The 230,686-nt window shown below is 46.3% G+C and carries 181 protein-coding genes, 4 tRNA genes and 2 pseudogenes (2 of these 187 cut by a window edge); 157 read left to right on the top strand and 30 right to left on the bottom strand.

The window, feature by feature from the left end; genetic code table 11:
- Both ileS and PQG66_RS10510 read left to right on the top strand, forming a co-directional pair.
- Positions 1–1,927, top strand: the 3' portion of a protein-coding gene (gene ileS / locus PQG66_RS10515) for an isoleucine--tRNA ligase (protein ID WP_272037629.1). The gene continues 1,172 nt to the left of window position 1, outside the view; 1,927 of the gene's 3,099 nt are visible here — the last part of the coding sequence; its start codon lies beyond the left edge, outside the window; the stop codon is at positions 1,925–1,927.
- A 197-nt stretch (positions 1,928–2,124) separates the two neighbouring features.
- A complete protein-coding gene (locus PQG66_RS10510; protein ID WP_272037628.1) occupies positions 2,125–2,484 on the top strand; it encodes a DUF5665 domain-containing protein in 360 nt (119 codons plus the stop codon).
- 22 nt (positions 2,485–2,506) lie between these two features.
- Here PQG66_RS10510 and PQG66_RS10505 read toward each other — a convergent pair whose 3' ends face one another.
- A complete protein-coding gene (locus PQG66_RS10505) occupies positions 2,507–3,241 on the bottom strand; it encodes a TraR/DksA C4-type zinc finger protein (protein WP_272037627.1) in 735 nt (244 codons plus the stop codon).
- A 231-nt stretch (positions 3,242–3,472) separates the two neighbouring features.
- Between PQG66_RS10505 and lspA the strand changes: the two genes are divergently transcribed.
- From lspA to PQG66_RS10395, 22 genes are all read left to right on the top strand, one after another.
- Entirely contained in the window at positions 3,473–3,967 is a 495-nt protein-coding gene (gene lspA, locus PQG66_RS10500) for a signal peptidase II (protein WP_272037626.1), read from the top strand.
- Entirely contained in the window at positions 3,951–4,922 is a 972-nt protein-coding gene (locus tag PQG66_RS10495; RefSeq protein WP_442955074.1) for an RluA family pseudouridine synthase, read from the top strand. The genes lspA and PQG66_RS10495 overlap by 17 nt, the downstream gene beginning before the upstream one ends.
- Positions 4,923–5,032: 110 nt before the next feature.
- Positions 5,033–6,286 (top strand): LL-diaminopimelate aminotransferase, encoded by a 1,254-nt coding sequence (locus PQG66_RS10490; protein WP_272037625.1) that lies wholly within the window; start codon positions 5,033–5,035, stop codon positions 6,284–6,286.
- Between the two features lie 22 nt (positions 6,287–6,308).
- Entirely contained in the window at positions 6,309–6,482 is a 174-nt protein-coding gene (locus PQG66_RS10485; protein WP_272037624.1) for a hypothetical protein, read from the top strand.
- A gap of 649 nt (positions 6,483–7,131) precedes the next feature.
- The gene (gene pyrR / locus PQG66_RS10480) at positions 7,132–7,695 is read left to right on the top strand and encodes a bifunctional pyr operon transcriptional regulator/uracil phosphoribosyltransferase PyrR (protein ID WP_272037623.1); all 564 of its coding nucleotides are present in this window, start codon (positions 7,132–7,134) and stop codon (positions 7,693–7,695) included.
- The gene (locus tag PQG66_RS10475) at positions 7,695–8,606 is read left to right on the top strand and encodes an aspartate carbamoyltransferase catalytic subunit (protein WP_442955093.1); all 912 of its coding nucleotides are present in this window, start codon (positions 7,695–7,697) and stop codon (positions 8,604–8,606) included. Before pyrR ends, PQG66_RS10475 begins: the two co-directional genes overlap by 1 nt.
- Positions 8,607–8,729: 123 nt before the next feature.
- Positions 8,730–10,034, top strand: a complete 1,305-nt coding sequence (locus PQG66_RS10470) for a dihydroorotase (RefSeq protein ID WP_272037621.1) — start codon at positions 8,730–8,732, stop codon at positions 10,032–10,034.
- Between the two features lie 391 nt (positions 10,035–10,425).
- On the top strand, positions 10,426–11,568 hold the full coding sequence (gene carA / locus PQG66_RS10465) for a glutamine-hydrolyzing carbamoyl-phosphate synthase small subunit (RefSeq protein WP_272037620.1): 1,143 nt from the start codon (positions 10,426–10,428) through the stop codon (positions 11,566–11,568).
- 1 nt (position 11,569) lies between these two features.
- Positions 11,570–14,785 carry a carbamoyl-phosphate synthase large subunit gene (gene carB, locus PQG66_RS10460; RefSeq protein ID WP_272037619.1) on the top strand — a complete coding sequence of 1,072 codons (3,216 nt, stop codon included), beginning with the start codon at positions 11,570–11,572 and terminating at the stop codon, positions 14,783–14,785.
- Between the two features lie 106 nt (positions 14,786–14,891).
- Positions 14,892–15,632, top strand: coding sequence for an orotidine-5'-phosphate decarboxylase (gene pyrF, locus PQG66_RS10455; RefSeq protein ID WP_272037618.1), 741 nt, complete (start codon positions 14,892–14,894; stop codon positions 15,630–15,632).
- Positions 15,629–16,270 carry an orotate phosphoribosyltransferase gene (pyrE, locus tag PQG66_RS10450; RefSeq protein WP_272037617.1) on the top strand — a complete coding sequence of 214 codons (642 nt, stop codon included), beginning with the start codon at positions 15,629–15,631 and terminating at the stop codon, positions 16,268–16,270. Before pyrF ends, pyrE begins: the two co-directional genes overlap by 4 nt.
- Before the next feature lie 271 nt (positions 16,271–16,541).
- The gene (locus tag PQG66_RS10445; protein ID WP_272037616.1) at positions 16,542–17,489 is read left to right on the top strand and encodes an ABC transporter ATP-binding protein; all 948 of its coding nucleotides are present in this window, start codon (positions 16,542–16,544) and stop codon (positions 17,487–17,489) included.
- Positions 17,452–18,561, top strand: a complete 1,110-nt coding sequence (locus PQG66_RS10440; RefSeq protein ID WP_272037615.1) for an efflux RND transporter periplasmic adaptor subunit — start codon at positions 17,452–17,454, stop codon at positions 18,559–18,561. Before PQG66_RS10445 ends, PQG66_RS10440 begins: the two co-directional genes overlap by 38 nt.
- Entirely contained in the window at positions 18,561–21,467 is a 2,907-nt protein-coding gene (locus PQG66_RS10435) for an ABC transporter permease (protein WP_272037614.1), read from the top strand. Before PQG66_RS10440 ends, PQG66_RS10435 begins: the two co-directional genes overlap by 1 nt.
- Positions 21,468–21,469: 2 nt before the next feature.
- Positions 21,470–22,333 (top strand): ABC transporter ATP-binding protein, encoded by an 864-nt coding sequence (locus PQG66_RS10430; protein ID WP_272038133.1) that lies wholly within the window; start codon positions 21,470–21,472, stop codon positions 22,331–22,333.
- A gap of 21 nt (positions 22,334–22,354) precedes the next feature.
- Positions 22,355–23,803 (top strand): ABC transporter substrate-binding protein, encoded by a 1,449-nt coding sequence (locus PQG66_RS10425; protein ID WP_272037613.1) that lies wholly within the window; start codon positions 22,355–22,357, stop codon positions 23,801–23,803.
- A 172-nt stretch (positions 23,804–23,975) separates the two neighbouring features.
- Positions 23,976–24,140, top strand: a complete 165-nt coding sequence (locus PQG66_RS10420; RefSeq protein WP_186331731.1) for a hypothetical protein — start codon at positions 23,976–23,978, stop codon at positions 24,138–24,140.
- Between the two features lie 69 nt (positions 24,141–24,209).
- Positions 24,210–24,283, top strand: a tRNA-Met gene (locus PQG66_RS10415).
- 59 nt (positions 24,284–24,342) lie between these two features.
- Positions 24,343–24,416 (top strand) — tRNA-Ile (locus tag PQG66_RS10410).
- 199 nt (positions 24,417–24,615) lie between these two features.
- On the top strand, positions 24,616–25,041 hold the full coding sequence (locus PQG66_RS10405; RefSeq protein WP_272037612.1) for a hypothetical protein: 426 nt from the start codon (positions 24,616–24,618) through the stop codon (positions 25,039–25,041).
- A 405-nt stretch (positions 25,042–25,446) separates the two neighbouring features.
- On the top strand, positions 25,447–25,569 hold the full coding sequence (locus PQG66_RS10400; RefSeq protein ID WP_090923721.1) for a sporulation protein YjcZ: 123 nt from the start codon (positions 25,447–25,449) through the stop codon (positions 25,567–25,569).
- A gap of 159 nt (positions 25,570–25,728) precedes the next feature.
- The gene (locus tag PQG66_RS10395; protein ID WP_272037611.1) at positions 25,729–26,058 is read left to right on the top strand and encodes a DUF1904 family protein; all 330 of its coding nucleotides are present in this window, start codon (positions 25,729–25,731) and stop codon (positions 26,056–26,058) included.
- 123 nt (positions 26,059–26,181) lie between these two features.
- Here the strand turns inward: PQG66_RS10395 and PQG66_RS10390 are convergent, their stop codons facing one another.
- Positions 26,182–26,796 carry a hypothetical protein gene (locus tag PQG66_RS10390; RefSeq protein ID WP_272037610.1) on the bottom strand — a complete coding sequence of 205 codons (615 nt, stop codon included), beginning with the start codon at positions 26,794–26,796 and terminating at the stop codon, positions 26,182–26,184.
- A 547-nt stretch (positions 26,797–27,343) separates the two neighbouring features.
- Between PQG66_RS10390 and PQG66_RS10385 the strand changes: the two genes are divergently transcribed.
- Positions 27,344–28,492 carry a sensor histidine kinase gene (locus PQG66_RS10385; protein ID WP_272037609.1) on the top strand — a complete coding sequence of 383 codons (1,149 nt, stop codon included), beginning with the start codon at positions 27,344–27,346 and terminating at the stop codon, positions 28,490–28,492.
- Between the two features lie 127 nt (positions 28,493–28,619).
- Positions 28,620–29,105 carry a NucA/NucB deoxyribonuclease domain-containing protein gene (locus PQG66_RS10380; RefSeq protein ID WP_272037608.1) on the top strand — a complete coding sequence of 162 codons (486 nt, stop codon included), beginning with the start codon at positions 28,620–28,622 and terminating at the stop codon, positions 29,103–29,105.
- 167 nt (positions 29,106–29,272) lie between these two features.
- Here PQG66_RS10380 and PQG66_RS10375 read toward each other — a convergent pair whose 3' ends face one another.
- A complete protein-coding gene (locus PQG66_RS10375) occupies positions 29,273–29,497 on the bottom strand; it encodes a hypothetical protein (RefSeq protein WP_272037607.1) in 225 nt (74 codons plus the stop codon).
- A 213-nt stretch (positions 29,498–29,710) separates the two neighbouring features.
- Between PQG66_RS10375 and PQG66_RS10370 the strand changes: the two genes are divergently transcribed.
- From PQG66_RS10370 to PQG66_RS10285, 18 genes are all read left to right on the top strand, one after another.
- Positions 29,711–30,160: a general stress protein gene (locus tag PQG66_RS10370; protein WP_272037606.1), complete on the top strand. Its 450-nt coding sequence runs from the start codon at positions 29,711–29,713 to the stop codon at positions 30,158–30,160.
- A 225-nt stretch (positions 30,161–30,385) separates the two neighbouring features.
- Positions 30,386–30,471, top strand: a tRNA-Leu gene (locus tag PQG66_RS10365).
- 368 nt (positions 30,472–30,839) lie between these two features.
- The gene (locus tag PQG66_RS10360) at positions 30,840–31,157 is read left to right on the top strand and encodes a PadR family transcriptional regulator (RefSeq protein WP_272037605.1); all 318 of its coding nucleotides are present in this window, start codon (positions 30,840–30,842) and stop codon (positions 31,155–31,157) included.
- On the top strand, positions 31,154–31,714 hold the full coding sequence (locus PQG66_RS10355; RefSeq protein WP_272037604.1) for an HAAS signaling domain-containing protein: 561 nt from the start codon (positions 31,154–31,156) through the stop codon (positions 31,712–31,714). The genes PQG66_RS10360 and PQG66_RS10355 overlap by 4 nt, the downstream gene beginning before the upstream one ends.
- Entirely contained in the window at positions 31,701–32,042 is a 342-nt protein-coding gene (locus tag PQG66_RS10350; RefSeq protein ID WP_272037603.1) for a hypothetical protein, read from the top strand. Before PQG66_RS10355 ends, PQG66_RS10350 begins: the two co-directional genes overlap by 14 nt.
- Positions 32,005–32,475 carry a DUF4097 family beta strand repeat-containing protein gene (locus PQG66_RS10345; RefSeq protein WP_272037602.1) on the top strand — a complete coding sequence of 157 codons (471 nt, stop codon included), beginning with the start codon at positions 32,005–32,007 and terminating at the stop codon, positions 32,473–32,475. The genes PQG66_RS10350 and PQG66_RS10345 overlap by 38 nt, the downstream gene beginning before the upstream one ends.
- A gap of 39 nt (positions 32,476–32,514) precedes the next feature.
- Entirely contained in the window at positions 32,515–33,291 is a 777-nt protein-coding gene (locus PQG66_RS10340) for an ABC transporter ATP-binding protein (protein ID WP_272037601.1), read from the top strand.
- A 2-nt stretch (positions 33,292–33,293) separates the two neighbouring features.
- Entirely contained in the window at positions 33,294–35,702 is a 2,409-nt protein-coding gene (locus tag PQG66_RS10335) for an FtsX-like permease family protein (protein WP_272037600.1), read from the top strand.
- A 360-nt stretch (positions 35,703–36,062) separates the two neighbouring features.
- Positions 36,063–37,286, top strand: a complete 1,224-nt coding sequence (gene fabD, locus PQG66_RS10330; protein ID WP_272037599.1) for an ACP S-malonyltransferase — start codon at positions 36,063–36,065, stop codon at positions 37,284–37,286.
- Positions 37,287–37,328: 42 nt separating this feature from the next.
- Positions 37,329–53,189, top strand: a complete 15,861-nt coding sequence (locus PQG66_RS10325) for a non-ribosomal peptide synthetase (RefSeq protein ID WP_272037598.1) — start codon at positions 37,329–37,331, stop codon at positions 53,187–53,189.
- Positions 53,190–53,259: 70 nt separating this feature from the next.
- Positions 53,260–61,035, top strand: coding sequence for a non-ribosomal peptide synthetase (locus tag PQG66_RS10320; protein ID WP_272037597.1), 7,776 nt, complete (start codon positions 53,260–53,262; stop codon positions 61,033–61,035).
- A 24-nt stretch (positions 61,036–61,059) separates the two neighbouring features.
- Positions 61,060–72,117 (top strand): non-ribosomal peptide synthetase, encoded by an 11,058-nt coding sequence (locus PQG66_RS10315; protein WP_272037596.1) that lies wholly within the window; start codon positions 61,060–61,062, stop codon positions 72,115–72,117.
- Positions 72,114–73,400, top strand: coding sequence for an MFS transporter (locus tag PQG66_RS10310; protein WP_272037595.1), 1,287 nt, complete (start codon positions 72,114–72,116; stop codon positions 73,398–73,400). The genes PQG66_RS10315 and PQG66_RS10310 overlap by 4 nt, the downstream gene beginning before the upstream one ends.
- Positions 73,401–73,969: 569 nt before the next feature.
- A complete protein-coding gene (locus tag PQG66_RS10305) occupies positions 73,970–76,891 on the top strand; it encodes an insulinase family protein (RefSeq protein WP_272037594.1) in 2,922 nt (973 codons plus the stop codon).
- Positions 76,892–77,189: 298 nt separating this feature from the next.
- Entirely contained in the window at positions 77,190–77,861 is a 672-nt protein-coding gene (gene ung / locus PQG66_RS10300; RefSeq protein WP_272037593.1) for a uracil-DNA glycosylase, read from the top strand.
- A 20-nt stretch (positions 77,862–77,881) separates the two neighbouring features.
- Positions 77,882–78,301, top strand: coding sequence for a hypothetical protein (locus tag PQG66_RS10295; protein ID WP_272037592.1), 420 nt, complete (start codon positions 77,882–77,884; stop codon positions 78,299–78,301).
- A gap of 322 nt (positions 78,302–78,623) precedes the next feature.
- Positions 78,624–79,208: a TIGR00730 family Rossman fold protein gene (locus tag PQG66_RS10290; protein ID WP_272037591.1), complete on the top strand. Its 585-nt coding sequence runs from the start codon at positions 78,624–78,626 to the stop codon at positions 79,206–79,208.
- Between the two features lie 140 nt (positions 79,209–79,348).
- Positions 79,349–79,477: a hypothetical protein gene (locus tag PQG66_RS10285; protein ID WP_272037590.1), complete on the top strand. Its 129-nt coding sequence runs from the start codon at positions 79,349–79,351 to the stop codon at positions 79,475–79,477.
- Positions 79,478–79,642: 165 nt separating this feature from the next.
- Here PQG66_RS10285 and PQG66_RS10280 read toward each other — a convergent pair whose 3' ends face one another.
- A complete protein-coding gene (locus tag PQG66_RS10280) occupies positions 79,643–79,915 on the bottom strand; it encodes a hypothetical protein (protein WP_272037589.1) in 273 nt (90 codons plus the stop codon).
- A gap of 228 nt (positions 79,916–80,143) precedes the next feature.
- Here PQG66_RS10280 and PQG66_RS10275 point away from each other — a divergent pair, with 228 nt between their 5' ends.
- From PQG66_RS10275 to PQG66_RS10255, 5 genes are all read left to right on the top strand, one after another.
- The gene (locus PQG66_RS10275) at positions 80,144–80,881 is read left to right on the top strand and encodes a glycerophosphodiester phosphodiesterase (protein WP_272037588.1); all 738 of its coding nucleotides are present in this window, start codon (positions 80,144–80,146) and stop codon (positions 80,879–80,881) included.
- Positions 80,882–81,150: 269 nt separating this feature from the next.
- Positions 81,151–82,212 carry a FecCD family ABC transporter permease gene (locus tag PQG66_RS10270; protein WP_272037587.1) on the top strand — a complete coding sequence of 354 codons (1,062 nt, stop codon included), beginning with the start codon at positions 81,151–81,153 and terminating at the stop codon, positions 82,210–82,212.
- Between the two features lies 1 nt (position 82,213).
- On the top strand, positions 82,214–83,245 hold the full coding sequence (locus PQG66_RS10265; protein WP_272037586.1) for a FecCD family ABC transporter permease: 1,032 nt from the start codon (positions 82,214–82,216) through the stop codon (positions 83,243–83,245).
- A 48-nt stretch (positions 83,246–83,293) separates the two neighbouring features.
- Positions 83,294–85,009 (top strand): ABC transporter ATP-binding protein, encoded by a 1,716-nt coding sequence (locus tag PQG66_RS10260; RefSeq protein WP_272037585.1) that lies wholly within the window; start codon positions 83,294–83,296, stop codon positions 85,007–85,009.
- Between the two features lie 189 nt (positions 85,010–85,198).
- Positions 85,199–85,522, top strand: coding sequence for a hypothetical protein (locus tag PQG66_RS10255; RefSeq protein ID WP_272037584.1), 324 nt, complete (start codon positions 85,199–85,201; stop codon positions 85,520–85,522).
- A gap of 53 nt (positions 85,523–85,575) precedes the next feature.
- On the opposite strand, the gene PQG66_RS10250 is transcribed toward PQG66_RS10255, so the two are convergent.
- The 3 genes and pseudogenes from PQG66_RS10250 to PQG66_RS10235 form a co-directional block, all read right to left on the bottom strand.
- Complete coding sequence (locus PQG66_RS10250; RefSeq protein ID WP_272037583.1) at positions 85,576–86,931, bottom strand: alpha/beta hydrolase family protein; 1,356 nt, start codon at positions 86,929–86,931, stop codon at positions 85,576–85,578.
- 30 nt (positions 86,932–86,961) lie between these two features.
- Positions 86,962–87,731 (bottom strand): annotated as a pseudogene (locus tag PQG66_RS10245) (MerR family transcriptional regulator).
- A 174-nt stretch (positions 87,732–87,905) separates the two neighbouring features.
- Positions 87,906–88,808, bottom strand: coding sequence for a manganese catalase family protein (locus tag PQG66_RS10235; protein WP_272037580.1), 903 nt, complete (start codon positions 88,806–88,808; stop codon positions 87,906–87,908).
- A 298-nt stretch (positions 88,809–89,106) separates the two neighbouring features.
- Between PQG66_RS10235 and PQG66_RS10230 the strand changes: the two genes are divergently transcribed.
- The 4 genes from PQG66_RS10230 to PQG66_RS10215 all read left to right on the top strand — a co-directional run bounded on the left by PQG66_RS10230 (position 89,107) and on the right by PQG66_RS10215 (position 90,477).
- Positions 89,107–89,409, top strand: a complete 303-nt coding sequence (locus PQG66_RS10230) for a hypothetical protein (RefSeq protein WP_272037579.1) — start codon at positions 89,107–89,109, stop codon at positions 89,407–89,409.
- 58 nt (positions 89,410–89,467) lie between these two features.
- Positions 89,468–89,797, top strand: a complete 330-nt coding sequence (locus PQG66_RS10225; RefSeq protein ID WP_272037578.1) for a DUF3889 domain-containing protein — start codon at positions 89,468–89,470, stop codon at positions 89,795–89,797.
- A 187-nt stretch (positions 89,798–89,984) separates the two neighbouring features.
- Positions 89,985–90,212 (top strand): hypothetical protein, encoded by a 228-nt coding sequence (locus tag PQG66_RS10220; protein ID WP_272037577.1) that lies wholly within the window; start codon positions 89,985–89,987, stop codon positions 90,210–90,212.
- Positions 90,196–90,477, top strand: a complete 282-nt coding sequence (locus PQG66_RS10215; RefSeq protein WP_272037576.1) for a hypothetical protein — start codon at positions 90,196–90,198, stop codon at positions 90,475–90,477. Before PQG66_RS10220 ends, PQG66_RS10215 begins: the two co-directional genes overlap by 17 nt.
- A gap of 101 nt (positions 90,478–90,578) precedes the next feature.
- Here the strand turns inward: PQG66_RS10215 and PQG66_RS10210 are convergent, their stop codons facing one another.
- From PQG66_RS10210 to PQG66_RS10200, 3 genes are all read right to left on the bottom strand, one after another.
- Entirely contained in the window at positions 90,579–90,815 is a 237-nt protein-coding gene (locus PQG66_RS10210; protein ID WP_272037575.1) for a DUF3892 domain-containing protein, read from the bottom strand.
- Between the two features lie 150 nt (positions 90,816–90,965).
- Entirely contained in the window at positions 90,966–91,409 is a 444-nt protein-coding gene (locus tag PQG66_RS10205; RefSeq protein WP_272037574.1) for a GNAT family N-acetyltransferase, read from the bottom strand.
- Positions 91,410–91,687: 278 nt separating this feature from the next.
- Positions 91,688–91,963: a hypothetical protein gene (locus PQG66_RS10200; protein WP_272037573.1), complete on the bottom strand. Its 276-nt coding sequence runs from the start codon at positions 91,961–91,963 to the stop codon at positions 91,688–91,690.
- Positions 91,964–92,140: 177 nt separating this feature from the next.
- On the opposite strand from PQG66_RS10200, the gene PQG66_RS10195 reads away from it, so the two are divergent.
- The 6 genes from PQG66_RS10195 (at position 92,141) to PQG66_RS10165 (ending at position 96,756) form a co-directional block, all read left to right on the top strand.
- Positions 92,141–92,213: transfer RNA gene (locus PQG66_RS10195), tRNA-Val, on the top strand.
- Positions 92,214–93,043: 830 nt separating this feature from the next.
- Entirely contained in the window at positions 93,044–93,385 is a 342-nt protein-coding gene (locus PQG66_RS10190; RefSeq protein WP_272037572.1) for a DUF4064 domain-containing protein, read from the top strand.
- Positions 93,386–93,723: 338 nt separating this feature from the next.
- A complete protein-coding gene (locus tag PQG66_RS10185) occupies positions 93,724–94,293 on the top strand; it encodes a DUF6434 domain-containing protein (protein ID WP_272037571.1) in 570 nt (189 codons plus the stop codon).
- Positions 94,294–94,717: 424 nt separating this feature from the next.
- A complete protein-coding gene (locus tag PQG66_RS10180; RefSeq protein ID WP_272037570.1) occupies positions 94,718–95,137 on the top strand; it encodes an organic hydroperoxide resistance protein in 420 nt (139 codons plus the stop codon).
- A 647-nt stretch (positions 95,138–95,784) separates the two neighbouring features.
- Positions 95,785–96,339, top strand: a complete 555-nt coding sequence (locus PQG66_RS10170; RefSeq protein WP_272037568.1) for a copper amine oxidase — start codon at positions 95,785–95,787, stop codon at positions 96,337–96,339.
- 99 nt (positions 96,340–96,438) lie between these two features.
- The gene (locus tag PQG66_RS10165; protein ID WP_272037567.1) at positions 96,439–96,756 is read left to right on the top strand and encodes a DUF1292 domain-containing protein; all 318 of its coding nucleotides are present in this window, start codon (positions 96,439–96,441) and stop codon (positions 96,754–96,756) included.
- A 154-nt stretch (positions 96,757–96,910) separates the two neighbouring features.
- Here the strand turns inward: PQG66_RS10165 and PQG66_RS10160 are convergent, their stop codons facing one another.
- Positions 96,911–98,386, bottom strand: a complete 1,476-nt coding sequence (locus PQG66_RS10160) for an aminotransferase class I/II-fold pyridoxal phosphate-dependent enzyme (RefSeq protein ID WP_272037566.1) — start codon at positions 98,384–98,386, stop codon at positions 96,911–96,913.
- A 178-nt stretch (positions 98,387–98,564) separates the two neighbouring features.
- Here PQG66_RS10160 and PQG66_RS10155 point away from each other — a divergent pair, with 178 nt between their 5' ends.
- Complete coding sequence (locus tag PQG66_RS10155) at positions 98,565–99,866, top strand: MFS transporter (RefSeq protein WP_272037565.1); 1,302 nt, start codon at positions 98,565–98,567, stop codon at positions 99,864–99,866.
- Positions 99,867–100,219: 353 nt separating this feature from the next.
- Positions 100,220–100,819, top strand: coding sequence for a hypothetical protein (locus PQG66_RS10150; protein WP_272037564.1), 600 nt, complete (start codon positions 100,220–100,222; stop codon positions 100,817–100,819).
- Between the two features lie 138 nt (positions 100,820–100,957).
- On the opposite strand, the gene PQG66_RS10145 is transcribed toward PQG66_RS10150, so the two are convergent.
- Positions 100,958–101,563, bottom strand: coding sequence for a suppressor of fused domain protein (locus tag PQG66_RS10145; RefSeq protein ID WP_272037563.1), 606 nt, complete (start codon positions 101,561–101,563; stop codon positions 100,958–100,960).
- A 213-nt stretch (positions 101,564–101,776) separates the two neighbouring features.
- Here PQG66_RS10145 and gndA point away from each other — a divergent pair, with 213 nt between their 5' ends.
- Together gndA and PQG66_RS10135 are read left to right on the top strand one after the other, a co-directional pair.
- The gene (gndA, locus tag PQG66_RS10140) at positions 101,777–103,186 is read left to right on the top strand and encodes an NADP-dependent phosphogluconate dehydrogenase (RefSeq protein ID WP_272037562.1); all 1,410 of its coding nucleotides are present in this window, start codon (positions 101,777–101,779) and stop codon (positions 103,184–103,186) included.
- Between the two features lie 274 nt (positions 103,187–103,460).
- Positions 103,461–103,970 (top strand): shikimate kinase, encoded by a 510-nt coding sequence (locus PQG66_RS10135; RefSeq protein WP_272037561.1) that lies wholly within the window; start codon positions 103,461–103,463, stop codon positions 103,968–103,970.
- A 59-nt stretch (positions 103,971–104,029) separates the two neighbouring features.
- On the opposite strand, the gene PQG66_RS10130 is transcribed toward PQG66_RS10135, so the two are convergent.
- Positions 104,030–104,335: a rhodanese-like domain-containing protein gene (locus PQG66_RS10130; protein ID WP_272037560.1), complete on the bottom strand. Its 306-nt coding sequence runs from the start codon at positions 104,333–104,335 to the stop codon at positions 104,030–104,032.
- Positions 104,336–104,454: 119 nt separating this feature from the next.
- Between PQG66_RS10130 and aroA the strand changes: the two genes are divergently transcribed.
- The 4 genes from aroA to ptsP all read left to right on the top strand — a co-directional run bounded on the left by aroA (position 104,455) and on the right by ptsP (position 110,019).
- A complete protein-coding gene (gene aroA / locus PQG66_RS10125; protein ID WP_272037559.1) occupies positions 104,455–105,750 on the top strand; it encodes a 3-phosphoshikimate 1-carboxyvinyltransferase in 1,296 nt (431 codons plus the stop codon).
- 36 nt (positions 105,751–105,786) lie between these two features.
- Positions 105,787–106,221, top strand: a complete 435-nt coding sequence (locus tag PQG66_RS10120) for a CoA-binding protein (RefSeq protein ID WP_272037558.1) — start codon at positions 105,787–105,789, stop codon at positions 106,219–106,221.
- 160 nt (positions 106,222–106,381) lie between these two features.
- Positions 106,382–108,262, top strand: coding sequence for a glucose PTS transporter subunit IIA (locus tag PQG66_RS10115; RefSeq protein WP_272037557.1), 1,881 nt, complete (start codon positions 106,382–106,384; stop codon positions 108,260–108,262).
- Positions 108,259–110,019, top strand: coding sequence for a phosphoenolpyruvate--protein phosphotransferase (ptsP, locus tag PQG66_RS10110; RefSeq protein WP_272037556.1), 1,761 nt, complete (start codon positions 108,259–108,261; stop codon positions 110,017–110,019). The genes PQG66_RS10115 and ptsP overlap by 4 nt, the downstream gene beginning before the upstream one ends.
- 143 nt (positions 110,020–110,162) lie before the next feature.
- Here the strand turns inward: ptsP and PQG66_RS10105 are convergent, their stop codons facing one another.
- Entirely contained in the window at positions 110,163–110,696 is a 534-nt protein-coding gene (locus PQG66_RS10105; protein WP_272037555.1) for a type 1 glutamine amidotransferase domain-containing protein, read from the bottom strand.
- 279 nt (positions 110,697–110,975) lie between these two features.
- Here PQG66_RS10105 and PQG66_RS10100 point away from each other — a divergent pair, with 279 nt between their 5' ends.
- From PQG66_RS10100 to PQG66_RS10085, 4 genes are all read left to right on the top strand, one after another.
- Positions 110,976–111,389 carry a hypothetical protein gene (locus PQG66_RS10100; protein WP_272037554.1) on the top strand — a complete coding sequence of 138 codons (414 nt, stop codon included), beginning with the start codon at positions 110,976–110,978 and terminating at the stop codon, positions 111,387–111,389.
- Between the two features lie 123 nt (positions 111,390–111,512).
- Positions 111,513–111,860 carry a bacillithiol system redox-active protein YtxJ gene (gene ytxJ / locus PQG66_RS10095; protein ID WP_272037553.1) on the top strand — a complete coding sequence of 116 codons (348 nt, stop codon included), beginning with the start codon at positions 111,513–111,515 and terminating at the stop codon, positions 111,858–111,860.
- Between the two features lie 92 nt (positions 111,861–111,952).
- Positions 111,953–112,960, top strand: a complete 1,008-nt coding sequence (gene ccpA, locus PQG66_RS10090) for a catabolite control protein A (RefSeq protein WP_272037552.1) — start codon at positions 111,953–111,955, stop codon at positions 112,958–112,960.
- Positions 112,961–113,128: 168 nt separating this feature from the next.
- Positions 113,129–113,824, top strand: coding sequence for a 5'-methylthioadenosine/adenosylhomocysteine nucleosidase (locus PQG66_RS10085; RefSeq protein WP_272037551.1), 696 nt, complete (start codon positions 113,129–113,131; stop codon positions 113,822–113,824).
- A 121-nt stretch (positions 113,825–113,945) separates the two neighbouring features.
- Here PQG66_RS10085 and PQG66_RS10080 read toward each other — a convergent pair whose 3' ends face one another.
- On the bottom strand, positions 113,946–114,578 hold the full coding sequence (locus PQG66_RS10080; protein ID WP_272037550.1) for a GNAT family N-acetyltransferase: 633 nt from the start codon (positions 114,576–114,578) through the stop codon (positions 113,946–113,948).
- Between the two features lie 270 nt (positions 114,579–114,848).
- On the opposite strand from PQG66_RS10080, the gene acsA reads away from it, so the two are divergent.
- Positions 114,849–116,573, top strand: coding sequence for an acetate--CoA ligase (acsA, locus tag PQG66_RS10075; RefSeq protein ID WP_272037549.1), 1,725 nt, complete (start codon positions 114,849–114,851; stop codon positions 116,571–116,573).
- A gap of 151 nt (positions 116,574–116,724) precedes the next feature.
- Here the strand turns inward: acsA and PQG66_RS10070 are convergent, their stop codons facing one another.
- Positions 116,725–119,826 carry a transglycosylase domain-containing protein gene (locus PQG66_RS10070; RefSeq protein ID WP_272037548.1) on the bottom strand — a complete coding sequence of 1,034 codons (3,102 nt, stop codon included), beginning with the start codon at positions 119,824–119,826 and terminating at the stop codon, positions 116,725–116,727.
- 398 nt (positions 119,827–120,224) lie between these two features.
- Complete coding sequence (gene rpsD, locus PQG66_RS10065) at positions 120,225–120,824, bottom strand: 30S ribosomal protein S4 (RefSeq protein WP_272037547.1); 600 nt, start codon at positions 120,822–120,824, stop codon at positions 120,225–120,227.
- 463 nt (positions 120,825–121,287) lie between these two features.
- On the opposite strand from rpsD, the gene PQG66_RS10060 reads away from it, so the two are divergent.
- The 5 genes from PQG66_RS10060 to PQG66_RS10040 all read left to right on the top strand — a co-directional run bounded on the left by PQG66_RS10060 (position 121,288) and on the right by PQG66_RS10040 (position 126,368).
- A complete protein-coding gene (locus PQG66_RS10060; protein WP_272037546.1) occupies positions 121,288–123,264 on the top strand; it encodes a sensor domain-containing diguanylate cyclase in 1,977 nt (658 codons plus the stop codon).
- 168 nt (positions 123,265–123,432) lie between these two features.
- Positions 123,433–124,290, top strand: a complete 858-nt coding sequence (locus PQG66_RS10055; protein ID WP_272037545.1) for a hypothetical protein — start codon at positions 123,433–123,435, stop codon at positions 124,288–124,290.
- Positions 124,291–124,398: 108 nt separating this feature from the next.
- Entirely contained in the window at positions 124,399–125,514 is a 1,116-nt protein-coding gene (locus tag PQG66_RS10050; RefSeq protein WP_272037544.1) for an aminopeptidase, read from the top strand.
- 96 nt (positions 125,515–125,610) lie between these two features.
- On the top strand, positions 125,611–125,856 hold the full coding sequence (locus PQG66_RS10045) for an HPr family phosphocarrier protein (protein WP_095290222.1): 246 nt from the start codon (positions 125,611–125,613) through the stop codon (positions 125,854–125,856).
- A gap of 218 nt (positions 125,857–126,074) precedes the next feature.
- The gene (locus PQG66_RS10040) at positions 126,075–126,368 is read left to right on the top strand and encodes a YlaN family protein (RefSeq protein WP_272037543.1); all 294 of its coding nucleotides are present in this window, start codon (positions 126,075–126,077) and stop codon (positions 126,366–126,368) included.
- 245 nt (positions 126,369–126,613) lie between these two features.
- On the opposite strand, the gene cax is transcribed toward PQG66_RS10040, so the two are convergent.
- Positions 126,614–127,684 carry a calcium/proton exchanger gene (gene cax, locus PQG66_RS10035; RefSeq protein WP_272037542.1) on the bottom strand — a complete coding sequence of 357 codons (1,071 nt, stop codon included), beginning with the start codon at positions 127,682–127,684 and terminating at the stop codon, positions 126,614–126,616.
- A gap of 185 nt (positions 127,685–127,869) precedes the next feature.
- On the opposite strand from cax, the gene PQG66_RS10030 reads away from it, so the two are divergent.
- Entirely contained in the window at positions 127,870–128,232 is a 363-nt protein-coding gene (locus tag PQG66_RS10030) for an Asp23/Gls24 family envelope stress response protein (RefSeq protein ID WP_272037541.1), read from the top strand.
- 123 nt (positions 128,233–128,355) lie between these two features.
- On the opposite strand, the gene ftsW is transcribed toward PQG66_RS10030, so the two are convergent.
- Together ftsW and PQG66_RS10020 are read right to left on the bottom strand one after the other, a co-directional pair.
- Positions 128,356–129,642 (bottom strand): putative lipid II flippase FtsW, encoded by a 1,287-nt coding sequence (gene ftsW / locus PQG66_RS10025; protein WP_272037540.1) that lies wholly within the window; start codon positions 129,640–129,642, stop codon positions 128,356–128,358.
- A gap of 12 nt (positions 129,643–129,654) precedes the next feature.
- Positions 129,655–130,002, bottom strand: coding sequence for a YugN family protein (locus PQG66_RS10020; protein ID WP_272037539.1), 348 nt, complete (start codon positions 130,000–130,002; stop codon positions 129,655–129,657).
- Between the two features lie 210 nt (positions 130,003–130,212).
- Here PQG66_RS10020 and PQG66_RS10015 point away from each other — a divergent pair, with 210 nt between their 5' ends.
- The 8 genes from PQG66_RS10015 (at position 130,213) to PQG66_RS09980 (ending at position 138,596) form a co-directional block, all read left to right on the top strand.
- Positions 130,213–131,385: a M20 metallopeptidase family protein gene (locus tag PQG66_RS10015; RefSeq protein WP_272037538.1), complete on the top strand. Its 1,173-nt coding sequence runs from the start codon at positions 130,213–130,215 to the stop codon at positions 131,383–131,385.
- Positions 131,386–131,546: 161 nt separating this feature from the next.
- Entirely contained in the window at positions 131,547–133,256 is a 1,710-nt protein-coding gene (locus PQG66_RS10010; RefSeq protein ID WP_442955092.1) for a DNA repair helicase XPB, read from the top strand.
- 29 nt (positions 133,257–133,285) lie between these two features.
- The gene (locus tag PQG66_RS10005) at positions 133,286–135,040 is read left to right on the top strand and encodes a helicase-associated domain-containing protein (RefSeq protein WP_272037537.1); all 1,755 of its coding nucleotides are present in this window, start codon (positions 133,286–133,288) and stop codon (positions 135,038–135,040) included.
- Positions 135,041–135,198: 158 nt separating this feature from the next.
- A complete protein-coding gene (locus tag PQG66_RS10000; RefSeq protein ID WP_272037536.1) occupies positions 135,199–135,636 on the top strand; it encodes a YlbF family regulator in 438 nt (145 codons plus the stop codon).
- Between the two features lie 92 nt (positions 135,637–135,728).
- A complete protein-coding gene (locus PQG66_RS09995; RefSeq protein ID WP_026080981.1) occupies positions 135,729–135,992 on the top strand; it encodes a YlbG family protein in 264 nt (87 codons plus the stop codon).
- 166 nt (positions 135,993–136,158) lie between these two features.
- Positions 136,159–136,596, top strand: a complete 438-nt coding sequence (locus tag PQG66_RS09990) for a hypothetical protein (protein ID WP_272037535.1) — start codon at positions 136,159–136,161, stop codon at positions 136,594–136,596.
- A 152-nt stretch (positions 136,597–136,748) separates the two neighbouring features.
- The gene (locus tag PQG66_RS09985; protein ID WP_272037534.1) at positions 136,749–137,666 is read left to right on the top strand and encodes a selenium metabolism-associated LysR family transcriptional regulator; all 918 of its coding nucleotides are present in this window, start codon (positions 136,749–136,751) and stop codon (positions 137,664–137,666) included.
- A 66-nt stretch (positions 137,667–137,732) separates the two neighbouring features.
- Positions 137,733–138,596 carry a PHP domain-containing protein gene (locus tag PQG66_RS09980; protein WP_272037533.1) on the top strand — a complete coding sequence of 288 codons (864 nt, stop codon included), beginning with the start codon at positions 137,733–137,735 and terminating at the stop codon, positions 138,594–138,596.
- 141 nt (positions 138,597–138,737) lie between these two features.
- Here the strand turns inward: PQG66_RS09980 and PQG66_RS09975 are convergent, their stop codons facing one another.
- Positions 138,738–140,540 carry an Rqc2 family fibronectin-binding protein gene (locus PQG66_RS09975; protein ID WP_272038131.1) on the bottom strand — a complete coding sequence of 601 codons (1,803 nt, stop codon included), beginning with the start codon at positions 140,538–140,540 and terminating at the stop codon, positions 138,738–138,740.
- A 376-nt stretch (positions 140,541–140,916) separates the two neighbouring features.
- On the opposite strand from PQG66_RS09975, the gene PQG66_RS09970 reads away from it, so the two are divergent.
- From PQG66_RS09970 to PQG66_RS09875, 20 genes are all read left to right on the top strand, one after another.
- Complete coding sequence (locus PQG66_RS09970; RefSeq protein ID WP_272037532.1) at positions 140,917–143,772, top strand: calcium-translocating P-type ATPase, SERCA-type; 2,856 nt, start codon at positions 140,917–140,919, stop codon at positions 143,770–143,772.
- Positions 143,773–143,983: 211 nt separating this feature from the next.
- Positions 143,984–144,817 (top strand): diaminopimelate epimerase, encoded by an 834-nt coding sequence (dapF, locus tag PQG66_RS09965; RefSeq protein ID WP_272037531.1) that lies wholly within the window; start codon positions 143,984–143,986, stop codon positions 144,815–144,817.
- A gap of 242 nt (positions 144,818–145,059) precedes the next feature.
- Positions 145,060–146,949, top strand: a complete 1,890-nt coding sequence (locus PQG66_RS09960; RefSeq protein WP_272037530.1) for a bifunctional homocysteine S-methyltransferase/methylenetetrahydrofolate reductase — start codon at positions 145,060–145,062, stop codon at positions 146,947–146,949.
- A gap of 19 nt (positions 146,950–146,968) precedes the next feature.
- Complete coding sequence (locus PQG66_RS09955; RefSeq protein ID WP_272037529.1) at positions 146,969–147,868, top strand: YicC/YloC family endoribonuclease; 900 nt, start codon at positions 146,969–146,971, stop codon at positions 147,866–147,868.
- Positions 147,869–147,919: 51 nt separating this feature from the next.
- A complete protein-coding gene (gene remA / locus PQG66_RS09950; protein WP_006209218.1) occupies positions 147,920–148,180 on the top strand; it encodes an extracellular matrix/biofilm regulator RemA in 261 nt (86 codons plus the stop codon).
- A 13-nt stretch (positions 148,181–148,193) separates the two neighbouring features.
- Positions 148,194–148,766: a guanylate kinase gene (gmk, locus tag PQG66_RS09945; protein ID WP_272037528.1), complete on the top strand. Its 573-nt coding sequence runs from the start codon at positions 148,194–148,196 to the stop codon at positions 148,764–148,766.
- Between the two features lie 160 nt (positions 148,767–148,926).
- Positions 148,927–149,139 carry a DNA-directed RNA polymerase subunit omega gene (gene rpoZ, locus PQG66_RS09940; RefSeq protein ID WP_272037527.1) on the top strand — a complete coding sequence of 71 codons (213 nt, stop codon included), beginning with the start codon at positions 148,927–148,929 and terminating at the stop codon, positions 149,137–149,139.
- Positions 149,140–149,275: 136 nt separating this feature from the next.
- The gene (gene coaBC, locus PQG66_RS09935) at positions 149,276–150,559 is read left to right on the top strand and encodes a bifunctional phosphopantothenoylcysteine decarboxylase/phosphopantothenate--cysteine ligase CoaBC (RefSeq protein WP_272037526.1); all 1,284 of its coding nucleotides are present in this window, start codon (positions 149,276–149,278) and stop codon (positions 150,557–150,559) included.
- Positions 150,560–150,562: 3 nt separating this feature from the next.
- A complete protein-coding gene (gene priA / locus PQG66_RS09930) occupies positions 150,563–153,112 on the top strand; it encodes a primosomal protein N' (RefSeq protein ID WP_272037525.1) in 2,550 nt (849 codons plus the stop codon).
- Between the two features lie 127 nt (positions 153,113–153,239).
- The gene (def, locus tag PQG66_RS09925; protein WP_272037524.1) at positions 153,240–153,728 is read left to right on the top strand and encodes a peptide deformylase; all 489 of its coding nucleotides are present in this window, start codon (positions 153,240–153,242) and stop codon (positions 153,726–153,728) included.
- A gap of 12 nt (positions 153,729–153,740) precedes the next feature.
- Positions 153,741–154,700 (top strand): methionyl-tRNA formyltransferase, encoded by a 960-nt coding sequence (gene fmt / locus PQG66_RS09920; RefSeq protein WP_272037523.1) that lies wholly within the window; start codon positions 153,741–153,743, stop codon positions 154,698–154,700.
- Complete coding sequence (rsmB, locus tag PQG66_RS09915; RefSeq protein ID WP_272037522.1) at positions 154,697–156,250, top strand: 16S rRNA (cytosine(967)-C(5))-methyltransferase RsmB; 1,554 nt, start codon at positions 154,697–154,699, stop codon at positions 156,248–156,250. Before fmt ends, rsmB begins: the two co-directional genes overlap by 4 nt.
- A 254-nt stretch (positions 156,251–156,504) precedes the next feature.
- Positions 156,505–157,545, top strand: coding sequence for a 23S rRNA (adenine(2503)-C(2))-methyltransferase RlmN (gene rlmN, locus PQG66_RS09910; RefSeq protein WP_272037521.1), 1,041 nt, complete (start codon positions 156,505–156,507; stop codon positions 157,543–157,545).
- 7 nt (positions 157,546–157,552) lie between these two features.
- A complete protein-coding gene (locus PQG66_RS09905; RefSeq protein WP_272037520.1) occupies positions 157,553–158,329 on the top strand; it encodes a Stp1/IreP family PP2C-type Ser/Thr phosphatase in 777 nt (258 codons plus the stop codon).
- Positions 158,326–160,542, top strand: a complete 2,217-nt coding sequence (gene pknB / locus PQG66_RS09900; protein WP_272037519.1) for a Stk1 family PASTA domain-containing Ser/Thr kinase — start codon at positions 158,326–158,328, stop codon at positions 160,540–160,542. Before PQG66_RS09905 ends, pknB begins: the two co-directional genes overlap by 4 nt.
- A gap of 61 nt (positions 160,543–160,603) precedes the next feature.
- Positions 160,604–161,521: a ribosome small subunit-dependent GTPase A gene (rsgA, locus tag PQG66_RS09895; RefSeq protein WP_272038130.1), complete on the top strand. Its 918-nt coding sequence runs from the start codon at positions 160,604–160,606 to the stop codon at positions 161,519–161,521.
- Position 161,522: 1 nt separating this feature from the next.
- The gene (gene rpe / locus PQG66_RS09890; protein WP_272037518.1) at positions 161,523–162,182 is read left to right on the top strand and encodes a ribulose-phosphate 3-epimerase; all 660 of its coding nucleotides are present in this window, start codon (positions 161,523–161,525) and stop codon (positions 162,180–162,182) included.
- A gap of 4 nt (positions 162,183–162,186) precedes the next feature.
- A complete protein-coding gene (locus tag PQG66_RS09885) occupies positions 162,187–162,444 on the top strand; it encodes a hypothetical protein (RefSeq protein WP_272037517.1) in 258 nt (85 codons plus the stop codon).
- 156 nt (positions 162,445–162,600) lie between these two features.
- Positions 162,601–162,681 (top strand): stage V sporulation protein SpoVM, encoded by an 81-nt coding sequence (gene spoVM, locus PQG66_RS09880; protein WP_019424875.1) that lies wholly within the window; start codon positions 162,601–162,603, stop codon positions 162,679–162,681.
- Positions 162,682–162,832: 151 nt separating this feature from the next.
- The gene (locus tag PQG66_RS09875) at positions 162,833–162,991 is read left to right on the top strand and encodes a hypothetical protein (RefSeq protein ID WP_272037516.1); all 159 of its coding nucleotides are present in this window, start codon (positions 162,833–162,835) and stop codon (positions 162,989–162,991) included.
- A gap of 68 nt (positions 162,992–163,059) precedes the next feature.
- On the opposite strand, the gene rpmB is transcribed toward PQG66_RS09875, so the two are convergent.
- Complete coding sequence (gene rpmB / locus PQG66_RS09870) at positions 163,060–163,248, bottom strand: 50S ribosomal protein L28 (protein WP_024631107.1); 189 nt, start codon at positions 163,246–163,248, stop codon at positions 163,060–163,062.
- Positions 163,249–163,886: 638 nt separating this feature from the next.
- Here rpmB and PQG66_RS09865 point away from each other — a divergent pair.
- From PQG66_RS09865 to glsA, 8 genes are all read left to right on the top strand, one after another.
- A complete protein-coding gene (locus tag PQG66_RS09865; protein ID WP_272037515.1) occupies positions 163,887–165,689 on the top strand; it encodes a DAK2 domain-containing protein in 1,803 nt (600 codons plus the stop codon).
- 37 nt (positions 165,690–165,726) lie between these two features.
- A complete protein-coding gene (locus PQG66_RS09860) occupies positions 165,727–166,590 on the top strand; it encodes a DegV family protein (RefSeq protein ID WP_272037514.1) in 864 nt (287 codons plus the stop codon).
- A 10-nt stretch (positions 166,591–166,600) separates the two neighbouring features.
- Positions 166,601–168,646, top strand: a complete 2,046-nt coding sequence (gene recG / locus PQG66_RS09855) for an ATP-dependent DNA helicase RecG (RefSeq protein WP_272037513.1) — start codon at positions 166,601–166,603, stop codon at positions 168,644–168,646.
- A 178-nt stretch (positions 168,647–168,824) separates the two neighbouring features.
- Positions 168,825–169,112 (top strand): stage VI sporulation protein F, encoded by a 288-nt coding sequence (locus tag PQG66_RS09850; protein ID WP_272037512.1) that lies wholly within the window; start codon positions 168,825–168,827, stop codon positions 169,110–169,112.
- 509 nt (positions 169,113–169,621) lie between these two features.
- Positions 169,622–171,265, top strand: a complete 1,644-nt coding sequence (locus PQG66_RS09845) for a sensor histidine kinase (RefSeq protein WP_272038129.1) — start codon at positions 169,622–169,624, stop codon at positions 171,263–171,265.
- A gap of 18 nt (positions 171,266–171,283) precedes the next feature.
- Positions 171,284–172,192 carry a LytR/AlgR family response regulator transcription factor gene (locus tag PQG66_RS09840; protein WP_272037511.1) on the top strand — a complete coding sequence of 303 codons (909 nt, stop codon included), beginning with the start codon at positions 171,284–171,286 and terminating at the stop codon, positions 172,190–172,192.
- Positions 172,193–172,407: 215 nt separating this feature from the next.
- Positions 172,408–173,655 carry an L-lactate MFS transporter gene (locus PQG66_RS09835; RefSeq protein WP_272038128.1) on the top strand — a complete coding sequence of 416 codons (1,248 nt, stop codon included), beginning with the start codon at positions 172,408–172,410 and terminating at the stop codon, positions 173,653–173,655.
- Positions 173,656–174,030: 375 nt separating this feature from the next.
- Positions 174,031–174,972 (top strand): glutaminase A, encoded by a 942-nt coding sequence (glsA, locus tag PQG66_RS09830; RefSeq protein ID WP_272037510.1) that lies wholly within the window; start codon positions 174,031–174,033, stop codon positions 174,970–174,972.
- A gap of 328 nt (positions 174,973–175,300) precedes the next feature.
- On the opposite strand, the gene PQG66_RS09825 is transcribed toward glsA, so the two are convergent.
- Positions 175,301–175,654 (bottom strand): YolD-like family protein, encoded by a 354-nt coding sequence (locus PQG66_RS09825; protein WP_272037509.1) that lies wholly within the window; start codon positions 175,652–175,654, stop codon positions 175,301–175,303.
- Positions 175,651–176,895 carry a DNA polymerase IV gene (locus PQG66_RS09820; protein WP_272037508.1) on the bottom strand — a complete coding sequence of 415 codons (1,245 nt, stop codon included), beginning with the start codon at positions 176,893–176,895 and terminating at the stop codon, positions 175,651–175,653. The genes PQG66_RS09825 and PQG66_RS09820 overlap by 4 nt, the downstream gene beginning before the upstream one ends.
- Positions 176,896–177,768: 873 nt before the next feature.
- On the opposite strand from PQG66_RS09820, the gene PQG66_RS09815 reads away from it, so the two are divergent.
- The 7 genes from PQG66_RS09815 (at position 177,769) to PQG66_RS09785 (ending at position 186,529) form a co-directional block, all read left to right on the top strand.
- Positions 177,769–179,994, top strand: coding sequence for a hypothetical protein (locus tag PQG66_RS09815; protein WP_272037507.1), 2,226 nt, complete (start codon positions 177,769–177,771; stop codon positions 179,992–179,994).
- Between the two features lie 100 nt (positions 179,995–180,094).
- On the top strand, positions 180,095–181,306 hold the full coding sequence (locus tag PQG66_RS09810) for a HEAT repeat domain-containing protein (RefSeq protein WP_272037506.1): 1,212 nt from the start codon (positions 180,095–180,097) through the stop codon (positions 181,304–181,306).
- 22 nt (positions 181,307–181,328) lie between these two features.
- On the top strand, positions 181,329–182,729 hold the full coding sequence (locus tag PQG66_RS09805; RefSeq protein ID WP_272038127.1) for a glycosyltransferase family 2 protein: 1,401 nt from the start codon (positions 181,329–181,331) through the stop codon (positions 182,727–182,729).
- A 187-nt stretch (positions 182,730–182,916) separates the two neighbouring features.
- The gene (locus tag PQG66_RS09800; RefSeq protein WP_272037505.1) at positions 182,917–183,720 is read left to right on the top strand and encodes a response regulator transcription factor; all 804 of its coding nucleotides are present in this window, start codon (positions 182,917–182,919) and stop codon (positions 183,718–183,720) included.
- 85 nt (positions 183,721–183,805) lie between these two features.
- Entirely contained in the window at positions 183,806–185,173 is a 1,368-nt protein-coding gene (locus tag PQG66_RS09795) for a nucleotide sugar dehydrogenase (RefSeq protein ID WP_272037504.1), read from the top strand.
- Between the two features lie 35 nt (positions 185,174–185,208).
- Positions 185,209–186,150 carry a hypothetical protein gene (locus tag PQG66_RS09790; RefSeq protein WP_272037503.1) on the top strand — a complete coding sequence of 314 codons (942 nt, stop codon included), beginning with the start codon at positions 185,209–185,211 and terminating at the stop codon, positions 186,148–186,150.
- Between the two features lie 130 nt (positions 186,151–186,280).
- Positions 186,281–186,529, top strand: a complete 249-nt coding sequence (locus PQG66_RS09785) for a YfjL-like protein (protein WP_272037502.1) — start codon at positions 186,281–186,283, stop codon at positions 186,527–186,529.
- Between the two features lie 106 nt (positions 186,530–186,635).
- Here PQG66_RS09785 and PQG66_RS09780 read toward each other — a convergent pair whose 3' ends face one another.
- Positions 186,636–187,496, bottom strand: a complete 861-nt coding sequence (locus PQG66_RS09780) for a helix-turn-helix transcriptional regulator (protein ID WP_272037501.1) — start codon at positions 187,494–187,496, stop codon at positions 186,636–186,638.
- A gap of 465 nt (positions 187,497–187,961) precedes the next feature.
- Here PQG66_RS09780 and PQG66_RS09775 point away from each other — a divergent pair, with 465 nt between their 5' ends.
- The 7 genes from PQG66_RS09775 to PQG66_RS09745 all read left to right on the top strand — a co-directional run bounded on the left by PQG66_RS09775 (position 187,962) and on the right by PQG66_RS09745 (position 195,452).
- Positions 187,962–189,146, top strand: a complete 1,185-nt coding sequence (locus PQG66_RS09775) for an LLM class flavin-dependent oxidoreductase (RefSeq protein WP_272037500.1) — start codon at positions 187,962–187,964, stop codon at positions 189,144–189,146.
- A 14-nt stretch (positions 189,147–189,160) separates the two neighbouring features.
- Complete coding sequence (locus PQG66_RS09770) at positions 189,161–190,435, top strand: ABC transporter substrate-binding protein (RefSeq protein ID WP_272037499.1); 1,275 nt, start codon at positions 189,161–189,163, stop codon at positions 190,433–190,435.
- 3 nt (positions 190,436–190,438) lie between these two features.
- Positions 190,439–191,311, top strand: a complete 873-nt coding sequence (locus PQG66_RS09765) for a carbohydrate ABC transporter permease (protein ID WP_272037498.1) — start codon at positions 190,439–190,441, stop codon at positions 191,309–191,311.
- A gap of 54 nt (positions 191,312–191,365) precedes the next feature.
- Positions 191,366–192,181 (top strand): carbohydrate ABC transporter permease, encoded by an 816-nt coding sequence (locus PQG66_RS09760; protein ID WP_272037497.1) that lies wholly within the window; start codon positions 191,366–191,368, stop codon positions 192,179–192,181.
- A gap of 97 nt (positions 192,182–192,278) precedes the next feature.
- On the top strand, positions 192,279–193,496 hold the full coding sequence (locus PQG66_RS09755; RefSeq protein WP_272037496.1) for an MFS transporter: 1,218 nt from the start codon (positions 192,279–192,281) through the stop codon (positions 193,494–193,496).
- A 489-nt stretch (positions 193,497–193,985) separates the two neighbouring features.
- Positions 193,986–194,591, top strand: coding sequence for a cell wall hydrolase (locus PQG66_RS09750; RefSeq protein WP_442955091.1), 606 nt, complete (start codon positions 193,986–193,988; stop codon positions 194,589–194,591).
- Positions 194,592–194,813: 222 nt separating this feature from the next.
- Positions 194,814–195,452, top strand: a complete 639-nt coding sequence (locus PQG66_RS09745; RefSeq protein WP_272037494.1) for a hypothetical protein — start codon at positions 194,814–194,816, stop codon at positions 195,450–195,452.
- 121 nt (positions 195,453–195,573) lie between these two features.
- On the opposite strand, the gene PQG66_RS09740 is transcribed toward PQG66_RS09745, so the two are convergent.
- Positions 195,574–196,329: a hypothetical protein gene (locus PQG66_RS09740; protein ID WP_272037493.1), complete on the bottom strand. Its 756-nt coding sequence runs from the start codon at positions 196,327–196,329 to the stop codon at positions 195,574–195,576.
- Positions 196,330–196,541: 212 nt separating this feature from the next.
- Here PQG66_RS09740 and PQG66_RS09735 point away from each other — a divergent pair, with 212 nt between their 5' ends.
- The 3 genes from PQG66_RS09735 to PQG66_RS09725 all read left to right on the top strand — a co-directional run bounded on the left by PQG66_RS09735 (position 196,542) and on the right by PQG66_RS09725 (position 198,265).
- Positions 196,542–196,838 carry a DUF3139 domain-containing protein gene (locus tag PQG66_RS09735; RefSeq protein WP_272037492.1) on the top strand — a complete coding sequence of 99 codons (297 nt, stop codon included), beginning with the start codon at positions 196,542–196,544 and terminating at the stop codon, positions 196,836–196,838.
- A gap of 85 nt (positions 196,839–196,923) precedes the next feature.
- A complete protein-coding gene (yaaA, locus tag PQG66_RS09730) occupies positions 196,924–197,676 on the top strand; it encodes a peroxide stress protein YaaA (protein ID WP_272037491.1) in 753 nt (250 codons plus the stop codon).
- A 403-nt stretch (positions 197,677–198,079) separates the two neighbouring features.
- Positions 198,080–198,265, top strand: coding sequence for a hypothetical protein (locus PQG66_RS09725; RefSeq protein ID WP_272037490.1), 186 nt, complete (start codon positions 198,080–198,082; stop codon positions 198,263–198,265).
- A 92-nt stretch (positions 198,266–198,357) separates the two neighbouring features.
- On the opposite strand, the gene PQG66_RS09720 is transcribed toward PQG66_RS09725, so the two are convergent.
- Complete coding sequence (locus PQG66_RS09720; RefSeq protein WP_272037489.1) at positions 198,358–198,915, bottom strand: DUF4879 domain-containing protein; 558 nt, start codon at positions 198,913–198,915, stop codon at positions 198,358–198,360.
- A 596-nt stretch (positions 198,916–199,511) separates the two neighbouring features.
- Between PQG66_RS09720 and PQG66_RS09715 the strand changes: the two genes are divergently transcribed.
- On the top strand, positions 199,512–199,754 hold the full coding sequence (locus PQG66_RS09715; protein ID WP_272037488.1) for a hypothetical protein: 243 nt from the start codon (positions 199,512–199,514) through the stop codon (positions 199,752–199,754).
- 149 nt (positions 199,755–199,903) lie between these two features.
- Here PQG66_RS09715 and nfi read toward each other — a convergent pair whose 3' ends face one another.
- Together nfi and PQG66_RS09705 are read right to left on the bottom strand one after the other, a co-directional pair.
- Positions 199,904–200,593: a deoxyribonuclease V gene (gene nfi, locus PQG66_RS09710; RefSeq protein WP_272037487.1), complete on the bottom strand. Its 690-nt coding sequence runs from the start codon at positions 200,591–200,593 to the stop codon at positions 199,904–199,906.
- A 223-nt stretch (positions 200,594–200,816) separates the two neighbouring features.
- Positions 200,817–202,871, bottom strand: coding sequence for a VWA domain-containing protein (locus PQG66_RS09705; protein ID WP_272037486.1), 2,055 nt, complete (start codon positions 202,869–202,871; stop codon positions 200,817–200,819).
- Positions 202,872–203,438: 567 nt separating this feature from the next.
- Between PQG66_RS09705 and PQG66_RS09700 the strand changes: the two genes are divergently transcribed.
- The 18 genes from PQG66_RS09700 to PQG66_RS09615 all read left to right on the top strand — a co-directional run bounded on the left by PQG66_RS09700 (position 203,439) and on the right by PQG66_RS09615 (position 224,907).
- Positions 203,439–205,607: a transcriptional regulator gene (locus PQG66_RS09700; protein ID WP_272037485.1), complete on the top strand. Its 2,169-nt coding sequence runs from the start codon at positions 203,439–203,441 to the stop codon at positions 205,605–205,607.
- 185 nt (positions 205,608–205,792) lie between these two features.
- A complete protein-coding gene (locus PQG66_RS09695) occupies positions 205,793–206,218 on the top strand; it encodes a membrane-associated protease 1 (protein WP_272037484.1) in 426 nt (141 codons plus the stop codon).
- Between the two features lie 126 nt (positions 206,219–206,344).
- Positions 206,345–206,791 (top strand): J domain-containing protein, encoded by a 447-nt coding sequence (locus PQG66_RS09690; protein ID WP_272037483.1) that lies wholly within the window; start codon positions 206,345–206,347, stop codon positions 206,789–206,791.
- A gap of 42 nt (positions 206,792–206,833) precedes the next feature.
- The gene (locus PQG66_RS09685; RefSeq protein WP_442955073.1) at positions 206,834–207,385 is read left to right on the top strand and encodes an FHA domain-containing protein; all 552 of its coding nucleotides are present in this window, start codon (positions 206,834–206,836) and stop codon (positions 207,383–207,385) included.
- A 43-nt stretch (positions 207,386–207,428) separates the two neighbouring features.
- Positions 207,429–207,962, top strand: a complete 534-nt coding sequence (locus PQG66_RS09680) for an FHA domain-containing protein (protein ID WP_272037481.1) — start codon at positions 207,429–207,431, stop codon at positions 207,960–207,962.
- Positions 207,947–208,828, top strand: a complete 882-nt coding sequence (locus PQG66_RS09675; RefSeq protein ID WP_272037480.1) for a PP2C family protein-serine/threonine phosphatase — start codon at positions 207,947–207,949, stop codon at positions 208,826–208,828. Before PQG66_RS09680 ends, PQG66_RS09675 begins: the two co-directional genes overlap by 16 nt.
- Positions 208,794–210,713 (top strand): SpoIIE family protein phosphatase, encoded by a 1,920-nt coding sequence (locus PQG66_RS09670; protein ID WP_272037479.1) that lies wholly within the window; start codon positions 208,794–208,796, stop codon positions 210,711–210,713. Before PQG66_RS09675 ends, PQG66_RS09670 begins: the two co-directional genes overlap by 35 nt.
- Positions 210,713–212,005, top strand: a complete 1,293-nt coding sequence (locus tag PQG66_RS09665; RefSeq protein WP_272037478.1) for a normocyte-binding protein — start codon at positions 210,713–210,715, stop codon at positions 212,003–212,005. Before PQG66_RS09670 ends, PQG66_RS09665 begins: the two co-directional genes overlap by 1 nt.
- Positions 212,006–212,012: 7 nt before the next feature.
- Positions 212,013–212,702, top strand: a complete 690-nt coding sequence (locus PQG66_RS09660; protein WP_272037477.1) for an iron-dependent peroxidase — start codon at positions 212,013–212,015, stop codon at positions 212,700–212,702.
- Between the two features lie 31 nt (positions 212,703–212,733).
- The gene (locus PQG66_RS09655) at positions 212,734–215,385 is read left to right on the top strand and encodes a molecular chaperone (protein WP_272037476.1); all 2,652 of its coding nucleotides are present in this window, start codon (positions 212,734–212,736) and stop codon (positions 215,383–215,385) included.
- Between the two features lie 31 nt (positions 215,386–215,416).
- Positions 215,417–216,190, top strand: a complete 774-nt coding sequence (locus PQG66_RS09650; protein ID WP_272038126.1) for a DNA and RNA helicase — start codon at positions 215,417–215,419, stop codon at positions 216,188–216,190.
- 31 nt (positions 216,191–216,221) lie between these two features.
- A complete protein-coding gene (locus PQG66_RS09645) occupies positions 216,222–216,860 on the top strand; it encodes a hypothetical protein (RefSeq protein ID WP_272037475.1) in 639 nt (212 codons plus the stop codon).
- 15 nt (positions 216,861–216,875) lie between these two features.
- Positions 216,876–218,291 carry a phage baseplate assembly protein V gene (locus PQG66_RS09640; protein WP_272037474.1) on the top strand — a complete coding sequence of 472 codons (1,416 nt, stop codon included), beginning with the start codon at positions 216,876–216,878 and terminating at the stop codon, positions 218,289–218,291.
- Positions 218,292–218,328: 37 nt separating this feature from the next.
- Positions 218,329–219,435 (top strand): pentapeptide repeat-containing protein, encoded by a 1,107-nt coding sequence (locus PQG66_RS09635; RefSeq protein WP_272037473.1) that lies wholly within the window; start codon positions 218,329–218,331, stop codon positions 219,433–219,435.
- Positions 219,435–219,950, top strand: coding sequence for a hypothetical protein (locus PQG66_RS09630; protein ID WP_272037472.1), 516 nt, complete (start codon positions 219,435–219,437; stop codon positions 219,948–219,950). The genes PQG66_RS09635 and PQG66_RS09630 overlap by 1 nt, the downstream gene beginning before the upstream one ends.
- 15 nt (positions 219,951–219,965) lie before the next feature.
- Positions 219,966–220,400: a DUF4280 domain-containing protein gene (locus PQG66_RS09625; RefSeq protein ID WP_272037471.1), complete on the top strand. Its 435-nt coding sequence runs from the start codon at positions 219,966–219,968 to the stop codon at positions 220,398–220,400.
- 2 nt (positions 220,401–220,402) lie between these two features.
- Positions 220,403–223,885 carry a hypothetical protein gene (locus PQG66_RS09620; RefSeq protein ID WP_272037470.1) on the top strand — a complete coding sequence of 1,161 codons (3,483 nt, stop codon included), beginning with the start codon at positions 220,403–220,405 and terminating at the stop codon, positions 223,883–223,885.
- Positions 223,882–224,907, top strand: coding sequence for a hypothetical protein (locus PQG66_RS09615; protein ID WP_272037469.1), 1,026 nt, complete (start codon positions 223,882–223,884; stop codon positions 224,905–224,907). Before PQG66_RS09620 ends, PQG66_RS09615 begins: the two co-directional genes overlap by 4 nt.
- A 134-nt stretch (positions 224,908–225,041) precedes the next feature.
- Here PQG66_RS09615 and PQG66_RS09610 read toward each other — a convergent pair.
- Positions 225,042–225,429 (bottom strand): annotated as a pseudogene (locus tag PQG66_RS09610) (IS30 family transposase); the annotation flags it as partial.
- 23 nt (positions 225,430–225,452) lie between these two features.
- On the opposite strand from PQG66_RS09610, the gene PQG66_RS09605 reads away from it, so the two are divergent.
- From PQG66_RS09605 to PQG66_RS09575, 7 genes are all read left to right on the top strand, one after another.
- Positions 225,453–225,716, top strand: coding sequence for a hypothetical protein (locus PQG66_RS09605; protein WP_272037467.1), 264 nt, complete (start codon positions 225,453–225,455; stop codon positions 225,714–225,716).
- Positions 225,717–225,744: 28 nt separating this feature from the next.
- On the top strand, positions 225,745–226,377 hold the full coding sequence (locus tag PQG66_RS09600) for a hypothetical protein (protein WP_272037466.1): 633 nt from the start codon (positions 225,745–225,747) through the stop codon (positions 226,375–226,377).
- Positions 226,374–227,798 carry a contractile injection system protein, VgrG/Pvc8 family gene (locus PQG66_RS09595; RefSeq protein WP_272037465.1) on the top strand — a complete coding sequence of 475 codons (1,425 nt, stop codon included), beginning with the start codon at positions 226,374–226,376 and terminating at the stop codon, positions 227,796–227,798. Before PQG66_RS09600 ends, PQG66_RS09595 begins: the two co-directional genes overlap by 4 nt.
- Positions 227,799–227,890: 92 nt before the next feature.
- On the top strand, positions 227,891–229,162 hold the full coding sequence (locus PQG66_RS09590; RefSeq protein ID WP_272037464.1) for a pentapeptide repeat-containing protein: 1,272 nt from the start codon (positions 227,891–227,893) through the stop codon (positions 229,160–229,162).
- A 20-nt stretch (positions 229,163–229,182) separates the two neighbouring features.
- Positions 229,183–229,719 carry a hypothetical protein gene (locus PQG66_RS09585; RefSeq protein ID WP_272037463.1) on the top strand — a complete coding sequence of 179 codons (537 nt, stop codon included), beginning with the start codon at positions 229,183–229,185 and terminating at the stop codon, positions 229,717–229,719.
- Positions 229,720–229,765: 46 nt separating this feature from the next.
- Positions 229,766–230,242, top strand: coding sequence for a DUF4280 domain-containing protein (locus tag PQG66_RS09580; RefSeq protein WP_272037462.1), 477 nt, complete (start codon positions 229,766–229,768; stop codon positions 230,240–230,242).
- 66 nt (positions 230,243–230,308) lie between these two features.
- Positions 230,309–230,686, top strand: the 5' end (the start) of a protein-coding gene (locus tag PQG66_RS09575; protein ID WP_272037461.1) for a contractile injection system protein, VgrG/Pvc8 family. Its footprint extends 2,337 nt past the window's final position; only the first 378 of its 2,715 coding nucleotides appear in the window; the start codon lies at positions 230,309–230,311; the stop codon falls past the right edge of the window.

The following is a 230,686-nucleotide window of genomic DNA, read 5'->3' as shown; positions in this document are numbered from 1 at the left end:
CTGCGACACACCACTATTGTACTATGCGATGGATAGCTGGTTTATCCAGACAACCGCGATCAAGGATCAGTTGATTGCCAACAATAGTGAAGTAGAATGGTATCCGGGTCACGTGCGTGAAGGTCGCTTCGGAAAATTCCTGGAAGACCTCGTGGACTGGAATATTAGTCGTGACCGTTACTGGGGAACACCTCTGAACATCTGGGTATGTGAAGAGACTGGCGAACAGTTTGCTCCCCACAGCATCGCTGAACTACGTGCACGCGCTGTAGGCGATGTACCTGAAAATCTCGAATTGCATAAGCCATATGTAGATGAAGTGAAAGTGCTCAGTTCTTGTGGCAAATATGAAATGAAGCGCACGCCTGAAGTAATCGATGTGTGGTTCGATAGCGGCTCCATGCCGTTCGCACAGCAACATTATCCTTTTGAAAATAAAGAAGTATTTGAGCAGCAATATCCGGCAGATATGATCTGTGAAGGAATTGACCAGACGCGCGGCTGGTTCTACAGCCTGCTCGCCGTGTCTACCCTTTTGACAGGCAAAGCGCCTTACAAAGCGGTTATGGCAACTGGACACGTACTGGACGAAAACGGACAGAAGATGTCCAAATCCAAAGGCAATGTTATCGACCCTTGGGAAGTAATTGAGGAGTACGGTACGGATGCATTCCGCTGGGCGCTGTTGTCTGATAGTGCACCGTGGAACAGCAAACGTTTCTCCAAAGGTATCGTAGGTGAAGCGAAATCCAAAATGGTGGATACGTTGGTGAATACTCATGCATTCCTGACGCTGTATGCGACTATCGATGGATTCGATCCACAAGAGCATCCATTCCAAGTGTCTGCACACAAGCTGGATCGCTGGATTTTGTCCAGACTGAACAGCCTAATCCTTGTGGTAGAAAAAGCGTTGTCTGTGAACGACTACCTCAATTCCTCCAAAGCAATTGAAGCTTTTGTAGATGAGCTGAGTAACTGGTATATCCGCCGTTCCCGTGACCGTTTCTGGGGAAGTGGACTGACAGAGGATAAACTGGATGCGTATCGTACTCTTACAGAAGTGCTGGTGACTACAGCGAAGCTGGTTGCGCCGTTCACACCAATGCTGGCTGAAGATATCTATCTCAACCTGACTACTGGTGAGAGCGTGCATATGGATGACTATCCTGTAGCCAATGAAGCCTTGATTGATGCGGCTCTGGAGCAGGATATGGAAACCGCTCGTCGTGTCGTTGAGCTTGCCCGTAACGTTCGTAACGAGACCGGGATCAAAACACGCCAGCCGCTGTCCGAGTTGATTGTTTCTCTCGATAAAGGCTTTGATCTGGCAAGTTATGAAGAGATCATCAAGGAAGAGATCAACGTTAAAGGAATCCGTACAGAGCATAACGATGCGGAATTCGTTGATTTTACACTTAAGCTGAATCTCAAAGTTGCAGGTAAAAAATACGGTAAAAACGTAGGTTTCTTGCAAAACCTGTTTAAAGGCATGACGGCTGATGAAACACGTAAAGTGGTATCGGAAGGTGTATTCAACGTCGTTTCTCCGGAGGGTGAAGAGCTACAGGTAACTGAAGAGGAGTTGCTGGTTGAGAAACAAGCTAAATCCGGGTTTGCTTCAGCGTCCGGTTATGGACTGACCGTTGCACTGAATACAGAGATCACAACGGCACTGGAGCAGGAAGGCTGGGTACGTGAGGTTGTTCGAGCGGTTCAGGATACACGGAAACGTCTGGATCTGCCAATTGAAAAAAGAGTGCGTCTGATGCTGGATGTAGATGCAGAACTTCAAGAGGCGATACAAGCATTTGACGATGTGCTTCGTGAAAATGTACTGGTGACCGACGTCTCATTTGGTACAACCGATACAATGGAGCGCCTGGAAGCCGGGGGCAAAACAATCGGAATCCACATTGAAGCCTAGTATTTAGATCATTTCCTGAGATAGGTAACGTAAATCTATAAGAACCAACAATAAATGAGCTCAGCTAAGGAAGCAATTCCCGAAGCTGGGCTCGTTTGTTTTTTTGCAGAAAAGGCAATGCTTAAATTGTGCACTTCCTTTGGATTGGTTTTATTAAAATAGATTTATCTATACTCATGCAAGGAATGGAGCGAACCATGAGCAAACAAGAACAGTCAGCGGAATCCATTAAATCAGCATCACTGGAAACCGCAGACATATCGCATGATAAAATTGAAGAGTTACATACATTAACGAGCCGGATTGCTAATGAGCTGGAGCGTTCACGGATTGCACAATATACCGAACTGCTGCTTCGACCATGGAAGCTTATCGGGTTAAATCTGTTGTCCGGCGCAGCCAGAGGTGTAGGCATTGCGATTGGGTTTACTTTTTTCGCTGCAACCATTATCTATGTGTTACAACTTCTTGGCGCTCTAAATTTGCCGATCGTTGGAGATTATATTGCTGATATTGTACGAATCGTCCAGCGTCAGCTGGATATGACGACCTATTGATTCCATAAGATTGGAAGCAGAGTCACAGATCATCATCCAATGAGTCGGGTTCAAGTAGGCCGTCGCCTTCGCCATTGTCTAGATACTGCCGATACTGGCGATTACGGACAATGGATACATCATGACCATAAATATCCGTTGCGACAAAGCTTTCATAAGCTTCAACAAAGCCGTCCATCTCTTCGGTGGCCTCAATAGCCATTACATCGTAGCTATCAATATCGCCGTTTTCTGCCATTGCAGGGGAGTTGGAGTTGCCCCAGCTCTCTACGATCTGCCAGGCATCTTCGCCGTCAAAGCCATTCTGATCTTCCCGCTCATCCAGACTGGTACGTCCAAACGATGGAGCCAGGAATTCCTCTTCAACAGGCCGATTTTCCGAAACAACTGTCTCCGGTTGATGTTTTTTACAATATTTTGTGTAGGGGACGGCTTCCATTCGCTCATATGGGATAGGTTGTTGGCAGACTGCACATATACCGTAATGGCCTTCTTCCATCGCGTGCAGGGCTGAATCAATACGTTCGAGTTGGAATTCATCATGCTCTAGGAGCGAAATATCTTTTCCTCGTTCGTATACCTCTGTGGCAAGATCCCCGGGATGATTATCAATAGGTGACAGTTCACCGGTCTGGAGTTTTAAAGAATCTCCCAGCCCATAGTGTTCGTTGTCTGAAAGCCGATGTTCGATATCATGTTTGTTGGACATAAGCTGGGAACGCAGAGAACGCATTTGCTCAGATGTAAAATGTGACATGATTTTCCCCTTTCTGTTCCATCTGGAATCCGGTTGTAGTCTCCATTCTAGGATGTACCTTTTTGGGCAGGATTACATAAGGCAAATGTTAGTTATCGCTTTTTCCAAACTGTATATAACTCAGCTTATATTCCACGTCATGGACGTTCTTCGAATAGCTGTGCTACAATAAAATAAGTCTGGCGAAAGTTTGGTATCGCTGGAAAAGACAAGAACGGAGTGACAATAAACGTGGTGTATTATATCCTTGCTTTTATCGTGTTTTTAGTGGATCAGGGAACGAAGTACCTGATTGCTACCCGGATGGAACTTAGAGAAGAGATTCCGGTCATTGGCAATTTTTTTGTCATTACCTCCCATCGTAATTCAGGTGCTGCATTTGGAATATTACAGGACCAGCGTTGGTTCTTTATTGTGGTGACGATCATTGTAGTTGTTGCTTTGATTTGGTATTTGCAAAAGGTGAAAGACACTCCACATAAATTGCTTCCCGTCGCCCTTAGTTTGGTACTTGGGGGAGCGATCGGTAACTTTCTTGATCGTGCATTAACAGGGGAAGTTGTGGACTTTGTGCAGCTTAATTTTGGAAGCTATACGTTTCCAATCTTCAACATTGCCGATTCGGCTATATGCGTCGGTGTAGCACTAATCATTGTGGAAACATTGCTTGAAGGACGTCGTGAAAAAGCGGCTGCGAAGACTGAAGGGAATGAGCAAACTGAGTAATTTACACGAAGAAGAGTTGAACAACGAAGAACAACATAATGATGAACAACGTATGGAATGGATCGTTGCTGCTGAACATAAGAAAGAACGTCTAGATAAATACATTACTGAGGCTGTAGATAACGTATCTCGCTCTCAAGTCCAGCTATGGATAGCAGACGGAGCAGTCACGGTGAATGGAGCTGTAGCCAAGGCTAACACGAAGCTGTCCGAAGGGGACAAGATTGTATTACAAGTTCCTGAGCCGGAAGCGGTGGAGATTGTTGCAGAAGACATCCCGCTTGAAGTGGTTTACGAAGATAGTGATCTAATCGTCATCAATAAACAGCGCGGACTAGTCGTCCACCCGGCACCGGGACATACTTCTGGTACACTTGTGAATGCTTTGATGTATCATTGCAAGGATCTTTCCGGTATTAACGGAGAATTGCGTCCAGGGATCGTACATCGGATTGACAAGGATACGTCTGGATTGATCATGGCTGCCAAAAATGATCGTGCTCACGCTTCGCTTGCTGCTCAGTTGAAAGAACACAGTGTAAACAGACGTTATATTGCGCTGGTTCATGGTCATCTGAGCCACGATCAAGGCACCATTGATGCACCGATTGGACGGGATACGCACGACCGTAAAATGTATACCGTCACAGAGCGTAACAGCAAACATGCAGTGACGCATTTTACTGTGACTGAACGCATCAACGACTACACCTTACTTGAGTTAAAGTTAGAAACAGGACGTACTCACCAGATTCGCGTGCATATGAAATTTATAGGTCATCCACTTGTCGGTGATCCGACATACGGACGTAATAAAGGAATCAAAATGAATGGACAGGCTCTTCATGCCGCTACCCTTGGTTTTGTGCATCCGACAACAGGGGAGTACATGGAATTCACTGCGCCGATCCCGCAGGATATGGAAGATGTACTGGCTTCGTTGAGAAGCCGCTGATGGTTTAAAGAAAGTACAAATGTTCGGATATTTTGTCCATGGTGTTGAATGTTCATATGCTTCATATTAAACATGAGAAATTTGTGTCAAATGAGGAGATGAACAACATTATGAGCATTGATAAATATCAGGAAACATATATCCAAACTAATTTTGCCGACCGTATCGGCGGTTCCAACTATGGTAAGGACACTAACATCTATAAATTTGAGAAAATCAAACGTGCTAAAGCTTCAGCAAAGAAAGACTTTCCCGATGTCGAATTAATTGACCTTGGAGTAGGTGAACCGGATGAGATGGCAGACGCGGGGATCGTTGCTGCTCTTGCTGCAGAAGCAGCCAAACCGGAGAACCGTGGCTATGCCGATAACGGTATTCCAGAATTCAAAGTAGCGGCAGCAACATACCTGAGGGACGTATTTAACGTAGAAGGTATCGATGCTAACACAGAGATCGTACATTCTATCGGCTCCAAACCCGCTCTCGCGATGCTCCCCTCTTGCTTCATCAACCCGGGTGATGTCACAATTATGACCGTTCCTGGTTATCCAGTAATGGGTACACATACGAAATATCTGGGTGGAGAAGTATTCAATGTTCAATTAACGAAAGAGAATAACTTCTTGCCTGACCTGGGAGCAATCCCAGAAGATATTGCTAAACGTGCAAAATTGCTCTATTTGAACTATCCGAACAACCCGACTGGTGCAAGTGCAACAGTGGAGTTTTTCACTGAGGTCGTTGAATGGGCAAAAAAATACAATGTGGTTGTTGTGCATGATGCGCCATATGCGGCATTAACATATGATGGATCAAAACCATCCAGCTTCCTGTCGATACCAGGTGCCAAGGATGTAGGGGTAGAACTACACTCCCTATCCAAATCATACAACATGACTGGTTGGAGAATTGGCTTTGTTGCGGGTAATCCGCTCATTGTCAAAGCATTCAGTGATGTGAAAGACAACAATGATTCTGGTCAATTCATCGCGATCCAAAAAGCAGCGGCTTACGGGTTGAATCATCCTGAAATTACGGAAAAAATCGCAGAGAAGTATTCCCGCCGGCACGATATGCTGGTTACCGCACTGAATGAACTGGGCTTCCAGGCTGAGAAACCGAAAGGCTCTTTCTTCCTTTATGTTGAAGCTCCAAAAGGGATTGTTGGTGGACGTCGCTTCGAGTCAGGTGAAGATTTCTCGCAATTTCTGATTCGTGAGAAACTGATCTCATCCGTACCTTGGGACGATGCGGGGAACTTTGTACGATTCTCGGTTACGTTTATCGCAAATGGCGAAGAGGAAGAGAAACGTGTTATTACTGAAATCAAACGTCGTCTGAGTGATGTAACGTTTGAGTTTTAAAGTAAACATCGGTAAATAAACGATGAAATATGAACAGAGACCGGAAACGGTCTCTTTTTTTATGTCACTGACAGGACAGCTCGTAGCATCCCTGCTCGTTACAGTGGGGAACAGCATCGATCGGCATCTCGAAACGCTGTCAACGATTAAGCAATCATATCAACAACTGGAACAGCAGAGTTCTGTCCAACAATGAACAGGCAACATTACCATTATTTAAAACAAGGCTCCCTTGAACATCGAGTTCAAGGGGCTTTTTTGATTGGACTAAGATCAGATGCGATACATTCAAACCTGTGAATAAAGTACGACTTGTTTCGGAGAGCTGCAACGAATGGGGCAATGCCATCCACTTACGATATGGGAAATACATTTAGAAAGATACATTGCATTTGTCTATGGATAATTATACAGTAATGTTGTATAATTATTAATGACAAATGACATGTGATGTGACTTGGATGTTTTATCGCCTAATTGCTTATTTCATTCAATACGAAGCAGAGGATTTAAATCTGAGATGGACGGGTGTTGACAGAGGGAATGCTTTCTGTCATAATTCATGAAGACAAACGGGCATAACGAGAAAGAACCCTGTGAGGTTCCTCCTATGCACGACATGAATAGCACCTTTAAATCAGTCCCGTGAGACTGGCAAGGTAACGTGAACGATGCATCGTTTATTTGCTGCGGCATGATAATACGATGGATCACCGAGAGTAAACTTTCTTCAGCGACGTCTGAAGTTTGGAGACTCCTTGCCAATGAACACGGCAAGGAGTCTTTTTTGTTCTCCTCGTCACGGGGCCATGATTTCGAAGGGAAATCCTGAGGAGGCTGAGCGCATGAGCACAGAAACACATGTCATTATGGATGAAACGGCGATCCGCCGAGCTTTAACAAGGATTGCCCATGAAATATTGGAAAAGAACAAGGGGATTGATGATTGTGTACTGGTCGGAATTCGCACACGCGGTGTGTATCTTGCCGAACGAATCGCCGCCAAGATTGAAGAGATTGAAGGCGCCAAAGTTCCCTGGGGAGAACTTGATGTAACTCCTTATCGTGACGACCGACTGGATGATAACCAGATGAATCGCAAGGAACTGTTGATTATGACACCTGAATCCCTATCCATTCATAATAAAAAAGTGATTTTGTTCGATGATGTGCTATACACCGGACGCACGATACGGGCTGCGATGGATGCGCTGATGGACTGTGGAAGACCACAGAACATACAGCTCGCTGTACTTGCAGACCGTGGACATCGAGAACTTCCGATTAGACCTGATTTTATCGGTAAAAACGTGCCGACATCCAAATCAGAAGAGATCGAGGTTGCACTTATGGAAACGGATGGACAGGATGAGGTCAAAATCATACAGAACCGGGGGGAGCAGGCGTGATGATTACACAGACAGCATTGAAAGACCGCAGCTTGCTTGGATTGAAAGAGATTAGCCGTGATGAGATCGAATCTATCCTAAACCGCGCAGCCCACTGGGAAGCACAGAAGGAAAAGTTAGTGCCGGTCCTTGAGTCCCGCTTTGTAGCCAACATGTTCTTCGAGAACAGCACTCGCACTCGCTTTTCCTTCGAGATGGCAGAGAAACGACTGGGGGCTCAGGTACTGAACTTCACGGCAGCCGCATCCAGTGTCGAAAAGGGAGAGTCGATCTACGATACGGTAAGAACGCTCGAATCCATGGGCATTGATGCAGGGGTCATTCGCTTGAAACCGGCAGGTGTCTTGCAGCAGCTCGTACAGAAGGTTAGTGTGCCACTTGTTAACGCAGGAGATGGCAATAACGAGCACCCGACGCAAGCGCTCCTTGATCTCTACACAATGCGGAAGGCATTTGGTGAACTGAAAGGTTTGCGTGTCTCCATTATCGGAGATATCTTGCACAGCCGAGTAGCACGCTCCAACTTGTGGGCACTGCAAAAGTTTGGTGCAGATGTACGCTTCTGCTCACCGCCAACCATGCAGGCGCCAGAGCTTGCGCAGCACGCACCTTATGTAGGTCTTGAAGAAGCGTTGAATGCTGATGTAGTCATGATGCTAAGGGTTCAACTGGAACGTCATCAACATGGCCTGATCACTTCAGCTGAGGATTATCGCGAACACTACGGATTGACGGAAGAACGGGCGTCACGCCTTAAGCCGAGTACGATTATTATGCACCCTGCTCCAGTGAACCGTAACGTCGAGGTAGACGACGCGGTTGTCGAGAGTGAAGCTTCACGAATTTTCCCACAGATGGCAAATGGCGTTCCAATCCGCATGGCGGTTATGGAACGTGCGATGAAGCTGTAACAGGGCCTAGCATAGATTCATAGGCTGACGAGAACATGTTCTGCAGACCAATACAAATCGTGAACGATAAATTATTCATCTAGCGGATTCAACTGCTGGACAGAACCGAAGCGGAGGTCAATTATGGTACAGGTGATTAAAAACGCAAACATTTTGAATCAACAAGGGGAACTTGAACGGAAAACCATTCTTATAGAAGAAGGTAAAATTAAAACGATCGCTGACCCGGATAATGAAGTTGTACGGAATGCCGAGAAGTCAGCGCAAAACGTAACGGATGCTACAGGTAAGCTTGTCATACCAGGATTAATTGACATGCACGTACATCTGCGCGAACCTGGATTCGAACATAAAGAGACGATCGAAACGGGAGCAAAGTCCGCTGCACAAGGTGGTTTTACAACCATTGCCTGCATGCCAAATACAAGACCGGTAACGGATACACCTGAGGTTGTAGAGCTGGTACTGAACAAAGCGAAGGAAGCGGACCTGGTTAAAGTACTGCCCTATGCAGCGATTACCAAAAACGAACTAGGCCGCGAACTGACAGACTTTGCTGCATTAAAAGCAGCAGGCGCGATCGGCTTCACGGACGATGGGGTAGGTGTACAGAACGCACAGATGATGAAGGATGCCATGAGCCTTGCAGCCAGCATGGATATGCCTGTGATTGCCCACTGTGAAGATGATTCTCTGGTGGTTGGCGGATATGTCACCGAAGGTGAGTTCTCTAAACGTCATGGTATCAAAGGTATTCCGAATGAATCCGAAGCGATTCATGTAGGACGCGACATTCTTCTTGCAGAAGCAACAGGTGTACACTACCATGTGTGCCACGTTAGCACAGAACAATCCGTTCGTCTGATTCGTCTGGCAAAATCGATCGGTATCAAGGTCACCGCAGAGGTATGCCCGCACCACTTGGTGCTGTCCGATGAGGATATCCCGGGTATGGACGCGAACTGGAAAATGAATCCTCCACTGCGCTCACCACGGGATGTGCAGGCTTGTATTGAAGGATTGCTCGACGGGACACTCGACATGATCGTAACCGACCATGCACCGCATAGCGAAGAAGAGAAAGCAAAAGGCATGGAGCTTGCACCATTCGGTATCGTTGGATTCGAAACGGCCTTCCCACTACTGTATACGAAGTTTGTTGAAACGGGATTATGGACTCTGGATTTCCTAGTTAAACGTATGACAGCTGATCCAGCTCGCGTATTTAGACTAGATACCGGCAGACTGGAAGCAGGAGCACCTGCAGATCTGACCATGATTGATCTGGATCAAGAGAAGGCTGTGGACCCGGCAACATTTGCAACAAAGGGCAGAAACACACCATTCACAGGCTGGAAGCTGAAAGGCTGGCCCGTACAAACATGGGTGGATGGCAAAAGCGTGTGGGTTAACACGTTACAGCAATAAAACAGCACTATGCTGACGTAATACATCGCTAAATATATACATCAGTACTCATAACATATCATTTTTCCGAAATACCAGCTTTAATCAGTAACTTCTATCTATATACAAACTCAAGGCAAGACATGCTGAGAGCCCAACATACAAAACAAAAATAGTTAAATGTACTTTTTGAACTTTGAGCACCACATTAGCTGCGAAGTGGACAGAAAAGACCCGAAGAAGCGAAGCGCTCGCCTTTATCCCCGGATTACCCCATTTGAAAAATGGAAAAAAAGTAATCCGGGGATAACAGCGATCGAAGGGTTTTCTGTCCACGAAGTAACACGCTAAAGTAACTCAACGTTCAACCCAAGGCCATTTAACTTTGATAAACACAGAGGAGTGAGATGGGATGCAGGGACAGGCAAGATTATTGTTGGAAGACGGCACACTGTTCACCGGAAAAGCATTTGGTGCGGAAGGTGAAACCACAGGAGAGGTCGTTTTTAATACGGGAATTACAGGCTATCAAGAGGTGCTTTCAGACCCTTCATATTGCGGCCAGATCGTTACGATGACGTATCCATTGATCGGTAACTACGGGATCACGCGGGATGACTTCGAGTCAATTCGACCATACGTGCACGGTTTCGTGGTAAGACGCCATGAGCCAACGCCAAGCAACTGGCGTGCAGAATACAGTGTGGATAACCTGTTAAAGGAATACGGCATTGTAGGAATTAGCGAGATTGATACACGGATGTTGACTCGCCGGATTCGTCATCATGGCACAATGAAGGGGATTCTCACAACAGGATCTAAATCTGTCGAAGAACTGCTGGAGATGATGGGCGATACGACGATTGCCGAGCTCCGTAACCAAGTTCCACTGACGTCCACAGAGCATGTTTACAACAGTCCTGGGACAGCAGAACGTATTGTACTCGTAGACTACGGTGCAAAAACAGGGATTTTACGTGAACTCAGTAAACGGAACTGTGACGTTGTTGTTGTACCGCATAACGTAACGGCTGACGAGATTCGCCGCCTTAATCCAGATGGTATTCAGTTGTCCAACGGCCCTGGGGACCCGAAAGACGTTCCTCATGCCGTGAAAATGATTAGCGAGTTGCTGGGTGAATACCCAATCTTCGGCATCTGTCTCGGTCATCAGCTGTTTGCTCTGGCAGCAGGCGCAGACACGGAAAAACTCAAGTTCGGACACCGCGGAGGAAATCACCCGGTTAAAGAGCTCGAGAGTGGACGTTGCTTCATCACATCCCAGAATCACGGTTATACCGTAAACGAAGAGTCTGTGAAGAACACAGACCTGGAAGTTACACATATCAACAATAATGACAAGACCATTGAAGGTCTGAAACATAAAACATATCCTGCCTTCTCCGTACAATATCACCCGGAAGCAGCGCCAGGACCTTACGATAACAGCTATTTGTTTGATCGTTTCATTGAAATGATTCGCGAGCATAAGATCACTAACCCGCAAAAGCCGCGCCAAGCTGTACTGGCAGCCGCAGTGAAAGGAGCACAATAACATGCCGATTAACAAAGATCTCAAAAAAATCCTGGTGATTGGTTCTGGTCCAATCGTCATCGGTCAGGCGGCCGAGTTTGACTATGCAGGTACGCAAGCTTGCCAGGCTCTGAAAGAAGAAGGCGTGGAAGTTGTACTCATTAACAGTAACCCTGCGACCATCATGACGGATACAAATATGGCTGACAAAGTGTATATTGAGCCAATTACACTGGATTTTGTAACACAGATTATTCGTCAAGAACGTCCAGACGGCTTGCTGCCAACACTGGGTGGTCAAACAGGTCTGAACATGGCTGTAGAATTGGCACGTGCGGGCGTACTGGAACGAGAGAATGTAAAATTGCTCGGAACACAGCTGACTTCCATTGAGAAAGCAGAAGACCGTGATCTGTTCCGTGATCTGATGCGTGAACTGGAACAGCCAGTACCTGAGAGTGTCATCGTTACAACGCTGGAAGAATCACTTCAATTCGCTGGTGAGATTGGGTATCCAATCATCGTGCGTCCTGCCTACACGCTGGGCGGAACAGGCGGAGGGATCTGTGCGAACGAAGAGGAACTTCGTGAAACGGTTGCTGCTGGACTGCGTTACAGCCCGATCGGTCAATGTCTGGTAGAGAAAAGCATCGCAGGCATGAAAGAAGTAGAATACGAGGTTATGCGTGACAAGAACGATAACTGTATCGTTGTGTGCAACATGGAGAACTTCGATCCGGTAGGCGTTCATACAGGTGATAGTATCGTTGTGGCGCCAAGCCAGACGTTGTCTGACCGTGAGTACCAAATGCTGCGCTCGGCATCCTTGAAAATTATTCGTGCCCTAAACATTGAGGGAGGATGTAACGTACAGTTCGCGCTTGATCCGCACAGTTTCCAATACTATGTTATCGAGGTTAACCCTCGTGTAAGCCGTTCCTCTGCGCTGGCTTCCAAAGCAACAGGGTATCCGATTGCGAAGATGGCTGCTAAAATTGCGATGGGTTACACGCTAGATGAGATTGTTAACCCGGTTACAGGCCAAACGTATGCTTGCTTTGAGCCAACACTTGACTATATCGTAAGTAAAATTCCTCGCTGGCCGTTCGACAAATTCACGTCGGCGAACCGTAAGCTGGGAACACAGATGAAAGCAACGGGCGAAGTCATGGCGATCGGACGTACGTTCGAAGAGTCTATCCACAAAGCGGTTCGTTCTCTGGAAATCGGTGTGCATCGACTCTATCTGAAAGATGCAGAAACGCTGGATGAAGCTACGCTAAACGAACGTCTTGTAAAAGCGGACGATGAGCGGATGTTCCTGATTGCTGAAGCATTCCGTAGAGGGTATACTCTGCAGCAATTGCAGGATCTGACGAAGATCGACTGGTGGTTCCTGGATAAAATCGAGAGCATGATTCAATTCGAAGATCGCGTTCGTAAAGAATCCGAGTTGACTTCAGAGACGCTGTATCAGGCGAAACGTCTTGGTTTCACAGACCGTGCCATTGCTGAATTGCGTGCCGAAGGTCAGCCTGGCGGTACCCTGACTACTGAAGCCGAGATCAGAACACGCCGCCAAGAAGAGAACCTGCGTCCGGTATACAAAATGGTAGATACATGTGCGGCAGAGTTTGAAGCAACAACGCCTTACTACTACTCGACATATGAGACAGAGAATGAAGTCATCCCATCCGATAAGAAAAAAGTCGTGGTGCTGGGTTCTGGTCCGATTCGGATCGGGCAAGGTATTGAATTTGACTACTCCACTGTACACGCAGTATGGGCTCTGCAAAAAGCTGGTTACGAAGCGGTTATTATTAATAATAACCCTGAGACGGTATCTACTGACTTTAATACATCGGATCGCTTGTACTTTGAACCGCTGTTTTTCGAGGATGTCATGAACGTCATTGAACAAGAGCAACCGGTAGGAGTTATCGTTCAGTTCGGTGGCCAAACGGCTATCAATCTGGCAGCACCGCTGCGTAATGCAGGAGTAACGATTCTCGGGACTGACCTTGAAAGTATTGATGAAGCCGAGGATCGTAAGAAGTTCGAACGTCTGCTGTCTCGCCTAGAGATTGCACAGCCGAAGGGTAAAACGGTCACTTCGGTAGACGATGCTGTCGAAACCGCTCAATCCCTTGGATACCCGGTACTCGTGCGTCCATCATACGTGCTGGGTGGTCGTGCAATGGAGATCGTCTACTCTGATGCGGAATTGTTGACCTACATGGAACAAGCGGTGAAAATCAATCCGGAACATCCGGTTCTGATCGACCGTTACATGCTAGGTACAGAAGTTGAAGTGGATGCCATCTGTGACGGGGAGACAGTTCTTGTTCCGGGCATTATGGAGCATATCGAACGCGCAGGGGTACACTCCGGTGATTCGATCGCTGTATATCCGCCGCAGTATTTGTCCGCAGATTTGAAAGAGAAAATTGTAGACATTACGATCAAAATTGCCAAGGAATTGAAAACTATCGGACTGGTAAACATCCAGTTTGTTATTCATGAAGGTCAAGTGTACGTAATTGAGGTGAATCCGCGTTCATCTCGGACTGTGCCTTTCCTGAGCAAAGTAACGAACATTCCGATGGCGAATCTGGCAACACAAGCGATCTTGGGTGTAAAACTGAAAGACCTTGGGTATGTCGATGGTCTATGGCCTGAAACCGATCACGTATCGGTAAAAGTACCGGTGTTCTCCTTTGCCAAACTGCGCCGTGTTGAGCCAACTCTCGGACCTGAGATGAAATCCACAGGTGAGGTAATGGGACGTGACCCGAACTACGCAAAAGCGTTGTTCAAAGGTCTGATCGGAGCGGGGATGAAGATTCCTGCAACTGGAGCCATCGTGGTGACTGTGGCAGACAAAGACAAAGACGAAGCAGTACCTTTGCTCGAAGGATTCTACAAACTTGGCTACAAAATCATGGCAACCGGCGGAACAGCAGCTGCGCTTCAAGCGGCTAACATTCCGGTGACGGTAGTAAATAAATTGAGCGAAGGCTCACCTAACATTCTCGATATGATCCGCAGTGGTGAAGCGAACTTTGTGTTCAACACCCTGACTAAGGGTAAAACGCCACAGCGTGATGGATTCCGTATCCGTCGTGAAGCGGTAGAGAATGGTGTGGTATGTATGACTTCCCTGGATACGATTCGTGCGCTGCTGATTATGCTGCAAACGATCAACTTCTCTTCGGAGGCTATGCCAGCCTTTGTATAATGAATAGTCACATGATGAAGGACATCAGTCAGCCTACGGGCTGGCGAGATGTCCTTTATATCGGGCAAAAACGGAAAAAATGAGCACGCGGAAGGGGCGCTGGGTTATGAATCACCCGAATTTCAATGAGATGGCTGGACGTCTGATGGTTGCACTGGATTATCCGGGAGTGGAAGAAGCACATAAGCTGGTACAGGCCCTTGAGGGCATTCCTTGTTATATCAAGGTCGGTATGCAGCTCTTCTATGCGGCAGGGCCAGACTTTATTCGGGAGTTAAAAGCTAAAGGATACGCTGTGTTTCTTGATGTGAAAATGCATGATATTCCTAACACGGTGCGTGGCGGAGCTGAAAGCATTACACGCCTTGGAGTGGACATGTTTAATGTGCACGCGGCGGGCGGAGCCAGCATGATGCGTTCAGCACGAGAAGGCGCAGAAGCGGCGCTTGCTGCTGATCCTTCGCTGAAGAGACCTGAGATTATTGCCGTGACACAATTGACCAGCACCAGCGTAGAGACGATGAATAACGAGATTGGCATCCCCGGGAGTGTAGAGCAGACGGTCGTTCGTTATGCGCAACTTGCACAGACATCAGGGCTCGATGGTGTGGTAGCTTCCCCGCTGGAAGTACCAGCCATTCGGGAAGCGTGTGGCAGTGATTTTCACACAGTAACCCCGGGAATTCGTCCGGCAGGTAGTGGTCTTGGAGACCAGACACGTGTTTTAACACCCGGTGAAGCGATCAGCAGAGGGAGTCATTACATTGTTGTAGGTAGACCTATAACCGGCTCAACGAACCCGCGTGAAGCGACAGAAACCATTTTGAAGGAGATGTTGAACGCATGATCGAACTTAGCCAAATTCCTAACCATATTGCATCCCAGTTATTAAAAATCAAAGCGGTGGCGCTGCGTCCACAGCAGCCATTTACTTGGACATCCGGCATTAAATCACCGATCTATTGTGATAATCGTCTGACGATGTCGTATCCTGAGATTCGAGAGGACATTGCTGAAGCGTTTGCGGCCATAATTCGTGACCAGTATCCGGAAGCAGAGGTGATTGCAGGAACAGCTACAGCAGGCATCCCTCACGCAGCTTGGGTAGCGCAGAAGCTGAATCTGCCGATGGCCTATATCCGCGATAAAGCGAAGGGACATGGCAAGGAGAATCTGATTGAAGGTTTAATCCGTGAAGGTCAAAAAGTGGTCGTCATTGAGGATTTGATCTCAACAGGTGGAAGTTCAATTAAAGCAGCAGAAGCTGTACGTGCCGCGGGAGCAACGCCGCTCGCCGTTCTTGCCATCTTCAGTTATCAGCTGGATAAAGGGGGAAAAGCATTCGAGGAAGCTGGTATTCCACTGCAAACTTTGTCCAATTATACCGCATTGATGGATGTGGCTTTGGCTCAAGGTACGATTCAGGAGAGTGACTTCGCATTGCTTCAGTCATGGCGTGAAGATCCTTCTTCATTTGGTAAATAATATCATTCGACAATGATTGAACTGCTGTATAGCAAACGGTATCAAAATTGTAATGATCAATGCCACGATGGCAAACAATTAAGTTTTCAGGAGGCATCCCGTAAGTTGGGGTGCTTTTTTGTGATGTTCATCGAAATATTAACTTTTTTCTACTGACGTTGTAAAAAGCTTGTAACTTTTAGTGGAGAGCAGTCGTTTATAATTCAGTGTAGGATGGAACAGATTTCTAGTTTAGGGCGCATGAAGGAAATGCGTGGCATAACAAGAGAGGATGAGCGTGATTGCTGGCATGAAAAAGTTATTTTCAAAAATAAGACCTGCCAAGAGCCAATCGGGCGATGAGAACCCACAAGACCAACCTAGACCGGAGGAAAGGGCTGCATCAGAAGAACATTCATACATAACACTGCCCGAACATGTAGACACCGAAGCCTCTATGACGGATGAGTTATCTGCCTTGGAAGAGACTGCAGTTGCTGTAGCTTCAGAGGAAACACCTCAACAGACCAAAACGAAGCCGAAGAAAGAACTGTTACCTCCGTATGATGGACCTGTATTGGAAGTTCGTAATGTTCATCGCAGCTTTCAGACAGGCAGTCGCATCATTCATGTGCTCAAAGGCATTGATATGGAAGTGAAACCGCAGCAGCTAGTTATGCTCAAGGGAAGGTCAGGTTCGGGTAAAACGACACTGCTGAACATGCTTGGCGGACTAGATCAGCCTTCTAGCGGCGAGATTTTATTTTCTGGACAGCCTCTTCAGGATTGGGGAGATCAACGACGAACCGCTTTGCGGCGCAAGGAGATCGGGTTTATTTTTCAGGCGTATGCACTCATGCCCTTATTATCTGCTTGGGAAAATGTAGAGCTCTCGCTCCGTATGGCGGATGTACCGCGATCCGAATGGAAAGACAGAGTAGGTCATTGTCTTGATTTGGTTGGACTGACCAAACGCGTGAAGCACCGGCCTTTTGAAATGTCCGGGGGGGAGCAACAGCGGGTGGCTATCGCTAAAGCGATTGCACATAGACCCCGCTTGCTGCTTGCGGATGAGCCGACGGCTGAGCTAGATTCGAAGATGGGTGCACAGGTCATGGCTGTGTTCCGCAATATCATTGAAGTAGAACAAGTAACGATATGTATGACTACACACGATCCTACAATTTTGGAGGTTGCGGACCATGTTTATGAAATGGCGGACGGCAGATTTCTCAAGTAAAGGGGCCGTTCCGAAGAAGGGGAAACGCGCAGCTCTTATTGTACTCGGTGCAATATTAGCTGCAACGATGTCAGGCTGTTCATTGCTGCCATCGGAGTCGGAGGAAGAGGTTCTGCCACCAATCACACCTCCAACCATCTCCAAGAAACCGGAATATGAAGTCCGGACGGAGACTTTGGAAAAGAAGGTTAGTGGTAGTGGCAAGATGATGAGTCAGCGTGAAGAAAAGGTGTATTTTACGCTGGATGGCATGCACATTAAAGAGTTGAATGTAAAAACGGGGGACAAAGTGAAGAAAGGGCAGGTTCTGGCTGTCCTTGATGTTAAAGATGTAGAGAAGGAAATTCGCAGCAAGCGCCTCCAGATTCGCAAAGCGGAAGTTCAGATGAAGGAAACCCTGCGCAAGAAGGACGAGATGGACCCGGTGGAATTCGAAGAAGCGACGATTGCTTTTGAAGAATTACGTCAGGAGCTTGCGGACCTTGAGGAGAAGATCGGTCAATCTACGTTGACAGCGCCGTTTGGCGGGACCGTTATTGCGGTTCAAGTAGAAAAGGGAGCGTCCGTCAAGGCGTATGATCCGATCGCAACCATTGCGGATACGTCCAATTTGGTAGTAGCGGCTACATTTGCCAAGGAGGATTTGGACAAATTTACGGCTGGCATGAAGGCAGAAGTTGACATCAATGGTGCCGGTAAGGTGGCTGGCAAGATCAAAGCGATGCCTACCGCTGATGCCTCAAGTAACAATAATGGCAATGGATCGGGCCAAGGAGGGTCACCTCCGGCGAAAGAAACGCTTGATCAGTATGTTCTTGTTACCCTCGCCAAAATGCCCAAAAATGTAGAACGCGGCACGCCGTTAACGGTTGCTATCGTAACCCAGCGCACAGAGAACGCAATTGTCATACCTGTATCTGCTCTGCGCTCCATCGGTTCCAGAACCTATGTACAGGTCATTGAGAATGATGGTAGCAAGCGTGAAGTGGATGTTGAGGTTGGGCAGCAGACATCGACCGATGTTGAGATTCTTAAAGGTCTGACGGTTGGTCAGAAAGTTGTGGGCCGCTAATGGGGCTGCCATTGCTTCGGCTATTGTTCCGCAAAATGTGGAACACGCGCTGGATGACCTTCAGCACATTAATCGGCTTGATTGTGGCGGTAGCGTTCACCGTCAGTATTCCAATGTATGCCGATGGTGCACTGAAACGGGTTGTCGCTCAGACGCTCCAGGATAACAGTGAAGGTTTACCAGCGGGATCGCTGTTGATGAGTTATCAGGCACCCGGTGGTGCCAAGACAGATATAAGAGGACTTGACGAAGTGGACCGCTATATTCGTGAGGATGTTCCTCGCGACATAGGGTTTCCCTTCCAAACGTATGTGAATTCGAGATCCATTCGCAGTACAGAGGTCAGTCCTGAAGACCCTACCAAAGTGGATGCAAGCCGTGTGCGGAGCATGACATTGGGGACGATGAGCGGACTCGACGAACAGGTGAATTACTCAGCTGGCGTCAAACCTGGAAATCAGGTCAAGGACGACATCATTGAAGCCGTCATGCTGGAAGAAGGGATGTATCGTAATGATTTGCACGTAGGAGATATTCTCGAATATCCAATCTATAGCGGTTTGGATATCACCCTGCGCGTCAAAATTACAGGTTCTTTCAAGGTCGATGATCCGAATAGTCCTTATTGGGTTCAAGGCTTTGACAGCATGATGAACGGTCTGTATGTGAATGATTCCGTTTTTAATGACGTAATACTCAAAGAAAAGGGCATTCCGCTTCAGAATTCCCGTTGGTACTATGCCTTTGATCTGAAAGAGGTTCAAACCAGTCAGCTGTCTGGCCTTAGCTCTGTGCTGGAACGACTGGATATTGATCTGTATCAACGCCTCAAGGATACCAAAGTGGATATTACTTTCGGTGATCTGCTCAAGCAATTCCGTAGTCAGAGCCTGCAATTGCAGACCATGCTGTTCACGCTCGCTGCACCGATGATTGCTATGGTCTTCTATTTTATAGCCATGAATGCCAGACAATCACTGCAAAAACAGGAAAGTGACATTGCGGTGCTGCGCAGCCGCGGAGCCTCGGCTCGTCAAATTTTCTCGCTTTATCTGCTCGAAGGTATTTTCTTGGGCGCGGTTGCACTGGTTATGGGGCCCTTTCTTGGGTGGTTTATGGCCAAGAGTATCGGTTCAGCAAGTGGATTTCTATCCTTCGTAGATCGGAAGTCGATTCCGATTGGTGTATCCAAGGAAGCAATTCTGCTCGGGATAGCAGCTGTATTGGTAGCCATTATTGCATCACTGATTCCGGCGATTACTTATGCGCGTGCAACCATTGTATCTGCTAAACGGCGCCAAGCTCGTACCGATCGTGCGCCCCTGTGGCAACGCTGGTTCCTCGATGTGGGACTGCTAGGCCTGGCAGGTTATGGATACTATATGTTTTATGAACGCCAGATGCTGACATTTCAGACAGGAATGACAACGGATCAGCTACAAGTACAGCCATTTCTGTTCTTTGTACCTGCACTTGCGATCTTTGCGCTTGGACTGTTTTTCCTGCGGTTATTTCCGTGGATATTAAAACTGATTCAGCTCATTGGACGCAAGTTGCTGCCAGTACCGCTGTATCTGACATTGACGCAGTTATCACGTTCGTCTTCATCCTATTATCCGCTGATGATTCTGTTGGTGCTGACGCTCGGTCTAGGAGTGTATAACTCCGCTGCAGCGCGAACCATTGATTTGAATTCGACAGAACGCACCCTATACCGTTACGGCTCGGATGTTATTATGCAAACGGTTTGGGAAGGAACACCTGAGGTTAAACCCGGAGGTTCTGGACAGGGCGGCGGACAAGGCGGAGGCCAGCAAGGTGGAGGCGGCGGAGGTGCCGGTGGAGGAAATGGCGGAGGCGGAGCTCCTGGTGGTGGGGGTGGCGGCGGTTCATCACAGCCAACCAAAATGATTTACTCCGAGCCGCCATTTGAAGTGTTCCGCCAATTAAATGGTGTGGAGCATGCTGCACGGGTACTGCAAACGAAGGGCAACATTATTGTATCTGGTAAATCCGGTGGACAGGGGATGCTCGTCGGCATTGATAACGTGGACTTCGCCCAAGTGGCCTGGTTCCGAAACGACCTATTCCCTGCACATCCTTATAAGTATCTTGATTTGCTTGGTAAATATGAAGGAGCTGTTCTGATTTCCTCCAAATTTGCGGACAAATTCAAGCTCAAAACGGGGGACATGGTCTCCATCGGAATACAGGGTCAAGCCATAGAATTTGTTGTTTTTGGCATCATTCCATATTGGCCTTCACAATACCCGGATCAGATGCCATTCTTCGTGGCCAATCTAGATTATATCTACGATCAAGTGCCTTTAATACCCTACGAGGTATGGTTAAAAATGAAACCGGACGCCAAAGTGGCTCCATTAATGGAGAAACTTGCAGCAGAAGGCATTGAACTATCCTCTGTCCGTGATGTGCGGACCGAACTGGTTACGCAAGGGAAACATCCATCACGAGGCGGGGTGTTCGGGATTCTGAGTCTAGGTTTCCTAGTATCGGTAATTATCTCGTTAATCGGTTACGTGCTGTACTGGTTCTTTAACCTCTCGGGACGTGTAGTACAGTTTGGTGTCCTGCGGGCCATGGGGCTATCCAGAGCACAGCTCAGTGGTATGTTATTGCTGGAACAAGTGTTTACCGCTGGTCTATCGATTCTGCTGGGAATCGGTATTGGTCAGGTGTCCAGCAGGCTCTTCTTGCCATTCCTGCAAACGACAGACAACGTGTCTGCACAGGTTCCGCCATTCCGCATCGTCTTTGAAGAGCAAGATATGTTGCAGCTGTATGGCGTTACTGTAGTGATGCTGATTATCGGAGCATCAATGTTACTATGGCAGATTCGCAGGCTGCGGGTGCATCAAGCGGTCAAAATGGGAGAGGAGAGGTAGACTTGATCCAATGCGAAGGACTTGTCAAAATTTTTAAATCCAGCGATGTGGAAGTCGTAGCCCTTCAAGGTCTCAATCTGACTGTCAATCAAGGGGAAATGATGGCGATCATTGGTAACAGCGGTAGCGGCAAATCGACGTTGCTGAACATTCTAGGCGGTCTGGATCGTCCTACCGCAGGAACGGCAGTTGTTGGAGACTGGGATCTGCTCAAAATGACGGATGCTCAATTAGTCGAATACAAACGCCATACTGTCGGTTTCATCTGGCAAAATAACGGTCGCAATCTGCTGCCTTATCTGACCGCACTGGAGAATGTGGAGACACCGATGATCTTGGGAGGCAAGCGTGATCGTGCCTATGCCATGCAACTGCTCGAATGGGTCGGTCTAAAGGATCGCATGCATAATAAGCTGCATCAGCTGTCGGGAGGAGAGCAGCAGCGTGTAGCGATTGCGATCTCCTTGTCCAATCGACCTAAAATTCTGCTGGCTGACGAACCGACTGGTTCAGTCGATTCCGAGACTTGTGATACGATCATGAATATTTTTCGCAAAATGAATAAGGAACTCGGGGTAACGATTGTTATCGTTACCCACGACTTGACGCTTGCCGGAAAAGTCGATCGGATCGTAGCGATTCGAGATGGTTTGACGAGTACTGAGTTTGTGAAACGCAATCCAAATCTGGACGATGATCAGGGACTATCTGAAGCAGGTACTCCTGACATTCATGAAGCTTTTGTCATTATTGATCGCGCTGGAAGACTTCAGGTTCCTAAAGAATATCTGGAGGCTTTGTCTATTGATAGCCGAGCTACATTGGAATTTGACGGTGAACGTATTGTAATTACACCGCCAAGATAATTATTGAGGGGGAAATGGGAGATGAAGAACAGGTTGTGGGGAAAACGCGTGCTGGCCCTTATGGCAACAGCAACGCTGGCACTGCCACTTATTGCAGGATGTACAGCAAGTGAGAGTAATGAGAATGAACAGCGGGTGCTGCGTGTAGCTACTCTCTGGGGTGGGCAGGATGACAGCTACTTCCGTCAGCAGTTCACGGATGCTTTTGAGCTTACGCATAAAAATGTTACCATCGAAATTGTGCCTGCGATCGATCAGGGAAGTATGTATGGTTATGGATATGACGAGAATCAGGAAATACCGGATACGGTGGAGAGTTTGAAAAAAATTATGACGGGAGACAATCCAGTCGATGTCGTTGTTGCTGATTCTTCTACGCTAAAGTCGTTAATCCAGGAAAATATGGTTAAACAGCTCGATCCATTAATACAAGAAGATAAATTCGATACGAGTGATATCGTGCCAAGTGTAATTGAAGGAATTAAGGATCTGGGTGATCAAAATATCTATGCGCTAACGCCAACGTTTATATCATCTGCTTTATTTTATAATAAAGGAATGTTTGAAAAAGCAGGTGTTGAGCCTCCAACGGACAACATGACATGGGATGATGTCTTTAACCTGGCGACACGTCTTACCAAAGGGGAAGGTAAAGATCACGTCTTCGGCATGGCATTCACAACGTATCAAGGCGGATCCCCATATTACTCCATGCAGCAATATTATAACTCGCTGCAGTTGAAGGTGTTTGACGACAAGGCAGAAAAGATGACCGTTGACTCTCCGCAGTGGGAGAAAGTGTGGAGTACGGTTAGCAAGCTGGCGATTGACAAGGTCATCCCGAAAGGTGACGAACCGCAGGATCAGCAATCAGAGGGACGTTACAATCCGCTCCAAGGTGACTTGTTCCTGTCAGGTAAGACGGCTATGGCGATCGGAGATTACAATTACATCAATCAGCTAATTGATGCTAATAAAAATGCAGATAAAATGAAAGACTTTACAAAAGTAGAATGGGATGTTGTTACACCGCCAGTCCATCCAGAGGCTCCTGAGATTGGTGGAACCATCTATCTGAGTAGTTTGATGGCAATCAACAGCTCAGCTCAGAATCCTGAGGATGCTTGGGAATTAATCAAGTATATGAATAGCGAAGACTGGGCGAAGATTAAGGCACGCAGCAGCTATGAGATGGTATCTCGTAAAAGCTTCATCAAACCGAAAGAGGGTTTGGACTACAATATCGAGGCATTCTACAAATTGAAGCCTGTACCTCCAACCAGTACGAATCTGGATAAAATGTACCAGAAAAGTCCTGGCCTGTGGCAGATAAATGAAAAAGGTATGGAATACTTTAATCAGGTCATAGAGAACAAGAAGACACCAAAAGAAGCTCTGGCTGAATGGGCAGCTAAAGGGAATGAGATGCTTGCCAAAATTAAAAAAGACCCTAAAGCTACATTCCAATGAGTTATCGAATGGCGAAGTGGTAATATGCAACTTAGGATCTAATTTCACATCACTATGATTGCAACAGATTGGCCGCTGGAGATTTTATCATCTCTGGCGGCTATTTTTGACGAAAAGGGGGTATTCTACATTTAGCAGCAGGATGATGAAGCGATGAGAAAGGACGAGTAAGATGAAATGGGTGTATTTCAGCAAGCTGTACACAACGAAATTTCAGGCAGGGTGTTTGGCCAAGAGACTGGAACAGGATGGATGGATCTATGGACACAACGAGCCTGAAGAAGTAGAAGTTTATCGTTCGCGAAAAGGTCGGTATGGTGTGCGATTTATTCCCTGAGATTCCCCCTTGACTTATAATGGAGTAATAGTGTATATTAATTAAGTCGCTGTTTATTATATTTAACGACGCGGGGTGGAGCAGCCCGGTAGCTCGTCGGGCTCATAACCCGAAGGCCGCAGGTTCAAATCCTGCCCCCGCAATATAGCTTTATCGGATGATTTACAGCGGTCATCCTGCACTGTTATATATTATTTGTCTAGGGCCCTTAGCTCAGTTGGTTAGAGCGGTCGGCTCATAACCGATTGGTCACAGGTTCGAGTCCTGTAGGGCCCATATCTTAGAACTCTTGCGATGGCAAGAGTTTTTTTCTTTTTCATAGATAATAAATACATGGACTGTACTAGGAAGATAGAACATGAATAACCTGCTAGTTTGTGGATCTATGTATTTTTTCAATAAAGGTATGTATGTCCATGCCAGATGATGAGTCTCGCATATACTATCTCAATCCCATGTATAGGAGGTAGATTTCATGACTCAATTGATTGATGCAAGAACGTCGCAAAATGCGAGTTTGGCCAACTCCATCGCGATTCCGATTCTCGTCATTAATACACCCCAATTGTTTGGACAGATTGGTTTGGTGACAACAGCTGGCATTGGAGCGAACCCGCGTGTTCAATTCAAAGGAACAGTATCCGTTCAGCTTCCATTGGCGCTTGTTGGTGTAACCATTACGGTGGTCCGGGGAACGGTGGCGACGGACCCGGTTATATACTCCGCGACGTCCACATTTAGCTTGAGTGTCCTTGCACCACAAATCATTACATTCTCTGCTGACGATTACAACCCGCCGATTACACCTCAATTAACGTATACAGCGTTTATCAGTACGAACTTGCTGGGTACTATTCGTGTAGGTCCAGAGAACTTTGACGGTGTCTTGTACTCTGACTAATCTAGCTCTCTGCTTGAAATGAATAGAGATACCACTTGAATCTAAGCTTTTTGTTTATCTGGAATTGGATTATTGCTAAGCCTGCTACTCTGTTAAGCAGGCTTTTTTTGTAGAATCAGAAGTGAATCGATTTGAACGAGACTCTGGCTATGATGGTCTATGATCAGATTGAACGAATAAATAGTTGGTTACATAGGACGATGAGGACAATAAGTTGAGTCATACCTGAACTAAAGGGGAGTTCGGCTTTTGTTATAGAAGTGCACTAGTTTTGAATCAAAGCAAACATAGTTGACCATCAGACTTTTCGAGGATTGGGCTGTTCAACTTGGCAATTCGCCCGGTCACATCTTGAAAATAAGCATATGTTATGGCATACCTTGAAATTCAAAGGAGGCCAATCAAATGAGTCATGTCGGATACGGTTGTGGTAATGTTGGTGGATTTGGTGGAGCTTGGACTTCTACTAGCGCAATCCTGGTTCTCTTCATCCTGCTCGTGATCATCACAAAATCTTTCTGGCTGTAAGGTAACAGTCAGGCATGAAGTCGTTAGCCTCACCAAGTCATTGGTGGGGCTAACCCTTTGTTTTCTGATCGGAAGAGGACATATGTGACATTTGACAAGTGTTAACAATGTGCTTAAAATCACATATGGAGACTACTAACAGAGATTGAAGGGATCGCAATGCCGTTTATACGATTTAAAGGCTTCACGGGTTCTAAGCTAGAGGAAGTTGTACCTCAAATTACCGAGCAAATGGCTCTAATTACTCATATTCCGCAGGAACGAATGAAAGCAGAGCGTCATGATGTACAGGCTCTGACACCTTCTCCGGCATCCATAGAGATTTTAATGTTTCAGCGTGATCAGGAGATCCACGATCGAATAGCAGCGTCCATGCAGTCTATTCTGGAGAAGGCTGAGTTACCGGACGTGCACATTTTTTTTAATATATTATCACCGAGTTTGTACTATAAGAAAGGCAAGCCGCTAACCGATTACCGATTGGATTAGACAGGTTGATACGCTGAGAAGTACAGGGTGACCCTACCTCATGACGAATGAGCGAAAACACAAAAATACTGCTTCTGGGAGAAGCAGCATAGAGACGAGCAGAATTGGCCTGCGCGTCTTTTTTTATTTATGGACACGTGGTCTGACATATCGTTTATTCGAAGGGCTCTGAAGGCTGTTTATCAAGTGATTTACGTTCATAATCAGGACCAGTGCAACGAAAGACAGACATGAGGCTGCCCAAAGTGCTTGTGTGATGCCCAGATATACAATTGTGATTGCTGCCATAGCCAGTCCTGCACCTGTTATGGTGTACGTTGAAAAAGAGAGCAGCTTGTTGGCTTTAGAAAGGTCCTCCCCTTCTAACACTAAGGGCTGGATGGCCTCCAGTAATAGTGATTCCCAGCGAATCATGACAGAGAGGATCAGACCAGCTGTGAACAGAAGTATAGTCGGTAATACCAGGTGATGCAGGATGAAGGCCATCCCGATGAGCAATAATGTTCCGTTCATAGGAACTGTGATCATTAGTCTGGATAATGTACAGCGTTTGATCAGCGGTTGGAACATAACACTAGCGACTAGATAGGCCATGACATAAACGCATAGAAACAGTAGCGTATAACGAATCATTTCAGTTTGTTTGTATACAAGACAAGTCATTGTCGTCCCTGAAATAACCTGTACGAGCGAGTGGAGTGTTTTGGCACCCCAGAATGGATAAAATGCGATGTTCATACTCCATGTTGTCCTTTCTAACACGAGACATCTATATCCCTTATCTTACGGCGTATGTTGCAGCAACACCACAAACAAAGTTATCATATTCATGTCAGAGTATGTCAAAGACCATCTGGGTAAAGGCAGATGGTCTTTGGTTTTCTATTTTTAATATTCTTTTATCCCATGGCAAGAGTAAAAGCGATGAGAAGCATGAACAGGCTAGACATTCGTACCATAGTCATATACGATTTGCTTGGTTCCGATTCTCCTCTTGCGATCCAGCCATACCGAAGATACCAACCGAACTTTGGAAAACAGAGATTGATTATACATAAGACCATAAATAAAAAAAAGAGGGTTTTCATCATTGATCTTCCTTCCTCGTCAACCATTAATTGCTGATATGACAGGCAGGTTATTGTGAACGGATATGAATTCATATGTTTAAGAACTATTACCCAAGAACTACATTGTTTGAATAACTGTGGTACAATAAAAGAGATTGTTTTATATCAACACATACCATCTGGAGTCAAGGATGTGAGATGGAGGAGACAAAGGCATGAGTCTATTTAATCAACTCCCCATGCAATGGGAATTTATTATCTCGAAATTAAAATCCTCCGTTACGGTAGTGGACGCTACCTCGCCTGATCTTCCGCTCATGTATGTAAACGAACATTTTACCTGGCTGACCGGGTATACGTTTGAAGAGTCGATTGGACGGAATTGCCGATTTTTGCAAGGGACGGATACAGATCCTGAAACCGTTTTATATATTCGGGAAGCATTAAGTAAACAACAATCCATCAAGGTTGAGGTTTTAAATTATACCAAAAGTGGTCAGAAGTTCTGGAATGAACTGAATATCGATCCCATTTTTAATGAATCAGGTGAGTGTCTGTACTTTGTAGGTATACAATATGACATCTCTGAACGGAAATATGCTGAGCAACAGCTAAAGACTGCAGCAACCAGTGCTGAGAAAACGAGCAGAGGACAGCTGGAATTCATCGGCAAGTTGAACCATGAGCTTCGTACACCGCTGAACGGTATTATGGGTATGATCGAACTTGCGGGAATGGGCGATATGAACGAAGAGCAAAAAGAATATTTGGAGTTGGCGCGTCAATCGGGAGAGGCTCTGCTGAACATCGTAAACAACAGTCTGGATATAGCGAAGCTAGGCAGAGGTAAAATGGGAATCGAGCATATCGAATTTCAGCCACTTAAGCTGATACAGCAAATTATGAAAACGTATGAGCCCGCTGCGATGAATAAACAAATTCGTATACTCTGTCATGCAGATCTGAACGTTCCCGATGTTTTATGGGGAGATCCGCTAAGGCTAAGACAGGTGCTGGATAATTTGCTGAGTAATGCCATCAAGTTTACTGAGCGAGGAGAAGTGCAGCTTCAAGTCGATGTTACAGAGCATTCACATGATCAGACGATGCTGACGTTCTCGGTACGGGACACTGGCATTGGTATTCCTTCAGATCAGATAGGCCAGTTGTTTGAAGCCTTCACTCAGTCCGATATTTCACATGCGAGAAGGTTTGGTGGAAGTGGACTTGGATTGACGATATGTAAAGAACTACTGGGGTTGATGAACGGTAGTATTACGGTGGAGAGTGTTGAGGGAAGAGGGACCGAATTTCGTGTAACGATACCTTTCCTAAGTGGTCAGAGTATTCTTAATACAGGCTAGGATATTGCGAAGTGTAGGACAGCAGTCAGAGGAATCTGGCTGCTTTTTTTGATGGATTTATTGTTCTACGAACTGGCGTTCTGTTATAATGCTAGTTGATGCTAGTGTTACATGGGGGAGGAACATCATGAGTAAGAGACGCGGCAGAAGGGGTAAAAGAGGGAGACGGGGATTCAGAGGTAAAATACTGACGTTAGCGAGCATGGTATTGATTGCTCTCTATGCATGGGCAGGCGGAGAGTGGCCGCTGGATATACCTTCTCCATTCAAAGTAACCGATAAAAGTAGTATTGATCACACGATTACTTTTCCGGCAGATCGGTATCCTGAGACAGCAAGCCATATCCGAAGGGCAATCCAAGCGGGGCATTCAGATGTATGCACAATTGACCGGAAAGGCGCTGAAAGTAACAGGGAACAGTCATTGAGAGGTGTACCGGTCAAAAAGGGCAAGGATCGAGATGAATGGCCTATGGCGATGTGTGCAGAAGGCGGTGAAGGCGCGGATATCCAATACATTACGCCAAAGGACAATCGCGGTGCGGGCTCATGGGTGGGGAATCAATTAAGTACATATCCGGATGGCACACGTGTCAGGTTCGTGGTGAAGTAATGCTGGTGATGTAAATGCAATGTTAGGCATAGGAGAAGTTCTCCTCTAATTGAGAGGGGATGTACACAGAATTCCAAATTGTAAGAAAAACCAGACGCAGAAACGTCTGGTTTTTTTGAATATATGAATGCTGGAAAAGGATTCAAGCGTGTTCAATACAAGGATCTCTATACGAGCTGCATGATATCCATATGATGAGAGCGAATGGTTAACAGGCGAGTGACATGTTCGACTTCATCAAACGGAATCCACACGCTTCCTTGTACCGTACGTAAGGAGAGAATGGAACTGTCTGCTGAGCGCTCCGGGAAGCCGGTTACGGTCTGTCCGCTTGTATTACGAACCAGAATCTGCTGATTGCGCCGAATGGCAATTTCTACCTCTTTTTTCATAAGTCATTACTCCTGATTGTGAGATATTTATCAATGTGTCTGATTTTTCAATGGTTAATTTGTCTTCTTTATATAGTCTATCAGAACTAGGTATGGATTTCCAGTAGAGAATGAATGAAGTATCTCTAGGTTCATGGACTTAGAGATATATGATCGTTACTGAACATATAATCCGGGGTTATATTAGGGTATGAAGAAGAGGAGGGGACCCGAATGACGAAACTATTTGTTGGGCTTGCACGAACGGAGCACGAGGCGATTATTCTGATCAATAATTTGAAAAAGGAAGGGGTTAAAGATCAGTACATGGGTGCTGTAGCCAAGGAGCAGCTCGATCTAGAGTTGATTAGCGAGAAGACAGGACTGCCCAAACCGTTGAAAGATGCTGGCACAGATGGTGCATTCGGAGCGATGAAGGGAATCCTGGCAGGGCTAGGGAGACGAATGGATCAAACCGTATCCATTGGGAAGGCGGTTCGAAGGCTGGCCGGTAATGAGATTGGAAATGAGACAGATGATCTGGTTTTAACACTGACAGAAGCAGGGATTCCGGAGAAAGACGCACGTCATTACGAGGACTGGCTACTGCAAGGTCATATCCTGGTTTTCGTAGAGTGTAGCGACGAACAAGCAGAGCGTGTGAAGCACATTATGCATTTTTAGTTTAATTTAAGGCTGATTTTAGGTTTCTTTAATGTTGAGGAGGTATTCTTATATTACACCTCCCTTAATATAGATGGTTTACCGGAAGTCCGGGACCGCAACTCGGACTTCCTAGGCACTGCGAGCTGATGCTTGCAGTGCCTGTTTCAGTTTTTTATAAAAAGTGTTGCATTATTAATTTATTCATGGTAAGATATTTCTTGTCGCCAAGAAAGTTACACATACGCCGGGGTGGCGGAATTGGCAGACGCACAGGACTTAAAATCCTGCGGTAGGTGACTACCGTACCGGTTCGATCCCGGTCCTCGGCATATATTAAGAAAAAGGAAACTCCTTGTTACATAGAGGGGTTTCCTTTTTTTTATGTCTTAAATTGAAAAATTGATTTCACAGGAATTAAACATCTTTTTGGCTGTGGGGGCAAATTGGGGGCAAAAAGGGCGGACGTCTAATAGAGGCTCGAGTCGAACGTTATGGGTCCCCTCATTACGATAATCATCAATGGAATCGAGTATTCTGAATTGTAAAATGGTCTCGTATGTCAAGGCTGATATCTAAAAAATGGAGTTTTGAGGAAAAATATTGAAAGGTACCTTGCATTAAACAGTAGTAGGTGGTAATATTTGTATTAACAGCTACTGTATATTGCAAGGTACTAAATAAAGCGTGGTGAAAAATAATGAATGTTCAATTCAAGAAGGGTGTGTTGGAGCTTTGCGTTCTTGTTTTAACATCTAAAAAAGATCGTTATGGATATGAGTTAGTGGAACAGATATCCAAAAAATTTGAAATAGCTGAGGGAACCATATATCCGTTATTACGAAGGCTGGCATCGGAAGGATTATTTTCAACCTATTTATCCGAATCGGATGAGGGGCCTCCCCGGAAGTACTATAAGATTACCCATGAAGGAAGGGAAGTCATGGACAAAATGATTGAAGAATGGAATTCATTTGCCGTGGGCGTGCAGGAAATGATTGGGGGCGAATCGGATTGAATAAAGAAGCCTATCTAGATGAATTGGCACAGTATCTAAAGGCGCTTCCTCCTGAGGAATTGACTGATATTATGATTGAATTTAGGGAACATTTTGAGTTTGCTCAATTAAGCGGACGGTCTGAAGCAGAGGTGATTTCCAAGCTGGGAAACCCCCGTTTGGTCGCTCGTGAAGTACTTACCCAGTCTCACATTGAAAAGGCAGATAAATCCCCTACGCTCTTAAGCGTAACTAAAGCGGTTATGGCAACGGTGAGCTTAGGATTGTTCAACTTAATTATCGTGATGCTGCCATTTGTCGCCTCTTTAGTTCTCATTGCCGGGGTATTCGGTTTTGCTATTTTCTTAATCATTTCGCCGATTTGGTTAATGATACAGAATCCGTCACTCACGGCGTTCTTCAATGATATTTTTCTTATGCTTGCCTTGGTCGGTGGAGGACTTTTGATCGTCATTGGAACATTAAAGTTTACCCGGATTTATTACAATCTGGTGATCAGGTATCTCAAATCTAATTTGAAAGTCATAAAAAAGGATGTGACCTATGTTGAAAAATAGATTTCGGAACATCACTAGACTCGCTCTCCTACTGATTGTCATCGGAGCAATTGGAAATGTAGTGTTGTATATGTTGGGAAAGTCACCATTTAATTTAGGTGAGCTTTCTACTGAACAAAGTGTTCGGATGGACCAGACAACAAACCTGCTTATCCACACAGAAACGGGAACGGTAGATGTAGTACCGATTAAGGGACATGAAATCAAGGCAGTTTTGGAGGGGAAGACCACAAAGCAGTCGCTGAAGGATTACCGGCTGAACATCACTCAGGATCAGGGACAAACCAGAATTGAAGTTATTCAGGACAGCAAATTTCGTTTTTTTTGATATCTATACGAACCTTAAGCTCACGATAGGGATCCCTGAAACCCAATTAAACCAGCTACAGGTTGTGACTGACACTGGAGATATTTATGTAGGCCCCATTTTGGCGAGCGAATATCGGGTGATAAGCGACACGGGTTCTATAAAGATGGATATACAAGACGGGGTAATAAACGCAGAAACAAATACGGGAGAAATCACAGCTTCTCTTGTTCACATAAGTCAAAATATCCGTGCTATATCCGACACGGGAGATATTATCATCCAAACAGCTGAAGCTCCCCAAGCACTCCGCACCAAACTTTCTGCAGATTCTGGAACAATTAAGGTCACATTGCCGAATTATCAGGATGGTCATATCGGTGAGGGAGGACCGTTGGTAGAACTTATATCGGACACAGGTAATCTTGGGATTGAACAGTATTCAGGCAAATAACAGAAAGAAAAAATAAGGTTAATTTTGGGAGGCGCCCTTATGATAACAGAAAATCGTAGAAAAGAAACGTTAATCAAAACTGTTGATTTGTGCAAAACCTACTCCTCGGGAAATGAGCAGTTTCTCGCAGCAAAAAGTATTAATCTTGAAGTATACAAAGGTGACTTTACGGTTATTATGGGCAGTTCTGGTTCGGGCAAATCTACGTTATTGTACCTCCTGAGCGGTCTGGATGGAATCACTTCGGGAGAAGTGATTTTCAAGGGACAACGAATTGATGAATACTCGGAAAAGGAAATCACGGATTTCAGGTCCAACAAAATCGGCTATGTGTATCAATCGATCAATTTAATTCCTGATTTCTCATTGCTTGAGAATGTTGCTTTCCCTGGGTATGTGGCTGGCCGCAGCAAAAAGGATGTGAATAAACAAGCATTAGATCTGTTGAACAGGATAGGGATCGGGGCTCAAGCCGAACGTCTGCCATCCCAAGTATCTGGAGGCCAACAGCAGAGAGCAGCCATTGCCAGAGCTTTAATCAATTCCCCGGAAGTGATTTTTGCGGATGAGCCGACAGGGGCATTAAGTCAGGAGCAGGGTGCAGTAATTTTGGATCTCTTGACCGAGATGAACCAGAACAATCAATCGATCGTTATGGTGACGCATGATATAAAAGCTGCTTGCAGGGCAGACCGGTTAGTTTTGGTTAAAGACGGAACCATCGAAGGGATTTTGGAACTTGGCAAATATTCACCGGATAAATTGAAAGCAAGAGAAAACCAAATATTCATGTTTATGTCAGGGAAGGAGGGGTAGGTATGTATGCGGCATGGAAACTATGTTGGACGAACCTGAAGCATAAAAAAGTGCAAAACAGTTTCATTGCAATTATCATCATGCTGGCGGCCCTGCTCCTTTCAACGGCCGTGTCGGTTCTTAACAACACAAACCGTATGTATGAGAGTATGCATGATAAGTCCCATGGGGCCCACCAAATATTGCGGATGGAGAATGGCATCCATGATCCGAACCAGGTACACAATTGGTGGGAGAAGCAGAAAGGCGTAATGGTTTCGGATTTGATGCGGTACCGCTATCTGTCCAGTATGTCTCATGCTGGAGAAGAGATCCCTAATGTTGATTTATTCATGATGGATGCGCCAAGTGGACCATTTCCCGTCGACCGGCTACAGTTTGTGGAAGGGGAAGAAAAAGCCACACCAGAAGCAGGAACCGCCTGGATCCCAACCTCTCTGGCCTATCCCAATGATATTCATGTCGGAGATCCGATTGAATTCAAGACGGATGAGGGAGTCATTCGGTTAAACGTTGCGGCAGTCGTCGTTGATATTTCATATTGTTCGCCATTTGCGACGAGCGGGAGAATTTGGCTGAATCATCAGGATTACAATACAAATATGACCACATTGCCGGGGGACGACAAGTATATGACCGGATTGCGGTTTGATGATTACAGCCAGAACAGGGCCTACTGGGAAAGATTTGAACAGTTTCTCGGGACCCCTTATCTGGAATCGGTTAAAGACTTCGAGAGCTTGTCTTCGTATTATATGATTGCGAACCAGGTTATCAGTTTCGTTATGATATTTCTTGCTGTTGTCATGATCTGTGTCGCCCTCTACACCTTAGGATTCACGATTTCCGATGCTATTCTTTCCAGCTACAGAACGATCGGGATTATCAAATCTGTCGGATTATCTTCCAGCAAAGTAATTATGGCTTATGTAGGGCAGTACACGCTCTTGGCGCTTGTCTCGGTCATCCCCGGGATTCTGGTCAGCAATGTTCTCTCGGGTACAATTGTTGCCAAATCCATGGCTTATCTCAGTACAGGAGCATCAGCTATAGACGGGCTGTATTCAGTAACGGGCATTATGACTGGTGCGGCTGTCGTAGTGGTTATCTTCCTCTCTGCCCTGCTGTTTTCGAATAAGGCGCGCAGTGTCGAGCCGGCACAAGCCGTTCGTTATGGCATGTCGGAGAAGGAGTATTCCCAAAAATCAGGGGGGAAAGGAACGTGGAAACGAAAACTCCTGCAGATGCGCGCTCTTCCAACTTCTATGATTATCGGGCTAAGAAGCGTCACGAAGAATATTCGGGGTTCCCTGCTGATTATTCTGATGTCGGCTTTGTCCACCTCTGTACTCGTTTTTGGTTTCCTGTTTGTATACAGTATTTCATCCATACATGGAACCATTGCCAAATGGGGTTATGATTCGGCTGATCTGTCCGTAAGAATCGATAATCCCGCCCAAATGACCTTTGAACAGCTTCAAGAAGAAGTTCTTTCAGATCCGAGGATTAAGAATTACTCGCGTTACGGGGATGCAAATGCGGTATTGCCAATTCCTTCGAAGCCTGAGGCTAATGAACAAGATACGATGGGGATATTACTGACTGTGGCTGATGGAAACTATGATGAAATAGGCTATGAAAATGTGGAGGGTCATAATCCTGCTTCTGACAATGAAATCTCGGTCGGTGTGAATGTTGCGAGAACTTTGGGTATCAAGTCAGGCGATTCATTGGACATCTACATTGAAGGTGAAAAACACACGCTGACAGTAACTGGGATTTATCAGGCCATTGCCAACATGTCCAATACGGGGCGAATTACCGCTGACGTCATCAGAAAAAGTAATCCAGACTATGGAAATGCAATGAACACCACATTTGTTAATCTGAATGCAGGAACATCAGTCGATGAATTCGTGAAAGAATTGAACCAGCGATATGGAAGTGTAATCGGGATCGCAAGTCAGGCTTCGCTGGTTGATGAAGTATTCTCCCAGGCTGTGACGATCATCGTAATGCCAATGTCGGTCATGGCCCTGTTGTTTATCGTCATTACGTTTGTTATCATCTACAGTATTTGCCGGATTAACATGAAAAAAGAGAGCCGTACCTACGGGATTTACAAGTCAATCGGTATGACATCCCGTCAAATCCGTCTGTCGGAAACGACTGGTATTCTGGTTGTATCAGGAATCGGTGCGCTGGTCGGGATTCCGTTAGGTCTATTAGGACTTCCCCCTCTCCTTAACTATATTTTGGCCGATTACGGGATTGTTCAAGTTCCTCTGATTATGAACGGTGGGGGAATAGCCTTAATGATTCCTCTAAGCATTATCGCTGCTGGTCTAGGTTGTTGGGCAGCATCCAAATCTATTCAAACTACATCCCCTCGCCTTTTGACCATGGATTAATAGAAAAGGGTGTCACAAAAAGCCTTGAAATGGCTGCTTGTGGCACCTTTCGCTTTTAAGGTAAGAGATACATATAACTGAGATGAGATCGCTAGTCTTCCTCTATCGGCAGAATCTCTCCTTTATGGACAGCATCGTTTAAGCCAAATACTTACTTGACATGGAAATAATTTGTATTGTATTGTATTTTTGTGCTTAAATTACAACTGTACCCTAAATATTTTTAGTATTACCAAAAATCTACCTCTTCTTTTATCAACCACAAAACGACATCTTTCGTCAAAATCTCCCAACACAGAGCACTTTTCATACTAGTTTTAATCGTTTGTAAAACAAAATACTACGAATCGAGGTCTGCTTATGCCAACTACGGCATTTTTGTTTCCGGGTCAGGGATCACAATATGTCGGTATGGGAAGAAAGCTGTACGATGAATTTACTATAGCAAAGCGTTACTTTGAAGAAGCAAACGACACGCTGGGTTTCAATCTTACTGAATTATGTTTTGAAAGCAGTCATTCACAGCTGATGCAGACGATGAATACACAACCGGCCATATTAGCTGTAAGCGTTATTGCCTTCGAAATCGGTAGGATTGAACTGGGATGGGAACCTGATTATATGGCGGGACATAGTCTTGGCGAATATTCCGCACTTGTATGTAGCGGCGTTTTATCTTTTGGAGATGGGCTCAGGATTGTGAGGAAGCGGGGGATGTTAATGCAAGCTGCGCATTCTTCCGACACTGGAGCGATGGTCGCTGTGACGCATGCTGCTTCGGATCAGCTGGAGGAATTTTGTCGTCAAGCCAGTAACGATACCTCACAAGTTGTTATCGCTTGTTATAACTCTTTGAATCAACATGTGCTTGCTGGTCATCAAGCGGCTGTTCAATCGGTGGTCGAGCGGCTGCAGGCGCAATCCTCGGATGTAAGTGTTAAATATTTAAATGTTAGCGCCCCTTTCCATAGTCCATTGATGCAATCAGCGGCGGAGCAATTAGCTGTTGAATTGGAGAAGCTGGAGACCAAGGATCCAAGGTGGCCGGTCATATCGAACGTGGTGGCAAGACCGTATGGAAGGCAAGAACTGCTTCCGCTTCTTTACCGCCAAATGACTCAACCGGTTCGCTGGCTGGAAACGATGCAATATTTGAACAGTCAAGGAATCTGTCGAACGGTGGAGGTCGGACCGCGCCAAGTATTGACACGCCTAATGAAGGACACCTATCCCTCTGTTCAGACATGCCAATTCGATCATCCAGAGCAATTAGAGGAGCTGCGCGCATATTTTGACGAAGGCAAGAATGATCGCGAAGTCGTCATCGCCAGTATTCGAGAATCCTTGACAGCCGCCATCATTGCGCGAAATCGGAATCATGATGCCATAGCTTACAGTACCGGCGTAATCCAGCCCATCCAACAAATCAGGGATTTGATCGAAAAGTTAGCTGATAATGATTCTTCGGATATTATGCAAACGCTAATTCGGATTAAAAGTCTGCTCCAGTCAGTGATGTCCACCAAACAATTACCGCTGGAAGAACAGATGAAAATCACTGACAAGTTACCGGCAAATTTTTAGGAAGCCGCAAGAATGAATCTATCATTTTTTGGGGGGAATAACGTGTATACTAAGCAATTTACAAGTCTGGTTGATGTAATGAAAGAACGAGGGAATACAACGGATCGGGGAATCACGTTTATTGAAGGGGACGATCGGGAAAATCAGCTTACATATAAGGAGCTCTATGAAGAAGCCTGCGGATTTTTGGGTTACCTTCAAAAACAGGGAGTGGAGAAAGGGCAAGAGGTCGTGTTTCAAATAGACGACAATCGCCACTTTATTATCGCTTTTTGGGGCTGCATCCTTGGAGGAATCATTCCTGTACCTGTCAGCACCGGCAACAATGACGAACATAAGAGCAAGGTATTTCGGATTTGGAATATATTGAATCATCCTTACCTGCTTGCAAACTCAAAAATTTTGCGAGATTTGGAAAACTTTTCGGTGAAGAGCGAACAGCCGGAACTATTTGATAAGCTTCGTGGCAGGGTATCTGTTCTTGACGACGAAGCAGTATTCTCAAGGGAATTCTCTCCCCAGATCTATAGTCCACATCCTGAAGATATTGCCTTTATTCAATTTTCATCAGGTTCGACGGGGGATCCCAAAGGGGTTATACTGACTCATCGCAATCTGATCTATAACATTAACGGTATCATCAACAGCACTAAAACCACCTCTGAAGACTCCTATTTGCAGTGGATGCCTCTGACTCACGATATGGGAATGATATGCAACCACTTAACACCTCTGACAGCCAACTCGGATCAATACATTATTCCAACATCCTTATTTATAAGACAACCCGCAATTTGGCTCAAAAAAGCAAGCGAGCATCGAGCTACTATCATCTCTTCTCCCAATTTCGGCTATAAATACTTAATGCAGTTTTTTAAACCAGAAAAAGCTGAGCATTGGGATTTGTCGAGTATCCGCCTTATTTATAACGGAGCGGAGCCAATTTCAAACGAGCTTTGTTATGAATTCCTGGACACCTTCGCTCCTTACGGTCTAAAAAGGACTGCTATGTGTACTGTTTATGGACTTGCTGAGGCATCAGTGGGCGTTACTATACCTCCGATTGAAGATGAATTTGTGACCGTATATGTTGACCGCCGTCATCTTAATGTCGGGGAACAGGTTATTGAAGTTAATCAAGAATTACCCTATGCGCTTTCCTTTGTTGAGGTTGGGTCTTCAATCGACTACTGCCAGGTGCGGATCTGTAATGAAGACGGTATAGAATCCACGGACGGTACGATAGGCCATATACATATCAGGGGGGATAACGTCACCAAAGGATATTACAATAATCCGGAAGCAACCCGTGAATTATTGACACCTGATGGCTGGGTCAGAACCGGGGATTTGGGATTCATCCGCAGCGGTCAATTAGTGGTCACTGGACGGGCCAAGGATATTATTTTTGTGAATGGGCAGAACGTATACCCTCATGATCTGGAGCGGATCGCCGAGGAAGTAGAAGGAGTGGAGCTGGGCCGGGTAGCCGCATGTGGGATTTACAATACAGACAAGAAAAAGGAAGAAATTATTTTATTTGTCGTTTCCAAAAGAAAGATAGAGAAGTTCTATCCGATTACGCAAAAGCTTAAACGGCTTTTGAACGAGCGGGGAGGCTGGGAAATTGCGGAAGTGGTTCCAACCAAGCGCATGCCGAAAACAACTAGCGGAAAAATACAGCGATATGTGCTTGCCCAGCAATATCAGAATGGCGAATTTACCGAGGTTTTACAGGAATTAAAGAGTATGTTCTTAGCAGAAAAGAAGGAAATGGCGGGCAGGCAGGGAGAGTCTCTTCAGCCTAGGCGTTCGCAACTCGAAATCGAACGTGACATCCAGCGTATCTGTCGCGAAGTACTCGGGAAAGACGAGGTTGGTGTTCGGGACAGTTACTTCGAGATGGGAGTAAACTCCCTCCATATGGCACAAATGGTAGACCAGATTGAGACAATGTTTTCGGTCAAGCTGGATGTTGCAGATTTGTTCGCTTATCCGACGATTCATGATTTGGCCAAATTCCTGCAGTCGGAACCAACTTTATCTCATCAACCGGAGCAGCATGGATTCGATCCATCCAAACGGGATAAGGATATTGCGATTATCGGGATGTCCCTTCAGCTACCAGGTGCGGCAGAGGTTCAGGAGTACTGGAGAAATTTGATGGAAGGTCGCCAGCATATTGGAGAATTGCAGGGTGATCGACGGGAAGATGCCAAAGATTATTTATCCGTGATAGGGCTGGATGCCCAAGAATCCGATTTTAGACCTGGAGGATATTTAGAGGAAATTGATAAATTCGATTATACATTTTTCAAAATCACCCCTAACGAAGCGAGGTTAATGGACCCGAATCAAAGGTTATTTACGCAGCAGGCCTGGAAAACGCTGGAGGACGCTGGATATGCCGGGGACAAGCTGCGCGGCCGGAAGGTGGGAGTGTACGCCGGTTATTCAAAAGTGGGATATGATTACGAACGTCTGATTTCCAAAGCCCAGCCGGATCAGATATCAAATTATATCGTCGGAAACTTGCCTTCCGTTTTGGCCAGCCGCATCGCGTATTTTCTTGATTTTAAAGGTCCGGCGGTAACCGTAGACACGGCATGTTCCTCTTCCTTGGTTGCAGTTCATATGGCGTGTCAGGCGATTCGCTCTGGCGAATGCGAGATGGCGCTTGCCGGTGGGGTCAGAACTTCCATACTTCCCTTGTCATTAGGGCTGGATATGGAATCCGGGGACGGGTATACGCGGGCTTTCGATTCGGCTTCGAACGGAACGGGCGTGAGCGAAGGGGTGGCATCCGTATTATTGAAGCCCCTGACTCAAGCGCTCCGTGATGGAGACCAGGTATATGCTGTTATTAAGGGTAGCGCAGTGAACCAGGACGGAAAAACGGTGGGCATTACAGCGCCAAACCCTGTCTCCCAGAGCGAAGTAATCCGTGCAGCCTGGCAGGATGCGGGGGTGGACCCGGCAACCCTTACGTTTATTGAAGCTCACGGAACGGGGACGAAACTGGGTGATCCAGTCGAGTTTTCAGCATTAGAAAAAGCATTCGTCGGATATACAGATAAGAAGCAGTTTTGTGCACTGGGCTCCGTGAAGGCCAATATTGGACACACGTTTGAAACGTCCGGCATTGCCGGTCTGATTAAATCGGTTCTGATGCTTAAACATAGGCAAAATCCACCGCTGCTCCATTTCAGAGAGCCTAACAAAAATATAAATTTAGAGCAGTCTCCTTTTTATATTAATTCCGAGCCCGCTGCATTTGATGCTTCGGAACAGCCGCTTCGCTGCGGAGTAAGCTCCTTCGGATTTAGCGGAACGAACTGCCATGTGGTTATGGAGGAATTCGTTGATCCAAGAACGGATGCATCAGAACAAGAGGATGCACGATCCCATTTGTTCACCCTGTCTGCCAAAAGCGAAGACGCTCTTCAAGAGCTGATTCTCAGTTACGTGGACCACTTGAAGTTATATCCGAATCAGGCCTTATCCGATATTTGCTACACGGCAAGTACGGGGAGGGCTCATCTTGAAAACCGCATCGCATTCGTCTGCCGTTCACGCGAAGAATTAGCCCGTAAACTGACAGACCTTGCTGAGAACAAAGGGCAGCCGGGAATATATCGAGGTGTATATCGGATCGTTTCCGAGTCAAATCAGGAATTCGGGCGAGGAGAGATCACTGAAGCAGAATTAAACCGTATCAATGAAGAAGCAGCCGGGATGATTGTGGACCTCGTTTCCGCGACGCCAGAGAAGCGGGTGCGGCAGCTTGAACGGTTATGCGAGCTGTACGTTCAGGGCGCGCGAGTCGAGTGGGACAAGTTCTATTTCGCGAGAAAGGTTCCTTTACCGCTGTATCCTTTTGACCGTAAGAGATGCTGGATCGAAATTGAACGAAGCGATGAACGTAAGGAGGAGGAAACCACGAATTCTATACAAACTGAATTAATGACGGCGACCGCTATACCTTCCAATTTGTCAGCTGATATAGAGAAAACAGTGAAGAAAATGATCAGTGATGCCTCAGGGCTAGACGTGACTGAAATAGACAGCTCCGCCCACTTCCTCGAAATGGGACTGGACTCCATTATGCTTGTCCGGATTCGCAAGGCAATTGAAGATATTTACCTGCTGGATATTGCAATTGAAAGATTTTTTGACTCGATCACAAATGTTCACACTTTAACCGGATATATTATCGAAAATGCCGATTTGAAACCGGCTGTGGCTGCGGTTAATAAGGAAGTTCGGAACGAGGAGCAAAATTTCCAGAAAAAAGCGGCATTACAGGAAGCGGAAGATCAGCAACTTCAGGCCGCAGCGGCTGTTTCCATGGAGATGAAGGAATGGAACTCTCCGCCGGTTGCAGAAGCCTCTGCGTTGGAGCGGATTTTAACCCAGCAGCTTGAACTGATGACTCTACAGCAGCAGCATGTGAATGATATTCTCGGCAGGCAGTTGGAGCTTTTAAGCGGCAGCGGGGCCAAGATGAGTGGAAGTGACGGACGGGATTTTGGCGTGTTGCCAGGTGGGTATAAGCAGGAGGAGAGAAAAAAGACAAGTCCTGACAGCCAGATCCCAGCTAATATATCAACATTTACATCCTCTTCTGATTCCTTCACCGCTTCCGAATTGACCGGAGTATACCAGGCCGACCCTATTGTTCGGGCTGCACCAATCGACAGTGGTGGGCAGGAGCCTAAGCCATTTATTCCCTATCAGCCAATGGTGATTGGTGAGGAAGGGGATTTTACAGAACAGCAGCAGGAATACCTGAATATGTTTTTTGCGGATTATACAAGACGTACAAAAGGGTCCAAAATCTATACCCAACGGACACGTTATGTTCATGCAAACAACCGAAATGTACCGGGATTCCGGTCCTATTGGAAAGAAGCCATATATCCGATCGTAGCTGAGCGTTCTTCCGGTTCGAGGATGTGGGACGTGGACGGCAATGAATATATTGATTTGACAATGGGCTTTGGAGTAAATCTGCTCGGGCATAATCCGGAATTTCTCGTTTCAGAGATGAAAGAACAATCTTCTTCTTCTCTGCCACCGTTAGGCCCGATGTCTGATCTGGCTGGTGATGTAGCCGAAAGAATTAGCCGAATTACGGGCATGGAACGCGTGGCCTTCTACAACTCCGGAACGGAGGCTATCATGGTTGCCCTTCGTACGGTGAGAGCCGCGACAGGACGCTCGAAGGTTGTCATTTTTTCCGGCTCTTACCACGGTACATTTGACGGTGTGTTGGGGGTATCTCACCCGGATGCCGATGCTACCGCGTACCCGATGGCGCCAGGCATCGAGGCCAACTTTGTGCGCGACGTTATCATGCTTAACTACAATAAGCCTGAATCGTTGGAATTCATCAGCAAGTATAGTCATGAGTTGGCGGCGGTGCTCGTCGAGCCCGTGCAAAGTCGTCGGCCAGACCTGCAGCCGCGCAAATTTTTGCAGCAGCTCCGGGAGATCACCTCTGATTCGGGGACGGCGCTTATTTTCGATGAAGTCATCACCGGGTTCCGGATCGGCCTGGAAGGCGCTCAAGCCTGGTTTGGTGTGAAAGCCGATCTGGCAGTGTATGGGAAAGTGGTCGGTGGAGGCCTGCCGATCGGGATTGTAGCCGGAAAAGGAGATTTCATGGACCCGATCGACGGTGGAAAGTGGAACTTTGGAGATGTCTCCTACCCTTCAAAGGCTGATCGTAAAACTTTTGTCGGAGGCACGTTCTGTACTCACCCGCTAACGATGCGCGTGGCTCTAAAAACGATCGACTATTTGGAGTCTCAAGGCCCTGCCTTGTACGACGAGTTGAATAGTAAAACAGATTATCTTGTGCACTCATTGAACTCTTTCTTCAAGGAGCGAAAAGTTCCGATTTATATGGTGAATTTCGGATCTTTATTCCGTTTCGTTTCTTTCGGAGATATCGAGCTGTTCTTCTATCATTTGAACTACAGGGGACTTTATGTGTGGGAGGGGCGTAATTGCTTCATGTCCACGGCCCATACCTATGAAGATATTGATAAGATCATTCACATCGTAAAAGAGACCGTGAGCGATCTGCAGCGCGGCGGATTTCTGCCGGGAGACCCTCCTCCAGACGATGACGGTGGAGGAGTTAAGCGGGTCAAGTTGTCCAACGAGCAGAAACAGCTTTGGATTTCTTCCGTTACAGGCGGACCAGCTTCCGCTTCGTTGAATGAATCTGTACTGCTTCGAATGAAGGGATCTTTGAATATAGATGCGTTACGGCAGGCAATCAACATACTGATCCGCAGGCACGAGGCACTGCGTACAGTCATGGACAGCAGCGGTGAGTACCAGGAGATCTTGTCTGAGGTGCAGGCACCTCTGAAGATATTGGATATGCGCGGTGATTCGGCTAATAGCAGTAAGGATAATCTGGACCGCTGGCTGGCAGCGGACGCTTCCGAAGCAATCAGTCTTGATACCGGACAGCCGCTATTTCGGATTACCGTGCTGCAGTTGGCTGATGAGGAATACATGTTGGCATTTGCCTTCCATCATATCGTCATTGATGGTTGGTCCATCGCGGTATTTGCCGGCGAGCTGGAAGAAGCTTATTCGGCAGTCTGCGAAAATCGGATACCGCAGCTGCCGCAGCCGGTCCAATTTCGTGAATATTTACAATGGCAGGAACAACAACTTCATCAACCCGATGCCAGCGAGGCTGTGGCATTCTGGTCAGCCCAATGCAGCCAGCCAGTTCCACCCCTGCAGCTCCCCTCGCCGCATGGATACATTAGAAAGAAGATGTTCAATGGCGGCAGGTATACTCTAGTGCTGGACAGGGGGGAGACAAAGAGGTTGAGAGCGCTCAGCATTCATAGTAAGAACAGTATGTTCATTACTATGCTGGCTGCTTACGGTTTGTTTTTATATCGGCTCACCAGTCAAAGACAAATTATCGTCAGCATTCCAACGGCTGGACAATCCCACATGGGGGAGACCCACTTGATGGGTAATTGTGTGAATTTGCTTCCTATATATATGGAGCTGAATGGCAGTGAATCAATCGCTGACCACTTAGGTGCCATAAAGGAAATCATGCAGCGGGTGGACAGGCATCAAAGTTATTCGCTCGCCAGTCTGATGGAGCAGATGCCCGAAGTGCATATACCGAATTTGAATATGATGTTTAATATGGACCGGCCTGTTCGACAACTGAACTTTAGTGGGTTAGAAACCGAGCTTCTTTCCTACCCTGTTCGTCATTTGCATTATGATTTGTTTCTTAATGTAACGGAAATCAATCAAGAGCTGAGGCTAGATTTCGATTTCAGTACCGATTTATTCGAACCGGAAGTTATGAAGATTTGGGCGGAAGGTTACCGACATTTATTACTTCTTATGACGCAGGATTCCTCTGTGAGTGTATCGCAGTTGTCGCTAAGTACTGAAGTTCATGCTCATGCACTGACGGAGTTTTGGAAGAAGCATGAGGGGAAGTATATTCTTGATTCGCAGCGGGACCCGGTCCCGATGGGGTCCATCGGCGAACTATATACCTTGGATTATGAGAACGATGTAATGATGCCCTCAGGGAAGCTGGCGATGATTGTCCCTTCCGGGATGATGATCATGTGTGGAGATGTTGATCGCTGGGCGGAAATTCGGGGATACCGTATCAACTTGACACAGTTGGAAGCCGAGCTGTTGCAGCTGGAAAGCTTGAAACGGGCTCAAGTGGCTGTTCGGCTGATACCATGTCATAACGCATCCCCGAGACTCGCGGCGTACTTTGCATCTCAGATGCCGATCGATGTTTCGCGTGTCCGAGTGGAGATGGGTGAACGCTTGGCCGAGTATGCAATTCCTACTGATGTGGCGGTACTGGAATCGTTCCAGCGATTGGAAGACGGGTCTATCGACGAAAATGCACTATCCAGTCTGGATATATTCTCGCAGGATCAGGAGCTATTAAATGAGACTGAATTCAGCATTGCTGAAATATGGAGCGAACTTCTAGGTGCCGAGCATATTGGTCCTAATGATCATTTTTTTAACATCGGCGGCAACTCTTTGAAAGCGACAGTTATGCTATCGCGAATATACCGGGAGTTCGGTATTCAAATTCCAATCGGCGAGTGGTTCCAGCAGCCTACGGTTCGCCAGTTATCCGGGTTGTTGAACGAGCATTCGGAGGAACCATACGATCTGATTCCAGTACAGCCGCAGCAGGAGTATTATGGCATATCCGCATCCCAGAAGCGGATTTATATATTGGAGCAGCTTGAGGCGAACAGTCTTATTCACAATATCCCGGGGCAGATTCATCTTACGGGTGAACTGGATCCAGACCGGTTAATTGCTGCTCTTGGGCAAATTGTCGATAGACATCAGGTATTTCGAACGTCTTTTGAAATTCGGGGTCAGGAAATTGTGCAGAGAATCGGTGATGCGGTTGTGCTGCACGTTCCTTACTCGGAACTGTCTCCTGAAGAAACAATAGATGACCGGTTCAGAAATTTCGTAAAGCCATTTGAGTTGACCCAAGCGCCTCTTTTCAGGGCAGAGCTTGTCAAGCTGTCGGATGCCGAATTTCTGCTGTTTGTAGATATGCATCATTTGATTTCAGACGGTTATTCCATGGCCGTATTTATGAGAGAGCTGCTGGAATTGTATCAAGGTCATGTGTTGCCGGAGCTCAGGGTTCAATACACGGACTTCGCTGTCTGGCAGCAGCAAACGGTTAACGAACAACGCATGAGAGAACAGGAAGATTACTGGCTGCATGAATTTGTAGGAGAGCTGCCTACGCTGAATATGCCGATGGATTATCCTCGGCCCGGACAACGGAGTGTGGAGGGAGAACGGCTAACCTTCTGCTTGGACGAAGGATTGACGAAACGGCTCCGCCAGTTGGCTGTGGATACAGGCACCACATTGTATATGGTTATGCTTACGGCTTATAAAGTACTGCTGCATAAATATTCTTCTCAGAATGATCTTATTGTTGGTACTCCGGTTTCGGGACGTATTCATCCCGACATCGAGCCGCTGATTGGTGTGTTTATCAATACGGTTGCGATCCGCAGTTATCCGACCAAAGACAAGACGTTTGCCGAGTATTTGGATGAAGTTCGGCACAGCAGCATCGGAGCATTCGAAAATCAAAGTTATCCGTTTGAGATGCTGATAGAAAAGCTGAATATTCGGAGAGACCCCAGCCGGAATCCGTTGTTTGACGTTATGTTTATATTTCAAAATATGGAACTGGAAGATGTGTCCGGAGCGGGAGTGACATTTAAGGCGGAAGAGAAAAATCCTGGTGTGTCTCCCTACGATCTGACCCTTAGCGCTGAGGACTGGAATGAGGAATCGATAACCTTAAATCTGGACTACAGCAAGAAGTTGTTCAAGCATGAAAAGGCAGAGCGGATGCTCATGCATTATGTGAACATTCTGAATGCCGTAGCGGATCAATCCACATTGACTCTATCGAAGATTGATATTTTATCAGCGGAGGAGCGTCAGCAGCTGCTGGTTGCATTTAATGCAGATGAGCTTCTTTATGACAAGCAGTTGACCATCGATCAGTTGATCCGGCGGCAGGCAAAACTTGCTCCTGATGAGGTTGCGGTGATTTGGGAGGATAAGTCTTATACCTATAGCGAACTGGATGCCAAATCGGACTTGCTCGCAGCTGCGCTTCGGCGTAAAGGGGTATTGCCTGGGACAATTGCCGGGGTAATGGTAACCCGGTCGATTCATATGATCGAAGCTTTATTGGCCGTATTGAAAGCAGGCGCGGCTTATCTGCCGATTGATCCGGAATATCCGGTACAGCGGATTGAGTATATGCTGGCCGACAGTGATGCACAAATTTTGCTGACCGATCAAGAACTGAGCATCCAGCCGGAATCCAGTGTCGCAGTGATCAATATACACGATGAAAGCCTGTATCAGGGGATAACACCGGAAGATATTCTTTCCTCACCAGTTCATACAGCCGATCACAATGCTTACGTTATCTATACCTCGGGCTCTACCGGAAATCCCAAGGGAGTCGTGATATCACATCGGGCCGTCCATAACTTTATCGAGGCTACGGCCAAGGAGATCGCTTTCTCCCCCGGCAAGAGCATACTGTGCCTGACGACGGTTTCTTTCGATATTTTTGTGCTTGAAACGTGGGTGCCTTTAACCAAAGGGCTCACTGTCGTCATCGCAGGAGAGTCGGACCAGCGGGATCCCTTAGCGCTCAATCGTTTGATCACGAAATATCACGTGCAAATGCTGCAAATGACACCGTCTCGTTTGAAAATGCTCCTGGGTGATGACCCGGACATGACATTTCTGAGCAGTGTGACCGACATTATGCTAGGCGGAGAACCCCTCCCGATTTATTTTTTACACCGACTTCAGGAGGTTTCCGGTTTAAACATATTTAATATGTACGGTCCGACAGAAACGACGGTATGGTCCTGTATCAGTGACTTGACGAAGAAGGAAACAGTAGATATCGGCACGCCGATTGGCAATACACAGATTTATTTACTGGATGCCAGCGATATGCTGGTACCGATCGGACTGCCCGGGGAGCTGTGCATCGGCGGAGATGGATTGGCCGAAGGATACTGGCAGCGGGACGATTTGACGAATCAGAAGTTTGTCGACAATCCGCTAGTCCCTGGACAAAGAATGTACCGGACCGGAGATTTGGCCAAATGGCGGGAGGATGGATGCCTCGAATATATTGGCAGAATGGACTTTCAGGTTAAAATCCGTGGGTACCGGATTGAGCTCGAAGAGATTGAGGCGGCGATGATTCGTCAAACGCCCGTAAAGGAATCCGTCGTGGTGGCCAAACAGGACAACCAAGGAAACTCATATCTGTGCGCTTATTACGTTCCGCAAGAGGGAAGCGAGCTAGGCTCGATTCGGGAAAGTCTGCTAAAGTCACTGCCTGAATATATGGTGCCTTCCTACTTTATACCGCTAGAGCAGATGCCGTTGACACTAAACGGGAAAATCGACAAAACAGCAATGCCTGAGCTGGACGTGAGTGCACTTCCTTTGGCGTCTTATACACCTCCGGAAAATGAAACCGAAGGTCGACTGGTTCTGATATGGGAAGAAGAACTGGGCCTTGAGCAAGTCGGCATTCATGATAATTTCTTTGAACGAGGCGGCCACTCCCTGAAAGCGACGATTATGATTTCTAGAATTAACAAAGAGTGGGGTGTGGGAGTATCTGTAGGGGAATTTTTCCGTCATCCTACGGTACAAGGATTAGCGAGGTTGATTCAGCAAGGGAGCTGTCGTGCATTTGAAGAAATTCCCGTTGCGGAAGCTCGCAGTCATTACGCATTGTCGGCGGCACAGAGACGTCTGTTTATCCTTGAACAATTAAATGGGGCCAGCACGGCATATAACATGACGGCAGCTTTTGAGATTGAGGGGGATCTGGATATTGGGAAGCTGGAGTCCAGTTTCCGTACCATGATACAAAGACATGAGGCATTCCGTACCTCCTTCCGGACGGTCGACGGGGAGCCGGTGCAGGTCGTTCATCCCGAAGTTGAATTTGCCATCGAGCTTGCCGATTGCATGGACGGTACAGATTTAAATGGGCTTTCCAAGAGATTCATCGTGCCTTTCGATCTGAGCAAAGCTCCATTATTCAGGGCATATCTGGCGAAAAGAGATGCGAACGGTTATGTGCTGCTGATTGACATGCACCATATCATTTCGGACGGTTCTTCCATTGAAGTGTTCATAGAGGAATTCAATACGCTGTACAGCGGTGGTGAACTGCCAGAGCTTCGAATTCAATATAAAGATTATGCCGTCTGGTATAACGAGCAACTTCATAAGGGAGTGTTCGAGAAGGATAAGCAATACTGGCTCAAGCAATTTGCTGTAGAGCCCCCAGTATTGAGTATGCCGACTGACTTTCCTCGTCCGCAATACCAAAGTAATGAGGGTGCAAAACTTGAAACTTCTGTCGGTTCGGAGTTGACAGCTCAATTGCAGCAGTTAGCCCTCGAAACGGGGACAACCCTCTATATGATTTTACTTGCCGGGTATAGCATCCTTTTATCCAAATACGCTGGGCAAGAGGACATCATTGTAGGGACGGCGTCAGCCGGAAGAGATCATGCTGATCTGCGCAAGGTGATGGGCGTATTCATTAATACATTGGCGATTCGAACCATGCCGGAGGGACGGAAGAGCTTCCGCGAGTATTTGATGGAAGTCAGAGACATATGCCTGAACGCTTATGAACATCAGCAGTTTCCGTTCGAGAGCTTGGTAGAAGCATTGTCAATTCCGAGAGACTTGAGCCGAAGCCCGTTGTTCGACGTGATGCTGACGATGCAGAATGCAGACGAAGACGATTTTCAGGTGAAAGGTTTGGCAGTCAAACCCTATGCGCTGGAGCAACAATCATCCAAGTTTGATATCTCCCTACTCGTCAAAATGACCGGGGATAATATTCTTCTTGAATTCGTCTACAGCACGGCTTTGTTTACTGCGGATACTATGAAACGTTTTGCCCAGTTATTGGTCCATGTGCTTCGCACATGTTCGAACGGCCCAGAGTTCGAGCTGTCCAACCTCTCCCTGTTGTCGCATGAGGAGAAGATAGACGGCTCACATAGGAAGCTGCTCCAGGAAACTGGGGATGCAGCGAAGCCAACTTTTGGCACCATGATTGAATGGTTCGAGTCGACTGCAAAACGGATGCCGAATCAGACGGCGCTTGTCTGCGGAGCGGATCGATGGAGTTTCTCCGAACTCAATGCGAAAGCCAATCGGTTGGCAAAAATGCTGCTGGAGAACGGTTTTGGAGAAGGCAGCCGCATTGCCGGGATTATGATGGAGAACCGGCCAGAAACGATAGCTGCCCTGCTTGCTGTTTTCAAAGCGGGAGGTGCGTACCTGCCGATTGATCCAGAGTTCCCTCAGGAACGAATCAAGTTCATGTTGGCGGATTGCAACGCGCAGTTCCTGTTGACCTATGCTTCCGATCTACTTGCGGTTGACCCTGCAGTTCAGTTATTCCTTCTAGATCATCTCAAAACAACTGATGGTCTGGAGAAAAATCTGAATATTCCGGTGAAAGAAGACGACTTGGCCTATTTGATCTATACCTCCGGAACAACGGGGACACCCAAAGGCGTTATGATCGAGCATCGAAATTTGGTGAATTATGTGCACTGGTTCGTAACGAGTCAACGTATTGACGAGACGGGCAAAACAATGCTGCTCTCCTCGCCCGGTTTTGATTTGTGCTACACCGCATTGTATCCGGCGTTAGCAGGCGGCTGCGAGCTGCACCTGCTCGACCGACACGATTATGTAGATCCGGCTTTCGTATTGGACTACATGTCACTGAATGGCATTACATTTATTAAAGCGACGCCGTCTCTGTTTCACATTTTGGCAAATCATGAGCGATTTGATACGGAAGGGCTGTTGGATTCGCTGGAACTGATCGTTCTTGGAGGCGAGAAAATAAGGATTCCCGACGTTAAGCGATATTTCGAACGATATCCTTACACCAGATTCGTAAACCATTACGGCCCTACGGAAGCTGCAATTGGATGTATTGCCCATCCATTCGACCGAGATACGTTCCAGGAATTCAGTAACCAGCCAGTGATTGGGCAGCCGATCTTCCACACTGAAGCACAAATTATGGATGCTTATGGAAACTTGCTGCCGGATGGAATACCAGGTGAATTGGTAATCGCCGGGCGGGGGGTAGGACGCGGATATTTGGGACAGCCAGAGCTTACGCAGGAAAAGTTCATTTCCCATCCCCTGCATCCTGAACAGCGTCTGTATAGAACGGGGGACCGGGCTAAGCGATTGCCGAATGGCAGCATCGAGTTCATCGGCAGAGTCGACCATCAAACCAAGATTCGTGGCTACCGGGTAGAGCTTGCTGAAATCGAGTTCCAGCTTGCAGCTCATCCGGAAGTCCAGGAGGCCGTAGTCACTGTGAGGGAGGACGACAACGGCAGCAAATATGTTTGTACCTATCTCGTTTCTACTCAAGTGTTGACCGCGCAGGATATGCGGGACTATCTAGGGAGCAGATTGCCGGCATACATGCAGCCTTCTGTTTATGTATTCCTTGACCACATACCGCTCAATGAGAACGGCAAAGTGAACTTCAGAGTGCTTCCTGATCCGGTCATGGAAGTCAAGCCTTCCGGAGAAGACTCGACTCCAATAAACGAAATTGAGGAAGCGATGGTGCGTGTATGGGAGGAGACGCTCGGTGTACAAGGTATAGGGACGGATCATAACTTCTTTGAATGCGGCGGTGATTCCATCAAGGCACTGCAGGTCTCCTCACGATTAACAGCTTACAGCCTGCGCATGGAAATGAGGGATCTGTTCAAACATCCGACAATCCGAGAACTGAGCAGATACGTACAGACGATGACCGTCAAAACGAGTCAGGAGCCGGTTACGGGGGAAGTGGGTCTGACTCCAATTCAATATCGGCTGTTCGAACAGAAATGGGAGCATGTCCATCATTACAATCATTCAGTCATAGTGCACAGGCCGGAAGGCTTTGTTCCGGGGGTGGTCGCCGAGGCGTTCGATCGTCTGGTGGAGCACCACGACGCACTGCGGATGAGGTTTGGCATGGAGGATGACAGAATCGTTCAGTTCAATCAAGGATTGGAAGAACAGGCGTATTACAATCTGAGTGTGATCGATCTCAAAGGAACTGCAGCTTCGGACACTGTGGCCGAAATCGAGCGACAATCCGCCAAACTGCAGACGGAATTGAATATTGAGCAGGGGCCGCTTATCCGACTGGCAATCTATCATACAACTACCGGCGATTATCTGCTGTTCATTATTCATCATCTAATCGTTGACGGGGTATCCTGGCGGTTCATTCTGGAGGATTTCTCTACTGCCTACATGCAATTGCTTGAGCAATCGGAGGTGAAGCTCCCGGACAAAACGGATTCTTTCAAAGTATGGTCGGAGAAGCTCAGAGAGTATTCCGCAAGCTCGTCACTATTGAAAGAAACAGGATACTGGAGTGCCGTCGAGCAGACTGCCGTCACTGAGCTTCCCGTCGACCATTCAATTTCTTTGAATCAGGCAGGGGATCATGCTGTTCAGAAGCTGACACTGGACACCGGCCTTACCCGCAGTCTGTTAACGGATGCTCATCATGCCTACAGTACAGATATACAAGACCTTCTTCTTGCGGCGCTGAACCGCACGCTCAAAGAGTGGGCAGGTTCCGGTAATATACTGATCCAACTGGAGGGGCATGGCCGGGAGGATGTGGTGAAAGAAGTGAATGTGTCGAGGACTGTAGGATGGTTCACATCTCTGTTTCCGTTCGTGCTCGGCCCGGAAGAGACGGACGATCTTGCCGGATTAATCAAAAGAACCAAGGATGATTTGCGAAGAGTACCGGGTAAGGGGTTGGGCTATGAAATTATGAAATATTTGACCTTCCATGACCCGTCCTCCGAGCTTCAACTGGATTACCGGCTCAAACCGGAGCTTGTTTTTAATTACCTTGGCCAGTTTGACCTAGGGGCAGCGCGGACGGAAGCGTTCCACATGTCCGACATTTCGACTGGATCTGAGGTCGGTCCGCAAGTTCAAAAAGGGTATAAGCTCGAGTTGAATTCCATGGTCACTAACGGTCAATTTAGTATGGAAATAAAATATAACAAATATCAATATCATCAGGAAACGATGCAGCGGCTTGCGAAGCGGTTCAGAGAACATCTTGAACAAATTGTTCAACACTGCTGCCGTAAAGAGGTTAAGGAAATGACGCCGACGGACTACCAATACAACAAACTTTCGCAAAAACAATTGGATATCATATCTCGCAAGCTGAAGAAGAATCTATAGTTCTGCCGTAGGTGGAAGCTGCCGGATTGGTGGCAATCCGGCAGCCAAAGTAGATGGGGAGAGTGTGACATTGAGCAATTATGAAATTGATAAAATATATCCGCTTACGCCGACTCAAGAAGGAATTTTGTTTCATTCCTTATTAGAACCCGACTCTGAAGCGTACTTTGAGCAAGTTTCCTTCACCATTCAAGGGATGCTGTCTATTCCAATAATGCAGCGCAGTTTTACCTCATTGGTAGAACGCTATGATGTATTAAGAACGGTATTCATATATACGGACGTAGAACAGCCTCTGCAGATTGTCTTGAACCAATACGAGCCGGAAATGAGCTTTGAGGACATTTCAACCTATCCTAAGGAAGAACAGACCAGACACATCGAGATGGTTAAAGCACGGGACCTGGAGCGAAAATTCGATCTGGAGACAGGTCCGCTCTTCCGCATGACGGTGTTTAAACTAGATCACAATGTCTATAATGTCGTCTGGAGATTTCACCATATTATTATGGACGGCTGGTGTATGGGAATCCTTGCCCAAGATTTGTTCCAGATTTATGAGGCTTTGGAGAGTAATTCACAGCTGCGGCTGGCCCCGGTATATCCTTATAGCGATTATATAAGGTGGCTTGGGGAGCAGGACCAGCAGGAAGCACTGCATTACTGGAGCCAATACCTCGAGGATTATGAATTACGTGCGACGGTCCCATCCCTGGGGGAAGGGGATGATCGGAAAGGATTCGATCATCGGAAATACCATTTTAAATGGGATGAAGATACAACCCTGCGTCTGAAAAGGCTAGCCGTCCAACATCAGGTGACGTTAAGTACGGTATTCCACGCCATATGGGGTGTGTTATTACAGCGTTATAACGATAGCGAGGATGTTGTATTTGGTTCTGTCGTATCGGGAAGGCCGCCAGAATTGCCAGGTATCGAGAGCATGGTGGGGCTGTTTATTAACACAGTTCCTTTACGAATCAGAACCGATAAACACACTTCATTTCAAGAGCTGCTTACCCAAGTGAATGATTCCATGCTTGAAGCGAACCGGTATAACTATGTTTCCTTGGCAGATATTCAATCCAAAACAGTACTCAAAAATCAACTGATCGACCATATTCTCGTTTTTGAGAATTATCCGCTGGATACGATGGGCGGGGATGGAGGTAGTCTGTCCATAATTGACAGTGATATGGTGGAACATACCAATTACAATCTGGACGTGACCGTGTTTCCGGAAGAGGAACTCGAAGTGCTGTTCACCTATAACGGATTTTTCTATGACGAGCATTTTCTGCGCAGCTTGGAAGGACATTTAAAGAGAATCGTGGACATTGTATTGGACAATGATGGGGTATGTTTGCGCGATATCGAGATCATCTCCGAACAGGAAAAAAGGGTCATTCTAACTGACTTCAACGACACCGAAAATGAATTCAGGCTAGATAAGCCTGCACATGAACTATTTGAGGAGCACGCAAGGCGTCATCCGGAAAAAACTGCGCTTTGCTATCAGGAGGAATATCTGACTTACGATCAGTTGAACCGAAAAGCGAATCGCTTGGCACGCTTGTTCAGGCAGCACGGGCTTGAAAAGGGCGATTTTGCAGCGGTGATGCTGGACCGTTCACCGCTTATGGTAGCGAGTATACTCGCCATTTGGAAACTAGGAGCGGCTTATATACCTGTCGATCCTCATTATCCACAGGAGAGGAAGACGGGGATCATTGCTGATTCGAATGCCAGGATCGTTGTTGCATTATCCGGACACGTGGAGGATGAGCTGAAAGCACGTTATCCCGGTCGGTTCGCGGAGATGGACAACCTCGTCCTTCCCGAGGGTGAAGAGGCCGAAAGCAATATATGTGTACCGGTAGCAATGACCGAGTTGGCCTATACACTCTTTACTTCGGGTTCGACGGGAAAACCGAAAGGAGTCTTGATTGAGCACCTGGGAATGCTGAACCACATTTGGGCTGAGGCGCATGATCTTCATTTATCCGATGATATTGTGTTCGCACAGACGGCAAACCATTGCTTTGACATTTCGGTATGGCAGTTATTCGGTGCATTGGTGCTTGGCGGGACCACGGTTATCTATCCAGATGATCTGATCCTTGCACCCGAGCGTTTCATCCATCAGGTTATCCGGGATCGGGTAACACTTCTCGAAGTCGTTCCGTCGTATTTGAGTGTGCTTTTGGATATCGTTCAGGCACGTTCTCTTCGCTTTGAATCTCTGCAGCATTTGATGATTACAGGGGAAGCCGTCACTCCTTCGCTGGCTGCACGCTGGTTTGAGCTGTGCCCCGGGATCAAAATGGTTAACGCGTACGGGCCGGCCGAGGCATCTGATGATATTTGCCAATATGTCATGGATCGTGCACCTGAGGTCAAGGGATATGTCCCGGTCGGCAAACCGTTGTCCAATATTCAAATGTACATTGTTAACAAACAAATGCAGCTGTGTCCGATTGGAATCGTTGGTGAAATTTGCGTAGCTGGAATTGCGGTAGGAAGAGGTTATCTTAATGATCCAGAGCAGACTGCAAAAGGATTCATAGAGGATCCGTTTGCTTCCCGTTCAGGCGTCCGATTATATAGAACTGGCGATCTTGGAAGATGGCTTCCTGACGGTAATGTCGAGTTTATTGGCCGCAAGGATCAACAGATCAAAATCAGGGGATTCCGGATCGAACTCGGAGAGATCGAACACCGGTTAAGCGAGCACGAACAAATTCGGGAAGCAGCAGTGCTTGTCAGGGGCGAAGCCGAGAAATACTTATGTGCATATTACACCTCTTATGTCGATCTTACGGCATCTGAGTTGAAGGAGTATCTAATAGCCTGTTTGCCGGATTATATGGTTCCTACCATTTTTGTGCAGCTGGAGGATATGCCGCATAATGCCAATGGCAAAATTAACCGACGTGGTTTACCCGAACCTGTCAACGAGCGTAATGAGGGCGAAGTTGTGCCTGCACGTAATGATACGGAGAAGGCCTTGGTTTCCATCTGGATGGAGATTTTGGAAATAAAGAGGGTAAGCATAGAAGATAATTTCTTCACGTTAGGCGGACATTCACTAAAAGCAACGATTCTTGTTTCCCGTATACAAGGGGAGCTTGGGGTTGATGTAACAGTGAGGGACATTTTCGAGTATCCGACTGTTGCTCTTTTGGCGGAGCGAATCCGTGAAATGAACGGTGCTGAATACGATGCAGAGTCCATTTCACCGGCACCTGTCCACGATGCTTATCCGGTTAGTCCGGCACAAAGAAGAATATACGTGCTACATACGCTAGAGGAGTCGGAATCAACGGCATATAATATGCCGTTCGCTTACCAAGTCAAAGGCCATTTCGATGCTGCGCGCTTCCAACATATGGTCAATCGGTTGATTGACCGTCATGAAGTATTTCGAACCTCGTTCCGGTTTGTTGACGGGGAGCTCGTCCAGATCATTCATCCCGAAGCGGTCTGTAAGCTTGAAGAGGTAGAAATGACTGGTGCGGGCAAGGAGCACATCGAAGAACAAATCAAGTCGTTTATACGCCCGTTTTCTTTGGAAGAAACACCGCTCTTGCGGGTTCAATGGCTTCATACTGGACAGGCCGAGGGTGTGCTACTGATCGATATGCACCACATTATTTCCGATGGGTTGTCGGGAGTCATTCTTCTGAACGAACTGGAGCGGATGTATAGCGACAACGACCTGCCGCCGCTTGATATCCAATATAAGGATTATGCCATCTGGTTGAATGAGCGGCTCGGCGGGGAGGAGATGAAGCGCCATGAATCGTATTGGCTGGAGCATTTCCGTGGTGAACTGCCACTGTTAAACCTGCCGCTGGATTACCGTAGACCGGCCGTACAGAGTTTTAACGGCAAGACACTGCATATTTCACTGTCCCCGGAGCTTGCCGTGTCCCTTCAGAAGCTGTCTCGGGATATGGGCGTAACTTTGTTTTCCGTGATGTTAGGTGCTTACTGTACCCTGTTATCGAAGTATAGCGGGCAGGAGGAAATTATTGTCGGAACGCCGGCCGCCGGGCGTAATCATCGGGATGTACAGCACATGCTGGGGATGTTTATCAATACAGTGGCACTTCGTAATTTTCCGAAACATCAGAAGACCTTTCGCGAATTAGTCAGGGAAGTTATGGATCACACGTTATCAGCAATCCATCATCAAGATTTCCCTTTCGAACGGTTGGTAGAGCTGCTTGATTTGAATCGTGACACAAGCCGAAACCCGCTTTTTGACACCATGTTCAATTTGACGGATCGCGAGAAGCCGGAAGTTTCTTTAGGCGAGCTACGACTCACACCATATGAAATGAAGAACGATATCTCCAAGTTCGACTTGATGCTGGACGTTTATGCGGATCATACGGAGATCTCTCTAGATTTGCAGTACAATACTGATTTGTTTTCAGAATTGACCGTACAACAAATGGGTCGTCACTACTTGCAGCTGCTCCACAACCTTGTAACGACTCCTGATATAGCACTGGCCAACGTCGAGCTGCTCGGTGTGGAAGAGCGCAGAGAAATAATGAGCTGGGGCCAGGGACAACAGGCAGACTACGATTTCAATCTGAGTGTTCCCCAACGCTTTGAACGTTTCGCGAATGAGCAGCCGGATTCGCCAGCAGTGAAATTTGCTGGAGGCGAATGGAGTTATGCTGAACTCAATGCTCAAGCCAACCGGATTGGCCGCTACCTTCAAAGGCATTTGGGTGATCTGCCGGAGGAAACGATTGCAGCCGTGATGTTGGATCGGTCTCCCGACTTCATTCAAAGCGTGCTCGGAATCTGGAAGGCCGGAGGCGCCTATGTTCCAATCGACCCCGATTATGGAGACAAGCGCATAACAGGCATTTTGAAGGATTCCGCTGCACGAGTTCTTATCACCCGCTCCGAATATATTCGGGATGGGCTGGAAGAGCAGTATAAAGGGGCAATAATTTGCCTCGATCGGGTACTGGAGGACATAGAGACAGAAAGTCCGGCGAATATCGGGACATGGCAGGGTCCGGACAGTCTGGCATATGTATTGTTTACCTCTGGCTCGACCGGGAAGCCCAAAGGCGTAATGATTGAGCATCGGGGGTTATTAAATCACATTCTTGCGGAAGCGGATGCTCTGAATCTGGATCATCGTCTGGTCTTTGCTCAGAACGCCAATATCTGTTTCGATATTTCGGTATGGCAGTGCTTTGGCGCTCTTGCATTGGGCGGGACGACTGCGATGTATCCACAAGATCTGGTGCTTGAAGCAGAACGGTTCTTGGAGGCAATCACCGCCGATCATGTGACGCTTTTGGAAGTGGTCCCATCTTATTTGACAGTCATGCTGGACGTGCTGGAACAGAAAGGGATGAAACTGGACTCTCTAGGTCATTTGATGCTTACGGGAGAAACGATAAAACCGGATTTGGCCCGGAGATGGCTGAACTTGTATCCCGAAATTCCAATCGTAAATGCTTACGGCCCTGCGGAAGCTGCTGATGATATCAGTCAGCTCGTGATCCGCGACTTGCCTCAAGAGGCATATTTCGTTCCAATTGGTAAACCTCTGGCGAATTTGAATTTGTATGTGGTAGATAACCAGATGAACCTTTGTCCAGCAGGCGTTTACGGAGAAATTTGCGTATCTGGTGCCGGTGTAGGTCGCGGATATATTCATGATCCGAAAAGAACGGACCAGTCCTTCGGTAAAGATCCATTTGCTCCATATATCCCGGAATCGGGTAAAGGCCTTAGGCTGTACAAGACGGGTGACTTAGGGCGCTGGGGGCATGACGGAAATCTGGAGTTTCTCGGACGTAAAGATTTTCAGGTTAAAATCAGAGGCTACCGCATTGAGCTGGAAGAAATCGAAGTTTGCATTATGCAATCCCCACATATCAAACAGGCTGTTGTATTGGCTAGAGAAGATGATACTGGAAGCAAATATTTGTGTGCTTATCTGGTTCTGGAGCCCTCTGTGCAGGGCAGCGAAGAGATGTGTCTCTTCGAGGTGAAAGATGAATTGGCAGCAACATTGCCTGTCTATATGATCCCTGCGCACTTTATTATTCTTGAAGAAATGCCGCTGCTGATCAGCGGCAAGATTAACCGGGATGCATTGCCTGCTCCCGACCGCAGTGCCGCATCGGATGAGAATTATACGGAGCCTCGTAATGAAGTGGAGCAAATCCTGGCGACGATCTGGGAAGAGGTTCTCAGCGTCGGCAGGATCGGGATCGATCATAATTTCTTTGAGCTCGGGGGGGATTCAATTCGAGCCATCCAAATTTCTTCGAAGCTGAGCAATCAAGGTTATAAGTTGAAAATGAAAGACCTGTTCCAGAATCCGGAGATTCGGAAGCTGTCCAAATATGTTCAGGCAGATCACCGCGAAATTGATCAGGGACCAGTCGAGGGCTTGGTGAAGCTTACTCCTATTCAGAAGTGGTTCTTTGAATGCGGATTCTCACCAGCAAATCATTGGAACCAGGCTGTCGTTCTCCATAAGCGTGAAGGATTCAATGAGGTTCTGCTAAAGGAAGTCTTCACTGGGCTAATTCGCCATCATGATGCGTTAAGAATGGTTTTTAAATACGATGAAGGATTATGGATGCAGTATAACAGAGGTGAGAACATTCGGGAGGAGCACTCATGGTTCGAACTGATCATCAAGACAGTGGCCGATGGGCATGATGGCCGGATGGAGATGTCCCGAGTGATTGATGAGCTGCATGGCAGCCTGGATTTGGAAAACGGACCGTTAGTCAAGGCGGGATTATTCAAGACAAGCCAGGGGGATCATTTGGCGATCATTATTCACCACTTAATCATTGACGGTATTTCCTGGCGCATTTTATTCGAGGATTTGACACTTGCGTATCATCAAGCAGAGCAGGGCAAACCTATCGTGCTGCCGTCCAAGACGGATTCCTTCCAGACGTGGGCGGATCGATTAACGGAATATGCAAGCAGTGAGATGCTGCAGAAAGAAAAGTCATACTGGCAGCAACTTGAATCGCAGCACATTAAGGTCCTGCCTAAATCCAGCCTTTTTGAGGGGAAGGCAAGAGTCTCGGATAATATGGAGTATACTTTCAAGCTGGCTGCAGCTGAAACTGGACAGCTTCTTGGTAAAGTGCATAAGGCTTACAACACGGAAATCAACGATATTCTTCTCGCTGCATTGGGACGGGCCGTTAGGGAATGGACAAGCGAGGACAATGTTTTGATTTGTCTTGAAGGCCACGGTAGGGAAGACATCATCAAGAATGTGAATATAAGCAGAACGGTCGGTTGGTTTACTTCCATTTATCCAGTTGTATTGAACATTCCGGGTTCAGCTGATATATCCTACCATATCAAATCGGTCAAAGAGAACTTGCGCCGCATTCCGAACAAGGGTATTGGCTACGGCATCCTGAAATATCTTGGGTCGAATCGGCGGGAGGAAGAGCTGCAGTTCCGGTTGGAGCCTGAAATCAAGTTTAATTACCTGGGACAGTTCGATAACGATGTGAACACAGAAGTGTTCGGTGCTTCTGATGTGCCATACGGTCAAACCGTCAGCCCGGAAGCCGAAAGAGAAGTAGCTTTGAATATTACGGGTCTTGTAGAAGATGGCTGTTTGACGATGTCGATTGAATATAATCTTGCAGAATATACGGGAGCTGAAATCAGCCTCTTGGGGGAGCGCTTTAAGACACAGTTGATGGAAATCATCAAGCACTGTATAGAAAAAGAGACTCAGGAACTCACGCCTTCCGATGTGGGGGGAGACGATCTGTCCATTGAAGAGCTGGAAGCCATTATGGATTTTTATAACCAATAAAAATGAATTTAGGGAGAGATGGTCTTGACCGATAAGCTGACTATTGCGGGGGTATACAACCTAACACCGATGCAAGAAGGAATGCTGTTTCATTCTTATTTGAACCCGGCTTCTGGCGCATACTTCGAACAGTTTTCCTGCACCGTCTCGGGAAAGCTCGATGCCTTGATATTGGAGAAAAGTTTTAATATCCTGATCGACAAATATGATGTGCTCAGGGTTAATTTTATCCATGAAAATACGAAAAGCCCAAAGCAGGTTGTATTTAAAAAGCGCTTCATGCCCGTGTTCTATAAGGACTTATCGTCGTTTGACGTAGCGGAACAGGAGCAGCATATCCGAAGTTATATCCAAGACGACCAGAAGAAGGGGTTCGACCTGACCAAAGATGTGCTGCTTCGCGCGGCCGTGCTGCAGACGGGTGATCTCAGTTATAAGCTAATCTGGAGCTATCATCATATTATTTTGGACGGTTGGTGTTTAAAAACAATCGTTCAGGAATTGTTTGACGTCTACAAATCACTCAGCCAAGGGACATTTTCATCCGCGGAAGAGGCGCCGCCTTTCTCACGGTACATCCAATGGCTTGACAGGCAGAATCGTGAGGAAGCCCGAAGCTACTGGGCTGAATACTTGGAAGGCTACGAATCTGATATCGAACTGCCATCCTTTGGCATGCGCATCCCGGTAGGACGGAATGGCCAAGGCAGCGGGGAGACGCAGCAAGTGAAGCAGGCCGTTCAAGTAGATCGCATCTACAAAATAAGCCAGGAAACAACGCTGCGACTGGAGCATCTGGCCAAAAGTCATCAAGTAACTTTAAACACTGTGCTCCAGTCGGCCTGGGGCTTGTTAATGGGCCGCTATAACGGAACCGAGGATGTGATTTTCGGTTCCGTCACCTCCGGCCGACCGGCTGAGGTGGAGGAGATCGAGAACATGGTCGGATTGTTCATTAATACGGTTCCGATCCGCATCTCCTTTCAAGGCGGGATGCCGTTCTCTGCATTAATTCACAAGGTCCAACAGGCCTCCTTAGAAACACAAAGCTACGACTTTTATCCGCTGGCTGAGATTCAATCTCTGACTTCCAAGAAGCAGCAGCTGATCTCTCATATTTATGCCTTTCAAAATTACCCGGTGAGTGCGGACCCTCTGGATGAAGAGGAAGAAGTATTTGCAATTACGGAGCTTGAAGATTTTGAGCAGACGCATTATGACTTTAACCTGATTCTTATGCCGAACGCCGGGCTCGAAGTCAAATTCAAATATAACTCAGCTCGGTATGTCGAGGCCGCAATGGACCGTTTGTTTGGAAATTTCGAGCAGGTGCTTGATCAGATCAGCCGGAATGCGGATATCTTAATTCAGCAAATTTCAGTCATTACAGACGACGAGAAGCAGCAAATCCTGCACCAGTTCAACACCGTCGGTGAATATCCAAGGGATCAAACGATTGTGCAGCTGTTCGAGCGTCAGGCTGGAATGAACCCGGGAAATATCGCTATCGTGAATAAGGATGACAAACTGACTTATGCGGAGTTGAATGCACGAGCCGATCGCTTAGCATCCCGACTGAGAAAAAAAGGCGTTGTCCCAGACAGCGTCGTAGGCTTGATCGGCGACCGTTCCATGGAGACGGTAGTGGGAATGTTGGGTATTTTGAAGGCTGGTGGTGCCTATTTGCCTATTGATCCGGAGTATCCGGAAGAGCGCATTGCCTTTATGTTAAGCGATAGTGAAACGAGATGGATCGTTACGCCCGAGTGTTATGCGGATAAGGATATGGACGGAGTCGAATCTATCATTCTGGATTGGGAAGAGCATGAATATTCTCCAGCTCTGATGGACCGTACTACTGCTGGGGAAAAGATTCCTACGCCCACAAATCTGGCCTACGTCATGTATACCTCCGGTTCGACAGGGCGTCCTAAAGGGGTGATGATCGAACATCGTAATGTGGTACAGCTCGTGCAAAACAACAGCTATGTCCCTTTTGAACCTGGCGACCGCATTCTGCAAACTGGAGCACCTGTTTTTGATGCCTGCACCTTTGAGATTTGGGGGGCGCTATTGAACGGTCTGGAGCTGTATATCATCGACAAAAACTCCATTCTGGATGCACAGTTGTTGGGAGAAGCGATTTGTGAATACCGCATTACAACCATGTGGCTCACGTCCCCTTTGTTCAATCAGTTGTCTCAATTAGACCCGACTATATTCCGTCCTCTTCGCTTCTTAATCATCGGCGGGGATACCCTTTCTCCTAAGCATATTAAGCTTGTATCGGAACAATGCCACCATACGACAATCATTAACGGGTACGGTCCGACTGAAAATACGACGTTTTCCTGCTGCTATACGATCCATTCGTTGGAGGACACAAGAATTCCAATCGGTGGACCAATCGCCCATACTACTGCTTACATCGTCGACGTATACGGGCACTTGTGCCCTGTCGGTGTTCCGGGAGAATTGTGGGTTGGTGGTGATGGTGTAGGGAGAGGGTACATAAACAATCTGTCCCTGACTTCGGAGAAGTTTATTGCAAGTCCTTTTATTGAGGGAGAACGAATCTATCGTACGGGGGATCTGGTGACCTGGCTCCCGGATGGAAGCATTGATTTCATTGGCCGATTGGATCATCAGGTGAAAATACGCGGTTTCCGCATCGAAACCGGAGAAATTGAAAACCGGATTCAGATGCATGTCAGTGTGAAGGAGGCTGTAGTCACAGTAATAGATAAGGGTGACGGTCTGAAATCATTATGTGCTTATGTGGTCGGTGCGGAAAATCTCGATGCGATATGTATGAAACGGTATCTTTTGAATGATCTGCCAGATTATATGGTACCTGTTCATTGGGTATTTATGGACCAGCTGCCGCTTACTCCGAACGGCAAAGTTCATAAGCAGGCTCTGCCGGAGCCCCAGGATACTAATGCTGCTAATGACGACAAAGAATTTGCTGCACCACGGAACGAAACGGAACAAAAGCTGGCAGACATCTGGAGCGCTGTCCTCGCCATTCCTTCAATCGGGGTGAATGATCATTTCTTTGAGCTTGGCGGTCATTCCCTGACAGCGTTAAAGTTGGTCACAGAAATGAAAAAGCAATTTCAGATCCAGCTCCCTTTGAGCGATATATTCCAGACGCCGATTCTGGCAGAGATGGCGGCGAGAATCAACAGGAACGAAGATGCGGAATTTGTTGGAATCGAGCCAGCTCCTCAGGCTGAGTTTTATCCGGTGTCCTCTGCGCAAAAGCGCCTGTATGTTTTGAATAGTATGGCAGGAATTACAACAGCGTATAATATGCCGTTTGTCCTGCAAATCGAGGGTAAGCTTGATGTCGATCGGCTGGAACAGTCTTTCCAAATGTTGATTTCCCGGCATGAGTCCTTACGTACTTCTTTTGTATCTCTGCATGGGGAACCCGTCCAGATCGTGCATGAGAACGTAACCTTTGCCATAGAGGAATTGGAGTCTCATCCTGAAGAGGATATAGAAAAAATCGTTGACCGGTTCGTCGTACCGTTCGATCTTGCAAGTGCTCCTTTGCTGCGGGCAGGACGATCCACCATAGGTGAAGAAAGCTGCCTTCTGATCATTGATATCCATCATATCGTTGCCGACGGTGCTTCGATCGGAATCATCGTTCAGGAATTCTGCGAGCTGTATAACAGTCTGGGTAAAAAAGCAGATGCAGCACCTCATACAGAGCACCCGGTTCAACTTGTTCAATATAAAGATTTTGCCGTTTGGCAGCATAAACAGTCCGGTTCTAAGGAAAAGCAGCAGCAGGAGCATTACTGGCTTGATCAATTTGCTGAAGAGCCGCCCGTGCTAAATTGGTTGACCGATTATCCACGACCGCAGATTCAGAGTTTTGAAGGAGCTTTTTCCTCCCTAAGTCTCGATGAAGAGCTGACGTCACGGTTGAAGCAGTTGGCCAACGAAACGGGAGCCACCTTGTATATGGTTATGATGGCTGCCTACAGCATACTGCTGTCCAAATACGCCTCCCAAGAGGATATTGTGATTGGGTCTCCGACGGTGGGCAGATCTCATGCGGACGTGCTTCAAACGGTAGGCATGTTCGTCAACACGCTTGCTTTGCGTGTAAAACCGGAAGGAACAAAAACGTTCGATCAATTCCTGCGTGAAGTGAAACAAACGACGCTTCAGGCTTTCGAGCACCAGGACTATCCATACGAGGAGCTTATCGAGAAGATCAGACTCAGACGCGATTTAAGCCGCAACCCGCTGTTTGACACGGTCTTTACGCTTCAGAACCTTGGGATTGAAGAGTTGGCTTTAGACGGACTCACCGTACGTTCCCGTTCCTGGGATGGACGGATGTCGAAGTTTGATTTGACATTGACGGTAACGGAAAAAGACCGGGGAATGTCTATCGAAGCAGAGTATGCCTCCAAGCTGTTTAAAGCGGGGACGATTGAGCGCCTGATGACGCACTACATTGAGGTTTTGAGGTCAGTAGTTGCTAGCAGGCATATCAAGCTTGAAGATATAGAACTGCTTCCGCTGGAGGAACGGGCCCGGATTCTGGAACAATTCAATGGGCCGAAAAAGGACTTTGCAAGCAGCCGAACTGCCTATGAGTCGTTTGCAGAACAGGCCAAGCGAACGCCGGATCGTACTGCTGTTGTTTTTAAAAACAAGCGGCTGACTTACCGTGAACTGCACGAACAAACGAACAGACTTGCTTACGTACTGCTGGAAAAGGGCGTGAAACCCGGGCGGATCACGGCAATCATGGTCGAACATTCGGTCGAAATGATTGTGGCAGTGCTTGCGGTATTACAAACAGGGGCGGCGTATCTCCCAATCGACCATGAGTACCCTGCCGATCGTATTACTTACATTCTGGAGGATAGCGAGGCAGGCCTGCTTCTGACAAAAAAAGAGCTGGCACAATCGAAAGATTTGAGCCTTCCCTGGATCGATTTAGAGGAAGTCCTGATGCCCGACAGTGAGCTTCATATAGAGAAGTCGTTCTCCACACCAGAGGGTTCGTCCGCCGATTTGGCCTATGTGATTTATACGTCAGGTTCTACGGGGAAACCAAAAGGCGTAATGATCGAACATCGCTCCCTGCTCAATATGACAGGATGGTATCAATCGTATTACGGGCTGACGCCAGAGGACAAAAGTACCAAATACGCCGGATTCGGCTTTGACGCCTCTGTATGGGAAATATTCCCCTCGCTTTTGTCGGGCGGTGAGCTTCATATTATCCCAGAGGAAATTCGATATGATGTGCGGCGATTGGCGGATTACTATAACGAACAGGGCATCACTGTTAGCTTCCTGCCTACGGCCGTCTGCGAGCAGTTTACCCAGATCAAGAACGATTCCCTGCGTGTGCTGCTTACCGGCGGAGATAAGCTTAAGTCTTATCATCCCGGATCCTATGAGCTTGTAAATAATTATGGGCCGACAGAAAACACCATTGTGACGGCAGCTTTCAAGGTGAATGGCGAATACGATAACATCCCGATCGGCTCCCCGATTGATAACGTGAGGGTGTATATCCTTGATAAAAAAGACAAGCTCCTGCCGATCGGCATTCCCGGTGAACTGTGCATTGCCGGAGACAGTCTGGCGCGGGGATACATGAACAGAGACGATCTCACAGCGGAGAAGTTTACCGCCGATCCGTTTCACACCGGGGAAAGAATGTACAGAACCGGAGATCTGGCTAGGTGGCTCCCTGACGGAAACCTGGAGTATCTGGGCCGGATGGACGAGCAGGTCAAAATTCGCGGTTACCGCATAGAGCTTGGAGAAGTGGAGAATGTCCTGCTCAAACAGGAGGGCGTTGCGGAGGCTATCGTTACTGTGGTTCAAAATCCGAAGCAGGAAACAGAGTTGTGCGCTTATATTACGACAACCTGTGACCTTTCCGTCCGCGAGATTCGGGGACGTCTGGCGCGGGAGCTACCGGAATACATGATCCCTGTCCACTATGTGGAATTGAACAAAATTCCGCTAACCTCCAACGGAAAGGTAGATCGAAGAGCACTTCCACAGCCGGACTTTGCATCTGCTACAGCAGATAATTATGTGCCACCGCGTGGCACAGCGGAACGAAAGCTGGCCGAAATATGGTCGGAGGTTCTTGGAACGGCACCAATCGGAGCATACAGTCATTTCTTTGAACTGGGCGGGCATTCACTCAAAGCGGCAGCGCTGGCGGCCTACATCAAGGAAGCTTTCCAGATCGACTTTCCGTTAAGCAGTATTTTTCAACATCCTGTGCTAGAACAGATGGCTGTGGCGGTTGAGGCTTTGGAGCAAACAAGCTATTCCCCGATCACCAAGGTGCCGGAAAGGGAGCTTTATCCGGTGTCATCATCACAGAAGCGCTTGCTGATTCTCAATGAACTTGTGGGAGCGGAGACAGCTTATAATATGCCTTTTGTTTTACAGCTAACGGGGGAGTTGGATCGTGCACGGCTGCAGCAGGCATTCACTGCCCTCATTCGCAGGCATGAAGCGTTCAGGACCTCGTTTCGGTTCGTAGAAGGAGAGCTGATGCAGATGGTGCATCACGACGTTTCCTTCTCTATTCAGGAGCTTGAGGCACCGGAAGATCCGGACGATCTTGCGGCAATGATAGAGCGGTTCGTAGAACCTTTCTCCTTGCAACAGGCGCCGTTAATGCGCGTAGGGCTGGCTAACTTGGGAGAGAACAGGCATATGTTGATCATCGATATGCATCATATCGTTTCGGATGGAGGATCGATCCGCCTTCTTGTTCAGGAATTGAACTTGCTGTATAGCGGCCAGGAGCTGGATGACAGCTCATCACGTATTGAATATAAGGATTACGCAGCATGGCAAAGTGAGATGCTTCAATCGGAAGCCTACGCGAAGCAGGAACAGTATTGGCTGGAGCGTTTTGCAGGAGAGCTGCCCACTCTTAACCTTCCGGCAGATTATCCACGGCCGCAAATCCAGAGCTTCGAAGGTGACACCTTCTCTATTGCCATCGACAGTGAATTAAGCTCCCGGATTCTTGGGGCGGCTTCCCGGACCGGAACTACGTTATACATGTTCCTATTGGCTGCGTACAACATTCTTTTATCCAAATATGCCAACCAGGAGGATATTATTGTAGGCACACCGACCTCCGGTCGACTGCAAAAGGAACTCGAAGGAGTCATGGGTATGTTCGTCAATACCCTGGCAGTTCGAAATCAACCTGAAGGTAGCAAACGATTCATTGATTTTTTAGAGGAAGTTAAAGAGCATTCGCTACAAGCATTCGAGCACCAGATGGTCCAATATGAAGATTTGCTCGAAAGGTTGAATGTACGGCGGGATGTCAGCCGTAATCCGCTGTTTGATACGATGTTTGCTGTAGATAACGTGGGCGTCGGGGAAGTACAGCTTGGTGAACTTCTTATAGAGCCGTATAACTTCGATAACGGAACATCCAAGTTCGATCTGATGATTACGGCAACAGAAGAGGATGCACAAATTTGCCTCGATGTAGAATATGCTCGCAAGCTCTTCCTTAAAGATACAGTGAAGCGGATGATGATGCATTATCTGCAAATTCTGGAGGCCGTGACGACAGATGTGGAGATCCGGCTCTCCGACATTCATATGCTGACGGAAGAAGAACGGAGTCAGATTATTGGGGATTTTAATAACACGAAAACCGAGTACCCTAGGCAAACCATTCACGAACTGTTCGAGGAGCAGGCGGCTGAGCATACAGAAAGCATCGCGTTGGTCTGTGATGGTATCGAATTAACCTATGGCGAAGTGAATGCCAAAGCAAATCAGCTTGCGGCACTGCTGCGTGAGAAGGGCGTAGGTCCTGATCGGATCGTTGCCATTATGGGTGACCGTACGCTGGAAATGATTATCGGGATGCTTGCCATTCTCAAGGCGGGAGGTGCTTATCTTCCAATTGATCCGGACTTTCCGCGCGACCGGGTGGAATATTTCTTCCAAAACAGCGGAGCCAAATGGCTGCTCGCCCGAAGCTGTTTTGCAGACCGGGCAGCCTGCGGAGCAGAAGTCATCTTGATGGATCATCGTCAGCTCTCTAACGAGAATGCTCCGAACTTACTGAATAAGACGGGTACCGACAATCTCGCCTATGTCATGTATACATCAGGATCAACCGGACTTCCTAAGGGCGTTATGGTAGAGCACCTGGGTGTTTCCAGATTGGTCAAGAATACCAACTATGTTCGCTTCAGTCCTGAAGACCGGGTCTTGCAAACGGCAGCACCCGTATTCGATGTCAGTGTATTTGATATATGGGGGGCGTTGCTGAACGGAGCGAGACTGCATTTGGTTGACAAACTTACGTTGCTGGACCCAGACCTCTTTGAATCTGCACTCCAGCAGCAGGAAATTACGACTTTATGGTTAACGTCGCCGCTGTTTACCCAGTTTGCTCAACACAAGCCAAGCATGTTCCGCAGTGTAAGCTATTTAATTGTCGGTGGAGATGTTCTCTCCCCGAAACATATTCAGCAGGTAAGAGAGCAATCTGGTCCGTTAACCGTGGTAAACGGGTACGGGCCTACGGAGAATACAACCTTCTCCTGCTGCTTCGTTATTGATAAGGCATACGGAAATAGCGTTCCGATTGGACCGCCAATCAGCAATTCTACGGCTTATATTGTTGATAAGTACGGGAATTTGAATCCTGTTGGTGTTCCCGGCGAGCTTTGGGTAGGTGGAGACGGCGTGGCTCGGGGATATATAAACAATGAAGAATTGTCGGCGCAGAAGTTTTTCTCCAATCCGTTTGTTCCCGGAGATCGGGTCTACCGGACCGGGGACGCTGCCAAATGGCTTCCAGACGGCTCTATCGAGTTTATAGGCAGAATGGACAATCAGGTGAAAATTCGGGGATTCCGGATCGAAACAGGTGAGGTTGAGAATGTACTGCTCAGTCATCCTTCCGTGAAAGAAGCTGTCATTCTGGTCAAACAGGCCGGGGAGTCTCAGGATAAAATCCTTTGCGGATATGTTGTGGCGGAGGTTGAATTAACCGTACAGTTGTTAAAGGAGTTTATGGCACAGCATCTTCCTGACTACATGATACCGACCGTAATCCTATTTATGGCCCAGCTTCCGCTCAACGTGAATGGTAAAGTAGACCGAAAAGCGCTTCCCGAGCCGGATTATGATGTAACCGAGACCGAGTATACTCCGCCAAGGAACGAGATGGAAGCTGCGATTGTACAGGTCTGGTCGGAAGTGCTGGGACTGGAGCGAGTTAGCGTCCACAACAATTTCTTTGAAATCGGGGGACATTCCTTAAAGGCGATGCAGGTTGTTTCGAAGCTGGGTAATCTCGGTTTTGAGCTGAGTATAAATCAGGTGTTCGCTCACCAGACTCCTGCCGAGCTAGCTGCATCTGTGGTAGGTTCCGTAACGGTAGAATCGGAGCACCGTTTGATGGATATTCCCGCTGCGGAGCAATGGCTCGGAGAATGTCTGGATCGCACATGCAGCTGGGAAAATTATTCCGTAAATGATGAGGAATTCATCGTCCTCCACATTTCAGGGATGGATGAGGGACTGAAGCGGAGAGCAGAGAACTTGATTGCTGCACACTTGGACGAGCGGATTCAACCGCACTTCATTGCGGATGCTTCGAGCGCGCTGCCACCAGTATCAGAACTGAACCTAAGCAAGCAGGAACTGAACAACCGTTTGAGTTTACGGCAAATGAATGGTACAGACTGGATAGAGTCTATGATGGATTCAATCTCACAGAAGCAGAAGGAGTACGCCAAAGGTATTACAAACCGGACGGTGGTCAAAGAGTATGACATTTCGCCTTCGCAAACGTACCATTTCAAACATAAAGATGTTTCGGGTACTATGGTTAAATTTAGAAAAGCGATTCAGCCGGAGTTGTTGGGCCGAGCCTTGCAGCGAGTTGTATCCGCCGAGGAAGTCATGCGCAGTGTACTCATCGAAGACACTGAAACGGAAACCGTACGTTGGAGATTGCATGAAAGTCCGGAGCAGCTTGACCTGCCCATTTTAGATATTTCCGGTTTTGAACCAGAGTCGCAAAGGGATATGCTGCGGGCACTTATGAAAAAATTCTTCATCAGGCCGTATACAAGCAGCGATCCATTGATGTACCGGGTACTGCTGGTCAAGCAAAACGTAAAGGAATACGTCCTGCTGCTCCCATTCTCTCATACGATTTTCGATTACATGAGCAATGAAATTCTGCGTAATCGAGTAATCCATGAATATGAACTCCTAAGTCAAGGGAGAGTTGAGGAAACGAAAATAAGCCGGACCTTTACCGAATTTGCCGACCAGATTCGCAGAGGACCGGAAGGAATATCGGCAGCAAGCTTCAACGAGCTTTACAATATTCCGTCATTTGCAGCCGCTGCTGGGGAAATCGCCGTCAGTATGTATCAGCGCAGCGACCTGGACCCGGCTAAGATTACGGTGCTACACCACAGCCTCCCGTTTGAAATGGAATTATCGCAAACGCCGGATGCAGAGCTGAAATGGAAGACCGCTTTGGGGATATGCGCTGCATTCTTCGAAACGTACTTCGGTAAGTCACGGATTCCGTTATGGATGACACATTTTGGAAGACAGTATCAGGATCAATCCTATTTCGATATGGTCGGTGAATGCATAGATTATATTCCGCTATTGATAGACTGCGGAGAAGAAATGGACAGGCAAATCGAACAAATCAAAGTCATGCTGAAATCCGCCTCCGAGCATAATATTCATTTTGCGAATCTGTTGTACAACGAGTCGATTGACCCGTCCTTTATGGATGTTGCGCAGCGGTTGGCCGCAGCCCATCAGGAGATGCCGATCAATTTCAACTATCTGGGTGAACTCGCAACGGAAACAGACTTGGACTATCTGGAGGAAGATGGTGTGAATTGTGATGAACCCAACCGAATTTTGTGCATGGCGTGGCATCAAGAGAATCAGATTCACATGACACTTGTTATTCCTGCAGAAGAGAATCAGGATACTCTTCGCACGATGCTAGATGAAGCTGCACGGAAGCATATGAAGGGTGTAAAAATATGAGAGACTCAACTAACATCATCGTTTTTAGTCTAAGCAGATTAATCACCGAACTGGGAACATCCATTTTTCGCTTCGCACTCAGTCTGTACGTCCTGGATCTCACCGGTTCATCGAGTATGTTCGCTTTAGTGTTGAGCTTCACCTATATACCGGGTATATTCGTCAATATTATCGCTGGGGTGTTCGTCGACCGCAGCCGCAGTAAAAAAAGGATTATGATCGTCTGTGATTTCCTGTGCGGAATCTCAGTTCTAACGCTCATGTTCTTGTTTCAGTCTTTTCATGACAGTATATGGCTGTTCGTTGTTTATTCGATGATCTTGAGCGCGCTTCAAGCGCTCTTTACGCTGACGGTAAACTCATCCGTTCCCAATATTGTCTCTCCGGAAAGAGTTCCGACGGTCAATTCCAGCACGCAAAGCATCGCTGCACTCATCGGTATACTGGGACCGGTGATCGGTGCAGCGGCGTACAGCAAATTTGGGCTGGAGCATATCTTTTTGATTGAGGGAGCTGCGTTCATTCTCTCCGGGTTTTTGAATTTGTTATTGAAATTCTCACCCCGCAAAGAGGAGATCGAAGAATCCAAGCCTTATTTTGAAAGTGTTAAAGAGGTTTACAAATACATTAGCGGCCGGGCTGCGATCAAGTATCTGCTGATGATTTTTATATTTATTAACTTTGTAATAGCTCCAGCCGTTTCTCTGATCCTGCCCTTTATCGTGTATCAAGCGCTTGATATGACGCCACAGCAGCTATCATTTATCGAAGCGGCGCTGGCAGCAGGCGTAATTATAGGGGCCGTTATTGTATCGGTACCGGTCATTAACCGGTTTATTACCAACAAAATCTTCATTCTCATCCAGATGCAAGCGTTGATGATTGTCCTATGGATGTTTCCGCAGTGGCCCATCTTTGAAACAAGTACGAAGGTTGTGCTTATGGTAGGTTTCATGATTGTCTTGATGTTTACCGGAATACTCAACACAATGGGCAATATTCCAATGCTTTCTTATGTTCAGCTCTATATACCCGAACGGATAAGGGCTAGCGTTTTGGGGGTAGTGAACACGGTAATAACGATCGCCGTACCTGTAGGAATGGGAGTATACGGTGCACTTCTGGAAGTTGTAGATTGGTACTATATCACACTGGTTTCCGGTGTCGGTTTGCTTGCGGTCGGCATCCTGGCTTATCGTAACCGTGATCTCAGAGAGTTTTTTACTCAAGGCATGGAGCCTGAGCCTGAACCTCTAAAAGTGGCCGAAGTACATGAAGCCTGACACATTCTATTGGTATGGCAAAACCTGAACCGAATCTGCCCGAACTCGACATGCAGCCGAAAGCGAAAGAGGACTTTATTCTTTTGTTTTCGGAGCCTGTTGGCTGTATACAGAAGAGATCATATCAGACTTGGTTAAACAAGACTGATGTGATCTTTTTTATGATTTTTTAATTTCAGCTACTGCCGGGCACCTCACTTACTCTCCCACACCGCGTCGTTCATAAACACAAATCCTGCATAATACATATCAGAAAGTGCAATTGGCTGTCTTTTTATGAAGAGAGGTCACAATGGTGTATACTATCGATAGGCATATATTACCTTCACTTTGCTGACGGATGATGTTCGAGTGAAGTATTACATAAAACGAAGAGGACAGAAAAAAGCTTGAGAAGCGGAGCGTTCGCCTTTATCCCCGGATTTCTCCTATACAAGCAAAATTAATAATCTGGGAATAACAGTGATCGGAAGCTTGTTCTGTCATCGGAGTGCTGGTGTAATTATCACATTTGAACGAGTATCCAGTCACAACTAATACAACAATCTATGGACGGAGGACTCACGTTTATGTTGAAACAGCTTAAGCCATACAAGGTGTTACAGGAGCGCAGAATCGAGGAACTGAAATCGGATGCGTACCTGCTGGAACATCAAAAATCCGGTGCCCACATCGTACTACTGTCCAATAGCGATGATAACAAAGTATTCAACATCGGTTTTCGTACACCTCCCGAAGATGATACAGGGGTAGCTCATATCCTTGAACACTCCGTGCTCTGCGGATCGAAAAAGTTCCCGGCCAAAGATTCATTTGTGGAGTTGCTCAAGGGTTCACTCAATACATTCCTCAACGCAATGACGTATCCTGACAAAACCGTCTACCCGGTTGCGAGTCGCAACGATCATGACTTCCACAACTTGATGGATGTGTATCTGGATGCGGTACTAAATACGAATATTTATGAGAATGAAAAAATATTTTTGCAAGAGGGTTGGAATTATAACCTGACTTCTGCAGATGACGAACTGACATATAACGGTGTTGTGTATAACGAGATGAAGGGGGCCTTCTCTTCGCCAGAGCGTATGGTTAGACGAGAGGTTTTGAATTCTCTTTTCCCGGATACGACATACTCCTGTGAGTCTGGAGGCTTCCCGGAGGCAATTCTGGATCTGACCTATGAAGGACTTCTGGATTTCCACAAACGATATTATCATCCGTCCAACAGTTACATCTATCTGTACGGAGATATGGACATGGAAGAGAAGTTGCAGTGGCTGGACGAACATTACTTGAGCAACTATGATCGTATCCAGATCGACTCTGAAATTAAGCTGCAACCCGCCTTCCCGAAACGGGTGGATGTGGTGAAGTCGTACTCTGCGGGAAGCACGGAATCCGAAGTGGATAACAGCTTTTTGACTTACAATGCAGTTATAGGCACAAGTCTGGATAAAGAATTGAATATTTCCTTTCAAATTTTGTTATATGCACTATTGAACGCACCTGGCGCTGTCCTGAAGCAGGCACTGCTGGATAAAGGGATCGCGAAGGATGTCTACGGTTCTTATGATGACAGCCTGTATCAGCCTGTGTTCACCGTGGGACTGAAGAAGAGCAATCTGTCCAGCAAGGATGATTTCCTTCTAACAATCAAGGAAGTGCTAGAGCGTGTTGTTAAAGAAGGTTTTGACCCGAAAGCATTGCTTGCCGGCATTAATTCGTATGAATTTAACCACCGTGAAGCGGACTTTGGCCGTATGCCAAAGGGTCTGATATACGGACTCTCGTCCCTGCAAAGCTGGCTGTATGATAAGGAATCGCCTTTTACCTATCTGGAGGCGAATGATGTATTTGCAGAACTACGCAACAGAATGAAAGAAGGATATTTTGAACAGCTTATTGAGAAGTATTTATTACAAAATCCACATACATCGTTTGTTGCGTTGACACCCGACAAAGGGTTGAACGCACGTAAGGAAGAAGCGCTGAAGGCACGCTTGAAGTCGGTGCAGGCCGGACTTAGCCCGGAAGAGGTACAAGAGATGATCAAGCGTACCGAAGCGCTTGCCGAGTACCAGAATACTCCTTCCACGAAGGAACAGCAGCAAGTCATCCCAACGTTGTCCATTGAAGATATTGACACGAAGGCGTCTAAACTCTACCAGACCGTAAACAACGTGGATGGCACAACGGTTTTGCATCATAACTTGTATACGAACGGCATCGGGTACCTGAGACTGCTGTTTGATATCAAGGAGGTGCCGCGTCGCCTTTTGCCATATGTTGGACTGTTGAAAAATGTACTTGGTTATGTGGACACTCAAAATTACTCGTTTAACGAGCTATCGAATGAGATTCATATCCATTCCGGCGGAATATACAGCGGAGTGGGTTCTTATGCTAATGCGCATCAACGGCATGAATTTAAAGCAACGTATGAGTTTAACGCGAAAGTGCTATATGACAAGCTTGGATTCGCCTTTGATATGATCAAGGAGATTGTGTTTACGTCCCGATTTGATGATGCGAAGCGCCTTTTCGAGATTATTTCTCAGGTCAAAGGGAACCTGCAGCGCAATCTGATCAATAGTGGTCATTCCGCAGGGATTACCAGATCATCTTCGAAACATTCAGCCGCTGCTGATTTCCGGGAGGCGGTTAGCGGGATTGCGTACTATCAATGGCTTGAAGATTTACAGGCGAACTTTGATGCCAAAAAAGAACAGCTATCCTCCAGCCTGCAAGAGCTGATGGGTTATATTTTCAGACCGGAGAACCTGCTGGTCAGCTACACTGCGGACGACAAAGGGTACGAAGGTCTGGAAGAGCAGGTTTCCGACCTGAAAACCAAGCTCTTCACACATGAAGTGGCCAAGGAAGTTTATACATTTACACCTGCTACACATAACGAAGGATTCCGCTCTCCGTCCGAGGTTCAGTATGTCGTGCAAACCGGAAACTATGTGGATAAAGGTTATGCCTATACAGGCTCATTGCGTGTATTACAGGGCATCCTGTCACTGGATTACCTGTGGAACAATATCCGTGCCAAAGGCGGCGCGTATGGCTGTATGTCTGGCTTCAGACGGAACGGCGATAGTTATCTGGCCTCCTATCGTGATCCGAATCTGGAAAAAACCTATAAAGTATACGAGGAGATCCCGCAATATCTGAATGATTTCCGTGCAGACGAACGGGAAATGACTCGTTATATCATCGGTGCAATCCAGGATCTGGATGCGCCAAGAACACCTTACAGTGAAGGAGCATTCTCGCTGGAATGTTATCTGTGTAATGTGACAGAAGCTGATCTGCAGCAGGAACGCGATGAGGTCCTCGGCACGAAGGAGAGCGATATTATCGGCTTTGCCGGACTGGTGTCGGCCATACTGGAGCAGAAGCATCGCTGCGTGATTGGTAATGAACATAAGATTGAGGAGCAGAAAGACCAGTTTGATGAAACGCTCGATTTGATCAAACATTAAGCCGTATGACTGCGGGATGAAAGGCTTCTGATCAACAAACGGAAAAGACACTTGCAAGGGCTGATCCAAGTAGCTCGGGCAAGTGTCTTTTTTTATTATCTATAAAGGCAAGAGGTGTTCTTTTTGTGTCATCCCTCTGTAAGGCTCTTGACCTTCATCGCACACTTCTGGTCTGTCGACCACGGTTATGTTAAAATGGTGGATAGTCTATGAGTCATGGGACAAGTGACTCTTGCAGGGAAGAGCCCATCCAAACGGGCTTAACGGGTATGCATTCATCAGGGAAAGGAGTCTATACATGATGTTTGGAAATGATTGGGACGAGGTGTTGCAGAAGGAGACGGAAGCCGAGTATTTTAACAAGATTCGTTATGCACTCGCTGCCGAGTACAAAACACAGACCGTGTATCCACCCAAGGAAGAATTGTTTTCTGCCTTGAAACTAACCCCGTATCATCAGGTGAAAGCCGTTATCATTGGTCAAGACCCATATCACGGGGCGGGTCAGGCACACGGATTAAGTTTCTCGGTCAAACCAGGAGTACGTGTTCCCCCTTCACTGAGAAATATTTATAAGGAGCTTCAGGCCGACCTGGGCACGCCTATTCCAAGTCACGGTTCACTTATTCATTGGGCCAAACAAGGGGTTTTGCTGCTCAATGCGGTTATGACTGTTCGGGAAGGTCAACCTAATTCACACCAAGCTTTAGGTTGGCAGACGTTCACTGATGCTGTCATCCGTGAGCTGAATGAACGTACGGAGCCTATGGTGTTCATGCTTTGGGGAAGTTATGCCCAGAAGAAGGGTGCTTTTATCAATAGAGACAAACATCTGGTACTGGAATCTACACATCCGAGCCCTTTGGCTGCACATCGCGGTTTTCTGGGCAGCCGGCCTTTTTCCAAAACAAATGAATTTCTCGTCTCCCAAGGTATTAAACCAATTGACTGGACAATACCTGAAAACTAGATCGAGTGGAGGCGGGCACATTGCGACATTGGATTGGACGAAAAGTGGCAGTATATCGGGCAACAGGAGTTCGCGAGCCTCTAAAAGGTACGCTGGTGGAGTGGGATGAAGAAGCGGAATGTGTTCGAATCGGACCGAAGCGAATTAAGGTTTCGTTTGACAATATTGCAATGATTAAACCTCTTCCTGAAGAAAGCCTACCTCTAAAGAGAGCACGTTCTGAAGTGCACAAGATCGGATATGTTATGAAAAAGGCAATCCAGTTTGAAAATGCGATTTATTTCAAGTCGCAGATTATGATCTGGAACCGAACGAAAATCGTAGCGTTATCCACTACAATCGTCAGACATGACGAAGATCAGGTCGAGCTTGAAGATGGCCGATTACTTCGTAAAGACAAGCATATGTTTGTCGTGCGTTCGCGGCGCGGTATACGATAATTGGCAAAATTTAATATGTATTTCATATAGCGATCATATGGCATTAATGTTTCGATCTTATAGTAAGAACATAACAACCCCTTCTAAATGATGTGTATGAATTTGGGAACCCGGCCGGCTGCAAACGGCCGGGTATTTTTTTTATCGCGAACTGCATGCATGAAAGCTGCTTGGATACCATTTCGAATGCACTGGGTGAGCTTAGGAATATGTTGTGTTTATTTTATATTGTTAGGCTTGTGTTCGGTCAAAGTGTTGTAACATAGGAATGACATTACTGTTATATACTAACAAGATAGATTATGAGAAGGAGTGAGATCGATTGAAACGAATATGTGTTTTTGCTGGTTCCAACCCAGGGCATCATCCTGATTATCTGGAGCATGCTGCTCAGTTGGGTGAACAAATTGCGAACAGCGGATATACATTGGTATATGGTGGGTCTTGTATGGGGTTAATGGGTGCAGTCGCTGATGCTGCTCTTGCGGCAGGTGGAGAGGTGATCGGCGTGATGCCTACAGGTTTGTTCCGAGGTGAAGTGGTTCACGGCGGACTTACTCAACTGATCGAAGTTGGCACGATGCATGAACGGAAAGCAACGATGGCGCAATTATCAGACGGGTTCATCGCACTTCCGGGAGGTATGGGTACGTTTGAAGAATTGTTCGAAGTGCTCTGTTGGGCCCAGATCGGTATCCATCGCAAACCGGTTGGCTTGTTGAATGTCAACGGATATTACGGTCCTCTGATGAAAATGGTCGAACATAGCGTACACGAAGGTTTCTCCAACACCTCACATCTTAGTTTGTGGAGTCTGGAAGAGAGTCCAGCTGAGCTGCTTAATCAAATGGCTGCTTATATCCCGCAGGAGTTAACTCAGAAATGGTCCGAGCTGAGCGAAAAGTAATTGTCCATAGGACATGTCACTGTTGAGAGGGGGCACTTCAAATGAGCAGGCTAATGTGAAAAACTTCTTCATCTGCCCAAGCAAATTATACTTGCGGACATAGTCTATAGTGTACTTTGAAGAAAAGGGGAGTGTCACTCATGAGCGAACTCAAAGGAACAGGTTATGGGTACTGCGGAGGTTTCGGCGGCGGAGCATGGACATCAACAGGCGCAATCCTGGTATTGTTTATCTTGCTCGTTATCATCTCCCGCACTTTCGTTCTGTAATTCAGACCATTCTGTGACGATGCAATTTTAGGGCAGCGTCAGAAAAAATGGCCTTTCCAAAGAGACGCCGGCGGCTGCCGGCGTTTCCGGGGAACGGTTTTTTCTACTTGTACAAAAAAGACCCCCACCTCATTGTAGCGAAATCGAGTCGGAAGTGAGGGGGAACTATACGATGATTTCATTCGTACCATTAGGTAGAATTAGCGTCTTCCAGGCAATGTATACTCCAATGACAGCAGCAATAAGTGCGAGAATAGCGGCAACAAGGGCCAGTTGATCAAGCCTATTCTGTTGAGAATCAACGACTGTCGACCGATTACTCGTTCTGTCAGGTATAGAGAGTCCTCGAACAGAAGCACGTCGAGTGGCTCGTCGTGGTCCTCTGGGAGGAGCGCCAGATCTGGAAGAGATCGTGTGCTTCCTAGTTCGTGATTTCAATGGGCTACCTCCTTACAACGGAGTACAGTGGTCTATGACTGATATATCTTATGTTGTTTTTCAGATTGAGTTCGCAAAAATGAGTGAATCTCCCAGTCCTATAAATGTTAGACCACATGTTTATTAAGAAGCCCCACACACAAATAAAACGTTCTCTTAATATGCGTATGACAAACGGTGGTTATAGTGAAGTTCATAGAATCCACTTTGAACGCAGGAGGGGCTGTATTGAACAAGATTGAAATTATCGCTCACCGAGGTGCATCCGCTGTGTGCCCAGAGAATACAATGATTGCTTTTGAACGGGCTCTGGAACTCGGTGCAACGGGGATTGAGACGGATGTGCAGATGTCTGCTGATGGACGACTGGTGCTCATCCATGACGAAACATTACAACGGACAGCAGGAACGACGGGTTGGGTCAAAGACTGCACTTATGAGAAGCTGCGTACGCTTGATGCAGGCTCCTGGTTTCATACGAATTTTGCGGGGGAACCAATCCCTTCACTGGAGATGTTATTGAATCTGGTGCAAGGGAAGAGAATTCTGCTCAATCTGGAGCTGAAAAACGGCATTGTGCCTTACAAGGGGATGGAAGAGAAGGTCATTCAGATCATTCAGGAGTGGAACATGGAGCAACAAGTTGTGTTGTCGAGCTTCAACCACGCATCTCTTGTGAAATGTAAACGCATTGCGCCGAACATTCGCACAGCGCTTTTGTATATGGAAAAGTTGTACCGTCCTCATGATTATGCTGCCAAACTGGAAGCATCGGGTTTGCATCCCTACAAGCTGGCTGTGACAAAAGAAGAAGTTGCCGCTGCACTTGCCCAAGGCATGGTGACCTATCCATTTACCGTCAATGATCCTGCTGAAATGAAGATGATGCTAGATATGGGCGTACAAGGTATAATCACAGATCAGCCAGACGTACTGGCTTCCTTGAAGCTGGTTCAGATCCGTTAAGTGATTATTAGCAAGAGGTAGTTTAGATTATATATTGCGTGGCCATACAAGAGCTTGGGAGCTCTGTATGGTCTTTTTTTATGTATATTTCATGTGAAAATGTTCCTGTTTTCAAGAAACATATTTTTTTGTCCATTGCCAGACGGAAGAGATTCCCTTACAATGTTCTATGGGAATGAGAATCAATATCAATAGAACGGATATTTTGGAGAGGTGATTGTTATGTACATACGATTCACAGGCTTCTTTCATAACACAGGTGGACAAGCATGAGCTCAAACCAATCATCTGTGGATTCCAATACGAATACGGAGTCACCGACAGCCAAAATCCATACACGCCCTTGGGCCGCTACTCTCATTCTTACAGGAGGTATTCTACTACTGGCTCTAAGTATGGCGTTGTCTATCTCGTATGGCGCTGCAGATATTCAGCTCGGCGTGGTCTGGCAGGCAGTCTTTAATTTCAATCCTGATCTTACGCCCCATCAGGTCATATGGGAGATTCGGTTGCCGCGTATACTCGGTGGAGCGATGGTAGGTGCTTGTTTCGCTGTTGCAGGTGCGATCATGCAAGGGATGACCCGGAATCCGCTCGCCGATTCAGGATTGCTTGGTCTGAACGCTGGTGCGGGATTGGCACTGGCAATCTGTTTTGCCTTTTTTCCCGGCCTGTCATATATGTACATTGTTATGTATTCATTCTTGGGAGCGGGACTTGGTGTTCTTCTTGTGTATGGTTTCGGTGCAGCATCCAGATCAGGTCTGACTCCTCTGCGCCTAGTTCTGGCGGGAGCTGCTGTTACAGCGATGCTGACTGCGCTTAGTGAGGGAATTGCACTATACTTCAGAATCGGACAAGACTTGGCCTTCTGGACTGCTGGAGGGATCGCGGGAACGAAGTGGTCGCAACTTGAAGTGATGTTTCCCTGGGTGCTTGCAGCACTCATTGTCAGTTTGATCATCTCACGTTCGATTACCCTGCTTAGTCTTGGGGAAGATATCGCAGTCGGATTAGGGCAGCGTACAGGTCTGATTAAATTAATTGGTCTGATCGTAGTACTTATTCTGGCGGGTACCGCTGTATCTGTGGTGGGTGCAGTAGGATTTGTTGGTTTGATCATTCCTCATCTGACACGAAAGCTGGTTGGGGTCGATTATCGCTGGATCATTCCCTGTTCGGCCATCATGGGCAGTTTGTTGCTCGTATTTTCGGATCTGGCTGCACGTATGATTAACCCGCCTCACGAGACGCCAATTGGCGCTCTGGTTGCCCTCATTGGGGTGCCGTTTTTCTTGTATTTGGCGCGGCAAGAAAGGAGGACGCTGTAGTATGGGTTCTTCTACAATGGTTGGAGCAGAGCGTAAAAAGAAAACAAAATCTGTCGTTGTTCTTATTGCGCTTAGTCTTTTGATTGTGACAGCTTTTATAGTCAGCATGAATACCGGTTTTACCAAGCTTTCACCGATTGATGTTCTGCGGACACTGTTTGGAGGCGGAACTCCAAAGCAGGAACTGATTCTATTTGAATTCCGGTTGCCTCGCATCGTGATTGCTGTATTGATTGGCGCGGGATTGGCCTTGTCCGGTTGTATTCTGCAAGGAGTGTCGCGCAATGCACTTGCTGATCCGGGTATTCTTGGTATTAATGCAGGTGCTGGACTTATGGTGATGCTGTTTGTTTCTTTTTTTCCAACAACAACAGCTGCTCCGATCTTTCTACTTCCACTCTTGGCTCTAGTTGGTGCGTGCCTTGCCGCATTTTTAATCTACATCCTTTCATACAAAAAAGGTGAAGGTATTTTGCCGACCCGTATGCTCCTTACAGGGATTGGGGTCGCAGCCGGTATAAGTTCAGCTATGATCGTATTAACGCTTCGGCTTAGTCCGGAAAAATATCAATTTGTAGCCACTTGGCTCGCCGGCAGCATCTGGGGATCTAACTGGAAGTTTGTCATGGCGTTACTCCCGTTCATTATTGTGTTTGTGCCGCTGGTACTTGCGAAGGCCCGTGTGCTGAATGTATTAAATCTGGGTGATCAGACAGCAAGCGGTCTGGGGGCTTCAGTAGAGCGTGAACGAATCGTTCTACTTGCTGCTGCTGCAATTCTTGCTGGTGCATGTGTTTCTGTTAGCGGTGGGATCGGTTTTGTTGGGTTAATTGGGCCTCACCTAGCGCGACGTCTGGTAGGTCCTAAACATCAGTTTCTGCTACCTGCCTCTGCACTTGTCGGTTCTTTGCTTGTACTGGTTGCAGACACGCTGGGACGTGTCATTTTGCAACCTTCAGAGATACCAGCAGGAATTCTGGTTGCTATTTTGGGTGCTCCATACTTTCTGTACCTTTTAAGCAGGACGAATTAGAAGGTAATCATCATTCTCGGAGAATTGCCTTAAGGGGGACATTGCTTCATGCTTCGTCGTTTTTTCGCCTATTACAGGCCATATAAAAAGCTGTTTATTCTGGATTTCACCTGTGCGATTCTGGTCGCTGTGCTGGAGCTGGCTTTTCCGCTGGCGGTGAACCGGGTTGTGGATGATCTGCTGCCTGCTGGCCGCTGGGACTGGATCCTATGGGCGTGTGTAGTGCTACTCGGTATCTACCTGCTGAGTGCGTTCCTGAACTACGTGGTTACCTATTGGGGGCACAAGCTGGGGATCAATATTGAAACGGATATGCGAAAAAATCTGTTTAACCACGTACAGAAGCTTTCGTTCCGTTACTTTGACAACACCAAGACCGGACATCTGGTATCTCGTATGACGAATGATCTGATGGATATCGGGGAGATTGCCCATCATGGTCCGGAGGATGTATTCATCGCGGTCATGACACTTGTGGGGGCATTCAGCATTATGATGAGCATTAACGGGAATCTGGCGATTCTGACGTTTATCATTGTGCCGCTTATTATCTATCTTTCCTTGTATTTCGGTAACAAAATGTCCAAAGCGTTCAGCCGAATGTTCGGGGATATTGCAGATTTCAATGCTCGTGTAGAAAACAATATTACTGGAATTCGTGTAGTTCAGGCTTTTGCGAATGAAGAGTATGAGAAGGCACAATTTGCTGTAAACAATGGTCGTTTCCGTCAAACCAAGTTGATTGCGTACAAGATTATGGCCTGGAACTCTTCCATTAGTTATGTGCTGATGAAGCTGGTATCGTTGTTTGTTCTCGTATGCGGGACGTGGTTTGTCATTAAGGGTAGTATGAGTTATGGTCAGTTTATCGCATTTATTATGTTATCCAACGTATTCCTGACGCCAATTCAGAAGATCAATTCGGTTATTGAAACGTATCCTAAGGGAATTGCAGGCTTCAAGAGATATACGGACTTACTTGATATGGAGCCTGATGTTAAAGATCATGTTAACGCCAAGCCGGTATCCCATCTGCGTGGGGATATTCGGTATGAGCAAGTGACCTTCGGTTATTCGGATCAGGAGCCTGTGCTTCAAAGGATTGACTTGAGCATTCAAGCTGGGGAAACCGTCGCTCTAGTTGGTCCATCAGGGGCAGGGAAAACGACACTCTGCAGTCTGCTCCCGCGATTCTATGATGTTCTGGAAGGGCGCATCACCATTGATGGTCAGGAGATTCAGCACATGACGCTGGATTCTTTACGTAGCCAGATCGGGATTGTACAGCAGGACGTTTTTCTCTTTGATGGTACTATTCGAGAAAATATTGCGTATGGCAAGCTGGATGCTACGGAAGAAGAAATCTGGATGGCTGCAAGGCGCGCTCAGATGGAATCTCTGATTCAATCTATGCCAGAAGGACTGGATACACTTATTGGTGAACGTGGCGTGAAGCTCTCTGGTGGACAGAAGCAGCGGTTATCGATTGCTCGAATGTTCCTGAAGAATCCACCGATTCTCATTCTGGATGAAGCGACCTCTGCGCTCGATACGGAAACGGAAGCCGCAATTCAACAATCACTTGCGGAGTTGTCGGAAGGACGTACCACGCTTGTGATTGCTCACAGGCTGGCTACAATTAAAAATGCAGATCGCATTGTAGTTGTTGCCGAGCAGGGGATCACCGAGCAGGGACGACATGAGGAGCTTCTTGCTTCCGGTGGCGTATACAGCCGCCTGCACTATGCGCAGTTTGGTGCATAACTGCTGTTCTAGCACAAACCAGCGTCGTGACTTGGAAGGAGTCAGACGGTGGTTTGTTTTTTTATTGAAGGGTTATTTATGTGGGTAATGATGGGCAAGGCTTTGTACGAAGTCTATTGGCTGGCTTCATGATTCAGGGTCTTGGAGCATAACATCAAAAGAATGTTTGAAGTGGGGAGGCCACTGCCTATGTCAGATTTTATGAAAATCATACTCACTAGTCTCATGTACATTTTAATCTGTTGGTTATTATTTCTGTGGATTCGCAAACAGAGACGTCTCGAGCCATCCTCTCGCAGCCGCAACTGGATAGTATGGTTCATGGCGCTGTTTATCGTTGGCGCTGCACCGCTCGCTTTTGCATGGTATACCTACACTACCGATGAACGACTGGATGCCAACATCGGACTAGGACTGGCAATGCTGTTTGCCTGGGCATACTGTGCATTGCTACTGTGTGGAGTTATAGGTGTATGGGCAAGGGAATTATGGCGACGTAACAAGAAGCATTAGATCCGCCGGGACAGAAGGGCGTTGCCCAGAAGATGATCTCAAAGCACAGGAGATTATCTCTGTTCTATCTTGGTTACCAGGTGGTCATCCAGGAAACGTAGCGTATACTCATTGATCAGACGGTGCTGATGGATAATGTCCGGCGCAAGTGGCTTAAATAGTCGTGGTGAGTATAGAGGAAGATCAGTGAAAGTCAAATGCCCTGCTTGCGGAAGAGTCACTTCCTTTCCATTTTGTCCAAGTAGACGGTTGCGCACAGCACGTTCCTCTTCCAGTCCGGTCATCGTTTCTTCCAAGCCTTTGATTAGTAGCCCCCCATTTAATATGAGTAAGGGCTTCTGCGAAGGATTGTCAGGATAATCACCATAAAGATAACCATCGAGATTGACAGCAACTTTAACTATGGTTGTATTAGCCAGCATATGTGCTGCAACTGCTCCGCCGAAGGAATGGCCGACGACAGCGATTCGATCAGGATCCATTCGATTCGAGAGTAGAGAGTTCGTTTCATAGCGATCGATGTGTTGTAGATATTGGAGTACGAACTGCACATCATCTTGCATTTCCTGTATGATGGGGACTGCCACGGTATTGTGTCTGCTGAAGTGATTTGGTAGATCTGCGAACGCATGAGTAAAGGGAATGTAGTCATCTTTGTTATACGCACTTAAAAAGGCCGTCCCGGGATGTTCAAGCGCGATGACTATGTAGCCATGACTTGCTAATTCAAGTGCTTGGAACGTTCCAGTAAAACGGGTGCCAAGCTGATTGCCGTGCAAATAGACAACAGCGGGTACTGCGGTGTCTTTAGAAAAAAATGGAGCCGCATACTGTGCAGGAATCTCGACTTTTCGATAATGGAGCAGTAATTGGGACCACAGACCATATTGTTTTTTTACGGCTTGGATAAAATTATCCGATTGAGGGATGTAATATGCAGGGGTAGTCAGCTCTTTGCTTGCTGGATACCATATTCTTACGTTCAACCGCCGGATGGTTCCATCATCGAAGGTGCGTTTTAGATCACCCCAGGTGTAATCAATTACACCAACACGATGGGGACCGCTGGGTTCTGTGAATTTAAAGAGTGGAAGTAAACCTGCAATTCCCCAAGTAAGACCTGCTGCCAGCAGGGCAAATAAGCTGAGTAAGATGGAGCGAATGCGTTTGAACGGGCGGAAGGTATGTCGGGTTCCCTTTCCTCTGAATATACAAAGGACCATCACAACGATTGTGATTCCGTAGACCGGGAGCATAATCCAACGTGGATGTTCAAATGTAAAATGAAGAACGATAATTCCTAGCAATACTGCAGGGATGGTTCGTGCTGTCAGCGGACGCAAGTGATGTCTTGCCCAGATGACATAGAGAAAGCAAGCCATCGAGGTGCAGAGTAAGACGTCTTCCAATAGCCTCATACCAATGATCACATCCTTTCGTTATGGTTCACCGACTCCAGGTAGGCCAAATTTGTTTGCATAGTGAGACAAAGCCTCATTCAGCCATATGATTTCCCCCTCGTTTAATGGCATGTCTACCAATGCATCCAATCGCTCGTACGCCTCCTCTGATATGTGGTCAATGTTGGCCATAGCCTTTTCATCCAGTAAGTGGAGTGTACGCTGCACGTAGAAACTTAACATTTCTTCGGCCTCTAAAGCGTCTGGTTCTCCAGTTGATAACCGCTTGACAGCCTCAATAAAAGTGAGCAATTCTCGATCCAATTCAGCTTCCGCATCTGGGGAGTTATTAAACAACACAGCAGCTGTTTGTTTTGACAAATGTTCCTCTACCCAACTGCGCTGTTTGTCTTCCCGTAACATGTTGCGAATCAGCAGAAACATCAGGCTGTGCTCCAGTTTTCCTTCTCGCTGCATGATCGCAATTAATCTGCGGAGGATTTCTAATGATCTGTCGAGTTCAGCACGGGCATCTTGCATGGATTGGTACTGAAGTTGTAAGGTTTCAATCAGATTTATCTCAGGTTCGTGATGATGAATACATTTGCGAATACGCTCTAATGAAAAGCCAAGGGACTTCAAGCCAATAATTTTCTGCAAATGAATCAAATCAGCAGTACTATAAATCCGATGACCGTTATCTCGACGGTTTGGGTGTAGTAGCCAACCTCTTCATAATAATGTAGTGTACGGATTGGAACGCCGCTCAATTGAGCGAATTTACCGATAGAATAATGTGTGCTCTGCATCTCAAACCCTCCTTTTGTCCCCATTATATAACCTCCAGTAACTGTAGATGCAAGATGGGTTAGCATGTTTTTTTCATTTCAGAAAAAAACACAGCTCTCTCATCTCCTGCTTCAAAGCAGCGAGTGTCGAGAGCTGTGTCGTATAGTTAGAACATTAGGTGGAGCATATGTTGCTTAATCCGTAATGTTTCCTGCCATTTTCAGCCGACGTGCAATTTCCTTGAAATCCTCGTGGGAGATGCCTGGGGCGAATTCCTCTTCCACCGCCGGAGCTTCGGGAATCGGGAAACCTTGAGGAACTCCTTGAATGACCTCCAGTGGTTGTCCATCTTCGGGATGAGTGCCTTTCCAGATTTGATCAATGGCATTGAAATCCTTGTCACTGTAAGTATACAGCTTGGTGTGTACACCTTTTTCCTCATATTTATGAGCTTCACGGAAGGCTTTGTTATCCAGTGAAGGAATGGGGATCAGTTTGGTCACATTGACACCTGTTGCAATCTCAATCGCTTTGGCATAAGCCACTACGTGTACACCGCCGCGTACGAGCAGGAAACCGACGACTTCGCGGGCTGCGGGATGATCGGTCATTTCATAAACTTTCATCTTGTGCGTACGGGCTCCACATTCAAGGAAAAAATTATGCAGCAGATCTTCCACCAGATTTCCACTGTTGAAGACATTTGCACCTGTCCATGGATTACCCATTGAATCAAAAGGCATCGCACCTTGTGCGCCTGCCAGGAAATGATATGATAATCGAGCATCCTTCACGGAACCTAACGGAGTCTGATCAGGTTCTTTATATTCGGTTGATCCTCGGAGACAATGGTTAATACCATGAGACACCAGTTCCACATGTCCTAATTCTTCAGCCGTGATACTCATGACGAGGTCATAGAACGGTTTCAGTTTTTCTTTGGAGCGAAAATTAAAGGATTGATAGAGGTAATTGTTCAGGGTGGACATTTCTCCAAATTTGCCGCCAAGCAATTCCTGTATGGCTGCTGCTGCATTGGGATCAGGCTTTTCGACGTTGGGAATCTCAATCAGAATTTCATCCAGACGTTTGAACATACAGATATAACCTCCTCAAATTGGGGTGAAGACAGCTTCAAGTGAGTGTAATGTAAGCTTGGTCATGCTTGGTCAGTCACAGCCCATTACACGTATTGTGGATGTTTTAAACATTTAAACTATAAAATGGGTCTATAGGATCGTGTGCTAATTTGTCACGAATACTATCAGAACGTGAGGCATTGTTCACTGTTGGGCATTTCCTTTTTTCAATATTCTTATGTACAATCAGACAAGTTGTTCTAAGCGTTGCACTGATCTTAGGTAATGGAACCGCAGCAGAAAGGAAGAACTACATATGAGATTTAGATGGTTACATATCGTGTGTTTAATGATGATGCTAACTTGCATATATAGTCCCTACGTGGCAGCAAGCAGTATGGAGAATGATGTTCAAGTGGATGAACAAACAAGGCAATTAATTATGGAGAAGTATGGTTTAGAGCCTCCTGAGGAGTCTAGGGCACAGCATGGTTTTCTTTCCGGGGATTGGGGGATAAGCTTTAGTCATTCTTCAGAGATTGAGCCGTTGGATCGGCTGATGCAAGTTGTTCCATTTTGGCTGTGGCCCGCGGTCTGGATTTTTCAAATGTGGGTGTAGAATATCATCTAAAAGGGCACGATATCAGCAACACATTAGTCCCCAAGGAGTGAAATGCATGAGAGTGCTTATGGTTACAGTACTAACCCTTATGCTTAGTATGACGGGTGTCATGAACACCGTTTCCGCATTCAGCAACAGCATCCCTGAGTATGCGAAGTGGGGCATTATAGCGGTGAAAGAGACACAGACCAAGTACAATGCCGACATTCTGGATTACAAACATATCGGACGTTCATCGCTTAGTGCAAATCAGTCAAGAGAGCAGTTCAAGCTGTGGGTTCGGGGGAAAGACGGCAAGCAGTTTGCTGTATATGTCAATGTTGACTTTAATCCAAATACGCAGCAGTTGAAAAAAGTACAATTTTCGGAAGCAGATCGTCACTGATCCGATCCCGATAGGTTAGAAGCTTCCAATGATATTTCAAATGTGAAGAACCGGACTATCGCTCCTTATGGAGCAGGTCTGGTTTTTTGTATATCGAGAATTCCATTTTATTTCTATTGAATAAAGAACTTATGTTCGCATATAATAATGAATACAAACAAACGTTCTCATTATTGGAGGGATGATCATGCTAGGAAAATATGTTGGCCAGATGGTTGAGCTTGTGTATATGGATCGTGCAGGACAAATTACTCAGCGTCAGATCCGGATTAACCGTATACGCGGTGGGATGATTCGGGCTTCTGATGGCAAAGAAGGTGCACCGCGAACGTTTCTGGAGCAAAACATTCTGGCATGGCGTCCTGTAACCGTTCAGGATCGGAAGGGGGGGATGAAGCATGCTGAACGACTTTGAGCGTAAAGTTTTGCGTATTATCGTTAACTATGCAAGTCAGCAACGACGAATTCCACGTATGGATGAGCTGGAAAACAAAACGGGACGTAACCGAGCACACATTCGGGAATCACTGCTGGAGCTGGAACGACAAGGTTACATCGCTTGGGATACTCAATCTTCCATAGAACATATACAGATTTTGCAGGCATGGGAGCAGGAACAGAGCCCTGTACGGAGAGTCCAGCCTGCCGGCAGTGCTGTTAAATATTTTACTGATTATTAATAATTAGGGATCAGAATAGGGATAGCGACGCTAGGTTTAAGTCCATATGATAAAGTAAAAACGCCAATCCATTCGGATTGGCGCATATCATTAGGATAGGTCTAGAACGTTGGAAGCTGGTCAAGATTGTTGGTGGGGTCACCGTCAGCATCCCCGCGAATATACATTTCTCCATCCTTGCCTTTAAATACGTTGACACCAGCAATTGCTCCAGCTTGTACTTCATTTAGAGCCTGCTGGTAATCCAGAATACGGCCAGTAGAGGTTTGGAATGAAGTCAAATCACCATCGCCATTTTTTTGTACTGCTGTGAATGTCTCGCGTGTTGTCTGATCCATCTGTCACACTCTCCTTCCATGAGCATAGGGGAATAGGTTACACCCTCATAGCCTGCCCGAAACGGTGATAAGTATGCATCTTATGCAGTGCTTTATGTAGGGAGCAATGTCAGGAGAAATGTAACTTATGAACATTTAAGTGATAGAGGACTACAGGCTTTTTCTCATGCGAACGTGCAAAATATCGGCATCATAGAAAGGTTCATCGGAAATCACTTCATAGCCGAGTTTATCGTAAAATTTCTGTGCCTGACACTGGGCATCCAGCACTGAATAGGTTAAGCCCAGCTCACGAGCTCGTTCTTCCATTGCCAATAAAAGCACTCGTCCATAACCAAACGAACGGTGGGATTTTAACACAGCAATTCGCTGCATTTTAGCGGTATCTTTGCTGTAATAGATCAGACGACCTGTAGCAACAGCCTGGCCATCAGTATGAAGTAATATGTGATGCGCATCAGGACTGATGACATCATATTGATCGATTTCAAGCTCTTGAGGGACTTGCTGCTCGACCACAAAAACTTGTCGTCGAATCTCCAATGCCTGCCTCAGTTCTTCTTCTGTTGTAGCATAACTAATCTCAGCTGCCAAAATGAATTCCTTCTTTCTGCTCCATGCGCACAAGTTCAGACTGCATTATACAAAAAAATGCTTTTCCTGTATAGTTAAGTTTGGTACATATTGGAATATAACGAAGGGGGTCAATCTATGGGAATGGCAGCGATTATGGCAGTTACATTACTCATGTCGGCAGGCATGATTGCTTTGTTATACTACGTGACCAAAAAAGCGTATTCTCGCAAATGGGACGAAGAAGAATAACAGGAACGCGCCTCCATTTTTATATGTATGAATGCTATGCATCCTTATTATGGCAGAACTTCTGTGTTTCCTTGTGGTGAATACACATCATGTACAACGGATTCGGAATAGACATCTCTCCATACTGGCAGCGATTCACTTTGTTCATTTGGTTGATGCATCTGCTGGAATTGCACCGTATGTTCATCACGCTGTAATGTACAGCCGGTCATTGTGGGGAGAAGAGCTGCACATACCGTTATATAAGTAATTCCACGGAGAAGAGCGTGTTTAGGGTGGTATTGTCCGTCACTTTTTTCGTCAAATCGATCAATGTATTTCACAGCATTTTACCTCATTTCCGAATATGATCATCTTTCCATTATTCTGCTCCAATTCAGGAAAAATATAACCGAATTAGTGATTGACAATGAGCAGGTTTACTTGGTATGATACTGTTACTTCATTTCATTGAGCTGTGGTCACTATATAAGCCATAACTTTTGAAGAGAATGATATACGATCTGTTAGCTCAGCTGGGAGAGCACTATCTTGACAGGGTAGGGGTCAGTGGTTCGAGCCCACTACAGATCATACGCGGGAAGCCTTGTGTAGCAAGGCTTTTTTTCTATTTGAGGGGATAAATAATTGGTGCCGAAACATGATTTGGTGCCGAATTGGTGCCCTTGCTCACATCATACCTAATATGCAACAAGAAACAGCTGAATAATTTGGATCAGTATTTTATAAAACTGGTGCCGAGTAATGGCACCAGAAATACTTTAGTCAAATACTATCGGTCAGTCATTTTGACGCTGACCAATTTATTCTTTCGACGATTCGTTTGTTGTTCTCACGTGCCTTCAGCAGCATGACGACATGAGTGAGGCTTAAATTATGGAACCGAGGATACGAGCTTAGACCATGTGGTCTACGTTTCATAATATAAATTTTAAAAACATTGGAATCCTTAATAACCTAGATTTGGACTAGTTTCTCATCTCAACTCTAAAAAGTGCTTCTCTTTCAAATATATTTTTTCTTATTATTTGACTAAAACAAAAGGATCAACCGTTACAGTCGCTCCTATTTTGTGACCGAAATGCATAATCATTTTGAATGTATCTCCTATTCAAGATTTTAGTAGAGGCTATACTCTTCTATTAGTCCTCTGTAGTTTCTGTTTCTGTAGTAGATGATGTACTTGCTGTTTCTGTTCACAAGCTAACAGGACTGCTGTAAGGCTGAGTGCAGAGAGTAGTAAAAAAGATTTATTCAAACTAATTCCTCCAGTATGCTATATGGGAGGGATAGTTCATAAGACTTAGTGATATTTTGCCGAATGAAAAATAAGTATGTAATATTGTACAACTATGTGGTACTATATTCCTGTTTCTATAAAATCAGTGGTGAGGGGGAGAAAAATGTTTGCAATGGGATTAATAGCTGGTATCTTTGGTATCATTGCATCTATCGTGGCTTTAATGATCGGAGGAATTGATGCAGCATTTTCCGACAGTGGTACTTCAAGTGTGACAGGGTTAGCTATTTCAGCGCTGTTATTCAGTATCCTGGGGATTGTCGGATCTGCAATGAGCAACAGTAAGCCGAAGTTAGCTGGCTGGTTCATGTTGGTTAGTGGAATTGCAGGATTTATTAGTATTTCAATGTTCTACATACTTTCTGGTGTGCTCTTTATTGTAGCAGGCTTTATGGGTGTTCTTAGCAAGAAAAAAACCATAGCAAAAGAAGTTCCTGCAAACTAATAGTTGAATGGAATATACAATAGAATTACAAATTCGAAAGAATCAGTGAAAAGGTACTGTTAGCATAAACGCTGACAGTGCCTTTTATTGTCATGCAAGGCTTTCTTACATTTTATAACCTGAATGAAGAAGCTGAGGCTCAAAACCTGGATTAGGACAGATTTGGGTAAATTTATAATTTGGTTTATTATCATTTAAGGGCTCCAGATTCTCATGTACTTGGGAATTCCAAAACCTTATAGTACGCCAGTTGATAGGCTTTATTTTCATTAAGGATGTTTTCGGATAATTGCTCTAAGATGGCAAAGGCAATAAGTGATATGGGGGTTTAGTTTATTTTGAGACCAAATCTGACAAAAGATATTAGTAACGAAAATTTTAAAGAATTCTATTGGTTAAAAGAAGAATTGCAATCATTTTGCAGAGAAAATGGACTGAGTGCCTCTGGTTCAAAAATAGAGATTTCCGATAGAATCGAAATATTTCTTAGGACAGGTGAGAAGAAAAAACCTGTAAGAAAATTAAGAGCGAATAAGACGATAAAATCACAAATAGTTTTAAGTCTTGATACAGTCATCACGGAAAATCATCGTTGTAGTCAAGAAGTAAGGGCGTTTTTTAAGAGTGTTATCCCCAAATTCCACTTTTCCACCTATATTCAAAATTATTTTAAAAATAATGTTGGAACAACATATCATGATGCTGTAAATGCTTGGCTTGAAGAAGAAGAACGAAAGAAAGATCCCTCGTACAAGAAAAAAATTGCACCTCAATTTGAATACAATCAATTTATTCGTGACTTTTTCGCGGACTCGAAAAATCAAGGGAAAACTCGTTTTGAAGCGATTGAAGCGTGGAATCAAATCAAAAGACTACCTGGAAGTAATAAATACACATCTAATTATTAGTTAAGTACATCGCAACATTTTACTGTAGTGTGAAGGTGAAGAGTACGATTTTTCTTGTCCATCAACATACCACATCTCTTAATTCAGGGATTAATATGGAGCGGGCTGCTTCTCACGAGGTCAGTTCGTCTCTTTCTCAGATTGGATGTTGAAGAGCGTAAAAGAAAATCGGAACAGCTACGTGAAAAGTACAGACCATATGAATAGTAAATGGATAGTAGAAACCATATGTATAGTAAATTCCGTCAGGAGAATCCTTGTCGGATTTTTTGAAGAGTCGCCTTCATGGCGGCTCTTTCTTTAATTAGTGAAGAAAACTATTTACAAACACAAATAAATTGTGTACAATTCAATTGTGAATAATACGTATTTAAGAAATCAAAAACATACCACAACATTTAATTCGAAAAAGGAGAGATTGAATATGAAAACTCTATTTGAAACGACAGTTATTAATACAGGTGGACGTCAAGGAATTGTACAATCTCCAGATAACGTATTTATGCTTGACGTGGCGACACCTCCTGAACTTGGCGGTCAAGTAACTACAGCGACCAATCCAGAGCAATTATTTGCAGCAGGATACAGTGCATGTTTTAACTCTGCATTAGAATTTCAATTGAAGAAGCACAATGTAACGATCGAACGCAGCACTGTAGCTGCAACGGTCTCACTGGTAGCAGACCCAGCAGACGGTGGTGTTAAGCTGGATGTAGAGCTTGAAGTGAAAATCCTCGGATTGGATGAAGAGAGTGCACAGAAATTTGTTAAACTTGCTCATGATTATTGCCCTTATTCCAAAGCGATCAAAGGTAATGTTAATGTGAAGGTTGAACGGGCTTAAGTGGCATGCTTCATATATCGTTTAACAAAATAAATGAATAAATGAAAATGACCTCCGAGTAATCGGAGGTTTTGCTTATGTATAGAACGTCGTGCTGAGTTTAAGGTCGGCCGAATTTCTGATGGAGGAATAGTGACAACTCCGCACGGGGCAGATTGTTGGCTGCTCAAATCGAAAGCACACAACTGGGTGTTTCCCCATATAATTCAGTATTCAGTCAGCACTAAGGGAAATGGGGAATCCGAGATGACAAAGGCTAAGGGAAAGAAAGCTCCTGCGCTAAAGAGTGACAAAATGCGTGTATCCATGAAATTGGTCACATCTGATGTCTGTGAGCGCTGCAAGACACCTTGTTCACAAGGGATGCAATATGCTGCACGAATGAGACAAGACGGAGCTGTCGGAAAAGGGGTTCCCTGTATACTCACCCGTCATGTATCTTCGTGAAACTTCGCTTAATTACGCATATATAACAATCTAGGCATAGGGGTATCCTGACAGTAGGATAGCCTTTTTGTATGTTTACCAATGCAAGGTAAATATTTTGGATAAAAGATGAAAAATAATGAAAAACAGCGCAACTTTGTATAGGCGTTCATAGTATAAATGTACAAACAAGCTTACAGCAGAGGGGGGAGTTTGACGGAATGAAATGGAAAAGAGTACTGCTGTGTGTCATGGTATTCTCCTTGCTGGGCGGGTCTTTATTATTTGCGGACTCTGTGAACGAGAAGATTCGTGTGCTTATTAATGGCAAGGAAGCGTCGGACGGTGGTTATTTAATTGATGGGACGACGTACGTACCTGTCCGGGAAGCGGGAGGTCTTGCTTCGTGGGATAACAGCAACAAGCGAGTAACGGTAATTAAGCCGAATGTACATATTTTTCTCTTTCAAGGAGACACTGTGTTTGGGAATGTTAATGTGGGCAAATTGAAATTCAATGTATTCTCACAAGTAGACAGCCTGACAACAGATGTGGCCGCCGTGAAAGTCACAATCACCGACCCGAGCGGTCAGGTAAAAGATATTCAGGCACAGAGCCTTACGACACAAAAGGACAACTTCTGGTTTCGTACGAATGATTTCACATATGATTTTAGTCGTGCCGGCAAGTACCGAATCAGTTTTCATATTAAAGAAAATTCAAACAGCAGCTATGTTCCGATTGCTGAAAAAGTCATTACTGCGCTGAGCCAATAAGGTTGCTATTAAGGGCTTATCGTTAAATTGACCTAGCAGTGTTAACATGTTACGATATGCAAGGTTACACATTTTCTATTGATGAAGCGAGGTATTACAATGAGCGATCACAAACACGAGCATGGAGATAACTGCGGTTGCGGCCAAGACCATGATCACGATCATGAACACGAAGAAATCCTTCTCACGCTGACTGACGAAAATGGTCAAGACGTGGAGATGGTACTGGTAGAAACATTTGACGTGCAAGATCACGTTTATGCACTGCTGTTGGAGCGTAACAATCCTGAAGCTGACGGTATCATTCTCCGCATGGAAGAAGAAGACGAAGAAATGGTACTCTACAATATCGAAGACGAAGCAGAGTGGAATCGCGTTGAAGCGGCTTACAACGAGCTGGTTGCTTCGCAAGAGTAATCAATCTTTTGAAATATCGCATGAAGGCTCCTGAATTCTGAGGGGCCTTTTTTTGTTTTTTCACCCTATTTACAGGACAAAAAGGACCAGGAATGAGCCTGGTCCTTTGACTACTAAACTGTTTTGGTGCTTTTTCGTCTTAGACAATGGCATTCTAGAAAATAGCGTCAGCTTCCACGATGACTTTGACATTGGTTACGCTGCGGTCTTCTGGCCCTTTGACTGGCAGTCCAACCTCAACATGATCAATGATGTAGTCGATGTTCTCTTGTGTAATAACCTCACCTGGAAGCAGAATCGGGATGCCAGGCGGATACACGTAGATGAATTCCGAGATAATACGTCCGGCGGATTCCTTGAATGGAATGACTTCGGTATCCCCATAAAAAGCATCTCGTGGTGTCAGCATTAGCTGAGGAATATCGGGAACTTTGACAACCAATTCATGCGCAGGATTGACTTGATAATAAGTGCGGGAAAGATCCTGGAGCGCACTGATCAAGATATTTACACTTTCATCTGTATCACCTGGTGTAATGAGGCACAGAATATTGTACATGTCACTGAGTTCGACTTCAATATTATAATGCTCACGCAGCCAGTTCTCGGTCTCATAACCTGTGATGCCGAGATGGCGCACATGAATCGTAACTTTAGTCGGGTCATAATTAAAGGTTGCTTCAGTACCTAACAGTTCTTTTCCGAAGCAGTATAAGCCATCAATGTCATTAATCGTACGTCGTGCAAATTCCGCTAAATCGATGGCCTTTTGTGCGATCTCGTGCCCGTGAAGAGCCAGATTACGTCTGGATGTATCCAGCGATGCAAGCAATACATATGAGGTGGATGTCGATGTTAGCAAGCTTAGGATCGTCTGTACACGCTGTGGATTAACGAATCCGTTTTTGGTGTTCAGGTTCAGTACCGAACTCTGTGTCATGGAACCACCAAGTTTGTGTACACTCGTAGCGGCCATATCGGCTCCAGCAGCCATTGCGGACAGTGGCAGGTCCTCATGGAAATGAATAAGCACACCGTGTGCTTCATCGACCAGAACAGGCACTTGATAGCTGTGCGCTAGTTCTACGATGGATTTCAGATCAGTACATACACCGTAATAGGTTGGATTAATGACAAGTAAAGCTTTTGCATCCGGATGACGCTCAAGCGCACGACGGATGGATTGAATCGTCACACCGTGGTCGATCCCCAAATTGGCATCTTGTGCAGGAGAGACGAATACAGGTTTGGCTCCTGAGAAAATAATGGCAGACAGGACCGATTTGTGTACATTGCGAGGCACAATAATTTTGTCCCCAGGTCCGCAAACCGATAGAATCATTGTCATAATCGCACTACTTGTACCTTGCACACTAAAATAGGTATAATCAGCCCCGAAGGCATCAGCAGCCAGCATCTGTGCTTCCTGAATGACACCTGTGGGTTGATGCAGATCATCGAGTGGTGCGATGTTGATCAAATCTATGGAGAAGGCGTTATCGCCAATAAATTCACGGAATTCGATATCCGCTCCCAATCCTTTTTTATGTCCCGGAATATGAAACTGTACGGGATTGAGTGCCGCGTGATCTTTCAAAGCGGTAAACAGCGGCGTACGGTGGTGATTCATCAGTGCTGTCACAACCCTTCCTTAATAAAATGGTAAACAAAGATGAGTATAGCAAAATCAGAACCGAATGCAAACGGTATGAACAACAAAATTTTGAATTGGTGAGATTTGGTTCTCATGCCCCCGGTTACACTAAGTGTAAAGACCCTGCAGATGGAACGTTGAAAGGAGAAAAAGAATGCAAACCGACATCAAACCAGCCAAAATTCTAAGATCCCCGTTTTTTATCGCGATGTGGCTGACACTTTTCCTAGTGGAGATTATCAAAGGGGCGCTGTTGGTCGCTGTTCTCCCCGTATATATGGATAATATTCTGGGATTGTCCGCTGGCGTGATTGGCGTGGCGTTTGCTCTTCAGTATTTGGGGGACAATCTGTTCAGAGCCCCTTCAGGATGGGCAGCAGAACGCATTGGCTTTCGGGCTACAATGGTCACGGCTCTAATCTGTATGTTAATAGCAGTTATAATGATTCTTTTTCTAAAAAGCGCTTTTGGTCTGTCTATGGCTTGTCTAATCCTTGGGATTGGTACATCCCCTTTATGGCCATGTGCAATGACGGGGGTAACCGCCATGTCAGGCCCTCAGAATAAAAATGGAACAGCTATGGGCGCATTGGAGATGGCAGCTCTCGGAGGTACAGGACTAGGTCCTGTGGGCATGAACTGGATACTGGAGCGTACCGGTCATGATTACCGTATGATTTTTCTTATTTTAATAGGATGTGCGATCCTTGTCATTCTTGTGGCCATGATCCTGCCGGGTCGTGTTGTGACTCAAGTAGGACATACGGGAGAAGGGGTAAAGGATGGAAATAGAGCGGGACAGAAGTACCCAGCCAAGCCTAACGTATTCACGCCTTTTGTTCGGTTGCAAAAGAGTGTGAAGCTTACATTACATCGGGTGCGTACAACGCTCAATGTGAATCCGCTCGTATATCCGGCACTGTTCATGCAGTCTTTTGTAATCGGTTTGTTGAGCCCTGTTATTACGTTGTATACACGAACAGATCTGAATATTTCACCAAACCTGTACAGTCTGCTGCTTATAGCAGGTGGAGGTATTACCGTTATTGCACTGCTGCCTGTTGGGAAGATGGTGGACAGATTCGGTACGAAACCATTTCTGAATATCGGCTTTTTGATGGCGGCAGCAAGTCTGTTTGCCTTCTCGGCCATAACATCCATCCCTGTTGTATTTGGTATCGTCATGCTTGTCGGTGTTAGTTATGCCATGATCCTACCGGCGTGGAACACTTTTGTTGCTACATTGATTCCTAAGGGTGAGCGAGGAGCGATATGGGGATTTTTTCTCACGCTGCAAGGGTCCGGCATGGTTGTAGGCCCGATTGTGTCAGGGCTGTTGTGGGATCATATCAGTCACCCGTCTCCATTTATCGCCAGCGCCATTGTGATGGCCGGACTTGCTGTGGTTCATTTTGTGTTAGCGCGTAAGCCATTCCGTACAGCACCTGCGGCGTAGATGAAGAGTGCCAGAGTACCGCGGTCAGAGAGACGAACCATCCATATAAGCAAGAGCCATATAACTCGAAGTTAATCACATGCAATGCTTATCCATATAAGGGAAGTTCCATTTAACCGTTCACGGTTGAGGAGCTTCCTTTTTTAATATGAGAACAAACACTCGTCACTAATTCTCCCCTGTATATGCAGTATATCCGCAGCAAGCTGCAATTCCGATTCCCATTCGGTGAAAAATAGTCAAATAACCAAGTACCCTTACATAAAATGAAGTATAAAATAGGGTAAGCCGATGTAACAAAAACGCTTGAAACATGAGGCCGGAGCAAGTCCGGTACAGATGGAGGGAGTGCCGTGAATAAGAGTTATGAAGTTGAATATTGCAATCTGGAGCTGCGGTTCAACCGTCGGCATATCCAAAATCTAATCAAAGACCTAATTCGTGAGGGGTATTCACTATATTGGAGCGAGGATGAATCTTTCTTTATCTTGTCAGTCCGCACCGGACGCAAGCTGGTAAAGCTCCGTTTTCAACAGACGCGCAGCGGGAATTACAAAATGACTGGAGACTATCTAATCAAGGATGCCAAGCTTGCTGAGTGGCTGGAGAAGTTGATTGGAGATACGCGCGGTCATGCTGTGGTGAAGCGTTTCAAAGATCAGCAGATGACGGTAGAGAACATTTTGTTTGGTGAAGTGATTCGTTTGGTGGAAGTGTCCGGATTTAAACAACGGGTTATTTTTCAAAAAGAACCTGCGCCTACGGCGGAAGAGATGGAAGAGATGTTCCTCTCCCGCGAAGGCGAAGAGCGGCTTATGCTGCTGCGCATGGAAGTAGATGATGAATTGGAACGTCTGCATGATGCGATACAGATTAATAATTTAGAGAAAGCCAATGCCTGCCGTGAAGCACTGCGGCGATTGTCCGGGCATCTGTTGATGCTGGAAGGATGAGGCAAACCGTGTTCGAGTATCCTTTTTATTGAAAGGGGCTGTTCCCAAAGGTCTTGAAATGACCAGGGGCAGCCCTTTGATATGTCATGGAAGTTGTCAATGGACTGGTTAAGAGGCTCCGCATGATTTAGCGTTTTTCTAAGGACGGCATGGGTCAATGATGGAGTAGTCCGAATTCTCCATATGGATATCGAATTCCTCGATTCCCTGATTCAAAATCAGGTCGGCTTCATGTGCAGTAATCGGGATGACCCACAACAGAGGGACCGTTCCTTGACCCGTGTGGATATGTTCGAGAGATTCATTTTCTCCCCGCAATTCGTCAATTAATAGAGCAGTCGCAGTCCATTCTGCTGGTGCTAGTCCACTTGATTTCATCACGCGCGGAATGTCGGAATTCGGGGCATTTTCGATATGATGTGAAATTATATCTGCCAAATAGGTGTTGACACGCTCTACAGTTACACCGCCAAGATCCGATTGCAGTGCAAGCATCCACTCTGCGGCGACTTGTTCTCCTGAAGGCCGGGTGGCTTGAGATAAGCCTACAGTGACGAATCGAGATATACCGGACTGCATCGTTGCAGGAAAATAGTACATTTCCACATGAATGTTTCGTTCCATTTTGGAAAGTATCATTCTACGCTCAGGCATGCCCCATTCGTTCATGTAGGTTCCCAAAAGATAAGTCCTTCGGATATCTAGCGAAAATCGTTCTTCATCTGACAGTTGCTCAAAGGTCATCAGCAAGCTCCTCCAATCATAATATCGATTCATTGACTGATCCTATAATAACGTATTTTATGAAAATACGATGAACACCTCTGCCCATTACAACGATTTCTCGCTGTACGACCCGGGGGCGGGGTTCACTTTCATACATAAAACCGTTAAAATGGGTATATTGTTGAGATTTTTTTTCAATAAAATTAATTGGAGTAAAGGATGGAGGACCAGATGACAAAACAACAAATCGGCGTAATCGGCCTGGCAGTCATGGGTAAAAATTTGGCCTTTAATATTGAGAGCAGAGGATTTTCAGTATCGGTATTCAACCGTTCCCCTGAAAAAACACATGACCTATTGAAAGAAGCCGAGGGCAGAAACCTGACAGGTGCATTCTCCATTGAAGAATTCGTAGCCTCTCTGGAATCCCCGCGCAAAATCCTGATTATGGTACAAGCAGGTAAAGCTACTGACGCAACCATTGAGCAGCTGTTGCCTCACTTGGATGAAGGGGACATCATCATCGACGGCGGAAACGCATATTTCCCTGACACAGTACGTCGCAGCAAAGAGTTGGAAGACAAAGGCATTCGCTTCATCGGTACAGGTGTATCCGGCGGAGAAGAAGGCGCATTGAAAGGCCCTTCCATTATGCCAGGCGGACAGGAAAGTGCTTATAAACTGGTGGAACCGATTCTGACGGCGATTTCGGCCAAAGTCGGTGACGATCCATGTTGTACATATATCGGACCAGACGGTGCTGGACACTATGTGAAAATGGTACATAACGGCATTGAGTATGGGGACATGCAATTGATCGGTGAAGCATACCACCTGCTGAAATCGGTACTGAACGTATCGGTAGAGGAATTGCATGAAATCTTCACAGAGTGGAATCAAGGCGAACTGGACAGTTACCTGATTGAGATCACGGCGGACATCTTCTCCAAATATGATCCAGAAACAGGCAAACCGATGGTTGATGTGATTCTGGATGCTGCTGGACAAAAAGGAACAGGTAAATGGACAAGCCAAAGCGCGCTGGATCTCGGCGTACCATTGTCCATGATTACGGAATCCGTATTCTCCCGTTTCTTGTCGGCCATGAAAGACGAGCGTATCGCTGCAAGTAAAATCCTGAACGGACCTAAGACAGAAGCATTCTCGGGTGACAAAAAAGCGTTCATCGAGAGCGTGCGCAAAGCGCTGTTCGCAAGTAAAATCGTATCCTACGCTCAAGGCTTCGCACAGATGCGTGCCGCATCCGACGAATATGGCTGGGATCTGAAATACGGCAACATCGCGATGATCTTCCGCGGCGGATGCATTATCCGTTCACAGTTCCTGCAAAACATCAAGGAAGCATACGACAAAGACGCAGCGCTGAAAAACCTGCTGCTTGATCCATACTTCCAAAATATTGTAGAATCCTACCAGGATGCATGGCGTGAAGTTATTGCTGTGGCAGTTAAACAAGGTATTCCGGTACCGGGCTTCTCCAGCGCATTGTCCTACTACGACAGCTACCGTACAGAGCGTTTGCCAGCGAACCTGTTGCAGGCACAACGTGACTACTTTGGCGCGCACACGTTCAAACGTGTGGACAAAGAAGGCAGCTTCCACCACAACTGGATGGAGTAATCTTCGAATCATACGCATGAATATACGGGGCTTGGAGGACCGGATTATACCGGTAACCTCCAGGTCCCTTTTTAATATATAGGCCTTGGAATCCAGAAAACCTGAATCTCATGAGCAACGACGTCCTTGGTACGATATATTGGGCGAGAACCGGTGTGCTTGTAAACGCACCTGATAGGAAGACTGTGCAGTGATAGCCTTCCCCCATGTGCAGGGCTGTGTTATGATAGGACAAAAGTGCTCACGAAATGCTTGAATTAAAGGAGTGTACATCTTGAGCAAGTCTAAAAATATTATTCTCATCGGCATGATGGGGACAGGTAAGTCAACCGTTGCAGAGATGCTTTCACGCGAGCTTGGCTATCCATTAATCGATGTGGATGCCGCGGTTGAACAGAAGGAAGGCTGTACGATTCCTGAGCTATTTTCGGACAAGGGAGAGGCTTACTTCCGAGATGTAGAGAACCGGATGTTATGTTCGGTACTTGAGAAGGATGCACAGGTCATAGCGACTGGAGGGGGCGTTGTACTTCGTCCTGATAACTGTGAAGCCATGACAGCGAATGGATGGGTTGTTGCTCTCACAGCAGACCCTGAGGTCATTGTAGAACGTGTGAGTGGCTGTGAGAATCGTCCGCTGCTTGCAGGTAATGCGGAGGAACGGATTCGCATGATAATGGAAGAGCGAAAAGATGCCTATCGCTTTGCACACTACACGGTGGATACAACTGCGCTGTCTGCGGCCGAAGTGACTCGTTTAATTTTAGCGCATTACCGCGTCTAAGCTTGTGATCACCGAAGAGTGTGAACTAAAAAACGGGCCGAAGCGGCCCGCTTTTATAGTTAATCCTCCTGCTGCCACTCCAGCATACCGCCGACCATATTCTTACAGCCATCGTACCCTAGCTGCTGCAAGTATTCACAAGCTCGTTCACTGCGGTAACCACTGCGGCAGATGAGAATGATCTCACCAGACTTGTCAATCTCAGACAAGCGGTCTGGAATCTGTCCGAGTGGAATGTGTTTGGCACCGTCAATCATGCCTTGCGCGACTTCCTCGTCCTCGCGGACGTCTATCATCTGAAGCTTTTCCCCCGCTTGTAAACGGCGGCGTAGTTCGGATGGTTGAATTTCAGCTATTTGTGTCATATTCAGGTCCCTCTTTTCTATATGGACTTAACGCCTCTTATGATACCCAAGGGATACAAGGGATGTCAATTTGGCCTTACACTGCTTCACTAATCCACTCAATGAAGGAGCAAAATATCATGGACGTTATCGTTAAACCTACCCCTAATCTGAATGGGGAGATTGGAGCTTTGTCCTCCAAAAACTACACCACCCGTTATCTGCTGGCTGCTGCGCTGGCAGAAGGAACAAGCACGATTCATTTTCCGGCACATAGTGAGGATAGTGATGCGATGCGCAGATGTATTCGTGATCTGGGCGCTGTACTGGAGGAAGACGACACCAAAATTGTAATTCAAGGTTTTGGCAGCCGTCCTCGTGATGTACGCGAATTGAACGTAGGCAATGCGGGTGCTGTGCTTCGATTCCTTATGGGCGTTACAGCACTGTGCCCTGAAGTTACATTTGTGAACACGTACCCTGATTCTCTTGGCAAACGACCTCATGATGATCTGATCGATGCCCTGGGTCAAATGGGCGTAGAAGTTCATCATCAGCAAGGACGTCTACCAATAACTATTAAGGGCGGCAATGCCAAGGGGGGACATATCCGTGTGTCAGGCTCGGTGAGTTCCCAATATTTGAGCGCTTTGCTGTTTGTAACCCCTCTGCTTGCAGAAGATAGCACCATTGAGGTTCTTCATGATCTCAAATCAAAAGTAGTTATTGGACAGACGCTGGAGGTTCTAGCACAAGCGGGCATCATCATTCATGCCAGCGATGATTATATGTCCTTCCGTGTTCCTGGTCGGCAGGCCTATAAGCCGACAACCTACACCGTGCAAGGGGACTATCCGGGTTCGGCTGCTGTACTTGCTGCCGCAGCGGTTACACAGTCTGATGTGAAGATTCTTAGACTGATGGAGCAGAGCAAGCAAGGGGAGCGTGCTATTGTAGATGTGCTTCGTATGATGGAAGTACCGCTTACGCATGAGAATGATGTGGTTCATGTGCGTGGGAATGGCAGATTAAAGGCAATTGAATTTGACGGAGATGCGGCTACGGACGCCGTATTGGCCATGGTAGCCGCAGCGGTATTTGCGGAAGGCACGTCACGGTTTTATAATGTAGAGAACCTGCGCTACAAGGAATGTGACCGAATAACGGATTATTTGAATGAACTGCGGAAGGCAGGAGCTAATGTCGAGGAGCGTCAGGCAGAGATTATTGTACACGGACGTCCAGAAGGTGTTGAGGGCGGTGTAGAGATCAATGCTCACTATGACCATCGTGTTATTATGGCGCTAACCGTCGTAGGTTTACGTGCCAAGCAGCCTCTCCGTATTCGGGATGCACACCATGTAGCCAAGTCATATCCGCAATATTTTGACCATTTGCAGGTGCTTGGAGCCTCGGTTCAGTGGGTAAAAGAGTAAATTAACACGTTAAGCAGAAAAGGATGGTGCTTGAACATGGAATTTAACAACCCTACTCGAGAAGAAATTGGACACATCTTACGCAATGCTGGCAACATCGCTGTTGTCGGCTTATCAGACAAGTCAGATCGCACCTCGTACATGGTGGCGGAAGCGATGCAGAGCAGGGGATATCGAATTATCCCTGTTAATCCGCAAGCACAAGGAGAGATTCTGGGTGAGAAGGTATATGCAACACTCGCCGATATCCCGGAACCTGTTGACATTGTTAATGTGTTTCGGCGTGAGGAATTTTGTGCAGAAATCGCTCGTGAAGCTGCGGCCATTAAGGCGAATGTATTATGGCTTCAACTCGGTATTCATAACGATGAGGCTGTCCAGATTGCCGCAGAGAACGGCATGACGGCTGTAACCAATCGTTGTATCAAAGTAGAAGATTCTATCGTTCTGCGGGGCGCTGGCCGCAACTAAGAGGTTGTACAATTGTTATGGTAACGCCTGTCTCTATGCTATGAAACGAGTATCCCGTGTTCTTCCAAAGACGCGGGATTTTTCCTGTTTGATATTCCCTTTTTGCTTTGACAAAATGCTGCGTAAAGCTTACCATCTAGGATAGAAAGGAGAGGTCGCCATGAATTGGCTCGGATCCTTGCAACAGCTCGGCAGAGCAGTTATGTTGCCTACAATGGTCCTCCCCGCTGCAGCCATTTTGCTCAGTGTGGGCAGTTTGCCCTGGAACGCCTGGGGAATGGAAGTTGTTGGTGAAGTGTCTACCGTGGCCGGACACGGTATTTTTTATTTTTTGCCCTATTTGTTCGCAGTCGGCGTGGCGCTAGGACTCTCCAACCAGGCAGGTCAAGCGGGACTTGCAGCGCTCGCAGGTATCGTCATTTATGATCAGGTCACTCGGAACTTTGGGGATGGCACGGTGCAGCCTGCTTCGTTAATTGGAATTATACTCGGTGCATTAGCCGGTGGAATGCATAATCGGTTCAAAAGCATCAAACTGCCCGAAATTTTACAATTTTTCGGCGGTTCTAGGTTTGTTTTACTAATCGTAGGGCTCTGTTCAGCCCTGTTTTCTTGCTTTATGTTATGGATTGCGCCTCTCGCGCAACAGGGGCTAAATTTCATTGCGACATGGGAATACAGTCTTGGCGGTTTCGGATTGTTTATCTATGGCGTGTTGTACAGAGTGTTGGTTGCTTTTGGACTTCACCATTTACTCAACAATGTATTCTGGTTCCAGCTAGGAACCTATGAAACGCCGAGCGGTAACATCGTGCAAGGGGATTTGCCGCGTTTCTTTGCAGGTGATCCGTCTGCGGGATTTTTTATGGCCGGACTATTCCCGATTATGATGTTTGCTATTCCTGCGATTGCATTGGCAATTATACAGGAGGCCCGAGAAGATCTAAAACCAAAGATCAAGAAGGTTTTTCTTACCTCCGCACTTGTATGTTTTTTAACAGGAGTGTCCGAGCAGATCGAATTTGCTTTTCTTTTTGCGGCACCTTATCTATTCATTGTCCATGCAGTGATGTCTGGGGTAGCCATGTGGCTCAGTTATTGGCTCGATATACGTCATGGCTTTTCTTACTCAGCTGGCGTTATTGATTACATACTCAATTTCCATTTGTCTGAGAATGCTTGGAAGCTTATCCCGATTGGCATACTATATGGGCTGGCCTATTATTTCCTGTTCCGCTGGACGATTCGTACGTTCAAGATACCAACACCTGGGCGAGAAGAAGGGTCAATGTTGGAGGATTGGGTTGGGAATATCCCTTATCAGGCCCCTCTAATTTTGGAAGCATTGGGTGGGAAAAGTAACATTGTACAAGTTGAGGCATGTATTACACGCCTGCGTTTGACGGTACATGACGATCGCCTTATCGATACAAGCGCCATGAAGAATCTGGGATCAGCCGGGCTGATCAAGCTGGGCGGCGGTAATGTACAAGTGGTTTTCGGTACCTATTCTGAGCTAATTCGTGAAGAAATTGCGAAGCTGCTGGAACGGGATTTGCAGCAGGTGTTGTTTGCAGCACCCGTTCAGGGTAGAATGCTTCCGATTGAGGAAGTACCAGACCAGATTTTCGCAGCCAAGCTGGTTGGGGACGGTGTTGCTTTTGTACCGGAGCGTGGGGAGCTGGTGTCACCTGTTTTTGGAACGATTATGCACCTCTACCCAACGATGCACGCGCTGGGCATTTCGACACGTGAGGGAGTGGAGGTCCTGCTGCATATCGGGATTGACACCTCACAACTTAAAGGACATTTTGAGGCATTTGTTCAGGAAGGGGATACCGTAGAGCCTGGACAACTACTTATCAAATTTGATTTAGAGGTATTACGTGAACAGGCAGCATCACTCACGACTCCGATGGTTATTACGAATCCGGATCGTGTAAAATCATGGAGTTTTGCTCCATTCAAGCAAGTAAAGAAAGGTCAGGCATCCGTCATGTCCGTGGTGCTCTATGACAGGAACGTTGGAGGGGTAGAATGAAGATACAAGGCATCAATGGAGCTGCAGGCATCGCCATCGGCAAAGCATTTGTCCTGCCCAGCTGGGAATGGGATCTGCCCGATCAGAAGATGGATTCAGTAGATCTTGCCCAGGAATTCGAACGGCTGTATGAGGGGATACGCACATCGAAGGATGAGATTGAATTTATTAAAAATGAGTTTAAGGAAGTCGTAGGACCCGAAGAATCGAGTATCTTTGACGCCCATCTGGCGATTTTGGAAGATCCGGTTTTTATGAACGAAATCCGAGGTATCATTGAACGTCAGTACAAGGCGGCAGAAGTTGCGGTAAAAGAAGCAATAGATCATTTTGTCACCATGTTTGATCTTCTGGAAGATGAATATATGAAAGAGCGGGCGATCGACATCAAGGATGTCGGCAACCGTCTGCTCAAGCATCTGTTGGGTGCACCTGAGATTACGCTTCCTTCAGATACACAGCCGTATATTCTCGTTGCCAAAGAGCTATCGCCATCGCAGCTGGCACATCTTAACCCAAGCTATGTTCTGGGAATTGTTACCCTGATTGGTGGTAAGACGTCTCACTCGGCCATCATGGCACGTGCCATGGGCATTCCTCTCGTTTCCGGATTGGAAGCGAGTGCTGGCATGCCGGTAGAAACGGGAGACTTGTTGGTAGTGGACGGTGATAATGGACTGGTATTTACTGAACCCGATCGCAAAACCATTGAACGATACACAATGCTCCGTAACAAAGAGCTGAAGAAAAAAGAACAATTGCAAGTGCTCGCTACCGTTGATGCGGTGACCAAAGACGGGACAGTATTTAAGCTCGCTTCCAACATTAGTTCCGTGAAGGAACTTGATTTGGCGTTGAAGCACGGTGCGAAGGGAGTAGGGTTGTTCCGCACCGAATTTCTGTATATGGACCGTGCGACATTCCCCGGAGAACAGGAACAGTATGAGGTATACCGACTTGTTGCAGAGAAAGCGGCAGGACAGCCGGTTGTCATTCGTACACTCGACATCGGAGGGGACAAACAGCTTGATTATTTTGAATTGCCCGAAGAAGATAATCCGTTCCTTGGATATCGATCTATTCGAGTCAGTTTGGACCACAAAGACCTGTTTAAAACGCAGCTGACAGCGATTCTACGGGCGAGTGCGGCTGGCAATGTGAAGATTATGTATCCAATGATCTCATCGGTTGAAGAACTCCAGCAGGCCAATGAAGTTCTTAGGGAAGCGATGGCTGATCTCGATGAGCGGGGCCTCACCTACGATTCAAACATTCAAGTCGGTATTATGATTGAGGTTCCTGCTGCTGTCATGATTGCAGATTTGCTTGCAGAAGAAGCTGATTTCTTCAGTATCGGAACGAACGATCTGGTTCAATATGTGCTGGCTGTAGATCGCATGAACGAACAGATTGCCCATATGTACCATCCGTATCATCCAGCTGTACTTCGTATGCTGCGGACGACCGTAGACGCCGCACACTCGGCAGGAATTGATGTGAGTGTGTGCGGTGAGATGGCAGGGGACGAGCGTTCTATTCCGTTATGGTTGGAGCTGGGAATTCGTCATTTAAGCATGTCTCCGCAGTCATTACTGCGTGTGAAGCATAGGGTCTTGAATACAACGGCTACGGATGCGAGAGAGGAAGCACGCAAGTGTTTTAGCCTCAGAACGAGCAGTGATATTGAGCAGCGTTTACAAACATTTAATGATGCGACCGGGAGTCCTGATGATCAAAGCGGATCCAACGCATCCTAAAGAAAAGTGTATACTAGCAGACGTTTAATACCTTTATATTAATATATTCATTTTTGTACCATTTTTCCCAAAAGATATCAGAAAAACCGCTGTGTGTTTCTTGCACAGCGGTTTTTCTTTGCTTATGTTCATTGATCTCACTTTTATTTGCCAACTTTGGCTGCAAGTGCATCACAGAAGGCTTTCCCGTACGGCGGAAGGTCCGGTGGACGACGAGCCGAGATGATGTGTCCGTCAATGACAACCGCTTCATCCTTCCAGATTGCTCCTGCGTTTTCCATGTCATCCCGAATACCTGGTGTAGATGTAACGGTCACTCCATCCAGAATTTTAGCAGAGATCAGCACCCAGCCTGCATGGCAGATTTGTCCGATTGGCTTGTGATCTGCGTGCATTTCCTTCACGAGATCCAGCACTTTGGGGTAACGCCGCAATTGGTCTGGAGCCCAGCCGCCTGGGACTAGAATTCCGTCATAATCGGAGCTACTGAGTTCATCGAAGCTGTATTCAGCTACAGCAGGAACCCCATATTTTCCGATATATGTTTTTCCTTTTTGCTTTCCTGCCAGATGTACTTCGGCTCCTTCTTCGCGCACACGATGCACCGGATACCACAGCTCCAGATCCTCAAATTCCTCATCAACGAGTGCAATGACTTTTTGCCCTGTTAGTCTCATATGTCAGTTCTCCTTCTAAAAGTGAATTTGGCAGATCATGACTTATATTGTATCAGATTCGTTGTGTAGCTTCATGCAAACACATTACTCTTCTGGATGAAGCCTTTTCCAATTAGCAGCAGTCTGCATTCGACAGCCTTCATCTGGCCAAAGTGGTAATTTGTACAACCTTTAGTTTACAGCAGGATTTAGGCGGAAATAGGTCGAATGGTACATATATAGAGTAGAGAACGAATGAGGTGATCAGTTGTGCGCAAGTCGTGCAGATGTGGCCATGTTATGGAATTGGAATTAAGAACCGTCGTATATGCCAAAAAGGTAGAGATTCGGAACGTACCTGTCTTTGCTTGTACAGACTGTGTATCATATGAAGTACTTCCGCCAGTGAAACCAGATCTGACAGAATGCATCAACAAACTGGGTGAACAGCCGTCGAAGCAACATGTGTCATTTGGAGAACAGAATGAACTAGCTGACTTGTTTCATGAGCAGCTTCTGGCAAGCCCGGATGCAACGGATCAGGAGATGGAATCTCAAATGAAAGAAGCTGTGGAAGAGCGAATCGATTTACTACTGGATATTATGGGCTACGCACATAAAGCTGGGGATAAGGATTGGATTGAAGATACTGAACGCAGACTTGGCCAGCTATCCGGTTTTGTGTGGCAGGCACATTTCTCAAATGCCGTCTAGTTTTGCAATGAAAAATGCGTGTTTTCATGAAAATTGGATTTTTTACTCACTTTTTGTTAAGATATCGAGGAGTGAAAACGCTCAACATGGCGGTATTGCTGATTGAAGGGGGATGTATAACGAATGGCTGACATGACTAGAATGACAAGTATTGAACAGCTAAACTCCGCAGTGCAGGCGACGGAGGATCAACCCTTGCTTCTGTTCAAGCATAGCACACGCTGTCCGATCAGTGCGCATGCTTATCAGGAGATGAATGATTATTTGCATAACTCTCCGAATGAACATATTAAATATGGCATCATCTACGTAGTTGAAGACCGCCCGGTATCTAACGAAGCGGCTGAAAGATTAGGTGTTAAGCACGAATCTCCTCAGGTTATTCTGGTACAAAAAGGAATGCCGACTTGGCACACTTCTCATACAGATATTACCAGATATACACTTGCTAACACTTTATGTGAGTCCTAAAGCCTATTTTAATTGATTAATGCAATAATTTGTCGTAATATAAACCTTAATGAAAATGGAATGAAAATTTACTGGTAATGGAGCGAAGTACTGTGACGGTAACCATTTATGATGTGGCACGTGAAGCCGGAGTCTCTATGGCAACGGTATCACGGGTAGTTAACAATAACCCTAATGTCAAACCGCAGACGCGGAAAAAAGTATATGAAGCAATTGAGCGGCTCGGATATCGTCCGAATGCGGTGGCCCGGGGGCTAGCAAGCAAGAAGACAACAACGGTTGGAGTTGTTATTCCGGATATTTCTAACTCTACCTTTGCGGAGATTGCCCGTGGAATCGAAGACATCGCGAATATGTATCACTACAATATTATTTTGTGTAATGCGGACAAGAAGAAGGAAAAAGAAATTCGCGTTATCAACACGTTGTTGGAAAAACAAGTCGACGGATTGCTTTTCATGGGCGGAACGGTAACAGATGAGCACATTCAAGCGTTTCAATCTGCTGCAGTACCTATCGTATTGTGTGCAACGAGTGACGAGAAGGGCACATTCCCTTCCGTTGATATTGACCATGAAGCAGCTGCATTTGATGCCGTAAGTACGCTCATTCGCCACGGTCATAGAGAAATTGCAATGATCAGTGGTACACTGCAAGACCCAGCGAACGGATTTGCACGTTTCCAAGGTTACAAGAAAGCACTGGAAGCGGCAGGCATCGAATATCAGGAGGATCTGGTACGCATCGGTAACTATCGTTATGAATCCGGTGTGGAAGCGATGAAATATTTCCTTGGACTCAAGAAAAAACCGACAGCGATCTTTGCTGCAACGGATGAAATGGCCATTGGTGCGATCCATAGTATTCAGGATGATGGACTGAAAGTACCGGATGATTTCTCGATCATAAGCGTGGATAACATCCGTATGGCTTCTATGGTACGTCCGCAGTTAACGACAGTTGCCCAGCCAATGTATGACCTGGGTGCGGTAGCAATGCGTTTGCTAACCAAGCTGATGAAGAAGGAAAATGTGGAGAATCCGAGAGTGATTTTGCCACATGAAACGATTCTTCGTCTGTCTGTAAGCCACGTGGGTTAATCTGTTTATTTACTGAAGTGAATCAATAGAAAGGGAGAAGGTATTCTCTCTACATAGAGTGTCGTTGTGCAGAAGCTCCGGAAACGGGGCTTTTGTGCTGAAAACGGCATTTGTAATACTCTGATATCTTCACATACGCGAATCATAGACAGGGAGGATACAACAACAATGCTTGAAACGATAGGGATTATGGGTGCCATGGATGAGGAAGTTGAGCTTTTGCTTCAAGGGATGAAACATCACGAAACGGTGAAACAGACGGGAATTACGTATGTCGCTGGTGAGTGGCTTGGTAAGCAGATTGTGGTATGCAAGTCAGGTGTGGGGAAAGTGAATGCAGCGGTTACTACACAGATTCTGATTGATCGTTTTCAAGTGAATCGGGTGATCTTCACAGGTGTAGCCGGAGCCGTTCATCCAGAGCTGAACATTGGTGATATGGTCATCTCTTCGGTATGTGTACAGCATGACATGGACGTAACGCCACTGGGATTCGAGCGAGGGGTGATACCCTACCAGGAGACTTCAGCATTCCCGGCGGAGCCTTCATTGATTTCGCTGGCTGAACAGGCCTGTAAGGCGCAAGGGGCTCAATACCGAATTGGCAAGGTGTTGTCTGGTGATCAGTTTATTGCGAGCAAAGAGACTGTAAACATGCTCTACACGGAGATGGACGGAGCATGTGCCGAGATGGAGGGGGCAGCAGTTGCACAAGTATGTTACATGAATCGTGTGCCCTTCGTCGTGCTGCGCAGTATGTCCGACAAGGCTGATGGCTCCGCACATGTGAATTTTGCCGAATTCACCGTGCAGTCTTCACAGCGTTCCCACCGCATCGTTGAGTATATGCTTGAACATATGTGAACGGAACAATGGAACCAACAGACAGATAACCAATAAAACCGCCTCTCAGATCTACTCCATTAACATGGAGAGCGTTCTGCAAGGCGGTTTTTTATTATGTATTCAATTCACACCGTTTCCTTTAGTACATAAACCGATGACGGAAGCGGACACGATCAAACTGTTCCTCCGAGGTTATGGGTACTCGACTGCCGATCCGAACCATAAGGCAATTCGCAGGATGGGAGCAGATTTCGGGATCATCTGTGGCATACCAAGTCATGTCAATGTTTTGCATGAGCCTTTCCATCATTTTACGATAGTCCCATACGGACAGTCCGCTTCCCTTCAAGTCCCAGTGCCAATAATACTCCGTTGTGAAAATAATATAGTTCTCCATATACTTATCTTCCATTGCGGTAAGAAGCATTTCCCGGCCTACACCGAGCGAGCGGTATTCGTCTGCGACTTCGATAGCTCCAAGCTCAATGAGGTCTGTCATGTTGCCTTCGGACCAGCGTTCACATTCATCTGCATAATGGAAAGTGACATATCCGATGATTACCCCATTTTCGTGGGCAATAATAATTCGTCCTTCTGGCAAGCTGGCAATCTCGGCAAGGGCTTCTTGTTGCTCTGCTGGGCGCCGAAATGCATCCAGATCGGGGTGAAATGCCAGTCCCATGATCTGTTCCCCGGGCACAGGTCCCTCAACCGTAATTCGGTGATCGGACTTGAAGATGGAACGCATGTGATGCTCCTTGATATGCTCCATGGTTCATACTCCTTTCTCCCCCTACTTATAGCAAAAAATCGAAAAGTTGAAAAGCCATAGACGATGTTTGATCCAATTTGTTATAATTGCGTTGACAAAAAATGTTCACAATTCAACACCGTTTGAGTGCATTGTTTGAGTCAGGCAAGTACATGATGAGAAGTTCTCTCTACTAATGTAAGCGCTAACTGGAAGTTCAGTCAACAATTAAAGGCAATACGAATGACCCTGAAGGGAATCGAAATGTCGAGTTGAAGGAGGCTGGCAAGCATGAGTCAAGCACATAATGAGATGCTGCAAACGGTGGTGTCTGAATCGAATCTGGGCGATTACACGGAAGCAAGAAGCCAGTTCGATTGGGAAATGGTAGAAAGGCACTTTACGTGGCACGCCAGCGGGAAAGTGAATATGGCACATGAAGCGATTGATCGTCATGTCCTGGAAGGCAGAGGGGGGAAGACGGCATTGCTGTACAGCGATGCTTCCCGCGAAGAAGCCTATACTTTCGCAGATCTGAGCGAGCAATCTAACCGTTTCGGCAATGTTTTGCGTAAATACGGCGTAGTCAAGGGAGACCGCGTTTTTATTTTTATGCCACGAAGTCCTGAGCTGTATTTCAGTTTGCTCGGTATTCTGAAAGTGGGTGCGGTAGCTGGTCCTTTATTTGAGGCCTTTATGGAAACAGCAGTGAAGGATCGGCTGGAAGACAGTGGAGCTGTGGCATTGGTAACAACACCAGAGCTGCTGGGACGCATCAAACGTTCCGAATTGCCGGATTTGAAGCATATTTTTGTCGTTGGCGGTGGTCCACAGTCTGAAGCGGGGCTTATTGATTTTGAGGCGGAGATGACTGCAGCGTCGGATGATATGGAAGTCGAATGGCTGACGCGGGAAGATGGGCTACTGATTCACTATACCTCGGGGTCTACAGGGAAACCGAAAGGTGTATACCATGTTCAGAATGCAATGATTCAGCATTATTATACAGGCAAGGTTGTACTTGATCTGCGGGAAAATGACGTTTATTGGTGCACCGCTGATCCTGGTTGGGTAACCGGTACTTCATATGGTATCTTTGCTCCTTGGCTTAACGGGGTAACCAATGTGATCCGTGGCGGTCGTTTCAGCCCACAAGACTGGTATAGTACGATTGAGAAAAATAAGGTAAGTGTATGGTATAGTGCACCGACAGCGTTCCGGATGCTGATGGGCGCAGGGGATGAAACGATTGCGCAGCATGATCTGAGCAGCTTGCGTCATGTCATGTCAGTAGGCGAACCTCTCAACCCGGAAGTGGTTCGTTGGGGATGGAAGGCCTATGGTCAGCGGATTCACGATACGTGGTGGATGACCGAGACGGGAGCGCAGTTAATCTGTAACTATCCAGGTATGCCGATTAAACCAGGTTCGATGGGGCGTCCGTTACCAGGGATAGAAGCAGCAATTATTGATGATCGTGGGCAAGAGCTTCCGCCTTACAGCATGGGTAATTTGGCTATTCGCACACCTTGGCCGTCCATGATGGCGAAAATTTGGAACAATCCAGCCAAGTATGAGGAATACTTCAGACTGCCTGGCTGGTATGTATCTGGAGACTCAGCATATATGGACGAAGATGGATACTTCTGGTTTCAAGGACGCATTGATGATGTCATTAACTCATCTGGTGAGCGGATTGGGCCGTTTGAAGTGGAGAGCAAGCTGGTCGAGCATCCAGCGATTGCTGAGGCTGGGGTAATAGGTAAACCGGATGTGACACGGGGAGAGATCATTAAAGCTTTTGTCGCGCTTCGTGAGGGGTATGAGGCAACGCCGGAGCTGAAGGAAGAGATCTATCGATTTGTAAAAGAGGGCTTGTCTGCTCATGCAGCACCACGTGAGATTGAATTTAAGGAGAAATTGCCTAAAACTCGCTCAGGTAAAATCATGCGCCGTGTGTTGAAGGCGTGGGAGCTTGATCTGCCAACAGGTGACTTATCTACGATTGAGGACTAAGTAATGAACACAGTTACGAGGTCAGGTTTTAGAGCTAAAATACGCAATATAACCGGTGTTCCTCACCTCACATATGAAAAGCCGCATGTCCGTTGTAATGCACGGACATGCGGCTTTTTTTGTTGTTCATATTGCTTGCGACTGTACCTGATTAAGGCTGATATTGTATCGCTACAGATGGTGCGGATTCCCCACTGCTATTGCTAGCCGATACTTTAAACCAGCCACTGGTTGAAGCTGGTACACCATAGTCCAAACTTGTACCTGATGTCGTTCCGATTTGGGTGAAAGGTCCAGACCCTGTCTCGCTGTAGAAGACAGTATAGCTCTGCACATTATCTGCTTCCGGGTTAGAGGACCATTGGATCCGGAGACCTTGAGAAAGTGCAGAAACACTGACCTGCTGTGGTGTACTTGGAGGGGCTGCGGGTGGAGTATCACTCGCTGTCTCTTCAGGTGTCACCACGGTACCAGGGACGTTTATCGGTTCATTGATATCCGTCTCAGGTGGTGTAATACCTTTACTGCTCACAATCGCACTCGGCGCAGATTCTTTGCCTGCAACGTCTACGGCAGTAACATAAAATTTAAAGTTGCCGCTTAGGGTTGCGTAGGCGGAGAAAGATCTGTTCTCACCTGACAGTACCACTTGACCTTGATTCTGGAAGCCTCCATCGTTAACGGAACGATATAGGCGATATCCGACAACGTCATTTTCAGGTGTGCCATTAAACGTGATCGATGCACGCTCTCCTGAAATCGATAGGCGCACATTGCTAGGCGCATCAGGTGCTTTGCCATTATCGGTGCGCGGATCAATCTGAGTAGGGAGATCAGCGCCCGCATCCTCTGGCAGGTAGTATGCAAGTGATTCATGTCGGCTCATCCGTTTGAACGCATTTTGCAGCTCCTTAATGAGATCCGAAATAGGCTTTTTACGCTTGACAACGGTTTTTTCCTTCAACATATCCGCAGGTGTTTCATCACGCGGAATGTAGTTTACACCATTGTACGTAATATATTTGGTTTTAGCGACAGCATCATCGCTTTCCTTAGGAATAAACTTGCTATTGAAGATGTCCGTCACAAATTTATCGGTCAGGGATGTTGGAAGCTTGCCGCTATAAGCTGATACAGTTCGCGTTTCAATGCCTGAAGGTTTTTTGAATGAGTCTGTGACGAAGAGATCTTTCTTTGTCTCTATCACTTCATTCATAATTTTGGCCCAGAGCACTTGAGCGCGTTTGCGCTGCGTTCTGTTTTCCAGTGTATTCACCGGCTGCTTGTAACCAACCCATACCCCCAGTGTGACATCTGGTGTGTATCCTTCAAACCAGACATCGGCATAGTTTTGGGTCGAACCCGTTTTGCCAACAATCGGCACACTGGAACGATACTTGTAGTTTTCTCGTACTTTATCAGCTGTACCCTCGGATATAACCGTGCGCAACATGTCGGTCATGAGATAAGCTGTTTGCTCTGAGAAAGCCCGTACGGGTTCACTTTCGTGTTTATATACGATATTCCCTTGGGAATCCACAATTTTGCTAATCATATAGGAATCGTGGTATACCCCTTTATTCGCAATTGCACCATATGCACTTGTTAGTTCTTCCACCGTTACACCATATTGGAGTCCGCCAAGAACACCAGTCTGTGCTTGATAATCCTGTTTCTGAATTGTGGTGATTCCAAGCTTCTTCGAGAAAGTCCAGGCTTTTTCGATTCCGACTTCCTCATTAAATAGCTTCAGGGCCGGTATGTTCAGGGAGTAATTAAAAGCTCTGCGAGCGGTTACCAATCCCTGGTAGCGGTTGTTTGCGTTTTTGGCAATATGGTACCCATTAGGGCCGTCTTTCAAAATGATGGGTGCATCATCAATGATCGAGGCTGGCTGAACAAGCCCTTCTTCCAGAGCAGGCAGGTAAGCCGCAATGGTTTTCATTGTTGAACCAGGCTGACGAATCATCTGCGTTGCATAGTTCATCTGCTCATCTTGGAAGCTTCGGCCTTCAATCATGCCGAGGATTGCCCCGGTCTTGTGATTGATGAGGATTGCAGCTGTCTGTTCTTTTCCTTTGACAGGATCGTCTGCAGAGAAATTGCTGTTGTCCTCAGCGATGTTACGCATCGTTTTGTAGATGTCTTTGTTAATTGTCGTATAGATGCGATATCCACCTGTACGAAGCTGAGTCTGAGCTTCCTCAAGCAGTGCACTGTTTTCTTTTTGAGATAACTGGGCATCTGTGTCTTTGTCTGCCGCTTTTGATTTGTCCGCACTCAGTTGCTTCATAATAATTTGTGCCGCTTGTCGTTCCGTTTCCATCATAAGGTATGGATAAGTGTTATAAGCTTTAATGGTTTTGGGAGCGAGCGAGCTTTTGATATCAAAGGCAAGAGCTTCGTCATAATCAGATTGTGAAATCTTGCCGAGTTCAAGCATACGGCTAAGGACAAGATGCTGACGATTAATGGCACGATTAAAATTCTCCTCTACAAAATCGCCTTTACCATTAAAGGCGGAGTAGGAGGAGGGCAACTGCGGTAAGCCGGCCAGATAGGCTGCTTGAGCAATGTTAAGCTTTTCGAGATCATTAATATTAAACAGACCTTTGGCAGCAGCTTTGATTCCATAAACATTGTAACCGCTAGAACCATTGCCGAAAGGTACCTTATTCAGATAGGCAGTCATGATCTCGTCTTTCGTTAGAAAACGTTCCAGTCGAAGGGATAGTAAAATTTCCTTCACTTTACGATCTTCCGTACGATCAAGATTCAGAAAGACACGTCTTGCTAATTGTTGCGTAAGTGTACTTCCGCCTGTCTGCACGGATTCATTTAGTACTTTCTGTTTTACCGCGCGGAGTGTTCCGCTCATGTCTACACCTTTATGTTCGTAAAAATGATTGTCTTCAATCGAAATAACAGCATCAATAACCTTTTGTGGAATCTGGTCAAAGGTGACCGGACGCCGATCTTCTTCTGTACGCAGTTGACCAATCGGACTGCCGTCAGAAAAGTAAGCAAAGCCTGTGATGGAGTTTTCGCTGACTTTTTGTTCAATCAGGGCCCTGGAACGAATAGGTTCGTCTTTGACGATGGAACTGACGTAACCCATGAGAGCTCCGCCTACGAACAATATGCCCATTACTCCAAGCACTACCATCCATTTGACGAAACTGCCCAGTCTGCGGGCAAAGCTGCGTTTGCGGACAGGCTGTTCTTCAGGCTTTTTCTTAGTAACATCAACCATTCAGTGTCTTCCTCCTTTTAACAGCATTAATTATAGCATAAAAAGACCTGTTTGCATGCCTGAGAAATACAAGGTTTGGTCGAAATTTGCCAATCTGGGATGGATTGTGATATATAGCATGTGGAATCGGAGGACTTTCCATGAGTTGAAAAATAAAGAAAAATGCCTCTGCGACGTGAAGCGAACCAGCCTAATGAGGGCGAATGTGAAATGGAATTTCTTACATCACTCTCGAATCACGCTCTGAACCATGGCATCCGTTCTGTTCTGATGAAGATATTGGGAATAGGTAGGCATTCTAGTCGTAAGAGGGATTGGATTTCCGTGAGGAGGGAAAAGTAAAAAAAACAACTGCCGAGAAATTCTCGAACAGTTGTCTTTTTGTTGTAATGTAACGATTAACGGTTGTAGAACTCGACGATTTGTTTTTCATCGATGTCTTGGGACAATTCTGCACGCTCAGGCAAGCGAATGAATTTACCTTCTACAGCTGCTTCGTTATATTCAACGTATGCTGGAAGATGCGAACGGTTTTCCAGAGCTTCCTTCACGGAAGTCAGACCGCGGCTTTTTTCACGCAAGCCGATAATATCGCCAGTGCTTACTTGGTAAGAAGCGATATCAACTTTTTTGCCGTTTACAGTTACGTGACCGTGTGCTACCAATTGACGCGCTCCAGCGCGGGAGTTAGCAAAGCCAAGGCGGTAAACGAGGTTGTCAAGGCGGCACTCAAGCAAGAACATGAAGTTCTCACCGGCAATACCTTGCATTTTTTGCGCTTTGGAGAACAATGTGCGGAATTGTTTTTCACCCAAACCGTACATGTGGCGCAATTTTTGTTTTTCTTGCAACTGCATACCGTAGTTGCTCATTTTTCTGCGTTGGTTAGCTCCGTGCTGACCTGGAGGGAAAGGACGTTTCAATTCTTTGCCTGTTCCGCTCAGGGAAATGCCGAGGCGACGGCTTAATTTAAATTTAGGACCAGTGTAACGTGCCATGTTTAAAGTAGCTCCTTTTTAGTTAAAGTTCATATAGGGCTCTGTTTGCGCTCCAATTTGTTGATGCGGGCTTGGCCTCGCATAGAACGATCAGGAAAGTTCAGCCGCTGTCCTGAAAGCAACAAAAAGAATGAGGGTGACACAACCGGTAACGCCCAAATTTAAAGACCGTTTAGTAGTCTTTATCAACAACTTATTTTACATCTTGAAAAGGTTGAAGTCAAGTATTACATAAAGAAAGAAAAAAGTCTAAATTTGTCGATAGGTCATTAGGCCCAAAAAGATGGGACGATTTTCTGGAATATGGATGAAAAAAAGCTTCAAACAGAGTAAAATAGATGGTATCTTAACTTTGAACAATCAAATGCATCAAGCTTTCGCGATAGTTTTGCAGTTTTGCGATAATCAATGCAGTTTAATGCATCCTGTCAGGATGCATAAACGGTGCAAAGGAGCGCCTGACATGTTGGAACATCTAAGAAGTTTACCAGCTATCCTGAATTCGCGAAGTGCGGGCGATTCCACATCGTTTACAGTGCTTCCATCTCATGACGAACATGTGTTGTGGATGCAAAAGATGGATATAACCCCTTTTGACTTCTCATATTTAAGTAGTTTGTTAGCACAAGCGTATAACGATTGGATGAACCATAAAGTATCAGACAACTCTGGAGTTGTATACAGTGTGTGGAATTTAGAAGGCATGGTTGTAGAAGGACAACATACAAATTCGGATATCAATGTACGTTCGATGGTTTTGGGGTGTGCTGATAAGGGAAAGACATTGTCAATAAACGGTAATAGCGCAAATGGAGATTATGTGTTAATTGCTGAGCCTTTGTTTTCCAGAATAAATAGAGATATGTTTGCTGTGTTCGTTGCTGTAGCTATGAAAGATAGCCGCTCCGAAATGTCAGAAGCTGTGGTTCGATCTGAGGCATTGCATTACCGCACCTGCTTTTACCGAAGATTTGAATACATATTCATGACGGACTTGTTGCATGTGCATGAACAAACAGCTAGAGAAGAGCATCGGAGATCTATTCTGTTGCAGATCGTACAGCGAATGCATGACAAGATGGATGTGGGGACAATATTGGAGGAAGTATTTGTAAGTATAGATTATCTCTACCCGTCTACAGATATTACGCTATATATGTCTCAGGATCAGCAAAACTCTAATCCGAGGATCAAACCCCTCCTTCTACAGGAACGTGGAGAAGATATTTGTGTCCGTTCTTTTATGGAAGGCAAGTTAATTGTTTCCCGATCTGAAGCTCTGGATAGACGAATTATTGAAGTGGGTTTGCCACTGAAGGGTAAGCAAGGAATCTATGGTGTATTTCATATCGAAATGAATGAGGAATTGATTGAAGATTCGGATCTGCAGCTGATTGCCATGATGACGGACACCGCGGGGACAGCTTTTGAAAATGCGAAACTTCATGAACAATCCCAAATGCTGATTCAGGAATTACGTGTGATCAATGATCTGACACAGCGTCTGAATAGAAGTTTGCAACTAATGGAGATTTATGAGTTTTCCGCGGAGGAGCTCAAAAACATATTTCAAGCTGAGTATTGCAGCATATTACAGTTGAATGATAGTACGAATCGATTTGAGGTGATGTCTACGAATGTGAGAGAAATACGTCACCGAACTTATCCAGTGGACTCGGGGATTGCGGGTTATATGTATCAGACAGAAGAACCTTTGATTATATCTGACTACACACAGTTTGATAAGGTGACCTCCAGTTTTATGGAAATGACCGGAGCAATGTCTTTAATCGCTTCCCCGGTTCGAGTCGATGGGCAGGTGAAAAGTGTTATTTTGCTTGCGCACGAGAGAGAGCACTTCTTCTCATATGAAAATTACAGGCTCTTACAGATGTTATCTATCCACATTAGCCTTGCTCTTACGAATGCAACGTTGCACGCCGAGGTGAGGCGATTAGCGAATCTGGATATGTTGACCGGCTTGTATATAAGACATTACTTAGATAGCATTATTCATGAGCATCAATCCCATGATCACTGTGGTTCACTGATTGTAGTGGATATAGATCAGTTTAAACAGGTGAATGATACCTTTGGTCATCAGACAGGAGATCAGGTATTGAAACAGGTAAGTGACATTGTTACAAGTTCGGTCCGATCGGAGGACATCTGTGCGAGATGGGGAGGAGAAGAACTTGCTATTTATTTGCCGCAGCTTGGAATTCACCAGGCCCTTCTCTATGCTGAGCAGATCCGAACTAGAGTTGAGGCAGAGACCCGTCCATCCGTTACCGTATCAAGTGGCATTGCTGAGTGGAACTGGATGGATGAGAAAGTTAGTGTAGAGTCCCTGTTTTATCGAGCTGATATGGCGTTGTATCGTGCGAAAAACGGAGGGCGAAATCGAATTGTTATAGAGGATCAGGAAGTTACACGTTAAGAGAGAATCGTCCCGTTATGGGAATGAGTTCTCTCTTTTTATTTTTGGAGAAAGTTCAATAAGGTTGAAAATTCAAATCAAGATCATTCCAAGATCTTAAAACAATCAAGTATAAGTGTATATTGTGGGGGCAATCTATGGAGAAAATGACTGAGAGGTGGAATAGATATGCTGACCCGCCTGTACATGTTTCCTTTATCGTTCGTGCTGTGTTTCGTGCTTGTTACGGTTCCAGGCTGCGGGATGCTCAAGCATGATCGAACGCCGGAAGAAGTGTTTTCTTTGGCGTTATCCGGCATAGCAGGGAAAGAGGCTTTGATGTTTGAGGGGCAAGTAGGATTAAGACGTGAGAATAATGGGATGTTTGAGAACCAATTCAAATTCGAAGGCAAACTGGAGGATCATGATCGGCTGACATTACAGACTCGGTTACCAGGTGCCGTGACCGCAGTGAGCTCAGGAGTCAATAAGAATGCGGTGAACAATCAGGGTCAACCCAGCGGCTTCAGTGCGACTTATGAACGGAAGCAAGGACAGTGGTCTGCTTTAACGCCGCAGCATGAGCCTTTGCGTGGATCGTTATCCCGTTTTAATCCGATTGACCAACTAGAGAAGATCGACAGTATGAAAAAAACGATTCAAGCGGAATATGGATCGGGTCGCCAAACAAGAATACTACGGATTGAGATAGCTCCGGAGGAAGCGAAGAATTGGGCTGCTAGCCAGCTGTCAGACGAGATGAATGCCATTCGGGCAGAATATCAGAACAAAGCGAATCGTGTGAAGGGTGCGAACAAGGAGAAGCTGGAGCAAGAACTTTATAAGGTTTGGCAGCAGGGGGAGGATACGATGCAGCAGCTCATTCAAAAGGCTCAGGTGCAAACGGTGTATCATCTTACGGTAGATCGAAAAACCAGTTTGCCAATGCGTCTCTCTTCTGAGAGTCAGGTGAAGTACACAGATAATAATAGTCAAAGTAAGGTTGAAGCTTTGGTAACCGATGTGAATTTTAAATCATATCAATAAATAAAACCTGTGACTGCCTGCTGACGGGATGCCTGGTGCGTGCTACAATAGTAACGTAATTTACCGTTGTTCAATTCATGAATGGCAGACGACAGGAGGATTTATCGAATGAAGGACCCGAGAATTCAGAAACTTGCAGCTAACCTGGTAGGTTATTCTGTTGATGTACAGCCCGGCGAAAATGTATTGGTTGAAATGATTGGATCAGAGCGCGACTTGCTCAATGCCATAATCGAAGAAGTAGGCAAAAAAGGCGGCAACGTTTTTGTTCAGTTGACGGATCGAACTGTGCAACGTGCGATGTTGCGAAATGCCACTGAAGCAATGATGAAAACGTGGGCAGAAATTGATCTAAATCGTATGAAACAAATGCAATGTTACATCGGTATTCGTGCCGGAGAGAATGTGAATGATCTATCCGATGTACCGGAAGATAAGATGAAGCTATACAACGCTCTATACTCCCATCCGGTACATAGCGAACAGCGAGTTAAACATACAAAATGGGTTGTGCTCCGTTATCCTAACGCAAGCATGGCGCAGCTAGCGAATACCAGCACAGAAGCATTTGAAGATTTTTACTTCGACGTATGTAATCTGGATTATGCGAAAATGGACAAAGCGCAAGATTCACTCGCGAATCTCATGAAACGCACAGACAAAGTGCGAATTACAGGACCCGGCACGGATCTGAGCTTCTCCATCAAAGATATCGGTGCAGAGAAGTGTTCAGGGCAGAAGAACATCCCGGATGGCGAAGTATACAGCGCACCTGTGCGCAATTCCGTTAACGGAACGATTAGTTATAACACACCAACGCTGTATAACGGAATTACGTTCGAGAATATCAAATTCACATTCAAGGATGGCAAAATTGTTGAGGCATCCAGTAATGATACGAAACGTCTGAATGAAATTTTGGACTCAGACGAAGGTGCGCGTCATATTGGTGAGTTCGCAATTGGTTTCAATCCACATATTCTGCACCCCATGAAAGATATTCTTTTTGATGAAAAAATAGCGGGTAGCCTTCACTTTACGCCAGGTCAGGCATATGAAGAAACAGATAACGGAAACCGCTCATCCATTCACTGGGATCTCGTATTGATTCAGCGTCCAGATTACGGTGGCGGAGAGATTTATTTCGATGACGTGCTGATTCGTAAAGATGGTATCTTTGTCATTCCTGAGCTGGAATGTCTGAATCCTGACCAGTTGAAATAGGAACTGGATTTTGCAGTTGCTAGGAAAGCGGATTCACGGTATCATGTAGTGGTAATTAATAGATGATACCAAAAGTGAAAAGACGGAGGGATTCCTATGTCGAGTAATAACGCGGCTGTAGTGGAAATTGCTCAAACAGCAGGCAAGTTTACTTCTTCAATCGTGCTTCATTCAGAGAACAAGTATATCGATGTGAAAAGTATTTTGGGTTTGTTTACAACGCTGATCAGTACGCACAGTTATGAACTGCATGTTCATGGCCCAGATGCTGATGAAGCGAAGGCAGCGATGTCTGAAGTTTTTGCAAAGCATGGTCTGAATGTAAGCATCGCATCTGAATAACAGTGTCAGAACACCTCTGCCGTACGGCAGGGGTGTTTTTAATAGTAGCAGGGTATAACGTGATTTCCATACAAATTAAAAATGAAGAATAGGCTGTAGCAGAGCGTGTGGCTGATATGGTTAATTTGGTCAGGTTCTTGTATTAGCTCTGCATTTCGTCTAATATTAGAGGTAGAACGTCTTTACGCGATTTTTGGGACATAGGGGGGAAATGATGCATGACTTCATCTGATCTGCAGGACCAGCTGAACCTGAAAGCGATCAGTCTTCTTCAAGAAGATGCAGATAAAATACAGAAGCTTATTGAAGTACAGATGGAGAATCTGGCTACCCGCTACTGCCCTCTCTATGAGGAAGTATTGGATACACAGATGTATGGGTTCTCCAAGGAAGTTGATTTTGCTGTCCGTGCGGGACTCCTTCCAGAAGGTACAGGTAAGCAGATGGTTAGTGCGCTTGAGCGGAATTTGGCGATTTTATATGAGGCCTTGAACAAAAAGAATCAGCAATAGCCTGCGATCGCGCGGGTCAGAATAGAAGGCATGCAGATTTCCGTTTGCATGCTTTTTTTGTGTGAACATTGCGTGGGGAGTATAACAGAAACGATGTTAGGTGAGAGTTTATTCATTTCATTGTGGGAACTAACTAAAAGACTATACCCATGAAAAAAAAAGCTGCGCTAAATGAATTACCGCAGCTGCCCGTTGATTCAAATTATATTGGTATGCAAACCGAGCATAGCTTAACGTTCTGTTTTTTATACGAGGAAGAAAGAGACGCCCAAAATAACATAAACAACAAGCAGGAGCAAACCTTCGTACCAGTTGGTGGAACCGTCCTGTGTAATCGATTTGGCGATGAATACGGAAACGCCGATAGCGACCAGCTCAATAGTCGTAAATACGATATCCATTGTACGGCCGGTAAAATAACTGACAAAGACCAGCACGGGTGCAACAAACAGAGCAATCTGCAAACTGCTGCCAACAGCGATTTCTACCGCAGCCCCGATTTTGTTTTTCATTGCAAGCATAATGGCGGCGCTGTGTTCTGCTGCATTTCCAATAATGGCAACAAGGAATGCACCAACGAACAACTCACTCAGACCGAACTCGGACGTGAATACTTCAAGTGTACCGACAAGCCATTCACTGACAAAAGCAACCATGACTGTGGCGATCACGAGATAGAGAATCGACTTTTTCTTCGACCATGCCGGTGCATGCTCATGGGGCAACTCTTCGTCCTCATCATCGGTCACATCCGCAAGGTAGCTCTTATGTGTGACCATCGAGAATATCAACCAGGCGATATAAGCTGCAATTAGCAATCCTGCTACAATCAGGCTAAGTGTGTTTGTATCACGTTGTGTAATCGAGTGGGTGTTCAAGAATACGGCCGGAATGAACAAGGCAATGATCGCTACAATCATTAGAGAACCATTCAGCCCTGCCAGCGATACGTTGTAATTCTGGATTTTGAACTTCAGTCCTCCGGCAAAAATACTGAGCCCCAGTACGAGCAGTAAGTTACCGATGATCGATCCGGTCAGACTAGCTTTGACCATATCGAACAAGCCTTCTTTCACCAGAAATATGGCGATAATTAATTCGGCTGCATTACCAAACGTAGCATTTAAAAATCCACCCAGTCGTTGTCCTGCATAGTGTGCCACGTTCTCAGTGGCTTTGCCTAAAAAACCAGCCACAAAAATAACCGAAATGGCGGATATGATGAACTGCAGAATTGAATCCCACTTTAAATAATGGGCGATGGCACTAAGTGCAAAGAATGCAATCAGTAAAAAGGAAGAAATCCGCTTTCTCACAAAAACACCTCGGTTAACTATTTATTTTTGTTATGATATTCATGTTATATGTACCTATGCGATTAATTTCATATATCAATATAACCAAGTGAAGGTAGGTTGTAAACGCATCTTTTGCAGTTATATTTGCTTTTTGGGGTGGAAAGGATTTAAAATACGAGTAACGAAGTGAAGGAGGATGTGGCATGGCAGAACAACTTCAAATGGAGAGCGGAAACATCCGGATTGCCGATGACGTGGTTGCGAAAATTGCCGGAATGGCTGCAATGGAAACGCCTGGAATCGCTGCAATGTCTGGAGGTTTGTCAGAAGGCTGGGCGAAGCGTCTCAGCGGTAAAAACGTACAGAAGGGCGTAAGCGTTGAGGTCGGCCAGCTGGAAGCAGCCATTGATCTGCGCATCATCGTCCTGTACGAAACCCCGATTCATGAAGTTTCCCGTATGCTTCAGCAGAATGTAAGAGAAGCGGTAGAGACGATGACCGGACTACGTGTCGTTGAAGTGAATGTAAAGGTCGAAGGTGTATCCTTTAAAGGTGACGATCTATAAAGCTTCAGCTTCAGCGAGGGGGATATGAACCATTCGGTTCTCATTCCCAAAAATGAAAGAGACTCTGCATCAACTGATGCAAAGTCTCTTTTTTTTGTATGATTTTGTCGATTAAACAAATACCTATCGAACTCGGCGGATCGTATCTCGGGATCGAAGCGCAGGAGAAGTACGTGTGTGCACCGTCACCGACTTGGTTTTCTCTTCTTTGATAGCTTCCAGGTTGTTGGTGCGAGAAATACTTAATACAATCCCCATGGCAACCATCATGACAAAGAGTGAAGTTCCCCCATAACTGATAAACGGGAGCGTAACCCCCGTTACCGGGATCGTTTGAGTGACCCCTCCAATGTTGATGAAAGCCTGGATCGCAATCAGCCCCATAATACCTATACCTACAAGTGTTCCGAACGGATCCGGGCAGCGCAGTGAAACGATGATGCCTCGCCAGATGAAGTACAAGTATATGAGCAGAAACAGCGCACTGCCAAGGAAACCAAGTTCCTCTCCAATAACGGAAAAAATAAAGTCATTATAAGCATTAGGTAAATAATGTAGCTTCATGATGCCTTGTCCAATACCTGAACCTGTAATTCCTCCGTCGCCGATCGCAACAAGAGAACGATAAAGGTTGAGACTGTCACCATCGATGTCAGACATCGGGTTCAGAAAAGCTTGAATACGCCCGATTTTGTAGTTCTGCTCCGCTGTTCCCACCGTTGTTTGATCCAAATTTGTTGGTTCGGGTGACATGGATGAAAACAAGGCGTTGGCCCCAAAAGCAAGAGCCCCGCCCAGAACCACAAGAAGGATAGAACCCAGAATATGCTTCATACTGGCCCCACCGGCGTAGATCACAAGACCGCAGGTAGATACAAGAATAAAGCAAGTTCCGAAGTCCGGTTGCAACATGATTAGTCCTGCGATAAATCCAACGATGATCAACACCGGGAAATATCCCGTTCTGAAGTCGCGGAACCGTTCTCCTTTTTTGGTGATTAATGCAGCTAGATAAAGAATGATTGCAATCTTAGCAAATTCAGCGGGCTGCAGACTGAATCCAAACACGCGTATCCAGCTTCTTGCTCCGTTTAACACGGCACCAGTGATCAACACTAGTAAAAGAAGTGCGGTAGTGAATAGAAAAAAGGGTGCGTAAAGTTTTTTGTACTTGTTAAAACGGATATTCATGGCAAAGAACATGCCAACCAAACCGAATAGCGCCCATATTAGTTGTTTTTTCGTGAAGTAAAGGGCATCATTGTTAAATCTTTCGTTTGAGATTGCAATGCTGGAACTGGAGCTGAATACCATGACCAGTCCGAAGCCCACCAACAATAAAGTGAGGATTAGCAGTTGAAAATCCGGCGTGCCTCTCTTCGTTCTCGTCTGGGCCGTTTGTTGTTTCATGATATGGCCCGCCTAAGCTTCGAGCAGTTCTTTGAGCTGCTGCAATTTTTGGGTGGCCAGCTTCACGACTGGCTGCGGAACGGAAGAGTCGTAATCAAGTCCATGCGGGAAGGTAGCTTTGCCTAGATAAACTGCTTCAATAGCCAGAACCGTATCGGGTTTCTCTAGTTTGCCTTCTACCGCGCGCGTATTAATGCGTACAAAGTAGTCTGAGTTAGTTTGTTCATCTTCAATTTTGTAGTCATATGTAGCACGGTAATATTCCCATTGCCACCGGACAAATCCGACTTTCTCGGCGCTCTCATCCAGGTATGCCAAGTCGCTTTTCAAGCCATCCAAGCCTGTATTCTCAAAAATCATAAGCGTTTGATCCTCCTCATAAGCTTCCGAGTATAATTCTCGTATGTTTCTCTAGTTCATGATAGTATGTTTCACCTTCCCGTGCAAGCTTTCTAAAGGCCTTTCGTATCGGTTTTCATGCAATTCTGCTACAATATACAGCAATAGGTTTGAAGAGGAAGGTTTGGGGCTGTGAACGAGCCCTGCTGATGATCGAAAGGATGGGGTTACATGACAAATAATATATGGTGGGAGGACCTGCAGATCCACATGGTGGAATGGCGGCGTCACCTTCATCGCAATCCTGAGATTTCCTTTCAGGAAGAGAAAACATCCTCTTTTGTAGCAAACATGCTGGAGAGCTTTGGGATTGAGGTGACACGTCATGTAGGCGGCCACGGCGTCATTGGCAGACTTCAGGGGGACAGGCCAGGTCCAGTTGTTATGCTTCGTGCCGATATGGACGCGCTTCCGATTCAGGATGAGAAGGATGTAGAGTATGCTTCACAGCAATCCGGAGCGATGCACGCGTGTGGTCACGATGGTCATATCTCAATTCTTCTCGGAACGGCGCTCTATTTCAGTCGACATAAACACGAAGTTCGAGGCGAAATCCGGTTTTTGTTCCAGCCAGCCGAAGAGTTGCTTCCGGGCGGTGCAGTTCAAGTTATTAAGGACGGAGCCTTGAAAGATGTGGATGTGATCTATGGAATTCATCTGTGGACGCCACTTCCTGTTGGCGTTGTTGCAAGTACAGCAGGTCCGCTAATGGCAGCAGCAGATGACTTTTACATCGAAATCAAAGGTAAAGGCGGTCATGGCGGTATGCCTCAGGCTACGATTGACAGTGTCGTTGTAGGTTCCGCACTTGTGATGCAACTGCAAACTGTAGTTAGCCGATCTGTTGATCCACTGCGTCCAGCTGTACTAACCATTGGCACGATGCAAGCCGGTTCTGCGCAAAATGTAATTGCGGAACAGTGCAAGTTGAGTGGCACGGTGCGAACATTTGATGAAGATACTCGAAATGCAATGAAAGAGCGGGTGCTTGCCATGGTGGCTCAGACAGGAGCGGCATACGGCGCTGAAACCCAGGTGAAATATATTATGGGATATCCACCTGTCGTGAATGATGCCCAAGAGACTGCGCGTTTCTTCACAGAAGCTACGGAGATGTTCGGAGAAGAGCGAGTTCAACAATCTCCAATGCTGATGCCTGCTGAAGATTTTGCGTATTATTTGCAACAGGTTCCGGGTTGCTTCATGTTTGTCGGTGCAGGTAATCCGGATAAAAACGCGATGTATCCGCACCATCATCCGATGTTTGACTTTGACGAGGACGCAATGCAGACAGGCGTCAAATTGTTTGTGGCAATGGCGAAGAGTTACGCAGCCGAATGTTAAATATTGTAGTTGGGCATCCTGAACATACCTAGGTATGGACAGGGTGCTTTTTTCGTTATGTTGTAAAAAAAGCGGAAAAAGTTATAAGCACTCATGTGTGAATATTTTTTGGTTCAACTAAGGATATGAGAGAAGGAAGGGATGTGCAAAAGATGGAGATGTTGAATCATCAGGGGGCTTGTATTGTACAGCGTGATTTTACGATATTGCTCGAAGTAGGGCATCCCGGGTTTGAAACAGCAAGAGGGCAGCTATGTAAGTATGCAGAACTTGTGAAGACACCAGCAACGTTTCATACATATCGTATTACGCCGTTATCGCTGTGGAACGCAGCAGCACTCGGTTGGAATTCAGAACAAGTTATTGCGAGTCTGGAGCTCGTCTCACGCTGGAATGTGTCTGCCGCTCTGATACAGGATATACAAACAATGATGGAGCAATACGGGAAATTAAAACTGTATAGTGGGCCAGATCACGCTAAAATTCGCCTTACTAGTGAAGATCAGCAGCTACTGGATGATTTAAATCGCATGAAATCGATATCTGCTTTCCGTATGGAACGAACCAGTGCACATGAGCTTGTGTTCTCAGGGGAGAAGCGTGGTTTATTAAAGCAGGAGTTAACACGTCTTGGTTATCCGGTGTTGGATTATGCTGGTTATCGGAAAGGCGACGAACTTTCATTGGGCTGGCGATTGAACAAAAATGGTTCGAAGAGCGATACATACAAAGGAGAAGAGGAAGCTGGATTTAAGCTTCGTCCTTATCAGAAAACAGCAGTGGATGCTTTTGAGGGCGGTGAAGGCGTAGGAGGCAGCGGACTTTTAGTACTACCCTGCGGAGCTGGCAAGACGATTATTGGCATGGCTGTACTCGAACGGTTGCAATGTGAATGTCTTATTTTAACGTCTAATACAACGTCTGTCCGGCAGTGGATTCAGGAGATGTTAGATAAAACGACGATAACAGCAGAACAAATTGGGGAGTATTCCGGGCAGAAAAAACAGGTCAAACCCGTGACGGTAGCAACGTATCAAATCTTGACCCACCGTAAGTCCAAAGATGCGGACTTCACTCATATTCACCTCTTACAGGAACGCAATTGGGGACTCATTATCTATGACGAAGTACATCTATTGCCTGCACCGGTTTTTCGAGCCACTGCTGACATTCAGGCGACACGTCGTCTAGGTTTGACCGCTACGCTGATTCGTGAAGATGGATGCGAAAAGGATGTTTTTTCACTAATTGGGCCCAAATTGTATGATATGCCATGGAAAGAACTGGAGCATCAAGGGTGGATTGCTGAGGTGAAGTGTCAAGAAGTCAGGGTACCCTTCTCGGACGAGCTAAGATCAGCTTATGTGCAGGCTGAGGGCAAGCATCAATTCCGTCTGGCTGCTGAAAATCCTGCAAAATTAAAGGTTGTTAAACGCCTGCTGGAACGTCATGAAAATGCACCGACACTGGTCATAGGACAATATCTGAACCAGCTTGAGACGATTGCCCGGGAAATTGATGCACCGCTAATCTCTGGATCGATGTCACAGCAGGAGCGGATGAAATGGTTTACTGCTTTTCGGCAGGGAGAGATTCGAACGATTGTTGTATCTAAAGTAGCTAATTTTGCTGTAGATTTGCCGGATGCTGCCGTAGCACTTGAAATCTCTGGAAGTTTCGGTTCAAGACAAGAAGAAGCCCAACGGCTAGGACGAATCTTGCGTCCCAAAGCAGGTGAAAACAAAGCTTATTTTTATGCATTGGTGTCGGAGGGTAGCAGGGAACAAGACTTTGCACTCAATCGTCAGATGTTTCTGGTGGAGCAGGGCTACGAATATGCCGTTGTACATGAACAGGATACACCTCATTAAACATGTGCAGAAGAGGAGAGAGGAAACAGATGTCTGATCTAAGGTTTGGAGTGGAACAAGAGATGCAATTGAAAATGAAGCCTGAGCTGGAATTATGGTCTGCACTTACGCCAGCGGAGCAATGTGTTCTTGGTGTTCTTTTTCACAAATATGCAGGTCAATGGTTCTCTTCTCTCCTGCCTTCAGACGTATGGGCAAAGGAAGGGCTAAGCGGAGCAGAAGCTAAACTTGCTTTTGCTACACTTCAAACCAAACAATGGATCAACTCAGCATATAGAAGCTGGGGGGAGTGCTCTTATTATATCCCAGAATATCATCTAGCAACGTTAACAGTGGCTTATAAAGGACGTGTTGGCTGCAAAGTGGAACCAATGATTAGCTCCGTTCGTCGTGTTATGAAAGAGGGAAAACCTCATATCGCTGGAGAGTTGCTTCACCTGCTCGCGTGGATTCAACGACAGGGTCTGCCTGTAACCGCAAAAGGCACAATACATAAAAGGAATGTACAAAAGTTAAGCACATTAACGATATTGTCTCATGTTGATTTTGAACAATTAGAGATGACTTATGATCACATGAACTTGTATTCGGTGCACGTGGTTATTTTGCTAGATTTACTGCTTAGCCTTAACTTGATAGAGAAGACGAACGAAGGATTTCAAATTAGGAAAAACCAGCTGCAACAATGGATCAAGCTGCCCTGGTCTATAATGCATAGGGAAATTTTTCGAGTGTGTATGAATCGATATGGAGCATCAAGTGCAGAACAACAGCATTTTCGTTATCAGTTGGTATTGTTCACATCAGGTCTTCATACATGGTGTCGCATACGAAATGGCGAAGGGCATGCAAGAATCGAAGGCTGGCTTCATGCTTTGGCAGGCTGGGGCTTTGGAGAAGTTGGTGAAATTGGTGATGATGAGAATCGGGAGCTTGCATACCGCTGGGTCATTGATCCGGTCGAGCTTCTAAATCTTGGATCCGATTGTGTACATAAGCGGGACGAGAAGCGATCCGGTAGATTTTATGTGCAACCGGACTTTGAAGTCATGGTACCCCCGGACGTCTCCCCTGAAATTTGCTGGACATTGGAGAATTACAGTGAACGAATCATTCGTGATCAGATGTCCATCTATCGGCTCACTAAAGAGAGGATTGAGAAGGCTGTTGCTAACGGAGTGAAGGGGGAAGTTATCGCTAATTTCTTGGAAGCGCATGGGCAGGGTGATGTGCCAGAGCATGTGCTTGCGGTGTTAAAAGACTGGGCGAGAGAAAGCGAGAATATGTTAAACAGCAACAGTTCGCTCCCTCTCTTTTTATTGGAACACTCGGACATACAGGATATCAGTAAAGAGATGGAAATGTCATCCGGTTGGTACTACGACCCTGAGGCATCAGGATTCATTCAAGTTACACAACTTATGCAAGGTATGAAGTCAGAAGAGCAAGATGAATCTAATGTGGTTCATAATCATGAAAAGACAGCATGGCACAAGAGGAAATTGAATGTACCGGAGACATGGCATAGGGAATGGAGGATGTATCATCTGTCCACTGCGCGGCAAATTGCTGTTCAAGCCATCGAATGGCAGGTGAAGTTAGGGATCAAAAAGGGAGATACTACTTTTGTTCTGATTCCACATCAGGTACAGGGACATGAGCATTGGACGCTTGAGGGGTGGTGTGTTCTGGATTCAGACGAACTTCCATCTCTAACAGAATGGCGAACATTTGCGTTTGAAAAGGATGATAGTGTGCGTCTTATTTTGCCGGATGGTGTCTGAATGAGATGAATTGATTCTGGAAACAGAGCGAAAAACGAATTTTTGAGATTTACCTAATTACAACTATAGGAAAAACTCTTCTTAACTATCCATGGATATGCTATGATGAAGTAGTCTACATTAAGTAGAACTTTATATATAGATAGGATGAATAATTCATGAGCGTAGCGGAAATAAACACGGTCGATATGGCCCAAGTGTTAACGGGCGCATATGAACTGGGCGACATGATTAACCAATCTGCCGAAGTATCGGATTATTTATATTGGAAGCAGCAAGTTGAAACAAGTCCCGAGATTCAGGAGGGCATCCGAAGATTAAATGCCAAGAAAGAGCTGTTTGAAGAAACACAGCGTTTTGGCCATTTTCATCCAGACTACCACGCAGCCAAGGATCAGGTAAAAGCGTTGGAAAAGGAGCTGGAGTCCTTCGAGGCCGTGGCTCGCTTTAAACAGGCTGAGCGGGCTTTGGATGACATGTTGTTCCAAATGTCGGAGACCATTGCCTTTGCTGTGTCTACAACGATTAAAGTGCCAAGTAATGACCCGAATCCCAAAGGTGGCTGCGGTAGTGGCGGCAAATGTGGATGTAGCTAAATCGAATGGCGATCAGACCATAACAACCTACACTTTGAATTGACCGGGCCTTTCGAGGGCCGGTCTCCATTTATAGAAAGGCGGGAACGATAATGTTTGCGGAAAGAACAGGATTCATTATTTGGGTTAGTGATTTGAAAGCGGCCCGCAATCTCGAAAAATATGGTACCGTACATTATATCTCCCGCCGTATGCATTATGTTGTGATGTATGTTAATGCAGAACGAGCTGACGATACGATGAAAAATGTGAAGCGACTTTCCTATGTGCGCAAAATTGAGCGTTCTTATCGTAATGAGATCAAAACCGAGTATGCCAGCAAAACGATGGATAAAACGAGTTTTTATGGAATATAGCTGAAAACACAGGAGGGGCCCGGCGGGTCGCTCTTTTCTTAAAATAGTAACATGATTGGACGTTTGTGAAAAAAGTTAAACTTACGCCTTGTTGTTGCAGGACTAATGTTGTAATATATTTGGTAATTAATAGATAGAAAGTCCTATCTGGTGGAGAGTGATTCCCATGCGTGATAAGGTGATGCAACGTTGGAGCACCTACGAGCCGTTTTTTGTGGCTCTCGGAGACAAGAAAGTGGCTGACATCGTCATTACCCATCATGCGAAGATGCGGTATGCGGACCGGATTGAGCCTGCCCGGGGTGATGATGACCATATTGCGGCCTGGTTATGGGAGTGTCTTAAGCAGGACCGGGTAACGCCATATTACCGCAATGAACAAGATGTTTACCTTATTGATGATGATCTAGTTATGGTTGCCGAATTTTCCGAGCTTGAAGGAGAATATGATATTACGGGCAATCCGTTACACAAGATGATTGTAGTTACTTTTTTGGGGCGTATGTCGGAGACGATTGAACTCAGAGATTTGAAGTCATACTATTCTTGGCTGAGACACTCCAGAAGAATGACACTGGTCAAAAATAGCCGAAAGCATAGATGATGAAATGTTCAGGATTGCAATCATACATGTTATGTGAGATTTAATTTGAGATGTATTGTGCTAACGCATGCAGACAAGCTGCATGCTTTTTTTTGTTGCATCACTGGAAATCGGATACAATATAGAAAGTGTAATTGAAGAGGGGCGAAGACATGAATTTTCATCAGCTGCACATTTTTTATACGGTAGCGGAAAAGGGAAGTTTTTCTGCAGCCGCGCAGGCGTTACATATGACACAACCAGCGGTTACGATGCAGATCCAATCGTTGGAGGACTATTTCGGGACTAAACTATTGCATCGTTCCACGAAGAAAATAGAATTATCAGAGGCGGGTCGGACGTTACTGCCTCATGCTAAACGAAGTGTAGAACTCGTGAGACAGACGGATGAAGCGATGTCTGCTTTCACCCAGAAGTTGCAAGGAAGATTGCAACTCGGGGCAAGTCTGACGATCGGTGAATATGTGCTGCCTCGTATGCTTGGACCTTTTGCGCATCAATATCCAGATATCTCGATTGTGATGAAAGTGATGAACACAACTCAGATCATGGATGAAATTTTGAAGCACCAGTTGAACTTTGGGTTAATTGAAGCGCCGGTGAACCACCCGGATATGATCGTAGAACCTGTGATGCAGGATGAACTGAAGCTGATTGTACCGGCAGGGCATGATTTGGCAGGGCGCGGCAAGGTGAATCTGGAAGAAGTGATGAATTACCCGTTTGTACTGCGTGAAGAAGGTTCCGGCACACGTCAGGTGATGGAAGGTCAACTGCGAAAGAAAAAAATCGATCCAAGTGATATGAATGTCGTCATGGAACTGGGGAGCACAGGTGCCGTTAAATCGGCTGTGGAGGCGGGCGTAGGCATCACGATGTTGTCTCCTTCGTCCGTTCAGCATGAACTTGCCCTGGGGCTTGTTCACATTGTGGATATTCGCGGGCTTGAATTCAAGCGGCAGTTTTATGCAATTCATTTGAAGTCTTCATTGTTGCCATTATCTGCAGTTGCTTTTTTGGGGTATTTACGCCAACAGGAGCATGAGGTGGAAGAGCAGATTCAGAATTAAGACAAGTTGTGTAAAACAATATGAAATTCAACATCTTGATTTGAAAGAAGAAAGGAAAGATTGCCTGTGAATCAGAACCAAAGACGCTGTGATCTCCATACACACAGTCAGGCCTCAGATGGTATGCAATCTCCGACCGATAACGTGAAGCTAGCGAAGCAGAGAGGACTAGCTGCAGTAGCCTTAACGGATCATGATACTGTATCCGGTGTGGCCGAAGCGAAACGAGCGGGCCAAGAGTACGATCTGGAAGTCGTAGCTGGGGTAGAGATTAGCACTCGAGCTGGTGGTAAAGATATTCATGTACTTGGTTATTACGTGGATACGGATGACGAGCAGTTTCTGCAACGTTTACGTGGATTAAGAGAAGCGAGAGAGGAACGCAATCAGCTAATCATTGGCAAGCTTCAGGAACTTGGTCTGAATATAAGCTGGCAGGAAGTGTTGGATGGACTGGGACGGCCGTTGGAGCCGGATGAGAGTATTGGCAGGCCCCACATGGCTGACGTGCTTGTGAAAAAAGGATATGCTACCGACATGCGAGATGCATTTGATCGCTACCTTGCAGAAGGAAAACCTGGTTTTGTATCCGTGCCCCGAGTCACCCCGAAGGATGCATGCAATTGGATCAGAGCAGCAGGAGGTGCTGCGGTGATTGCCCATCCGGGTCTCTATCAAGATGATGAATTGGTACGCCAGATTATTGAGAATTCCCTTCCGGATGGCCTCGAGGTATATCATTCAGATCATGGTCCGGAAGATGAACTTAGGTATGCTGAGATGGCGAGAGAGTACAGTTTAATAGAGACAGGCGGGTCAGATTATCATGGCGAACGGCAAGGTGTAGTTTTCCACGGTGATTTGGGCAGCAAGACGGTAACGGTAGATGTGCTTGAAAGACTGCAGGCGGCAGCAAAAAAAGTTAATTAGTATGAATAAGTGAAGTGACTAAGATAGTATTCTATAAAGCTAGAATGCAATGCACCCCAAAAATCCCCTGCCATTAAAGGCTAAGGGGATTTTTGGGGTGTTGTCTATCGTATTGTTCATCTCAACCATGGATGGATAAACTTATCCATTTTTAATAGTGGATGGCAAGCTCTTGATCAATTCATCATTTGGCGTAACAAATAATGTTTTCTGATGGTCATAGATGACGAATCCAGGCTTGGCACCGCTCGGTTTACGTACATGTCGGATATAGGTGTAGTCTACAGGTACGCTGCTTGACTCCTTCGCTTGGCTGAAATAGGCAGCAAGCTGTGCGGCTTCCTCCAGCGTAGCTTCACCGTAATCAGCACTACGTATCACCACATGTGAACCCGGAATGTCTTTGGTATGCAGCCATGTATCATTAGCAGAAGCGAGCCTGTTCGTTACATACTCGTTCTGAAGATTGTTTTTGCCAACCAGAATGTCTATTCCTTCGGAAGATGTGAATTGATGCACGGTTGGACGGTCGTTTTTCTTTTTCTTCTTCCCCTTTTTGTTCCGATCACGCAGGTAACCTTGTTGTACCAGTTCTTCTCGAATTTCTTCAATATCGTTCATCGATGCGATGGACAGCTGCTGAAGGAGGTTATCGAGATAAGCGATTTCGTCTTTGGTCTTCGCAAGCTGGTCATGAATGACTGCCAGACTGTTCTTGTATTTGTTATAGCGCTTGAAATAACGCTGGGCGTTATCAGATGGCGTGAGCAATGGGTCTAGCTGTATGGTAATGCTGGCTTGGTCTTCATCGTAGAAGTTGACCAGCTCCACACTTTTGTCGCCCTTCTTAACCAAGTGCAGAGAAGCAAATAACAGTTCCCCCCACAGTCTGTACTTGTCTGCATCGTCTGCTTCAAGCAAGTCTTTGTTCAGATTGTCGAGTTTCTTAATGTTTTTGCTGCGCTCATTCTGAAGGAAACGGAGCAGATCGCTGACACGTTGTTTAACGGTATCTCTCTCCGCTTTGTCTCCGTAGTAATCCTCCATGCATTTACTCATGGTATCGTACGATTGTTCGTGGTCCTGAATGAGTTGTAGACGAATGGCCGAAAAGACCATTTTACCCTTGCCGTTCAGACCTGTTACAGGGGTGTACTCGTGATTTTTCACAGGTTCTATCACAGATTCAAAAGCAGTCCAGAGGGAATCCGTTGGAATATGACCCGAGTCAGCAACGGTGCGATCTGAGATCTCCCCTGCAATCAGCGGACTCATACCACTAAAAGCATTGACCAGCAAGCGTGAAGCAGCAGCTTTGGCTTCGGCTGAGGTTTTGGTTTCCGGTTCGGATTCAGTTCCCGTTTCCGTTTCCGTTTCGTCTACAGCGCCTTCTATGATCTGTTTAAACTCGTTTTTCGAGACTTCTAATGGATTGCTTTTACGTTGTTCGGGCGGTGCAGTGTACGAAAAACCAGGCATGACAACCCGGTAACTGCTGATGGACGGAGTAACATGGTGGATGCCATCCAAAATGGTATCCGTCGCAGGATCGACCAAAATAATGTTGCTATGACGTCCCATTAGCTCGATGATCATACGTTTGACTGAAACGTCGCCAAGCTCGTCCCGCTGGCGGACATCGATATGAATGATCCGTTCCATTCCGACCTGACGAATATTTTCAATGATGGCCCCTTCGCAGTGCTTGCGCATCAGCATACAAAACATCGGTGCCTCGGTGGGATTCAAAAATGTTTTCTCTGTAAAATGTACACGCGGATATGTCGGGCTTGCCGATACAAGTAATTTACTGTTGCCACGCTGGGCACGCAGGGTGAGCACGATATCATGGCCGTTTGGCTGATGTATCTTGCTGATGCGTCCTCCTATACAGCCCTGCAATTCATGTACAATGGCTCGGGTTACGATGCCGTCAAGTGCCATATAGTCCACTTCCTCTCTATCGAGCATCTGCTTAAATGTATGCCAAGATGCTTCATCTATAACGCTTTATAGCTAACCGCAGCTTATGTAACAACATCGGATATAGATCAAAGCCTGGCTGCAGTCTTCAAATGCATGACAATCGACCAAGCGAATACCATCCAATCAGTTGCACGGTAATCCTTGCAGACTCTTATTTTAGCTTATTCTGTCCATGAGGGAAAGGATTCACCTTACGGGTGCTATTCACCGACCTGTCCGAATACATATAGAGCAGGTAGTTTGTCCGGCAGAGTGTACAGCCTTAGACCAGCATGCCGGTGAATGAGGTGAACTAGCATTGCAGATACAATAAGACTGGAGGGAATTGTGGAGCATGGAACATACCAAGTGGCATCAGCTAAGCGACGAAGAGCTTCGTGAAACTCTTGGCGTGAGCCCGCAGGAAGGGTTAACGGACGAAGTTGCAGCAGAAAAACGGAAAGTTTCCGGATTGAATGAATTGAGCGAGGGACAGCGGATATCGCCAATTACTCTTCTGCTAAATCAGTTTAAGGATTTCATGGTGCTAGTGCTTATGGGGGCAACACTGGTATCCGGGTTGCTTGGTGAATACCTGGATGCGGTAACGATTGTAGCGATCATTGTGCTGAACGCAATCTTAGGATTTGTACAAGAGTTCAGGGCCGAACGCTCCCTTCGGGCGCTGAAGCAACTGTCCGCTCCTGCCGCCAAAGTGCTAAGATCCGGACAGGAGGTACATCTTGCAGCGAAACAATTAGTACCGGGAGATATTGTAATGGTAGAAAGTGGGGACCGCATTCCTGCTGACGTGCGCTGGCTGGAAACCAACAGTCTTGATGTCGAAGAGTCAGCACTCACCGGTGAGTCTGTACCTGTTAGTAAACATTGCAGACCGATTGCTAGTGAGGATGTTCCGTTGGGGGATCAGAAAAATATCGGTTTTATGGGTACGATGGTTACACGCGGCACTGCCAAAGGTGTCGTTATTCGAACAGGTATGGATACGGAAATGGGAAAGATTGCGGATCTCATCCAAAACACCGAGGAGCAGGAGACACCGTTGCAACACCGTCTGGAGCAATTAGGTAAAATTCTGATCTTCGTTGCACTGGGATTAACCGTGATGGTGGTAGTCGCAGGTATCTTGCATGGGCAACCCGCAGTAGGTATGTTTCTGGCAGGTGTGAGCCTCGCCGTTGCAGCGATCCCGGAGGGGCTGCCAGCGATCGTTACCATTGCACTAGCGTTAGGTGTACAGCGGATGATTAAACGTAAAGCGATTGTTCGCAAGTTGCCATCTGTAGAAACGTTGGGCTGCGCCTCCGTTATCTGCTCGGATAAGACAGGAACCTTGACGCAGAACAAAATGACGGTGACGAATGTATGGCTGGAAGGACGTCATATCAAGGTGACTGGGGACGGTTATGCACCGGAAGGGCATATGCTGGAAAATGATCGCATTGTGGAGCTGAAAAGTGATCAATCGTTACGAAGAATGCTACAGATCAGTGCGCTTTGTAACAATGCCAGTATTGTGGAGACAGTAATGAACGATACAAGTAAGAAAAAGAGTAAGGATTCTAAAAAAGACGGTAAGAAAGGTTCTAAAAAAGGACAGCAGGAGGAGGAGCAGATTAGTGCCGGCCAAGTGCTGTGGGAGTTAAAAGGTGATCCGACAGAGGGAGCATTGGTGGCTATGGCTTCCAAAATGGGACTTACTCCGGCTGGACTCAAGGAATTGTATGATCGCGAGCAGGAATTCCCGTTTGACTCTGAACGTAAACGCATGTCTGTGTTGGTCAAACATCAAGGTGGGCGTATGGTTTATACCAAAGGAGCCCCTGATGTTCTGATTGAGCATTGCAGTTACATTTTGTGGGAAGGCAAAGTAGTTCCCTTCACCGGCACGCTGCGCCAGAAAGTGATGGCTGCTAACGAAAGCATGGCTGGTGATGCCCTACGGGTGCTCGGTATGGCCTATCGTGAAGTGAAACCAAAGGAACATGTGGCTGATGAGCATGCAGCAGAGAGCCAGCTTATATTTGTAGGGCTTGCAGGTATGATTGATCCGCCTCGCCGTGAAGTACGGGATGCCATTGCGACATGCCGCAAGGCAGGGATACGTACAGTAATGATCACAGGAGACCATGGAACAACGGCTGAAGCGATCGCTCATCAGCTGGGTATTCTTCCGCGCGGTGGGGTATCGCTGAGCGGACAACAACTGGCTGGTATGACGGACGAACAACTGGATAAACAGGTGAACGATATCTATGTCTTTTCTAGAGTATCGCCTGAGCACAAGTTGCGTATCGTCAAGTCACTGCAACGCAGAGGACACGTTGTTGCGATGACTGGAGACGGCGTTAATGATGCACCTGCCATCAAGGCCGCAGATATCGGCATCGCAATGGGAATCACGGGAACAGATGTGACCAAGGAAGCTTCATCCCTCATTTTGAGTGACGATAACTTCTCCACCATTGTGGCGGCCATCGAAGAGGGACGGAACATATATGAGAACATACGCAAGTTTATCCGATATTTGCTTGCTTCCAATGTAGGTGAGATTCTAACCATGTTTTTTGCGATGATGATGGGGCTTCCGCTCCCGCTCGTGCCAATCCAGATTCTATGGGTAAATCTTGTGACAGATGGTTTGCCTGCGATGGCACTCGGGGTGGATCAGCCAGAAAAAGATCTGATGGAGCACAAGCCACGTGGAGCGAAGGAAAATATTTTTGCCCGCAGGCTGGGCTGGAAAATTATTAGCCGCGGTGTACTGATTGGACTATGTACGCTCGGCGCCTTCTGGCTGACACTTCAAGTTGCACCAGATGAACCTGGACAGCTTGTCAAGGCACAGTCTGTTGCATTTGCCACATTGGTACTTGCGCAGCTTATTCATGTATTTGACTGCCGGAGTTCACGTTCAATATTCCACCGAAATCCTCTGCAGAACAAATATCTGGTTCTGGCTGTCATCTCATCCGTTGTACTCATGCTGGTGGTTATGTATGTGGAGCCGCTTCAGCCAATCTTCAAAACCATGCCTCTAGGTTTGCGTGAATGGGCTCTATGTATCGTGGCCGCTGGCATTCCGACATTCCTTATGGGTGCTGGAAGCGTCTGGGGTGGTCGTCGTAATCGTCGCCGCATGGGTGGTACGGGACGCCTCGTACCGAAAAGTACAAAGTTTTCAGCATAAAATCAATAGCATTTAGGATTTCATTTCGGTAAGCTATCCTCACAATGATTCAAAGCGAATGCTTTGATATGTGCAGGATAGCTTTTTTTATAACTGAACTGTCGAATTCAACGTAATAATAGTCATCCAGTAGTAAAGTGTAAAAGAATAAACTGCATAAAAGATACAATATAGCTTTGGCATTTGGTTGTCATAAGGAGTGGGCAAGATTATGGAAATTACGAAAATGCACGGACTTGGCAACGATTTTATCATCGTATTCGGTGAAACTGAGCTTCCTGCTGATGCAGCTGAACTTGCGGTAAAATGGTGCAACCGATTCTTCGGCATTGGCGCAGACGGCTTGGTTTATATACTGCCTTCAGAGAAGGCTGATTTTCGGATGCGCATCATGAACTCGGATGGTTCTGAAGCGGAGCAGTGTGGTAATGCAATTCGCTGTGTCTCCAAGTACGTGTATGACCACGGTCATGTTGATCGAGAGCATATCTCAATTGAGACCATTGGTGCGGGTGTTCAGCCTGTGACCCTCAACATTCGGGATGGGAAAGTAGACACGGTTCGTGTAGATATGGGCGAGCCAATTCTGGACGGTCTTCAAGTGCCAACAACAGTGGATGAGAATCCTGTAATCAACCATTTTATTGAAGCACATGGCCATGCGTTCAACTTCACGGCCGTATCCATGGGGAACCCTCATGCGGTGATCTATGTGGATGATGCGGTGAACTTCGATCTACTAACATGGGGACCCTTGCTTGAAGTGCATCCGTTGTTCCCTAAAAAAATTAACGTTGAATTCGCGACGGTGCGTGATCGCGGATATGTAGACATGCGTGTATGGGAGCGCGGGGCTGGCCCTACTCTGGCTTGTGGAACGGGCGCTTGTGCGACACTTGTATCTTCTGTACTCAATGGCCTCACGGATCGCACAGCGGTGATCAGTCTTAAAGGTGGGGATCTGAACATCGAGTGGAGTGAGACAGATAACCACGTCTATATGACGGGACCGGCCGAATTTGTCTTTAAAGGATATACTTTTTAACTGAGATCAGATGATTGAGACGGTTTAGACGATTATATACCCAAGAATCAAAGAGGCCTGACGGCCTCTTTTTTTTCTGTATCCTACGTGTTGTCCGGCTGTAAAGGACGAATTCAGCGCATAAAACCGGTAAAGTCCACTGGAGCTGGACAGACCTCAAATCCCTGTGTTTTTCTTCGTTATTTAACGTTTTTTGTGTTACATTAGTATGAAATGATTACAGTCAGGCGGGGGGAAATGGGATGAAGGCAGATTTACGCACAGTGATGCAACAGCGGGTTCTTGTTGGGGATGGGGCCATGGGAACGTTCCTATATCAAATGGGATTTCCGGTAGGGATCTCCTATGAGGAGTTGAACTTAATTTCACCGGAAGTTGTAGCAGACGTGCATCGCCGATACCGTGATGCGGGGACAGATATATTCGAGACTAACACGTACTCGGCTAATTTCGATAAGTTGTCCAAATTCGGACTGGAATCGAAGGTAGAAGACGTCAACCGTGCAGGTGTCCGTATTGCAAAAGAAGTTGCGGGTACAGAAGGATACGTACTCGGTGCTATTGGGTCAATCCGAGGCGGCAAACGGACTAACGTATCCACGAGTGAATTAAAGCGCTTCTATCAACAGCAGATTTTTGCCTTGCTCGATGAAGGAGTGGACGGCATTCTGCTTGAGACCTTTTATGATATCGAAGAGATGGATATCGCTCTTCTGCAAGCTCGTAAGCTGAGTGACCTGCCTGTGATCGGACAATTTGCAGTAGAGGATGTTGGCCATACGCTGGATGGTTACACGATGCCTGAAGCTTTCCATATTATGCGTGAACAGGGTGCTGACGTGATAGGTTTCAATTGCCGATCAGGTCCAAACGGAATTATGCGTGCGATGGAGACTGTGTCGGGACGCGTCGGAGTTCCAATGTCGGTCTACCCCAATGCGGGTGCGGCAGATTATGTAGACGGCCAGTTTCGTTATGGGGCTACGCCGGAATATTTTGGTCAAACCGCAGTGCAATTCGCCGATCTTGGTGCACGCATCATTGGCGGGTGCTGCGGAACAACGCCGGATCATATCACCGCAATTAAACAAGCGCTCTCATCATATATCCCGTTGCCGATTGCAGAGGTTGATCCCGCAGAAACGAAGCCTCGTATCGTACTTCATGAACATGTCGATGAGCGTGCAGGGCGGGGAGGCCAGCCAACGATTGTTGATCTGGTCAAACAGCGGCATACCGTCATTGTAGAACTTGATCCCCCACGTGATCTGGATATTGCCAAATTTATGAAGGGTGCCGAAACGTTGAAAGCAGCAGGAGTGGATGCGCTGACGCTTGCAGACAACTCTCTTGCTGTAACACGCATGAGCAACATGGCCCTCGGACATTTGGTGCAGGATCGCACAGGTCTTCGTGCACTTGTACATATCGCTTGTCGTGACCGTAACCTGATCGGGACCCAGTCCCACATGATGGGGTTTGATGCACTGGGTATTAATCATGTGCTAGCTGTAACAGGTGATCCTGCAAGGTTTGGTGACTTGCCTGGTTCAAGCTCAGTATACGACCTTACATCCTTTGAAATTATACGTATGATTAAACAACTCAACGACGGTGTGGCCTTTTCGGGTAAACCATTGAAGCAAAAAGCTGGCTTCGTCATCGGGGCTGCGTTTAACCCGAATGTGAAACATCTCGATAAAGCAGTACAGCGGCTTGAGAAGAAAATTGCCTCTGGTGCAGACTATATTATGACCCAACCCGTGTATGATCCAAAACTGATCGTAGCGATGCGTGAAGCGACAAAACACCTAGATATTCCCATTTTTGTTGGTGTTATGCCGCTCGCAAGTGGCCGAAACGCAGAGTACTTGCATAACGAGGTTCCGGGTATTCAGCTTTCCGATGAGGTGCGTTCACGCATGGCAGGACTGGAAGGTGAAGAGGGGCGTGCTATGGGAGTAGCGATTGCGAAAGAGCTGCTAGATGTCGCCACAGCGCACTTCAAGGGCATTTATCTGATGACTCCATTCATGTTCTATAAGATGACTGCCGAATTGACTCAGTACGTCTGGGAGAAGTCAGAGCATCAATGTCCTACTTGTTTCAACCCTAATAATCAATTACAATAGTAAAACGGATGTGATGCCGATGTCATTCAGTATGACCGGATACGGTCAATCCGCCTTTCAATTTGGCGGCTATAAGGTACAACTGGAGATCAAATCAGTCAATCATCGTTACTGCGAAGTAATGATGCGCCTGCCAAGAGAGTGGGCCTGTTTTGAGGATGGTCTGAGAAAGATCGTACAGAGCCGCTTGAAACGTGGGCGAATTGATGTTTATGTAATGAAAGAGAAAGAGGAAGATCAGGCTCTCCCCGCTGTTCTGAATGAACAGGCGGTCAGGGCCTATCTGCAGGCTGCTGATGAGCTTGAATCTCAATTTGGAATGCAGGGCAAACCAAGTATTGTGGATATGCTAGGATTTCCGGATGTCATGGTTCAGCCGGATGGGACAAGTTCTGATTCGGAAGGCCAGAAAGACGAATGGGAGCAGCTACTGCAAGCCGGATTGAATGAAGCTCTGCACAGCCTGGAACAGATGCGTGCCCGTGAGGGGCTTCATCTGGCCAATGATCTGGAGAGGCGGATCTCCCGCCTAGAGTCACTGCATACCGAGATGCTTGAGCTTGCACCAACTGTGGTAAATGATTACCGCAACAAGCTGAGACAACGTCTCACGGAGTTGCAGGAAGAAGGCTCTTTCCCTTTTGATGAGCAAAAATTGGGTATGGAAATCGCAGTCTTTGCCGATCGTTCCAACATCGAAGAGGAGCTTACGCGTTTACTCAGTCACTTTGGACAATGTAGAGAATTGCTGAAGAGTGAGGATGCAGTAGGCCGAAAGTTGGACTTTCTGATTCAGGAGATGAATCGGGAGGTGAATACGATTGGATCAAAAGCCAACCACTTGGCTCTGGTGAATCGTGTTGTCGAGATGAAGGCGGAGCTGGAGAAGATTCGTGAGCAAGCAGCGAACATCGAATGAACGGCCAAATTTCGGCAGAAGAGTCGCATGTATAGGGGGAAGAACCTGATTATGGCAATCAAACTCATTAACATTGGATTCGGTAACATCGTATCGGCGAACAGGATTATATCTATCGTGAGTCCTGAATCCGCGCCGATCAAGAGAATTATACAAGAGGCCAGAGATCGTCACATGTTGATCGATGCAACGTATGGAAGACGTACGCGTGCCGTAATTATTACGGATAGTGATCACGTTATTCTGTCTGCTGTTCAGCCTGAAACGGTCGCCCATCGTCTTTCCTCGAAAGATGATGATAACGACGAATAAAATGGAGTGTAATATGTCTAAGGGATTACTAATCGTGTTGTCCGGCCCATCAGGGGTCGGTAAGGGAACAGTATGTAGTGCGTTGCGTAAACGTGTGCCGAATTTGACTTATTCGGTATCAGCAACCACTCGTCAGCCACGTCTTGGTGAAGAGCATGGAGTGAATTATTTCTTTCACTCGCATGATGAGTTTTTGCAGATGATTGCCGAAGACCAACTGCTGGAACATGCAGAGTACGTTGGCAATTATTATGGTACTCCGCGTGATTTTGTGGAGAAAACGATCAACGAAGGCCGCGACATCATTCTTGAGATTGAGGTTCAGGGTGCACTTAAAGTGAAAGAGAAATTCCCAGAAGGGATTTTTGTCTTCCTGCTTCCTCCTTCTTTGGACGAGTTGAAAGATCGCATTCAAGGCCGGGGTACAGAAAGTCAAGCGACGATTGATCACCGGATGTCCGTTGCGGTAGATGAGATCAATTTGCTGGAGCATTATGATTATGCTGTAGTTAATGATGAGATCGATTCAGCTTGCAAACGAATAGAAAGCATCATTATCGCCGAACATTGTAAGATCAATAAATAATCCACTTTGCCGCCGCGTACAGCGTTATTCATGGGGCTGTTGTCATATCATGTTAAGGTGATGCTCATTACAGGGTGTCAGAACGTGAAGGGCACGCAACATAAAGGTTCTGTCAGGCGGCAACTTGTGATTATACTAATGCAAAGAGGTGTTTGTTAATATGCTGTATCCTTCGATTGATGAAATGATGAACAAAGTTGACAGCAAGTATTCCCTGGTTGTTGCTGCTTCCCGTCGAGCGAGACAGCTTCGTGAAGGCGAGAAGTCGGAATTGAGAAACGCAAAATCTCATAAGCAGGTTGGCGTTGCACTGGAAGAGATCTACGGAGATCATCTGGTTGTAATCAAAGGACAGGACGAAGAAGAAGAGTAAGCCTTAGGGCTGCTCTTCAACTGCATACGGCGGAAGCCGGAATTATTTTGACAACCGCGAGGTTGTTATTTTTTTACGAATAAGCCTTTATAACGTTCTTGAACTAGACGTCTTAACATTATCGGGGGATCTGAACATGTTGAACGGTAAAAAAATCGTGCTTGGCGTGACAGGCGGCATCGCAGCTTATAAGGCAGCAACATTATGCAGCAAACTGGTGCAAAAGGGAGCGGATGTTCATGTTATCATGACTGCTTCAGCAACCCAGTTTATTACGGAATTAACGCTGCAGACGTTGACCCGCAACGCCGTTTATACAGATACATTTGATGAACGTGAACCGGCGGTTGTTTCTCATATCAATCTCGCAGATCTCGCAGATCTCGTGCTGGTAGCTCCGGCAACAGCGAATGTAATCGCCAAAATGGCACATGGTATGGCCGACGATATGCTCACAACGACGTTGCTTGCTACCACTGCACCCGTGATGATTGCACCTGCCATGAATGTACACATGTATGATCATCCAGCGGTACAGCATAATATGAGACTGCTGGATGAGCGGGGTACCTTAATGATTGAACCGGGCGAAGGACTACTGGCTTGCGGATATGTGGGCAAGGGGCGTCTGGAAGAGCCGGAGACCATAGTGGAAGTGGTAGAGCGTTTCTTCGCTCAACAGGATAAAGCTCATGTTCCACAGCAGGATCAAGATTGGGTGCAGAGTCACTTGTATGATCAGGTGCAAGGAGAAGGTCGGACTTTATTGCTCAAAGGAAAAAAAGTGATCGTGACCGCTGGTGGTACGGTGGAACGCATTGATCCGGTTCGGTATATTACGAATGATTCTTCCGGAAAAATGGGGTTTGCCATCGCCGCTGCTGCGCGTGATCTCGGGGCCGATGTGAAGCTTATTATGGGTAATACACAGGCACAGCCGCCAGTAGATGTTAAGATCATTCCCGTGCAGTCTGCACAGGAAATGTACGAGGCGGTATCCCGAGAATGGGAGGAATCGGACATTGTCATCAAGGCTGCGGCTGTGGCTGATTATCGTCCGAAGGAAGTATACACAGAGAAAATCAAGAAAAAGGGCGATACGTTGTCGCTCGAGCTTGTGAAAAATATAGATATTTTGGAGACGCTGGGCAAACAAAAGACGCATCAGTTTTTGATCGGTTTTGCTGCCGAGACACAGTCGCTCGAAATGTATGCACGTGAGAAACTGAAACGGAAAAATTGTGATCTGATCGTAGCCAATGATGTCTCCCGTGCGGGAGTAGGATTTGGAACAGATACCAACGCGGTAATGATCTATGACCGTAATGGGTTGGTAGAGGAGCTTGAGTTGATGTCCAAGGAAGATGTTGCACATCGCTTGCTCCGAATTGCGGCGGAGCGCATTGCCGGGAGGAATTAGAAGATGGAGATTGCCAAGGTCATTGTCGATGTGCCTGTGAAGCAGACCGACCGGCCTTTTGATTACCTGGTACCCGACGATATGAAAGAGTGGATTGAGGTGGGAAGCAGGGTAGGTGTACCTTTTGGACATCGAACGGTGCAAGGGTTCGTTGTGGATTTGGTCCCTCGAACGGGGGAAGAATCGTTTAAGATGAAGCCTATTCAGGAACTGCTCGATCTTGTGCCTCCACTATCCAAAGATCTGGTGGAACTGGCAGAATGGATGAGCGAGCGATACGCGAGTAATCGCATTTTGTCTCTGCAAGTGATGGTTCCAACGGCATTGAAAGGTAAGGCCGAGCGCTATATTTCACTGGGAAATGGACTGGATGGACAAGCACTGAACGAAGCTTCACATGAGGAAGTTCTGTTTGTCTGGGGTGAGGAGTCGACAACCGAGAAGGTACAGCAGGATATTATCCGTTTTGTCAAAAGCCGAGGGCAGGTGCCATTGCAGCAATTAAGCCGTAAATACCCGAACCACGCATTCTTGATTAAGAAGCTTCTGCTCAGTGGTGTGCTATTGGAAAGTCAAGCCATCAAAGACAAGCTGAGCAAAAAGACGATGAAATCCGTTCATCTGGCTGTGGACATCGCTACAGCGGAAGAGGCACTTGCTTCATTCCCGGCAAAGGCACAGCGACAGAAAGAGATTCTTGCTTTTTTACTGGAAATGAAAGATTTGCTACCAATGCCTCTAAAGGAAGTATTGACGACTCTGCAGGTTTCGGCAGCTACGATCAAGGGGCTGGAGGAAAAAGGGTTAGTCGTGACAGAGGACGTAGAAGTTTTTCGCGATCCGTATCAAGGTAGACGATTTAAACCGACAGAGCCACTGGCTTTGACAGAGGAGCAACAGCGTGTTTATGGCAGTATCAACGCTCGTCTACAGGAACGACGTCATGGCACTTTTTTACTGCATGGTGTTACCGGAAGCGGTAAAACAGAGGTGTATCTTCAGACCATTCAACAGTGCATCAATCAGGATAGGCAGGCAATTGTATTAGTACCTGAGATTGCTCTAACGCCACAGATGGTAGAGCGTTTCAAAGGACGTTTTGGCGATCAAGTTGCGGTTATGCACAGTCGTCTTTCTGGAGGCGAACGTTATGATGAATGGCGTAAAATTCGAGAAGGTCAGGTCAAAGTAGCGATTGGTGCCCGCTCTGCAGTGTTTGCTCCATTCAGCCGCCTAGGCTTGATTATAATGGACGAAGAACACGAAACTTCATATAAACAAGAAGAAACACCTAAATATCATGCGCGTGACGTCGCTGTTAAAAGAGCACAGCAGCACCAGGCTGTAGTCGTTCTAGGTTCAGCCACGCCTTCACTGGAAAGTTATTATGCTGCGCGCTCACAAAGTAATGATGATTTTGCCCCCCTTTTGCTGGAAATGCCTACAAGGGCGCTCGGCAACAATCTGCCGACGGTGCGCATCATTGATATGCGTGAAGAGCTGAAGGACGGCAATCGCTCAATGTTCAGCAGGGCACTGCACAAAGGAATTGAAGAGCGCATGGAGCGAGGAGAACAGACGGTGTTGCTGCTAAATCGCCGTGGATATTCAACCTTTGTTATGTGCAGAAGCTGCGGATATGTGGCGGGGTGTCCGGAATGCGACATCTCGTTAACGTATCATCAGCGCTCTAACAATTTACGCTGTCACTATTGCGGGTATGCCGAAGCTGCGCCAGAAGTATGTCCGGATTGCGGAAGCGAGCATATAAGGTACTTTGGTACAGGGACGCAGAGGGTCGAGGAAGAACTGGCCAAGCTATTCCCGGGGATTCGGGTAATTCGAATGGATGTAGACACCACAACGGAAAAAGGCTCCCATGAAAAACTGCTGAAACAGTTTCGAGAGAAAAAAGCGGACGTGTTGCTTGGGACACAGATGGTGGCCAAAGGTCTGGATTTCCCTGATGTGACGCTGGTTGGGGTGATCACCGCAGATTCAGCGCTGAATTTGCCGGATTTTCGTGCTGCGGAGAAAACATTCCAACTACTTACACAAGTGGCAGGTCGGGCGGGCCGGCATCAATTGCCTGGCGAGGTATTTGTGCAGTCCTATACACCAGAACATTACTCCATTGGACATGCAAGCCAGCATGACTATGTTTCTTTTGTACGGGAGGAATTGCTGCACCGCAGAAACCTGCAATACCCGCCGTACTGCCGCCTCATATTGGTGACGTTCTCCCATGAACAGCTTCCTGTACTGATTCGATTAGCTGAAAACTATACCCGATTGTTAAAAGAGAAGGCGAATGCTGCCGGATGGTTGGGTAGTTTGGATCGTTTCAGTAATGATGCTTTTGATGTTCTTGGCCCCGTAGCTTCTCCTATTCCAAGGATCAAGAATAGATACCGATTCCAATGTATGATAAAATGGCGTGGGGATGTGGACGCAATCGGCCTGGCTCTGGCAACCGCTCGGCACATGGACGACGATGTTCAGGCCCAGAAGCTGCTTATTAGCCTTGATGTAGATCCGCAGATGTTGATGTGAACATTTTACAGCACTTTGTTGCGTAAATGGGGATGTGAACAAGCGGTATAAACATAGATTAATATCAACAACGAAATAGAGAATTTTGTCGTGAAACTATGATGAGGATTAGGAAGGTGCTTACAACATGTCGATTCGTATTATCGTTAAAGAACCAGATGAGGTGCTTCACAAAAGAGCGAAGGAAGTAACCAAAGTTACACCCAATGTACAAAAACTGCTAGATGATATGGCAGACACGATGTACGATGCAGAAGGCGTGGGTCTTGCTGCTCCTCAAGTGGGCATTTTGAAACGCTTAATTGTTATTGATGCAGGAGATGAGCAAGGGCTGATCAAAATGATTAACCCAGAGATCATTTCCAGTGAAGGGGAACAGTTCGGACCTGAAGGTTGCCTGAGTATTCCGGGCATTAACGGTGATGTTCGTCGATACGAGACGGTTACGGTTAAAGGACTGGATCGGGAAGGAAACGAACTGATTATTACAGGTAGCGGACTGCTATCCCGTGCGTTCCAGCACGAAATTGACCATCTGAATGGCGTACTCTTTACGGATATCGCTGAAAAAGTATACGAAATTGCCCCGGAGCAAACTGGACCGCGTCGCAATTAAGGAGTGATCGATTTGAACATTGTGTTTATGGGAACACCTGAATTTGCTGTTCCTTCACTAGATATGCTAATGGCGGAAGGGTACAACGTGGTAGGCGTGGTAACTCAGCCTGATAAACCACAAGGACGTAAAAAGGTACTTACACCTACACCGGTGAAGGTCGCAGCTGAACGCTACGGTCTGCCGGTGTTTCAGCCTGTTAAGCTGCGTGATCCGGAAGCGGTGGCTCGTCTGGCGGAATGGAAGCCTGATTTAATTGTGACAGCCGCATTTGGACAAATTCTTCCCAAAGCGGTACTCGATATGCCCGTTCGCGGTTGTGTGAACGTGCATGGATCTCTTTTGCCTAAGTATCGCGGAGGAGCACCCATTCAACGTTCCATTATTAACGGAGAATCGGTAACAGGTGTCACATTGATGTACATGGCAGAAGGACTGGACACTGGGGACATGATCTCCCGTGTGGAAGTGCCGATAACGGATGAGGATACATCGGGTACTATGTTTGTAAAATTGAGCGAGGCTGGTTCCAAGCTACTTCAGGCTGAAATGCCGCGTCTGATTGCAGGCGAAACGACAGCTGTTCCTCAAGACGATACACAGGCTTCATATGCTCGTAATCTGACTCGCGAAGATGAGAAGATGGACTGGAATCGTACTTCACGTGAACTGTTCAATCAGATTCGTGGTCTCGTACCTTTTTCAGGCGCATTTACGATGTGGGACGAGCAGGTATTTAAAGTTTGGGCAGCAGCCAATCCCGATCAAGTGAAGGCAGAGGCTTCATCCATCGCTAATGCTGGACAAGCTGAACCGGGAACGGTGTTGCAATTGAATAAATCAGGCATTGAAGTAAAGACAGGGGATGGCTCTTTGTGGCTGAAGGAAGTACAGCCTGCGGGCAAAAAAGTGATGCAAGCTGCTGACTTTGCACGCGGTGGAACATTAAAACCTGGTATGGTGCTGCGATGAGTGGGTCACAGTCAGGTCACTCTGCTGGAAAAGAACGTATGACAGCTGGCGGCAAGGCTGCCGCCGGGAGCCAAAGCAATCACAATCGACGTCAGTCTGGCAAAGGTTCTTCTGGCAGCCAGAGCAGGACTGCCAGAAAGGGCACTGCGCCGACTTCTTCTGCGAAGGGAAGTTCAACTAATGCTCGTGTGCAGAAACCGAAAACTTCAGCCCGGGCACTGGCTGTCAAGGTGCTTAGTGCGGTTGAACAGGATGGAGCTTATAGCAATCTGGAACTAAACCGTCGACTCAAAGAGGCAGAACTTAGTTCTGCGGATGTGGGACTTGCTACGGAACTGGTATATGGAACGATTGCAAGACTGAACACACTGGATTATTTCCTGGAGCGTTTTGTTGCCAAGGGCACAGCCAAATTACAGCCTTGGGTGCGCAGTTTGCTTCGGATCAGTACCTATCAATTGATCTACTTGGATCGAATTCCGGAACATGCCGTCGTCAGCGAAGCAGTAAATCTGGCGAAAAAGCTTGGACATCAAGGTATCTCGGGTATGGTTAACGGCGTGTTGCGGAATATGATTCGAAATAAGGAGCAATTACATGTTCCTTCCGATCTGCCGATCGCTCAACGAATCTCTTTGGAGCATTCCCATCCACTATGGATGGTAGAACGGTGGATAGCTCAATATGGGGAAGAGACGACAGAAGCGATCTGTCGCGCGAACAACGAACCTCCGGCAGTAAGTGTTCGTGTCAACACGACCATGATCACACGTGACAAGCTGATGGCTGAAATGTCAGGAGCGGGTGCGGTGGTAGAAGCATCATTACTTAGTCCAGATGGTATTTTGGTTCGAAGTGGTGGGAATATGGCCCTCACGTCCTGGTATCAGGAAGGGTTATTCTCTGTACAAGACGAAAGTTCCATGCTGGTTGCCGAAGCTGTAGCACCTGAAGAGGGGCAGAACGTACTGGACTGTTGTGCAGCTCCAGGTGGAAAAACAGCTCATATAGCAGAAAAGATGCAAGATCGCGGGCATATTGTTGCTAATGATGTTCATGCACATAAACGTGAGCTTATTTTGAATCAAGCTGAGCGTCTTGGGCTTAGCTGTATTGATGCAGTAACTGGAGATGCGCTTGATTTAAACAAACGATATAAAGAGTCTTCATTTGACCGGATTTTGCTGGATGCTCCATGCTCGGGTCTAGGTGTGATCCGCCGCAAACCGGATGTAAAGTGGACGAAATCAGTTGATGACATTGAAGGAATTTCTAGTTTGCAACGAGAGCTTTTGGATCGTGTAGCGCCATTGCTCAAACCAGGCGGCATTTTGGTCTATAGTACCTGTACCATTGAATCGACAGAGAACGAGGACATGGTAGCGGATTTTTTAGGTCGTCATCCAGAGTATCAGGCCATCGAAACGTCCGCATGGTCCCAACCGGAAGTTGCAAATTGGAAGACCGTAAACGGTGGTATTCAAATTCTGCCACAACACGCCGATAGTGATGGTTTTTACATTGCAAGGTTGACAAGAATAACTGATTAACTGTTTAATAAAGCACTGAAGGAAGGCCGCCGAGGGAAACCCCGGCGGATTTCTTTGTGATAGGGCATGACTTTACTGCTGATGATGAGAAACAAGCTTCGGATGCGATGATGACATTCAGGTGTTATAATGCATGAAGAATGGATCGCTGGGGTATACATGGATGTAAAGTGGTGTTTATGATAGAATAGGACGAATGCAGTAAATCGATGAAAAGCAAATGAAACAATAAAGGAATAGGTGTTGACAACAAAATGAAACCTTTTATATACGACTTTTCCTTGGAGCAGCTTCAGCAATGGGCTGTAGATAACGGGGAACCTGCGTTTCGCGGTGGCCAGATCTTTGACTGGATTTATGTGAAACGTGTGAATGATTTTAGTGAAATGACGAATTTGTCCAAAGCCTTACGTGAGAAGCTAGCAGATCAGTTTGAATTCGTAACGCTTAAGGAGATTACCAAGTTTGAATCCAAAGATGGAACGGTGAAATTTCTCTTTGGTCTTCATGATGATCACGCGATTGAAACGGTTATCATGAAACATAACTACGGGAATAGCATTTGTGTTACGACACAAGTTGGCTGCCGCATAGGCTGCACATTCTGTGCCTCCACATTGGGAGGTCTGAAACGCAACCTTACAGCAGGAGAGATCGTTGCTCAGGTAGTACAGGCTCAAAAAATCCTTGATGAGCGTGGTGAGCGGGTTAGCAGCATCGTTATCATGGGTTCGGGCGAACCTTTTGAAAATTATGAAGCTACGATGACGTTCCTGCGAATTATGATTCACGAAAAAGGTTTGAATATCGGGCAGCGCCATATCACCGTATCTACGAGTGGTATTGTTCCTAATATTTACAAGTTTGCAGATGAAGACACGCAGATTAACCTCGCGATTTCGATTCACGCACCTAATGATGCTCTGCGATCGAAACTGATGCCTGTAAACCGTCGTTTCCCATTTGATGATGTAATGGAGTCTCTTCGTTATTATCTCGCCAAGACGGGACGAAGAATAACGTTTGAGTATGCATTAATCGGCGGTGTAAACGACCAGCCAGAGCATGCAGCTGAACTTGCAAGTGTTCTTAAAAACATGTTGTGCCATGTCAACCTGATTCCGGTTAACCATGTACCTGAGCGCAAATATGTTAGAACATCAAGAAGCGATATCTTTAATTTCCAAAGAATCCTCTCGGAACAGGGAGTTAATGTAACGATTCGCCGTGAGCAGGGACATGATATTGCTGCCGCTTGCGGACAGCTTCGTGCAAAGCATATGGAGTTGAGGTGAGAATGTTTTGATCAAAACAGTTCATGTGAGTCATATCGGACGAGTACGTTCGGTGAATGAAGATTCAGCTTGGATACGGAATCTTGATACAGGATATATCTTGGGAATCGTTGCAGACGGGATGGGCGGACATCTTGCCGGTGATACGGCAAGTCGTCTTGCGGTCGAAACGCTGGTGCAGGATCTGGCAGCACTTGAGCCAGGCTTGTCCCATGCATCCCTGTCAGCTGCTCTAAGTGATGCGATTCTTCATGCAAATGAAGTCATATTCCGTACAGCGTCTACAGATGACAAGTATCACAATATGGGCACGACTGTGGTCGCAGCCTTATTAAATGATGCAGAAGGTGTGATTGGACACATCGGGGACAGCCGTGCCTACAAAATTGCGGGCAAAGAAGTATTCCAGCTGACCGAAGATCATACACTGGTGAATGAATTGTACAAAAATGGTCAGATTAGCAAAGAGGATGTGTCTCATCATCCACGCCGTAACGTGCTTACCCGTGCGCTCGGCACAGATGCTGAGGTGAAGGTAGATATGGATACAGTAAAATTGAAAGAAGGCGAAGTGCTGCTTCTGTGCAGTGACGGACTCAGTAACCTGGTCAGTAATGAGCAGATTATTCAGGTTGCAGGAAATCTTGAACTTTCACTGGAGGATCGCGCGGACCGGCTGCTACAACTGGCGTTGCTTGCCGGAGGGGATGACAATATCACGGTAGCCTTGTTTGAACCTCAGCGGGTCGACTCCGTGGACATGGAAGAGGGGTGTGAGTCATGATCGGGCACCAGCTAGGCGGACGCTATGAAGTTATTGAGCGTGTTGGCGGTGGCGGCATGGCTCTCGTATACAAAGCCCAGGATCTGCTCTTGAACCGTAATGTAGCCATCAAAGTGCTCAGACAACAGTTTGTGCATGATGAAGAGTTTATTCGTCGTTTCCGCAGGGAAGCACAATCGGCTGCATCACTATCTCATCCTAACGTCGTCAGCATTTATGATGTGGGTCAGGAAGATGACGTTCATTATATTGTAATGGAGTACGTTGAAGGCAAGAACCTGAATGAAATCATTAAAGAACGTGCACCTTTGCAGGTTGATGAGGCGGTACGAATTGCTTCACAGATTGCAGACGCACTGGATCATGCACATCATAATCAGATTATTCACCGGGACATCAAACCGCATAATATATTAATTGGCCGCAACGGCCGTGTCAAAGTAACCGATTTTGGAATTGCCCGTGCGGTGACCTCTACAACGATCACACAAACAGGCTCTGTAGTTGGTTCAGTGCATTATTTTTCACCGGAACATGCCAAAGGTATCGTAACGGGAGAGAAGTCGGACTTATATTCATTAGGTATTGTACTTTATCAGATGCTCACTGGGCAGCTTCCGTTTCTGGGAGAGAGTCCTATCAGTGTTGCTTTGAAACATTTGCAAGAAGAGTTTGATGAACCACGTAAATTCAATCCATTGATTCCACAAAGTGTGGAGAATGTCATCCTGAAATCGATGCGTAAAAACCCGCAAGAACGCTATCAGTCGGCCAAGGAGATGCAAAACGATCTGGAAACATGCTTGTTGCCAGAAAGACGAAATGAATCAAAGGTTGATTTTCCGGATGAGGATGACATAGATCAGACACGCGTCATGCCAGCGATCAAGCCAGAGCCGCGTGGAGTAATGTCGACAGGAACATTGCCCGTAATGGATACGGATGTTGGGGTTACGGCTGCGGACGAAGGTAAATCGAAAACGAAGAAATGGAAAAAGCCCACTTTGATCATTTCGATGACGATTCTACTCCTTATTGCTATGGTTGCGGTGGTCTGGTATGTCAGAGGCATGCTTGTTGTGCCAGAGGTGAAAGTTCCTAACGTGGTTAACCAGACTGAAGAAAAAGCACGCCAAATGCTAGAGGAAGCAGGCTTAGTTGTAAGCAACGAAGTCATCCGAGAATATATGGAAAATGTTGAACCTGGTATTGTTTTTGACCAGAGTAGGGATGAAGGCGATGTGGTCAAAAAAGGTTCTGAAGTGCAACTGAGTGTTGGTGCAGAAAAAACCATGGTGAAAATGATTGATGTTAAAAGTGATCCTTATGCTGATGCGGTCAAAAAACTGACTGCACTTGGGCTTAAGGAAGATCAGATCAAGCGGAAAGAAGAATTTTCTAACGAAATTCCATCAGGTTCAGTCATTTCACAGACGCCTGGTGTGAATGAAGAGTTTGATCCCGAAACGGTTGAAATTGAGTTAACCGTAAGTAAGGGAACTGAAACGGTGAAGATGCCTGATTTGAAAAATCATACGCGCAGTGAAGCAGAGCAGATGCTGAAAGAGAAGGGACTTGTGCTCGGACAGGTGCAGGAGGAATCCAGTTATACTGTCGATGAGGGCAAAGTGACCCAGCAATGGCCTGTTGAAGCGGGAGCGGAAGTTAGTCCTGGCGACAAAATTACGATTTTTATTAGCACAGGCTATCCACCTGAAGCGCTGCAGTATCCTTTCAACATCAATGTATCTCCAAAAGAAGCGAACAAAAACAGTAAAATTCGTATTACTTATGAGGATGCACGTGGCAAGAATCAGGAGTGGGGCACTCGCACGATCAATTCAGCTCAGACGTTGACGATTCCTCTTGTGCTGGCTCCGAATGAAAATGGTGCGGTATCCGTTTACCGTGATGGGAAATTTTTGGATACGTACGTGGTATCTTACAGTGAAGCGAAGAATGGTACGGTGAACGTGCCTTCGATTGACCCTGAACAGGATACACAAGCTCCGCCTGCGAATAACCCTGAACCGGGCAATGGTGACAATGGCAATGTCGATCCTGGTGGTGAAGGCGAGCCGGAGTCCACACCAGCTGATGGAGAAGAGGACGATGAGGAAGGCGACACATCGGCCATGAAGACAGACAAAGGTCCAGGCAAGCATAAGGAGGATAAGAAAAAAGGAGTTATCAACGCATCGGGCCGTCCATAAGGACGGCTCATGCTGACATAGGGAGTGAATGCAACTGATCTTAAAGGAGGGCGACGGAGCTGTGCCAGAAGGTATCATCGTTAAAGCATTAAGTGGTTACTACTATGTTATGCCAGTGGAGGACAACGGAGTTCCTTCGGTTGAAGGTTCCGCCGTTCAGTGCAGGGCCAGAGGGATTTTTCGTAAAAAAGGAACTTCTCCACTCGTTGGCGACCGTGTAACCTATATGTTAACGGAGAATGGCGAAGGAACGGTAGACCAGATTCACAAGCGTGAGACTGAATTAATTCGCCCACCTGTGGCGAATGTCAGCTTGGCTGTTCTGGTGTTTTCAGTCAAAGAGCCAGATATGAATCTGAATCTGCTCGATAAGTTTCTCGTGCATATTGAGCAAGCTGGACTGGATGCTCTTATTGTGCTGACGAAACAAGATCTCATTGATCCAGATGCAGAAGATCGACATATTGTTGCTGAAGTGAAGGCACTCTACGAGCGGATTGGATATGAGGTCATTTCGACCAGTTCACGAACTGGAGAAGGTAGTGAGTTACTCAAGGAACGCCTTGCAGGCAAAATTAGTGTGTTCTCTGGTCAGTCGGGTGTGGGCAAGTCTTCTATGCTAAACGCACTGATGCCAGGATTGACGCTGGAGACAAGTGCCATCAGCATGCGTTTAGGACGAGGGAAACACACAACCAGGCACGTGGAACTTATACCTCTGGACAATGGCGGGTTCGTTGCAGATACTCCTGGATTCAGTCAACTGGACTTTTTGGAGATTGGTGTAGAGGAATTATCCACTTGTTTCCGGGAGTTTGCTCAATTTGCTGATCAGTGCAAGTTCCGTGGTTGTACGCATACGCATGAACCAGGTTGCCGGGTACTCGCGGCCAAAGATGAAGGTTTGATCTCTGAAAGCCGGTATCATCACTATGAGCAATTCCTGGCTGAAATGAAAGATAAGAAGCGGAGGTATTAACATGATTAAAATAGCCCCATCTATATTATCAGCTGACTTTGCCAAGCTAGGTGCTGAAGTTGCGGAAGCACAAGCTGCAGGCGGAGATTGGATTCATGTTGACGTAATGGACGGTCACTTCGTGCCTAACATTACACTAGGTCCTGCTATTGTTAAGGCCATTGCACCTCATACGACACTGCCTCTTGATGTTCATCTGATGATCGAGAATCCGGAAAGATACGTGGAGGAGTTCGCTAAAGCGGGTGCAGCAGTAATTACTGTTCATGCGGAGGCGTGTATACATCTTCACCGGGTCATTCACTTGATTAAAGAGCAAGGAGTTATGGCAGGGGTGGCCCTCAATCCAGGCACTCCTGCTAGTGCCATTCAAGAAGTGCTGGATGATGTAGATATGGTTCTAGTCATGACTGTTAATCCAGGTTTCGGTGGACAAGCTTTTATCTCAGGTACAATGAACAAAATCAAGCAAATTCGTACGTGGTTGAACGAAAGAGGACGCCATGACGTCCATATCGAGGTAGACGGCGGAATTGCTGCGGATACAGCTCCATTAGTCGTGGAAGCAGGGGCTGATGTGCTGGTGGCTGGTAGCGCCGTATTTGGAAGGGAAGACCGTGCTGCTGCGATTACCGAGATTCGCAGAAGCTACGAGGGCTAAATTTATGACCCTCAAAGAGACGCTGTGGACAATGGCAGGAAGTCTTGTCACCGGCCTGGTGCTTGCGCTGTTCGCGGTTCTTCAGGCTCCATTCAACGCACTCACGTCTTTAATCGGGGTTGGGGTGGTTATTATGTATTTTCGTAAGTTCGACCGGAAGGGACTTCGGATTACTTTTGTCATATTCAGCATACTGTATTATCTCATGAGTGTTTTCATGATCGCTGTCTATCAGTATCTTCCCCAAACGCAAATAGGCTGATCTCGGGCTTGTCATTGTGGAATAGGGACAACAAGTTCCGCATAAATATGGTTACATGAGCAGGTTTCTCATGTAGCCTTTTTTGTCGTGTTTAGGTGAAAAAGGCCTGAAGCATAGGATACGGCGGATGCATGAGCATGATGGGGAGGGTAAAGTATGAAATTTTACACATTCAAACTGCCGAAGTTTTTGGGAGGGTTTGTGAAGGCGATCCTGAATACGTTTCAGAAGAACTAATCTCGTCTACAAGATTGCTAAAAAGGATATGACGCTCAAAGATGTTCAGTTTCAGACCACTCAATGGCATCTACAGCAACTAGAGTATCAACAACTTCATAGGTGCTCTAAAACTCAGAGGATGGATGGAAGTTGTAAGACTTATGTCTCAATGAGCAGCACATTTAGGCGAATACCGCCGTTTTGGCTTAAAGGCTTATCTGGAAAACCGGATCTGCAAAAGGTGCCATGCGGCGGCTATTCCTGTGTGCAGCTAGAGTTATGTAGAGAATTGAAGCTTCAAGTTAGTCGTAAAGTTGTGCTTTTTTGAATACCAAAAAAGCACCTGCAAGATACAAGGTGCTTTTTGCTTATCCGATTTATAGTAGCTTTGCGTGATTATACGCGAGTCACTTTACCGGCTTTCAGTGCACGGGTGCTTACGTATACACGTTTTGGTTTGCCGTTCACGAGAATACGGACCTTCTGAACGTTTACGCCCCAAGAACGACGGTTACGGTTGTTAGCGTGGGATACGTGGTTACCGGTGCCCGGTTTCTTACCTGTCACATAACATTTGCGAGACATAGATTACACCTCCTATCCTAAAATAACCAGTGCCTTCGGAGAGACGAACGTCATTCCATAAGGACTCAATTGTTCTTTCCTGATCCAGAGAATCAGGTTTCAGTAGCGAATGGTGTTGTTCAAGCCGGCTTGGCCGGATCATTTCCATTACTTAACCTGCATAAAACAATACTTAAATATAATATCATAATCAAAAAAGCTTCGTCAACTGATCCAAAAACTTTATTTATTTCTCTTGTCTAATATAGTACAATGTTGTTTAGTCCATAGTACAGCCATGAACAGGCTGTTGCCGAGTGAAGCCGGAGAAAAAACCGTATGATATAGGTTGGAGGTTTGCTTTTTTGGCAACGCTGTGAGATGCGGCATTCCATCATTGGCATCATTCTCCATGCGGCATTCATGTCGGCTTCTAATACCGGTGCATAATTCTATGCCCGAATTATGGGTTGCAGAGCATGCAGGATATTGGTAGCCCGGCCGCCCAGACCGTTAATCCGGCTGACATGTTGTATTGTATGCCTGTGCCGGACAAGGGTATGGACGAAGAATAACGCAGCCGCGTTAGCGCATGAACAGACCAAAATGATTCTTGGTGCAAGGTGTTCGTGTATCAAGCTAGGAAGGGGAATTCTCACTTGAGTATACGTTCTTTAAATGGAACAGATTTCACCGCAATGGTTATTGCCGGAGCGGAACAACTAGGTCAGCACGCAGAACATGTCAATTCCCTTAATGTTTTCCCTGTGCCGGATGGCGACACGGGAACAAATATGAATTTGACGATGACTGCTGGTGTGGCAGAAATCAAAAGAAAAAGTTCTGCATCGATCGGAGAAGCTGCAGGTATTTTATCCAAAGGCTTGCTTATGGGCGCACGCGGAAACTCGGGGGTTATTTTATCCCAATTGTTCCGTGGTTTCAGTCGTTCAGCAGCTCCTTTTGAAGAATTGAACACAATTCAGTTCGCAGCAGCTCTGCAAAATGGTGTTGACGCAGCATATAAAGCCGTTGTTAAACCTGTAGAGGGAACGATTCTTACTGTAGCGAAGGAAGCTGCGAAGCATGCCAGCTACTATGCAAGACGGACCAATGATATTACTGAATTAATGAATGAGGTTTTGTTAAAAGCAAAAGAAGCACTGGCGATGACTCCAGACATGCTACCTGTATTAAAACAGGTCGGTGTGGTGGACTCGGGTGGTCAGGGGCTTGTATATATTTACGAAGGCTTTATGGAAGTATTGCTTAAAGGGGATGGCGCTTCACGTACTTCACTCCAAGGAGAGATCGCTCCATCCGTAGTCGCACCTGTGAAGCCGTCTGTACAGCCAGAATCGGCTGCAACGAAACCGACACAATTGCTTGCTCCTGAGATGCCTTTGTCAGCTCAAGCAAGATTGGAAACGGAGGATATTGAATTCCTTTATGATATGGAGTTCTTTATCAATCGCGAGCTTGGAGAGAACGCAGGTACAGCTTTTGATGAAGAGGTATTCCGGAAAGCGTTGTCAGTAAATGGAGATTCTATCATCATCATCGGAGACGATGAGGTGATCAAAGTGCATGTGCACTCCAAGACACCTGGCGATGTATTGAATCTGGCTCTGAAGTACGGCGAGATTACACAGATTCATATTCTTAACATGCGTGAACAGCACCGCGATCTGCTGAGTGCCGGAATGGATGTTGCGGCTTCACCGGACCTTTTTGCTGAGATTCCGCAGGAGAAGACAAGCGCACCTGAAGAAGCGGTGCTCCCGGCAGATGAAATGGCTCCATACGGTTTTATCGCGGTATCTTCTGGTGATGGTATCGCGGAAATATTTAAAAGTCTGGGTGTAGATGTAGTCATGTCTGGTGGACAGACGATGAATCCAAGCACAGAGGACTTTGTAAAAGCCGTTCGTTCGATTGCCGCGGATCAAATCTTTATTTTACCGAATAACTCCAATATTGTACTGGCTGCTGAACAAGCTCGGGAATTGTTGGAGGATGAACGTCGCATTACGGTTATTCCAAGTAAAACAATTCCACAGGGGATGGCTGCTGCGTTTGCCTTCCAAGAGGATGAGTCAGCGGAAACAAACCGTGATCAGATGCTGGAGGCGATCAGCCGTGTGCAGTCAGGACAAGTCACTCATGCCGTTCGGGACACACAATATGATGAGCTCGATATCAAAGCGGGTCATTATATCGGTATCCATAATTCCAAAATTGTTGCGACTGACGAGAGTATACTTCGTGCCTGCGAAGGACTACTTGGACAGATGATGCAGAGCGGCGATGAAGTCGTGACGATCCTTGAAGGGGAAGAGGCTGACGAGGAGGTTACCGCCGCACTTAGCGCTTGGTTGGAGGAGCAATATCCTGATGCTGAGATCGAGGTACATCGGGGAGGACAACCCGTTTATTACTATCTGTTCGCTGTCGAGTCCTAATGTACTGATAGAATTTTAGCCAAAAGGAGGAGAGCTCGTGAGTCACAAGGTTGCGATTGTAACGGACAGTACTGCCGATATTCCCGAGGATATCATTCGAAAATATGGCATACATGTCGTTCCCTTGCGTCTGCTGTTCGGGGAAGAAACGTATGCCGATGGTATAGATCTGACCTCAGAGCAGTTTTACGACAAGTTAAGGCAGAGCGCTGTGTTGCCTACCACATCACAGCCTTCTCCTACTGATTTCATGAATGTGTATCAGTCATTGCTGGAAGAAGAGCCAGACAGATCTATTATATCCATACACCTATCTTCTGGTATGAGCGGTACTTATCAATCTGCTATGCTTGGTAAGTCCCTGTTGGAACGTGACTCGGATATTACCGTTATTGATTCAAAGTCGGCTTCGTACGGGTATGGGTTAATGGTGGTGCATGCTGCGGAGCTTGCCGAACAAGGCAAGTCCGCAGTTGAAATTGCCGTTGCTGTTGAGGCAATGCAGAATTCTCGCAAACTGTTTTTTCTGGTGGATTCGCTGGAATATTTACAGAAAGGCGGGCGGATCGGTAAGGCTTCGGCGATTTTGGGAACGTTGCTTAACATTAAACCGATCCTGTCTATCGATGAAGAAGGCATAATTTATGCAGTAGAGAAAGTCAGAGGTCATAAAAAAGCAATGGCACGTATTGTTGAACTGTTCCAGAAGGATCTGGCTGGCAAACGGGTGAATCTAGCGGTAGGTCATACCGCAGATCTAGCGTCAGCAGAGGCTTGTGCCGAGCAGTTAAAGGGTCATTTTACATTAAATGAAGTGATCTACACCAATATCGGGGCTGTCATTGGAAGTCATGTGGGGCCCGGTGTTATAGCAATATTTATGTGGCCTGTTCCGGAATGAGGGATTGAACATGAATTTGGAAGAAATATCCGTGAAACAAATTAACGGCGTGAGTGCTCTCAAAGAGGGAGAGCTTCACGCCTTTGGCATCTCTAGTGTGAAAGACTTGCTGGAATACTATCCGTTCCGTTATGAAGATTATCGTTTGCGCTCACTTAGTGAGGTAAAGGACGGAGACAAAATAACAGTCCAAGGTCAGGTTATGGGTGTCCCAGTATTGCAGCGTTACGGCAAAAAGTCACGTCTGACCTGTAAGATTATGACGGAAGAGTGGATGATTACGGCAACGTGGTTTAATCGCCATTTCCTCAAAGACCAGCTTACGCCTAACCGGGAAATTGTGCTTACAGGTAAATGGGAGCAAAAACGTATGCAGCTTACGGTGTCTGACTCGGAATTTCCGGATAAAGGAGATGGACGTTCAGGCACACTGCAACCTGTCTATTCTGTCACGGGTAAATTAACACAGCAATGGATGCGCAAGACGATTAATCAGGGATTAATGCAGTACGGTGATATGATCCCGGAGATTTTGCCACAAGCATTGATCAAAAAGTATAATCTGATGCCACGTAAGCAAGCAATTGCTGGTATTCATCGTCCGCAGGATAATCAGGAAGGCCAGCGAGCCAGACAGCGGATGGTCTATGAGGAGTTATTTTTGTTCCAGCTTAAGATGCAGGCGTATCGTGCACTTAATCGCAATCGGATGGATGGTATGGTACATACTACGGATAATACGACGATTCGAGAGTTTGTGCGGAGTCTGCCATTCGAGCTTACCGACGCGCAGAAGAAGGTTGAGCTTGAAATATTACATGATATGCGTTCACCCTATGCGATGAATCGGCTACTGCAAGGGGATGTAGGATCAGGTAAAACGGTGATTGCAGCCATCGCACTCTATACGACAGTGCGCTCGGGTTTCCAGGGGGCGCTAATGGTGCCGACGGAGATTTTGGCAGAGCAGCATATGCGTTCCTTGCAGAAGCTGTTCGAGCCTTTTGGCGTAACGGTGGGCCTCTTAACGGGCAGTGTGAACGGCCGCAAGCGCAAGGATCTAATCGCCTCATTGCAGATGGGGATGCTCGATATTGTTGTGGGTACACACGCCCTGATCCAGGAGGATGTCTTCTTCCGGGAGCTGGGCCTTGTGGTTACGGACGAGCAGCATCGCTTCGGTGTGAATCAGCGCAGCGTTTTGAGACGAAAAGGGTATAACCCCGATGTACTAACGATGACCGCTACACCTATTCCACGGACGCTTGCGATTACGGCTTTTGGGGATATAGAGGTATCGACCATATCGGAGCGGCCGAAGGGACGGATACCGATCTCCACGTATTGGGTGAAACATGACATGATGGAGCGAGTACTTGGTTTTATCTCCAGAGAAGTAGACCAAGGTCGTCAGGCTTATCTGATCTGCCCACTGATCGAAGAATCAGAGAAGCTCGATGTGCAAAATGCGATTGACCTGCATGTGCAGATGCAACAGAATTTCCCGAAATATAAAGTGGGACTGCTGCATGGGCGTATGACGGCTGCCGAAAAAGAAGAAATGATGCGTGATTTCTATAATAATGATATTCAGTTGCTAGTATCCACCACGGTGGTAGAAGTCGGCGTCGATGTACCGAACGCCACACTGATGGTGATTATGGACGCAGACCGCTTTGGCTTGTCCCAGTTGCATCAGCTTCGGGGGCGTGTCGGTCGGGGTGCACATGCGTCGTATTGTGTGCTGATCGCTGATCCCAAGACAGAGGTTGGCCAGGAACGGATGAAGGTCATGACCGAAACTGAGGATGGATTCGAGGTGTCTCGGCGAGATTTGGATCTGCGGGGACCAGGGGATTTCTTTGGCACGAAGCAGAGTGGATTGCCCGAATTCCGTCTGGCTGATATGGTGGCAGATTTCGCTGTACTGGAGCAGGCTCGGGATGATGTCTCCGCACTGATTGCGGATGCTTCGTTCTGGACATCTGTTGACTATACGCCACTACGTGATTTTCTCCAACAAGAACAGGTATTCAAGGGCGATCTGATTGATTAATCTGCACGCGTTAGTTAGAAGGTACAGCCTCAAGGTTGGTGTTAATGCCTGAACCGAGTAGATATCTGGAAGTGCTGTGTGTGTTTTAAGGCCTGTTTTGTAAAAAGTGACAAGTGACCAAGCCCTCCCATCATATGAATAAGAAGTGAGTTCAATTTCTTGGGAGGTGCTGTACGTTTTGGGTTATCAACAATATGGAATCAGTCCGCAGCTGGTGGAGCGGATCAAGCTTAAGATGAAAAATCCTGCGGTCAAAGAGCGCATTAAAAAGTTGATCGAAGGTGTGACGAAGACGGATCTGCAGGATAAGGCTAAGGTTCGCAGGTTGATTAGATCTTCAGCGGTCGTGATGAATGAGAATTTCTCACCTGCGCAGGAAGAGCAGTTTGTTGCCTTTGTCATCGCTCAGAAGATTGATCCAAACAATACGTTCCACTTGATCAAGCTGTGGGGGATGTTTAGGTAAGTTGAATGTGATGGTGTTACTTCAAAAAAGACGGGGTGTTTACACGTTGGCACTCCAAGGACAGAATACCCTTCCGAGCGCTGATATCCCCGGATTTTTTTGAACTACTCTCTTTGAGGGTAAAATCAGGTGATAAAGGCGAACGCTCCACTTCTTTAGTATTTCTGTCCTCTCCGTTGTTTTGTGTAAACTGAGCTTTTTTGAAAGGCCGCATTACATTTAAGTGGGATAGTAATGGAGAAGGGTGTTTCATCAGTCATGTGTGACCTGATGGAATGCCTTTTTTCGATTCTTAAATGAATCAATTTCACAATACCTTCAGAAGCTTCAATCAAGGCTAGATATAGATCAAAACAGGATATCCTTTGCTTTCCATCAAGGGGAACGGTAAACTGTTGCATACGAAGTAGTGCCACATCATGTTGCAGTGCGAAATGCACAGGCGACGGTTGCCTGGCTCGGTTATTGTTCAGATAGTTATGAAGGGAGTGAGATTGGACATGTTTACGATGCTGCTAGGGCTGTTTGAGCGGGCAGCGCTACTCATTATTTTTTTGTTTTTTCTATCGCGGGTGCCGCGCTTCAAGCAGATTTTGCAGAAGGGAAAATTAAGATGGCAGGAGTATGCTGCTCTGACCTTGTTATTCTGTGCATTCGCCATCTTTGGTACATACACAGGCATCAACGTTGAAGGCTCGTTAGTCAATGTGAGGATTATAGCGATTCTGTCGGGTGGAATATTGTTCGGGGCACCGGTTGGCATTATTACGGGACTGGTGTCGGGAGTGCATCGCTATGTAATTGATGTGGACGGCATTACTGCCATTCCGTGTCTCATCACAAGTATTCTTGCAGGTCTGGTATCGGGGTACATCCACAAATACACGCCCAAATCGAAACGCTGGATGATCGGTATCGGTGCAGGCATGATTATCGAAGCACTTACAATGTTGCTAATCCTGCTGTATTCTTATCCCGATCCGCTCGGGGCAGATATTGTCTCCAAGATCGCACTGCCCATGATTCTGGGTGAGGTGAATATTGGTCTGATCGTACTTTTAGTACAGAGTGTGGAGGGGGAAAAAGAGTTAATTGCAGGTCGTCAGGCCAAACTGGCCTTGGAGATTGCTAACAAAACATTGCCTTATTTTCGTTCGATTGATGAGGATTCACTCCATAAAATATGCAAAATCATTCAAGAGGATATTCAAGCTGATGCAGTGGCGATTACCGATACACGGAATGTTTTGGCCTATGTTGGTTTTGGTGAGGAAAGATATCATATAGGCAATGAAATTATTAGTGAGATGACGAAGAGGACCATATCCAGCGGGGAAATTATGATTAGTAATGATGTTACGGATGAGAAAACCCCGGATATCCATTCGTTGCTGATTATACCGCTTAAAGAACGGGGCGATGTGACAGGCGCACTTAAAATATATTATCGCAAAGCCTACAAAATCACATATCCTCTGCAAACGATGGCTGTAGGACTCTCCCAGATTATCTCCACCCAGATGGAGGTATCACGCGTAGAGGAGATTAAGGCTGCGGCGAACAAAGCGGAGCTGCGGGCATTGCAGACAACGATTCATCCTCATTTTCTGTTTAATGCGCTGAATGCTATCGCTTCATCTATACGAACCAAACCGGATCGTGCGCGGGAGCTGATTGTTAACCTCTCAGGTTACATGCGTTACAATCTGGAACTGTCAGACGAGTTAATCGATATTCATAAAGAGTTGGAACAAGTTCGTAATTATGTGGAGATAGAAAAAGCGCGCTTTGGCAGCAGACTCACGGTCATCTACGAAATTGATGAGGTGGCGGTGCATATCCCAAGCCTGGTCATTCAACCGCTGGTGGAAAACGCGATTATTCATGGCATATTGAAGTCCAAGGGGCCTGGAACCGTCCGGATTCGTGTACAAGATCATCCAGATTTTGTGCGTATCAGCGTCAGTGACACCGGTGCAGGCATTAGCGCGGATATTATTGAGAAAGTCCACCATGACCGTATGCCTGGTAATCAGATTGGAATGTACAATGTGCATCGGCGTGTGAAGTTGATCTATGGAAAAGGTCTAACGATCAAAAGGTTAGAGCAAGGAACCGAGATAGTATTCGATGTACCGAAGGAGATGTCATAACAAGGTGATGAACAAGCAATGAGAGCATTAATTGTAGAAGATGAGATTCCAGCAAGTGAGGAACTGAGTTACCTGATTCAGGAGCATAGCCAGATTGAAGTTGTAGCGTGTCTGGAAGATGGTCTGGATGTCCTCAAATTTTTGCAGGAGCAGGAAGTAGACGTCATTTTTCTCGATATTAACATCCCTTCGCTGGATGGCATGATGCTAGCGCATCATATCGGCAAGTTTGCACGCAAACCCTACATTGTATTTACGACTGCATATAAAGAACATGCTGCTGAAGCATTTGAACTGGAAGCTTTTGATTATATTCTGAAGCCCTATGACGAGAAACGGATAGCAGCTATGCTGCACAAATTGGAGCTGACCTTCAAACGGGATCACGAGCAAGGTGAGAACTCATATGGTGGATCATTTGGGGAGGAGCAGGACTATGGGCGTAGGGAAGGGCATGAATCGAAACATGGATCCGGAGTTAAACAAGGGAATAGTTCAGGACAAACCCAGGTTCGTTCCAACCCACAGCAGAAGCAACAAGAAGTGAATCAGCGAGCTGTATCTGCTCATTCTCTTCCCCATTCAGACAACCTGACGGGAAACCGGATCAATCTGCTACGCAACGACAATATCATTGTTACGGATACGGCAGACATCTATTATGCAGAGGCTCAGGAGAAGGTAACCAAGGTGTATACCAAGAACGGAGAGTTCACGATGCCGCTCAGCATTTCGGATTTTTACAGCCGATTGCCCCAGGAAACATTCTTCCGTTGTCATCGTTCTTATCTCGTTAACCTAGCTCAAATTCGTGAGATTGTACCTTGGTTCAACAATACGTATCTCCTTCGTCTGCGTGATCTTGAAGCGGAAGTGCCAGTCAGTCGCGGCAAAGTTAAAGAATTCAGGCAGCTCATGCGTATATAACGGCATTTCATTCCGCATTTGACGCAACTCATGCTGTAAACGATTCAATGAATCCCCTTTCATGTATGATTGTCTTGTGAACGCATTCAAGTACCCTTGCACGGTGCAAGAATGTTCAACATGATACAGACATCGGTAAAGGGGAGATTACGATGAGAACATCTCATTCTACCGCTTCATCAGCATCTAATTCTACAACGACATCAACTATAAAAATGAACCGCTGGCTTATTGTATTGGGTACAATTATTGTACAAATGGGGCTTGGCACCATCTATACCTGGAGTTTATTTAATCAGCCGCTGTCTGACCGTTTCGGATGGGACATCAGCTCGGTTGCAATCACTTTTTCAATTACAAGTTTTGCATTGGCTATAGCTACGTTGTTTGCAGGTCGGTTGCAGGATCGCTGGGGTCTCCCGCGTTTGATTCGCATAGCTGGTATTGTGCTGGGACTGGGGCTTGTCCTGAGTTCTCAGGTTAACTCGTTAACGCTGCTGTATCTGCTAGCTGGTTTTGTGGTCGGTTTTGCAGACGGTACGGCATATATTACATCCTTGTCCAACCTGATCAAATGGTTCCCAGAACGTAAAGGTCTGATCTCTGGTATTTCGGTGGGTGCCTTCGGTACCGGTAGCCTATTATTCAAATACGTGAACTCCGCGCTGATTGGAGCGGTTGGTCCAGCGCAGGCATTTATGTACTGGGGCATGATCGTTCTCGTACTGGTCGTCGCGGGATCATTCCTGATCCGTGAAGCGGTAGTTCATGAACCGTCTCCGGCCCGTGCTAAAGAGGGAATTGGGGAGAAAACGGCAGAAGTTCGCCATGAGTATACGGTAAAAGAAATGCTTCGCACGAAAGAAGCGTATATGTTATTCGGCATTTTCTTCACAGCATGTATGAGTGGTCTGTATCTGATCGGCATTGTCAAAGACATTGGCGTGCAGCTCGCAGGTCTTAACGTAGCAACGGCAGCGAATGCGGTTGCGATGGTTGCTATTTTTAACACGGCAGGTCGCATTATTCTAGGAGCTTTGTCGGACAAAGTGGGACGGATGAAAGTCATCGCCGGAGCACTGTTGGTTACAGCCCTGGCGATTATGACACTGAGTCTGGTGCCGCTGAACTTTGCAATCTTCTTCGCTTGTGTAGCAGCAATTGCCTTCTGTTTCGGTGGTAACATTACCGTATTCCCAGCGATTGTAGCTGATTATTTCGGTTTGAAAAATCAAAGCAAGAACTATGGCGTTATCTACCAAGGGTTTGGATTAGGTGCTCTGGCAGGTTCATTCATCAGCGCTCTACTGGGTGGCTTCCATCTTACCTTTATCGTCATTGCGGTGCTCTGTGCAGTATCGCTGTTGATGGCCCTGATCATCACACCTCCGGGTGCAAACCCGCGAGCACGATCTTCTCAGGAAAAACAAATGCAGCTTAACCCGTCATCCCGGGCGAGTTGAATCGCAGAACCAATTCCACATAACAGACAAGCGGTCTCTGATGAGGCCGCTTTTTCTCTCTTTTATAACTGGCTAGCTGGCAAGAGGGCTTCTTTGTTGTAAGTAGTCACTTATGGCTATGTTTGCATACCGCGATATGTGCATTGGACCGGCTGCTTCTGTTATACTCTAGGTGAATTAGAGTCACACTACACTTTGATGACATGGTACGATAATTAACGTCTGCAGGTGTAATGACTAGAGCTAAAGAGCAATACAAAGAATAGCTATGGAGCTGTATGTAAGGCATCTTGTATGAGTTTAGCCCCGTACTGTATGTCAGAGCGGATATCTCGTACATGTCGCTCCTATAGATAAAAGTGGAGGAAATGACATATGAGTGATTCAACGATGGAACGACTAAGTGCCCTGTTGCCGGAATGGCTCGAGACTAGCCGATTACATACTGGACAGGGGAAGGTAGCATCCTATATTCCAGAGCTGGTCAAAGCATCGCAGGATGAGCTGGGCATACATATTATGGACGCTGAAGGAAACCATGTGTCTGCAGGAGACTGCGGTGTGCCTTTTACGATGCAAAGTGTCTCTAAAGTGTTCACCTTAATTCTAGCCTTGATGGATCATGGGGAAGAAGCAGTCTTCTTTAATGTAGGAAAAGAACCCACCGGCGATGATTATGACTCCATGATCAAGCTGGAACTGGTTGAACCGGGTATTCCGTTTAATCCTTTCATTAATGCGGGTGCCATAACCGTATCCTCTCTTATTGGCGGTGACAGTAAGGAAGAGAAGTCACGCCGGATACTCGAATTTTTCCGCAAACTGGCTCACAATGACCAGTTAGGTTATAACGAGGAAGTATTTCACTCCGAATCGGAATGTGGTCACCTGAACCGCTCCCTCGCTTACTTTTTGAAACATAACGGTGTGATTAAAGATGATGTCGAAGATGTTCTTGCTGTCTATTTCCGCCATTGCTCTATTGAAGTGACTTGTGCTGACCTGGCTCGTATGGCGCTTGTTCTCGCTTACGATGGAACCGATCCAATTACCGAGGTTGAACTCATTCCCCGCCGTTATGTGCAGATTGCTAAAACCTTTATGACGACCTGCGGCATGTACAATGCTTCTGGCGAATTCGCCATCGAGGTCGGTTTGCCTGCTAAGAGCGGTGTCTCCGGTGGTATTTTGACGTTGGTTCCAGGACAATTTGGAATCGGTGTGGTTGGCCCCGCGTTGAATCGCAAAGGTAATAGCATGGCTGGTGTTCATCTGCTGGAGCGTCTTTCCAAAGAGTTTGACTGGAGTTTCTTCTAAAACAGCTTTCCAGAAAGTTTTTAGGAGAAGGCTGGTATTTTCAGATTGTTCTGTCCTCTGTTTATGGTTGCATTACTTCTTGGAGCTTAGACTTGAATAGAGCAAACATAACATTTACCCTCATAAGCAGTTGATGAATCAGATTACGAGCATTTTGCTTCTTTCGAACGAGGCGGGGCACGGACATCACTTGATCGGCTGCTTTTTTGTTTCCATAGAATATAGTAGGGATTCAGTCCTGTATAATTCGAAGCTGCTGCATGTATCATGGAGTTCCCACAACATTAGCATGTGAAGAAATGCTCATTTGGCTACAGTACTCACATTTTCACTCATCCATCCATTCTCCAGCAGGGGTTACACCTGTAATGAGATTCATCTGAATATTTCGAGACCCGTCATTGGTTAGCAATCTAAGCGTACGGGCTGGGCGATCCAGCTTGAGTACGCGCCCCGTATAAGAAATGTCCTCATACTCGTGGAACAACGTAATGGTAATGCGGTCACCGAGCACCATGGAGTTGCTCAGCAGTCGGGACATTTCTTCAGCAGCCTGGGCATCCAGGGAAGGACGCGTGCGAGGAGCGAGTTGCTCTTGATGAAGAATATAAGCCTCCCGATGTTCGGGAAGCATCATACGTGAGGACTCGAAGAGTCCGTTTTGCTGCAATTTTTTACTCATTTATAGTGACCTCCAATTTTGTGAGAACGATCTTGGGCTTGTGCCGACGCGCATAGAGAGGATGCACGCATAATAGCGGTGTCTCCGAATTTTCGTTTGATATCATCGGTAGCTCGTTCCAATTCTCTTTTGCGTTCACGGTCGTCAAACCAAGACAACTGCACTTCCGAATCCGGTATAAGTCCGGTCAATGATACACTGATGCGGCGAATAGGTAATCCGTCCCAATGGCGCAGGAATAACGCTGCGGCTGCATCATATACCTCATCCGTAATGTTGGTCGGTTCATTCACCTTCATCTGGCGGGAGAATCCGGTTGGTCGGTCGTAATCCTGTCCGCGGCATCCGACGGAGACGACATGCCCCATAAGGGATTTGTCCCGGGCACGGCGGCTGACCAGCTCAGCCAGTTCCAGTAGTACAACTTTGATCTCTTTCCATGTCTCATAATCCCGTGGCAGCGTCATCTGATGTCCGATCCCTTGCTGCTGGTGGGTATATGTTCCGGGTTTTACGGGAGAGTCATCTATACCGCGGGCGATACGCCATAACACTTCACCATTAATTCCCCAGCGTTCCTTCAACCGCGACAGCGGTGTGTTGGCTAGATCACCAATCGTATGAATACCCATCTTGTAGAGATGTTGCGCCATGCGTGAACCAACCATGAACATATCCCGTACGGGTTTCTTCCAAATCGTGGTGGGCATATCATTGCGGGGAAGTGTGTAGATGCCTTCTGGTACTTTTTTGGCATACAGGTCACAGGCCATTTTACTAACAACCTTGGTATCGCTGATGCCGATCCGAATATAGACACCTGTCTCATCCATGACACGGGACTGAATCCTGCGTGCAATCGTCTCGGGACTGCCGAACAGATCCAGACTTCCGGTGACATCGAGGAATTGCTCGTCGATACTGTAGGGTTCTACCAAATCGGTATAGGATTGAAGGATACGTGTAATATGAAGGGACACGCGAATATATTCGGCCATTCTGGGGCGAATCACCACGACATCAGGACACTTGGCGAGAGCCTCCCCTAGCCGCTCGGCGGTTGTAATCCCGTAGGACTTGGCGAGCGGACAGGCTGCCAGAATAATGCCCGAACGTCGTGCTGGATCACCCGCTACAACGAGAGGACGATCCTGGTACTCGGGATGTGCAGACTTCTCCACACTGGCATAGAATGACTGGCAGTCTGCCAGCATGATGACACGTCTGTCTTGGCGGGGCATAATTCTTCTCTCCTTATCCGTAATTCGGGGCTTAGCAGATCACATCTGATCCTTCAATAATTCAAATTTCATTTACAGTTTATTTACAGTATGGAACAAGTGTTCTCTTTTTATAAGCATATAGGACAATTTAAAATGCGGCAACCGGAATTATTTTGCAAATTGGACACAAATTACACGATAACCGAATTAGAGCGAATAAATAGGAAATAAGTTATACCTTTTTACATTTATTGCGAAATATCCATGACCTCAGGGTGATGACTGACAGTTCATTTTGGCTTTTGTAAAAGAAAGATGAAACGACAGGGTCCTATATAGGGGGACTGACGTCCTTTTTCATTTTCAGCATATTTCAGAAAACATTGATCTGACGCGGATTTTCAGTAATGCGTTATCGGACTATAGTATCAATTTTGTAATACTTATGGTTAATACTGTAAAAAAAGCGCAACTTTAAAAAAATTATTGCGTTTAATGGGTATATATTTAATCGGGGGAAAGTTGCCTGCATCCGCGTTGCACATAACAATATTAGGGGAAGATGTGCAGGGGAGCAGTGCATTCATCTGTGCTTTTCAGCAGGTGATGGGGATAGTAAAGACCGCAGATGGAACAACCGCTTTGGTGTGCTGGCGAATGGAAACAACTGGCCGACTATGGGCAGAACGTTCCATATCATGTTTGCTTCCATCAGCCTAGTTACAAGGCAGAAGCTTAGCGCTATAGTGAGAACTACACCGCTGACATCTCTACCAAGCGGACATCCGAAGCGGAATGATCGTATGTTTCCTGCACGGGTATCATTCCAACGCATGAACCTGATCCATAAAGCAGCAGGATGCATATTAGAGAGGTGAGCAATCAGAAGTCATGAGCAGAAAAAGAAGAAGACGCTGGTTACTGACAGCTTTGACAGGAGCCCTCGTGGTGACTGGCGGAATACTTGCTGGATGGCATTACATGCAGCCAAAGCTTGTTACGTATACAGCCGAGAATGGCACAGAGATGAAATTCAAGACTGACGGAGATCGATTCATGCATTACGGGCCAGATGGAACATGGGAGGAAATGTTCGTCAAAGGTGTGAACCTAGGCGCAACTTCACCTGGGCACTATCCGGGAGAATTTCCGCTCACCGAGGAGGATTACCTGCGGTGGTTCGAGCAGATTCAGGATCTCGGTGCTAATGTAATCCGAATCTATACGGTTCATCAGCCCATTTTTTACTCCGCATTAGTCGATTATAATCGAGGCCGGGAGGAGCCGTTATATTTTATACAGGGTATATGGTCTCCTGAGGAGGAATTAATCGAGAAGCAGGACGCCTATGCCGATCATATTGAACAGAGATTCAAGCAGGAGATTGCAAAAGCCGTATCTGCCGTGTATGGGGACGCAGATATTCCTGCCAAGAGCGGGGAATCCAGCGGTAAATACAGAGCCAATGCAGGGAAATACTTGATGGCTTGGCATGTAGGTACAGAGTGGGATCCAGCGATGGTAGATAATACCAACAAGGTGCATGCGGATGTGCCTCAGTACAAAGGTGTGCATTTCTCTGGGAGTGCAGATGCATCACCATTTGAAAACTGGCTGGCAGAGCTGTTAGATTATACAGCCGTCCAAGAGAAGAAGTATGGATGGGAACATCCTATGACGTTCACTAACTGGGTCACAACCGATGTGCTGGATCATCCGGGTGAGCCCCTGTATGAAGAGGATCTCGTCAGTGTGGATGCAAGGCATATTTTGCCGGAAGCGTGGGATGGAGGCTATTTTGCTGCTTATCACGTGTATCCGTATTATCCCGATCTATTCCACACAGATAAGACTCTACAGACCATTAAGGATGAGAACGGGGAGTATAACACCTATAAAAGCTACCTGAACAAACTAAAAGCCGAGTTTTCCGATATGCCTGTAATGATTACAGAGTATGGCGTACCGTCCTCCCTCGGGATCTCGCATCTGGGGATGGGTGGCCGAAATCAGGGCGGACATAATGAGGTGCAGCAGGGAGATATTGATGCGTCCCTCACACAGGATATTTATGATGAAGGATACGCAGGAGCCATTCTGTTCATGTGGCAGGATGAGTGGTTCAAAAAAACCTGGAACACGATGCCGCTGGAAATTCCGGCAGACCGCCGGCCGTACTGGCTGAATGTGCTGACCAATGAGAAAATGTTTGGTCTGCTGGCGATGGACCCGGGCAAACAGGAGCTGTTGACTATAGATGGCAAGCTGGATGACTGGGAGAAGCTGAAGGCAGAAGAAGTCACGACTTGGCAAGGTCAGGTACAGGGTATCCGGGAGATGAAAATCACTCACGATGAAGCCTATCTATATGTAGGGCTGACATTGGATCAACCATTTGACCCCGAGCAGACGTTGCTTCGCATTGGAACAGATACACTTGCCGGAGGTAGTCAACCAAGTAACATGATGCCAGGTAAGACGCTGAGTGAGGGTTTGGAAACAGTCATCACACTAGGAAAAGATAACGAGTCTGAGGTACAGATTGCCAAAGATTATGATTTCAACCAGCGTTTGTATGGCAAAGATGGATATAACATGATTCCAGAAGAGCAACTCAATTCAACCGATCCGTTCCATCCGTGGGAGCTGGCAGTCAGTCTGAAGATGACCCCGCCGGATACACGTTCGGCACATCCATTCATGGCTGAGAATGTCGGCACGTTAAAGCGGGGCACGACAGCTCCTGGTCAGGCAGACAGCGATTCGTTAACAGCCTGGAATTATAACGGCAATCAGGTGGAGATGCGAATCCCGTGGATGCTGCTCGGTTTCGGTGATCCAAGCTCTTTGCAAGCGATCAAGTATGGGCCGCTAGAAGGTGGACGTGAGTTTGGGACAACTACGGTTGAGGGTATTACACTTGTTCCGTGGCTGACGAACCGCTCTACGAAGCAGGTATTCTGGCCTGGTGGCGAACAAACAACATTGGATCTGAAGACACTGCCTGTCTACAGTTGGCAGCCTTGGGAGCAGGTCAAGTATAGTGAACGACTGAAGCTGAGCTATGAAAAGATGAAGCAGACTTATGAAAAAATGCCTAGTTTTCAGATCAATTAAATAGTAATTAAATAACATCAAGATCAGATACATTAGGCAATCCTCACTGGATTGAACAGCATAGAACATCATAAGCGAGCATAAAGGAGGACTTTTTCACATGTTCCAGAGTTTGGCTTTGGCCTATTGGTTTTTGATGATCTGCATCGCACTTGTGATTGTGGGCGTCATCGTTCTGTTTGCCATGAAAATGTCCCACAATGGCAAACAACGCAAAACCGCTATGTATGAAATAAAACAACGGGACTATTTCACGTATTTGCAAACCGCATTAACGGAGAACAGCTCGCTTAAACTGCCGCCTGGCAAACTGGCTCCACTAGAGCGCCGAGTTATTCAGGACAAGCTAATTGAATGGATCGACCAGTTCAAGGGAGAGTATCGTGACAAGCTGATTGAATTGTGTCGTGAGGCGGGATTTGTTGAGCATGATCTGAAAGAGCTGGGCCGTCTACGCTATGGACGTCAGATCGAAGCAGCTTATCGTCTCGGAGGCATGCGGTGTCCTGAAGCAGTTCCCGGTTTGATGGAACTACTCAAGGATGAGAAGCCAGGACCGATGGCCATCATGATCGGGCGTTCCATTGCGAGGTGTACGACACGTCATAATGAGTTGAAAGAGATGCTTGCATTACTTTTAACCAAAGGAAAATCGATTCACCATCTGGCGGCTGATATTTTATTGGAAGCGAACTTGGATACAAGTCGTGTACTGATCGAATTGCTGGAGGACAGCAACCCTGATTTTGTCAAAGTAGGACTTGTGGCGATGTGGGGACAAGCGGTGCCTGAAGTGATGCCAGCACTCCACAGACTCGTTGGAGCAGAGCATCAGGATGTCCGTGCTGAGGCAGTAAAGCTGTACCTCAGTGCTAATCCGGCACTTAAGGATGAGACGATTCTGAAGCTGATTCAAGACCCGGACCCGGAAGTGCGTGCTGAAGTGGTACAAGCGCTTGGCTCGAAACATGCCTCAGGAAGCATTCCGCTGCTGCGCAAGGCACTTCGTGATGAAGACTGGAGAGTGCGTTATAACAGTGCAGAAAGCCTGAGCAAGCTCGGCGAACCAGGTTTCGAAGCATTGTGTCAGGTAGCCGTGCAAGGAACAGGTGCAGAGCGCGAGATTGCCATGCAGCAGATTGAGAGCACCATGCAGCAATCGGGATCTGACCATAAGGCGGTCGAGCAGATGATCGCACATAACAAAAAAAGATTGCTATACGAACGTTACTTTGGTCCGGTGCGCGGTGAAAACCGACCAGCCAAGAAACGTGCAGGCGTTGCAACAGTAGGAGGGGATTACACTGCTTAGAGATTTATTGCTCATCTACGGTATGGTCGCCATCTATTATGTGGTGTTTGTTAATGCGCTCTACTTTTCGATACTGGCTTTATCATTCCGTAATATTTGGACGATCTTCCGACGGTCACATTACTCCAAGTACAATACGTTATCCGGCTCGGAGCTAGTACCTTCGGTATCCTTGCTGGTGCCAGCGTACAACGAGGAACTGACGATTATTGAAAATGTAAACTGCCTGATGACACTGAACTATCCAACGTATGAGGTCATCGTAGTAAACGATGGTTCCAGTGATTCCACCTTAAAGGTATTGCTGGAGGAATTCCGCCTGAAGCCGGTACCGAATACGCAGATTCGCGGGAAGATCCCGTGTCAGACGATTCGAGGCATCTATCATAACCCGGAATTCCCGGATCTGTATGTCATCGACAAGGAAAATGGAGGTAAGGCGGATTCTCTTAACGCGGGGATCAACTTGTCCCATTATCCGCTCATATCTTCCATCGATGCCGATTCACTGCTGGAAAAAGATGCGTTAATTCGTATGGCTCGCATGTATATGGAGAATCCAGAAGAGACCGTTGCGATCGGCGGAGATGTGCGCATTGCGAATGGTTGCAAAATTGAAAATGGTGCGGTTCAGGATGTGTCACTCCCGCGCAAGATTTGGCCGATGTTCCAGTCCATTGAGTACCTGAAAGCCTTTCTGGGGGGACGAATTGGCTGGAGTCACATGAATGGTCTGATTATCGTCTCTGGTGCATTCGGTATGTTCCGCAAGGATGCGGTGATTGCCGTGGGCGGTTATCGCGATGGTTATCCAGGTGAGGACATGAACATTATTATCAAGCTTCACCGCTATATGCTGGAAAATAAACTGAAATACCGCGTCGCCTTTTGTCCTGAAGCAGTGTGCTGGACGCAGGCACCAGATTCTTACCGTATTTTGTCCAGTCAGCGTAAACGCTGGGGACGAGGGAATCTGAAAAACATGCTAGAAAATCGCGGCATGCTGTTCAATCCGAAATATAAAGTTATGGGGCTCATAACCATGCCGTATAACGTTATTTTTGAAGCACTGAATCCGTACTTCCGTATTACCGGGCTGCTTGCTTTGGCAGGGTACGTGCTTCTGGACATGACGCAGTGGCCGATTCTCGTCCTGTTTGGATTGCTGAACTTCGTGAGTGGATATCTACTTAGCATAGGTGCTCTGATTCTGGAGGAAATTGCGTTCAAACGGTATAACAAGCTTTCCGATCTGTTCAAAATGCTTCTCTACTCCGCTTTGAAATTTGTAGGGTATCATCAGCTCGGCGTGCTATGGAGATTACAAGGACATATTCAATTTTTGCAAAACAACAACTCATGGGGTACGATGACACGCCAAAGCTGGTCCGAGGAATCTAAAGACACAAGCAAAGCGGCATAACAGTAACAACAGTATAGATGTTCAACTCCATTTTTACACGATGACGGAGAGGACAGAAATAATCTGAAGAAACGAAGTTAAAAGCTTTCAGAAAGAAAGCTGCATCGGAAGGTTGTTCTGTCATCGGAATGTACGTGTAAACGTGTTGAACTTGTTTAAAACATGGAGGAGAAAGGTGGAAAAGAACATGCCAAATACGGCGACATTGCAGCGTGAGGCTGCCGTGGATGTGTATCGCAGTGTAGAACAGCAGCTGAAGGAAACGGGTGCCCAAGCTTGTGGCTTAATGTTCATTCACTGTGCAGGTCAGATTCAGCCAGAGCAACAGGTCAGGACACATCTGGAGCGCGTTGGATATACCTCTTTTCAGGTGTGGCAAGATGAGCGCACACAGACGGTTGCGGTGTTAATTCCAGGGCTTTCGCTGAATGAAGTTCATTATGAAGGCCTTCGGATTAAACATGATCTACAGGAGAGCGTTCCTGGTGCGGATCCGCAGATCACACTAGCCAGTTTCCCGCCGGGGGAGCGCCCTTCGAAGGCAACGATTCAGCATATGGCCGAATCTTCAAATCTTGTGGATTCATCGGAGATTCATATCTACACTCTTGAGCACACCAAGGATGAACCGGAACGGATTTTGATTGTAGATAACGATCCAACGGTCCGGGAATTTTTACAGTTGCGTTTGAAGATGCAGGGATACGAAACTTACGAAGCGGTGGATGGACTCGCCGCACTCGACCTCATCGAAAAAGTAACACCGGATCTGGTGCTGACTGAGCTGAATTTGTATGGTATCGATGGAATTCCGTTCATTCACCATATCCAGAAGCTAGAGGTCGAGCAACCCCCAAAAATCGTCGTGTTGACGGAACAACGGGTAGAGCAGACGATTAGTCAGTGCTTCCGTAGCGGGGTAGACGATTATATGACCAAACCGTTCTCTCCTGTAGAGCTGGATGCTCGAATCAGACGCTGCTTGCACTAGAAGATAAGAGAGACATCTGATCTACAGGATTTGAATGGATTATTCATACAAGTTACATCAAAATATATTGTCCGGAGGGAATATCATGGAGAATCAACAATTTCACACCTTACTGAATGCGATCGAAAATAAAGAAGCGGTACTTGGCGTTGTCGGCCTCGGTTACGTCGGCCTTCCCCTTGCGGTGGAGATGGTTAACCAAGGATTTACCGTGATCGGCATCGACTTGGATGCTTCCAAAGTCGACAGCATCTATCATGGAGATTCCTATATTCACGATATTTCGTCCGACGAATTGAAAAAAATAATGCAAACCGGTCGTTTTCAGCCAACAACCGACTACAGCATGCTACGCGTCATTGACGCATTGAGCATCTGCGTACCGACACCGCTCAGCGAAAACCAGGACCCAGATACCTCGTACATTGAAACAGTTGTGGATCAGATCAAGCTGCATATGAAACCAGGGATGCTGATCACACTAGAAAGCACGACATATCCGGGGACTACGGAAGAGCTAATCCAGCAAGAGCTGGACAAGGCTGGACATGAAGTCGGCAAAGATTATTTCCTATGCTTCTCCCCTGAGCGAGTGGACCCGTCCAACGGCCGGTTTACCACGTTTAATACACCAAAAGTGATCGGCGGTACAACCGAAGCTTGCTTGAAGTTGGGAACGGCGCTATACAGCAAATATGTAGAAACTGTAGTTCCCGTATCTTCACCTAAAGTAGCAGAGATGTCCAAACTGCTGGAAAATACCTTCCGCAGCGTTAACATTGCCTTTGTCAATGAAATGGCGATGATGTGTGACCGTATGGGGATCGACATCTGGGAGGTTATTGACGCGGCTGCGACGAAACCGTTCGGCTTCATGCCGTTCTATCCAGGTCCAGGTATCGGTGGACACTGCATCCCGCTCGACCCGATGTATCTGTCATGGAAGGCCAAAGGATTCCGTTTTTACAGCAAATTTATTGAATTGGCGCAATCCACGAATGACAATATGCCGTACTACGTACTCAACAAAACGTCTACAATCCTGAATGAATACGCGAAGTCTGTTCGTAAATCCAAAATCTTGCTGCTCGGCATGTCATATAAACCGAACATTGCTGATCTGCGTGAATCACCAGGACTGGAAGTATACGAGCTGTTCAAAGAAAGCGGCGCAAATGTGAGCTATTATGACCCACATGCAGAGTCGTTCAAGGACAAACACGGTGAAACGGTACACAGCGAAGCCTTCAATCTGGAGCAGTTCAAAACGTATGATTGCATCGTACTGATTACGAACCACAGCGACTTGCCTTATTTTGATATTGCGGAATTGGGTGTACCAATTCTGGATACACGTAATGCATTCCGTGCGTATACACACCCACACATCTATAAAATTGGTCACTCGGTACAGCATCCTGTGCTAGAGCCAAGTGAAGCGGTTCTTGTCTGAGGGGACTTATGAGAAGACAGGGCAAGTTGGCAGGTATGACAAAATGGGCAATTGTGGCTGTGGTGCTCTGCCTGCTACTGATGTCCTGGCTATTTAAATGGTTTTCGCACGAGGAACATAAGGCGACCTGGCTGTGGGATACGTCAATCATTACAGAGCAGACACCTGAGATCATAACGTTCTCCAAAGAGCAGGGTGTGGACACCATTTTTCTACAACTTCAGGATGAAGTGTCTGAAACGGCATACCGTAAGTTCATAGCAGCGGCGACAAATGCAGAGATCGAGGTGCACGCCCTTAACGGTCATGCGGACTGGGCCTATCGGGAAAAACGGGCCGAGGGACTTGCTTTTATTGAGCAGGTGAGAGCATATAATGCATCTTCTGCCAAAAACGAACGCTTTGTGGGCATTCAGCTCGATGTCGAGCCGTATCAGCTCGGACGCTGGGAGAATGAGGAGAGCCGTGTCATTGCCGAGTGGCAGAACAATATGGAGGTCTGGACGGAAGCCGGAAAGGCTGCCGGACTCGAAATGAGTGCAGCGATCCCGTTCTGGCTCGATGCTCGTCAATCGGCTGGAGGCAATGAGACATTCAGTCGCTGGGTTATCTCCCGTTTCGATGCGGTGGCTATTATGGCTTATCGGGACAGCGGGCAGCAGATGTATGATCTCTCCAAAGAAGAACTCGCCGAAGCGGATGATCTGGGCAAAAAAGTCTGGATTGGAGCAGAGCTCGGAGATACACACGAGGGGGATCACCTGACTTTTTTCCGCAAACCGATCAGCAATATGGACGAAGAGATGCAGAAAGTGTTCGAACTGGGTGACACTCATTCATCATTCGCAGGTGTGGCAGTACATCATTATGAGGCATGGTATGCCAAGCAAAACGGCATTCCGCTGGCACGCAAAACCGAGGAATCAAAAGAAGAATTCAAGGAATCCAAGGAATCGGAACAGAAACAGAAACAGTAAGTTTACTGTTCAGGTTGATCATTCCTTCTAAGCGAAATAGCAGACATTTGTTCTGCTGTTTGCAGCTTAGAAGGGATTTTTTTTATGTAAAATAATAGATGTGAACGCTAAGAGATGTGGAGGTTTCGTGATGACAAAAAGAGTGAGAATCAGTTTGATTTCTATTCTTGCGTTTGTTGTAGTGATGTGCGGATGGGGGTATTTCGGTTTATTCGGTAATCCGATCCAAATGAAGAATGCTGAAGGGAAAGTGAGAGCCTACTTGATTCAGCAAAAAGGCTATTCACCTGAGGAAATTATAGATATAACGGGCAACTATTCCTTCAAAAGCTCAGAGGCTCCTTATGGTGCTTCCGTAATGATAAGTACCTGTTATTGAAAAAACGAATAAGGCTGTCCTCACTCACTGAGCGAAAGGCTTGCCTCATTCGTTTTTTTTGGCACCCAAAAACGTGCATTTAGTTCAGAGCGGCTGCGGTATGGAACTAAGCTTTGTTTTGCTCTGCGATCCGATAGCGGTTGGGAGGTAGGCCGACCTGTTTTTTAAAGGCTTTGGAGAAAGAAAACAAGTCCGGGTAACCGACAGAATGGGCCACTTCCGTTAAACTGAGCGCTGTCTGCACAAGCAGACGTCTCGCTTGGTCCGTTTTGAGCTGCTGAATATATTGAACAGGGGAGACACCGTAGGCTTTGCGGAATTGTTTGGCAAAATGAGTTCGATCCACGCCTGCATGGGCTGAAACCCCCTCCACCGTTATGCCGCCAGCAAAATGAAGTTCCATATACTCTTTCCCCTTTTGAAGCCAAGGTATAGTTGAGTCCGGTTGCAGGTTCTGGATCGCCGGGGAACGCGCAATACGCTCAAAAAGCCCTAGAAACCGGGCAAGTCGTCCCAGATCACTGGCATGATCTTGCGGTTTGCGGACATCTTCCATAAATGCACGCATACTGCTGGCTGTTTCGGGTGTCAGTACACTAGAGCGGTATGGAGATTCCGGAGTTAATCCAATTCGTGAGAGTAACTCGGTAGCATATGTCCCGTCAAATGCAATGAATATTTTTTGTAATGGATGCTCTGGGTCTGTCCAATACTCATGCGTGATATGTGGAAACAAGCAGAATGCATCCCGAGGGCGAAGAGGATACTCCTGTCCGTTCTGAATGAAGGTGCCCTCTCCTTCCATCACAAATAACAAATAATGATACGGCGTAGTACGGGGGCCAATACGATAGTTGGATTTTCCAATATTGCGACCAATGCGTATGGGCCAGGCACCACCAGCCTTTTCAAATTCAGATGGCGTGAAAAAAACAATATCCAAAAACTCGTGGTGGTCCTCCTTCATGTGCTCTCTCTCGATCAACAGGAACACCTCTTTTACTTCAAAGTATTGTGGCAGATTCTACAATAGTGATTAATAACCTATTATACAGGTGGGTTTTGTACATATTCAAGATCATAGAGACCTATATTTGAGAGAAGACCACAAAATGACAAAAAGAAATTACCGCGAAATGACATTGATCACAGACAAATCAATTGGTATGATATCCATACCTATTAAACCAAGTTAATTAATCGGCTTTTGGGTGTATATTTTACAAAATAATTAGAAATTAGGCGCACTTTAAAAATAGGGTTTAACGAGTGCAAACGTAGTGGAGGGGACGAAATCGATTCTGAAGAACGAAGCGATCGAAAGAACGATTCATACCCGGAACGGCCATGTTGCACAGCACCGATCTTCTTTTTAACATGAGACTTTATTTATCCATAGAAAGGAATGACGAATGTGAGCGAACAGGAAGAGATGAAATTTGGGTGGTTTTTACCGACGGCTGGGGATGGCAAGTATGTAGGGGTTGAGCCAGAGCGTGAGCCAAGTCTGGATTATCTGGTGCAGGTGGCACAAACGGCGGAGAAGGCGGGATTCGAATTTGTGCTGATTCCGACAGGGGGAGCCTGTCTGGACGCATGGGTGGTCGGCTCCGCGGTAATGGGTCACACCAAGACATTACGCCCCCTTGTAGCAATACGCCCAGGTCTGGTTACACCGGTGCTCGCGGCTCGTATGGGGGCGGCTCTGGATCAGCTCTCTGACGGTCGTGCCATGATTAATGTGGTTACGGGCAGTTCCGTGCGGGATCTGGAAGAACTAGGCGATCCGCTGGCTCATGCGCATGATGAACGATATGTTCGGGCGAGCGAGTATATGGAAGTGATGAAACGTTCATGGACACAATCGACAGGATTGAATCTGACCGAATTTGCTGGAAGTGGTTCGCAATCAAGTGCAGATGTATCCAGTAATTCGAAATCCGAATTTAATGGTCAATATTATAACTTCAAAGGCCCGGTAGGGATGCCGGAGACGGTACAGAAGCCACATCCGCCTTTCTATCTTGGGGGGAGTTCTCCGATTGCCAAACGAGTGGCGGTTGAACATGCGGATACATTCCTGATGTGGGGAGAACCCCATGACTGGATTAAAGAGCAGATCGAAGAGATTGAGGTCATTCGTGAACAGGTGAAAGAGGAGACCGGACAAGATCGTCAGCTCCGTTACGGTATGCGTGCTCAAGTGCTCATTCGGGATACGGAAGAAGAAGCATGGGCAGCAGCATGGGAGATCATCAGCAAAGTACCGCCGGAAGCGATTGAAAAGGCCAAAGCCGCATTTGCCGAGACAGATGCCACCAATCAGCGCAGACAAAATGAGCTCCGGGAACTATCCGAGAAGCAGCAGTTTGTCGTTGGACCGAACCTGTGGACTGGCTTGTCCGTGGTACGCTCCGGTGGGGCAATCCTCATCGTGGGTACAGCGGAGCAGGTAGCAGAACGTTTGATGGAATACGGAGACCTGGGCGTTACGACGTTCATTCTATCCGGTTATCCGCATCTCGAAGAAGCTGAAATCTTCGGCAAGACCGTGATGCCGATCATCCGTGAGAAATGGAAAACAAGACAAAAGCAACATTCTAGTGTTACCAACTAAGGAGGTCGTCTTTCATGAGAAAATATAAAAAAATGATTCTGCCGCTTGTCAGTATGCTGGTGATGTCCATCCTGCTGTCCGCTTGCGGCGGTGGAGATAATGCATCATCCGGCGAGAACGGCTCCTCAGGTTCAGGCAAAGTAACCATTAGCTTCATGCACTGGCGTGGCGAGGATTCCGAAGCGCTTAACAAAGCGATCGATGCGTTTGAAGAGGAGAATCCGAACATCCAAGTAGAGATGCAGACTCTGCCTTCCGATCAGTATCAATCCACTGTACAATCCAAAATTAGTGATGGCTCCACAGGTGATGTGTTTGCTTCCTTCCCGGGTGCTCAGTTCGAAGCATTCACTAAGGCCGGATTATTCACGGATCTGAGCGGATCATCGTTCCTGTCGGCTTATAATCCGAAACTGATCGAAGCTGGGCAGCATGATGGAAAACAATATGCAATTCCGTACCAACTTGTATATAACGACCCAATCTACAACGTAAAGCTGTTTGAAAAGTATGGCCTCACGCCACCGAAAGACTGGGAAGGGTTTCTGGCATTGTGCCAGCAGCTGAAAGATAATGGCATCATTCCGATTGCCTTTGCCGGAGCAGATATTGGCCCGGGCCAATTCATGAATACGATGGTGATGAACAATGCGCCGAGTGAAGACATCTTTACGAAGGTTGAAGCGGGCGAAGCTAAACTGACAGACGAGTTCTGGGTAAAAACGTTGACGCAAATCAAGGAACTGAACGACAAAGGATACTTCCAGCAGGATGCACTGGGGACGAAAGACCCTGCAGCAGGTGCACTGTTTATTCAGGAAAAAGCAGCGATGCTCGCAAGTGGTTCGTATCAACTCGCTCAGAACAAACAGCAGAATCCGAATCTGGAGCAAAAGTTGCTCGCACCGATTACGGTAAGTGCCGATCAAGCGAAGTATGAAGGGGTGCACACGACCACATTCATGCTTGCGGTAAACAGCAAGTCGAAACATCCGGAAGAAGCGAAAAAATTCCTTGAATTCCTGAGCAAGCCGGATGTAGCTGGCGCATACGCGAACCAGACAGGGCAGAATGTAACCGTGAATGATGTGAAGTATGATACACCTGAGCTTCAGGTTGCCGGAGAGTGGGCGAACAAAAAGACCGTGTTCCAGCCACGGTTCACGATCCTGAACGGAGATAACCAGAAGGCAGTCACCAACTCCATTCAGGCTGTGCTGAGCGGTGCTTCGCCAGAAGAGGCAGCCCAGCAGGCACAAGCAATCATTGATCAACATATCGGGAAATAAACGATGAAAAATCGACTTCAGCTATCCCTGTTTCTGTTACCCGGATTGCTGCTGTACATTGGATTGTTCGTATTTCCTACATTGACGGGGCTGTTCTACTCCTTTACGGATTGGGACGGGGTATCCCCGTCGTATGCATTTGTAGGGCTGGATAATTACAAGGACAGTCTTAGCAGCATCGTATTTCGCAAAGCCTTCGGCAATAACGTGGAGTTTATGTTAACGGTTGTGATTGCACAAACCTTTATTTCACTTGTACTAGCGCTACTTCTCGTACGCAATACCAAGACTAGAGTGGCGCTTCGCGCGCTGTATTTCTTGCCGGCTATTCTGTCGTCCGTATCGGTTGGTCTGATCTGGGCGTTCATGTATGATCCGTCTATTGGACTTGTCAATTACGGTTTGAACGAGGCAGGCATGGGCAGCATTGCACGCAACTGGATCGGTGATCCCAAGATTGCCATCTATTCTATTGCTGCCGTGCAAGTGTGGGCTCACGCAGGACAGATGATGATTGTGTTCATCGCGGGTCTGCAAGGTATTCCAGCAGAACTGTATGAAGCGGCTCGTATGGACGGCGGCAGCAAATGGCAGGTTTTCCGTACGGTGACCTGGCCGCTGCTGGCTCCTTCGGCAACGATTGTAGTGGCTTATACGACGATACAGTCGTTCAAGGCCTTTGATCTCATTTTCACCATGACGGACGGAGGTCCGAACTACTCTACTGAAATTTTGACCACCTATATTTATCATACGGCCTTTGGCAGCTATTCGTTTGGTTTGGCTTCTGCCGGCTCGATGATCTTCCTGGTACTGCTCGCGCTGCTGACACTAGTACAGTTCAAGGCGTTGCGTGCAGACCGGGTGAGCTATTAAACGGAAGAACGGATTAACGTGAAGTTTACGTTTTGGAGGAAGGAGGGAGTGTATATGGTTTTCAAATGGTTCAAACGTCTGATCTTGTTGGTGTACGCACTGCTGATCCTTGTACCGCTTTATTTTGTATTTGTATCTTCATTCAAAACAAGCAGTAACTTTTTCACCAGTCCATTCAGCTGGCCGGACCCGTTTACATGGGAAAATGTGACGGGGCTGTTTCGCAATCAGCCGATGTGGCAATATTTCGGGAATAGCCTGATCGTGACACTGGGTACGGTTGCGATTGAGCTGCTACTCAGCAGCATGATTGCTTACGCCATTGTCCGCTGGGGCGGTAGTGTGGGTAAAATTGTGTTTGCACTGTTTGTGGCGGGTTTGATCGTGCCGTCCCAAGTCAGTATGCTGCCGATCTATTCCCTCACGCGTACCCTCGGCTGGTCGGACAGCCTGACAGGCTTGATTATCGTATCAGCCGCTATGCTGATGCCTGTCTCCGTATTTATGCTGACGGGGTTCATGCGCATGTTGAATTCGGAGATTCTGGAAGCAGGCAGTATGGATGGAGCGAGCGAATGGAGGCTCTTTACTCGAATTGCTCTGCCACTGGCTGCACCTTCATTGGCTGCAACAGCGACGTTTCTGCTTGTGATGGTGTGGAATGACTTGCTTATTCCAATGCTTATGCTCACCAGCAAGTCTAAGCTAACCTTACCTCTTGCCTTAATGCAATTCCGCGGGGAGTACGTGACAAATTATCCGATGATGCTCACGGGTGTTCTGATCTCAGCTATTCCGATGATTGCACTGTTCCTTTTGCTACAGCGTTATTTCGTAGCAGGTCTGACCGCAGGTTCTCTTAAAGGATGAGGGCTGATGCATATTTTGCATTGATTTCTGAATCATTCTGCATAATAATGATTTAGTGTCAGGATGACTACATAGAAATCAAGGGAGCTAGAATTTGATGAGCAAATTGGAAGTATTGCGGAATCCCAAGCAGCGCAAGCTGCTGTTCAGTGCTGGTATGAGCTGGCTGTTTGATGCGATGGAGGTTGGCATGATCTCCTTTATCGTCGCAGCACTTGCCAAGGAATGGAGTCTCAGTCCCGGACAAGTCGGAACGCTGACGAGTATCAATTCCATCGGTATGGCACTGGGTGCCCTGCTTGCAGGTGCACTCGCAGACCGTTTTGGGCGAAAAGCGATCCTGATGTGGACGTTGCTGATCTTTACCATTGCAAGCGGTCTATCTGCACTCGCTACTGGATTTGCGGCCTTGTGTGTACTGCGTTTGATTGCAGGAATAGGTCTCGGCGGTGAACTGCCCGTGGCATCTACGCTGGTATCCGAATCCATGCCTACTGCAGAACGTGGACGTGCGGTTGTTTTATTGGAAAGCTTCTGGGCAGGGGGCTGGATCGTATCTGCGCTCATTGCGAATTTCGTTATCCCGGAGTATGGATGGAGAATTGCATTTGCCATTGGTGCAATACCGGCGTTCTATGCACTGTACCTGCGTCGTGCTATTCAAGATCCACCGCGATATAAGAATCACACAAAGTTGCATAAAATCACGTTTCGTGAAAAGGTTGCGACGGTCTGGTCGGCGCCGCATCGTCGCACCACATTGATGCTATGGATTTTGTGGTTTACCGTTATTTTCTCGTATTATGGTATGTTCTTGTGGTTGCCTTCGGTTGTGATGGCGAAAGGTTTTACATTAGTGAAAAGTTTTCAATATGTGCTGATCATGACGATCGCACAGCTGCCAGGTTACTTCACTGCAGCGTATTTCATTGAACGTTATGGGCGCAAGTTCGTGCTTGTCGTGTATCTGACGCTGACAGCAGTTAGCGCAATTGCTTTTGGACTGGCTACAACGGAAGCAACGATTCTAGCCGCGGGCATCTGCTTATCGTTCTTTAACCTTGGTGCCTGGGGTGGACTGTACGCCTATAGCCCAGAATTATATCCTACCTCCTTGCGTTCCACAGGTGTGGGACTGGCTACATCGATTGGCCGGATTGGAGGCGTGCTTGCACCGTTCATGGTGGGTATGCTGGTTCAAAGAGCGGTACCCATCAGCCTTATTTTCACTATTTTCTTCGTCACCATTCTTATTGGTGCAGCCGCTGTGTTGTTCTGGGGACGGGAAACGAAGGGGCAGGAACTCGCAGAATAATCGTTATAAAATTTTAGCGCAACTTTTGTACGGGTCTGCCAGCCTACGATAATGGAGGCAGGATAAGCGATATAAAGTTGATATATGAAGAGGCATGGCCCTGATACGACCTTGGGCTCATGCCTCTTTTTGCGATGAGTAAGACTCATTTTTTCATGCTCCATCGGTCCGATAGACTGAATAAATTCGTTATCCTATAATGACACTCGGGATGTCCAACCAAGAGGATTCAGGGGGAAACGATATGATCTGGATTCGGATAAATGGAGGGTAATTGAAATGATGAAGAACAGATTGGTAATGAGTCAGATGACTGAGATGAATGAAGAAGCTGGAGAAGCTGTTTTAGAAATAGAGAAGAAGAGCTTTGATATGCCCACGATGATCGACATGGAACCTATTACGGTTAGTCGGAAAGTGACTCATCGTCGAGGCAAGAAGAATGGAAAAAGAGCAGGACGAGTTCAGGTGCTTCTCGGTGTTTGCGCAATGACACTGGGACTTACCGTGGCTGTGCCTTCCGTAGGGGCGCAGAAGCTGGAGCACGGCGTTCGTAGTGAACATGTGGTACAATTGCAAGAGCAATTGAGCGACTTGGGGTATTTCGATGCTGGAGTGACAGGTTATTATGGTTCAATCACTCAAAGTGCCGTTCGCGAGTTCCAGCAAGCACAGGGATTGAATGCTGATGGTGTGGCCGGGCCGATTACTTTGGAGAGGCTGAATAAGAAGGTGAAAGCCGAAGGTGAGACGTTGCGTCAACTTGCGAAGCTGATCCATGGGGAAGCGCGCGGGGAGTCTTTTGAAGGACAAGTTGCGGTAGGGGCAGTTGTCTTAAATCGGGTGCAGTCCGAAGAATTCCCGTCATCCATTTCAGAAGTCATTTTCCAGAAAGGTCAGTTCACTGCTGTGGACGATGGTCAGTTTAATTTAAAACCAACCGCCACCTCGTATAAGGCGGCACGTCAGGCTTTGAACGGTGCCGATCCGACGCATGGTGCACTGTATTATTACAATCCGAAGATTGCGACATCCGAATGGAGTAAGAGTAGGCCAACACTATTGACCATTGGGGCACATGATTTTACAAGATGAAGACAGAAGAATATGATATATTCATGATAAAAGACCTTGGTTACACCGTGTAAGTGGCTGTGTACCAAGGTTTTTATATACAAGTCTTTTGCCTCTCTTATCGTGACTGTTTTATAAAATACAATGTTATGGGATGGTTTAGTAGTCGGGCGGAAGTTACAATAATCTAAGGGGAAGGAGTTTAAAATGGAAATAAATAGTAAATTAAACAGAATTAGAACGATGAGCAATGTGAGCAACGGACGAAAAGTTTATGCTTTGGTATGGATGATCATTCTTGGAGGGATTATGGGCTTGGCAGCCAAACTTGTAGATACTCAGGGAGTGAACCCCGTATTTGATCAAATTGGTGGACGTTTAGGCATTTGGATTTTTGTTGCAACGCTTATTTCCGTTTATAGCTATTCGCCAAGATCGGCGGCCGTTAAGGTGTTCTCCTTTTTCACATCACTACTGACGTTTTATTATCTGTACACTGTGTTTTTTCTGCATTTTTTCTCCAAGAACGAAACGATGTTCTGGGTTATCTGTGCAGTCGTATCGCCAATATGTGCTGTTGTGATGTGGTATGCACGTGGGCATGGATATGTAGCAAGTTTCATTTTGTCGCTTCCGGTGGCCGTTCTAATAACAGAAGGATATACATTAAAGAATGCTTACTTGCCTGAACATGAGCATTATTATTTGGTTCCAATACTTATGGGATTCTATTTACTCATGGTCATTACTTTACTATGGATTGTTCCTAGGAAGAAAATACATATGTTAACTGTAATCCCTGTAGCGCTGCTGTTATCTTTTATCATGATTTACTTTGATATCATTGGAAAAATTTTTGGAGGATTAAATGGATTTTTATAATTCGTCGGAAATGTTATCTCTAATGAGACTATATATACGAAATGAACCCTGACTTTAGCCAGGGTTCATTCATAATGTGCTATGATCCTAGAAAGGATATTCATAAAGGGAATTATTTTTATTAGTCCTGGGCTTTAAAAGGTATAGTCAATGACGTTGGCTCTACGATGGTTTCTCCAGTGTCATAGTCATAGATTTTATTAAAAACCAGTTCAATAGATTCCAGCTGATCAGGATCCTCTGTGAATACATATCCATTGACTATATCATCCATGACTACACCGTCATATTGATGATTTACATAGATCCTCCTCATGAAATTACGATCTGCCGAATGGGGTTTCCCTATGTTCGGATGGACGGAGTTTAACCCGTAAAACCCGATATTTCGATCCGTTGTATTTTCGATGCTGTAGAGGATTTTAATATACGTCATATCGGGTCCAATCTTCTCCTGATTCAGAATGGAAATGTTCTTCTGGGTGTCCTTCGGAATATCACTAACTTCTAGTAATTGAACATTCAACATATGAATAGTCATTGGTCCTATGGAAATACTCTGATTCAAAGGAAGTGTTCTTAACACTCTTACTTGTCCGCCATAAAGAAACGTGCCCGTATCCCCGACATTGTATGGGTCCCATGAATCAAAGGTAGAATAATCCTCCCTAAGGTTTTCAGCGGCTTGCTCGAAAGGATCGAGATCTTTAAAAAACTTTTCATCTCGGAAAGGCTTCAAACCGGATTCCATGACACGTTCAGAAGAAGCCGTCTGAGGTTGTAACGATTTGACTTCCATTGGTGTAGACGTTGCATAATTAGAACTAGCTGAACCGCCCAAAATTGCAAGAGCGACCAGTAATTGAATAAAATACATGGAAGAGGCACCCTTTCTATTGTACATAGATTGTTTATGTAGGAATATTGTTATCTTAGCAAAACGGTGTATCGAGACCATGAGAATATGGACTCAAATTCAGGTAATAACATATTGACAAGTTATAAGTTCAACTGGTAGCAAAGGCCTATTCAAAAAGCAGGCAATCTGCTTGTGAAAATTATTTGATAAAAAAGCTAGGGTGAACTAAGATGAAATTTCTAAAAGTCTCATTGGTGTTAGTGACAATAGTGATAATGGCTTCTTTTGTGTGGTACGGCTCATATAAAAGTGATATGGGGAAACTTGAAAATGATCTGAGAGAGTATTTAACCACCGAAAAAGGAATAGATGAGCATACGATTATAAGTATCACCGCTCGTCGTAGTAAAATGCCGAAATATCCTGTTGGTGTAAAATTAAAAGATGATCCACAGGAATATGTCTACACCTATAGGGGAGAGCAATGGGTGCAATTAACACCTGATCCCAATGATCATGGGAGATAATTGAGTTGACCATTGGATTCGTCCGTCCAATCCAGTACAATGAATAAACGACAAAACAACGGTAGATTAAGGATGGATTAACACGATGAGAATGATTGTTTCACCAGCAAAAAAGATGAAAATGGATACCGATCTGATGGCTAGCTTGCAGTTACCTCAATTCATAAACGAGACAGAACAACTGTTGAATGTGCTCCGAAAATTATCTTATGATGAGCTCAAAGCGTTATGGAAAAGTAACGATGCAATCGCCGAATTGAATATGGAGCGGATTCAACATATGAATGTGAAGTCTAACCTCACACCAGCCATCTACGCCTATGAGGGCATTCAGTATCAGTATATGGCGCCTGGGGTTTTCCAGCAGGAGGAGTTGGCGTATCTGGAGCAGCATCTGCGCATATTATCTGGATTTTATGGCATGTTACGTCCGTTGGACGGGGTAACTCCTTATCGACTGGAGATGCAGGGAAAGCTGCAAGGTCCGGGATTCAAATCCCTCTATCAGTTCTGGGGCAGCAAGCTGGCCGATCAGCTTCAAGCGGAGACCAACTGCATACTGAATCTGGCCTCCAAAGAATATAGTAAGAACATTACTCCTTTTCTAAAGGAAGAGACCCGTTTGATCACCTGTGTCTTCGGACAAATGGTTGGTGGCAAGCTGGTAGAGAAGGCCACCCGTGCCAAAATGGCTAGAGGTGAGATGGTGCGCTTTATGGCAGAGCGCAAGATTACAGATGTGCAGAAGATCAAGAAATTTGATCGATTAGAGTTTGTTTTCTCGGAAGAACAATCGGATGAACGTACTTATGTGTTTATTTATTCAGCGGAAAAGTAGTCTTGGGTGTATGATTATATATGTGAATGAGCATCCCTTATGCTATATCTGAAAGTCGCCATCTGGCGGCTTTTTTGTTTTGTTTAAAATCCTCTGAAGAGAAAAGTGCTACAATAGAGGACTAATGCACCATTACCTAAATAAAGGAAAATATCGATAGTCTTACTTGGATGATTTTGTACAGAAGAGCTGGAAAGTAACAAGATGAGGATCAACCAGTCACATTGTTTCAGTTGAACTACAAGGTGATTCATTATGTAAGGTAATGGTTCGCGATCGATGAAAAGGGCACAACAGAACGAAGATAGAATCATTTGAAAGTCCATCCTGTGGCAAATTAAGAGATGGGGATGAACTAAGCTATCGATATCTTAACGAGGGGAAGTATCTCTATATCGTTTCAATGAACAAAGAAGAAACCAAAGATCCTCTCACAGCAGTAATCACTAAAATGGTTGAAGATGATGGGCGGTTTTATATTCACGTTATATCTCCTATTTTTGGCAAGGAAACCTTAGAAGATTCATTTACCCTAGTTCCAAAAACATTTAAAAGAATTATTACAAGCACATACCTAGACCTCGATTGATTATGTAAAGTAAACTGTACCTGAAAAGAAGACGTTATAGTCTCTCTACGGGTACAGTTTTACTTTTTTTCTGGTATGTCGGATTTTAGAAATTAACGAACGTTAATCCAGGCGGTCCATTTGGCTGCATTGTTAATAGAATAAACGGTTCCTACGAATTGCCCTCCCGAAGTAGGTGCTTCATACACCCAAGAATAGGCCCACGCATCTATAATACGATCACCGTCCAGATCGATAGGCTCGGACCAAGTGTTTGTCATTTGATTTCCTGCGAGTGTACCAAAGTGAGAGCTGTCATAACCGATCTGGAACGTGATGCCCTGAATCCAGTTGCCGCCGTGATCATTGGTTGTCGACAGAGGGTTGCTGTTATAACCATAAATCTCTTGACCGCCATTGGGAGAAACGACAGCATAGACATTAATGTGAGATACCTTTGGCGCAGGCGCATGTAAAACTGGACCGCCATTTTCCTGCTTCGCTTTAAATTCAGCTTTGGCTGTTTCCACTGCTTCGAGGAAGGCTTTGGAATTCACAACTTCTTCTTTCGTCAAAGGTTTGGGTTGAGCAGTCTGAGCCTCTGCAAACACTGCTGTATTAAACGATAAAACAAGAACAAGAATTAGAGCTAAACTAAACCACTTTTTCATAAAAATCAATTCCACCTTTCTTGTTTTGAATGTGATAGCAGATAAAGATACAAGTGCTTACATAACACAGATGAACTTGCAGATTGAACCTTCTGATCCTCCTTTCTCTGTGAGAATGATTCTTCCCTTATTTTCTGTTTCTATGGATAGCACGAAGAGGGAAGAAAGCTACAGGCTAGAGTGCTCTAGCAAGTTTGGAATTACATATTAGAATAAAGCCTGATAATCGAACTTGAATTAGATATTTATTGTTTATATTGAAATATATTCCATCTGTATAAGCGTATAGTACTTCTTGTTGTTGGAAAAAGTCAAGCAGATTCATAAATAACATAAAATGTTAGAAAAGTGGTTACATATACGAGTCTGAGTATCAAGCAATCATGAATCAATACTGGGGTTGGAAGGATTAAAGACGGATTTAAACAACATGCTGAAAAAGTTATTATTGATGGTAGAGAGGCAGGACTTACGAAAGAACAAGCACAGCAGATTTTTGATCGTGCTAAGGGGACATTTGCTGATAAACAGATTCCGGGGAAAGTAGAAATATGGACTAACGAGGGGAAAGTAAATAATTAGGAGGAAATTAAAATATGGCTAGATTCCAATGTAAGTGCGGAGAGTACTTGTCCACTGTAGAAGCTCCAAACGATGTTCAATTGCATGTTTATACTGACAGAGAGTGGGACGATATTATAAACATGGGAGATTCCATAGATCCGTTTTCAATACCTGATCCTAAGAAAGAAGTATGGAGATGTAATAATTGCGATAGAATTTACGTTTTTAATGAGGATAATACCGTTAGTAAAGTCTATGTAGTGGAAGAAGAGTGAGATCGTAGAATACAACAAACAAAGCACTTAGCAAACACTTGATAAACTTTCAAAAGCTCATTCCCACTTGAACCATAAGTAGGAATGAGCTTTTGTAAAAATAAATGGTAGAATCCAAGTTGCCTTGAACGATTACATCATGTAATAACTCATGTAGCAGATGGATTCTGAAGCGATAAAGTTCTGTTCACGATCTGATCGGCTTGCCGAGTCGTCTCGGGCAATCGATATTTGGGAGATAACTTAAGTATCCAATGACAGGCAGTGGATAAAGATATTCGATGACCCACAGAAACAAAGATAGGTTTAATATTTTTTTGAGTTCTTAGTACACTTCCAATGATCTCGTCATTGTCCACTAAAGGCGACAGTGCTCCTCTGTGTGGTTCGGGTTCATTATAGTTACCTAATAGTTTTGTTTTTCCACATCCAATTGTAGGAATATCATACAGCACCCCTAAATGACAAGCTAAACCAAATCGTCTAGGGTGGGCTAAGCCTTGTCCATCGCAAACCACTAGTTGAGGAGTTGTTTTTATTTTTTCAAATGCTTTGATTACAGGCGGAAGTTCTCTAAACGAAAATAATCCCGGGATATATGGGAATTGAACGGTATCTTCAACAATAACTGACTCTACTAATTTCAATGATTCTGATTCCAGGATGACGATTGCTGCGATTAGTTTGTCATTGGATTTGCTATAAGCAACGTCCACTCCTGCAACATAGTGAATTTGATCGAATGCATCTTCTTGAATGACTTTCCGGGCTAATTCCTGTTGTATGTTAACGGCTTCCAACTCACTTATATTCCAACGATGCTGTTCCAATGTATTCATTCTCAGTTCCTCCAAGTGTTGATAAGCAACATACACATTATACCAAATATTAAATTCAAATTCAGTCTGCTTTGAGTTAGATGTATGCACAACATAAACAAGCCTGTTCTAACCCTTAGAGGGGGACGAACAGGCTTGTTTTCTTATATCTATTCAAAGAGAGAGTGCGTCTTAGATCCAGCATTCGGTAACTTCATTTCATTCCTCTTACTTGATACGTAGTTCACTGCGCCTCTCTTTTTTGTCCTACATAGATATTGGTACTTGGTTTGATCGCTTTATAACGCATTTCAATCTCTGTAACGCCATCCTCAAACGTAATATACATTTTCTCATTATACTCTAGCGCTTCCGTGTGTCTGCGCTTTATTGGTGTTCGGCCTCGGACGACCGTACAATTCGTATCGTGCCGCACCAATAGCGTCTCTTTCTTCCCGGCTTCCAGCCAGATTCGTTCCGCTTCGGGAACGATGATCCCAATGTCCATTCGGTCGAACAGTTCACGGAGACTTACCTTCCGACGATCCAGCGATGTAAGTGGCCAATGGGTCACAGGGATGTCTTCTCCATTAGCTGTGGCCAAAAAGTATCCTTCCAGTCTTCCGCGGAAGACTGGCTTGGGTTTTAGCACGAACCAATACAGTGCGAAGCTACCACCAGCAAGAAGGAGGCCTAGTGCTGTATACAGCAGTACCTTTTCGCGTAAAGAATGAATCTCCACAGAGATGTCTGCGGTAATACTTGCGCCTTCAGTATCTGTAGCTGTCACCTTAATAGATGACTTACCGGTATGCAATGAAGACCAGCGCAGGGTATTGCCATCAATGACAGTCTCTCCGAGTTTGCGCTCACTGTTTGAATTGGCAAGGACGTAAGTTAAAGGATCGTTATTGGCATCTTTGAAGTACTTATTCAGGTCGACATCTGTATTGCGATCGTCTTTGGATAACACGATGGACTCTCCAGTGGCGACAGGAGCCTGATTCGTAATATCTACTTCCACCGGAGTAAACTCCCGATAGAAGTCGGGCCCATCAATACGCAGTCCCCATGTGTACATGTCTGACTTGGGAAACGTGTATTTTCCCGTAAACCCACTGCCTGTATTGGTCAAAGGGATGTGCTCCGTTTTTCCATCAGACGAAGTTACAATGAGTTCCGCTTCCAGGCCTTTGTATACATCCAAGTCCTGAATGGGTTTAGGTTCCACAGCCTGATCATACAGAGATGCGTCGAATATGATGCTTTTTCCTTTGACTGGCTTCTCCGTTGTCATGTGTGCAACCGCAGATACGTTGTAGTTGCCAAGCAGATTGATCTTGACCAAGTCACCGCTACGGCCTTTGAATTTCAGTTTGAATTCTCCTTTTACTGGACGAATGATCTTCATTAGAGCATATTTATCAGACCGAATGAAGCTCACATTGCTCGATTGATAATAGAGCTGCGCTTCCGACACCGCATGATCAGACAGCATGATGATGTTGGCATCCGCCATACTGGAGTTAGGAATATCAACGGTAACTTCTTGCATGGCTCCCGTTGCAGTCACAGCCGCGACAGATACAAGAACAGATTGAATCTGGTCTGCAAAAATCCTGTTGAAAATCTCAGGCAGATCGTCGGCACTACCGGTGATAAAGGAAGAACCCCCCGTCTCTTGGGCGATCCGCTCCAGTTCTGCAGGGTTCACTGTACCGTCGCGATTTAATCCTACAGTATATATGGGGTAACCAGCTTGTTGTGCCATCTCGATAACCTTGTCCACATCTTTGGCCGAGTCAGCAGGTGTTCTGTTCGTTGACCCCCGCAGATCGGTTTCCCCGTCTGACAGTAAAATCATGAATGGTTTGCGTTTGTCTGTCTGGGATTGTTCAAGCAGACTTGCTCCTCGCCGGAGACCTAGTCCGAGGTCTGTATAACCAGAGCGGCGCAAACCATCCACACGGTTACGCAGATTGTTGCGAGCGCCAGAGGATGAGATATCCATCAAAGGCACAGATGATGTAATTTTGTCGTTGTAAGCTACGAAACCTAATCGGGTCTTGGGCCCACTACTCATATCCATAAACATATGTATAACTTCTTCAGCGATGCGATCTTTGTCAGTCTCATTCATAGAATAGCTAACATCCAGTACAAACATGGCATCTAAGCCTTCGTATGTCTGGGTCTTGACTGATGATTCGGCGTGCGTAATTCCAATATCCCATGCTGGCAACAACAGGCTGAATAGCATGAGAAAGAGAGTTGCTTTTTTGAATTTTAATATAATCATATGACGCTTTGAATCTCCTTTCTGTTCTAGGTGCTGCTTATGTTTCTAGAGGTAAAACTAGTTTTTGGTGAGGAATTTTTTCTCCACACGACAAAACGCCGTTATGCGTAGTTCGGGTTCGTGAAAAATACTGCAACACCGCTTAGGATAAGACACTTCAGGGATGAAGATACACGAACTTAAAATTTTTGAACAGAATCCAAATTATAGGATATTCTTTATCATCGGTACGATGTTAAGGGAAATGAAGCGAAAACCGAAAATTGGTTCTATAGGTATATCGAAGCCAGAAAAATGAGTAATAAGACCTAGTATGGATAATGTTGACAAAGCATATCGCTGATGATTAAGATTGATTCCATAAATCACCAACGCAAACGGTATTTTCTGGTACAGAAGTTCCGGTTGTATGTTGAAAGCTCGTTCTATGGAACTTGTAACTGTCTTAAAGTGGTGATTCTATTGAATCATGACAATAGACTGATAGAGCGTGCGGAGTGTCAAAAATTGATGGAGGGGGGGGAAGCATTCGCCCGAATGAATCGTCATGAGGGGGATGTTGCCTGAATGGATATTATTAATCAAACGAACCGAACGATGCTTTTTGAAGAGATCAATCCGGAGAAACTGGATTTGATTACGATTGTCGGTGACGTAAAAGGGATCGACAGTTTGAATGACGACAAGATCAAGGAAATCAATGAACATCTACTTGTCCGGAGCTTCGATGAATTTTTGGACAAGTTTTCTCCCAGCGTCTACTCCTTTTTCAATGCAGTAAACCAGAAAGTGATGTATACGCTTAAGAAGCCGGAAGGCATTCCAGATGAAGCCATCTCTGAGATCAAAATTGATCATAGCAATGACTTTCTGAGAATGTTGTTTACCCTGATCGATACTAAACGTAGCCAGGGCATAACGAATGTGGACTTCAAGTTCGAGAATTTGCTCGATATGATCTCACCGAAAAAGGTTATGGATGACATTCGGCAAGTACGAAAAGAAATTCATTACATGTACAGTCAGCATGAAAAGCTGGATGACGGTGATCCGAAGAAGCTGGATATCGGGGATAAACTTAACGTTATGTTTGAAGATGCCAGTCGGAATTATAACAATGTAATGGCGATGCTGCCACTGGCAATTGAGGATATCAAAACCCGCTTATTGCTTGGTCGTGCACAAGAAGAAACGTCTTCTGAGGCAATTCAGGTCGGACAACTTACGATCGGTGAGAGCGGAGAATTGAAAATTATTGAAGCTCCAAAGAGTGATAACAACGAATTGATGCTACTGGATGAATCCACAAGTTCCGATCTGACTCAAGTATTTGCGGAAGATTATGACTCCCTATCAGAATCGCCTTCACCTTATGTGCAGGATCTCGTGGTTCGTACATTCTGCCCATTGCCTGCGGTGCAAACCGATGTGGATACGGCAGTTGAAGTACAGAATTACAATACATACCTGGAATTCTACAAGAATGCGAAGGATGACTTTGTAAAAACGGTCAAACCGCTGGTTGAGAAAATCTTGGGTGTCAAAATGTTCTTTGACCAATATGCAACCAAGAACAAAGGTATGCTGCCTTCCATGCTCATTGCAAATGCGAAGCTGGATATGCTTGTCAAGAGCAGTAATATTCCGCGGCTGGAGACCTATCTCAACACAGTCAATGCGAAGAATGATTTTACCGACACGATCTGGTTCGGAATTGTTCCATCCGTTGAGCTGGAGAATACGGGACAAGTTCAAGTCAGCAGAGCCCGTTTCCGTGGTAACGAGAAAGTGGTTAAACAAGACGGAAACAGTATGGAATCGCTGTCTATGCTTCTGCAGGTCGTTAAGGATTATAAAGTACAGGTGTTCTTCAGCTTTGAATCCGGAGAAGAGACCACATTCAGCAGCATGGCGACCGCAGGCATCGATAAATATATCGATAAATGCTCCGTGTTAACTCGTAAGGAATACAGCGAATTCGCCATTCCAAGTGCTCCGAATTTCACCATTATTCCCAAAGAAAAATCCGGTGTCGTGATCGACAGTCGTATGCTTCAGACGGAGAATGGTGTGGAACTGTCCAAGGAAAAAGAAGACATTCTGAAGCTTTGGATTGAAGGGGTCTACGTTGGTGCGTCCTATGTATCTGCCGGAATTGTGGCTGCATATCAGTGTCCTGAGTACCTGCGAGGCGCATTCAAAAATGTGAATCGTGATTATCCAGGTGTGCGATTTGACATTGAAGCGGGCGATAACAGTCTGCGTGTAGTTACGACGATGACCAAAGAAATTTCTGGATTCACGAACACGATCAAGGATGCGATTAACCGGAAAAACTTTGGATTCATTTTCTCCTCGGAAAATGCTCAGATCCAGGACAGTGACATCAAACGCATTACCGTGTATAAAGCAAGAAGCATGGCGATGTCTGAAGATGGCTTTGATTCCTTGTATAAGACTCTGGTAAGTACTTACATTGAGCGCTTGCTTCGTTTCCAGACCGGTGATTTCAAGCATGAAAATATCGTCAAATTCTTCAGCAACAATCCGAGCAGTCAGAAGAGCCGGTGGCTGGGAACCCGAGGGTCGATCAATTCGATCATTCAGGAAGGCGATGACATGAGCTTTATCATCGATGAGAAGAGCAATATGTGCCACATCGACCTGGTATTTAACGGAAACGTGAAGAACCTGGAAGTGATGATTACCAAAGGCACTAGCGCAGTGAAAGTGTAAGGACCTAGTAGGGTAGAAAGTAGTAAAAGTAACTATAATTCACTAAACAACGAGTTATAAACATTTAATTTGGTGTTAGAGGCGGCCCCTCAGGGGCTGACCTTTATACATATATTCCGTCATGTTTTCTTAGATGGAGAGCATGCCGGGCACATTTTTTCCTAATCTTAAGGAGGTTTTTATTAATGGGTTTTGTATTGAAGGTAGAAGGCGCAGAAACAATCGAATTGGGAATGGACAATATCCGTTCCGTAATCTATGACACAGACACACCAGATGATTCCAACGCTCGTTCCACAGATGTAGGTGCAACACTGAAAATCAGTGGCAAAATTATTACAGCAACCGACGGTGACAATGCAGATGACACCATGAAACTTGCGTTGTGGTCCCTCGTTCCAGCTGAAAAAGCAGATTGCTACCGTAAAGTAACTTTGGAAGTGGTTGCGGCGGATCAAGTAGTACGTAAAATTTACATGCCTAACGCATTTGTTGTAGATTACACAGAGCGTTTCGGAGATACCGAAGGCGTAGGTGAATTCAGCCTCTTCATCAAACAGAAAAAAGATAAAACGGAATTCACTAAAATTGAAGGCGGCTTCCCTGTATAAGAGGGACCAACGGATGTTACGGACCGGATAAATCCGGTCTGTAGCAACACTGTGATGTTAAGGGGCTCTGTTGCCCCTTAATCTTTATTTATGCCCGAATTCGGCAGGGAGGCAGGAAATCACACGATGAAAGATTATTACGCCGTTCTCGGTGTAGATCGGGAGGCTTCTCCAGATCAGATCAAGAAGGCTTATCGTCAATTGGCGAAGAAATTCCACCCGGATGTCAATGGGGGAGATGCCCAGGCAGAGGCGCGCTTCAAGCAAATACATGAGGCGTACAGTACGCTCGGAAATCCCGAATTAAGGGCAGCATACAATCAGCAACCACGCTCCACAAGGAACCCGGGAGAGACACAGAAAGCAACATCCAGCACTACACGAGAAAAAAGTGGCCCTATAAATGCCGAACAAGTGTGGTCGGATCCATCGCGTATGCAGGAGCAGTTTGAACAGTTTTTTGGCTATCGCCCCAAAGGAAAGGGGAACTCAAACGGTGGCAAAACCGGTCCCGACAAAGGAATGGATATGTCCGCCATGTTTGACCGATATTTCGGAGTTCGAAAAAAGTAAGCCGGTGGCCTGTAATGGACCGTGCCGGTTCAGGCGGAGGTTATGGAAGTGAGACGAGGAAGGTCGGTAATAACGATAGGGCTTGACGCATGCGTCGCCATCATTTCGTTAGCCGTGCTGTATTACATATTTATCATTAACCGGGACGTTAACGCCCAGTGGATAACTGGAATTATTGTGGTCCTCTCTGGAGGAGCTTACTTATATTTTAAATACAAACCTGCCACCAAGGTGGCAAAGAAGCAGCAGTCTTCACGTGTTGTGAAACTCGTTCTGTTGGATGACGATGGTACGAGTGTGAAGGAGTGGTACATTCAGGGCGAGACTAGTGTGTTAATTGGAAAAAGCTCAAAGAACAGTGAGGCGGACATCGATCTGTCCGATACTCCATATGCATCTCTTATTAGCCCGCAGCATGCTGTGCTGAACAGAGCATCAGGCCAGTGGTTCATCGAGGATATTGACTCAGCTAGTGGTGTAGGTGTGCGTAAGGGCAATCAGAGCAAATCATCCAAATTGGAAATCGAAGAACCCAGTCTGATCGAGGCAGGGGACTTAATCTATATTGCCAATACCCGAATTTTGGTGAAGTAAAGTTGGCGACCATTATACAAAGCTTACGGGGGAATGAATAGAAATGAGTCTGACAAGATGTGGGAACGGACATATGTTCAGCACGAGACGACACGGTAACACGTGTCCTTATTGCAATCTGGCCGTTGAGACGCCGGCTTCCGGCAATAGTGAGGCAGCGGGAGCCATTCCACGCGCACCTCGTACCTCAGAGGATGACAAAACGATGCCGTATCTGGGAGAAACAACAGGAATTGAACCGGTAACGGGTTGGATGGTCTGTATCGAAGGTCCGCAGATGGGACAGGATTATCGGATTATGGCCGAAAAGAACTTTATTGGACGTTCGGAAGAGATGCATGTTCGAATTCTTGGAGACAACACAATCTCCAGACGGAATCATGCGGTTATCGTATACGACCCGAAAAAACGAAATTTCTACATGCTACCTGGCGACGCTTCGGGTCTTGCCTATCACAATAATGAAGCGGTCTATTCACCGGTGGAACTGGCTGCCTACGACGTCATCCAATTGGGACGCAGCAAATTCATTTTTATCCCTTTATGTGGTGTGCATTTTGAATGGGAGCAACAGTGACGACTTTCATGATCTTATGGAACGACAAGGAGCTAACGCCCTATTGGGTTCTTGCAGCTGGCTGTTTGTCGATCTGGTTGTTGTTATTCGTCCGAAGCCGTATTCCGGTGAGGCAACGTGACGATAGACCGGCAGGCGTTCAGATTGGGAATGGACAGACGATTGGTGCTCGCAGTGAGCAGGATGATTATTTTGCTTGCGCTGTGGAGTCGTATGGTGTACTTGCGGTACTTGCGGATGGAATTAGCGGTTTATCGGGTGGAAAAGTAGCCAGTACGACTGCTGTCGAAACATTTATCCAGGAGTTTGAGGCGCTCGAGCGGTTTCCAGATCCAGAAGAATTCTGGGATGCATCCTCTCATGCAGCTAATCAGGCGATTCTTCGCAAATTGCTTGGTGTTCCCGGTGGAACAACGTTGGTTTCGGCCATGATCAAAGGCAGGAATCTGTACTGGGGTGCAGTAGGAGACAGTATTTTGGCTGTATTTCGTAAAGGTGAATTACTGTCTATTAATCATAAACACACGCTCGAAACTCAACTTGAAGAACAGTATATGTCTGGAGAGATATCTGAACAGGAGGCACTGGACAACCCGCAGCGCAAAAGGCTGGTCAACTATTTGGGGTACGAACATTTTAAACAAATGGAAATCGCGGACGAGCCGTTTGCACTGCAGCCGGCGGACAAAATTGTATTATGCAGTGACGGGGTGTACAACTCACTCACTGAAATGGAACTGGAGACTATTCTGGCAAAAGATATTTCGCCGTTTGATGCAGCACAGGCCATTATTGATTTGATTGAAGAAAAACAGCTCGTGCATCAGGATAATGCCACGATTATCATTCTGGAGCAAGGATGGTAACGGATCAGGCGACGCACAGGGACGGGGAATGGGGAGACGGATGAGGAAGGAGAACAGTGAATTCAAGACGGCGTTTGTCTCGGAAGCAGGATCATTCCTGAAAAATCGGGATTTCTACGGCTGTGTTGAACTGGAAGATTGGGCTTGTTATGTCATGGCGGATGGACTGGATACAGATACGGAAGTCAATAGTGCGCAGATCACAGTGCAGACTATTCTGGAATCCTTTTTGGAAAAGCCAACCATGTCTAAACGCAGACTGACGGAATATATCAAGATTGCACATGAATGGTTGCAGTATGAGAGCCGCCGGGTAAGACTCAAAGCGGGATTCGTCATCGTTGTGACTGATTATACACGTATGGTGTGGGCATCTGCTGGACACAGTCGATTATATCATTTCCGCGGGAATCGGCTTGTGTTAAAAAGCAAGGATCATAGTGTGGCTGCTCAGCTGGCAGCCGAAGGTCAGATTGCTGAGGATCGTGTAGATCAGCATGATGAGCGTGGCAATCTGAATGAATATGCAGGTAAACCTGGCATGATCAAACCTTACGTATCCGATAAGATCAAGCTGGCTGATGGTGATGTACTTGTACTCTGTACCCCCGGTTTATGGGAAGGGGTTCAGGATGCTGAGATGATCGATGCGGTGGAGGCTGCTAATGACCCACAGACGCTGGCGGATACGCTTGAAGAAGTGATGCTTAGCAAGCAACGTTCGCGAATCGAGAATTATAGTGCAGCAACCATCTATGTGAACAAGACTTTCCATGAAGAGCCCAAAAACCGAAAAAAGTGGATCAAGCGAATCATCATCATGCTGGTGATGCTCCTGATTGTTGGTGGAGCGGGCATCTTCTATGCGGTGAAAAGTGCTGCCAAAAAAGCCGAACTCGCCATGGATATGTTGCAGTATGAACAGAACGCAGACCAGTACGTCAAAGAACAGGAATATGCCAAGGCGGTCTCAGACTACAGCCTGGCTCGCAACAATTCGATCAAGATCAAGGATCCCATACATAAAAAATTGTTGACTGGCAAGATGGCTGCTGCCCAGACTCTGGTTGACGGGGAAGCCCATCTGAAAGAAGGCGATATTGCCAAAGCAACCGCCAGTTATACCAAAGCACTTGATCTGTCTGAGTCCTACAGCATGTTTAATCGGGAAGTTATTCGTGAACGCCTGGATCAGATGACCACCTTCCAGCAAGTGCAGGACTGGATTAAAGAGGGGGATCTAAAACTCCAGAATGGGGACTACAGTGGGGCTATCATTTTGTATAAACGAGCAAGAACGGCTGCCACGGAGACCTCATACAAGGATGCACTGAAGGAAATTGCGACGAAACTGGAGACCGCTGAGACCAAAAGAGCAGACATCAAGCGGCAATCCCGTCAGCTTCAGGCAGATACGTTGGAGCAGAAGGGTGACCGCTTCAATGAAGCCGGAGACTATAGTGGGGCCATGGATGCCTATTCTTCGGCACAGGAAATTTATCAGGAGATCGATATGCTGGAACGCGTGCTGGCTATGGAGCGCAAGATAAACAAGCTGGATGAGAAGTTGAACCCTCCTGTACCAGCGGCTGATCCAATGCAGGATGCGACAGGATTCGATGCTGCCAATACATCGGGTATGAACTTGGATATGACCGGCAGCACGGGCAACATGAGCACAGGCAATACGGCGGGAAGCAGCTCTTCTACGGGCAATGTCACTTCGGCTGGAAGCGGAAATGTAGATACTTCCGGCTCAGGTGCTTCTGCGGGGAAAACGAAAAGTAATACCAGCAGCAATTCTGCCTCCAAGGTGAACGGAACGACCGACGCTGCCGAGGCTGACGTGAATGAACAGGAGTCATCGGAAGGAGGAGATTCGTGATGAAAGACATGATCCGTGACCGTCTTAACAAGATGGAGGATCTCGAACAACGCCGCATGCTCAAAGATCTCATGACCGGCGTTTTTCTCAATCTTGTGGAATATCAGGAGACGCTGAACAAACAGATTGAGCAACGTGTGTTTGATGAGGTGTTACCTCAGGAGGAGCGTCATGACGTATATGTCACATTATGCGCGCGGGAAGATCTGGATCCCATTCATGAATTTCTGTACCCGATCATTCCTGAGGATGCCGAACCACAGACCGTCTATTTGAGTGAGGCCTCAGAGGCACTGGCGCGCAAGGAAGAGATGAAATTGTTCACGTTCTACATGGAGTGCGGACAACAACAATTACAATCTCTGCTGAACAGTAATCGGACATTCCGCGGGGAGATTGTAACCAGTGAAGGCAGACATAACATAACAGTTCGGTTGAAACCAAGCACAGCATATATCTCCAAAGTAGAGGAACTGTATCGAGTGTTTCGCAAGAACAGCCTGCCGTGGAAATCAGTCAATGCTCCGTACATTTTCAAATTTGTTGATTGTGTTCTAGTGGGTTCGGATGATGAGGAGCACTGGGACAAACAGCATACCGTCAAGGAGCTTTCCATCCATCTGGAGGAATGGGAGTCTTACAAAAGAACGAACATGATTCCGTTATGGAATATTCAGAAGCTGGATATGAAAACGGGGGGATTCCCTGTTCCGGCATCGGACCGAATCAATTATGAACATGTCTTGCCCCTCCGTAAAACAGGGATCGAGCATGGATATCTGGTAGATGGTGAAGAGTCTCACATCAGATATATCAAAAGATCGGAAGAAGATATCACCATCGTATCTCCATTAGAGAAATCGGATTCCTGGACCGTACTTAAAGTGACTGTTCCTGTGACGACCCGAATTGGAAGAATGGACTTTCCGCTGTTCTCCAATAACAAAAGGGAAGGATTTGCAGGCAAATACGCACGTCAAGAAGGACGTTCTGTACGGTCCAAGGGAGAAATTGCCCGTATGATTCATGCTTTTCAGGCGGCCGAGGGGATTGAACTGGAAGATGTACAAGTGGTGGCGCCCGGACCTGCTTTGGGAATTACGTACCCGCTTAATGCATTTGTCAGTGATCATGTCCGTGTGGAGACGGATAAACATCGAATGATTTTGAGGTTCAGCAGACAAGAGAAACAGCCGGAACTGGCCATTTTTCTGGATGATTTGCTGAGCTTTCTCGTATCCGAGATCCAGCTGGCATTCCCTGAATACTGTTGCGAAGGGGAATGGATGTGAGTACATCATGAATTATATCTGGGATCTGATTATTCGAGCCAAACGTAATGGGACCGATCTGCGTGACGTAACGTTTGTACCCGCACGTGTATATTCACCCTATATGGAATTGAGTCATACGAACTTGAATGCTTCAAGTGTGGAAAGCACGATTGAAGTTAATCCATATTATCGTTTTTTTGATATATTCCGAGACCTCTTCGATATCAATAATGAAGAGCAAGTCGAGTTGCGGGAGACGCTCTTTGATCTGGTTATTCATTTTCTGGCGGATATGGATTTGATGCAAGGCATGAACAAAAGGGAGTATTACATCCGTTTCATTCTGAAGGATATGCGTTCGGGAATATATGGGGATAGAATTCAGCAACGTCTGGAGCTATTCGGACAGGAGGAACAGGAAGTGATCGCCTGCAACTTGCTCCGACTGTACGATACGGGGGAAGCTGTTCATCTACTAAGGGATACACTCGTTCGAATGTTTCCGCGTTCAACCCTTTATGCCAATTGTGAGGAGAAGGATGAGTTGCTCTTATATATTGGACAGGCTGAACAATCTGAGGCGAAGGAGAAGCTGGAACTGATTCTTGAACTTTTTCTGCCGGTCCGGTTCGACACAGAAATATATTGGAGTCATCATTTTGGCATTCTGGATGCGGACTATACGATGATACAGGACGGGATTGCCCTATATTAAGCAGCACTAGCAGTTGTAAGGAGGAAGATAGATGAACGGGTATTCATACCGATTGTATCCTGATGCTACCGGCAGGGAACGAGCCAGGGGAACCATGCGGTATACGCGTGAAGAGTTGATGGACATGACTACATTTCAACTAAGGAACATTTGCTACAAAGAGCGATTGGTTGAGGGATTAGGTGCTCGCACCGAGCGTGAAGAGCTGATTCGTATTATATTAAAATTTTTGGGGGCAGACGATGTTTTATGGATCAATCCGCCTTGTGAAGGAGGGTTCGAGCGGATACAAAAAGCGATATCTCGTCATATGACGTCCCCCATGAGTAGTGACGGAGGTATCAGTGTACCTGCGAGGTTGATTCTATACGAAGGATTGAACGTGGACAAGCTGGATCGTTATGTGGTTACAGCCCCTGGCGGATTAGTAGAATCCAACGTGCTTTTGGTCAACGAGAGCATGGAGCTATGTGGCATCTTGAACCTGGTCAAGGACGATTCGATATCAGGCACGTTCTATCTGACAGCCGGAAGTGGATCCACATGGAAACGATCAGGGAACAGACAATACAGTCTGCTTTTTTTCCGCAAACGTGATTCGGAATATTTATATCAGACCTACTATTCCAGCCGCCCACTACCGCCAGTTCAACTTCAATATACTCAAATTCCACTGGCAGATCTGGACATCCGAGAGCTTGAACCGACAGATGCTGTACTTGCGATTGATTTTGGCACCTCCAATACGACGGCAGGCGCCTATTTGCATAACGGTTATATTCAAGCACCCAGCAGCCAGGATCTGTTGAATGGACGGGTGCGTCTGGATGCCATTAACTATGTTGCTTTTCCCGACCCTACATACAAAGATACGGATTGGATCGAAGTCCTGCCGACGGCAATTGGTGTGGCGGATTGTTCCGACCCAGCGAACGTTCGTTACGAATTCGGTTATGAAGCGCTGAGAAGCATGCGTCGTGGTGGATATAGCAGCCGTGCCAGTGTGTTCCGAAGCATGAAACGCTGGGTGAGCAATTATAACAAAATGGAGGAAATTGTAGATGCTCATGGGAATGCCGTTATGGTCTCCCGTATGGATCTGTTACGCGCGTACATGAATTACATTATTCAAACAGCAGAACACCAGTTCAAGTGCAAGTTTCGTCATGTGCACTTCACCAGTCCGGTGAAGATGAAAACACAGTTTTTGCAGATGTTTGGCGAGATGCTTCCGGATTATCAGATTGAGCAGACCTATGCGTTGGATGAGGGAATGGCTGTACTCTATAACACTCTTGCGGACGGAATGGAACGCGGTGCTTTTATGGAGGGGCAGACGTACCATGCACTCGTGATTGATTGTGGCGGTGGAACGACGGACTTGTCATCCTGTGCCTTTACGATCGAGGACGGGCATATGGCCTACAAGCTGGATATCCATACCACCTACGAAAACGGGGACACTAACTTCGGAGGTCACAATATTACCTATCGCATTATGCAATTCATGAAAATCATATTTGCCGAATACTACAGCGGACGTCGTCAAGTTACGGATATCGATAGCCTGATCGAAGCACCGGGGGCAGACGTATTCCGTCAAGTGGACGAAGAAGGTGTGAGATCCGTCTATCAGAAGCTGGAACAGCGGTATGAGGAAGCAGAACATATCATTCCTACGGCTTTTGCGCGTAGAGAGAATTGTTCACGGGATGAGTACCTGCGAGTACGCGGCAACTTCTACTTCCTGTGGGAAATCGCAGAAGAGATGAAACAGCAATTTTTCCGCAAAACAGGCATCCTGCGTAATCGATTCCATTCCGAGATGGAGGATGACGGGGATAGTGATCTGCAGATCACGACGATGGAGCGTTGGTTCCTCTCGGTAGTGCGGAATGGGGAGCTGAAGGACGAATACGAGTTCCCCGATGTGGTGTTCAATATCAAGGAAATTACCCAGCTGATTAAGGCTGATATCTATGAAGTGGTTCGTAAGTTTCTGGATGATTTCTATCGTCAGGGGCGGATGAGCCAGTACTCGATTATCAAGTTGACGGGTCAGTCCTGCCGCATTGATGTATTTCGGGAAGCGCTGAAAGAGTTCGTTCCAGGCCGAAGCATTGAGTTCCGACAAAAACCTGCCGAAGGACGTGTGCCTGATCTTAAACTCGCCTGTCTTCGAGGGGCAATTCGTTATCTGAGTGCCCGCAAAACAGGAAGCGTTCAAGCCGAGATTACGCATGATGCCGCTGTAATTCCGTATACGGTAAGTGCCTACACGCATAATGGACGTGAGAAAATACTGATCAGCAGTCTAGATCGGAGTGATGGCATTCCTGGCAGTATATCCCGTCCGTTCGAGACGGCCGAAGTGGAGTTGTATCTGAGCGGAAGTGATGGTCAATTGAGACAGAAAATGGTGTATCCGAACCGTCCAGATGCGTATAAAGAGGTGCTCTACGAAGAGATCCGAGATCAGTACGGAGATAAAATTCCGCAGGATGATACGGATTCCATCGTGAATGGAGAGACGAAGTTTTTTGTTTTTCCAGATGATCGTCATTGGGGCTTCCATGTGTTACCTGTAGCTCGCAGAAACGAACGACTGTATCTGGGTACGCAGAAGCTGTTACCGTTTGAAACGGATTTATCTGAACTGGACTTCTTTGACGGAATGAAGTAGAGCACACGAGCAGAAAGGAGGGATCATGCTCATGTTCACATATACGTATCCGCATTTTAACAAGGGAAGAATCTTGAAAACGTCGATGCTGGAGGGGTTACGCGATTTCCCCAGAGATTACATCGAACTGTACTATCGTGGTTACGCTGACGGCATCCTCGCAGGTGCAGAGGTAGAAGTCTTCCCGGACAAGTTGGTGGTTGCTCCAGGAATGGTGCTGCATAAAGGAAGGCTTTATATGCTGACAGAGCCTATGGAACTGGTATATCAGGCTACAGGCCGAGTCAATGTGCTCAAACTTCGATTTCATGCGGATGAAACGGGGAGTGACATGACCACAAGTCATTCGGAACTGGTGCTCGATGAAGAGATAACGTGTGCACCCGGCGAACTCGAACTAGCTCGATTCAAGCTGAAGGAAGGAGCTCGGCTACGCCGAGACTACCAGACCTTCGCCGATCTGGCGACAGAGTTCAACACGCTGCATGTCATTCATGTTCCTTATGCAGCCGAGGGGGCCAGCACCTTATCTCCGGTTGTCATGAAGGATTATGCCGAGAGGTTGCTTCGAACGGGGACCTCTGATCCTCAGGACCTGGTCTTTGCCATGATGTGTCTGAACGAAGGAACAGTTGCACGCAGCGTCATTTTGCATCACATTGCCAGTCGATTGGGGCTGGAGTACAGAGAGTACGATCATGCACAGATTCATCGATACCTGGATCGTATACTGGCGAATGCAGGTCGGGGAATGGGACGCTCAGGTATGCCTGCGGGCGGACCGCATCGAATGATTGTGGATTGAATTTTCATAGAAAGGGAGGATGGAAATCGTTATGGAACATATGGATCGCAAAATCATCCCGATGTTATATAGCAAAGTATTAAACGACGAACCTATTCAGGGAACAGAGACTAGAGAGAGTGATGCCTCTCCTGAACCAAGTGATGTTAAACCATTCGAGCCAATAACGATGATACATCTTGAACATGAAACGATACATCTGAGAAGAGCGGAGCTATACGAGGGAAAGGTTACGGTATCTCTACCCCGCACATTTCGTTTGGTGACAGAGAGAGAGGCTCAGTTAAAATATCCGTCATCCCATCGTCCTGAATGGATCTATACCAATGATTCGGGAACGATCAACTTTACATTCAATACACTGGACCATCGTCTTACTCCGGAAGAGTTGAATTCTTTTACGGAATCTATGGCTGATGTAATCCGTGCAACCCAACCTGTACGAGAATGGAAAAAACACGGCGTTCGAGTGACAGATGCAGGTGTGACCACGGGTTACTGCCAGTTCGCTGTTCAGGGACTAAATGATCAGATCTATAACCATATGGTATTCACCATTTTAAATCAGAAAGTCCTTGTCTATGGCTTTAACTGTACGGACGATGAGAAGAAAAATTGGATAGAACCCGGTGGTACACTTCTGGATACACTCATTGTCGAACCGAAATAGAGAGGAGCTGAGTCTATGAGCCTGACGTATGAAAATCTGATCATTGAACCATATGAACTCGTACATCTACAGGAATTGACGATACGCAAGAAGATGGACGAGCACACCCGCCTTGTTTTCAAAGGTATGGTATCCGAGGAATGGAAAGATCGATATGTGGATGTTACCGATCAGAGTACTGCGATTGAAGTGTGGCAAAAGGATGAGGATGGTAATAGAAGTCCGCTATTTAAAGGCATTCCGTTATCTGTAGAAGTGCAGGTTGTGAGGGGCGTATATACGCTCCAGGTTGAAGCGATATCACATACATACCTGATGGATGTCAAGAAGCGAACGCGTACGTTTCAAAATATCCAGATGACGCTCCCTGATTTGTTAAAGGAGCTGGATCAGGATTATCCGGGACTGGACGTGATCGATGAGGGGACCGGAGGAGCTAAGATTGGCAAGGTTGCTGTGCAATATCAGGAAACAGACTGGGCATTTCTCAGAAGACTGGCTTCCCGATTTCATACAAGTCTGATGCCTGCGGCTCAATTCGACAGCCCCAAATTTTATTTCGGCGTATATGAGCATGGTAACTCGATCGAACTGGATAATACACGTTATACCATCCACAAAAACATGACTCCGTTTATGTACTTCACAGAGAACGAAACTGTAAATGTGAATGAAAGTGACTTCATTGTATATGAAGTGGAGACGGATCAAGTCATGGAACTGGGACACCATATCAGTTTTCGTGGCAGAAGCCTGTATCTTACGGAAGCCTATACGGAACTCGCCGGAGGTATTCTAAGGCATAAATATGTGCTGAGTCTTCACAAAGGATTACGACAGAGGACGTATTACAATCCTCTGATTGCCGGAAGTTCACTAATGGGACGCATAATCGCAGTACATGGTGGACATGTCAGAGTGCAACTGAATTGTGATAAGGAACAGAAAGCGGAGAATGGACTATGGCTACTATATCAGTCTCCCTACATTGCGGAGGGGCAGACTGGATGGTACGTGATGCCAGAGATTGGTGATCCGGTGGCTGTTTATTTCCCAACCCAGCATGAAGAAGAGGCCTATGCTACGCCAGCGCCCAGACTAGATACACAGGTGACAGGAACGAACCAATTGAACAATCCGGATCACAAAATTTTTCGTACACCCCATGGCAAGGAGATCAGGCTAACACCAGACTCCATTTTCATCACTGGCAAGGAAGGAGAAGTGTTTATCCGATTGAGTGGTGATGAGGGCATTCAAATCAAGGGAAACCAGCAAGTCACAATGTCTGCAGGGGGAAGTCTTTCCTTGAAAGCAGGAAAGAAAATGATACTGTCTGCCGGTTCTCAGTTACTTCTTGAAGGTGGAGGAGGGACGTTCCAATTGGATGGGCAGGCACAGATGAGTGGTTCTGAGGTGAAATCCAACTAAACATATGTATTTGTAGTCGAGGGAGGGGTGTAACCAAGTGAACCGAAAGGATTCGTTGAAGCACTTTTATGCCGATCAGGTGGAGCAAGAGCGAGTCAGGCTGATGGACGATTTAAAGCGTACGTTAGAGAGCAGATCAACCGAGTTGACGGCAAAATATATGGAACATTTCACAGAGTTTATTAAAGAAGTTGCGCTTGCTCAGCAGGTTGGGACAAAAGGAAAAATCGCCTACATCCAGTACTCTATGTTGCGAACGGAAGTACTCAATGGGGCGATGAATGTGCTGGTTGAGGCCTGTGATTCGTCGTGGTTGCTGGATCGCAGCCCCGTGCGAACGTATTACTCTGCACAATGGGCCTACGATTGTGTGGAACGGATGATTGAAAGGTTGAAACAAACTTTACCTTCTTATCAAGGTGCCGTGACAGCTGTGGAACTGGAACATGTTCGGTTGCAGCAGGTGGCTTTGGTGAATCGTTATCTCGTCTATTTCATCCGTCGATGTGGCTATTTGCTGGAAGACTTGGAGTTGCATTTGCATATGCAACTTGAACAGAACTTCGAAATACGTCTTGGAGAGTATCTTGATGCGAGTGAATGCGTATTCCGATTGGACCGGAGAGAGAGAAGCATTGAAGAGATTGGTGAGGAACTGGAGGAAAGCAATGGTATTGCTGTCATGTATGCGCATTTTCAAGGGCTGAGTATGGCGGAAATGGAGTGTAGCGACTTGGACTTTCGTTTCAGCAGGTTTGAGCATGTAGATTTGAAATGGACGGATTTTCAACGTTGCATGCTTGTGGGCACACGCTGGCGGAATTGCGAAATGGACGGGGTGAATTTCTCGGATAGTCTTATACATGGAGCGGATTTCAGTGGTTGCTCCCTTCAAGGAGCTGTATTCAGAGGTGTAGTTGGAGACATGGGACAACCAGAGGGACTTGTACAGGGGCCTGGATATGATGCAGTTAACTTCAAGAATTCAAACCTGGAGGGAGCGGATTTTAGAGGGGCTAATCTTCGAGGTGCCAACTTCAGCGGAGCTAACCTGGTAGATACACTGTGGGATAATGCCAATATTGACGGGGCGATTTTTGACGATGCCGAAAGGAGGACAAGGTTATCCAATACTTTCGCTTAATGGCAGATTCCAGATGGATTCATCGCGCTGAGACTGAGCCCGTAGGTGAACTTCAGCGAAGGGCATGGAGTCAGGCTTTTCATGATTCCAACATCGACCTTACGGCGATCAGCTTGAATGTCCGCGGTGGAGTTCATGTGGACTATACGGATTATATGGAACACCCGATTCCGCTCGTATCGGATCGTTTACTTGAGGTATTAGCGCTATATCAACCGAGCCTGAAGCGAAGGGCAGCTGTCCTTACGGACAGGGAGCGTATGACCCAGGAAACATATTGGGCGATCCATCCGCCTGCACTTGCAAATCTGCTGTCAACTCATACAAAGCGGCGTATAGACGGAAGTCTGGAACAGCTCGTCCTGAGACGGGGAATAGTGGAGGTCCCTTTGTTCCAATTAGTGGACCTACGTGAAACGGTCATGATTGTAAATCTCGCATTAGCGGAGAGTATTCTGCGAAGAGATATCACAGGCGTACGACTGGTGAAGCTGGAGCAGGAGTCGACAGCTTAGAAGGGAGAGAATCGGATGGCGCAAAAACAAGATTTGGACACGCAAATTCAAATTGCTGGAGATGCACCTAAAAGCTATGTCGTTGCTGGCGCAATTCTGAGGTGTAACTGTGGTACGCAACGAACACGTTTGAAAATTCCATTCAGTCATGGGGTTTATATTAAAGGTAAGGCACAGATGACGGTGGAAGATTACATTCCCGGTATACATATCGGTTCTTTCGGCAACTGTTCTAACCCACAGAACCCCGCAGTGGAAAGTAGTACAATGGTCGATATTTATGGAGTAAAGAAAGCCCCGTGTATGCCCGTTTTGACCATGCCCTGGCTGCATGGCAAGGGAGATACCGAGGTAGAAGGGAAAGCAGCCCTGCTCAGCCAATGCACACATAAGTGTCTCTATGGTGGAGATATCGTTATTGAAGATGATGGGCAGCAATTGGATTTCTAACCATGGACGAATTGACAAAGGTTTTACAAGATCGTATTGGATACGAACAGCTTCGTCTGTATTGGCCGTATAAAGCTCAATGGTTGGAAGAGGTACGCATTACACGCCAGGTGAACGAGCACGCGAAGTTGTACGTTAGTGGAGTTATTCCTGAAGAAGATGGACCGGGTATCCTTCGAATTCAGGCTGAAGGGGAATCAATTGTACTCAGGCAAGTTGATGAAGCAGGAAAGTCTGTAAGACGTTTGTTTCATGGTGTTATGACGTCTCTTAAAGTTCACCTGTCTGGAGGAATATATCGATTCGAGGTCGAAGCGTTATCTAATACATATCAGATGGATATTCATATTGCAGAACGGGCGTTCCAAAATAGAGGTTGGACATTTGGAGAACTCATCCGATACATTATGAATCCATACCGATATTCAGACGTCATTGATCAGGTAACGGGGAATACCCAATTAAGCGGACTTGTTTTACAATATAGAGAAACCGACTGGATGTTTCTGCGAAGGCTCGCATCCAGGTTTGGCACGTTCTTAGTGCCTGAAGTAACCGCTGCTTCACCCAAGATTTTTTTTGGTCTACCGACAGGAAGGTTATGGAAATGGCCGCAAGATCAATCCTATCGCGTCCGGAATGAGCTCGGAGAAATGCGATGGCATGGTCCGGAGGCTAAGGAGAAATATGTGATCCGAAGTCCCAAAGGCAATCAGGGTCTTCTCCAGTACACGATGGACAGTGCCGAAACCTATGCGCTGGGTGACAAGGTCGAACTTCCTGATGGCAGAGAGCTAACGGTAGTTGAAGCTGTATCTCGCCTCGAATCAGGTCTGCTGATGACCTCTTACCGCATGATGTTGGAAGAGCAGATAAGCGTACCGAGATGTGAACTTTCGGATCTGATCGGTCTGTCGCTTTACGGAGAAGTTGTCCGGGTGATACAGGATCACGTACAAATTAAATTGCCAATGGACGAGGGTCCATTGGTGCAAGGCTCCTTATGCCCATATCCAGTAGCACCAACCTATGCAGCGGAAGGACATAGCGGACTGTACATGATGCCGGAGATCGGAGATACTGTAGAACTGTATTTCCCTGAGAGTCTGGAATCCGGCGCGTATATTCGACATTCAATTCCGGAAGGCAAACGTTCTGCGGAAGGTGGTACGGAGCATAAGGTTATGGGTCATCCTGCTGGGCCTTCGGTCGGCATGTCGCCTGAGGATGTGACGCTGCAAGCCGGATCAGGTCTGACGATCACTCTTAACGATCAGGGCGTGGTATTGTCCAGTCCTGGTAACCTTTCGATTCAGGGAGGCAACATTGCGCTGGAGGCTGGAAAGATTCAGGGTTCTTCGCCAGAAGCCATCTGGCTGATGGGTGGAGGGAGCAGCTTCATATTGGATGGCCAGGCTGATGTACGTGCAGCCCAGATTCAGCAGGAGGGCAGCAATAAGGCGCCAGTGTACGTCGCTGATTTACCCCCGGAGCCAGAGCCGCCACTGATTCCACTAGAGCAATACGAAGCGGCTCAGGCTGCGGCGCTGGCAGCCAAGACGGAAGCCGCTGTGCAGGCATCAACCACGAGTATGAAGGAAGCGTCCTTATTTGGCGCAGCGTTAGCCATTACCGCTATGATTCCCATCGTGGGTGCCCTGGGCGGAGCCTCTGCTGCGATAGCTCAAGGCGTAGGTATTGCTTCCGTAGCAGCAGGTGTGATCTCGAGTGTTCCGAAAGTGGGATCATTCAAGCCTTCGGCTCTTAGCTTATGGGATCAACTGAAAGCTGGGTTCACCCAATTCGTTCAGGACGAGCAGGATGCCAAGCGCAACTTACTCGGCAAAGTACTGACAGCAGCTCGCGAATTATCTACGGCAACGTCGTTTCCAGACTTTATTAAGAAACTGCATAAGCAACATCAGGAGATTAGTACATTCATCCATCAGATTCCTGAACCGATTAAGAAGAAATGGGTGTATCAACAGGAACAAGATAGATTGGAAAAGAAAAAAAATTACACGTGGAAAGAGTTAGACACTTGGCGCTACAAAGTTCCTGTGGACGAAGATGGGAATGTGAACTTGCATGAATATGCAAAGGATCACGGGATGTGGACTAAAGAATCCGCTAGTAAGCATCGTCCCCCAGTGGAACCTGTGCAGGATCTATACCAATTGCAGATCAAGGCGTTTGAGCTGGGTATTCACCCCTTCACAGGAGAGCCTGTTCCAGATTCCTATGCTCAGTTGATGATCAATATGCTCAAAACGGATCAATTCTTATCACTTTTCAGCATGGTCGCAAGCAGCATGTACAGCGCCAAGAGTATGTCTAAGAGCCCAGGAATGAGCTCAGTAACCAGCAAGATAATGAAAAACATTCAGAGTGCGGAATCTGCGAGTAAGAAGTCGAGTGTAGGGCTATCCACAGCGAAGTCATTTATCAAGAAAAAATGGGAAGAGAGTCAGCGGGTCGGTATTGTTCCGGGGAGCTTCTGGTCAAATCATGATTCAAAAAAAACAGGTTCAGGCTCCTTAAGTAAATCTAGTGGTGAAGATGGAGTTAGTTCCAATGCGGGGAAACCTCCCAAGACTGCAGCCGAAACTTCAAAGCCGACGGTGAAACCTGGTTCAACTGCTGTGCCTGACAAATCAGCAGGTTCAAAACCAAGCTCTTCGAATAAGTACACGGACGGTTCAAGTACGAAGCCGAAAGATGCAACCCCGAACTCAGGAAGTTCGAAATCGAATCCGGTTAACAATAAAACACCGAATGACGTGAATACCTGGAAGTCTTCTTCAATGAAGGATAAAGATGTGTCTAAGCCAAAAGATGACACTAAGCCGCCCAAGCCGAAGGAAAATCAGGATGATGCTAAACCTGAGGATAATCAAGATGGTCCTGAGGTGACGCGCAAACCTATAGTTAATGTTGACTGGAGTAAATACAATCGTGTAGACGATTATAAGCCAAAGTTTGTGGATAAGGATGAAAAACTTGAATATAAAGTTGGATTAAGGGACTATGATGAGATTAGAAGTGCTGGTATGACTGATATTGAACAGGTTTCAAAAAATACAGGCCTGTCAGTAGATGAAATTAGGGTTATGAAACAGCACATGTTTTTTGATACACATAATATTCCTTTAGATAACTACAATTATAGAGTTGGGAATTTTACTCCAGATTTGGAAATAGGTTATATATGGAAAGTGGCACAAAAAGGTGAATTAAATCCTAAACAAAAACAATGGTTTCAGGAGATTGCTAGACATGAATTGACAGAACGTGAATTAATGAAACGTGGTCATCCATATAAAGACCCCGATTCGTATTCGCCTGATAGAGAAAGTTTTAATTCAAAACCTCCAGGTGCACATGATTTAGCTTCTCCACAACCTAAATTTGAGCTTCCTGGGGCATACGACTATATTGAAAAAAGCAAAAAAGAATTAGAGAAAATGGAGAGAGAAAGTAAATGAAAAGATTAAATCAGGCAATTGAACGTATCTCTGCTATTGATTGGAACTGTATTGGGAAAAGGGAAAGTAGATCACATGCTCATCTATGTAGTGAATATCTAAGAAGAGCATCAATATTTCTTAATGATTTTCCAGGTTCTTGTATATATCCATTCATTGTGATATCAAATTCGATAACTAAGTCGCCAGAAAATATTGGAGAATTACAAGTGTTGGATAAAATTAACAACAGCTACCATAGAGTAATTGTTAATAGTTATTTAGAGCTAAATGCATTAATTGATGAAGGAAATCGAATAGCTATCGAAAATAAGGATTTATTTGAGCCAGTAATTAAGCTTTATGAAAGAGGAGGTTCATTCTATAAAAGGGGAGGATTTGTAAATGTCGCTGGTGAATCCTTCAAGATTGTAGATCGAACTAGAAAAGAACCACTTGATATAAGTGATCATTATTTAGATCAAATGGATTTAGAACAAGACATGGAAATAATGTGGGATAGTGAGGATAATATTGTTATTGAAAACTACTTGGAACATGCTCAAAATAGAATTTCTTCCATTGACTTCATGATTGAAGAATCAGAAAAGAAGTCCCATCTAATCCTAGCAAATGAATTTTTAAAAAGAGCAGCATATTTTGAACGATTTTCATATTTGGATTTGAGTCTCGAGAGTCCGTTTGTTAATGTTGCAGAAGCTTTGGGATATTCACCCGCTTTAAGAATAGAAAAGATATGTCCAACAATTCTATCAATTCAAAATGAAATAATCAAGTCTATTTGTATACAATACTTGGAGTTATCTGCATTAGTTGATCAGGGCGTACAAAGAGCTCGAAAATATTATAATTTATATGAGCCAGTAATAAAATTGTTTGAAAGAGGCGGGAAAATTGACCTTGTGGATAACAAAATTGTTATTGGATCAAAAATTGTTCCGCTTTCTGACTGGTATGTATATGCAATGACAAGACCAGAAAGTGATATAAGTAATAGTAGTTTGAATGCTCTTGATAGCTAGACATCTCCTTGTTATAAAAATTGCTCAATTTCTTGGCTGTTAAATATTTGTGTAACTCAATTATAACTTCAATAGAAGATCGACGGATTGTAATATGAAGTGCGACACCTATTGGAAATGACGAAAAGCCAAACCAAGTGCGACAGTTCTATATGAAAGATTCGTGCGCGGTTCTCCAACCCAAGCCAATTCATGGTCTTTATCATTAGATCGAGTGAATGAGCGAGAGCTTCATCCGCCACTTGAGCGAGATCGGTACCATTAGGGAAGAACTCTCCAAGCAACTCGTTCGTATTCTCGTTGGAACCGCATCGCCAAGACGAACACGGATCAGCAAAATAAACCTGCAGGTTATGGAGCGATTCTATGTTTGCATAGCATGCAAACTCCTTGCCTCGGTCAGCCGTAGCGGTGAGGAAGGTCCCTATGGGGTACTGTGAAATCGCTACACTGAGCAATCTCCATCGACGACGCGATATGGTCGTGCATGAGAACAATGGTATCTAGCCGGGATTTGCCTTCAAAGCACCTTATCCCCGGTTGTCATGAAGGATTATGCCGAGAGGTTGCTTCGAACGGGGACATCTGATCCCCAGGACCTGGTCTTTGCCATGATGTGTCTGAACGAAGGAACGGTTGCACGTAGTGTCATTTTGCATCACATTGCCAGTCGATTGGGGCTGGAGTACAGAGAGTACGATCATGCACAGATTCATCGATACTTGGATCGTATACTGGCGAATGCAGGTCGGGGAATGGGACGCTCAGGTATGCCTGCGGGCGGACCTCATCGAATGATTGTGGATTGAATTTTCAAAGAATGGGAGGATGGAAACGATGAAGCATTGGGATGAGAAAATTGTTGCAATGATGAACGGTATGACAACAGATACCCCTGAAGATGGATATGGACATATTCCGGAAGAACCCGATCCCGACTTAACGGCTGCTTTTATACAAATTGGTGGCGAACCTTACTCATTTCAAGAAACCGAGCTGATTGAAGGGAAGTTGTGGATGATGCTGCCACGCACCTTCAAGCCCATGTCTGAGCATATGATGAATCTAAAATATCCCTCACAGCACAGACCTGGCACGATCTTTACGAATGCAGAAGGTACGATTAATATCGCGGTAAATCATACAGTCAATCCTTTACCCAGCGAAGATTTACCTCTGTTTAAACAGAGTATGATTCAGATTTTGCGGCGGACGCAAAAACTTACCAAATGGTATGGAGATGGGGATCGCATCGTGGGAGAACGTGAAGCGGCCACTTGTGAATTTTTGACTCCTGTCGTGAATGCGAATCTGTATCATCTCATGCTGTTCACTTCGTTGGAGGAACGGGCACTGATCTGTACCTTTAACTGCACGGATATGGAACTGGATGATTGGAAACGTGTTGCTTCCGCCATGATGAACTCCATCCGCTTTGAGATCAATGAGGAAAGGGGCGATGTAATGTGAGTATAGAAGCCTTGTCTTACAAAAATGTGAGAGTAAGCCCGTTCGAACTGGTCAGTCTGCATGAACTGGTTATTACCAAACAGATGAATGAGCACGCATATGTGAAGTTCACCGGGATTGTGGATGAAGAAAAAAAGGATACATACGTGCGATTAAGCGGTTCGGACACGTTAGTGGAGATCAGTCAGATCGATGAAGAAGGCGGTACATCTATCCTGTTCAGCGGTTTGATTCTCAATGTTGGGGTGATGGTGAGCGGTGGCGTCTACATGCTCGAAGTGGAGGGCATCTCTCATACCCATGAACTGGATATCCGTAAGAAAAGCCGTTCATTCCAGAATCATGGTATGACATATCCACAGTTGTTAGACCAAGTTGCGGCTGGATATCCCAACATTGATATTATGGATGCTGCGACAGATGGCGCGGCCATTGGAAAGTTCACTCTCCAATATGAGGAGACGGACTGGCAATTTCTGAAGCGGATTGCGTCTCGTCTTCGGACGGGACTAATGCCTGCTTCGGTATTTGATACACCCAAATTTTATTTTGGTGTGTTTGATACGTCATCCAAGGGCAAGCTGGAGGATTTCAATTACAGGGTTCGTAAACGGATGGATAAATTCCGTTACACCTCCCAGAACACTAAGGTGGAGGTTGGTGAAGAAGATTACGTCTATTACGAAGTGGAAACGAATCGGGTGCTGGATCTGGGGAATGCCATCGAATTCAAGGGCAAGCTCCTATATGTATATGAAGTATTTACCGAAATGAAAAATGGTCTGCTCAAGCACCGTTACACACTTAGTACGCATCGCGGACTCCGGCAAAATACATTCCATAACGATAAAATTATTGGAGTTTCGCTACAAGGGGTCGTCATTGGCATCGAGAAAGATAGATTGAAAGTGCATCTGCACATTGATCCATCCCAAAACGAGGCTGAGGCACATGCCTTTCCCTATCAGTCCGTGTATACGGCGGAAGGAAATAGCGGTTGGTACGTGATGCCGGAGAAAGGTGATCATGTGCGGGTCTATTTTCCCGGAAACAAGGAAGAAGAAGGGGTGGCCACGAGCTCGGTACGCCAGAACTCGGACGAGGGCGAGAGCAACAAGCTGAGTAACCCGGATCATAAATATTTTCGCACCGCCGCTGGTAAGGAATTGAAGATGACACCCGAAGAGGTGATTGTTACTGGCAAGGATGGGGAGATTTTTATTCGTCTCAGTGAAGGTGGCGGGATCGAAATAATTAGCAGTCAACAGATCACGATTTCCGCCAAGGAAGATATTATGATGAATGCCGAGAAAAGCATCGTGTTCTCTGCGAAAGAAGAAATCAGCCTGACCTGCAAAGAGAGCAACATCAAAATGGACGGAACAACCTCGCTGGTGGGCACAGAACTGAAAACCAATTAAAAATGAATAAAGCCATGCTATAAATACACTTCAGAATTGTTCTTATAACAACGGATTAGAGAGCTTTAAAATGAACGGAAGGAGGACTGCTCGTGACTACTGCGCTTGAGCAATTCAAGCAAGAGATCGTAATTCCACTGCGTAACCAGGTGATGCTGAGGTTCGAGCACATATACCAGCAGAATCGCGAACGTTTGAAAAAGGAGTTCCTTCATCATTTTGCCAAGCAGTGTGAATGTGTTCTGGACGCGCAGAAGATCGGTGAACATGGAGCGGTGGGACATATTACATACTCCATGCTTCGAACGCGACTAATGGATGGCCAGGCCCTATATTTGACCGAAGCGGCTGACGAAACGTGGTTATTCGATCCCAATTCCATTGAAGGAGAATATGATGCTTCCTGGGCATTTGGTTATCTGGATGTGATGCTGGCTTGTTGGGAAGAGGAATTGCAACGGCCCGGTTCACTCTATGCAGGCTCCATTGCACAACCAGAACTGGAACATTTACTCCTGAAGGAAGCTGAACACGGACACGCCTATGTGACGAATCTGATTCATCTGGCGATGCCGGAGGCTGTGCAATGTGTATCGTTTACTCATCTGGAGAGGTGCGAGGTCTTTGAAGTGCGGGTAGGTGAATATCTGGATGTAAGTGAATCCGTGTATAAGACGAATGATGATCCAATGGATGAAACAGAGACACGAAAATGGCTTGCTGAAAGAGTTGAGGGAGCTTACGGGTATACGGCTTTCGAACATCTGGATCTGGCTGGAGGAGATTATAGCGGGATCGATTTTCGTTACTCGGCTTTTCGCGATGCAGCGTTTGGCGGGAGTCAATTCGAAGATAACAACCTGGTGAACACCGTTTGGGAGCAGTGTGACTTAACCGATACTCGGTGGAATCGCAGCCAACTGTATGGTGCCCGTTTTCGAAAATGCAGAATGGTAGGTGCGATATTTCACGGGATCGAGGCGAGGCAGGGGCTGCCTGATCCTGAGGTATGGGACGCGCCCGGATTCAACCCTGTTTCCTTCGCTGGATCGGATCTGAGAGAGGCTGACTTTGTACTGGCAGATCTTCAAGGAGCGGATTTCACGGGAGCATTGCTGGAAGACACGGTGTTTGGAGTATGCAACTTGACTGATGCGGATTTCCGTGGAACGGATGTGTCCAGGGTTGATTTTACAGGTTCGCGTTTGGAGAGGGCGCAGATGGATATTGGAGCTTCTTGCTCCATTCAAGGTCGTCCCGCAGCCCGGACACGAGAGGGTCTAGAGCATATCGGCGGAACAATCGAAGACCAGTTAGCCACCTTTAAGGCGCAGAGCTTACAGCAGAAGGGACGGATGGTATGAAAAACGATTGGTTCCGGATCATGCAAGATATGCGAGTAACTGGTGCTCTTGAACCGCTGGGTGTGAAGGGCGTTATCCAGCCCGAGTGGATGAGAGGCGAGCGATTAAATGAGTTGGAACAAGCCAATTTGCAGTTTACTATTCGCTCCAATCGAAAACCTGTTGCTGTCGATCTAATCGAGCGACCTTATCCACTGTGGTCCGATGAGCTTAAGCGCCTGCTGAATACTTTTGCCCCACGTCTGATGTTTAGGCTGGTTGGATTGATGGATATGGAGAGGCAGCAGTTGCATCCGTATTGGTTCATGGTACCGCCGCAACTTGCAGCACTATCCGTGAAGAGTACTTTTGACAGCAGTGGCAAATTGAATGTACTTCAGGTTGATGGCGAGCGGTTAAGCAGCACGAACTGGCCAATTGTTCAGTTGACAGACGAACGATTGAAGGAAACCGTGATCTTGGTGAATCTGGCATTGGCTGAAGCGATTTTACGCCGGAACTATGTTGGTTTGCGATTGCAACGCGTAGATCAGCTTAACGCACAACCGTTAACGTAATCATTAAATTTAAACTGGGCGAAGAGCCAAAGAAGGAGGGAAAACAATGGCTGAAGCAATTGGCGCCACACGACCCGATGTTGTGGATGAAGGAGCAGGAGGCCCAACGTATGTTGTCGCAGGAGCGATCCTGAGTTGTTCATGTGGTACGCAGTTAAATCGATTGAAAATCCCATACAGCCATGGTGTGCATTTGAAAGAAAAAGCACAAATGAATGTGGCCGATGCAACACCTATGATTCACATCATGCCTTTTGGTAATTGCACAAGTCAATTGAATCCTGTCGTACAGGCTGGCGAATTCGATATTGAGGGCGTCCAAAAAGCACCCTGTATTCCGTCCGTATCCACGCCGTGGATGGATGGGAAAACCGATGTGCTTATTGAAAACGAACCTGCCCTGTTGAGCACTTGCATGAACATGTGTCTCTACGGAGGCTACATCCAGATTGAAGATGATGGTCAGGAGCTTGGAGGATCTTCCATAGGCGGCACAACTGGGTTCGGCGGTAACATCAGGTAACGTACATCTTAGAATGAGCTGAGACTTTTTTTCCGTGTGCTGACAATGCTAGAGGAAAGAAGTGAGATGATGAGTGTAGTGGAAGCGGCTGTAGGTATGGGGAATATCCGATGTATATCTCCATACACGCTGCAGCACATACAAGATTTGCGCATTGAGCGCAAGGCAGGAGAGCATGCCCGCCTGTATCTTCAGGGCATCATTCCGGAAGATCATCAAGATCAGGACCTGAACCGAAGGGCTCAGGATGAAACGGTATCGTTGGTGGAGATCGGGGAACAGGGGCAGGAAGTACGCAAATGGTTCCAGGGACTTGTGCAGGATGTTAGCATTCGCCGAGTTCAGGGGATATACATATTGGAACTGGAGGCCGTGTCCTATTCCTATCTGTTGGATATTGAATCGCGGATTCGTTCGTTCCAGAACAAGGATCAGGACTGCGAA

This window comes from Paenibacillus sp. JJ-100 (assembly GCF_948329825.1).
In the GTDB taxonomy this organism is placed as follows: domain Bacteria; phylum Bacillota; class Bacilli; order Paenibacillales; family Paenibacillaceae; genus Paenibacillus.
Note: the sequence above shows the minus strand (reverse complement) of the source record. Positions and strands in the feature narration are given on the sequence as shown.

Bases quoted from the DNA above. Each gene is read 5' to 3' on its own strand.
- PQG66_RS10170 (WP_272037568.1), top strand. From the start codon at position 95,785: ATGAAATGGAAAAGAGTACTGCTGTGTGTCATGGTATTCTCCTTGCTG.
- PQG66_RS09955 (WP_272037529.1), top strand. From the start codon at position 146,969: ATGTCATTCAGTATGACCGGATACGGTCAATCCGCCTTTCAATTTGGC.
- PQG66_RS09765 (WP_272037498.1), top strand. From the start codon at position 190,439: ATGAAAAATCGACTTCAGCTATCCCTGTTTCTGTTACCCGGATTGCTG.
- pknB (WP_272037519.1), top strand. From the start codon at position 158,326: ATGATCGGGCACCAGCTAGGCGGACGCTATGAAGTTATTGAGCGTGTT.
- PQG66_RS09645 (WP_272037475.1), top strand. From the start codon at position 216,222: ATGGAACATATGGATCGCAAAATCATCCCGATGTTATATAGCAAAGTA.
- PQG66_RS09685 (WP_442955073.1), top strand. From the start codon at position 206,834: ATGGAAGTGAGACGAGGAAGGTCGGTAATAACGATAGGGCTTGACGCA.
- rlmN (WP_272037521.1), top strand. From the start codon at position 156,505: ATGAAACCTTTTATATACGACTTTTCCTTGGAGCAGCTTCAGCAATGG.
- PQG66_RS09775 (WP_272037500.1), top strand. From the start codon at position 187,962: ATGAAATTTGGGTGGTTTTTACCGACGGCTGGGGATGGCAAGTATGTA.
- glsA (WP_272037510.1), top strand. From the start codon at position 174,031: ATGAGTGATTCAACGATGGAACGACTAAGTGCCCTGTTGCCGGAATGG.
- acsA (WP_272037549.1), top strand. From the start codon at position 114,849: ATGAGTCAAGCACATAATGAGATGCTGCAAACGGTGGTGTCTGAATCG.
- PQG66_RS10425 (WP_272037613.1), top strand. From the start codon at position 22,355: ATGAAGAACAGGTTGTGGGGAAAACGCGTGCTGGCCCTTATGGCAACA.
- PQG66_RS09795 (WP_272037504.1), top strand. From the start codon at position 183,806: ATGGAGAATCAACAATTTCACACCTTACTGAATGCGATCGAAAATAAA.
- PQG66_RS09695 (WP_272037484.1), top strand. From the start codon at position 205,793: ATGGGTTTTGTATTGAAGGTAGAAGGCGCAGAAACAATCGAATTGGGA.
- PQG66_RS09800 (WP_272037505.1), top strand. From the start codon at position 182,917: ATGCCAAATACGGCGACATTGCAGCGTGAGGCTGCCGTGGATGTGTAT.
- PQG66_RS10470 (WP_272037621.1), top strand. From the start codon at position 8,730: ATGGTACAGGTGATTAAAAACGCAAACATTTTGAATCAACAAGGGGAA.
- PQG66_RS10120 (WP_272037558.1), top strand. From the start codon at position 105,787: ATGGAATTTAACAACCCTACTCGAGAAGAAATTGGACACATCTTACGC.
- PQG66_RS10360 (WP_272037605.1), top strand. From the start codon at position 30,840: ATGAATGTTCAATTCAAGAAGGGTGTGTTGGAGCTTTGCGTTCTTGTT.
- PQG66_RS10060 (WP_272037546.1), top strand. From the start codon at position 121,288: ATGTTGGAACATCTAAGAAGTTTACCAGCTATCCTGAATTCGCGAAGT.
- PQG66_RS10260 (WP_272037585.1), top strand. From the start codon at position 83,294: ATGCTTCGTCGTTTTTTCGCCTATTACAGGCCATATAAAAAGCTGTTT.
- PQG66_RS09810 (WP_272037506.1), top strand. From the start codon at position 180,095: ATGTTCCAGAGTTTGGCTTTGGCCTATTGGTTTTTGATGATCTGCATC.
- PQG66_RS10180 (WP_272037570.1), top strand. From the start codon at position 94,718: ATGAAAACTCTATTTGAAACGACAGTTATTAATACAGGTGGACGTCAA.
- PQG66_RS09875 (WP_272037516.1), top strand. From the start codon at position 162,833: ATGAGCAGCACATTTAGGCGAATACCGCCGTTTTGGCTTAAAGGCTTA.
- PQG66_RS10255 (WP_272037584.1), top strand. From the start codon at position 85,199: ATGTCAGATTTTATGAAAATCATACTCACTAGTCTCATGTACATTTTA.
- PQG66_RS10235 (WP_272037580.1), bottom strand. From the start codon at position 88,808: ATGTTCAAACGTCTGGATGAAATTCTGATTGAGATTCCCAACGTCGAA.
- PQG66_RS10220 (WP_272037577.1), top strand. From the start codon at position 89,985: ATGCTAGGAAAATATGTTGGCCAGATGGTTGAGCTTGTGTATATGGAT.
- PQG66_RS09970 (WP_272037532.1), top strand. From the start codon at position 140,917: ATGGAACATACCAAGTGGCATCAGCTAAGCGACGAAGAGCTTCGTGAA.
- PQG66_RS09665 (WP_272037478.1), top strand. From the start codon at position 210,713: ATGAAAGACATGATCCGTGACCGTCTTAACAAGATGGAGGATCTCGAA.
- PQG66_RS09605 (WP_272037467.1), top strand. From the start codon at position 225,453: ATGAAGGATTATGCCGAGAGGTTGCTTCGAACGGGGACATCTGATCCC.
- PQG66_RS10215 (WP_272037576.1), top strand. From the start codon at position 90,196: ATGCTGAACGACTTTGAGCGTAAAGTTTTGCGTATTATCGTTAACTAT.
- PQG66_RS10435 (WP_272037614.1), top strand. From the start codon at position 18,561: ATGGGGCTGCCATTGCTTCGGCTATTGTTCCGCAAAATGTGGAACACG.
- PQG66_RS09960 (WP_272037530.1), top strand. From the start codon at position 145,060: ATGAAGGCAGATTTACGCACAGTGATGCAACAGCGGGTTCTTGTTGGG.
- ung (WP_272037593.1), top strand. From the start codon at position 77,190: ATGATGTTTGGAAATGATTGGGACGAGGTGTTGCAGAAGGAGACGGAA.
- PQG66_RS10160 (WP_272037566.1), bottom strand. From the start codon at position 98,386: ATGAATCACCACCGTACGCCGCTGTTTACCGCTTTGAAAGATCACGCG.
- pyrE (WP_272037617.1), top strand. From the start codon at position 15,629: ATGATCGAACTTAGCCAAATTCCTAACCATATTGCATCCCAGTTATTA.
- PQG66_RS09885 (WP_272037517.1), top strand. From the start codon at position 162,187: ATGACCCTCAAAGAGACGCTGTGGACAATGGCAGGAAGTCTTGTCACC.
- PQG66_RS10390 (WP_272037610.1), bottom strand. From the start codon at position 26,796: ATGAACATCGCATTTTATCCATTCTGGGGTGCCAAAACACTCCACTCG.
- PQG66_RS09785 (WP_272037502.1), top strand. From the start codon at position 186,281: ATGACAAAAAGAGTGAGAATCAGTTTGATTTCTATTCTTGCGTTTGTT.
- ftsW (WP_272037540.1), bottom strand. From the start codon at position 129,642: ATGAAACAACAAACGGCCCAGACGAGAACGAAGAGAGGCACGCCGGAT.
- PQG66_RS10420 (WP_186331731.1), top strand. From the start codon at position 23,976: ATGAAATGGGTGTATTTCAGCAAGCTGTACACAACGAAATTTCAGGCA.
- carA (WP_272037620.1), top strand. From the start codon at position 10,426: ATGCAGGGACAGGCAAGATTATTGTTGGAAGACGGCACACTGTTCACC.
- aroA (WP_272037559.1), top strand. From the start codon at position 104,455: ATGGACGTTATCGTTAAACCTACCCCTAATCTGAATGGGGAGATTGGA.
- PQG66_RS10165 (WP_272037567.1), top strand. From the start codon at position 96,439: ATGAGCGATCACAAACACGAGCATGGAGATAACTGCGGTTGCGGCCAA.
- PQG66_RS09815 (WP_272037507.1), top strand. From the start codon at position 177,769: ATGAGCAGAAAAAGAAGAAGACGCTGGTTACTGACAGCTTTGACAGGA.
- remA (WP_006209218.1), top strand. From the start codon at position 147,920: ATGGCAATCAAACTCATTAACATTGGATTCGGTAACATCGTATCGGCG.
- rsmB (WP_272037522.1), top strand. From the start codon at position 154,697: ATGAGTGGGTCACAGTCAGGTCACTCTGCTGGAAAAGAACGTATGACA.
- PQG66_RS09995 (WP_026080981.1), top strand. From the start codon at position 135,729: ATGTTTGCGGAAAGAACAGGATTCATTATTTGGGTTAGTGATTTGAAA.
- PQG66_RS09660 (WP_272037477.1), top strand. From the start codon at position 212,013: ATGAATTATATCTGGGATCTGATTATTCGAGCCAAACGTAATGGGACC.
- yaaA (WP_272037491.1), top strand. From the start codon at position 196,924: ATGAGAATGATTGTTTCACCAGCAAAAAAGATGAAAATGGATACCGAT.
- PQG66_RS09805 (WP_272038127.1), top strand. From the start codon at position 181,329: ATGGTCGCCATCTATTATGTGGTGTTTGTTAATGCGCTCTACTTTTCG.
- PQG66_RS09715 (WP_272037488.1), top strand. From the start codon at position 199,512: ATGGCTAGATTCCAATGTAAGTGCGGAGAGTACTTGTCCACTGTAGAA.
- recG (WP_272037513.1), top strand. From the start codon at position 166,601: ATGAATTTGGAAGAAATATCCGTGAAACAAATTAACGGCGTGAGTGCT.
- PQG66_RS09990 (WP_272037535.1), top strand. From the start codon at position 136,159: ATGCGTGATAAGGTGATGCAACGTTGGAGCACCTACGAGCCGTTTTTT.
- PQG66_RS09790 (WP_272037503.1), top strand. From the start codon at position 185,209: ATGACAAAATGGGCAATTGTGGCTGTGGTGCTCTGCCTGCTACTGATG.
- PQG66_RS10190 (WP_272037572.1), top strand. From the start codon at position 93,044: ATGTTTGCAATGGGATTAATAGCTGGTATCTTTGGTATCATTGCATCT.
- PQG66_RS09755 (WP_272037496.1), top strand. From the start codon at position 192,279: ATGAGCAAATTGGAAGTATTGCGGAATCCCAAGCAGCGCAAGCTGCTG.
- PQG66_RS09725 (WP_272037490.1), top strand. From the start codon at position 198,080: ATGAACAAAGAAGAAACCAAAGATCCTCTCACAGCAGTAATCACTAAA.
- PQG66_RS10270 (WP_272037587.1), top strand. From the start codon at position 81,151: ATGAGCTCAAACCAATCATCTGTGGATTCCAATACGAATACGGAGTCA.
- PQG66_RS10495 (WP_442955074.1), top strand. From the start codon at position 3,951: ATGAGCAAACTGAGTAATTTACACGAAGAAGAGTTGAACAACGAAGAA.
- PQG66_RS10130 (WP_272037560.1), bottom strand. From the start codon at position 104,335: ATGACACAAATAGCTGAAATTCAACCATCCGAACTACGCCGCCGTTTA.
- PQG66_RS10510 (WP_272037628.1), top strand. From the start codon at position 2,125: ATGAGCAAACAAGAACAGTCAGCGGAATCCATTAAATCAGCATCACTG.
- PQG66_RS09700 (WP_272037485.1), top strand. From the start codon at position 203,439: ATGGATATTATTAATCAAACGAACCGAACGATGCTTTTTGAAGAGATC.
- PQG66_RS09760 (WP_272037497.1), top strand. From the start codon at position 191,366: ATGGTTTTCAAATGGTTCAAACGTCTGATCTTGTTGGTGTACGCACTG.
- PQG66_RS09655 (WP_272037476.1), top strand. From the start codon at position 212,734: ATGAACGGGTATTCATACCGATTGTATCCTGATGCTACCGGCAGGGAA.
- PQG66_RS10020 (WP_272037539.1), bottom strand. From the start codon at position 130,002: ATGATTTTTGAGAATACAGGCTTGGATGGCTTGAAAAGCGACTTGGCA.
- PQG66_RS09640 (WP_272037474.1), top strand. From the start codon at position 216,876: ATGAGCCTGACGTATGAAAATCTGATCATTGAACCATATGAACTCGTA.
- PQG66_RS10490 (WP_272037625.1), top strand. From the start codon at position 5,033: ATGAGCATTGATAAATATCAGGAAACATATATCCAAACTAATTTTGCC.
- PQG66_RS10285 (WP_272037590.1), top strand. From the start codon at position 79,349: ATGAGCGAACTCAAAGGAACAGGTTATGGGTACTGCGGAGGTTTCGGC.
- nfi (WP_272037487.1), bottom strand. From the start codon at position 200,593: ATGAATACATTGGAACAGCATCGTTGGAATATAAGTGAGTTGGAAGCC.
- PQG66_RS10055 (WP_272037545.1), top strand. From the start codon at position 123,433: ATGCTGACCCGCCTGTACATGTTTCCTTTATCGTTCGTGCTGTGTTTC.
- PQG66_RS10335 (WP_272037600.1), top strand. From the start codon at position 33,294: ATGTATGCGGCATGGAAACTATGTTGGACGAACCTGAAGCATAAAAAA.
- fabD (WP_272037599.1), top strand. From the start codon at position 36,063: ATGCCAACTACGGCATTTTTGTTTCCGGGTCAGGGATCACAATATGTC.
- PQG66_RS09625 (WP_272037471.1), top strand. From the start codon at position 219,966: ATGGCGCAAAAACAAGATTTGGACACGCAAATTCAAATTGCTGGAGAT.
- PQG66_RS09975 (WP_272038131.1), bottom strand. From the start codon at position 140,540: ATGGCACTTGACGGCATCGTAACCCGAGCCATTGTACATGAATTGCAG.
- PQG66_RS10115 (WP_272037557.1), top strand. From the start codon at position 106,382: ATGAATTGGCTCGGATCCTTGCAACAGCTCGGCAGAGCAGTTATGTTG.
- PQG66_RS10000 (WP_272037536.1), top strand. From the start codon at position 135,199: ATGAGCGTAGCGGAAATAAACACGGTCGATATGGCCCAAGTGTTAACG.
- PQG66_RS10310 (WP_272037595.1), top strand. From the start codon at position 72,114: ATGAGAGACTCAACTAACATCATCGTTTTTAGTCTAAGCAGATTAATC.
- PQG66_RS10070 (WP_272037548.1), bottom strand. From the start codon at position 119,826: ATGGTTGATGTTACTAAGAAAAAGCCTGAAGAACAGCCTGTCCGCAAA.
- PQG66_RS09745 (WP_272037494.1), top strand. From the start codon at position 194,814: ATGAGCAATGTGAGCAACGGACGAAAAGTTTATGCTTTGGTATGGATG.
- ptsP (WP_272037556.1), top strand. From the start codon at position 108,259: ATGAAGATACAAGGCATCAATGGAGCTGCAGGCATCGCCATCGGCAAA.
- PQG66_RS10385 (WP_272037609.1), top strand. From the start codon at position 27,344: ATGAGTCTATTTAATCAACTCCCCATGCAATGGGAATTTATTATCTCG.
- PQG66_RS10100 (WP_272037554.1), top strand. From the start codon at position 110,976: ATGGAATTGGAATTAAGAACCGTCGTATATGCCAAAAAGGTAGAGATT.
- PQG66_RS09845 (WP_272038129.1), top strand. From the start codon at position 169,622: ATGCTGCTAGGGCTGTTTGAGCGGGCAGCGCTACTCATTATTTTTTTG.
- PQG66_RS10485 (WP_272037624.1), top strand. From the start codon at position 6,309: ATGAAATATGAACAGAGACCGGAAACGGTCTCTTTTTTTATGTCACTG.
- PQG66_RS10405 (WP_272037612.1), top strand. From the start codon at position 24,616: ATGACTCAATTGATTGATGCAAGAACGTCGCAAAATGCGAGTTTGGCC.
- ytxJ (WP_272037553.1), top strand. From the start codon at position 111,513: ATGGCTGACATGACTAGAATGACAAGTATTGAACAGCTAAACTCCGCA.
- PQG66_RS10265 (WP_272037586.1), top strand. From the start codon at position 82,214: ATGGGTTCTTCTACAATGGTTGGAGCAGAGCGTAAAAAGAAAACAAAA.
- PQG66_RS10085 (WP_272037551.1), top strand. From the start codon at position 113,129: ATGCTTGAAACGATAGGGATTATGGGTGCCATGGATGAGGAAGTTGAG.
- PQG66_RS10080 (WP_272037550.1), bottom strand. From the start codon at position 114,578: ATGGAGCATATCAAGGAGCATCACATGCGTTCCATCTTCAAGTCCGAT.
- PQG66_RS09600 (WP_272037466.1), top strand. From the start codon at position 225,745: ATGAAGCATTGGGATGAGAAAATTGTTGCAATGATGAACGGTATGACA.
- PQG66_RS10380 (WP_272037608.1), top strand. From the start codon at position 28,620: ATGAGTAAGAGACGCGGCAGAAGGGGTAAAAGAGGGAGACGGGGATTC.
- PQG66_RS09840 (WP_272037511.1), top strand. From the start codon at position 171,284: ATGAGAGCATTAATTGTAGAAGATGAGATTCCAGCAAGTGAGGAACTG.
- PQG66_RS10045 (WP_095290222.1), top strand. From the start codon at position 125,611: ATGTCGAGTAATAACGCGGCTGTAGTGGAAATTGCTCAAACAGCAGGC.
- PQG66_RS10340 (WP_272037601.1), top strand. From the start codon at position 32,515: ATGATAACAGAAAATCGTAGAAAAGAAACGTTAATCAAAACTGTTGAT.
- PQG66_RS10105 (WP_272037555.1), bottom strand. From the start codon at position 110,696: ATGAGACTAACAGGGCAAAAAGTCATTGCACTCGTTGATGAGGAATTT.
- PQG66_RS10145 (WP_272037563.1), bottom strand. From the start codon at position 101,563: ATGACCTTTGAGCAACTGTCAGATGAAGAACGATTTTCGCTAGATATC.
- PQG66_RS09985 (WP_272037534.1), top strand. From the start codon at position 136,749: ATGAATTTTCATCAGCTGCACATTTTTTATACGGTAGCGGAAAAGGGA.
- PQG66_RS09585 (WP_272037463.1), top strand. From the start codon at position 229,183: ATGCAAGATATGCGAGTAACTGGTGCTCTTGAACCGCTGGGTGTGAAG.
- dapF (WP_272037531.1), top strand. From the start codon at position 143,984: ATGGAAATTACGAAAATGCACGGACTTGGCAACGATTTTATCATCGTA.
- PQG66_RS10005 (WP_272037537.1), top strand. From the start codon at position 133,286: ATGTCTGATCTAAGGTTTGGAGTGGAACAAGAGATGCAATTGAAAATG.
- carB (WP_272037619.1), top strand. From the start codon at position 11,570: ATGCCGATTAACAAAGATCTCAAAAAAATCCTGGTGATTGGTTCTGGT.
- PQG66_RS10395 (WP_272037611.1), top strand. From the start codon at position 25,729: ATGCCGTTTATACGATTTAAAGGCTTCACGGGTTCTAAGCTAGAGGAA.
- spoVM (WP_019424875.1), top strand. From the start codon at position 162,601: ATGAAATTTTACACATTCAAACTGCCGAAGTTTTTGGGAGGGTTTGTG.
- PQG66_RS10370 (WP_272037606.1), top strand. From the start codon at position 29,711: ATGACGAAACTATTTGTTGGGCTTGCACGAACGGAGCACGAGGCGATT.
- PQG66_RS10440 (WP_272037615.1), top strand. From the start codon at position 17,452: ATGTTTATGAAATGGCGGACGGCAGATTTCTCAAGTAAAGGGGCCGTT.
- PQG66_RS09835 (WP_272038128.1), top strand. From the start codon at position 172,408: ATGAACCGCTGGCTTATTGTATTGGGTACAATTATTGTACAAATGGGG.
- PQG66_RS09770 (WP_272037499.1), top strand. From the start codon at position 189,161: ATGAGAAAATATAAAAAAATGATTCTGCCGCTTGTCAGTATGCTGGTG.
- PQG66_RS10475 (WP_442955093.1), top strand. From the start codon at position 7,695: ATGATTACACAGACAGCATTGAAAGACCGCAGCTTGCTTGGATTGAAA.
- PQG66_RS09750 (WP_442955091.1), top strand. From the start codon at position 193,986: ATGACACTGGGACTTACCGTGGCTGTGCCTTCCGTAGGGGCGCAGAAG.
- PQG66_RS09820 (WP_272037508.1), bottom strand. From the start codon at position 176,895: ATGCCCCGCCAAGACAGACGTGTCATCATGCTGGCAGACTGCCAGTCA.
- PQG66_RS10030 (WP_272037541.1), top strand. From the start codon at position 127,870: ATGGCAGAACAACTTCAAATGGAGAGCGGAAACATCCGGATTGCCGAT.
- PQG66_RS09630 (WP_272037472.1), top strand. From the start codon at position 219,435: ATGGCAGATTCCAGATGGATTCATCGCGCTGAGACTGAGCCCGTAGGT.
- PQG66_RS09690 (WP_272037483.1), top strand. From the start codon at position 206,345: ATGAAAGATTATTACGCCGTTCTCGGTGTAGATCGGGAGGCTTCTCCA.
- PQG66_RS10350 (WP_272037603.1), top strand. From the start codon at position 31,701: ATGTTGAAAAATAGATTTCGGAACATCACTAGACTCGCTCTCCTACTG.
- PQG66_RS10230 (WP_272037579.1), top strand. From the start codon at position 89,107: ATGAGATTTAGATGGTTACATATCGTGTGTTTAATGATGATGCTAACT.
- PQG66_RS09680 (WP_272037481.1), top strand. From the start codon at position 207,429: ATGAGTCTGACAAGATGTGGGAACGGACATATGTTCAGCACGAGACGA.
- PQG66_RS10445 (WP_272037616.1), top strand. From the start codon at position 16,542: ATGAGCGTGATTGCTGGCATGAAAAAGTTATTTTCAAAAATAAGACCT.
- gmk (WP_272037528.1), top strand. From the start codon at position 148,194: ATGTCTAAGGGATTACTAATCGTGTTGTCCGGCCCATCAGGGGTCGGT.
- coaBC (WP_272037526.1), top strand. From the start codon at position 149,276: ATGTTGAACGGTAAAAAAATCGTGCTTGGCGTGACAGGCGGCATCGCA.
- rpmB (WP_024631107.1), bottom strand. From the start codon at position 163,248: ATGTCTCGCAAATGTTATGTGACAGGTAAGAAACCGGGCACCGGTAAC.
- PQG66_RS09650 (WP_272038126.1), top strand. From the start codon at position 215,417: ATGTTCACATATACGTATCCGCATTTTAACAAGGGAAGAATCTTGAAA.
- PQG66_RS09620 (WP_272037470.1), top strand. From the start codon at position 220,403: ATGGACGAATTGACAAAGGTTTTACAAGATCGTATTGGATACGAACAG.
- PQG66_RS10040 (WP_272037543.1), top strand. From the start codon at position 126,075: ATGACTTCATCTGATCTGCAGGACCAGCTGAACCTGAAAGCGATCAGT.
- PQG66_RS10015 (WP_272037538.1), top strand. From the start codon at position 130,213: ATGACAAATAATATATGGTGGGAGGACCTGCAGATCCACATGGTGGAA.
- PQG66_RS10225 (WP_272037578.1), top strand. From the start codon at position 89,468: ATGAGAGTGCTTATGGTTACAGTACTAACCCTTATGCTTAGTATGACG.
- PQG66_RS09735 (WP_272037492.1), top strand. From the start codon at position 196,542: ATGAAATTTCTAAAAGTCTCATTGGTGTTAGTGACAATAGTGATAATG.
- PQG66_RS09580 (WP_272037462.1), top strand. From the start codon at position 229,766: ATGGCTGAAGCAATTGGCGCCACACGACCCGATGTTGTGGATGAAGGA.
- PQG66_RS09825 (WP_272037509.1), bottom strand. From the start codon at position 175,654: ATGAGTAAAAAATTGCAGCAAAACGGACTCTTCGAGTCCTCACGTATG.
- gndA (WP_272037562.1), top strand. From the start codon at position 101,777: ATGACAAAACAACAAATCGGCGTAATCGGCCTGGCAGTCATGGGTAAA.
- PQG66_RS10400 (WP_090923721.1), top strand. From the start codon at position 25,447: ATGAGTCATGTCGGATACGGTTGTGGTAATGTTGGTGGATTTGGTGGA.
- PQG66_RS10155 (WP_272037565.1), top strand. From the start codon at position 98,565: ATGCAAACCGACATCAAACCAGCCAAAATTCTAAGATCCCCGTTTTTT.
- PQG66_RS10210 (WP_272037575.1), bottom strand. From the start codon at position 90,815: ATGGATCAGACAACACGCGAGACATTCACAGCAGTACAAAAAAATGGC.
- PQG66_RS09675 (WP_272037480.1), top strand. From the start codon at position 207,947: ATGGGAGCAACAGTGACGACTTTCATGATCTTATGGAACGACAAGGAG.
- PQG66_RS09615 (WP_272037469.1), top strand. From the start codon at position 223,882: ATGAAAAGATTAAATCAGGCAATTGAACGTATCTCTGCTATTGATTGG.
- PQG66_RS10050 (WP_272037544.1), top strand. From the start codon at position 124,399: ATGAAGGACCCGAGAATTCAGAAACTTGCAGCTAACCTGGTAGGTTAT.
- pyrF (WP_272037618.1), top strand. From the start codon at position 14,892: ATGAATCACCCGAATTTCAATGAGATGGCTGGACGTCTGATGGTTGCA.
- PQG66_RS10305 (WP_272037594.1), top strand. From the start codon at position 73,970: ATGTTGAAACAGCTTAAGCCATACAAGGTGTTACAGGAGCGCAGAATC.
- PQG66_RS09780 (WP_272037501.1), bottom strand. From the start codon at position 187,496: ATGAAGGAGGACCACCACGAGTTTTTGGATATTGTTTTTTTCACGCCA.
- rpoZ (WP_272037527.1), top strand. From the start codon at position 148,927: ATGCTGTATCCTTCGATTGATGAAATGATGAACAAAGTTGACAGCAAG.
- priA (WP_272037525.1), top strand. From the start codon at position 150,563: ATGGAGATTGCCAAGGTCATTGTCGATGTGCCTGTGAAGCAGACCGAC.
- PQG66_RS09705 (WP_272037486.1), bottom strand. From the start codon at position 202,871: ATGATTATATTAAAATTCAAAAAAGCAACTCTCTTTCTCATGCTATTC.
- def (WP_272037524.1), top strand. From the start codon at position 153,240: ATGTCGATTCGTATTATCGTTAAAGAACCAGATGAGGTGCTTCACAAA.
- pyrR (WP_272037623.1), top strand. From the start codon at position 7,132: ATGAGCACAGAAACACATGTCATTATGGATGAAACGGCGATCCGCCGA.
- PQG66_RS09720 (WP_272037489.1), bottom strand. From the start codon at position 198,915: ATGAAAAAGTGGTTTAGTTTAGCTCTAATTCTTGTTCTTGTTTTATCG.
- rpsD (WP_272037547.1), bottom strand. From the start codon at position 120,824: ATGGCACGTTACACTGGTCCTAAATTTAAATTAAGCCGTCGCCTCGGC.
- PQG66_RS10505 (WP_272037627.1), bottom strand. From the start codon at position 3,241: ATGTCACATTTTACATCTGAGCAAATGCGTTCTCTGCGTTCCCAGCTT.
- PQG66_RS09740 (WP_272037493.1), bottom strand. From the start codon at position 196,329: ATGTATTTTATTCAATTACTGGTCGCTCTTGCAATTTTGGGCGGTTCA.
- PQG66_RS10375 (WP_272037607.1), bottom strand. From the start codon at position 29,497: ATGAAAAAAGAGGTAGAAATTGCCATTCGGCGCAATCAGCAGATTCTG.
- PQG66_RS09670 (WP_272037479.1), top strand. From the start codon at position 208,794: ATGCCACGATTATCATTCTGGAGCAAGGATGGTAACGGATCAGGCGAC.
- rpe (WP_272037518.1), top strand. From the start codon at position 161,523: ATGATTAAAATAGCCCCATCTATATTATCAGCTGACTTTGCCAAGCTA.